Source organism: Enterobacter cloacae complex sp. CDL013, from assembly GCF_049238805.1.
In the GTDB taxonomy this organism is placed as follows: Bacteria; Pseudomonadota; Gammaproteobacteria; order Enterobacterales; family Enterobacteriaceae; genus Enterobacter; species Enterobacter hormaechei_C.
The window spans coordinates 114261-341428 of the sequence record NZ_JBMKGT010000001.1 but is presented as its reverse complement, the minus strand read 5'-3'; the positions used below and the strand labels follow the sequence as shown (position 1 = coordinate 341428).

Annotated in this window: 218 protein-coding genes, 2 tRNA genes, 1 other RNA gene and 1 riboswitch (1 of these 222 only partly in view); of the genes, 116 read left to right on the top strand and 105 right to left on the bottom strand. The window is 56.3% G+C overall.

Translation table 11 applies throughout. The features are described 5' to 3' along the window. The 10 genes from ACOTXD_RS01650 to ACOTXD_RS01605 form a co-directional block, all read right to left on the bottom strand. Window positions 1-730, bottom strand: the 5' portion of a protein-coding gene (locus tag ACOTXD_RS01650; RefSeq protein WP_032610096.1) for an alpha/beta fold hydrolase. 41 nt of this gene lie to the left of the window's left edge; the window shows 730 of its 771 coding nt (coding positions 1-730); the start codon lies at window positions 728-730; the stop codon falls past the left edge of the window. 9 nt (window positions 731-739) lie between these two features. Then, the gene (locus tag ACOTXD_RS01645) at window positions 740-1270 is read right to left on the bottom strand and encodes a cupin domain-containing protein (RefSeq protein WP_003860061.1); all 531 of its coding nucleotides are present in this window, start codon (window positions 1268-1270) and stop codon (window positions 740-742) included. A gap of 10 nt (window positions 1271-1280) precedes the next feature. Beyond that, entirely contained in the window at window positions 1281-2537 is a 1257-nt protein-coding gene (locus tag ACOTXD_RS01640) for an MFS transporter (RefSeq protein WP_421766360.1), read from the bottom strand. Window positions 2538-2562: 25 nt separating this feature from the next. Further along, the gene (locus ACOTXD_RS01635; protein WP_061856839.1) at window positions 2563-3750 is read right to left on the bottom strand and encodes an NAD(P)/FAD-dependent oxidoreductase; all 1188 of its coding nucleotides are present in this window, start codon (window positions 3748-3750) and stop codon (window positions 2563-2565) included. Then, on the bottom strand, window positions 3747-4673 hold the full coding sequence (locus tag ACOTXD_RS01630) for a VOC family protein (protein ID WP_003860055.1): 927 nt from the start codon (window positions 4671-4673) through the stop codon (window positions 3747-3749). Before ACOTXD_RS01630 ends, ACOTXD_RS01635 begins: the two co-directional genes overlap by 4 nt. Window positions 4674-4751: 78 nt before the next feature. Then, window positions 4752-5540: an IclR family transcriptional regulator gene (locus tag ACOTXD_RS01625; RefSeq protein ID WP_003860053.1), complete on the bottom strand. Its 789-nt coding sequence runs from the start codon at window positions 5538-5540 to the stop codon at window positions 4752-4754. A 12-nt stretch (window positions 5541-5552) separates the two neighbouring features. Further along, complete coding sequence (locus tag ACOTXD_RS01620; RefSeq protein WP_003860050.1) at window positions 5553-6302, bottom strand: SDR family oxidoreductase; 750 nt, start codon at window positions 6300-6302, stop codon at window positions 5553-5555. Then, on the bottom strand, window positions 6302-7324 hold the full coding sequence (locus tag ACOTXD_RS01615; RefSeq protein WP_003860047.1) for an aromatic ring-hydroxylating oxygenase subunit alpha: 1023 nt from the start codon (window positions 7322-7324) through the stop codon (window positions 6302-6304). The genes ACOTXD_RS01620 and ACOTXD_RS01615 overlap by 1 nt, the downstream gene beginning before the upstream one ends. Before the next feature lie 10 nt (window positions 7325-7334). Further along, the gene (locus ACOTXD_RS01610) at window positions 7335-7643 is read right to left on the bottom strand and encodes a recombinase-like helix-turn-helix domain-containing protein (protein WP_022651826.1); all 309 of its coding nucleotides are present in this window, start codon (window positions 7641-7643) and stop codon (window positions 7335-7337) included. Then, on the bottom strand, window positions 7640-7963 hold the full coding sequence (locus ACOTXD_RS01605; RefSeq protein WP_003860044.1) for a Rieske (2Fe-2S) protein: 324 nt from the start codon (window positions 7961-7963) through the stop codon (window positions 7640-7642). Before ACOTXD_RS01605 ends, ACOTXD_RS01610 begins: the two co-directional genes overlap by 4 nt. Window positions 7964-8378: 415 nt before the next feature. On the opposite strand from ACOTXD_RS01605, the gene ACOTXD_RS01600 reads away from it, so the two are divergent. Beyond that, window positions 8379-9590 (top strand): MFS transporter, encoded by a 1212-nt coding sequence (locus ACOTXD_RS01600; RefSeq protein ID WP_047654191.1) that lies wholly within the window; start codon window positions 8379-8381, stop codon window positions 9588-9590. Between the two features lie 3 nt (window positions 9591-9593). On the opposite strand, the gene speB is transcribed toward ACOTXD_RS01600, so the two are convergent. The 4 genes from speB to ACOTXD_RS01580 all read right to left on the bottom strand — a co-directional run bounded on the left by speB (window position 9594) and on the right by ACOTXD_RS01580 (window position 13075). Further along, entirely contained in the window at window positions 9594-10514 is a 921-nt protein-coding gene (gene speB / locus ACOTXD_RS01595; RefSeq protein ID WP_003860040.1) for an agmatinase, read from the bottom strand. Window positions 10515-10723: 209 nt separating this feature from the next. Further along, on the bottom strand, window positions 10724-12700 hold the full coding sequence (gene speA / locus ACOTXD_RS01590; RefSeq protein WP_003860039.1) for a biosynthetic arginine decarboxylase: 1977 nt from the start codon (window positions 12698-12700) through the stop codon (window positions 10724-10726). A gap of 8 nt (window positions 12701-12708) precedes the next feature. Continuing rightward, window positions 12709-12840: an acid stress response protein YqgB gene (gene yqgB / locus ACOTXD_RS01585; RefSeq protein WP_057979949.1), complete on the bottom strand. Its 132-nt coding sequence runs from the start codon at window positions 12838-12840 to the stop codon at window positions 12709-12711. Between the two features lie 94 nt (window positions 12841-12934). After that, on the bottom strand, window positions 12935-13075 hold the full coding sequence (locus tag ACOTXD_RS01580; RefSeq protein ID WP_418235904.1) for a hypothetical protein: 141 nt from the start codon (window positions 13073-13075) through the stop codon (window positions 12935-12937). 425 nt (window positions 13076-13500) lie between these two features. On the opposite strand from ACOTXD_RS01580, the gene metK reads away from it, so the two are divergent. The 8 genes from metK to ruvX all read left to right on the top strand — a co-directional run bounded on the left by metK (window position 13501) and on the right by ruvX (window position 20641). Next, window positions 13501-14655 carry a methionine adenosyltransferase gene (gene metK / locus ACOTXD_RS01575; RefSeq protein ID WP_003860037.1) on the top strand — a complete coding sequence of 385 codons (1155 nt, stop codon included), beginning with the start codon at window positions 13501-13503 and terminating at the stop codon, window positions 14653-14655. Between the two features lie 417 nt (window positions 14656-15072). Then, the gene (gene galP, locus ACOTXD_RS01570; protein WP_061856838.1) at window positions 15073-16470 is read left to right on the top strand and encodes a galactose/proton symporter; all 1398 of its coding nucleotides are present in this window, start codon (window positions 15073-15075) and stop codon (window positions 16468-16470) included. Window positions 16471-16528: 58 nt separating this feature from the next. Continuing rightward, the gene (locus ACOTXD_RS01565; protein WP_003860035.1) at window positions 16529-17026 is read left to right on the top strand and encodes a SprT family zinc-dependent metalloprotease; all 498 of its coding nucleotides are present in this window, start codon (window positions 16529-16531) and stop codon (window positions 17024-17026) included. 94 nt (window positions 17027-17120) lie between these two features. Beyond that, entirely contained in the window at window positions 17121-17828 is a 708-nt protein-coding gene (gene endA, locus ACOTXD_RS01560) for a deoxyribonuclease I (RefSeq protein WP_003860034.1), read from the top strand. A 51-nt stretch (window positions 17829-17879) separates the two neighbouring features. Continuing rightward, window positions 17880-18611 carry a 16S rRNA (uracil(1498)-N(3))-methyltransferase gene (gene rsmE / locus ACOTXD_RS01555; RefSeq protein ID WP_003860033.1) on the top strand — a complete coding sequence of 244 codons (732 nt, stop codon included), beginning with the start codon at window positions 17880-17882 and terminating at the stop codon, window positions 18609-18611. Between the two features lie 31 nt (window positions 18612-18642). Continuing rightward, complete coding sequence (gshB, locus tag ACOTXD_RS01550; RefSeq protein ID WP_003860032.1) at window positions 18643-19590, top strand: glutathione synthase; 948 nt, start codon at window positions 18643-18645, stop codon at window positions 19588-19590. Between the two features lie 74 nt (window positions 19591-19664). Further along, window positions 19665-20225 carry a YqgE/AlgH family protein gene (locus tag ACOTXD_RS01545; protein WP_421766359.1) on the top strand — a complete coding sequence of 187 codons (561 nt, stop codon included), beginning with the start codon at window positions 19665-19667 and terminating at the stop codon, window positions 20223-20225. Beyond that, the gene (gene ruvX, locus ACOTXD_RS01540) at window positions 20225-20641 is read left to right on the top strand and encodes a Holliday junction resolvase RuvX (RefSeq protein ID WP_003860030.1); all 417 of its coding nucleotides are present in this window, start codon (window positions 20225-20227) and stop codon (window positions 20639-20641) included. Before ACOTXD_RS01545 ends, ruvX begins: the two co-directional genes overlap by 1 nt. Window positions 20642-20651: 10 nt before the next feature. Here the strand turns inward: ruvX and ACOTXD_RS01535 are convergent, their stop codons facing one another. Beyond that, a complete protein-coding gene (locus ACOTXD_RS01535; protein ID WP_061856836.1) occupies window positions 20652-21632 on the bottom strand; it encodes a type IV pilus twitching motility protein PilT in 981 nt (326 codons plus the stop codon). Window positions 21633-21649: 17 nt separating this feature from the next. Between ACOTXD_RS01535 and ACOTXD_RS01530 the strand changes: the two genes are divergently transcribed. The 6 genes from ACOTXD_RS01530 to ACOTXD_RS01505 are packed head-to-tail and all read left to right on the top strand — an operon-like array spanning window position 21650 to window position 25389. Further along, window positions 21650-22351 carry a YggS family pyridoxal phosphate-dependent enzyme gene (locus ACOTXD_RS01530; protein WP_003860026.1) on the top strand — a complete coding sequence of 234 codons (702 nt, stop codon included), beginning with the start codon at window positions 21650-21652 and terminating at the stop codon, window positions 22349-22351. Between the two features lie 21 nt (window positions 22352-22372). Next, on the top strand, window positions 22373-22939 hold the full coding sequence (locus tag ACOTXD_RS01525) for a YggT family protein (RefSeq protein WP_003860024.1): 567 nt from the start codon (window positions 22373-22375) through the stop codon (window positions 22937-22939). Continuing rightward, the gene (gene yggU, locus ACOTXD_RS01520) at window positions 22936-23232 is read left to right on the top strand and encodes a DUF167 family protein YggU (RefSeq protein WP_003860023.1); all 297 of its coding nucleotides are present in this window, start codon (window positions 22936-22938) and stop codon (window positions 23230-23232) included. The genes ACOTXD_RS01525 and yggU overlap by 4 nt, the downstream gene beginning before the upstream one ends. A gap of 3 nt (window positions 23233-23235) precedes the next feature. Then, window positions 23236-23829: an XTP/dITP diphosphatase gene (locus ACOTXD_RS01515; protein ID WP_003860021.1), complete on the top strand. Its 594-nt coding sequence runs from the start codon at window positions 23236-23238 to the stop codon at window positions 23827-23829. Further along, window positions 23822-24970 carry a radical SAM family heme chaperone HemW gene (gene hemW, locus ACOTXD_RS01510; RefSeq protein WP_045332868.1) on the top strand — a complete coding sequence of 383 codons (1149 nt, stop codon included), beginning with the start codon at window positions 23822-23824 and terminating at the stop codon, window positions 24968-24970. The genes ACOTXD_RS01515 and hemW overlap by 8 nt, the downstream gene beginning before the upstream one ends. 56 nt (window positions 24971-25026) lie before the next feature. Further along, on the top strand, window positions 25027-25389 hold the full coding sequence (locus ACOTXD_RS01505) for an endonuclease domain-containing protein (RefSeq protein WP_073970493.1): 363 nt from the start codon (window positions 25027-25029) through the stop codon (window positions 25387-25389). 66 nt (window positions 25390-25455) lie between these two features. Here ACOTXD_RS01505 and ACOTXD_RS01500 read toward each other — a convergent pair whose 3' ends face one another. The 3 genes from ACOTXD_RS01500 to trmB are packed head-to-tail and all read right to left on the bottom strand — an operon-like array spanning window position 25456 to window position 27275. Beyond that, on the bottom strand, window positions 25456-26172 hold the full coding sequence (locus ACOTXD_RS01500) for a DUF2884 domain-containing protein (RefSeq protein ID WP_003862419.1): 717 nt from the start codon (window positions 26170-26172) through the stop codon (window positions 25456-25458). Between the two features lie 57 nt (window positions 26173-26229). Further along, window positions 26230-26556 carry a YggL family protein gene (locus ACOTXD_RS01495; RefSeq protein WP_003862421.1) on the bottom strand — a complete coding sequence of 109 codons (327 nt, stop codon included), beginning with the start codon at window positions 26554-26556 and terminating at the stop codon, window positions 26230-26232. Beyond that, window positions 26556-27275, bottom strand: coding sequence for a tRNA (guanosine(46)-N7)-methyltransferase TrmB (trmB, locus tag ACOTXD_RS01490; RefSeq protein WP_015571843.1), 720 nt, complete (start codon window positions 27273-27275; stop codon window positions 26556-26558). Before trmB ends, ACOTXD_RS01495 begins: the two co-directional genes overlap by 1 nt. Window positions 27276-27419: 144 nt before the next feature. On the opposite strand from trmB, the gene mutY reads away from it, so the two are divergent. The 4 genes from mutY to ACOTXD_RS01470 all read left to right on the top strand — a co-directional run bounded on the left by mutY (window position 27420) and on the right by ACOTXD_RS01470 (window position 31521). Continuing rightward, window positions 27420-28472, top strand: a complete 1053-nt coding sequence (gene mutY, locus ACOTXD_RS01485; RefSeq protein WP_176691007.1) for an A/G-specific adenine glycosylase — start codon at window positions 27420-27422, stop codon at window positions 28470-28472. 26 nt (window positions 28473-28498) lie between these two features. Next, a complete protein-coding gene (locus tag ACOTXD_RS01480; protein WP_003862425.1) occupies window positions 28499-28771 on the top strand; it encodes an oxidative damage protection protein in 273 nt (90 codons plus the stop codon). Between the two features lie 124 nt (window positions 28772-28895). Then, window positions 28896-29972, top strand: coding sequence for a membrane-bound lytic murein transglycosylase MltC (gene mltC / locus ACOTXD_RS01475; RefSeq protein ID WP_003862427.1), 1077 nt, complete (start codon window positions 28896-28898; stop codon window positions 29970-29972). 292 nt (window positions 29973-30264) lie between these two features. Further along, entirely contained in the window at window positions 30265-31521 is a 1257-nt protein-coding gene (locus ACOTXD_RS01470; RefSeq protein ID WP_061856834.1) for a nucleoside permease, read from the top strand. 79 nt (window positions 31522-31600) lie between these two features. On the opposite strand, the gene citG is transcribed toward ACOTXD_RS01470, so the two are convergent. Genes citG through ACOTXD_RS01430 form a run of 8 tightly spaced genes read right to left on the bottom strand, consistent with a single transcriptional unit; the run spans window position 31601 to window position 38912 of the window. Next, on the bottom strand, window positions 31601-32404 hold the full coding sequence (gene citG, locus ACOTXD_RS01465; protein ID WP_032610106.1) for a triphosphoribosyl-dephospho-CoA synthase CitG: 804 nt from the start codon (window positions 32402-32404) through the stop codon (window positions 31601-31603). Beyond that, window positions 32382-32921, bottom strand: a complete 540-nt coding sequence (citX, locus tag ACOTXD_RS01460; protein WP_023314828.1) for a citrate lyase holo-[acyl-carrier protein] synthase — start codon at window positions 32919-32921, stop codon at window positions 32382-32384. The genes citG and citX overlap by 23 nt, the downstream gene beginning before the upstream one ends. Beyond that, window positions 32918-34441 (bottom strand): citrate lyase subunit alpha, encoded by a 1524-nt coding sequence (citF, locus tag ACOTXD_RS01455; protein WP_003862435.1) that lies wholly within the window; start codon window positions 34439-34441, stop codon window positions 32918-32920. Before citF ends, citX begins: the two co-directional genes overlap by 4 nt. Before the next feature lie 10 nt (window positions 34442-34451). Next, window positions 34452-35327, bottom strand: a complete 876-nt coding sequence (gene citE / locus ACOTXD_RS01450) for a citrate (pro-3S)-lyase subunit beta (protein ID WP_003862436.1) — start codon at window positions 35325-35327, stop codon at window positions 34452-34454. Further along, window positions 35324-35617 carry a citrate lyase acyl carrier protein gene (citD, locus tag ACOTXD_RS01445; protein WP_023314830.1) on the bottom strand — a complete coding sequence of 98 codons (294 nt, stop codon included), beginning with the start codon at window positions 35615-35617 and terminating at the stop codon, window positions 35324-35326. The genes citE and citD overlap by 4 nt, the downstream gene beginning before the upstream one ends. Before the next feature lie 16 nt (window positions 35618-35633). After that, on the bottom strand, window positions 35634-36656 hold the full coding sequence (gene citC / locus ACOTXD_RS01440) for a [citrate (pro-3S)-lyase] ligase (protein WP_023323735.1): 1023 nt from the start codon (window positions 36654-36656) through the stop codon (window positions 35634-35636). 13 nt (window positions 36657-36669) lie between these two features. Next, window positions 36670-37533, bottom strand: a complete 864-nt coding sequence (locus ACOTXD_RS01435; protein ID WP_023314832.1) for a fumarylacetoacetate hydrolase family protein — start codon at window positions 37531-37533, stop codon at window positions 36670-36672. A gap of 17 nt (window positions 37534-37550) precedes the next feature. Continuing rightward, a complete protein-coding gene (locus ACOTXD_RS01430; RefSeq protein WP_061856832.1) occupies window positions 37551-38912 on the bottom strand; it encodes a 2-hydroxycarboxylate transporter family protein in 1362 nt (453 codons plus the stop codon). Window positions 38913-39257: 345 nt separating this feature from the next. On the opposite strand from ACOTXD_RS01430, the gene ACOTXD_RS01425 reads away from it, so the two are divergent. Both ACOTXD_RS01425 and ACOTXD_RS01420 read left to right on the top strand, forming a co-directional pair. Continuing rightward, the gene (locus tag ACOTXD_RS01425) at window positions 39258-40895 is read left to right on the top strand and encodes an ATP-binding protein (protein ID WP_003862446.1); all 1638 of its coding nucleotides are present in this window, start codon (window positions 39258-39260) and stop codon (window positions 40893-40895) included. Beyond that, window positions 40885-41577, top strand: coding sequence for a response regulator (locus tag ACOTXD_RS01420; RefSeq protein WP_003862448.1), 693 nt, complete (start codon window positions 40885-40887; stop codon window positions 41575-41577). Before ACOTXD_RS01425 ends, ACOTXD_RS01420 begins: the two co-directional genes overlap by 11 nt. 93 nt (window positions 41578-41670) lie before the next feature. On the opposite strand, the gene ACOTXD_RS01415 is transcribed toward ACOTXD_RS01420, so the two are convergent. Continuing rightward, on the bottom strand, window positions 41671-43806 hold the full coding sequence (locus ACOTXD_RS01415) for an ornithine decarboxylase (RefSeq protein ID WP_003862450.1): 2136 nt from the start codon (window positions 43804-43806) through the stop codon (window positions 41671-41673). A 181-nt stretch (window positions 43807-43987) separates the two neighbouring features. Here ACOTXD_RS01415 and ACOTXD_RS01410 point away from each other — a divergent pair, with 181 nt between their 5' ends. Further along, entirely contained in the window at window positions 43988-44701 is a 714-nt protein-coding gene (locus ACOTXD_RS01410; RefSeq protein ID WP_003862452.1) for a DUF554 domain-containing protein, read from the top strand. Window positions 44702-44796: 95 nt separating this feature from the next. Further along, window positions 44797-44872 (top strand) — tRNA-Phe (locus tag ACOTXD_RS01405). 77 nt (window positions 44873-44949) lie between these two features. Here ACOTXD_RS01405 and ACOTXD_RS01400 read toward each other — a convergent pair. After that, window positions 44950-46734, bottom strand: a complete 1785-nt coding sequence (locus ACOTXD_RS01400) for a hybrid sensor histidine kinase/response regulator (RefSeq protein ID WP_061856829.1) — start codon at window positions 46732-46734, stop codon at window positions 44950-44952. Beyond that, complete coding sequence (locus ACOTXD_RS01395; RefSeq protein WP_003862456.1) at window positions 46731-47363, bottom strand: response regulator transcription factor; 633 nt, start codon at window positions 47361-47363, stop codon at window positions 46731-46733. The genes ACOTXD_RS01400 and ACOTXD_RS01395 overlap by 4 nt, the downstream gene beginning before the upstream one ends. A 176-nt stretch (window positions 47364-47539) precedes the next feature. Between ACOTXD_RS01395 and ACOTXD_RS01390 the strand changes: the two genes are divergently transcribed. Further along, window positions 47540-47854 (top strand): lipoprotein, encoded by a 315-nt coding sequence (locus ACOTXD_RS01390; RefSeq protein ID WP_003862457.1) that lies wholly within the window; start codon window positions 47540-47542, stop codon window positions 47852-47854. Between the two features lie 116 nt (window positions 47855-47970). Continuing rightward, window positions 47971-51048 carry an autotransporter outer membrane beta-barrel domain-containing protein gene (locus ACOTXD_RS01385; RefSeq protein ID WP_045342438.1) on the top strand — a complete coding sequence of 1026 codons (3078 nt, stop codon included), beginning with the start codon at window positions 47971-47973 and terminating at the stop codon, window positions 51046-51048. A 61-nt stretch (window positions 51049-51109) separates the two neighbouring features. Here ACOTXD_RS01385 and ACOTXD_RS01380 read toward each other — a convergent pair whose 3' ends face one another. Then, window positions 51110-51637, bottom strand: a complete 528-nt coding sequence (locus ACOTXD_RS01380; RefSeq protein WP_003862459.1) for a helix-turn-helix transcriptional regulator — start codon at window positions 51635-51637, stop codon at window positions 51110-51112. Between the two features lie 668 nt (window positions 51638-52305). Between ACOTXD_RS01380 and pgaA the strand changes: the two genes are divergently transcribed. From pgaA to pgaD, 4 genes are read left to right on the top strand one after another with little or no spacing between them, the layout of a single operon-like run. After that, on the top strand, window positions 52306-54744 hold the full coding sequence (gene pgaA / locus ACOTXD_RS01375; RefSeq protein WP_421766358.1) for a poly-beta-1,6 N-acetyl-D-glucosamine export porin PgaA: 2439 nt from the start codon (window positions 52306-52308) through the stop codon (window positions 54742-54744). 8 nt (window positions 54745-54752) lie between these two features. Beyond that, window positions 54753-56690 (top strand): poly-beta-1,6-N-acetyl-D-glucosamine N-deacetylase PgaB, encoded by a 1938-nt coding sequence (pgaB, locus tag ACOTXD_RS01370; protein WP_058658630.1) that lies wholly within the window; start codon window positions 54753-54755, stop codon window positions 56688-56690. Then, on the top strand, window positions 56683-58014 hold the full coding sequence (gene pgaC, locus ACOTXD_RS01365; RefSeq protein WP_003862462.1) for a poly-beta-1,6-N-acetyl-D-glucosamine synthase: 1332 nt from the start codon (window positions 56683-56685) through the stop codon (window positions 58012-58014). Before pgaB ends, pgaC begins: the two co-directional genes overlap by 8 nt. After that, window positions 58011-58445: a poly-beta-1,6-N-acetyl-D-glucosamine biosynthesis protein PgaD gene (pgaD, locus tag ACOTXD_RS01360; RefSeq protein ID WP_023323741.1), complete on the top strand. Its 435-nt coding sequence runs from the start codon at window positions 58011-58013 to the stop codon at window positions 58443-58445. Before pgaC ends, pgaD begins: the two co-directional genes overlap by 4 nt. A 52-nt stretch (window positions 58446-58497) precedes the next feature. On the opposite strand, the gene gss is transcribed toward pgaD, so the two are convergent. Beyond that, window positions 58498-60360: a bifunctional glutathionylspermidine amidase/synthase gene (gene gss / locus ACOTXD_RS01355; protein WP_047053898.1), complete on the bottom strand. Its 1863-nt coding sequence runs from the start codon at window positions 60358-60360 to the stop codon at window positions 58498-58500. A gap of 183 nt (window positions 60361-60543) precedes the next feature. Between gss and yghU the strand changes: the two genes are divergently transcribed. Next, a complete protein-coding gene (yghU, locus tag ACOTXD_RS01350; RefSeq protein ID WP_003862465.1) occupies window positions 60544-61410 on the top strand; it encodes a glutathione-dependent disulfide-bond oxidoreductase in 867 nt (288 codons plus the stop codon). A gap of 76 nt (window positions 61411-61486) precedes the next feature. Then, the gene (gene fucR / locus ACOTXD_RS01345; protein WP_023314843.1) at window positions 61487-62236 is read left to right on the top strand and encodes an L-fucose operon activator; all 750 of its coding nucleotides are present in this window, start codon (window positions 61487-61489) and stop codon (window positions 62234-62236) included. A 2-nt stretch (window positions 62237-62238) separates the two neighbouring features. Here fucR and ACOTXD_RS01340 read toward each other — a convergent pair whose 3' ends face one another. After that, window positions 62239-63780, bottom strand: coding sequence for a methyl-accepting chemotaxis protein (locus ACOTXD_RS01340; protein WP_061856827.1), 1542 nt, complete (start codon window positions 63778-63780; stop codon window positions 62239-62241). Window positions 63781-63932: 152 nt separating this feature from the next. Here ACOTXD_RS01340 and ACOTXD_RS01335 point away from each other — a divergent pair, with 152 nt between their 5' ends. Then, window positions 63933-64973, top strand: coding sequence for an aldo/keto reductase (locus ACOTXD_RS01335; RefSeq protein WP_032610129.1), 1041 nt, complete (start codon window positions 63933-63935; stop codon window positions 64971-64973). Window positions 64974-65031: 58 nt separating this feature from the next. Here the strand turns inward: ACOTXD_RS01335 and ACOTXD_RS01330 are convergent, their stop codons facing one another. Beyond that, complete coding sequence (locus ACOTXD_RS01330; protein ID WP_003862473.1) at window positions 65032-65520, bottom strand: TIGR00645 family protein; 489 nt, start codon at window positions 65518-65520, stop codon at window positions 65032-65034. Between the two features lie 43 nt (window positions 65521-65563). Continuing rightward, entirely contained in the window at window positions 65564-66067 is a 504-nt protein-coding gene (locus ACOTXD_RS01325; RefSeq protein WP_003862475.1) for an ESA_00282 family adhesion-associated protein, read from the bottom strand. A gap of 102 nt (window positions 66068-66169) precedes the next feature. On the opposite strand from ACOTXD_RS01325, the gene ACOTXD_RS01320 reads away from it, so the two are divergent. Together ACOTXD_RS01320 and ACOTXD_RS01315 are read left to right on the top strand one after the other, a co-directional pair. Next, a complete protein-coding gene (locus tag ACOTXD_RS01320) occupies window positions 66170-66574 on the top strand; it encodes a hypothetical protein (RefSeq protein ID WP_045342449.1) in 405 nt (134 codons plus the stop codon). 1 nt (window position 66575) lies between these two features. Then, complete coding sequence (locus ACOTXD_RS01315) at window positions 66576-67001, top strand: hypothetical protein (RefSeq protein WP_003862479.1); 426 nt, start codon at window positions 66576-66578, stop codon at window positions 66999-67001. Window positions 67002-67081: 80 nt separating this feature from the next. Here ACOTXD_RS01315 and exbD read toward each other — a convergent pair whose 3' ends face one another. Beyond that, a complete protein-coding gene (gene exbD, locus ACOTXD_RS01310) occupies window positions 67082-67507 on the bottom strand; it encodes a TonB system transport protein ExbD (RefSeq protein WP_001251472.1) in 426 nt (141 codons plus the stop codon). Between the two features lie 4 nt (window positions 67508-67511). Then, the gene (gene exbB, locus ACOTXD_RS01305) at window positions 67512-68243 is read right to left on the bottom strand and encodes a tol-pal system-associated acyl-CoA thioesterase (RefSeq protein WP_003862482.1); all 732 of its coding nucleotides are present in this window, start codon (window positions 68241-68243) and stop codon (window positions 67512-67514) included. A gap of 251 nt (window positions 68244-68494) precedes the next feature. Here exbB and metC point away from each other — a divergent pair, with 251 nt between their 5' ends. Next, window positions 68495-69682, top strand: a complete 1188-nt coding sequence (metC, locus tag ACOTXD_RS01300; RefSeq protein WP_003862484.1) for a cystathionine beta-lyase — start codon at window positions 68495-68497, stop codon at window positions 69680-69682. 142 nt (window positions 69683-69824) lie between these two features. Continuing rightward, on the top strand, window positions 69825-70484 hold the full coding sequence (yghB, locus tag ACOTXD_RS01295; protein WP_061856826.1) for a DedA family general envelope maintenance protein YghB: 660 nt from the start codon (window positions 69825-69827) through the stop codon (window positions 70482-70484). A gap of 43 nt (window positions 70485-70527) precedes the next feature. On the opposite strand, the gene ACOTXD_RS01290 is transcribed toward yghB, so the two are convergent. Then, window positions 70528-71427, bottom strand: coding sequence for an AraC family transcriptional regulator (locus ACOTXD_RS01290; RefSeq protein WP_003862489.1), 900 nt, complete (start codon window positions 71425-71427; stop codon window positions 70528-70530). A gap of 195 nt (window positions 71428-71622) precedes the next feature. Between ACOTXD_RS01290 and yqhD the strand changes: the two genes are divergently transcribed. Further along, window positions 71623-72786 (top strand): alcohol dehydrogenase, encoded by a 1164-nt coding sequence (gene yqhD, locus ACOTXD_RS01285; RefSeq protein WP_045342452.1) that lies wholly within the window; start codon window positions 71623-71625, stop codon window positions 72784-72786. Window positions 72787-72891: 105 nt separating this feature from the next. Then, on the top strand, window positions 72892-73719 hold the full coding sequence (gene dkgA, locus ACOTXD_RS01280) for a 2,5-didehydrogluconate reductase DkgA (RefSeq protein WP_023314848.1): 828 nt from the start codon (window positions 72892-72894) through the stop codon (window positions 73717-73719). Window positions 73720-73805: 86 nt separating this feature from the next. On the opposite strand, the gene ACOTXD_RS01275 is transcribed toward dkgA, so the two are convergent. From ACOTXD_RS01275 to ACOTXD_RS01255, 5 genes are all read right to left on the bottom strand, one after another. Then, complete coding sequence (locus ACOTXD_RS01275) at window positions 73806-75980, bottom strand: YgiQ family radical SAM protein (protein ID WP_023323746.1); 2175 nt, start codon at window positions 75978-75980, stop codon at window positions 73806-73808. 130 nt (window positions 75981-76110) lie between these two features. Further along, window positions 76111-77523: a cell division protein FtsP gene (gene ftsP / locus ACOTXD_RS01270; RefSeq protein ID WP_017384056.1), complete on the bottom strand. Its 1413-nt coding sequence runs from the start codon at window positions 77521-77523 to the stop codon at window positions 76111-76113. Between the two features lie 61 nt (window positions 77524-77584). Next, window positions 77585-78322 carry a 1-acylglycerol-3-phosphate O-acyltransferase gene (gene plsC / locus ACOTXD_RS01265; protein ID WP_047654209.1) on the bottom strand — a complete coding sequence of 246 codons (738 nt, stop codon included), beginning with the start codon at window positions 78320-78322 and terminating at the stop codon, window positions 77585-77587. 162 nt (window positions 78323-78484) lie between these two features. Continuing rightward, window positions 78485-80743 carry a DNA topoisomerase IV subunit A gene (gene parC, locus ACOTXD_RS01260; RefSeq protein WP_047654211.1) on the bottom strand — a complete coding sequence of 753 codons (2259 nt, stop codon included), beginning with the start codon at window positions 80741-80743 and terminating at the stop codon, window positions 78485-78487. 118 nt (window positions 80744-80861) lie between these two features. Continuing rightward, window positions 80862-81263, bottom strand: a complete 402-nt coding sequence (locus tag ACOTXD_RS01255; RefSeq protein ID WP_003862501.1) for a YgiW/YdeI family stress tolerance OB fold protein — start codon at window positions 81261-81263, stop codon at window positions 80862-80864. Between the two features lie 139 nt (window positions 81264-81402). On the opposite strand from ACOTXD_RS01255, the gene qseB reads away from it, so the two are divergent. From qseB to ACOTXD_RS01225, 6 genes are all read left to right on the top strand, one after another. Next, window positions 81403-82062 carry a quorum sensing response regulator transcription factor QseB gene (gene qseB / locus ACOTXD_RS01250; RefSeq protein ID WP_023323747.1) on the top strand — a complete coding sequence of 220 codons (660 nt, stop codon included), beginning with the start codon at window positions 81403-81405 and terminating at the stop codon, window positions 82060-82062. Then, window positions 82059-83408, top strand: coding sequence for a quorum sensing histidine kinase QseC (gene qseC, locus ACOTXD_RS01245; RefSeq protein WP_058674836.1), 1350 nt, complete (start codon window positions 82059-82061; stop codon window positions 83406-83408). Before qseB ends, qseC begins: the two co-directional genes overlap by 4 nt. Before the next feature lie 103 nt (window positions 83409-83511). After that, window positions 83512-84093 (top strand): NAD(P)H-dependent oxidoreductase, encoded by a 582-nt coding sequence (locus ACOTXD_RS01240; protein WP_032607911.1) that lies wholly within the window; start codon window positions 83512-83514, stop codon window positions 84091-84093. 30 nt (window positions 84094-84123) lie between these two features. After that, window positions 84124-84438 (top strand): putative quinol monooxygenase, encoded by a 315-nt coding sequence (locus tag ACOTXD_RS01235; RefSeq protein WP_003862506.1) that lies wholly within the window; start codon window positions 84124-84126, stop codon window positions 84436-84438. Window positions 84439-84590: 152 nt separating this feature from the next. After that, a complete protein-coding gene (gene lysM, locus ACOTXD_RS01230; protein WP_003862507.1) occupies window positions 84591-85031 on the top strand; it encodes a peptidoglycan-binding protein LysM in 441 nt (146 codons plus the stop codon). A gap of 39 nt (window positions 85032-85070) precedes the next feature. Continuing rightward, window positions 85071-85598 carry a hypothetical protein gene (locus ACOTXD_RS01225; RefSeq protein WP_003862508.1) on the top strand — a complete coding sequence of 176 codons (528 nt, stop codon included), beginning with the start codon at window positions 85071-85073 and terminating at the stop codon, window positions 85596-85598. A gap of 12 nt (window positions 85599-85610) precedes the next feature. Here ACOTXD_RS01225 and ACOTXD_RS01220 read toward each other — a convergent pair whose 3' ends face one another. The 3 genes from ACOTXD_RS01220 to ACOTXD_RS01210 are packed head-to-tail and all read right to left on the bottom strand — an operon-like array spanning window position 85611 to window position 89938. Then, window positions 85611-86798 (bottom strand): glycoside hydrolase family 88 protein, encoded by a 1188-nt coding sequence (locus tag ACOTXD_RS01220; RefSeq protein WP_061856824.1) that lies wholly within the window; start codon window positions 86796-86798, stop codon window positions 85611-85613. 28 nt (window positions 86799-86826) lie between these two features. Further along, on the bottom strand, window positions 86827-88092 hold the full coding sequence (locus ACOTXD_RS01215; protein WP_126297266.1) for an oligosaccharide MFS transporter: 1266 nt from the start codon (window positions 88090-88092) through the stop codon (window positions 86827-86829). Window positions 88093-88123: 31 nt separating this feature from the next. After that, window positions 88124-89938 carry a DUF2264 domain-containing protein gene (locus ACOTXD_RS01210; protein ID WP_032660343.1) on the bottom strand — a complete coding sequence of 605 codons (1815 nt, stop codon included), beginning with the start codon at window positions 89936-89938 and terminating at the stop codon, window positions 88124-88126. A 166-nt stretch (window positions 89939-90104) separates the two neighbouring features. Between ACOTXD_RS01210 and ACOTXD_RS01205 the strand changes: the two genes are divergently transcribed. Further along, the gene (locus ACOTXD_RS01205; protein ID WP_061856822.1) at window positions 90105-90941 is read left to right on the top strand and encodes an AraC family transcriptional regulator; all 837 of its coding nucleotides are present in this window, start codon (window positions 90105-90107) and stop codon (window positions 90939-90941) included. Between the two features lie 101 nt (window positions 90942-91042). Here ACOTXD_RS01205 and parE read toward each other — a convergent pair whose 3' ends face one another. The 5 genes from parE to nudF are packed head-to-tail and all read right to left on the bottom strand — an operon-like array spanning window position 91043 to window position 95451. Continuing rightward, window positions 91043-92935 carry a DNA topoisomerase IV subunit B gene (gene parE, locus ACOTXD_RS01200; protein WP_003862513.1) on the bottom strand — a complete coding sequence of 631 codons (1893 nt, stop codon included), beginning with the start codon at window positions 92933-92935 and terminating at the stop codon, window positions 91043-91045. A 28-nt stretch (window positions 92936-92963) separates the two neighbouring features. Further along, the gene (gene yqiA, locus ACOTXD_RS01195) at window positions 92964-93545 is read right to left on the bottom strand and encodes an esterase YqiA (protein ID WP_003862514.1); all 582 of its coding nucleotides are present in this window, start codon (window positions 93543-93545) and stop codon (window positions 92964-92966) included. Then, window positions 93545-94372: a 3',5'-cyclic-AMP phosphodiesterase gene (cpdA, locus tag ACOTXD_RS01190; RefSeq protein WP_061856821.1), complete on the bottom strand. Its 828-nt coding sequence runs from the start codon at window positions 94370-94372 to the stop codon at window positions 93545-93547. The genes yqiA and cpdA overlap by 1 nt, the downstream gene beginning before the upstream one ends. A 27-nt stretch (window positions 94373-94399) precedes the next feature. After that, entirely contained in the window at window positions 94400-94822 is a 423-nt protein-coding gene (locus ACOTXD_RS01185) for a DUF1249 family protein (protein ID WP_003862516.1), read from the bottom strand. Further along, window positions 94819-95451, bottom strand: a complete 633-nt coding sequence (gene nudF / locus ACOTXD_RS01180) for an ADP-ribose diphosphatase (protein ID WP_032660349.1) — start codon at window positions 95449-95451, stop codon at window positions 94819-94821. Before nudF ends, ACOTXD_RS01185 begins: the two co-directional genes overlap by 4 nt. A 203-nt stretch (window positions 95452-95654) precedes the next feature. On the opposite strand from nudF, the gene tolC reads away from it, so the two are divergent. The 3 genes from tolC (at window position 95655) to ACOTXD_RS01165 (ending at window position 99152) form a co-directional block, all read left to right on the top strand. Further along, complete coding sequence (tolC, locus tag ACOTXD_RS01175) at window positions 95655-97133, top strand: outer membrane channel protein TolC (protein WP_023314865.1); 1479 nt, start codon at window positions 95655-95657, stop codon at window positions 97131-97133. Window positions 97134-97323: 190 nt separating this feature from the next. After that, window positions 97324-97989 carry a DUF1190 family protein gene (locus ACOTXD_RS01170; RefSeq protein ID WP_045332893.1) on the top strand — a complete coding sequence of 222 codons (666 nt, stop codon included), beginning with the start codon at window positions 97324-97326 and terminating at the stop codon, window positions 97987-97989. Between the two features lie 2 nt (window positions 97990-97991). Further along, complete coding sequence (locus tag ACOTXD_RS01165; RefSeq protein WP_023314866.1) at window positions 97992-99152, top strand: glutathionylspermidine synthase family protein; 1161 nt, start codon at window positions 97992-97994, stop codon at window positions 99150-99152. Window positions 99153-99234: 82 nt separating this feature from the next. Here ACOTXD_RS01165 and ygiD read toward each other — a convergent pair whose 3' ends face one another. Then, window positions 99235-100023, bottom strand: a complete 789-nt coding sequence (ygiD, locus tag ACOTXD_RS01160) for a 4,5-DOPA dioxygenase extradiol (RefSeq protein ID WP_023314867.1) — start codon at window positions 100021-100023, stop codon at window positions 99235-99237. 130 nt (window positions 100024-100153) lie between these two features. Between ygiD and zupT the strand changes: the two genes are divergently transcribed. From zupT to ACOTXD_RS01135, 5 genes are all read left to right on the top strand, one after another. Next, entirely contained in the window at window positions 100154-100927 is a 774-nt protein-coding gene (zupT, locus tag ACOTXD_RS01155) for a zinc transporter ZupT (protein ID WP_023314868.1), read from the top strand. 267 nt (window positions 100928-101194) lie between these two features. Beyond that, window positions 101195-101755 carry a fimbrial protein gene (locus ACOTXD_RS01150; RefSeq protein WP_003862529.1) on the top strand — a complete coding sequence of 187 codons (561 nt, stop codon included), beginning with the start codon at window positions 101195-101197 and terminating at the stop codon, window positions 101753-101755. A 76-nt stretch (window positions 101756-101831) separates the two neighbouring features. Beyond that, the gene (locus ACOTXD_RS01145; RefSeq protein ID WP_047654217.1) at window positions 101832-104276 is read left to right on the top strand and encodes a fimbria/pilus outer membrane usher protein; all 2445 of its coding nucleotides are present in this window, start codon (window positions 101832-101834) and stop codon (window positions 104274-104276) included. Window positions 104277-104285: 9 nt separating this feature from the next. Then, the gene (locus tag ACOTXD_RS01140) at window positions 104286-105047 is read left to right on the top strand and encodes a fimbrial biogenesis chaperone (protein ID WP_023314870.1); all 762 of its coding nucleotides are present in this window, start codon (window positions 104286-104288) and stop codon (window positions 105045-105047) included. Continuing rightward, entirely contained in the window at window positions 105031-106092 is a 1062-nt protein-coding gene (locus ACOTXD_RS01135) for a fimbrial protein (protein WP_045335737.1), read from the top strand. Before ACOTXD_RS01140 ends, ACOTXD_RS01135 begins: the two co-directional genes overlap by 17 nt. Window positions 106093-106136: 44 nt before the next feature. On the opposite strand, the gene ribB is transcribed toward ACOTXD_RS01135, so the two are convergent. After that, the gene (ribB, locus tag ACOTXD_RS01130; RefSeq protein WP_003862538.1) at window positions 106137-106790 is read right to left on the bottom strand and encodes a 3,4-dihydroxy-2-butanone-4-phosphate synthase; all 654 of its coding nucleotides are present in this window, start codon (window positions 106788-106790) and stop codon (window positions 106137-106139) included. Between the two features lie 105 nt (window positions 106791-106895). After that, window positions 106896-107046: riboswitch (FMN riboswitch) on the bottom strand. Between the two features lie 120 nt (window positions 107047-107166). On the opposite strand from ribB, the gene ubiK reads away from it, so the two are divergent. Then, window positions 107167-107463, top strand: a complete 297-nt coding sequence (ubiK, locus tag ACOTXD_RS01125) for a ubiquinone biosynthesis accessory factor UbiK (RefSeq protein WP_003862539.1) — start codon at window positions 107167-107169, stop codon at window positions 107461-107463. A gap of 77 nt (window positions 107464-107540) precedes the next feature. Here ubiK and hldE read toward each other — a convergent pair whose 3' ends face one another. The 3 genes from hldE to ACOTXD_RS01110 are packed head-to-tail and all read right to left on the bottom strand — an operon-like array spanning window position 107541 to window position 113190. Then, on the bottom strand, window positions 107541-108971 hold the full coding sequence (gene hldE / locus ACOTXD_RS01120; RefSeq protein ID WP_003862540.1) for a bifunctional D-glycero-beta-D-manno-heptose-7-phosphate kinase/D-glycero-beta-D-manno-heptose 1-phosphate adenylyltransferase HldE: 1431 nt from the start codon (window positions 108969-108971) through the stop codon (window positions 107541-107543). 40 nt (window positions 108972-109011) lie between these two features. Continuing rightward, window positions 109012-111867: a bifunctional [glutamate--ammonia ligase]-adenylyl-L-tyrosine phosphorylase/[glutamate--ammonia-ligase] adenylyltransferase gene (gene glnE / locus ACOTXD_RS01115; RefSeq protein ID WP_059370469.1), complete on the bottom strand. Its 2856-nt coding sequence runs from the start codon at window positions 111865-111867 to the stop codon at window positions 109012-109014. A gap of 21 nt (window positions 111868-111888) precedes the next feature. Then, window positions 111889-113190, bottom strand: a complete 1302-nt coding sequence (locus tag ACOTXD_RS01110; protein WP_032607927.1) for an inorganic triphosphatase — start codon at window positions 113188-113190, stop codon at window positions 111889-111891. A gap of 237 nt (window positions 113191-113427) precedes the next feature. Between ACOTXD_RS01110 and ACOTXD_RS01105 the strand changes: the two genes are divergently transcribed. Together ACOTXD_RS01105 and ACOTXD_RS01100 are read left to right on the top strand one after the other, a co-directional pair. Next, a complete protein-coding gene (locus ACOTXD_RS01105; protein ID WP_001303390.1) occupies window positions 113428-114048 on the top strand; it encodes a TIGR04211 family SH3 domain-containing protein in 621 nt (206 codons plus the stop codon). 60 nt (window positions 114049-114108) lie between these two features. Beyond that, window positions 114109-115350 (top strand): multifunctional CCA addition/repair protein, encoded by a 1242-nt coding sequence (locus ACOTXD_RS01100; RefSeq protein ID WP_003862543.1) that lies wholly within the window; start codon window positions 114109-114111, stop codon window positions 115348-115350. 13 nt (window positions 115351-115363) lie between these two features. Here the strand turns inward: ACOTXD_RS01100 and bacA are convergent, their stop codons facing one another. Both bacA and folB read right to left on the bottom strand, forming a co-directional pair. After that, on the bottom strand, window positions 115364-116185 hold the full coding sequence (gene bacA, locus ACOTXD_RS01095; protein ID WP_003862545.1) for an undecaprenyl-diphosphate phosphatase: 822 nt from the start codon (window positions 116183-116185) through the stop codon (window positions 115364-115366). A 105-nt stretch (window positions 116186-116290) separates the two neighbouring features. Further along, the gene (folB, locus tag ACOTXD_RS01090) at window positions 116291-116659 is read right to left on the bottom strand and encodes a bifunctional dihydroneopterin aldolase/7,8-dihydroneopterin epimerase (RefSeq protein WP_003862547.1); all 369 of its coding nucleotides are present in this window, start codon (window positions 116657-116659) and stop codon (window positions 116291-116293) included. A 107-nt stretch (window positions 116660-116766) separates the two neighbouring features. Between folB and plsY the strand changes: the two genes are divergently transcribed. The 10 genes from plsY to ureG all read left to right on the top strand — a co-directional run bounded on the left by plsY (window position 116767) and on the right by ureG (window position 124583). Then, entirely contained in the window at window positions 116767-117381 is a 615-nt protein-coding gene (gene plsY, locus ACOTXD_RS01085; protein ID WP_003862548.1) for a glycerol-3-phosphate 1-O-acyltransferase PlsY, read from the top strand. A 92-nt stretch (window positions 117382-117473) separates the two neighbouring features. Further along, window positions 117474-118940 (top strand): MFS transporter, encoded by a 1467-nt coding sequence (locus ACOTXD_RS01080; RefSeq protein ID WP_061856819.1) that lies wholly within the window; start codon window positions 117474-117476, stop codon window positions 118938-118940. Window positions 118941-119096: 156 nt separating this feature from the next. After that, a complete protein-coding gene (locus tag ACOTXD_RS01075; protein WP_061856818.1) occupies window positions 119097-119924 on the top strand; it encodes an urease accessory protein UreD in 828 nt (275 codons plus the stop codon). An 11-nt stretch (window positions 119925-119935) separates the two neighbouring features. Further along, window positions 119936-120238 carry an urease subunit gamma gene (locus ACOTXD_RS01070; RefSeq protein ID WP_003862556.1) on the top strand — a complete coding sequence of 101 codons (303 nt, stop codon included), beginning with the start codon at window positions 119936-119938 and terminating at the stop codon, window positions 120236-120238. A 10-nt stretch (window positions 120239-120248) separates the two neighbouring features. Next, complete coding sequence (locus ACOTXD_RS01065; RefSeq protein ID WP_003862557.1) at window positions 120249-120563, top strand: urease subunit beta; 315 nt, start codon at window positions 120249-120251, stop codon at window positions 120561-120563. Further along, a complete protein-coding gene (gene ureC / locus ACOTXD_RS01060; RefSeq protein ID WP_058674843.1) occupies window positions 120556-122259 on the top strand; it encodes an urease subunit alpha in 1704 nt (567 codons plus the stop codon). Before ACOTXD_RS01065 ends, ureC begins: the two co-directional genes overlap by 8 nt. 9 nt (window positions 122260-122268) lie before the next feature. Continuing rightward, window positions 122269-122733 (top strand): urease accessory protein UreE, encoded by a 465-nt coding sequence (gene ureE / locus ACOTXD_RS01055; RefSeq protein ID WP_003862559.1) that lies wholly within the window; start codon window positions 122269-122271, stop codon window positions 122731-122733. 9 nt (window positions 122734-122742) lie between these two features. Continuing rightward, window positions 122743-123282: a HupE/UreJ family protein gene (locus ACOTXD_RS01050; RefSeq protein WP_003862561.1), complete on the top strand. Its 540-nt coding sequence runs from the start codon at window positions 122743-122745 to the stop codon at window positions 123280-123282. Then, entirely contained in the window at window positions 123282-123956 is a 675-nt protein-coding gene (locus ACOTXD_RS01045) for an urease accessory protein UreF (RefSeq protein ID WP_032607933.1), read from the top strand. Before ACOTXD_RS01050 ends, ACOTXD_RS01045 begins: the two co-directional genes overlap by 1 nt. 9 nt (window positions 123957-123965) lie before the next feature. Beyond that, window positions 123966-124583: an urease accessory protein UreG gene (gene ureG / locus ACOTXD_RS01040; RefSeq protein ID WP_014071813.1), complete on the top strand. Its 618-nt coding sequence runs from the start codon at window positions 123966-123968 to the stop codon at window positions 124581-124583. Between the two features lie 87 nt (window positions 124584-124670). Here ureG and tsaD read toward each other — a convergent pair whose 3' ends face one another. Beyond that, complete coding sequence (gene tsaD, locus ACOTXD_RS01035; protein WP_022651877.1) at window positions 124671-125684, bottom strand: tRNA (adenosine(37)-N6)-threonylcarbamoyltransferase complex transferase subunit TsaD; 1014 nt, start codon at window positions 125682-125684, stop codon at window positions 124671-124673. A gap of 236 nt (window positions 125685-125920) precedes the next feature. Between tsaD and rpsU the strand changes: the two genes are divergently transcribed. The 3 genes from rpsU (at window position 125921) to rpoD (ending at window position 129994) form a co-directional block, all read left to right on the top strand. Beyond that, complete coding sequence (gene rpsU, locus ACOTXD_RS01030) at window positions 125921-126136, top strand: 30S ribosomal protein S21 (RefSeq protein WP_001144069.1); 216 nt, start codon at window positions 125921-125923, stop codon at window positions 126134-126136. A 115-nt stretch (window positions 126137-126251) separates the two neighbouring features. Beyond that, window positions 126252-127997: a DNA primase gene (dnaG, locus tag ACOTXD_RS01025; protein ID WP_003862574.1), complete on the top strand. Its 1746-nt coding sequence runs from the start codon at window positions 126252-126254 to the stop codon at window positions 127995-127997. A gap of 152 nt (window positions 127998-128149) precedes the next feature. Further along, window positions 128150-129994, top strand: a complete 1845-nt coding sequence (gene rpoD / locus ACOTXD_RS01020) for an RNA polymerase sigma factor RpoD (RefSeq protein ID WP_006812010.1) — start codon at window positions 128150-128152, stop codon at window positions 129992-129994. A gap of 100 nt (window positions 129995-130094) precedes the next feature. Here the strand turns inward: rpoD and mug are convergent, their stop codons facing one another. Further along, entirely contained in the window at window positions 130095-130601 is a 507-nt protein-coding gene (mug, locus tag ACOTXD_RS01015) for a G/U mismatch-specific DNA glycosylase (RefSeq protein ID WP_032607936.1), read from the bottom strand. 124 nt (window positions 130602-130725) lie between these two features. Between mug and ACOTXD_RS01010 the strand changes: the two genes are divergently transcribed. Beyond that, window positions 130726-130801, top strand: a tRNA-Ile gene (locus tag ACOTXD_RS01010). 218 nt (window positions 130802-131019) lie between these two features. After that, entirely contained in the window at window positions 131020-132189 is a 1170-nt protein-coding gene (locus ACOTXD_RS01005) for a DNA repair protein (RefSeq protein ID WP_061856817.1), read from the top strand. Here ACOTXD_RS01005 and ACOTXD_RS01000 read toward each other — a convergent pair whose 3' ends face one another. Beyond that, window positions 132190-132954: a siderophore-interacting protein gene (locus ACOTXD_RS01000; protein ID WP_022651880.1), complete on the bottom strand. Its 765-nt coding sequence runs from the start codon at window positions 132952-132954 to the stop codon at window positions 132190-132192. It lies immediately after the preceding gene. Between the two features lie 145 nt (window positions 132955-133099). On the opposite strand from ACOTXD_RS01000, the gene ACOTXD_RS00995 reads away from it, so the two are divergent. Continuing rightward, on the top strand, window positions 133100-133594 hold the full coding sequence (locus tag ACOTXD_RS00995; protein WP_003862595.1) for a PadR family transcriptional regulator: 495 nt from the start codon (window positions 133100-133102) through the stop codon (window positions 133592-133594). Here the strand turns inward: ACOTXD_RS00995 and ACOTXD_RS00990 are convergent. Further along, on the bottom strand, window positions 133591-135150 hold the full coding sequence (locus tag ACOTXD_RS00990; RefSeq protein WP_022651882.1) for a methyl-accepting chemotaxis protein: 1560 nt from the start codon (window positions 135148-135150) through the stop codon (window positions 133591-133593). The genes ACOTXD_RS00995 and ACOTXD_RS00990 overlap by 4 nt on opposite strands. Window positions 135151-135388: 238 nt before the next feature. After that, window positions 135389-136909: a methyl-accepting chemotaxis protein gene (locus ACOTXD_RS00985; RefSeq protein ID WP_058652650.1), complete on the bottom strand. Its 1521-nt coding sequence runs from the start codon at window positions 136907-136909 to the stop codon at window positions 135389-135391. A gap of 422 nt (window positions 136910-137331) precedes the next feature. Here ACOTXD_RS00985 and ygjG point away from each other — a divergent pair, with 422 nt between their 5' ends. Beyond that, on the top strand, window positions 137332-138711 hold the full coding sequence (ygjG, locus tag ACOTXD_RS00980; protein WP_022651884.1) for a putrescine aminotransferase: 1380 nt from the start codon (window positions 137332-137334) through the stop codon (window positions 138709-138711). A gap of 85 nt (window positions 138712-138796) precedes the next feature. Here the strand turns inward: ygjG and ACOTXD_RS00975 are convergent, their stop codons facing one another. Then, window positions 138797-139399, bottom strand: a complete 603-nt coding sequence (locus tag ACOTXD_RS00975; RefSeq protein ID WP_003862602.1) for a helix-turn-helix domain-containing protein — start codon at window positions 139397-139399, stop codon at window positions 138797-138799. A gap of 42 nt (window positions 139400-139441) precedes the next feature. Here ACOTXD_RS00975 and ACOTXD_RS00970 point away from each other — a divergent pair, with 42 nt between their 5' ends. Further along, on the top strand, window positions 139442-140131 hold the full coding sequence (locus ACOTXD_RS00970) for a B3/4 domain-containing protein (protein ID WP_003862604.1): 690 nt from the start codon (window positions 139442-139444) through the stop codon (window positions 140129-140131). Between the two features lie 94 nt (window positions 140132-140225). Here the strand turns inward: ACOTXD_RS00970 and lsrG are convergent, their stop codons facing one another. From lsrG to lsrA, 6 genes are read right to left on the bottom strand one after another with little or no spacing between them, the layout of a single operon-like run. Then, window positions 140226-140519 (bottom strand): (4S)-4-hydroxy-5-phosphonooxypentane-2,3-dione isomerase, encoded by a 294-nt coding sequence (gene lsrG / locus ACOTXD_RS00965; protein WP_003862606.1) that lies wholly within the window; start codon window positions 140517-140519, stop codon window positions 140226-140228. Then, a complete protein-coding gene (gene lsrF, locus ACOTXD_RS00960; protein WP_421766357.1) occupies window positions 140516-141403 on the bottom strand; it encodes a 3-hydroxy-5-phosphonooxypentane-2,4-dione thiolase in 888 nt (295 codons plus the stop codon). The genes lsrG and lsrF overlap by 4 nt, the downstream gene beginning before the upstream one ends. 11 nt (window positions 141404-141414) lie before the next feature. Continuing rightward, window positions 141415-142416, bottom strand: a complete 1002-nt coding sequence (gene lsrB, locus ACOTXD_RS00955) for an autoinducer 2 ABC transporter substrate-binding protein LsrB (protein ID WP_003862610.1) — start codon at window positions 142414-142416, stop codon at window positions 141415-141417. Between the two features lies 1 nt (window position 142417). After that, window positions 142418-143395: an autoinducer 2 ABC transporter permease LsrD gene (gene lsrD / locus ACOTXD_RS00950; RefSeq protein WP_032607950.1), complete on the bottom strand. Its 978-nt coding sequence runs from the start codon at window positions 143393-143395 to the stop codon at window positions 142418-142420. Further along, window positions 143396-144427, bottom strand: coding sequence for an autoinducer 2 ABC transporter permease LsrC (gene lsrC / locus ACOTXD_RS00945; protein WP_003862614.1), 1032 nt, complete (start codon window positions 144425-144427; stop codon window positions 143396-143398). After that, window positions 144424-145911, bottom strand: a complete 1488-nt coding sequence (gene lsrA / locus ACOTXD_RS00940) for an autoinducer 2 ABC transporter ATP-binding protein LsrA (protein ID WP_061856815.1) — start codon at window positions 145909-145911, stop codon at window positions 144424-144426. Before lsrA ends, lsrC begins: the two co-directional genes overlap by 4 nt. A 215-nt stretch (window positions 145912-146126) precedes the next feature. Here lsrA and lsrR point away from each other — a divergent pair, with 215 nt between their 5' ends. From lsrR to ACOTXD_RS00925, 3 genes are all read left to right on the top strand, one after another. Continuing rightward, window positions 146127-147098, top strand: a complete 972-nt coding sequence (gene lsrR, locus ACOTXD_RS00935; protein WP_023295481.1) for a transcriptional regulator LsrR — start codon at window positions 146127-146129, stop codon at window positions 147096-147098. Window positions 147099-147130: 32 nt separating this feature from the next. Further along, a complete protein-coding gene (lsrK, locus tag ACOTXD_RS00930; protein WP_061856814.1) occupies window positions 147131-148714 on the top strand; it encodes an autoinducer-2 kinase in 1584 nt (527 codons plus the stop codon). A 190-nt stretch (window positions 148715-148904) separates the two neighbouring features. Next, window positions 148905-150926, top strand: a complete 2022-nt coding sequence (locus tag ACOTXD_RS00925; RefSeq protein WP_421766356.1) for an FAD-dependent oxidoreductase — start codon at window positions 148905-148907, stop codon at window positions 150924-150926. On the opposite strand, the gene rlmG is transcribed toward ACOTXD_RS00925, so the two are convergent. Next, on the bottom strand, window positions 150923-152059 hold the full coding sequence (gene rlmG / locus ACOTXD_RS00920; protein ID WP_045332921.1) for a 23S rRNA (guanine(1835)-N(2))-methyltransferase RlmG: 1137 nt from the start codon (window positions 152057-152059) through the stop codon (window positions 150923-150925). The genes ACOTXD_RS00925 and rlmG overlap by 4 nt on opposite strands. Window positions 152060-152142: 83 nt before the next feature. Between rlmG and ACOTXD_RS00915 the strand changes: the two genes are divergently transcribed. The 4 genes from ACOTXD_RS00915 (at window position 152143) to sstT (ending at window position 156448) form a co-directional block, all read left to right on the top strand. Next, window positions 152143-152646, top strand: a complete 504-nt coding sequence (locus tag ACOTXD_RS00915; RefSeq protein WP_003862622.1) for a YgjP-like metallopeptidase domain-containing protein — start codon at window positions 152143-152145, stop codon at window positions 152644-152646. A gap of 70 nt (window positions 152647-152716) precedes the next feature. Next, window positions 152717-153715, top strand: coding sequence for a Gfo/Idh/MocA family protein (locus ACOTXD_RS00910; RefSeq protein WP_003862623.1), 999 nt, complete (start codon window positions 152717-152719; stop codon window positions 153713-153715). Window positions 153716-153966: 251 nt separating this feature from the next. Next, window positions 153967-154932, top strand: a complete 966-nt coding sequence (locus tag ACOTXD_RS00905; RefSeq protein WP_061856812.1) for a TerC family protein — start codon at window positions 153967-153969, stop codon at window positions 154930-154932. 274 nt (window positions 154933-155206) lie between these two features. Next, on the top strand, window positions 155207-156448 hold the full coding sequence (sstT, locus tag ACOTXD_RS00900) for a serine/threonine transporter SstT (protein WP_003862628.1): 1242 nt from the start codon (window positions 155207-155209) through the stop codon (window positions 156446-156448). A 139-nt stretch (window positions 156449-156587) separates the two neighbouring features. On the opposite strand, the gene ACOTXD_RS00895 is transcribed toward sstT, so the two are convergent. Both ACOTXD_RS00895 and uxaC read right to left on the bottom strand, forming a co-directional pair. After that, on the bottom strand, window positions 156588-158075 hold the full coding sequence (locus ACOTXD_RS00895) for a UxaA family hydrolase (RefSeq protein WP_015571940.1): 1488 nt from the start codon (window positions 158073-158075) through the stop codon (window positions 156588-156590). A 17-nt stretch (window positions 158076-158092) separates the two neighbouring features. Further along, a complete protein-coding gene (gene uxaC / locus ACOTXD_RS00890) occupies window positions 158093-159505 on the bottom strand; it encodes a glucuronate isomerase (RefSeq protein ID WP_003862632.1) in 1413 nt (470 codons plus the stop codon). A gap of 475 nt (window positions 159506-159980) precedes the next feature. Between uxaC and ACOTXD_RS00885 the strand changes: the two genes are divergently transcribed. The 11 genes from ACOTXD_RS00885 to ACOTXD_RS00835 all read left to right on the top strand — a co-directional run bounded on the left by ACOTXD_RS00885 (window position 159981) and on the right by ACOTXD_RS00835 (window position 167362). Next, the gene (locus ACOTXD_RS00885) at window positions 159981-161279 is read left to right on the top strand and encodes an MFS transporter (protein WP_003862634.1); all 1299 of its coding nucleotides are present in this window, start codon (window positions 159981-159983) and stop codon (window positions 161277-161279) included. A gap of 197 nt (window positions 161280-161476) precedes the next feature. Continuing rightward, window positions 161477-162253, top strand: a complete 777-nt coding sequence (gene exuR / locus ACOTXD_RS00880; RefSeq protein ID WP_003862635.1) for a transcriptional regulator ExuR — start codon at window positions 161477-161479, stop codon at window positions 162251-162253. 342 nt (window positions 162254-162595) lie between these two features. Then, window positions 162596-163258, top strand: coding sequence for a DedA family general envelope maintenance protein YqjA (gene yqjA / locus ACOTXD_RS00875; protein ID WP_003862638.1), 663 nt, complete (start codon window positions 162596-162598; stop codon window positions 163256-163258). A 2-nt stretch (window positions 163259-163260) separates the two neighbouring features. Further along, window positions 163261-163644, top strand: a complete 384-nt coding sequence (gene mzrA / locus ACOTXD_RS00870; RefSeq protein ID WP_003862640.1) for an EnvZ/OmpR regulon moderator MzrA — start codon at window positions 163261-163263, stop codon at window positions 163642-163644. Window positions 163645-163787: 143 nt separating this feature from the next. Beyond that, window positions 163788-164156 (top strand): DUF1090 domain-containing protein, encoded by a 369-nt coding sequence (locus tag ACOTXD_RS00865; protein WP_003862642.1) that lies wholly within the window; start codon window positions 163788-163790, stop codon window positions 164154-164156. 29 nt (window positions 164157-164185) lie between these two features. Next, on the top strand, window positions 164186-164491 hold the full coding sequence (locus ACOTXD_RS00860) for a DUF883 family protein (RefSeq protein ID WP_003862645.1): 306 nt from the start codon (window positions 164186-164188) through the stop codon (window positions 164489-164491). A gap of 2 nt (window positions 164492-164493) precedes the next feature. Next, complete coding sequence (locus ACOTXD_RS00855; RefSeq protein WP_003862647.1) at window positions 164494-164892, top strand: phage holin family protein; 399 nt, start codon at window positions 164494-164496, stop codon at window positions 164890-164892. Beyond that, complete coding sequence (locus tag ACOTXD_RS00850; protein ID WP_045345571.1) at window positions 164889-165185, top strand: YqjK-like family protein; 297 nt, start codon at window positions 164889-164891, stop codon at window positions 165183-165185. The genes ACOTXD_RS00855 and ACOTXD_RS00850 overlap by 4 nt, the downstream gene beginning before the upstream one ends. Window positions 165186-165438: 253 nt before the next feature. After that, the gene (locus ACOTXD_RS00845; RefSeq protein ID WP_003862651.1) at window positions 165439-165831 is read left to right on the top strand and encodes a DoxX family protein; all 393 of its coding nucleotides are present in this window, start codon (window positions 165439-165441) and stop codon (window positions 165829-165831) included. Window positions 165832-165903: 72 nt separating this feature from the next. After that, a complete protein-coding gene (locus tag ACOTXD_RS00840; protein WP_061856811.1) occupies window positions 165904-166890 on the top strand; it encodes a glutathione S-transferase family protein in 987 nt (328 codons plus the stop codon). A gap of 106 nt (window positions 166891-166996) precedes the next feature. After that, window positions 166997-167362 (top strand): DUF805 domain-containing protein, encoded by a 366-nt coding sequence (locus ACOTXD_RS00835; protein ID WP_000384149.1) that lies wholly within the window; start codon window positions 166997-166999, stop codon window positions 167360-167362. A gap of 38 nt (window positions 167363-167400) precedes the next feature. Here ACOTXD_RS00835 and yhaJ read toward each other — a convergent pair whose 3' ends face one another. Next, window positions 167401-168303 carry a DNA-binding transcriptional regulator YhaJ gene (gene yhaJ, locus ACOTXD_RS00830; protein WP_003862655.1) on the bottom strand — a complete coding sequence of 301 codons (903 nt, stop codon included), beginning with the start codon at window positions 168301-168303 and terminating at the stop codon, window positions 167401-167403. Between the two features lie 104 nt (window positions 168304-168407). Here yhaJ and ACOTXD_RS00825 point away from each other — a divergent pair, with 104 nt between their 5' ends. Then, window positions 168408-169109 carry a pirin family protein gene (locus tag ACOTXD_RS00825; protein ID WP_003862658.1) on the top strand — a complete coding sequence of 234 codons (702 nt, stop codon included), beginning with the start codon at window positions 168408-168410 and terminating at the stop codon, window positions 169107-169109. A 79-nt stretch (window positions 169110-169188) separates the two neighbouring features. On the opposite strand, the gene ACOTXD_RS00820 is transcribed toward ACOTXD_RS00825, so the two are convergent. The 9 genes from ACOTXD_RS00820 to ACOTXD_RS00780 form a co-directional block, all read right to left on the bottom strand. Further along, complete coding sequence (locus ACOTXD_RS00820; protein WP_061856810.1) at window positions 169189-170493, bottom strand: serine dehydratase subunit alpha family protein; 1305 nt, start codon at window positions 170491-170493, stop codon at window positions 169189-169191. 20 nt (window positions 170494-170513) lie between these two features. Further along, a complete protein-coding gene (locus ACOTXD_RS00815; protein WP_022649483.1) occupies window positions 170514-171845 on the bottom strand; it encodes an amino acid permease in 1332 nt (443 codons plus the stop codon). A 274-nt stretch (window positions 171846-172119) separates the two neighbouring features. Next, window positions 172120-174414 (bottom strand): formate C-acetyltransferase, encoded by a 2295-nt coding sequence (gene pflB / locus ACOTXD_RS00810; protein ID WP_061856809.1) that lies wholly within the window; start codon window positions 174412-174414, stop codon window positions 172120-172122. Between the two features lie 15 nt (window positions 174415-174429). Beyond that, the gene (tdcD, locus tag ACOTXD_RS00805; RefSeq protein ID WP_003862665.1) at window positions 174430-175638 is read right to left on the bottom strand and encodes a propionate kinase; all 1209 of its coding nucleotides are present in this window, start codon (window positions 175636-175638) and stop codon (window positions 174430-174432) included. Between the two features lie 30 nt (window positions 175639-175668). Further along, window positions 175669-177000 carry a threonine/serine transporter TdcC gene (gene tdcC, locus ACOTXD_RS00800; RefSeq protein ID WP_003862666.1) on the bottom strand — a complete coding sequence of 444 codons (1332 nt, stop codon included), beginning with the start codon at window positions 176998-177000 and terminating at the stop codon, window positions 175669-175671. 10 nt (window positions 177001-177010) lie between these two features. Next, window positions 177011-178000 carry a bifunctional threonine ammonia-lyase/L-serine ammonia-lyase TdcB gene (tdcB, locus tag ACOTXD_RS00795; RefSeq protein ID WP_022651901.1) on the bottom strand — a complete coding sequence of 330 codons (990 nt, stop codon included), beginning with the start codon at window positions 177998-178000 and terminating at the stop codon, window positions 177011-177013. 96 nt (window positions 178001-178096) lie between these two features. Further along, window positions 178097-179017, bottom strand: a complete 921-nt coding sequence (tdcA, locus tag ACOTXD_RS00790) for a transcriptional regulator TdcA (RefSeq protein WP_003862670.1) — start codon at window positions 179015-179017, stop codon at window positions 178097-178099. Between the two features lie 1152 nt (window positions 179018-180169). Continuing rightward, entirely contained in the window at window positions 180170-180754 is a 585-nt protein-coding gene (locus tag ACOTXD_RS00785) for a HEPN domain-containing protein (RefSeq protein ID WP_220317083.1), read from the bottom strand. Next, window positions 180741-181790 carry a DUF262 domain-containing protein gene (locus ACOTXD_RS00780; RefSeq protein WP_220317084.1) on the bottom strand — a complete coding sequence of 350 codons (1050 nt, stop codon included), beginning with the start codon at window positions 181788-181790 and terminating at the stop codon, window positions 180741-180743. Before ACOTXD_RS00780 ends, ACOTXD_RS00785 begins: the two co-directional genes overlap by 14 nt. A gap of 457 nt (window positions 181791-182247) precedes the next feature. On the opposite strand from ACOTXD_RS00780, the gene ACOTXD_RS00775 reads away from it, so the two are divergent. After that, window positions 182248-182862: a recombinase family protein gene (locus tag ACOTXD_RS00775; RefSeq protein WP_105604601.1), complete on the top strand. Its 615-nt coding sequence runs from the start codon at window positions 182248-182250 to the stop codon at window positions 182860-182862. 16 nt (window positions 182863-182878) lie between these two features. Here the strand turns inward: ACOTXD_RS00775 and ACOTXD_RS00770 are convergent, their stop codons facing one another. Then, window positions 182879-183229: a hypothetical protein gene (locus ACOTXD_RS00770; protein ID WP_048998060.1), complete on the bottom strand. Its 351-nt coding sequence runs from the start codon at window positions 183227-183229 to the stop codon at window positions 182879-182881. A 180-nt stretch (window positions 183230-183409) separates the two neighbouring features. On the opposite strand from ACOTXD_RS00770, the gene ACOTXD_RS00765 reads away from it, so the two are divergent. Further along, window positions 183410-183616 carry a hypothetical protein gene (locus ACOTXD_RS00765; RefSeq protein WP_064179039.1) on the top strand — a complete coding sequence of 69 codons (207 nt, stop codon included), beginning with the start codon at window positions 183410-183412 and terminating at the stop codon, window positions 183614-183616. Window positions 183617-183662: 46 nt separating this feature from the next. Here the strand turns inward: ACOTXD_RS00765 and ACOTXD_RS00760 are convergent, their stop codons facing one another. The 9 genes from ACOTXD_RS00760 to garL form a co-directional block, all read right to left on the bottom strand. Then, window positions 183663-183953 carry a hypothetical protein gene (locus tag ACOTXD_RS00760; protein WP_063155291.1) on the bottom strand — a complete coding sequence of 97 codons (291 nt, stop codon included), beginning with the start codon at window positions 183951-183953 and terminating at the stop codon, window positions 183663-183665. A gap of 338 nt (window positions 183954-184291) precedes the next feature. Further along, window positions 184292-185557 (bottom strand): primase-helicase family protein, encoded by a 1266-nt coding sequence (locus tag ACOTXD_RS00755; RefSeq protein WP_227660981.1) that lies wholly within the window; start codon window positions 185555-185557, stop codon window positions 184292-184294. A 582-nt stretch (window positions 185558-186139) separates the two neighbouring features. Continuing rightward, complete coding sequence (locus tag ACOTXD_RS00750) at window positions 186140-186568, bottom strand: hypothetical protein (protein WP_064179037.1); 429 nt, start codon at window positions 186566-186568, stop codon at window positions 186140-186142. Beyond that, the gene (locus tag ACOTXD_RS00745; protein WP_003844871.1) at window positions 186555-186947 is read right to left on the bottom strand and encodes a hypothetical protein; all 393 of its coding nucleotides are present in this window, start codon (window positions 186945-186947) and stop codon (window positions 186555-186557) included. The genes ACOTXD_RS00750 and ACOTXD_RS00745 overlap by 14 nt, the downstream gene beginning before the upstream one ends. Window positions 186948-187255: 308 nt before the next feature. Continuing rightward, a complete protein-coding gene (locus ACOTXD_RS00740; RefSeq protein ID WP_234006865.1) occupies window positions 187256-188662 on the bottom strand; it encodes a tyrosine-type recombinase/integrase in 1407 nt (468 codons plus the stop codon). A 275-nt stretch (window positions 188663-188937) separates the two neighbouring features. Beyond that, an RNA gene (gene rnpB, locus ACOTXD_RS00735) (RNase P RNA component class A) lies at window positions 188938-189314 on the bottom strand. Window positions 189315-189346: 32 nt separating this feature from the next. After that, window positions 189347-190492, bottom strand: a complete 1146-nt coding sequence (gene garK, locus ACOTXD_RS00730; protein ID WP_045897635.1) for a glycerate 2-kinase — start codon at window positions 190490-190492, stop codon at window positions 189347-189349. A gap of 56 nt (window positions 190493-190548) precedes the next feature. Beyond that, window positions 190549-191439 (bottom strand): 2-hydroxy-3-oxopropionate reductase, encoded by an 891-nt coding sequence (gene garR / locus ACOTXD_RS00725; RefSeq protein ID WP_032660438.1) that lies wholly within the window; start codon window positions 191437-191439, stop codon window positions 190549-190551. Window positions 191440-191460: 21 nt separating this feature from the next. Then, on the bottom strand, window positions 191461-192231 hold the full coding sequence (garL, locus tag ACOTXD_RS00720; protein ID WP_003862676.1) for a 2-dehydro-3-deoxyglucarate aldolase: 771 nt from the start codon (window positions 192229-192231) through the stop codon (window positions 191461-191463). A gap of 367 nt (window positions 192232-192598) precedes the next feature. Between garL and garD the strand changes: the two genes are divergently transcribed. Then, window positions 192599-194170, top strand: coding sequence for a galactarate dehydratase (gene garD, locus ACOTXD_RS00715; RefSeq protein ID WP_048244933.1), 1572 nt, complete (start codon window positions 192599-192601; stop codon window positions 194168-194170). Between the two features lie 541 nt (window positions 194171-194711). Here garD and ACOTXD_RS00710 read toward each other — a convergent pair. Then, window positions 194712-195515, bottom strand: a complete 804-nt coding sequence (locus ACOTXD_RS00710) for a DeoR family transcriptional regulator (protein WP_032607968.1) — start codon at window positions 195513-195515, stop codon at window positions 194712-194714. Between the two features lie 239 nt (window positions 195516-195754). On the opposite strand from ACOTXD_RS00710, the gene kbaZ reads away from it, so the two are divergent. The 11 genes from kbaZ to ACOTXD_RS00655 all read left to right on the top strand — a co-directional run bounded on the left by kbaZ (window position 195755) and on the right by ACOTXD_RS00655 (window position 207849). After that, window positions 195755-197062 (top strand): tagatose-bisphosphate aldolase subunit KbaZ, encoded by a 1308-nt coding sequence (kbaZ, locus tag ACOTXD_RS00705; RefSeq protein WP_032634278.1) that lies wholly within the window; start codon window positions 195755-195757, stop codon window positions 197060-197062. A 19-nt stretch (window positions 197063-197081) separates the two neighbouring features. Beyond that, on the top strand, window positions 197082-197555 hold the full coding sequence (gene agaV / locus ACOTXD_RS00700) for a PTS N-acetylgalactosamine transporter subunit IIB (protein ID WP_003861728.1): 474 nt from the start codon (window positions 197082-197084) through the stop codon (window positions 197553-197555). A 10-nt stretch (window positions 197556-197565) separates the two neighbouring features. Further along, window positions 197566-198345, top strand: coding sequence for a PTS N-acetylgalactosamine transporter subunit IIC (agaW, locus tag ACOTXD_RS00695; RefSeq protein WP_061856728.1), 780 nt, complete (start codon window positions 197566-197568; stop codon window positions 198343-198345). After that, entirely contained in the window at window positions 198335-199213 is an 879-nt protein-coding gene (gene agaE, locus ACOTXD_RS00690; protein ID WP_022651905.1) for a PTS N-acetylgalactosamine transporter subunit IID, read from the top strand. Before agaW ends, agaE begins: the two co-directional genes overlap by 11 nt. 17 nt (window positions 199214-199230) lie before the next feature. Beyond that, entirely contained in the window at window positions 199231-199665 is a 435-nt protein-coding gene (agaF, locus tag ACOTXD_RS00685) for a PTS galactosamine/N-acetylgalactosamine transporter subunit IIA (protein ID WP_003861734.1), read from the top strand. Then, on the top strand, window positions 199662-200795 hold the full coding sequence (nagA, locus tag ACOTXD_RS00680; protein ID WP_045350328.1) for an N-acetylglucosamine-6-phosphate deacetylase: 1134 nt from the start codon (window positions 199662-199664) through the stop codon (window positions 200793-200795). Before agaF ends, nagA begins: the two co-directional genes overlap by 4 nt. Window positions 200796-201041: 246 nt before the next feature. Then, entirely contained in the window at window positions 201042-202184 is a 1143-nt protein-coding gene (locus tag ACOTXD_RS00675; RefSeq protein WP_003861737.1) for an SIS domain-containing protein, read from the top strand. A gap of 12 nt (window positions 202185-202196) precedes the next feature. Further along, complete coding sequence (gene kbaY / locus ACOTXD_RS00670) at window positions 202197-203069, top strand: tagatose-bisphosphate aldolase subunit KbaY (RefSeq protein ID WP_003861740.1); 873 nt, start codon at window positions 202197-202199, stop codon at window positions 203067-203069. A 117-nt stretch (window positions 203070-203186) separates the two neighbouring features. Beyond that, window positions 203187-204758: a maltose/glucose-specific PTS transporter subunit IIBC gene (gene malX / locus ACOTXD_RS00665; protein ID WP_061856727.1), complete on the top strand. Its 1572-nt coding sequence runs from the start codon at window positions 203187-203189 to the stop codon at window positions 204756-204758. Between the two features lie 12 nt (window positions 204759-204770). Next, entirely contained in the window at window positions 204771-205943 is a 1173-nt protein-coding gene (locus ACOTXD_RS00660) for a MalY/PatB family protein (RefSeq protein ID WP_003861744.1), read from the top strand. A 16-nt stretch (window positions 205944-205959) separates the two neighbouring features. Then, on the top strand, window positions 205960-207849 hold the full coding sequence (locus ACOTXD_RS00655) for an enterotoxin (RefSeq protein WP_023314898.1): 1890 nt from the start codon (window positions 205960-205962) through the stop codon (window positions 207847-207849). A 67-nt stretch (window positions 207850-207916) separates the two neighbouring features. Here ACOTXD_RS00655 and rsmI read toward each other — a convergent pair whose 3' ends face one another. After that, on the bottom strand, window positions 207917-208780 hold the full coding sequence (gene rsmI, locus ACOTXD_RS00650; RefSeq protein ID WP_000809144.1) for a 16S rRNA (cytidine(1402)-2'-O)-methyltransferase: 864 nt from the start codon (window positions 208778-208780) through the stop codon (window positions 207917-207919). Between the two features lie 61 nt (window positions 208781-208841). Here rsmI and ACOTXD_RS00645 point away from each other — a divergent pair, with 61 nt between their 5' ends. Genes ACOTXD_RS00645 through dolP form a run of 4 tightly spaced genes read left to right on the top strand, consistent with a single transcriptional unit; the run spans window position 208842 to window position 212530 of the window. Further along, window positions 208842-210980 carry a penicillin-binding protein activator gene (locus ACOTXD_RS00645; protein WP_045347167.1) on the top strand — a complete coding sequence of 713 codons (2139 nt, stop codon included), beginning with the start codon at window positions 208842-208844 and terminating at the stop codon, window positions 210978-210980. After that, window positions 210938-211333, top strand: coding sequence for a YraN family protein (locus tag ACOTXD_RS00640; protein ID WP_003861751.1), 396 nt, complete (start codon window positions 210938-210940; stop codon window positions 211331-211333). The genes ACOTXD_RS00645 and ACOTXD_RS00640 overlap by 43 nt, the downstream gene beginning before the upstream one ends. Before the next feature lie 21 nt (window positions 211334-211354). Continuing rightward, window positions 211355-211945: a DnaA initiator-associating protein DiaA gene (gene diaA, locus ACOTXD_RS00635; RefSeq protein WP_003861754.1), complete on the top strand. Its 591-nt coding sequence runs from the start codon at window positions 211355-211357 to the stop codon at window positions 211943-211945. Window positions 211946-211954: 9 nt separating this feature from the next. Then, a complete protein-coding gene (gene dolP / locus ACOTXD_RS00630) occupies window positions 211955-212530 on the top strand; it encodes a division/outer membrane stress-associated lipid-binding lipoprotein (RefSeq protein ID WP_003861756.1) in 576 nt (191 codons plus the stop codon). A 50-nt stretch (window positions 212531-212580) separates the two neighbouring features. Here dolP and ACOTXD_RS00625 read toward each other — a convergent pair whose 3' ends face one another. Next, window positions 212581-213618: a permease gene (locus tag ACOTXD_RS00625; protein ID WP_003861758.1), complete on the bottom strand. Its 1038-nt coding sequence runs from the start codon at window positions 213616-213618 to the stop codon at window positions 212581-212583. A 40-nt stretch (window positions 213619-213658) separates the two neighbouring features. After that, on the bottom strand, window positions 213659-214303 hold the full coding sequence (locus ACOTXD_RS00620; RefSeq protein WP_023304489.1) for an NAD(P)H-binding protein: 645 nt from the start codon (window positions 214301-214303) through the stop codon (window positions 213659-213661). Between the two features lie 128 nt (window positions 214304-214431). Here ACOTXD_RS00620 and ACOTXD_RS00615 point away from each other — a divergent pair, with 128 nt between their 5' ends. After that, a complete protein-coding gene (locus tag ACOTXD_RS00615; RefSeq protein ID WP_015571965.1) occupies window positions 214432-214950 on the top strand; it encodes a type 1 glutamine amidotransferase domain-containing protein in 519 nt (172 codons plus the stop codon). On the opposite strand, the gene ACOTXD_RS00610 is transcribed toward ACOTXD_RS00615, so the two are convergent. Beyond that, on the bottom strand, window positions 214930-215364 hold the full coding sequence (locus ACOTXD_RS00610) for a YhbP family protein (RefSeq protein WP_023314902.1): 435 nt from the start codon (window positions 215362-215364) through the stop codon (window positions 214930-214932). The genes ACOTXD_RS00615 and ACOTXD_RS00610 overlap by 21 nt on opposite strands. Window positions 215365-215378: 14 nt before the next feature. Here ACOTXD_RS00610 and ACOTXD_RS00605 point away from each other — a divergent pair, with 14 nt between their 5' ends. Beyond that, window positions 215379-215708: a GIY-YIG nuclease family protein gene (locus ACOTXD_RS00605; RefSeq protein WP_003861768.1), complete on the top strand. Its 330-nt coding sequence runs from the start codon at window positions 215379-215381 to the stop codon at window positions 215706-215708. Here ACOTXD_RS00605 and ACOTXD_RS00600 read toward each other — a convergent pair. After that, a complete protein-coding gene (locus ACOTXD_RS00600; protein WP_003861769.1) occupies window positions 215695-216198 on the bottom strand; it encodes a GNAT family N-acetyltransferase in 504 nt (167 codons plus the stop codon). The two genes, ACOTXD_RS00605 and ACOTXD_RS00600, sit on opposite strands and share 14 nt — an antisense overlap. Continuing rightward, window positions 216192-216716, bottom strand: coding sequence for a ubiquinone anaerobic biosynthesis accessory factor UbiT (gene ubiT, locus ACOTXD_RS00595; protein WP_003861771.1), 525 nt, complete (start codon window positions 216714-216716; stop codon window positions 216192-216194). The genes ACOTXD_RS00600 and ubiT overlap by 7 nt, the downstream gene beginning before the upstream one ends. Before the next feature lie 221 nt (window positions 216717-216937). Between ubiT and ubiU the strand changes: the two genes are divergently transcribed. From ubiU to ACOTXD_RS00580, 3 genes are all read left to right on the top strand, one after another. Continuing rightward, window positions 216938-217933: a ubiquinone anaerobic biosynthesis protein UbiU gene (ubiU, locus tag ACOTXD_RS00590; RefSeq protein WP_003861773.1), complete on the top strand. Its 996-nt coding sequence runs from the start codon at window positions 216938-216940 to the stop codon at window positions 217931-217933. A 7-nt stretch (window positions 217934-217940) separates the two neighbouring features. Then, window positions 217941-218819 carry a U32 family peptidase gene (locus ACOTXD_RS00585; protein WP_003861775.1) on the top strand — a complete coding sequence of 293 codons (879 nt, stop codon included), beginning with the start codon at window positions 217941-217943 and terminating at the stop codon, window positions 218817-218819. A gap of 78 nt (window positions 218820-218897) precedes the next feature. Further along, window positions 218898-219905, top strand: a complete 1008-nt coding sequence (locus ACOTXD_RS00580; protein ID WP_006812112.1) for a luciferase-like monooxygenase — start codon at window positions 218898-218900, stop codon at window positions 219903-219905. A gap of 101 nt (window positions 219906-220006) precedes the next feature. Here ACOTXD_RS00580 and mtr read toward each other — a convergent pair whose 3' ends face one another. The 6 genes from mtr to rpsO form a co-directional block, all read right to left on the bottom strand. Then, the gene (gene mtr / locus ACOTXD_RS00575; protein ID WP_045347164.1) at window positions 220007-221251 is read right to left on the bottom strand and encodes a tryptophan permease; all 1245 of its coding nucleotides are present in this window, start codon (window positions 221249-221251) and stop codon (window positions 220007-220009) included. 142 nt (window positions 221252-221393) lie between these two features. Continuing rightward, window positions 221394-223289 (bottom strand): DEAD/DEAH family ATP-dependent RNA helicase, encoded by a 1896-nt coding sequence (locus ACOTXD_RS00570; protein WP_003861780.1) that lies wholly within the window; start codon window positions 223287-223289, stop codon window positions 221394-221396. Beyond that, window positions 223282-223362 (bottom strand): protein YrbN, encoded by an 81-nt coding sequence (gene yrbN, locus ACOTXD_RS00565; protein WP_097397692.1) that lies wholly within the window; start codon window positions 223360-223362, stop codon window positions 223282-223284. The genes ACOTXD_RS00570 and yrbN overlap by 8 nt, the downstream gene beginning before the upstream one ends. Before the next feature lie 107 nt (window positions 223363-223469). Further along, on the bottom strand, window positions 223470-224354 hold the full coding sequence (nlpI, locus tag ACOTXD_RS00560; protein WP_003861782.1) for a lipoprotein NlpI: 885 nt from the start codon (window positions 224352-224354) through the stop codon (window positions 223470-223472). A gap of 110 nt (window positions 224355-224464) precedes the next feature. After that, window positions 224465-226603: a polyribonucleotide nucleotidyltransferase gene (gene pnp / locus ACOTXD_RS00555; RefSeq protein ID WP_003861786.1), complete on the bottom strand. Its 2139-nt coding sequence runs from the start codon at window positions 226601-226603 to the stop codon at window positions 224465-224467. A gap of 242 nt (window positions 226604-226845) precedes the next feature. Next, window positions 226846-227115 carry a 30S ribosomal protein S15 gene (gene rpsO / locus ACOTXD_RS00550; protein WP_003861789.1) on the bottom strand — a complete coding sequence of 90 codons (270 nt, stop codon included), beginning with the start codon at window positions 227113-227115 and terminating at the stop codon, window positions 226846-226848. Between the last annotated feature and the right edge of the window lie 53 nt (window positions 227116-227168).

Genomic DNA, 227168 nt, shown 5'->3' with positions numbered 1-227168 from the left:
AAAGCTGTTGGTTGAAAAACGCGTCGTTATCGAGATAGCTGGCGTGCCCGGCCTGCGGAATGGCGATAAACGGCATGCCGTAGCGCAGCGCCAGACCCTGAACCAGCTCCGGCTGGGTGATGGCATCCTGCTCGCCGCACCAGACTTCAAAACTGCCGGAATAACGCTTCAGCCAGCCGTGGATGTCGTCATGCGCCAGCATCCACGAGGCGGCAAGGTAGCCTTCCGGGCGCAGCACCCGCATGCCCGCCGCGACGGTGGCGATATCTTCCGCGCGCGCGCCGGGGCGCAGCAGCTTCGGGGCGCGGGTCTGGGCGAGGATTTCGCCCCCCAGCGCCATCTGCTGCTCGCGGTTGCGCCAGACCTGCTCCCGCTGCTCCGGCGCGGCATTGCCGTACCCCTGCGCCGCGTCGGCCAGCACCAGATGAATGACGCGATCCGGGAACTTTGCCGCAAAGGCGCTGGCCACCAGCGCCCCCAGGGAATGGCCGACCAGCACTGTCTGCCAGACACCGGCGCGATCCAGCATGGCCGCCAGCGCGTCGGCGTAATCCCCCGCGTTTGCCCGCGCTACGGCCAGCATCGGGCTTTCGCCATAGCCCGGCATGTCCCACGCCAGCACGCGAAAACCGTTCAGCGCCATCTGCTTGTGCCAGGAGGCGGCGCCGGAGCTGATCCCGTGCAGCAGCATCAGCGGAATGCCGCTTCCCTGTTCACGAAAACCCGTCATCATGCCCCCTTAGTTCCGCTTCACTTTGGAAAGCGGATGGTCGGACGGATAGGTCGGGATTTCCGGCTTATTGGTCCCCAGCATGACGCACATCAGCGCTTCTTCTTCGCCGTGGTTAAACAGGCCGCGATAGATGCCCGGCGGAACGGAGATCAGGTCACGCTCGCGCAGCACGGTTTCGGTGTAGTTGTCGCCGTCCTGGATCATCAGCGTGATCTGCCCCTTGAGCATGAAGAACACCTCTTCCACGTCGTCGTGCAGGTGCAGCGGTCCTTCGCACTTCGACGGCAGCACCATGGTGGAGAAGGTAAAATGGTCCGCCTGCACGGTGTTGGTGTCGTTCGCCACGCCGGTTGCGCCGGTGCCGATGTAGCGCATCTGCGCCCGGCGATATTTCGGATCAAAATCGGCCTGGAACTTCAGCGCGTTCCAGTCGTATTTACGGCCTTCGAAGCGCGCGATGCGCGACTCGACCCACTCTTCCATCGTCAGATGGTCAGGTTTGATGCCTGTTTTGTTGGTTACGATTGAATCAGTCATGACACTCTCCTCAGTAACGTCTCAGCAGCGGCAGTAACAGGACGCAGCCCACCGCCGCCATCACCGCCAGAAAAATCAGCCCGGAATCCATGCTGTGGGTAAAGGCGATAAGCGCGCCCATCACCGCCGGCGACAGCGCGCCCGCAAAGTTTCCCAGCCCGTTGAAGATACCGCCCGCCGTGGCGCTCACCCGGGGATGGGTGGCCTTCGCCAGCAGGGCGAAAATGTTGGGCGCGCCGGTGCCCCACATAAAGGTGCTGAAGCTCATCGCCGCGATGATGGCAAGCGGGGTGTCGAGGTGCATCACCGCCGCCAGCCCGACGGCCGCCCCCGCCATCGAGATAAAGCAGGCCGCCGCGCGCTTATCGACCCGGTCAGACAGCCACGCGCCAATCACTTCCCCTGCCAGCATGGCGATGAACGGCATCGACGACAGCCAGCCCGCATGCTCCAGGTGGATGCCTTTGCCCTTAATTAAGTAGCCAGGCAACCAGCCGTTGATGCCCCACAGGTAGGTCAGGAAAGCGATGTTAAAGATGCAGATGATCCAGAAGTGCGGGCTGACAAACAGCTCACGCCGCGCCGCGCGCCGCTCGTCCCGGGACGCCTGCGAGGTGCCGGGTTTTGCCTCCAGGCGGATACCGCGCAGACCAATGCGCACAAAGATAAGCACCGGCACGGTAAGCATGGCCATCACAAAGAAAGTGCTCTGCCAGCCAAAGGTGTTTAGCAGCCAGAGGGAGAGCGGGAAACCAATCGCCGCGCCCACCGGGGTGCCCAGCAGCCACAGCATGGTGGCGCGCGCCTGCAAATGCTGCGGGAAGTTGTGGCGTACAATGGCGAAGGCCAGCGGGAACAGCGGTCCTTCCGCCACGCCCAGCAGAATACGCAGGACGATCATCAGCGTGTAGTTATGGGTAAAGCCCATCGCCACCATCAGCACGCACCACACTGCCATCATCCCGGTGAGCAGGCGCAGCGGCGCGATTTTGTCGCCTAAACCGCTTAAAAACACCGATGAGAAGCCATAGCTCAGCAGGAAAGCGCTCATCAGAATGCCGAGGCGCGTGGTGTCGAAATCAATGCCCATCGCCTGCTGGAAATGGGTATCCGAAAAGAGCGCCGCGATGCTGATTTTGTCGAAAAAGGCCAGCAGCACGCAGGCCAGCAGCGACAGCGGGATGGCCCAGCACACCGCTTTTTCGGGCGTGCGGGTCCCCTCACCGCTCGCCTCAACCGGCGCGGTGTTAGTCTCTAGTGTGGTCATTTCTCCCCCTACGGGTGCGGGTTAGCTATCGCAGTGACATCAGTGAAAATGTCGGGTCGGCAAGCGGTACGTCCGACAGATCCCGCCCTGCCGCCATCCAGCGCTTCGCCAGCTTGACGGTGCGCGCATCGTTGAACGCCACCAGCTGCGTCAGCCGCCCGTTGTCGTCCAGCGAGAAGTACAGCGCCTCTTCACGTACTATCGTTCGGCAGCCTGCCTGCGGAATGCCGAGGATCTGAATGTTGTGCTGGTATTGATCCGACCACAGCCACGGCGCGTCGTCATAACCTGGCGCATCGGGATTGAGCATCGCTTTCGCCGTTGCCACCGCCTGATTCTGGGCGAAGGCCCAGGACTGGATGCACAAGCCGTAGTGATGGTGCTGGGCGACATCTCCTGCGGCAAAGATGAACGGATCCGAGGTGCGTCCCTGGGCATCCACCACGATCCCGCGCCCGGTTTTCAGCCCCGCGTCACGCGCCAGCTCCAGATTGAGATCGACGCCGATCCCCACCACCACTGCATCAAAGGTTTCACGGTTGCCGTCGCAGTGGACGACCGGCAGGCCGCCGTCGTCCTCCAGCTCCAGCGCGCCGCAGCCGGTACGGATCTCCACCCCCTGCTCGCGGTGGATGGCCTCCAGGCGCTGCGACACCTCGCCGCTCACCGAGCGCATGCACAGCGCAGGCTGCTGCTCGAACAGCGTGACCGCCACGCAGCTTTTCCGCGCGGAAGCGGCAATCTCAAGGCCAATCCAGCCGCCGCCGATAATCGCGAGTTTGTGACTTTCCATCAGGCGACTTTTCAGGCGCTGCGCGTCCTGCCAGTGGCGCAGGGTATAGACCTGCGGATGGCTGGCCCACGCCTGCGAAGGCAGGCGCGCCCGACCGCCGGTAGCGATTAAAAGGATGTTGTAACTAAGCTGCTCGCCGTTGCTAAGAAGGACTTTTTTTTCATCGCGATCGACAGATTCAGCGAGCAGCGGTCGGTACCAGGTCAGGTTCAGCGCCTGCTGCACCTCGTCGGTAAACAGCCTTGGGAGCGCCGCGTCCGGTTCCAGCAGAGACGCTTTTGACAGCGGCGGCCGCTCGTAGAAATCCCATTCCTCTTCCGCTACCACGCAAATCTCGCCGTCGAAGCCCTCGTCACGCAGGGTTTTCGCCGCCCAGCCGCCTGACTGGCCGCCGCCGATAATGACAATGCGCGATGTCATACCGCCTCCGGCTTTTTCTGCTGACGGCGCGTGTCGTGGTCAATCCCGCCTTCCACCGCCCACTCGGTGAAGGAGACCAGGGAATGCTCCAGCTCGCGCGGCTGCCAGTTTTCCGTCAGGTAATCATCGTTGGTGTAATACTCAAACGCGCCGCCGGTCGGGCTGTTGACGTACCAGAAGTACGCCGACGACACCGGATGACGTCCCGGTCCGATAAAGGTGCTCCAGTCATGTTTATTCATCGCGATACCGCCGCCGATCACCTCGTGGATATCGCGCACGGTGAAGGCCACGTGGTTAAGGCCGCGCTTGCGGTTCGGCAGTTGCAGCAGGAACAGGTTGTGATGGCCGCCACGCACGCCGCAGCGCAGGAACACGGCGCGGTTGATATAGCGATCCGAGACCTGGAAGCCGAGCACCTCGCGGTAGAATTTTTCCACCGCCGCCAGCTCCTCCACGAAGAACACCACATGCCCCACGTTGATCGGCTGGGCGCGATCGTAAACCGGGCTGGGCGTGTCGATACGGCGGGCGTCGCCCCACTGGTTTATTGGCTCCACGTTAAGCTCCACGTCGGTCTGCTGGGTCACCTGCACGCGCAGCGTCATGCCGTTCGGATCGAGGCATTCCAGCGCGTCGCCCACTTCGCGAAAGCCGGGCTGCTGCGCCAGCTTCGGGCGCAGCGCGTCGAGATCGGACTGTGCGGCAACCGCCCAGGTCATGCGGCGCAGGGTGTTGCCCGCTTCAAACGCGGGCGGCAGGTCGGGGCTGTCGATCGGGTTAAGCTCCACGCGCGCGCCGCTCAGGGTGGTGAAACGCTGGCCGCTGGCATCGCCCGTCAGGCCAAAATCACGCATAAATTTGGCGCAGTGCGTCAGGTCTTCCACACCAAATTCCAGCTTTTCAATTCCGGTTACACTCATCGTTCGTTGCCTCATCTGGCCCAGATTGGGCGTAAAACATGCCCGACGCAGTCAAGCGCCTGGCGTTAACTCACTGATTTAACTGGCCTGTGATAGATACCCTAAGAAGCCAGAAATTTTATCCGCCGCAAGGCGAACCTCGTTTTGCAGGCGCTCGCGGTCGCTCTGCGGGATCTCCTCCGACGGCACCAGAATGCTGACTACCGCCGCCACGCGGCCGCTTCGGTCATACACCGGGTAGACGATGGAAGAGATGCCGTGGCGGAAGAAGGATTCGCCGATGACATACCCGCGGGCTTTGTCCTGCTGCACCATCTGCCACAGGGCTTCACGGTCGTGAAGCTGCCCCGGCGTGTTGCCCGGCAGACGCTCATGCGGGAACAGCTGTTCGAAATCAGCGCGGGAAATATCGGTCAACAGCATGCGGCCCAGCGAGGTACAGTGCACCGGCAGACGGGTACCAATGCTGACCTGGTTGATACGCGACCCGGCGGCGCTGACGCGGGCGATGTATATAATGTCGCGCCCGTCGCGGATCGCCAGATGGCTGCTGCACTGGCTCACGTCGCGCAGTTGCTCGATCACCGGCTGGCCGACCTGCGCCACGTCCAGCGAGGCGATGTACTCAAAGCCAAGACGCAGCACGTTCATGCCCAGCGAAAAGGTATTGGTGCGCGTGTTGCGCTCCAGAAAGCCCATGTACTCCAGCGTCTGCACCACGCGATAGGCGGTCGCCTTCGGCATATCCACCAGCCGGTGCAGCTCGGCAAAAGTCAGATCGCGATGCTGCTCGCCAAAGGCCAACAGCAGCTGTAAACCGCGCTCCAGCCCCGGCACCAGATACTTCACTTCCTGATCGTTTGCCATCATCGCCCTACCTTAGTTAAAGACAAAACCGCCGTTGACCGGGATCAGCTGTCCGGTGATGAACCGAGACAGATCGCTTAGCAGCCAGACCACGCTGCCGGTGACATCTTCCGGCTGCTGCGCGCCGGTTAACGCGCGTCCGTTTTCGTAGAGCTGATGCCGTTCGGCGGGGACATATTCCGTCGCCTCGACGCGGGTTAACCCCGGCGCGATGGCATTAATGCGTATACGCTTTTCACCCAGTTCGCGCGCCATTGATCGGGTCATGGCAATGACGGCCCCCTTGCTGGCGACGTAGGCCATCAGGCGCGGCGCGCCCCACAGCGCGGTGTCGGACGCCACGTTCACAATGCCCGCCCCTTCACGCAGCAGCGGCACGGCGGCACGCGTCACCAGCCAGGTGCCTTTGACATTGACGCTCATCACCCGATCCCAGAGATCCGGATCGTAATCGAGCATGTTTTTGCCGCCGACGCCCGTCGCCATCGCCGCGTTGTTCACCAGGCCATCGATCTGCCCCTGCTCGCCAATGGCGCTGAACACCTGCTCAATGGACTGTGGATCGGCCAGATCGATAACGTGCGGTTCGATCGCATAGCCCCGCTCGCTCAGGGCGTGGGCGCTTTCGGCCAGCTCGCCCTTCAGGATGTCGCACATCACCACCGCCGCGCCCTGCTCCGCGCAGGCTTTGGCAAAGTGAAAGCCCAGCCCGCGCGCGGCGCCGGTTATGACGATGCGCTTGCCGCTCAGCAGCCCGTTCATCAGGCGGCTCCCTGCTGTGCTTCACGCATCGCCAGCTGCTCTTTGGCGGCCTTTTGCATCATGCGGCGCAGGCGCGAAAGACCGACGTCGTGCTGATACAGGTACTCATGATCGCGCGCGTTTGGCGCCAGGCTTTCCAGCACCACGCGGTCCTGCTCCAGCACTTCCCAGTGCAGTTTTTCCAGACGGTTGCGGTACATGAAACGCCACATATCGCGCTGCCAGCCCTGCACCCGGCGAATGCGCCAGAAGAAGACGCGGCAGTTGTCGTTATCTTCCGGCACCACCATGCCGACGATAAAGAAGTGGCCGCCCGGCCCGAAGCGCTTCTTGTACGGAATGGAGAGGCGCATCCAGCAGGTGCCGCTGTTGCCCAGCTCCACCCAGTCAAAATTGACGCCGCTCTGCCCTTTCTTCTCGAAAATAAAACCGGTTTTGGTCGGCTGGAGCACCATGTCGGCCTTGCGATCCCCTTCCGCCATCGAGTGCGACGAGGAGTGCAGATAGGTGCCGTGCATCGGGTCCATCACGTTTTCCAGCGCGTACTGGTAATTGCATTTCCACGCGGCGGTGCAGAGGAAGTTGCTGAAGCTGTCCGTATCGGCGAGCTCGTCCGGGAAGGTCAGCTCGTCCGGCTGCTGGTCCGCGGTGACGCCAAACCAGAGGAAGATGGCGCCGTGCGCCTCCTGCACGTTATAGCTGCGTACGCACTGCTGGCCGACCAGCGGACATTTATCTACGGCGGGCACGTCTTTCACTTCGCCGTTGCCCGCCACCTCTACGCCGTGATACCAGCAGGCAATGCGGTCCCCGAGGTTCCAGCCCATCGACAGGCGCGCGCCGCGGTGCGGGCAGCGGTCCTCCAGCGCCTGCACCTGGCCATCTTTATTGCGCCAGACCACAATCTGCTCGCCCAGGCGGGTGATGCCCACCGGCGCAGACTGCACTTCCCAGCTCGCCAGCACCGGATACCAGAGGCCACGCAGGCCTTTATCCAGATAATGTTGTACGGTCGTCGTCATCGCGTTGCCCTCAGTAGCCGTTAACCTGTAAGAATGCCTGGAAGCTGGCGTCGCTCCACGGCTCGCCCTGCTGGTCGTGCATGCGCACCGCGTTCAGCCCGCTTACCAGCTCCGGCAAGGTTTCAACGCCCTGCTCGAAGAGATCTTCCAGCGTCGCAATCAGCTTCACTTCCCAGCTTTCCGGCTCGCGGCTGCGGGTTTGCCAGATCAGGTTGGTGTAATCACCCGGCTTATGAATGGCGCCATTACCGCCCTCTGCCGGTGGGGTAAACTGGCGGCTTTCCGGCAGCGCCGGGTTGAAGTTCAGGGTGTCGCTCATGCCACGGTCTCCTCGACGAAGGTAATCTGAATCTGGTTTTCAAAGACCCGAACCGGGTAGCGGTTGAGGTTGCGCCCGCCGGGGCCGTGCAGGCACTGACCGGTTTTGACGTCGAATACCGCCTCGTGCAGCGGGCATTCCACCTTGCCGTCTTCCACGAAGCCCTGACTCAGCAGGGCATAGGCGTGCGGGCATACGTCCTCCAGCGCGTAATATTCACCGTCGATCAGGTAAACGCCGATCTCTTTACCGTCGACGTTACCGCTAAAAGGGAAATCTTCCTGTACTTGCTCTGCGTCACATACGCCTATCCAGCTCATCACGATCCTCCAGGCTTTTGTTTCATATATGAAACTCTGTTTCTTATTTAATATGGTCAATATAAAAGCGATGAATGTTTCGTCAAGCGACAATGTGACGAATTTGTTAATTGATCAGCAATTAATTAACTAAGTGTGCAAGGGATCACGAAAAAATGCAGCGATATGAAATTTTCATTATTGCAGCGTGAGAAATACGTTTTTTTAATGGCCTCTTATTTTGAATAAAAGATATTGACTTCCTTTCTTTTTACTCTTTAAAAATAAATGAACGTCACCTCTTTCGCGTTTCACCTGTGAAACTCATTTTTAATTTATCTTTACTAAACAAAGAGTTTCACAGGTGAACCATTTTAGCTCCGTGACAATCACATTGTTGAAAAATATAAGTTACAAAAAACGTAAGGCGGACATGATGACGGCAAGATGGCAAGGCACGATTGCGCTTTTATTACTCATTATTATTTCGTACGTCGATCGGGTAAATATCTCGGTAATGATTTTAAACCCGGAATTTGCCGAACATTTTCAGTTAAATGAAAACAGAATGTTACAGGGCCTGCTAATGACCTGCTTTCTTCTGGGTTATGGTTTTTCCGCTCTATTATTAACGCCGGTTATTGAAAGCAAACTTCATTATCGGCAGGGATTATTAAGCAGCATTGCGATTTGGGCCGCGGTCTGCGCGGCTTCACCTTTGCTCGGCTCGCTGACGGGAATGCTCATCGCCCGCGTGATTCTGGGGATCGCGGAGGGTCCGCTATTTTCGCTGAAAACGCGCTTTATCAGCGATAACTTTAGCGCGCAAGAGATCGGTAAACCCAACGCCGTGACCGCGCTGGGCGTCTCGCTCGGGCTGGCCGTGGGCTTTCCGCTGGTGACCTGGCTGATGTCGCATCTGGGCTGGGCCGGATCGTTTTATGCACTGGCGGCAATCAACCTTCTCCTCGGGGGCAGCTTAATCTGGCGCTTTCTGCCCGCGCCGCGCAAGCTCCCGACCGCGAAAAAACCGGGGTTTGTCCACACCTTCACGCTGGCCTGGCAGACGCCGCTGCTGGGCTGGATTATGGTGGTTGAAATCGCCACCCTGAGCTATCTCTGGGGGAGCAGCGCCTGGCTGCCCGCGTGGCTGCGCGACGAGCATCATTTCTCGCTGCATGCCACGGGCTGGCTTGCGGCGATCCCCTTCCTGCTCAGCCTGGGGTCAAAGTTTCTGGGCGGCGTGCTGCTCGACAAAATGCGTCCGGAACAGGCACCGGTGCTGTTTGTGGTGGGCGGGGCGATGACGGCGCTGTCGGTGGTGGCGCTGATGCTCAGCCATCAGCCTGCCTGGCTGGCGCTGTTTATGCTTTCGGCTAACGTCTTCTGGGGGCTTCAGGGGGCGGCTATTCCGGCGGTGATCCAGCATCACGCCGCGCGGGAAGCGGTGGGCAGCGCTTACGGCATCATCAATGGCATCGGCAATATCTGCGCGGCGTTTATTCCGCTGCTGATGGGGATGGTGATGAGATCGGTGGGGTCGGTCAGTTCAGGCTTTTCGGTGCTGGTCGTCTCGCAGGTTGTCACCCTGCTTGCCGGGGGAATGTTGCTGCTGCGCATGCGGCGCGCAGCAGCAATCAGCGCGTAAGGCTTATTCGCCTTTTTTCGCCGCCTGGATGTAGAGCATTTCCAGCGCCAGGGTCGCCGCGGCCAGCGCGGTGATCTCGGACTGGTCATAGGCCGGAGCCACTTCCACCACGTCCATCCCGACGATGTTCAGATCCTTCAGGCCGCGCACCAGCTTGATGGCGCGATCTGACGTCAGGCCGCCGATCACCGGCGTACCGGTCCCCGGTGCGAATGCCGGATCAAGGCAGTCAATGTCGAAGGTCAGATAGACAGGCATGTCGCCGACGATCTGCTTAACCTGAGACAGAATATCGTCCACGCCGCGATCGTTCACCTGGCCCGCGTCGAGTACGGTGAAGCCGTTGTCTTTGTCGAACTCGGTGCGGATGCCGATCTGCACGGAGTGGTTTGGATCGATCAGGCCTTCCTTCGGCGCGGTGTAGAACATGGTGCCGTGGTCGAACTCGCAGCCGTTCGCGTAGGTGTCGGTGTGCGCATCGAAGTGCACCAGCGCCATTTTACCGAAGTGCTTCGCGTGGGCGCGCAGCAGCGGCAGGGTCACGAAGTGGTCACCGCCGAAGGAGAGCATGCGTTTACCGGCCGCCAGCAGCTTCTCGGCGTGCGCCTGCAATTTTTCGCTCATCTCACGCGCGTCGCCGAAGGCGTACACCAGATCGCCGCAGTCCACCACGTTCAGGCGCTCGCGCATGTCGAAGTTCCACGGGAAGCGGTTGTGCTCCCAGGCCAGGTTAGTGGAAACCTGACGGATCGCCGCCGGACCATGACGACCACCCGCGCGACCGGACGTTGCCATGTCGAACGGTACGCCGGTGATCACCCAGTCCGCATCGCTGTCGTACGGCTGGAAGTTCATCGGAAGGCGTAAAAAACCAAACGCGTTAGATACCAGAGAGTTATCGTACTGATGACCTAAAGTGCTCATGTCCTGACCTCTTATAAAGTCGATACATTAAAAACAGATGAAAAAAAATCCCCTCCGCGTCGTTAAACCCGACGAGGAAGGGATTGATTCGTAAATCGCTAATTGGGGCGAATTATCGCCGTTAATTCATACGGGTTCAAGTGAGTATAGGGCATTGTGCGGTCTGTTGCCCTCACCCCGCCCCTCTCCCACCGGGAGAGGGAGTTTACCTACTCATCTTCCAGGTAGGTGTACCCGTACAGACCCGCTTCAAACTCTTCCAGGAACTGCTGCTGTAACGCGTCGTCCAGACCGGTGTTTTTCACCTGATCGCGGAACTGGGTGAGCAGTTTTTTCGGATCCAGCTGAACGTATTCGAGCATGTCCGCCACGGTGTCCCCTTCGTCGGACAGCTCAACCTCCACGCTGCCGTCAGGGAAGACAAACACGTCAACCGCTTCGGTATCACCGAACAGGTTGTGCATGTTGCCGAGGATCTCCTGATACGCCCCCACCATAAAGAAGCCCAGCATTGGTGGGTTCTCCGGATCGTACTCCGGCATTGGCATAGTGGTCGCAATACCGTCGCCGTCGACGTAATGGTCAATCGCGCCGTCAGAGTCACAGGTGATGTCCAGCAGCACGGCGCGGCGTTCCGGGGCGTGGTTCAGCCCTTCCAGCGGCAGAACCGGGAACAGCTGGTCGATACCCCAGGCATCCGGCATCGACTGGAACAGGGAGAAGTTGACGTACATTTTGTCCGCCATACGCTCCTGCAACTCGTCGATAATCGGACGGTGCGCGCGGTTGCTCGGGTCGAGCTGTTTCTGCACTTCGTGGCACATATTCAGGTAGAGCTGCTCGGCCCACGCGCGCTCTTGCAGGCTGAATGTGCCTGACGAGTAGCCGACGTGAATATCGTGCAGGTCCATCTGGCTGTCGTGCAGCCATTCGCGCAGGGAACGACGCGTGCCCGGCTCGTGCATCTCCTGCCAGGTTTCCCACATGCTTTGCAGGGAACGTGGGGCATCGTCTGCCGGAGGCGTGGCTTCGGTGATTTCGCTACGCTCAACGCCAATGATGTTAGAGACCAGTACCGTATGGTGCGCCGTGACCGCGCGGCCGGATTCGGTGATCACCGTCGGGTGCGGCAGGCCGTGCTCTTCGCAGGCATCGCCAATCGCCCAGATGATGTTGTTGGCATATTCGTTCAGGCCATAGTTTACCGAACAGTCAGACTGCGAGCGGGTCCCTTCGTAGTCCACGCCCAGGCCGCCGCCCACGTCAAAGCACTGAATATTCACGCCGAGCTTATGCAGCTCAACGTAGAAACGTGCCGATTCACGCACGCCGGTGGCGATGTCGCGAATGTTGGCCATCTGCGAGCCGAGGTGGAAGTGCAGCAGCTGAATGCTGTCCAGACGACCGCGCTCGCGCAGAATTTCCACCAGCTGAAGCACCTGGTTCGCCGCGAGGCCGAACTTGGATTTTTCACCGCCGGAAGACTGCCATTTACCGGAACCCTGCGACGCCAGTCGCGCACGCACGCCAAGGCGCGGGATCACGTTCAGACGCTCGGCCTCTTCCAGCACGATCGCGATTTCGGTCATCTTCTCGATCACCAGATAGACCTTGTGGCCCATCTTCTCGCCAATCAGCGCCAGACGAATGTATTCGCGATCTTTATAGCCGTTACAGACGATCACCGACCGGGTCATGCCCGCGTGCGCCAGAACCGCCATCAGCTCCGCTTTAGAGCCTGCTTCCAGGCCCAGCGGCTCGCCGGAGTGGATCAGGGACTCAATCACGCGACGGTGCTGGTTGACCTTGATCGGGTAAACGAGGAAATAGTCGCCGTTATAACCATACGATTCCCGCGCGCGTTTGAACGCGGCGTTAATAGAACGCAGGCGATGTTGCAGGATCTGCGGGAAGCAGAACAGTGCAGGCAAGCGCTGACCCTGCGCTTCACGGGTTTTCACCAGTTTAGCGAGATCCACGCGCGCTTCCGGGACGTCCGGATCCGGGCAGACACTGATGTGGCCCAGCTCGTTAACGTCGTAGTAGTTATTGCCCCACCAGGCAATATTGTAAGTGCGCAGCATCTTGCTGGCTTCCTCGGAGCTCATCGCAACCTCCTGCATAGAACGTAGTACACCCTGTTCGCCCGCTGACGAAGGCGAAAAAGAAGACATGTCGTCAGACATAGCGAACCTCAACTCTTTGTATTAAGTGTAAAACAGTTGACTACTATCGCAGCGTTATACGGCGATAACAACCCATTAACGGCTCCATTTCCCAGCAGAGTATGCTGAAATCCAGACCGTGCGACCGGTTTCTTATTCATATCATTGTAAAACACGTATCCGAACTCTGTATGACAAGGTTCGGCGAAACCACGAGAAAACTCCTGTATTAACAAGAGCGCCCTTGTTCAGTTTTCACAAAGCGTGACCGGCTCTGGAATCCTGAGAAGCACCGAGATGGGTATAACATCGGCAGGTGTTTAGACCAGAAGTGCGGGTGGGAATCAAATGCGCGCCAGAACGGCTGCGCTGAATGAGCGGAAAACGATGGTTCATTATCTGGTATCACCTCCACGGCCGCCTCTGCTGAAACGGACCACAAGCCAAAGCTAAAAGTTCACTGCTTAACCCGGCTGGAAGTGGCGACACGATGTGTTCATCGAGCGCTTATTTTATATGAGCCGCGCGCCGCGTTTTATACCGAGAAGGTCGCTAAAAAGCAAAACAAAAATGCGCAGGTTGCCAGCGTCGTCAGGAAAAATTTCCAGCCGTGTTTTCAACGCAATGAGAGGTGAGTCAAAAAAAACTGGAAATCGGGTGAAGAAGTGACCTAAAATAGACGTCCAGATGTTAATCCATCCATACCGATTAACACTCAGACTGCCAGTGTCAAAATCCTGTAGGCCTTGGTAGAATTATCTCCTATGGCTATTCCACACAGCAGCTTGAGCTAACCAAATTCCTCTTAGGTGAAATAAAACATGGCAAAACACCTGTTTACGTCCGAGTCCGTATCAGAAGGACATCCTGATAAAATTGCTGACCAAATCTCCGATGCGGTGCTGGATGCGATCCTCGCGCAGGATCCAAAGGCGCGCGTAGCGTGTGAAACCTATGTCAAAACCGGCATGGTTCTGGTTGGCGGTGAGATCACCACCAGCGCATGGGTTGATATCGAAGAGATCACCCGTAACACGGTGCGTGAGATCGGTTATGTACATTCTGATATGGGCTTTGATGCCAACTCCTGCGCCGTACTGAGCGCGATTGGCAAACAGTCTCCGGACATCAACCAGGGCGTTGACCGTGCCGATCCGCTGGAACAGGGCGCGGGCGACCAGGGCCTGATGTTCGGCTACGCAACCAACGAAACCGACGTACTGATGCCAGCGCCGGTGACCTACGCACACCGTCTGGTGCAGCGTCAGGCTGAAGTGCGTAAAAACGGCACTCTGCCGTGGCTGCGTCCGGATGCGAAAAGCCAGGTGACCTTCCAGTATGACGACGGGAAAATCGTCGGTATTGATGCCGTGGTTCTTTCCACGCAGCATGCTGAAGAGATTGACCAGAAATCCCTGCAAGAAGCGGTGATGGAAGAGATCATCAAGCCGGTTCTGCCAACTGAATGGCTGAGCTCTGCGACCAAATTCTTCATCAACCCAACCGGACGCTTTGTTATCGGCGGCCCAATGGGTGACTGCGGTCTGACCGGTCGTAAAATCATCGTAGATACCTACGGCGGCATGGCACGTCACGGCGGCGGCGCATTCTCCGGTAAAGATCCGTCTAAAGTTGACCGTTCTGCCGCGTACGCTGCACGTTATGTGGCGAAAAACATCGTTGCTGCCGGTCTGGCTGACCGCTGTGAAATTCAGGTTTCCTACGCCATCGGCGTGGCTGAGCCAACCTCCATCATGGTGGAAACCTTCGGTACTGAAAAAGTGCCTTCTGAACAGCTGACCCTGCTGGTGCGTGAGTTCTTCGACCTGCGTCCATACGGTCTGATTCAGATGCTGGATCTGCTGCACCCAATCTACCAGGAAACCGCAGCGTACGGTCACTTTGGTCGCGAACATTTCCCATGGGAAAAAACCGACAAAGCCGCCCTGCTGCGTGATGCTGCCGGTCTGAAATAATCGACTGCCAGCAGCTTAAAAAGGCCAGCCTTTGTGCTGGCCTTTTTTATGTCGGGTGGCGGCTATGCCTTACCCGACCTACGGGTAGTGAGTTTTTGTAGGCCGGGTAAGGCGCTAGTAGCCACCCGACAATGTTTGGAACCGTTTACACCTCACTCTCTATATCCCGCTTTCAGAATATTCTCTTTGCATGATCGCATTTCTTCTGCTGTTACATTCCCTTTCAGTTAAGTCTGAAATTTGTGCAAACGCGATGCACATCAATTAATTTACCTCTATATTTTCAAAGCTTTAATTATTTTTACGGTTACAAGCCAGTGTAACCGATTACACCGTTGTGATTTGACTCACATATTTTTATGAGCCGCTCACCTACTCTTTATATCGTAAAAACTGATAACCCAACTGGAGGGCATAATGCCTGACAATAATAAACAGGGGCGTACGTCCAATAAGGCAATGACGTTCTTCGTCTGCTTCCTCGCCGCTCTGGCAGGATTACTCTTTGGCCTGGATATTGGCGTAATTGCCGGTGCATTACCTTTCATCACCGATGAGTTCCAGATTAGCGCACACACTCAGGAATGGGTGGTTAGCTCCATGATGTTCGGTGCCGCCGTCGGCGCGGTCGGCAGCGGCTGGCTCTCCTTTAAGCTCGGGCGTAAAAAGAGCCTGATGATCGGCGCGATCCTGTTCGTTGCCGGCTCACTGTTCTCTGCGGCTGCGCCTAACGTTGAAGTGCTGATCATCTCCCGCGTGCTGCTCGGTCTGGCAGTGGGCGTGGCGTCTTATACTGCCCCGCTGTACCTGTCTGAAATCGCTCCGGAAAAAATCCGCGGCAGCATGATTTCCATGTATCAGCTGATGATCACTATCGGTATTCTGGGGGCTTATCTCTCCGATACCGCATTCAGCTACAGCGGCGCATGGCGCTGGATGCTGGGCGTCATCATCATTCCTGCCATCCTGCTGCTGATTGGCGTCTTCTTCCTGCCGGACAGTCCGCGCTGGTTCGCCGCCAAACGCCGCTTCCATGATGCCGAACGCGTGCTCTTACGCCTGCGTGATACCAACGCCGAAGCCAAAAACGAGCTGGAAGAGATCCGCGAAAGCCTGAAGGTCAAACAGTCCGGCTGGGCGCTGTTCAAAGAGAACAGCAACTTCCGCCGCGCGGTGTTCCTCGGCGTGCTGTTACAGATCATGCAACAGTTCACCGGGATGAACGTCATCATGTATTACGCGCCGAAAATCTTCGAACTGGCGGGCTACACCAACACCACCGAGCAGATGTGGGGCACCGTGATCGTTGGCCTGACCAACGTGCTGGCGACCTTTATCGCTATCGGCCTGGTGGACCGCTGGGGACGTAAGCCAACCCTGACGCTGGGCTTCCTGGTGATGGCCGTCGGGATGGGCGTGCTGGGTACCATGATGCACATGGGCATTCACTCCCCAACGGCACAGTACTTCGCCGTGGCGATGCTGCTGATGTTTATCATTGGGTTTGCGATGAGCGCCGGTCCGCTGATTTGGGTGCTGTGCTCTGAGATCCAGCCGCTGAAAGGACGTGATTTTGGCATCACCTGCTCTACCGCGACCAACTGGATTGCCAACATGATCGTCGGCGCAACGTTCCTGACCATGCTTAATACTCTGGGTAATGCCAACACCTTCTGGGTCTACGCCGGTCTGAACCTGTTCTTTATTGTTCTCACTATCTGGCTGGTTCCTGAAACCAAACATGTTTCACTGGAACACATTGAACGTAACCTGATGAAAGGTCGTCCTCTGCGCGAAATCGGCGCACACGACTGATCCTCCTGCGGGAGGCGCCTCTTGCGCCTCCCCGCTTCCCGCTTTATGCTCTGCCCCTATGAAAGCACCCCGTCTCCCCATCGCCATTCAGCAAGCCGTTATGCGCAGCCTGCGGGAAAAACTCGCCCAGGCCAACCTGAAGCTCGGCCGCAATTATCCTGAACCGAAGCTGGTCTATCAGCAGCGTGGCACCGCGGCAGGTACCGCCTGGCTGGAATCGTATGAGATCCGCCTCAACCCGGTGTTGATGATGGAAAATCAGCAGGCGTTTATCGAAGAAGTGGTGCCGCACGAGCTGGCGCATCTGCTGGTGTGGAAGCACTTTGGCCGCGTCGCGCCGCACGGCAAAGAGTGGAAGTGGATGATGGAGGCGGTGCTCGGCGTTCCGGCCCGTCGCACCCATCAGTTCGAGCTGGAATCGGTACGCCGCAATACCTTCCCCTACCGCTGCCAGTGCCAGCAGCACCAGCTTACCGTCCGCCGCCATAACCGCGTAGTGCGGGGCGAGGCGACCTACCGCTGCGTTAAATGCGGCGAACCGCTGGTTGCGGAATAATCACGCGAACTTTCAGGAACTTTCCTGATCTGACTGATTGCATACGGGAACAACATTCGTTACGTTGCGGGCTCGTTTTGACACGGAGTGTAAGATGTCCCGTAATGTTTCTCTCGCGGTCGCTTTTCTGGCGACAGCGCTCTCCGGCCATGCTCTGGCCGACGGTATTCACAGTTTCTCTCAGGCAAAAACCGCAGGCGTAAAGATTAACGCCGACGTACCGGGTGATTTCTACTGCGGCTGTAAAATTAACTGGCAGGGTAAGAAAGGGGTCGTGGATCTGGGATCCTGCGGCTATAAGGTGCGCAAGAACGAGAACCGCGCCAGCCGAATCGAATGGGAACACGTCGTTCCGGCCTGGCAGTTTGGCCACCAGCGCCAGTGCTGGCAGGACGGTGGACGTAAAAATTGCGCAAAAGATCCGGTCTACCGCCAGATGGAAAGCGATATGCACAACCTGCAACCCGCCGTGGGTGAGGTCAATGGCGACCGCGGAAACTTCATGTACAGCCAGTGGAACGGTGGCGAAGGCCAGTACGGTCAGTGCGCCATGAAGGTCGATTTCAAAGAGAAAGTCGCCGAACCGCCTGCCCGCGCGCGCGGTAGCATCGCCCGCACTTATTTCTATATGCGCGACCGCTACGATCTCAATCTTTCCCGCCAGCAGACGCAGCTCTTCAATGCCTGGGACAAGCTCTACCCGGTGACGGACTGGGAATGCCAGCGCGACGAACGTATCGCCAAAGTCCAGGGGAATCACAACCCTTACGTCCAGCGGGCTTGCCAGGCGCAAAAGAGCTAACCTACACTACGGCAATTCGCTTATATCGCATGACACATGGAATTTCTGACTATGCGCATCCCTCGCATCTATCACCCTGAACTGATTACCCCAGGCGGCGAAATCGCCCTGTCTGATGATGCCGCAAACCATGTAGGCCGCGTGCTGCGCATGGGTGCAGGCCAGGCGATTCAGCTCTTTGACGGCTCTAATCAGATTTTCGACGCTGAAATTACGCGCGCCGATAAAAAAAGCGTGCACGTGAAGGTGCTGCGTGGCGACGTGGATGACCGGGAATCGCCGCTGCACATTCACCTGGGCCAGGTGATGTCGCGTGGGGAAAAGATGGAGTTCACCATTCAGAAATCCATTGAACTGGGTGTAAGCCTCATTACGCCACTTTTTTCTGAGCGCTGCGGCGTTAAACTGGATGCGGAACGTCTGAACAAAAAGATCCAGCAGTGGCAAAAAATTGCCATTGCGGCCTGCGAACAGAGCGGCCGCAATCGTATCCCGGAGATCCGCCCGGCGATGGATCTGGAGGACTGGTGTGCAGAAGAGGAAAGCGGGCTTAAGCTCAATCTTCATCCGCGCGCCAGCGCCAGCATCAATACGCTGCCGCTGCCCGTTGAGCGTGTACGCCTGCTGATTGGCCCGGAAGGCGGCCTGTCGGCTGACGAAATTGCCATGACGGCGCGTTACCAGTTTACTGATATTCTGTTGGGACCTCGCGTTCTGCGCACTGAGACAACGGCACTCACCGCCATTACCGCGCTACAGGTGCGATTTGGCGATCTGGGTTGAAGCAAAGCCTGACCCATAACCGGAGAAGAAGATGATTAAGCTCGGCATCGTGATGGACCCCATCGCAAACATTAACATCAAGAAAGACTCCAGCTTCGCTATGCTGCTGGAAGCGCAGCGTCGCGGCTATGAACTCCACTACATGGAGATGAACGATCTTTACCTGATCAACGGTGAAGCCCGCGCACGCACCCGCATCGTTAACGTCGAGCAGAACTACGAAAAATGGTACGAATTCGGTACCGAGCAGGATATTGCCCTGGCCGACCTCAACGTCATCCTGATGCGTAAAGATCCGCCGTTCGACACCGAATACATTTATTCCACCTATATCCTTGAGCGTGCCGAAGAGAAAGGCACGCTGATCGTCAACAAGCCGCAGAGCCTGCGCGACTGCAACGAGAAGCTCTATACCGCATGGTTCTCTGACCTGACGCCGGAAACGCTCGTCACCCGCAGCAAAACGCAGCTGAAAGAATTCTGGCAGAAGCACGGCGACATCATCATGAAACCCCTGGACGGCATGGGCGGCGCGTCGATCTTCCGGGTGAAAGAGGGCGATCCGAACATTGGCGTGATTGCCGAAACGCTGACCGAGCTGGGAACCCGCTACTGTATGGCACAGAACTATCTGCCGGCCATTAAAGACGGCGACAAGCGTGTGCTGGTCGTAGACGGCGAGCCGGTGCCTTACTGCCTGGCGCGTATTCCGCAGGGAGGGGAAACCCGTGGCAACCTGGCGGCTGGCGGCCGTGGCGAACCGCGTCCGTTAAGCGAAAGCGACTGGGAAATTGCCCGCCGCGTCGGCCCTACGCTTAAAGCCAAAGGCCTGATCTTCGTTGGCCTCGATATCATCGGCGATCGTCTGACCGAAGTGAACGTCACCAGCCCAACCTGCATTCGTGAAATCGAAGCGGAATTCCCGATCTCGATCACCGGAATGCTGATGGACGCTATCGAAAAACGTTTACAGAAATAACCTGTGACAGCGCCTGTGTTTATCCCCATACTGGGCGCTGTCGCTTTTTAAACCAGGAAACAGTACCTCTGACAATGAATTTACAGCATCACTTTCTTATTGCCATGCCTGCTCTCCAGGATCCGATTTTCCGCCGCGCCGTGGTCTATATTTGTGAATACAACGAAGACGGCGCGATGGGGATTATCATCAATAAGCCGCTGGCAAACCTTCAGGTTGAAGGGATTTTGGACAAGCTGAAAATCCCTCTTGAAGCGCGGCTGCCGGAAATCCGTCTCGATAAACCGGTGATGCTCGGCGGCCCGCTTGCAGAAGATCGTGGTTTTATCCTGCATACCCCGCCGGTTTTCTCGTCCAGCATTCGTATCTCCGATAACACCGTCGTCACCACCTCTCGCGATGTGCTCGAAACACTGGGCACGGCAAATCAGCCTTCTGAGGTGCTGGTTGCGCTCGGCTACGCTTCCTGGGAAAAAGGGCAGCTGGAACAAGAAATTCTGGACAACGCCTGGCTGACGGCCCCTGCGGATATGAATATCCTGTTTAAAACCCCTATCGCCGATCGCTGGCGTGACGCGGCAAAACTGATTGGCATTGATATTCTGACCATGCCTGGCGTTGCGGGGCACGCGTAATGAGCGGCACCCTTCTCGCCTTCGACTTCGGCACCAAAAGCATCGGCGTCGCTGTGGGTCAACGGATCACCGGCACCGCTCGCCCGCTCACTGCGCTGAAAGCTAACGACGGCACGCCGGACTGGAACCTTATTGAGCGCTTGCTCAAAGAGTGGCAGCCGGACGACGTGATTGTCGGTCTGCCGCTGAACATGGACGGCACCGAGCAGCCGCTTACCGCCCGCGCGCGCAAGTTCGCGAACAAAATCCATGGCCGCTTTGGTGTCTCCGTTAAGCTGCACGATGAACGTTTGAGCACCGTCGAGGCACGCGCTGGCCTGTTCGAGCACGGTGGCTTCCGGGCGTTGAACAAAGGCAGCGTGGATTCAGCTTCAGCCGTCATTATCCTCGAAAGCTATTTCGACCAGGGTTACTGAGCGCCGGGGCCTACAGCCGCCCCTGCGCCCGTCGCTCCGCCAGACTCTGCTCAAAGTTCTGCATCCCCGCCTGCTGCCCCGTTTGAATAATGCCCGGCAGTTGCCAGGTTTTGCCTTCGCGGATCAGGTTTGCCGCCGCCGACGTATTCACCAGTAGCTCATACAGCGCCACGCGCCCGCCCTGGACATCCTGACGCAGCATCTGCGCCAGAACCGCACGCAGGCTTCCCGCCAGCTGATTACGCACCGGATCTTTCTCCTGCGCCGGAAAGGTATCGACCAGGCGCTCGATCGCCTGCGCCGCACCGCGCGTGTGCAGCGTGGCCAACACCAGATGGCCGGTTTCCGCCGCCGTCAGCGCCAGGCGTATCGTCTCGCTGTCGCGCAGCTCACCAAGCAGAATCACATCCGGATCTTCACGCAGCGCGCTGCGCAGGGCCTCGGCAAAGGACGGGCTGTGCAGGCCTATCTCCCGCTGCTGGATCAGGCAACGTTCACTCTGGTACATAAACTCCACCGGATCTTCCAGGGTCAGAATATGCCCGTCCGTCTGGTGATTGAGGAAATCGACCATCGCGGCCAGGGTGGTCGATTTCCCACTGCCGGTGGCGCCGGTGACCAGAATCAGGCCATTGTCATTGGACAAAAGCTCCGGGATCGCGCGCGGCACGCCTAACGCAGAGAGCTGCGGGCACGTCAGCGGCAACAGGCGCAGCGCGATCGAAACGCCGTGCATATGCTTAAACGCACTGCCGCGCAGCCGCTGACCGCCTGTGAGGGTAACGGCAAAATCCACCTGCCCGTTTGCCCACCAGGCGCCCTGCTGTTCGTCATTGAGCCACGCTTTTAATAACGCCTCCACATCCGGGGGCGGAAACGGCGCAGGTTCAAGACGGCCTGACCTGCGCCAGCGCGGTGGTGAATCACTGCACAGGTGTAGATCGGAGACGTTATGCTTTACACTAAGGGCCACAATTTCTTCCACATCCATAGACTACTCCTCGGAAAATGAACGACATTGCGCATAACCTGGCACAGGTCCGGGACAAAATCTCAGCCGCGGCAACGCGTTGCGGCCGTGCTTCAGAAGAAATTACGTTGCTTGCAGTCAGCAAAACCAAGCCTGCGAGCGCCATCGCAGAAGCGATAGCCGCCGGTCATCGTGCCTTTGGTGAAAACTATGTGCAGGAAGGCGTAGATAAGATTCTCGCTTTCCGGGAACGGGGAAATGCAGACCTGCAATGGCACTTTATCGGTCCGCTACAGTCGAACAAAAGCCGTCTGGTAGCAGAGCACTTCGACTGGTGTCACACCATCGATCGTCTGCGTATCGCTACCCGTTTGAGCGACCAGCGCCCTATTGAGATGCCAGCGCTTAACGTGCTAATTCAAATCAACATCAGCGATGAAAACAGCAAGTCCGGCATTACGCTGAGCGAACTGGATGCGCTGGCGGCGGACGTGGCGGCGCTGCCGCGCTTAACCCTGCGCGGGCTGATGGCTATCCCGGCGCCAGAGTCAAGTTATGAAAGGCAGTTTGCCGTAGCACAGCAAATGGCTGTAGCATTTGAGGCGCTTAAAGCGCGCTATGACACGGTAGACACGCTTTCTCTGGGCATGTCGGATGATATGGAAGCCGCCATCGCGGCAGGCAGCACCATGGTGCGCATCGGCACGGCAATTTTCGGTGCGCGCGATTACCCCCAATAATAAGGAAACCTGAGGAACGCCATGAAGACGTTGACTTTCCTGCTTTCAACGGTCATTGAACTGTATACGATGGCGCTGCTGTTGCGCGTCTGGATGCAGTGGGCCCGTTGTGATTTTTACAATCCATTCTCACAATTTATCGTGAAAATCACGCAGCCCATTGTGGGGCCGCTTCGCCGCATCATTCCGGCAATGGGGCCGATTGACAGTTCATCTCTGCTGATGGCGTTTATTCTGAGCGTTATCAAAGCGATCGTGCTGTTTATGGTCATCACTTTCCAGCCGATTATCTGGATTTCAGCCGTTCTGATCCTGGTTAAAACCGTCGGCTCGCTGATCTTCTGGGTCCTGCTGGTGATGGCGATCATGAGCTGGGTAAGCCGGGGCCGTAGCCCGGTGGAGTACGCGTTGATTCAGCTGACGGAACCGTTGCTGCGTCCAATTCGTAGCCTGCTGCCTGCGATGGGCGGAATCGACTTCTCGCCGATGCTTCTCGTTCTGCTGCTGTACGTGCTGAATATGGGTATCGCGGAACTGTTACAGGCGACGGGTAATATGCTGCTGCCGGGGCTGTGGATGGCGTTATGAGTGCAGTTAGCCCCTGCGCCGACGGGCTGGTTTTACGGCTGTACATTCAGCCGAAAGCCAGCCGCGACAGTATTGTTGGGCTGCATGGCGACGAGCTAAAAGTCGCCATCACGGCCCCGCCGGTTGACGGCCAGGCGAATGCGCATCTGACCAAATATCTGGCTAAACAGTTTCGCGTCGCTAAAAGCCAGGTCATCATTGAGAAAGGTGAACTTGGCCGGCATAAACAGGTAAAAATCCTTAACCCGCAATCTATCCCGACGGAAGTCGCGGCTCTGACAGAACAGGACTAAACTATGCAGAAAGTTGTTCTCGCCACCGGTAACGCCGGTAAAGTGCGCGAGCTGGCCTCGCTATTAAATGATTTTGGGCTGGACGTGGTGGCTCAGACCGAGCTGGGCGTGGACTCCGCCGAAGAGACCGGCCTGACGTTTATCGAAAACGCCATTCTGAAAGCGCGCCATGCGGCGCAGGTAACCGGACTGCCCGCGATTGCCGATGATTCCGGTCTGGCCGTGAATTTTCTGGGCGGTGCGCCGGGGATTTACTCCGCCCGCTATTCCGGGCCGGACGCCACCGACCAGCAGAACCTGGAAAAGCTGCTTGTGGCCCTGAAAGACGTTCCTGACGAACAGCGTACCGCGCAGTTCCACTGCGTGCTGGTCTACATGCGTCACGCGGAAGATCCCACTCCGATTGTCTGTCACGGCAGCTGGCCGGGCGTGATCACCCGTGAAGCGGCGGGCAACGGCGGCTTTGGTTACGACCCGATTTTCTTTGTCCCGACCGAGGGCAAAACCGCTGCGGAACTCACCCGCGAAGAGAAAAGCGCGATCTCCCACCGTGGACGCGCCCTGAAACTGTTACTGGAAGCACTGCGTAATGGCTAATTTGCCGCCTCTGAGTCTTTATATTCACATCCCATGGTGCGTGCAGAAATGTCCGTACTGTGATTTCAACTCGCACGCGCTGAAGGGTGAAGTGCCGCACGATGATTACGTCGCGCATCTGCTGGCCGATCTGGATGCCGATGTACCGTACGCACAGGGACGTGAAGTGAAGACCATTTTTATTGGTGGCGGTACGCCGAGCCTGCTTTCAGGCCCGGCGATGCAGACGCTGCTGGACGGTGTGCGCGCACGCCTGAATCTGGCAGCGGATGCTGAAATTACGATGGAAGCCAACCCCGGCACCGTTGAGGCCGACCGTTTTGTCGAGTACCAGCGTGCGGGCGTGAACCGTATCTCTATCGGCGTGCAGAGCTTTAGCGAGCCAAAGCTGAAGCGTCTGGGGCGCATTCACGGCCCGGAAGAGGCAAAGCGCGCGGCAAACCTGGCAACGGGGCTTGGGCTGCGCAGCTTTAACCTCGACCTGATGCACGGCCTGCCGGATCAGTCGCTCGAAGAAGCGCTGGACGATTTGCGTCAGGCGATTGAACTGAACCCGCCGCATCTGTCGTGGTATCAGTTGACCATTGAACCGAACACCCTGTTTGGTTCGCGCCCGCCGGTGCTGCCGGACGACGACGCGCTGTGGGATATCTTCGAGCAGGGCCACCAGCTTTTGACCGCGGCGGGATATCAGCAATACGAAACGTCGGCGTATGCGAAGCCGGGCTATCAGTGTCAGCACAATCTGAACTACTGGCGTTTTGGCGACTATCTCGGAATTGGCTGCGGTGCGCACGGCAAGGTGACCTTCCCGGACGGACGCATTCTGCGTACCGCCAAAACGCGTCATCCGCGCGGGTATATGGAAGGCCGCTACCTGGAGCGTCAGCACGACGTCGAGGCGGTGGATAAGCCGTTTGAGTTCTTTATGAACCGCTTCCGTCTGCTGGAAGCCGCTCCGCGCGCGGAATTTACGCGTTATACCGGGCTGCCGGAGTCAGTGATTCGCCCGCAGATTGACGAGGCGCTGGCGCAGGGGTACCTGACCGAGTGTGATGTGTCCTGGCAGATCACCGAGCACGGCAAGCTGTTCCTGAACTCCCTTCTTGAGTTGTTCCTCGCTGAAAATCCTGAAGGCTGATTCAGAATTTTACATCCCGTTCTGCTGGCTGAGGGAAAGGCTGGCAGAGTGTGGGGATGGAAACAATACGTTCATACGCAAAGCAGCTCAGACGCGAGCTGACACAGGAAGAAAGACGGCTTTGGTATTTACTGCGCAGCCGCCGTTTCGAAAATTATAAATTTCGCCGACAGCACCCGGTAGGTAACTACATTCTGGATTTCGCCTGTTGCGCGGCTCGGCTGGCCGTTGAGCTGGATGGCGGACAACATGATGAAAATCAGGAATACGATCGACAAAGGACATTGTGGTTAAACCATAAGGACTGGCACGTCATTCGATTCTGGAACAACGAACTCTGGAATAACGAAGAGGCGGTGTTAGAAAGGATCCTTGTAACGCTGCAAGCGCTGCAACCCTCACCCCGGCACTCTCCCTGAAAGGGAGAGGGGGCAAACATCCCCTCGCCCCTTTGGGGAGAGGGTTAGGGTGAGGGGCTAAGTGAATTACTTCAGCGTCCCCACCAGCGCCTTCCGGCTGTCTTCCAGCGACACCACGCGCTTACACACGTCTTTGCCGAACTGCTGGAAATCGGCTTCCTGATTCTTCCACTCGTTCTGAATCGAGGTTTGCAGTCCGCCCAGACTACCCAGTACACCCTGCAAAGGATTACCGCCACCCTTCAGCACCGCTTTGGCGCCCATCTCGTTGATGCTGTCCTGGAGAATGCCGCCCATCGCCTGGTTCACCAGCTGCTGACCGTCGGCACGCACCTGATCGATCGCCTTATAGTGGAACGTCAGGCCATCAGAGCGCGTCTCGATAATACGGTTCATCTGCTCTTTCAGCTGTTTATCCAGCTTCGTCAGGCGGGTGCGCATATTGCTGCTCTCCCCCACCTCTTTGGTGATGATTTTATCCAGCGCCACGCGGCTCTTTTCAACGCGGGTCAGCGCGCCATCGTTGATCCAGGGCAGCGCGGTACGCAACTCGGCCTGGTAGTCCATCGCCTGCTCGCGCTGGGCGGCCGTCAGGTTTTGCGGTTTGCCGTTAAAGGTCACGTTGCCATCCGGCGTAATCACCAGATTGCCATTCTCGCCCTTAACCTGCACGGTTTGCGGACTCAGCACCACGTCATCACGCGGGGTGACGCTACATTTATACTCCGCATGGGCGGTGGATCCGATTGCCAGTAAAGCAACAGCCAGCAACGTTTTGCGCATCTTAAACACTCCCTCAGACAAAATGGGCCAGCTAATGCTGGCCCCGTTCTTGCTTTATTAGTCCCACCAAACGTCGAAAAGTTCGCTAACGCGGACATCTTCCAGTTTGTGGTCTTCAAGCCATTTGCGTACCAGCGCCTGATGCTCTTCGGTGCATTTCCCCACTTCCTGGGTGCAAATCAGACCTTCCCACGCCAGATAGCCGCTACCGTCGAAGGCCAGCTTGTTTGGCTCGATCACCTCGTTGATGAACGCATCAACGTCCTGATCGATCTGCTCAACGCTGGTGCCTTCCGGGAAACGCCAGGCAACGGAGAAACCCACTTCCTGGAATTCTTCGATGTGCATCTTTTTACGCAGACGACGGCTACGATTCTTTGCCATTATTTCACCCTCTCGAACATTAAGTCCCATACGCCGTGACCAAGACGATGGCCACGCTGTTCAAATTTTGTCACCGGACGTGAATCCGGACGCGGTACGTAGTCGTTGCTTTCAGACTGATTTTTATACCCGTCCAGGGACGACATCACTTCCAGCATATGTTCCGCATAAGGTTCCCAGTCGGTTGCCATGTGGAAAACGCCGCCCAGCTTGAGCTTACTTTTCACCAGCTCGGCAAACGGTGCCTGAACGATACGGCGTTTATTATGACGCGCTTTGTGCCATGGGTCAGGGAAAAAGAGCTGAACCATGTTCAAAGAATTGTCAGGAATCATTTTGTGCAGCACTTCCACCGCGTCGTGACACATCACGCGCAGGTTCTCAACGCCCTCCTCGTGGGCCGTTGCCAGGCACGCGCCGACGCCCGGCGAATGTACTTCAATACCGAGGAAGTTCTGCTCCGGGCGCGCTTTCGCCATAGTGACCAGCGAGGTGCCCATACCAAAGCCGATCTCCAGGGTCACTGGCGCGTCGCGGCCAAACAGGTCGGTGAAGTCGAGCGGTTGCTCGCTGAACTCAACGCCCATCACCGGCCAGTAGTTGTCCAGCGCGTGTTGCTGCCCTTTTGTCAGGCGCCCCTGACGGCGGACAAAGCTGCGAATACGGCGCAGCGGGCGACCGTTTTCATCAAATTCCGGTGAAATGACGTCGTTTTTCATAAAAGAGTTGTCTGCTTGTGAGAATGTTCGGGAAACGGGCATTATCCAAAGTTAAGGCTTCTATGCAAGCATGGGAAAGATCCGGTTTACAGCAGATTGACGCTGTGCTGCAATCTGCGTCCCTGATTAAGCGAATCGATGACCATGCAAGCCTCTCAATTTTCAGCCCTGGTGCTGGACTGGTACGACAAATACGGGCGTAAAACCCTGCCCTGGCAAATTGAAAAAACGCCGTACAAAGTATGGCTCTCCGAGGTGATGTTGCAACAAACGCAGGTCGCGACGGTCATTCCTTACTTCGAGCGTTTTATGGCGCGCTTCCCGACAGTCACCGATCTGGCGAACGCCCCGTTGGACGAGGTGCTGCACCTGTGGACCGGGCTTGGCTATTACGCCCGCGCGCGCAACCTGCACAAGGCCGCACAGCAGGTCGCGACGCGCCACAACGGTAAATTCCCGGAAACCTTCGACGAGGTGGCGGATTTGCCCGGCGTCGGGCGTTCGACCGCAGGCGCAATCCTCTCCCTCTCTTTAGGCAAACATTTCCCTATTCTCGACGGCAACGTCAAGCGCGTGCTCGCACGCTGCTACGCCGTAGATGGCTGGCCGGGTAAGAAAGAGGTTGAGAAACGCCTGTGGGAGATCAGTGAAGCGGTCACTCCGGCGAAAGGGGTGGAGCGTTTTAACCAGGCGATGATGGATCTGGGCGCGATGGTCTGTACCCGTTCAAAACCGAAGTGCGAACTCTGCCCGGTAAACAACCTCTGCGTGGCCTATGCGAACCACACCTGGGCGCAGTATCCGGGGAAAAAACCGAAGCAGACGCTGCCTGAACGCACCGGGTACATGCTGCTGATGCAGCATGGCGACGAGGTGTTTCTCGCTCAGCGTCCGCCGAGTGGCCTGTGGGGTGGTCTATACTGCTTCCCACAGTTTGAGGATGAAGCCTCGCTTCGGGCATGGCTTGAACAGCGCGGCATTGCGGCCGAAACCCTGACGCAACTCAACGCGTTCCGTCATACCTTCAGCCATTTCCATCTGGACATTGTGCCGATGTGGCTTCCCGTGTCCTCATTCACGTCGTGCATGGATGAAGGCACCGCTCTCTGGTATAACTTAGCGCAACCGCCATCAGTCGGGCTGGCGGCTCCCGTGGAGCGCCTGTTACAGCAATTACGTGTCGGTGCAATGGTTTAGCATCGGCAAGACAAAGAGGAATGAGTATGGCCAGAACCATTTTTTGTACTTTCCTACAGCGCGACGCTGAAGGCCAGGATTTCCAGCTCTACCCGGGCGACCTGGGTAAGCGCATTTACAACGAGATCTCCAAAGAAGCCTGGGGACAGTGGCAGAAAAAACAGACCATGCTGATCAACGAGAAAAAGCTCAGCATGATGAACCCGGAACACCGCAAACTGCTGGAACAGGAGATGGTGAACTTCCTGTTCGAGGGTAAAGACGTCCACATCGAAGGCTATACGCCACCGGAAAAATAATAACGCGCAGCTGCTGCCCGGCGGCGCTGCGCTTGCACGGGCCTACGGTTTTGTAGGTCGGGTAAGCGCAGCGCCACCCGGCAACAGCAACCCCAAAGCAAACACAACACGCACTCCCGGAATGATGAAAAAACTTTTAGCGCTAGCCCTTGTTGCGCCGTTGCTTGTGTCTTGTTCTTCCAAAAAAGGCGATGAATACAACGAAGCCTGGGTCAAGGACACCAACGGTTTTGACATTTTGATGGGGCAGTTTGCCCACAACATCGAGAACATATGGGGATTTAACGAAGTTCTTATTGCCGGACCGAAGGACTACGTTAAGTATACCGACGCCTATCAGACCCGTAGCCACATCAACTTTGATGACGGTACGATTACGGTTGAAACCATCGCGGGGACTGAACCTGCGGCGCATTTACGTCAGGCCATCATTAAAACCCTGCTGATGGGCGACGATCCGGGGTCTATCGACCTCTACTCTGATGCCGATGACATCACCATCTCCAAAGAGCCGTTCCTGTATGGCCAGGTCGTTGACCAGACCGGTCAGCCGATCCGCTGGGAAGGCCGCGCCACGAAATTTGCCGACTATCTGCTGCAAACGCGCCTGAAAAGCCGTACCAACGGCCTGAAAGTGATCTACAGCGTCACCATCAACCTGGTGCCGAACCACCTCGACAAGCGTGCGCATAAGTATCTGGGCATGGTGCGTCAGGCGTCGCGTAAGTATGGCGTGGATGAGTCGCTTATCCTGGCGATTATGCAGACCGAGTCCTCGTTCAACCCCTACGCGGTAAGCCGTTCCGACGCGCTGGGGCTGATGCAGGTTGTGCAGCACAGCGCCGGTAAAGACGTGTTCCGCGCGCAGGGGAAATCCGGCACGCCGAGCCGCAGCTACCTGTTTGACCCGCAGAGCAACATTGATACCGGCACGGCCTATCTGGCGATGCTGAACAATGTCTATCTCGGCGGGATTGATAACCCAACTTCACGTCGCTATGCGGTGATCACCGCCTACAACGGCGGGGCGGGCAGCGTGCTGCGCGTCTTCTCGAATGACAAAGTGCAGGCCGCGAACATCATCAACAGCATGGCGCCGGGGGATGTGTACGCTACCCTCACCACCCGCCACCCGTCTGCGGAATCCCGCCGCTATCTGTATAAGGTGAATACGGCGCAGAAGAACTATCGTCGCCGCTAAAAACCAACACCACCCCTCACCCTGCCCTCTTCCCTTTGGGGAGAGGGTGTTCAAGTTCCCTCTCCCCTTTGGGGAGGGGGTTAGGGTGAGGGGGCATCAGGCCGCACTCACTCCACCCCACCCATACGAAAATGCTATTTGCATCACAATCCAGACTGCAAATTAATGTGGATTGCATTTTTTTGCGGGAGGTAACAAAACATAACGTTGCCAACTGATAGAATTGCATCAAATAACAACCCTGAATGTTCCTATAACAACATATCTCCCGCTCACTTGTGAGGAAAGTAACATGAACCTTAAGCTGCAGCTTAAAATCTTGTCGTTTCTGCAGTTCTGCCTGTGGGGTAGCTGGCTGACTACACTCGGCTCCTATATGTTTGTGACGCTCAAGTTCGATGGTGCGTCGATCGGTGCCGTTTACAGCTCGCTGGGCATTGCGGCTGTTTTCATGCCAACGCTGCTCGGTATCGTGGCGGATAAATGGTTAAGTGCGAAATGGCTATACATGCTTTGCCATCTGGTGGGTGCGGGGACGCTGTTTATGGCGGCCGAAGTGACCACGCCGGGGGCGATGTTTATGGTGATCCTGCTTAACTCGCTGGCGTATATGCCAACGCTTGGCCTGATCAACACCATCTCCTACTACCGCCTGAAATCTGCCGGACTGGATATCGTCACCGACTTCCCGCCTATCCGTATCTGGGGCACCATCGGCTTTATCATGGCGATGTGGGGCGTGAGCTTCGCGGGCTTCGAGCTGAGCCATATGCAGCTGTATATTGGTGCCGCGCTCTCCGTGCTGCTGGCGCTGTTCACCCTGACGCTGCCCACCATTCCGGTGTCTAACCAGCAGAAAAACCAGAACTGGAGCACCATGCTTGGCCTGGACGCTTTCGCACTGTTCAAAAACAAGCGCATGGCGATCTTCTTTATCTTCTCCATGCTGCTGGGCGCGGAACTGCAAATCACCAACATGTTCGGTAATACCTTCCTGCACAGCTTCGATAACGATCCGCTGTTTGCCGGGAGCTTTATCGTCGAACACGCGTCGGTGATGATGTCCATCTCGCAGATCTCCGAGACGCTGTTCATCCTGACCATCCCGTTCTTCCTGAGCCGCTACGGCATCAAGAACGTCATGCTGATCAGTATCGCCGCCTGGATGTTGCGCTTCGGTCTGTTCGCCTATGGCGACCCAAGCGCGTTCGGCACCGTGCTGCTGGTTCTGTCGATGATTGTTTACGGCTGTGCCTTCGACTTCTTCAACATCTCCGGCTCGGTGTTTGTGGAAAAAGAGGTGAAGCCTGAAATCCGCGCCAGTGCGCAGGGCATGTTCCTGATGATGACCAACGGCTTCGGTTGTATTCTGGGCGGCGTGGTAAGCGGTAAAGTGGTTGAGATGTACACCACCAACGGCATTACAGACTGGCAGCCGGTGTGGCTGATCTTCGCCGGGTACTCGCTGGTGCTGTTCTTCGCGTTCATCGCGCTGTTCAAGTACAAGCATGTTCGCGTGCCGAATGGTGCGCAGCCGATCGCGCATTGATTGTTGTGCCCGGTGGCGCTGCGCTTACCGGGCCTACAAAACCAGACCGTAGGCCGGGTAAGGCGTAGCCGCCACCCGGCTATTTTATAGCAGACAGCACCCACCCCACCGACAGCAAATCCGCGCTGCCGCCCGGACTCAGGTTTCGTTCAATCAGTGCCTTATCCATCTTAAGCAACGCCTCGCGATCCCAGCCGTTAGCCAGCAGTTCCCGCGCGTAGCCCTGAACATAGCGCAGCCCCTGAATGCCGCCGCGTGACACGAGATTACTGTCCTGATTGACCGCCATCAGGCGCAACAGCAGGTCGTGAAGCAACTGTCCGTTCCACTGCCCCAGCGCCTTACGCACCGTCGCAAAGCCGCTCTCCGCCTCGCCTCGCGCCCCGGTTAAGCCGTAATGCTGAAACTGCCGCTCCCCCGCCGTTGCCTGCCCGCTGCGCCCGGCCAGCTCCCGCGCCACCAGCCCGCGACAGATGTTACTTACCTCACAACAGAGGCTATCCGCAGAGATATTTTTCACACGACCGGCGGCGAAGCAGAGCAAACCAAGAGCAAAAATACCGCCCTTGTGGGTATTTACCCCGCCCGTGGCGGCGTACATTGCCTGCTCGCAGGCCATTCCCATTGGGCGGAGAATCCGCAACTGCCGATCGGCAGGTTTGGCCGCATGTGCTTCACCCAGTTCCGCAAACCGGGCAAACCACGGCGTAATCGCCATAATGCTGCGGACAAACAAGGCATGGTCCATATCCCGATGCGAGCCGTTATTGAGCCTGTCCACCAGCCCCGGCTTGGGCGTCAGCTCCAGCTCCTGCCACAGCGCCGCTTCGGCAAGCGCAGGCACGTCAACCGGGCGCGGTTTAGTCGCGAGCAAACCAGTCATCGATCATCTTCTCCACGCGGGAAACCACCTGCTCAACGGGATGGTGGCGCGAACGGGAACAGGCGTGGGCGGGCTCGTCGCAAATCAGACAGCGTCTGAGGTGTGAACCCAGCGACTGACGGCCCACGAGGCCGTTTTCAGGGCAGATCACGTCCAGATCCCACAGTCTGCCGAGCGGGTGCGTCTGCTCCAGTTCTGCACAGTGCGCCTTAATTTCCGCCGCCGGATGCGCGACGCACCACAGCGCTTCAGGTCCGGTGGGTAGCCAGAGCACCTGGCGGTCCAGCACCTGCCAGCGGTTTTCCCACAGCAGCTGGTCGCACATCTGTAACGCCACCCCCATGGTGTTGCGGTAGCGCAGGCTGTCTTTGATTTCCCCGGGCGTGACCAGCGTGAGGGAGATCACCGGTTGTTGATAGTGCGTAAGCCAGTCAGCCTGGCGGGCTGCGCGGCGCTCTTTCGCCGCCAGCAGTTCCTCCAGGCTGACACCCGCCCGCACGGGTGTCGCAAAAGTCATACTTCCTCCTTCACCTGTCGCACAGTGTCGATCACGCTGCCGTCGCGGTAGCGGATCACCCCGACGATTTTGTCGGTGAACTCAATCGGTTTCGGTACGCCTGTCAACGAAATCGCTCGCTCATACAGCGCGTTGATATCTACAACCTTCATCCCTGCTTCCATGAGTCGTTCGCGGATCTCCGGGCGCGCCGGGTTGACCGCAATACCGTGGTCGGTGACCAGCACGTCAATGCTCTCCCCCGGCGTGAGGCGAGTGGTAACGCGCTTCACGACGGTCGGGATGCGGCTTCGCAGCAGCGGCGCGACCACAATGGTCAGGTTGGCTGCCGCCGCCACGTCGCAGTGTCCGCCGGATGCGCCACGCATCACGCCATCGGAGCCGGTGATGACATTGACGTTAAAGTCGACGTCGATTTCCAGGGCGCTGAGGATCACCACGTCGAGCTGGTCGCAGCTTGCCGCCTTGCTGCCGGGGTTGGCGTAGACGTTGGTGGAGATCTCCACGTGGTTCGGGTTGCGCGCCAGCGAGGCCGCTGCCTGGCCGTCAAAGCACTGGGTGTCGAGCAGCTTTTCGATGAGCCCCTTCTCGTGCAGATCCACCAGGCTGCCGGTGATGCCGCCGAGCGCAAAGCGCGCTTTCACGCCGCTGCGCTCCATCTTCTCTTCCATAAAGCGGGTGCAGGCGGTGGCCGCCGCGCCGGAGCCGGTCTGCATCGAGAAGCCCGGTTTGAAGTAGCCGGAGTGTTCAATCACGTCCGCCGCATAGCGGGCAATCATCAGCTCGCGCGGGTTGCTGGTGACGCGCGCTGCGCCGACGCTGATTTTCGCCGGGTCGCCCACGCTCTCCACCTGCACGATGTAGTCCACCTGATCCTGCACCAGGCTGGCGGGCATATTGGGGAACGGCACCAGCGCTTCGGTCAGCAGCACCACCTTACGGGCAAACTGCGCGTCCACCATCGCGTAGCCCAGCGAGCCGCAGCACGATTTGCCGTGCGTGCCGTTGGCGTTGCCAAACTCATCGCTGCACGGCACGCCGAGAAACGCCACGTCGATGTTCAGTTCGCCGTCCTGGAGTAGCTTCACGCGCCCGCCGTGGGAGTGAATTTGTACCGGCTCGTCCATCAGCCCGTGAGAGATGGCATCCGCCAGCCTGCCGCGCATGCCGGAGGTGTAAATCCGGGTGATGACGCCGCTTTCGATATGCTCGATCAGCGCGTCGTTGCAGGTCATCAGCGAGCTGGAAGCCAGGGTCAGATTTTTGAAGCCCATCCGCGCCAGCAGCGCCACGACGGTGTTGATCACCCGGTCGCCTTCGCGAAAGGCGTGGTGGAAGGAGATGGTCATCCCGTCCTGCAAGCCGCAGCGCTTAACCGCCTCTTCAATAGAGGCGCAGAGCTTGCGGCTGTGCTTCGCCTCGCTGTCCGCCAGCCACGGCGTCGCGCTGTGGGCGGTATCAAAGGGTTTCAGATCCCGCAGATGGGGGAAATTCATATGGAGAAGTTCTGTCTGATTCATTATGTCATCCTTACCGACGCACGCCGGAGGCCGCCGCGCGCTCCAGCACCACCTGCGCGTGGTTAATAATCGGTGCATCCACCATTTTGCCGTTGAGCGACACCACGCCCAGGCCGTTACGCTCGCCCTCTTCTGCCGCCTCAATCACCCGTTTCGCGTGTTCCACTTCTTCCCGTGTCGGGGCGTAGGCGTTGTGCAGCAGGTCTATCTGGCGCGGGTTAATCAGCGATTTGCCGTTAAAGCCCATCTTGCGGATCAGATCGACTTCGCGTAGGAACCCGGCCTCATCGTTAACGTCTGACCACACCACGTCGAAGGCGTCGATGCCTGCCGCGCGGGCGGCGTGCAGCACGGCGCAGCGGGCGTAGAACAGCTCGGTGCCGTCGCCGCGCTCGGTCTGCATGTCCATCACGTAGTCAAAGGCGGCCAGCGCAATGCCGATCAGGCGCGGGGAGCTGCGGGCAATCGCCACGGCGTTGATGACGCCAATGGCCGATTCAATCGCCGCCATCACGCGGGTGGAACCCACCTCGCGGCCGCACGCCTGCTCGATACGCTCGAGGTGGCCTTCCAGCTCGTAAATATCGTCCGGGGTGTCGGTTTTCGGCAGGCGTATCACGTCCACGCCCGCGCGCACGGCGGCTTCCAGATCCAGCAGGCCAAACGGCGTGCTCAGCGGGTTAATGCGCACCACGGTTTCGATATCCTGATACATCGGGTGCTGCAACGCGTGGAACACCAGCATGCGTGCGGTGTCTTTCTCGCGCAGGGCCACGGCGTCCTCAAGGTCAAACATGATGGAGTCGGGACGGTAGATAAAGGCGGTAGAGAGCATGGCGGCATTGGCGCCTGGCAGGAACAGCATACTGCGGCGGAGTTTGCTCATTTCAGCGCCTCCCAGTTGATGGCCTGTTCATCGGCGGCACGCATCAGCGCGCTTTGCAGGCGGGCGCGAATAACACAGTCCAGCGCCCCTTTGTCTTCAATAATGATTAATCCCTGGTGCACGTTCATGGCGCGCAATGTGTCGTTGACCACCTGGCGAATCTGCTCGCCAAACTGCTTAATCACTTCGCTGTGGATGACGATCTCCAGCTCACCGTGAGCGGGGGCGATTTTCACCATCAGGTCGCTGGACTCCTGCGTTCCGGCCAGCGCCTCCCTTACAATATTCATGATAAATTCCTGATAGTTATGCGACTTCCGCACTCGCACGATAATGTGCTTCGAGGTGCGCGAAGGTGGAGTCCGGGACAATCTCCCGGATCCGGGAAAACTGCTGTGTCTTGAGTAAACGGCGCACTTCCGAGGCCGAAATGGCGTTACCGGTGGCCTTGATGCGCGGCATCTCCACCACGTCAATATGCGAGGCCAGCAGGTCGTGCAGCGTCTGGTTGTACTGGCGGGTGATATCGCAGAACGGCTCCGAGCCGATGAAGCGGTGCGTGATGCCCAGCGCCGGGGCGATGAAGTCCCGGAAGATCAGCACGTCGATCTCGCTCCACGCCTGCTGCACTTTGCCGGTCTCCTTCAGGAAGTAGGCCGGAAACGTGGCGCGGGAGATGATGTACTGCGAGCCTTCATGCACCACCACGTTCGGCAGATGCGCCACGCCCGCGCGCACCATCTCAAGGCGCGCGCTGAACGGGAAGAACGAGGCGTCTTCACGCACCACAAACAGATGCAGGGCATCGCACTGCGCCGCCGCCTGCTCCACCAGATGACGGTGGCCGAGGGTGAATGGGTTGGCGTTCATCACAATGGCACCAATTTTTTCCCCGCCCCTTCGCATCCGGCTTAAGGTACGGCAGTAGCGCGCGATCCCCTGCGGGGTGTTCTCCATTAGCACCGCGTTGTTCCCGCTCTGGGCAATCGGCCAGAAACCGCTGCGGCCAAAGCGCTCCTTATTGCACGGACGGGTGCAGAGGAAGAGGTGAAAATGGCCGCGCTCCAGCGCCGCATTTTCCACCTCTGCCAGCAGACGCGCGCTGAGGTTTTCCCCACGAAGCTGCTCGTTGACCGCCACGCATTTGATGACGTTGGCAGCCAGCCCGGCGCAACCCACCAGCTGCGCGCCGGACCAGGCTTCGACAAACAGCGTGATGTCGTTGTCCAGGCCAAGGCCGCTGTCTGCCAGCAGGTAGCGGATCTGGCTTAAGCGTTCCGGGTGTTCCGCCACAACGGTGTGCCGAAAATCAATGGGTTGCGATTGCATGCTGCCGCCTTACTCAGTGCGCTGCCGCGAGCCCGACGGCTGGCGCTTCCACGATCACGTTGCTCAGATGACCGATATGCTCGATCTCCACCTCAATGCGATCCCCCTCCTTCATAAACAGCGGCGGGTTGCGCTTTTTACCCACGCCGCCAGGTGAGCCGGTGATGATCACGTCGCCCGGGCTGAGACGGGTGAAGGTGCTGATGTACTCGATCAGCTCCGCCACCTTGTGGATCATGCTGCTGGTGTTGTCTTCCTGCACCATGCGGCCGTTCAGCCAGGTGCGGATTGCCAGTTGGTGCGGATCGGGGATCTCATCCGCCGTCGCCATCCACGGGCCGAACGCCCCGGTCTGCCGCCAGTTTTTCCCGGCGGTGAACCAGGTGTGCTGCCAGTCGCGGGCGGAGCCGTCCATGTAACAGCTGTAGCCCGCCACGTGGCGCAGGGCGTCGTCGCGGCTGATGTTCTCCCCGCCTTTGCCGATGATCACCGCCAGCTCGCCTTCGTAGTCGAATTCGCTGGAGTGGCGCGGCTTCAGCACCGGCTCGTTGTGGCCGGTCTGTGAGTCCGGGAAGCGGACAAACAGCGTCGGGGCCGGGTTGTGCTGGTCAAACTCCTTGCGCTTGTCGGCGTAGTTCATGCCCACGCAGAGGATTTTTTCCGGCTGGACAATCACCGGTAAGAAGGTGATGGCGTTCAGCGGTACATCCACCGCGTCGTTCAGGAATCGGGTGGCCTGCGCCAGCCCGTTCCCCTGCAACAGCGCTTTAAGGTCGCCATAGCGGTCGCCGAGGCGGCGGCCTAAATCAATCACGCCGTCGGCCTGAACGATGCCGTAGCTGCGTTTTCCCTGGTATAAAAAGCTTGCGAGTTTCATTGTTCTTTCCTGAAAACTTAAACGAGGAAGTTGCCCAGAATCAGCAGAGAGATGGAGACGTTAATCGCCCCGCCGATACGGGTAGCAATCTGGGCGAACGGCATCAGGCTCATGCGGTTGCCTGCGGTCAGGATCGCCACGTCACCAGTACCGCCCTGGCCGCTCTGGCAGCAGGAGACGATGGCGACATCAATCGGGTGCATACCAATCTTTTTGCCGACGAAGAACCCGGTTGCCACCAGCGCGGAGACGGTGCTGATAATCACCAGCAGGTTGGTCAGCGTGAAGGCGGCCACCAGTTCATGCCATGGGGTGATGGCTACGCCAACGGCAAAGAGAATCGGGTAGGTCACAGAGGTCTGGAAGAATTTGTACACCACCTGAGAGCCCTCCAGCAGACGCGGAGAGGCACCGTTGCAGAGCTTCACCAGCACCGCCATAAACAGCATGCCGACCGGCGCAGGCAGACCAATCAGCTTGTGACCGAGCATGCCCAGCATGTACAGCAGCACCGCCAGCAGCGCGCCGGAGGCGATGGTCGTCACGTCCGCTTTGCCGGAGAACGCAGGCTGAGAGACAGTGGCATCGGCATTGGCGCGATTCGGCATCAGCTGGCCTTCACCGGTCAGGTGCGGGTAGCGTTTCCCGAGCTGGTTGAGGCAACCGGAGATAATGATCGCCGTCAGGCCGCCGAGCATCACCATCGGCAGTACGCGGCCGAGCGCCACGCCCTGATCCATATGCAACAGGTTGGCATAGCCGATAGAGAGCGGGATCGCCCCTTCCCCGACGCCGCCCGCCATGATCGGCAGAATGATAAAGAAGAAGATCTGGAACGGCTCGAGGCCCAGCGCCAGCCCAACACCCATGCCGACAATCATGCCGACGATTTCACCGCACAGCATCGGGAAGAAGATGCGCAGGAAGCCCTGGATCAGCACGGTGCGGTTCATACTCATGATGCTGCCGACGATAATGCAGCAAATATAGAGATAAAGAATGTTGGTGGATTTATAGAACTTAGTGGTGGATTCCACTACTACATCCGGCAGCAGGCCGTAATAGACCAGCGCGGAAGGGATAAAGGTGGCGCAAATTGCCGCCGCGCCGAGCTTGCCGACAATCGGCAGGCGTTTGCCGAACTCACCGCAGGCAAAGCCGAAGAAGGCCAGCGTGGCCACCATGACCACAATGTCGCTCGGTAGTTTTCCGCCCAGGCAATCAATCGCAATCAGCGCGCCCGCCAGAACGAACAGCGGCAGAGGTATAATGCCGATTTTCCAGGTATCCATAATATGCCACCAGCGCTCTTTGAGCGATGGCCGCTGAATATCAATCGGGTCGTGGGTAACAGAGAATGAATCGTCAGTTGTGCTCATAATAAGCCCCTTAGTTATTTTGTGCGTTCAGCTTAGAGTCACAAAGGCTTACTTTATGTGAGGGATGGCATATTAAAAGCGAAGTTTTAATGGACACTATGGTTTTAATGGTTTCTTTTATTTAATGTGATTTATGCCTTATTTATTGCCGTGGTTTTTATGGTTTCTTTTCTTAACTGAACAAAGAAATAACATTTATTCATTTAACCTTAAGAGGATGAGACTTTCGGAAAAATCTTTTACAGGCTGCGCTGTGCAAGGGATCACAAGTTTTCGGCAAAGCGGGCATCCTGGCCTTAAAAGATGATATATTCAGCCGACCTGTTGATATCTCGCGTGATAGTTATGAAAGTATCGTTTCAGATCAAGCTGTTTATTTCGCTGGTCGCCTTTTTCTCAGTGCTGTTCGCATTACTGGGCGGATATTATTATGTCGATGTCGGCAGGCAGCTTTATCAGGAAATGAGCGCACGCGCAAAAATACAGGCTGAAGAAATTGCGCTTATTCCAACCCTGCGAAAAGAAGTCGAACAAAAGGATATCCAGGGCATCCATGACTTTATGCAGAAAATAGCCGCCCGCAGCGACGCCAGTTTTATTGTGATTGGTGACAATAAGGGGCTGCATCTTTTCCACTCCGTGTTTGCCGACCGGGTAGGCAAAACGCTGGTTGGCGGAGATAACGACGAGGTATTACACGGCAAAAGCACCATCACCATCCGCAAGGGCGGGTTAGGCATTTCACTGCGCAGCAAAGCGCCCATTTTTAATGATGCCGGGCAGGTGGTGGGGATTGTTTCGGTAGGCTATCTCACAAGCTATCTGGACACCATCACCGTCAGCAAGGTGGTTAATATCCTGATTGCCGCCGTGCTGCTGCTTATCGCCCTGTTTATTTTCTCCTGGTTCTTCACCCGCAGCATCAAGAAGCAGATATTCTCTCTGGAGCCGCGCGAAATCGGCCTGCTGGTGCGCCAGCAAAAGGCGATGATGGAATCCATTTATGAAGGGGTGATTGCCATCGATGACGATCTCCGCATTGAGGTGATCAACCAGGCGGCGCGTAAATTATTAGGCTTACGCCAGCCCGCCCGCGAACTGCGGGGTCAACTCATCAGCCAGGTGATCGCGCCCGTCCCGTTCTTCAACGCGCAAACCATGCTTGCGAAAGACACCCACGATGAGATCTGTCGCTTTAACGATCTCACGGTCATTGCCAGCCGGGTGCGGATAATGCTGGAAGATGCATTGCAGGGCTGGGTGATCACCTTTCGCGATCGCAACGAGATCGACTCGCTCAGCGCCCAGCTCAGCCAGGTGAAGCGCTACGTTGATAACCTGCGCATCATGCGCCATGAACAGCTGAACCGCATGACTACGCTGTCCGGCCTGCTGCATATGGGCCGTTATGACGAGGCAATTCGCTATATACAGGCGCAGTCGGAACACGCTCAGGAGCTGCTGGACTTTATCTCGTCCCGCTTTAGCTCTCCGACGCTGTGTGGTTTGCTGCTTGGAAAGGCCGCCCGCGCGCGTGAAAAAGGCGTTGAGCTGAGTTTCGATCCGGCCTGCCGGGTGGATAAACCGTTCCTGCCGCTGCTCGAATCGGAACTTATCTCGATCATCGGGAACTTGCTGGATAACGCCATTGAAGCGACCCAGCGTGCACCGCTCCCGCATGCCCCGGTGGACGTGCTGATAAAGCTGAACGAGCAGGAACTGATTATTGAAGTCGCCGACCAGGGCGTCGGCATCACACCGGAGATCCGCGACCGGATCTTTGAGCGCGGCATCACCACCAAAACGCGCGGCGATCATGGTATTGGCCTGTATCTGATTGAAAGCTATGTCACACAGGCTGGCGGTGCAATTGAAGTTGCCGATAACACCCCACGCGGTGCCATTTTCTCACTGTTTATTCCCGCCACGGGAACGGCCCGGCACCCCGTACAGGAACTGGAAGATACCGACTATGCAACATGAACTTATCGACGTACTGATTGTTGAAGACGAGAACGAACTGGCGCAACTGCACGCGGAGCTTATCGGTAAACATCCGCGTCTGAGGCTGGTGGGGATTGCCGCGTCGCTGGCCGACGCGCAGGTACAACTGGAGAGCAAACAGCCGAAGCTGATGCTGCTGGATAACTACCTGCCGGACGGCAAAGGCATCACCCTTATCAGCAACCCGATGCTCACCCGCGCCAACTGCTCGGTGATTTTCATCACCGCCGCCAGCGATATGGACACCTGTAGCCAGGCCATTCGTAACGGCGCGTTTGACTATATCCTTAAGCCGGTCTCCTGGAAGCGGCTCAGCCAGTCGCTGGAGCGTTTTGTGCAGTTTGCCGAACAGCAGCGCGTCTGGAAGATTGTCGACCAGCAGAACGTGGATTCACTCTATCAGTTACAGGCGAAAAACTATCGTCTGGACAACGGCAGCAAAGGGATAGAGGAGAACACGCTGGCGCGGGTGCAAATGCTGTTTAACAACAAGGCGGCGCACTGTTTTACGGTGGATGAGGTGGTGAGCGAGACGGGCCTGAGTAAAACCACCACCCGGCGCTATCTGGAACACTGCGTGGAGGTGGGTTTTCTGACGGTGGAGATGCTGTACGGTAAGATTGGACATCCGAGAAGGATGTACAGGCGTAGTGCGACTTAACTCCCCTCACCCCGGCCCTCTCCCCAAAGGGGCGAGGGTGAAAAGACGGCTCCGTGCAATCCCCTCTCCCCTTTGGGGAGAGGGTGAGGGTCCCTACTTCAATACGTACCCATACAGCCGCTTGATCCCGTCCGCATCCTTCTCGCTGTAAACGCCCTGCAACTCTGGGGAGAACCCCGGCAGCATATTAATGCCCTCTTCCAGTGCCAGGAAGTAGCGCTGTACTGCTCCACCCCAGACTTCCCCCGGCACCACGCACAGCACGCCCGGCGGGTATGGCAGCGCACCTTCGGCGGCAATGCGTCCTTCGGCGTCACGAATACGCACCAGTTCGACGTTCCCGCGAATGTACTCCTGGTTGGCATCCTGGGGGTTCATCACCACGGCAGGCAGGCTCTCCTGACGGAACATCGCCTTCTGTAAATCCTTCACGTTAAAGCTGACGTAGAGATCGTGCATCTCCTGGCATAGCTGACGGATCGTATAGTCGCGGTAACGCACCGGGTATTTCTGATAGATGGTCGGAAGCACATCCGCGAGCGGTGTGTCGTCTTCAATATGCTGTTCAAACTGCCCCAGCATCGCCACCAGCTGCATCAGCTTCTCCGCGCTCTCGGCTGGCGTCAGCAGGAACAGGATGGAGTTGAGATCGCACTTCTCCGGCACAATGCCGTTCTCGCGCAGGTAGTGGGCGAGAATGGTCGCCGGAATGCCGAAATCGGTATAGTGCCCTGTTTCAGCATCAATGCCCGGCGTGGTCAGCAGCAGCTTGCACGGATCGACGAAATACTGCTCGCGGGCATAGCCTTCAAAACCGTGCCATTTTGCACCCGGTTCAAAACTAAAGAAGCGACGTTCGCTGGCGATGGCCTGCGTGGGGTGATCCTGCCATGGCCGCCCCGCCACCACCGGTGGGATAAACGGTTTGATCATATGGCAGTTAGCGATGATGGCCTTGCGCGCTTCAATGCCCAACTCGACACACTCCGCCCACAGCCTGCGTCCGCTTTCGCCCTCGTGGATCTTGGCGTTCACGTCCAGCGCCGCAAACAGCGGGTAAAACGGGCTGGTGGAGGCATGCAGCATGAACGCGTTGTTCAGCCGCTTGTGCGGGCAGAAGCGCGACTGACCGCGAATATGGTTATCCTTTTTATGGATCTGCGACGTTTGTGAGAACCCGGCCTGCTGCTTGTGGACCGACTGGGTCACGAAAATTCCCGGATCGTTCTCGTTCAGTTCCAGCAGAAGCGGAGACGTTTCCGCCATCATCGGGATAAATTGCTCGTAGCCGACCCAGGCGGAGTCAAAGAGGATGTAGTCGCAAAGGTGCCCGATCTTGTCGATCACCTGACGGGCGTTGTAGATCGTGCCATCGTAGGTGCCGAGCTGAATGATCGCCAGACGGAACGGGCGCGCCTCGGCGGCTTTCTGCGGCGCGACGTCACGGATCAGTTCCCGCAGCCAGGCCTCATCAAAGCAGTGCTCATCAATCCCGCCGATAAAACCAAACGGATTACGGGCTGCCTCAAGATAGACAGGCGTTGCCCCGGCCTGGATCAGCGCCCCATGGTGGTTGGACTTGTGGTTGTTACGATCGAACAGCACCAGATCGCCACGAGTCAGCAGCGCATTGGTCACCACTTTATTGGCCGCCGACGTGCCGTTCAGCACGAAGTAGGTTTTATCCGCGTTGAACACTTTCGCCGCGAACTTTTGCGCGTGCTTGGCAGAACCTTCGTGGATCAGCAAATCACCGAGCTTCACGTCGGCATTGCACATATCGGCACGAAACACGTTTTCACCGAAGAAGTCGTAGAACTGCCGCCCCGCCGGGTGTTTTTTGAAAAAGGCGCCGTGCTGGTGACCCGGACAGGCAAAGGTGCTGTTTCCCATCGCCACATACTGGCTCAGGGTGTCAAAAAAGGGTGGCAGCAGGTTCTCTTCATACCGGCAGGCGGCAGATTCCAGTTCCAGCAATTCCTGTGCTTTACCCGAGATGATCGCCGTGACACCCTCTGGCACCTCTCCTGGCTCTGTTGAGAACATAAATACCGGTAGCTGAAAGCCCGTACGCTTCAGCAACGCGAGAATGCCGCTGTAGCTTTCAACAACCGTAATGACGACTGCCGCCACATCGGTGAAATCAGTGTTATCCAGCATAACCTTTTCGCGATGCGTAGAAACTTTGGATACCAGCTCGCGGCTGACGGCAATTTTCATGGTTTTCATAGGCGCAAATACCCTCACCGAACGGTGAGACAGGAAGGAGAAAATTCGCGCAATCATGTCACCTTTTATTTTCAGGTGCAAGAAGGAATCAGTATGCGTTACGCCTCCCAAAGCTAAGCGTAATCAGGGACGAACGTGCCATAATGATGCAATGCCAGTGCTTAAATAACAGGAGTTAAACGTGGTAATTGGACCCTTTATCAATGCGGGAGCCGTATTGCTGGGCGGTGTACTTGGGGCAGTATTAAGCCAGCGGTTGCCGGAGCGTATTCGCGTCTCCATGCCCTCCATTTTTGGCCTGGCGTCGTTAGGGATTGGTATCCTTTTAGTGGTGAAATGCGCCAACCTGCCGGTGATGGTACTGGCGACGCTGCTCGGCGCGCTGATCGGCGAATTTTGCTATCTGGAAAAGGGCATCAATCACGCGGTAGGCAAAGCCAAAAATCTGATTGCCCGACCGGGCAAGGCGAAGCACGGCACGCACGAGTCGTTTATTCAGAACTACGTTGCGATCATTATTCTGTTCTGCGCCAGCGGCACGGGGATATTCGGTTCGATGCAGGAAGGGATGACCGGCGATCCCAGCATATTGATTGCGAAAGCGTTTCTGGATTTCTTTACTGCCACCATCTTTGCCACCACCCTCGGCATCGCCGTCGCCGCGATTTGCGTGCCGATGTTGCTTATTCAACTGGCGCTGGCCACCTGCGCCACGCTGATCCTGCCGCTGACAACACCAGCGATGATGGCAGACTTTACCGCCGTCGGCGGCCTGTTGCTGCTGGCGACAGGGCTGCGAATCTGTGGCATTAAGATGTTTGCAGTGGTGAACATGCTCCCTGCCCTCCTGCTCGCGATGCCGCTATCCGCGCTCTGGACGCACTTTTTCGCTTAAGTTTGCGACGAATTGGTGAGAGAGTGTGCAGTCTGCACCGAAAGCAACAAATTTCGTTGACGCCGGAGGGAGGATCGGGTTTAATGCGCCCCGTTGCCCGGATAGCTCAGTCGGTAGAGCAGGGGATTGAAAATCCCCGTGTCCTTGGTTCGATTCCGAGTCCGGGCACCAAATTTCATATTAACGGACCTCCACGGAGGTCCGTTTTTGCATTCTGAGCCCGCCAGAATCATTACTTCTGCATTCCCTTAACGACACCCCAACCACTGCGTCAGCAGCGCATGCAGTTTAGCTGGCTCCAGAGGCTTGCGGAGTACCAGGTACCCCTCCTGCTCCGCCTCCAGCAGAACCGGTGAATTAAATTCGCCGCTAACTATCGCGCCGCTCATATCCGGCAGACGTTCAAAAAGCGCTTTCAGGATATCGAAGCCGCTTTCGCCGGATCGCAGGCGCTGGTCGCACAGCACGGCGAACGGCGTAAGGCCGTCGTCGATTATGGCAAACGCTTCTTCAGCGGAGGCCGCACAGCGTACGTCGATTCCCCAGACGCTCATCAGGCTCTCCCAGGCAGACGTCACCAGCGGGTCGTCATCGACGACCAGGCAGGAACCGTGCAGCGGCGCATAGCGTACCGGCGTGGCGGTGTTATCAGCGGCGGGCGGGGTATCCAGCACGCTATCTTCGCCAGCATATTGGGTAAAGCGCATCCAGAAGCGTGAGCCTTTCCCTTCAATGGATTGCATCCCGTATTTCACCTTCATCAGCTTGGCACAACGGGCAACGACGGCCAGTCCCAGCCCGTGTCCGGCGCTGTCGATCTTCCATGCCAGCTCGGGGCGGTAGTAAGGTGAGAAGATTTTGCCCTTCTCTTCATCGGCGATACCGACTCCCGTGTCCCACACCTCCACCATACACTCGTCACCGCGCGGTCGGATGGCGACCAGCACCCCGCCCTGGAGCGTGTAGCGAAGGGCGTTTTGAATCAGGTTGATCAGGGACTGTCGCACCAGTAGCGGATCGCCCATCACGTAGATATGGCGTTTAGGCCGCCGGATGCACAGCCTAAGCGCGCGGCTGTTGGCCTCTTCACGAAACAGCGTGATGACCGAGTCGAGCAGAGCACCGATATCCACTTTGGTCGGGGCAGAGAGGACATTCCCGGATTCTATTTTGCTGAGATCGAGCAGAGAGTTGAGCATTAAATGTACCGAGCGAACGCTCTGCTGAAGGTCAAGAAGCTGTGGCGTCAGGCTGCCGTCCCGGTTTCGATGGAGGATGGCTTCGATCAGAAAGCCCATAGCATGCACAGGCTGGCGCAAATCGTGGCTGGCGGTGGTCAGAAACTGATTTTTATCCAGCAGTGCCTGCTCCGCGTCCTCTTTGGCCTGACGAAACTGTTCCGCCAGCCGTGAGCTTTTTTCCTCCAGCAGCGCTTGCTGAATAAAGAACGCATGGGAAGTTAACGCATGGCGGTAAATTGCGAAGCCGTAAAGCAGATTCAGCATGAGCACGATGAACATCAACTCATCCAGCCGCCAGATAATACCGAGGTTCAGCACCCCCCAGGAGGCGAAGAAAAAACGCGTGAAGGTACTAATGACAGGCGTCAGATGTGTCGCATTGGCAGCGACGATGGCGGCGATGCTGATATTAAGTAACAGGAAAAAGTCAAAATTCTGCGTCTGTGGCGTAATTAAATAGAGTGAAGAAATTCCCAGCCCGTGAATAAAGGCAATATTATTAATACGCGGAAGCCAGCGTCGCAGGACGTCCCTCTCACCGTTTTCTTTCGCTTCACGCTGATAGCATCGGTGCAATAGTCGTATCGCCACGGCACATAGCAGATAAATAATTATCCAGATAATCGTTGGGCCGAGGTCGTCCCCAAGCATATAAATCCAGATGGCGAAAGGAATACCCACAAAGGGCACAGCACTAAAGCTAAATACCAGCCGAAGAAAGGTGTTGTTTAGCAAACGGATCTGCGCCGGAGCAGAGATACCATCATTTTGTAAGCTCTGGAAAAACCTCATTCCGACGGTTCCTGCTTGCCATGCAGAAGCGTGATGGCTTCAACCCGGCTGTTAACGCCTATCTTTTTCAATATATTGCTGATGTGTTCTTTAACCGTGGGCTCAGAAATTGAAAGCTGTGCGGCGATTCGTTTATTTGGCAGGCCGCGCATAATCATATTTAACACGTCTATTTGTCGCGGCGTTAAGTTAAATTTACTTAACTTCTCATTATTGGCCTTAACGGAAATTTCGTTTCCCTCAGGAAACCAGGTCTGATTATCAGTGAGTGCGAAAACGGCCCGCGAGAACATCTCAGGTGGCTCGCTTTTCAATACAAAACCGTGTCCCCCGGCGGCATTAACTTTGCGCCAGATATCATTATTGTCATCCCCGCTGACCACCAGGAGTCGTACCTGTGGGTAAAGTTGTTTTACTTCTTTGAGTAATTTCAGGGCCGTTCCGGAAGAGAGCCAAAAATCGATTACCAGCAAACGTGGCGGGCCATGATCTCTAATTTGTCGGTAGCAATCATCCTCATTCGTCACCACACACGCCTGTTTAAACTGGCAATGTGTAATCAGAAAATTGGCGATGCCGCTTGCTACCAATGGATGGTCATCAACGACTAACGCATAATTCTGTCCCAAAGGAGCCTCCTTTTACCTTCGCATATCTTAGAGTACAGATGAATTATTATCTACCCACCCTACTTTAGGAGGGTTTTTTTCGATTAGGAAAGAGAAATATATTATTCGCTGATTTGGGTAAAAGAAAACATAAATACAATCAGTGAAATTAACTGGTTGGATATCAAGGATAATTTATGAAAAAACCACTAATCGTTTTAACCGTTACGTTGATGTTAGCCGGTTGTTCCACGTTGAAAACCGATCAGGCTATTCCACTCCTCCAGGCGGAGACCGCTAAAATGCTGGGATTGGGCTCATCGGATGAAATAACTGTGACCAACGTTAATGGTGCCCAGCCGGACGCACTGGGAGGACAAAAACTCTCTTATCGCGCCACGACGGAAAAAGGGCGTATTTTCGATTGTTCATCGATGATGATGCCGGGAATTTTAGGATCCGCACCGACGCTGAGCGCGCCAACCTGTACACCTGTTGTCACACATAAATAATTAACGCCGCATCAAAAGGCGTACATAAATAACGCCTTTTACATTATCTGGCGTATCTGAGTTTTCATAAAAAAACGATGTTCCTGACATCATGCTAATGAGTACGGAGATAGCCCGTGAATAACTCTACATCGCATTCTTTAGCGGTTAAGACACCGCTTTCCAGACTTTACCTCGCTCTATTTTCCGCGCCGCTGTTACTGTTTTTACCTGCCGATATCGCGCGTGCAGCCGATGCCTTTTTTGATGGCGACTCGCGTATTACCGAAACGCTGGGTTACACCGGTGATGTGTATGTTGGACGTAATCAACGCGGAAATCTGTTGATCGATAATGGCAAAATCACCGCCTATAACATCAATATCGGTCGGCTGTTCGACGGCAAAATTTATGAAAGCGTGGTCACGGTCCGTGGGCCAGACGCTGAGCTTAACGCGGTGAACGATCGGTACGTCCTGCGCGGCGACCTGAATCTTGGCCTCGGCACCCTGCGAGTCGAAGAGGGCGCGCTGGCGAGTGCAAAGGAGATTGTTGTCGGCACCACCCGCGGCTACGACAGCCACCTTATCGCCACGGGTGCTGGCTCTCGTGTGACCAGTAATTTTCTCAGCGTAGGCACCGATCTGGGCGCACGCTCCACGCTTGCGATTGAAGACGGCGCTGCGCTCAATACCGCTTACGATGCACGCATCGGCAACGGTACCGGACCGGGTGAAACCGACACGCTGAGCCCGAAAGCCACCGTCACAGGTAGCGGCTCACAGTGGAACGTTGGCCGTACGTTGACGCTTTATGGCGACCTGGACGTGCTGAACGGCGGAACGGTTAACGTTGGCGGCGTGCAGGTGGCAGGCGTCTCCGGGGCAGGGAAAACCGCCGAGCTGGTTATTGCGGGCGAGGACTCGCGCTTTACCAGCGGCAGCAGCGTGAGCGTGGGCGATTACGGCAATGGCGTGCTGTCTGTGATTGACGGCGGTTCATTTTCCGCTGGCAGCAATGCGCTGATCGTGGGGACATCGGGTTCCGGCTCGAACCGGGGTGCGCTCATCATCGGCAGCCGCGGCAATATGGACACCGGCACGGGTTTAACTGAGCCAACGCTTGGCACGGCGGGCGGCGCAGGTACCCTCGATGCGAAGACGGCAATAAGCCTGCGTGGCGGACTGTTCGGCAGCTATGTCTACTTCAACCATACCGACGGAAATTACATCTTCAGCAACACGATGAGCGGTGAAGGTGATGTGATCAACACCTCCGGGCAGACGACGCTGAACGGCGATCTTTCCGCACTCAAGGCGAACGTCACCGCGCGGGGCGGTAAAGTCATTATTGCCAGCAATATTAATACCCAACCAGAAGACGATATTTTTGACGTCCAGACGCTTAGCGCGGAGAACGGCGGCACGCTGATCCTCAATGCGACGGCGGGTTCAGACGTCAGCAACGGGGTGGGTTACAGCAGCGCCGCGTCAATCAAGTCCGGCGGCACGCTGGGCGGCAACGGGACGCTGGGCCAGACCGAGATCCTGTCCGGCGGACATATCTCGCCCGGCGACGGCACTATCGGTACGTTGACGCTGAAACGCTATCTGAACTTTATCGGCGAATCCTTCTATGACGTCGATATCGCAGGAGATGGCCGCAGCGACCAGCTACTGGTATCGGGCAAAACCACCATCAGCAATCAGGCTAAGGTACAGGTCACCGCGCTGGATCCGCAAACCAGCTATAAAACGGGCCAAAGCTACCGCATTTTGACCTCCGACGGGGGAATTGACGGTGAGTTCGCCGGCGCGATCTCCAAATCCGCCTTCCTCGACGTGGCGCTTAAGCAAAGCACCAACGCCGTCGATCTGACCATCGCGCAGAAAGAGACCGGTGGCGAGAATCCTGGAGGAGAAAATCCCGGAGGCGAAAACCCTGGCGGTGAGAATCCTGGTGGTGAAAACCCCGGAGGCGAAAACCCTGGCGGTGAGAATCCTGGTGGAGAAAACCCCGGAGGCGAAAATCCTGGCGGTGAGAATCCTGGCGGTGAAAACCCCGGAGGTGAAAACCCGGGCAGCGGCAAGCCGGGCATTTTCCAGACCGTGGCCCAAAGCAGCAACCAGTGGAATACCGCTGGCGCGCTCTCCACGCTGACGCAAAGCGGCCCGTCTCTGGCGCTGTATAACTCGCTGCTTCTGCTGAGCGCACCGGAAGCGCGCGAGGCGTTCAACCAGCTTTCTGGTGAAGTTTATCCGTCAATGCAGTCCAACCTGATCGCTGGCAGCACGCAGGTGTTTAACGTGTTAAACCAGCGCATGCAGCGCGCGTTTGATAACGACAGCCTGCCGATACCACCGTTAGCCATGTCGCTGGTGCAGCAGCCGGAGCCGCAAAACAATGGCGTCTGGGGCCAGACCTTCAGCTCCTGGAGCCGAAACAGCGGCGACGGTAACGTGGGCAAGCTGGACGGCAACACCACCGGCTTCCTGCTGGGGGCAGATCGCAAGCTGGCGGACCATAACGTGCGTGTCGGCGGCTACTTCGGCTACAGCCGGGGTGATTACGACGTCGACAGCCGTCGCTCCTCAACGGATACCGACAACTATCACCTTGGCCTGTATGCGGCGGGTCAACAGGATGCGTTCTCCCTTCGCGGCGCGCTGGGGTACACCTGGCACAAGATTGAAGGCGAGCGCAATGTTGATTTCAGCGGTTTCTCGGATCGGCTGAAGTCAGATTACGACGCCAACTCCCTGCTGGCGTTCACCGAAGCGGGCTACCGTTTCGGCCAGCCAGACAGGAATATTGAGCCGTTCGTCAATTTATCGTACATCCGGCTGCATACCGACAGCTTCAGGGAAGACGGCGGTGCCGCTGCGCTGAGCGTCCGTAACGAAACGATGAACACCTTCTACACGACACTCGGGTTGCGCGGTGTGACCGAGCTGCCGAAGCACGTTAACCTCTACGGTTCGTTGGGCTGGCAGCACGCCTATGGCGATAAGAATACCTCTTCGCGCATGGCGTTTGCGGGCAGCGACGCGTTCATTACTCAGGGACAGGCCGTGGATGAGGATGTGATGGTCGGTGATATCGGCGTGAGCGTACAGCTGTCGCGTGCTGCGACGCTGGATGTGGGTTACCAGGGACAATATGGTGCGGATACCCGCGTCAACTCGGTTAACGCCAATCTGCGCTGGTCGTTCTGAATTATTTCCATTAAAAGAACCCGCCCTTGTGGCGGGTTTCTGCTTTTGGCTTCTGACGAAGCTAGGGATCGTTCCCAACCGCGTCCAGCAGTTTGTTTTTAAAGATAAACAAACACGCCTCGTTGAAATTCCCTGCCCCTAACCGCTCTGACAGCACCGTTCGCTTGCGATAGAGGCTTTTAACCGACATATTCAGCTTATCTGCAATCTCTTCCATTGACCTCCCTGCCTTCAGCAACCGGATCATTATCGCTTCGTGTCGACTCAGCCGTAAGTTAAGCAGCCATTTGGTGGTCAGACGCCTGCCTTTCATATCAAGCACCAGATTGAATAACGACGCCATATCCGGAGCCGTAAGCGACGTGTTCATAAACAGCTTCATACTGAGAAGATCCTCCTCTCGAGGACGCATATCCAGCATAACGCAGCAGATCGTTTTTCTCGTTCTGGCCGGATGGCGTATCAGGTAATCATATAAACGGAGCGGCGTACGGCTATCAATCAGTACAGTATATTCATTTGCGTCGGTATCAAATATGTTTCTGTCTATCGAACTGAGGCAAATTATATCCGGGAAAAATAGCCGCATCCCCCTGACAAGGAAACAATCCTGAGTCACTAACACTATTGAAGTCGCCACTAACCATCCCTTTTAGATTAAAGCAAGCCCGCCTCTTAAGAAACAAGAACGCTTTCGTTTATAGCGTTTTACATTAACGGCAAATGTTTTCTGGCTTTGATCATCCCTCAATATGACATTGGTGAGCTAGACTTTTTGCAGACTATCACTCAATGCCTGGCGTTAATTATAAATAAAAAAGAATTTCAGAAAAGTCACTTCTCTGAACATTAAGAATTTTTGTCATGAAACTTCCCAAACATGCACCAGAAAGTACTTTAATTAACTCAGAAGAACTTCATTTTGAATATAACAAAACAGGAAGCAGAGAAAGAAAAATCATTTAATATCAATTAATTAAAAACATCAACCCTGCACTAAATTATCTAAAAAACTTACTTCTCCCAGAATTATCTCAAAACCTCCCAGCCGCTTTTCAACTTATTTATCCCCCAACACATCGGGTGTACATTAAGCCCAATCAGACCACTGAGATGAGGGCTCATAATTACCTTTAAGTAAGTACCCCATAACGTAGCATCATTCAGATTTAATGTTCTCCTTTATGCCCTTTAACGCAGAGTTAAAAGGCGGCCGTGTTATGCAATGGATTCACAATAAACAAATGGCAAATAGATATGGAAAGATCGCTTAGCTTCACTACGTTATTCTTTTATCGCACCACAATATTATTGTTCCTGCTTTTACTCTTTCCTGTTCTGGTTCAGGCTGATGAATCCGTTTATGAGCATCAGATACAACAGGCACGTAACGGTAATTACGCTCTGTTTCTTGATTACCTACAGCGCTATGAGCAACAACATGCTTTAACACCCGGACAGGTTGCGGACTGGTTACAGGTAGCCTCCTGGGCAGGACGCGATGACGAAGTTATCCGGGTCTGGCAGCGTTATGGTATTTATATGCCGCTTCCCGCTCGCGCCATCGCTGCCGTCGCCCAGTCCAGAAGAAACCAAAAAGCCTGGCCATCCGCCTTATCGCTGTGGAAAGAGGCGCTCAGCCTTGCGCCGGATAACGACGATTACCGCATCGGCTATGTGAAGACTCTGGCCGATGCCCGCAAAGATCGCCTCGCGCTTTCGGAAGCCCGGCAGCTGGTTAAAGACAATCCTTCTCCCGCGCACCTTGAGACGCTCTCCTATGTCTGGATGCGCCAGGGAAAAAACAGGGATCGGCTGCTGGCTGACATGCGCGCGCTGAGCGCCGCGCCAGGGAATGAGGCCCTTCTTCGCGAGACGATCGATGCGCTAACGGATAACCGGGTAAGCACGCCCGCACTCTGGCTGTCACAAAACGCGGCGCTCTCTCCTGCGGAGCGCCGCCGCCTTGAGCGTAACGCCGCGGCTGAACGGGTACGCCTGGCGGATGTGCCTGGCAGAACGGAGAAAGAGCGCCTGCGGCTGGCACAAAACGCATTAGATCGCTATCACGCCCTGCTTTCCCGCTGGCAAAACGACCCGCAGGCGGCTGAAGACGTCATCCTTGCCCGTATCGTTCGGCTTGGCGCCCTGTATGCGCAGGGTAATTACCAGCAGGTCATTAGCGAATATGAGTCGCTGACGGCCGCACAGCATCCGGTGCCGGACTGGGCCATCGGCTGGGTGATCTCTGCATATTTGCAGGAGAAAAACACCGTTGCCGCCTTCTCGCTTGTGCAACGCTATCCACACTACGCCTCCGATCCGCAGGATGAGGAGCATGCGCTTTTCTACGCCTGGCTGGATACGGGGCAATATCAGGCCGCCCGCCGCTACGTTGAGCGCGAGACCCGCAGCGTTCCCTGGACCCGCTACGATTTCGGGTCCCCCACCGCCCAGCCAAACGATCGGTGGCTTACCGGGCAGTCACTCAAATTTAACTATTTGCTGGCAACCAACGCCCTGCCGGAGGCCGAAAAGCTGTCGTATCGTCTGGCGTCAACGGCGCCGGGAAATCAGGGATTACAGATTGATTATGCCGCCCTGCTTCAGGCCAGAGGCCTGCCGCGTGCGGCCGAGCAAAAGCTTAAACGAGCAGAGACGCTCGAACCCACGAATCTGGAGCTTGAAAAACAGCAGGCTTACGTCGCAATGGACCTTCAGGAGTGGCGCCAGATGGATTCACTGGCTGATAACGTAATTGCTCGCGCCCCCGCCGATCGCAGCGCCCGTCGCCTGGACAGACTCAGAATGGTCCACCATATGTCTGAGCTGCGTCTGAAGGCGGGTAAAGGATTGCACTCAGATAACCCCGTCAGCGGAAGCCACGACATGAACTGGGACGCCACGCTCTATGGCCCGCCCGTGGCGGATAACTGGCGGCTGTTTGCCGGCACCCGCTATGCCCAGGGGAATTTCGACGAAGGTAAAGGCATCAGCCGCCACCTGTTGGGCGGCGTTGAGTGGCGCCCCCGTGACCTCACGCTCGAAGCCGAGCTCTCCGGCAACCGCTATCACGGCAAAAACAGGCCGGGCGCACGGCTCTCAACAACTTACAGCCTGAGTGATAACTGGCAGGTCAGTGGTAACCTCGAGCGCTTGTCACGCGCCACACCCTTACGGGCATTACGCAATGGGATTAGCGCCAACCGGGGTGAAGGTGGGGTGCGCTGGTATCAAAACGAGCGACGTGAATACCAGTTCAACGCCGCAATCAGCCGCTTCTCAGACCACAACCGCCGTCAGGAATACACCCTCTCTGGGAAAGAGCGTCTCTGGCAGACCCCGACCCTGACGCTGGAGCTCGAACCGGGGATCGCCGCCAGTAAAAACAGCCTGCGGAATACGCTCTATTACAACCCGGCACGGGATCTGTCCGTGACGGCTGCCCTGTCCGTTGACCATGAGATGTACCGCCACTACGACACTCTCTGGAGCCAGCAGTTCGTGGCAGGCGGGGGCAGCTACTGGCAGAAAAATCAGTCACCTGGCGCCGTTACCCTGCTGGGTTACGGGCAACGCATCCAGTGGAACAACGTTGTCGATACTGGCGTGATGCTGAACTGGGATAAGCGCCCTTACGACGGCAAACGCGAGAGCAATCTCTCCGTCACGTTAGATGCGACTTTACGCTTTTAAGGATGAATATGCTGAACACACGTTTTTCTGTAAGCCTGATCGTCATCGGCTGGCTCTGCCTCAGCGCGAGCCTCTGCGCGCAGCCGCTCTCCTTTATGGCCCCTGAAGAGAGGCCGCAGCTGGAGGCCAGCAAACCCTGGCCGGAGAATCAGTTTTTGGTCCTGGCCTACCACGACGTCGAAGATGATGCCGCCGATCAGCGCTACCTCTCCGTTCGCACCAGCGCGTTAAACGAGCAGATAAGCTGGCTTTTGCACAACGGCTATCACGCCGTTAGCGTGCAGGACATTCTGGATGCGCATGAAGGAAAAAAAGCGCTGCCGCCGAAAGCCGTTTTGCTCAGCTTCGACGACGGTTATAGCAGTTTTTACACCCGGGTCTGGCCCCTGCTTCAGGCCTGGAACGTTCCTGCGCTGTGGGCACCGGTGGGCAGCTGGGTGGATACGCCGGCAAATCAAAAAGTTAACTTCGGCGGTCTGATGACGCCCCGCGATCGCTTTGCCACCTGGGATATGGTTCGCGAGCTCAGCCAGTCCCCGCTGATTGAGATTGGCTCGCATACCTGGGCCTCGCATTACGGCATTCCGGCCAACCCGCAGGGAAGCCGTGAACCCGCCATCGCTAACCGTTTTTTTGATAACGCGACGGGGCATTACGAAACCGATGAACACTTCAATCAGCGGATCGCCGCAGACGTACGGAAAGTCACCGATAAAATCACCCAGGTGACGGGAAAAGCGCCGCGTGCCTGGGTGTGGCCCTATGGGGCTGCTAACGGTACATCGCTCGCTATCGCCCAGAAACAGGGCTATCAGCTGGCCTTTACCCTGGAGGACGGGCTGGCAAACGTGCGCGACCTCGGCAACATCCCGCGCCTGCTGATTGCCGGAAATCCGTCGATAAAAACCTTTGCCAACACGGTTAGCCGCGTTCAGGAGTTTGAACCGGTGCGCGTCATGCATGTTGATCTTGATTACGTCTACGATCCCGATCCGGCCCAGCAGACGAAAAACATCAACAAACTCGTCCAGCGGGTCTACGACATGCAAATCAGCCATGTGTTTCTCCAGGCGTTTTCGGATCCGCGGGGCGACGGCAGGATCAGCGCGCTCTATTTCCCCAACCGTCGTCTTCCGGTGCGTGCCGATCTCTTTAATTTTGTCGCCTGGCAGCTACAAACCCGCGCGGGAGTGAAAGTCTTCGCGTGGATGCCGGTTCTCTCTTTCGATCTCAGTCCAGCCTTGCCGCGCGTGCAGCGCCGGGAGCGTCAAACGGGAGAGTTGACCGTGGCCGCCGAGCCCTATATCCGGCTCTCCCCCTGGAGTCCGCAGGTTCGCCAGCAGGTGACGGAGATCTATGAAGATCTGGCCCGCTATGCCAGCTTCAACGGGATCTTGTTCCATGACGACGCAGTGCTGACGGACGTTGACGATGCCGGACAGGATACGACCCGGCAGAAGAGCCAGCGGCTTATCGGCTTTACCCGCACCCTGAGCCAGGCGGTGAAAAACATCCGTGGCCCGCAGATCAAAACCGCGCGGAACATGTTCGCGTTACCCATTCTCGAGCCGGAAAGCGAGGCATGGTTTGCGCAAAATCTGGATGATTTTCTGGCGGCCTACGACTGGACGGTGCCGATGGCAATGCCGCTGATGGAGTCCGTCCCGGCAGAAGAGAGCAATGCCTGGCTGACGCGTTTAGTCAAAGCCGTCGCCGCACGCCCCGGCGCGCTGAATAAAACGATTTTTGAGCTACAGGCCAGGGACTGGGCGCAGAAACCGCAGCGTGCCGTAGCCGATGAACGTCTGGTGGAGTGGATGCGGGTGCTCCAGCTGAACGGCATCAAAAATTACGGTTATTACCCCGACGACTTCCTCAACAACCAACCTGATATTTCGCGTATCAGACCTGAATTTTCTTCGTACTGGTATCCTGACAATGACTGATCGCATTATCGCCTTCTCTATTTTGTGTCTGGTATTCGGGTTGCCGTTAGGCGTAGCCGCGCTGTTTACTGGCGAACTGATTCTGGACTTTGTCTTTTTCTGGCCGCTGTTTATGTCCGTGCTCTGGGTAACCGGCGGCCTCTATTTCTGGTTTCAGCTTGAACGGCACTGGTCGTGGGATAACGCAACACCCGCCCCCGCCTTAGCCGGTGAGCCGTTAATCTCGATTCTTATTCCCTGCTTCAATGAGGAACGCAACGCACGGGAGACCATTAGTGCCGCGCTGGATCAGCGGTACTGGAATGTAGAAGTTATCGCCATCAACGACGGTTCTTCTGATAACACGGCGGAGGTACTGCAACAGCTGGCGCGGGAGCAGCCGCGCCTGCGGGTGATTAATCTCGCGGAGAACCAGGGGAAAGCCGTGGCGCTCAAGGCCGGCGCTGCGGCGGCCCGGGGCGATCTGTTGGTCTGCATTGACGGCGACGCCCTGCTCGACCGCGACACCGCGGCGTATCTGGTGGCACCGCTGATTCAGTATCCCCACGTTGGGGCCGTCACCGGAAATCCGCGTATTCGCACGCGCTCAACGCTGATTGGTCGTATTCAGGTGGGCGAGTTTTCTTCCATTATTGGCCTCATCAAGCGAACGCAGCGGATCTATGGCCGGGTCTTTACCGTCTCCGGCGTCATCGCCGCCTTTCGCCGACAGGCGCTGGCGGATGTCGGGTACTGGAGCCCGGATATGATCACAGAGGATATCGACATAAGCTGGAAGCTTCAGCTTCGCCACTGGGATATCTTTTTCGAGCCACGGGCACTGTGCTGGATCCTGATGCCGGAGACGCTAAAGGGACTGTGGAAGCAGCGTCTGCGCTGGGCGCAGGGGGGGGCAGAGGTGTTTCTGGTTAACCTGCGCAAGATGGCCCGCTGGGAGCATCATCGCATGTGGCCCCTGTTTCTCGAGTACGCCCTATCAACGCTGTGGGCATTTGCCTATGGGGCGACCGTGGTGTTGTTCATTCTCAGCCATATTATCCCTCTTCCCGCGAACCTGGCCGTTGCGAGCCTGTTTCCCCCGGCGTTTACCGGGCTGCTGCTGGGCGTAATGTGCCTGCTGCAATTCCTCGTCAGTTTGTATATCGAGCGGCGCTACGAGCGGAATGTGGCAGGCTCGCTGTTCTGGGTAATCTGGTTCCCGATGGTGTACTGGATGATTGGCCTGTTTACCACCCTCGTGGCATTTCCGAAAGTCATGCTTAAACGTAAACGCGCCCGCGCGCGCTGGATCAGTCCGGACCGGGGTAAAGGGAGCATTCAATGAACGAGAGTACGTTAATTTTGACTGAACATCGGCTGGCACCGCGTCTTTTCGATGCTGCATTAACGCTGATAGCCTGGGGAGGATTCCTGTTTTTCCTGTACGCCAGGCTGTGGATGCAGTTAACCGAGGAGGGCGATCACCGCTGGAACGTAATTATCGCCTCGTTTAATACAGTGCTGGTTTATCTGCTGATTGCCGCGTTCAACGGCTGGCTGCTGATCCTGTGGTATCAGTACAATCGCCGCCGCGCGCATGTGAGGCGGCGTCATCCGGAAATGTTGCGCCATGACGAGCTTGCCCAAAGTTTTAACGTCACGCCGCAAATTATGTCCGAGATGAGCCAGTACAACCTGCTGACGGTTTACCATGACCAGATTGGCCGGATCATTGATTTGAAGATCAGCGAGCAGCAGGACGAGAAAGAAGAGTAAGAAAAAGCCCCCGCAGGTTATCCGGCGGGGGCTTTTTTGTCGCGGGTATGAATTAGTTATCCTTCACCACAATCAGCGGTTCAATATCGCTCTCTTTCTTCACCACCAGCGAGTTATCCCCACGCAGGCAGGTTCCGCCATAATTCCCGCCCACGGTAAAGGTGCAGACCTGAATGTATCTGCCGTCAACCTTCGGCAGGCACCATAGCTGCTGGTAGATATTCTTGCGGTCAACAAACTTGCCGCTGGACTGGTCCAGCAGTTCGTCCTGGGCGCCGATCAGATCGATATTGCTCCCGCAGCGTCCGGCGATCGGTTTAACGGCATAACCGGTCCGTTTGAGCAGATCGTTGACCTCAAAATCGGTATCCAGCAGGTAACGGTGGTTCGGGAAGAGCTGCCACAGCACCGGCAGGATCGCCTTGTTACCTGGGATCACCGTCCACAGCGGTTCAAAGACCAGCACTTCCGGGCGCAGCAGGACGTCAATCAGGCGCACTTCACCTTGCGGGTGACCGGTGCGGATAGGCACGGCGGCGTACTCGGTTTCGCTCACCTCGCGGATCTGCTCAATCGCCGTTTCCCAGGCCCAGGTTTTCCATACGCAGTTAACGTGACGGCCTTCATCATCAATCAGTTGCCCGGCGGCATCCCAGCTCAGCGCGCCCAGTCCATGCAGGATTTTGGTTTCAAACCCGGCCTGGATCAGCGAGCGCTGAATAAAGAGCGCGTGGTAATCCTCTTCAATATCGTTGTCCTGCATGATATGGACGAACGGCCGCGCGTGGCTGTGCTTCCATGCGCCGGTCAGCTCCTCCAGCAAGCCTTCCGCCGGATTGTGGCCGGTGCCGCGATAGCCGTTTTTCACCCACTCTTCAAGAATCAGCCCGCCCTCGGTATGGCAGGAGGCGGAATCCGCGTTGTACTCGTAAACCTTAATGCCGCGCTCATCCATGCAGAAATCCATACGACCGGTGATCATATGGTGACGACGCCACTGCCAGGAGAGGCGCAGACGCGGCCAGAGGATTTTTGGGATGTCGAAAAGCGCGAGTAAGCTGTCGTCTTTCAGCACCTTGTCGGTGGCATGAAGGTACATCAGGTGCAGTTCGTTGGTGGCTTTGATCAGCTCCTGCTCGGCGCTTTCGGTAATGGTGAAATACTGGCAGGGATCGTTGTTGATAACGTGGCCGTTGGCGCGAACGTACGCCTGTTGCAGGGCGTCGTCTTCATTGAGCCATTTCCCGTCGAACTGGCGGTTGTTCTTCAACCGCGCGCCGCTGATTTTCAGCAGTTCACCGTCGATCTCCGGCTGAGGAATACTGTGTTCCGTCTCCTCCGTCTGGATCATCCAGCCGAGGATCTCGGTATCGTTGAACGTGTCATGAAGCGTATAGCAACCGTCCTCCACGCTCAGACGCAGCTCGCGCGTCCACTGCTGCCCCATCGGCAGCGGGGAGTGAATAACGTTCTGCTCGGCAATGCGTACTCTGTCATCCAGCAGCTGGGTAATGACGGCGACGTGGCCGGTCTCATGAAACTCACCGCCCTTTTGCCAGATGAGCAGCGCACCGGCCTGCGGCGCGCGTTTTGAGCCATTGGCAAAGGCCTGTAGCGGCAGAATATTGTCGTTTACCACCTGGCGCAAAAAACGCAGGGAGAAGATCTCCCACGCCATCCCGACGTCGGTAAAGACAAACCCGTGATTGAGAAACAGGAAACGGCGCGCAAACTCAACGCACTGCCATTTATGGCCCATGTACTCGTTGCCGATATAGCTGCGGAATTCCGCATCTTCCGGGTAGTGACGCGGATCGAGACTGCCGTAATTTGAAGAGTAAATCGCCACGCCACCCGGCGCATAACCTAATAACGTCCCGAAGGGGGCGTCACTGCTTAACGTTCCTTTACGCATGTGTCCAACCTAAAACAGGCAGGCGGCAATTTTTTTGTGGGGTTGTCGTCGTCTGCACGTTGTAATTAACTGACAGAGGTGGCGTTATCATACACCCGCCCTGCCCATTACGCTCGCATCGTTAAACGGTTCCTGCATCTCCTGCTACACTGCCTCAACACAACACCAAAGAGGCAGGCCAACATGTCAGATAACACCTATCAGCCACCGAAAGTGTGGGAATGGAAACAGAATAACGGCGGCGCGTTCGCCAATATCAACCGTCCCGTCTCGGGCGCGACGCACGAGAAAGAGCTACCTGTGGGCGCGCACCCGCTCCAGCTGTACTCTCTCGGTACGCCGAATGGACAGAAAGTTACCATCATGCTGGAAGAGCTGCTGGCGCTGGGCGTGACGGGCGCGGAATACGACGCATGGTTGATCCGCATTGGCGAGGGCGATCAGTTCTCCAGCGGTTTTGTCGACGTGAACCCGAACTCGAAGATCCCGGCCCTGCGTGACCACTCCACCACCCCGCCGACGCGCGTCTTTGAATCCGGCAATATCCTGCTCTATCTGGCCGAGAAATTTGGTCACTTCCTGCCAAAAGATCCGGCAGGACGAACGGAAACCCTGAACTGGCTGTTCTGGTTACAGGGCGCGGCCCCGTTCCTCGGCGGCGGTTTTGGCCACTTCTATAACTACGCGCCAGTGAAGATTGAGTACGCTATCGATCGCTTCACCATGGAAGCTAAACGCCTGTTCGACGTGCTGGACAAACAGCTGGCGCGCGGTCGTTACGTAGCGGGTGAGGAATATACCATTGCGGATATGGCAGTCTGGCCATGGTTTGGCTGCGTGGCGCTGGGCAGCGTCTATAACGCCGCCGAGTTCCTGGATGCCGGGAAGTACACCAACGTGCAGCGCTGGGCAAAAGATGTGGCGAATCGTCCGGCCGTGAAACGCGGGCGCATTGTTAACCGTACCAACGGCGAGCTGAACGAGCAGTTGCATGAGCGTCATTCAGCAAGCGACTTCGATACCCAGACGGAAGATAAACGTCAGGGTTGATCCATGACCGGGCGGTTCGCCGCCCTTCTTCCGCGATGAGAAAAATGCGTCAGCACGCGTGCGCAAGGAGCCTCGTATGTCAGACCAGACGCTAAAAGCGACCCGACAGCAGAGCCTTATCACCCTGCTGAGTCAAAGCGACTGGCTGACTACCGAGGTGCTGGCTGAAAAGCTCTCCGTCAGCAAAGAGACGATCCGCCGGGATCTGAAGTCGTTGCAGCAGCAGGGGAAGCTTCTGCGCCAGCACGGGCGCGCGCGTCTGATTCACCCGGACAGCCGCGACAGCGGTGAACCCTTTGGCGCACGCCTGAAAAGCCATTATGCCGACAAAGCCGATATTGCCCGCCACGCGCTGGGCTGGATCAGCGAAGGGATGACCATCGCCCTCGACGCCAGCTCAACCTGCTTTCATCTGGCGCGCCAGTTGCCGGACATCGACCTCACCGTATTTACCAACAGCCTGCCTGTCTGCCACGAGATGGCAAAGCGCGAGCGGATCACGCTTATCTGCTCCGGCGGAACGCTTGAGCGTAAGTATCGCTGCTATGTTAATCCGGCGCTGGTGACGCAGCTAAAAGGGCTGGAGATCGATCTGTTTATCTTCTCGTGTGAAGGGGTCGATGAGCATGGCGTTCTCTGGGATCCGTCCGAGCACAACGCGGGCTTTAAGGCGCTGCTGTTAAACCGCGCCAGCCAGTCGCTGCTACTGATCGACAAAAGTAAATTTATGCGGGCAAGCGAAGTGAAAATTGGTCAGCTGTCGCAGGTAACACAGATTATTCAGAGCGATAAACGTCAGGCCGCCAGAGACGGCCTGACACGATGAGGTTACGCGGTGAGACGGAATTTCTGCACTGAGCGCTGGAGTTCTTCGGTCTGCCGTTCCAGTGCGGCGGCGGAAACCTGCTCCACCAGCGAGGCGTTCTGCTGGGTCACGCCGTCCATCTGCGTGATGGCAACGCCGACCTGAGAAATTCCTTTGCTCTGCTCCTCTGACGCGGTGGCGATCTGCTTCATAATGACGGTCACTTCCGTCACGTCGCGCAGGATTGCTTCCATCGTGGTGCCGGTATCGTTCACCAGCTGCGCCCCCTGCTCCACGCGGGCAACGGAATCCGCAATCAGCCCTTCGATCTCTTTGGCCGCATTCGCGCTGCGGCTGGCCAGATTACGTACCTCACCCGCCACGACCGCAAAGCCTCGCCCCTGCTCCCCGGCCCGGGCGGCTTCCACCGCGGCGTTCAGCGCCAGAATATTAGTCTGGAAAGCGATGCTGTTGATAACGGTGGTGATTTCAGCGATTTTTTTCGAGCTGTCCGAAATGCCGCTCATGGTCGTAACCACATCTTCCACCAGCGACCCGCCGCGGCTGGCCGTGCTGGAGGCGACATCCGCAAGCTGGCTGGCCTGGCGCGCGCTTTCGGCGTTCAGCTTCACCGTTGCGGTAAGCTGCTCCATGCTGGCCGCGGTCTCTTCCAGCGCGGCGGCCTGCTCTTCGGTACGCGAAGAAAGATCGTTATTCCCGCTGGAGATCTCCGTTGCCCCGCGCCAGATATTCTCGCTGCCGGAACGAATCGTGCTGACCGCCTCCCGCAGGCTGTCCTGCATTGCACTCAGCAGCGGTACCAGTTGCCCCACGCAGTTGCGGCCCAAAGATTCAATCGGCTGGCTGAGGTCGCCCTGCGCAATCTGGCGGAACTGCTGACGGATACGATCCAGCGGTTTTACCAGTATCGCCACCAGGTAGCGGTCGGTGAAAAGCAGGATCAGCAGACCCACGATCGTGGCGGTGATAATTACCGTCCGGGTCATGCTGGTGAGGCCGTCGACCACCACGCGCGTGCTGTCGAGCGCCTTCGCCGCGGTATTGTTAAAGTTCTCAGCCGCTGACCCGAATGCACGGCTTAGCGGCGGCGTGACGTTGTTGGCATGCTGACGATAACCTTCGAGCGTCGCCTGCTTCGCCTGCGCCATCTGCGGTGTAACGCCCTGATCGAGCAGCGCCTGCCAGGTGGAAATCACCTGCGCAGACACCTTTTCATCCATCGGGCCCGGGGAGATAGCTTTCATCTCTGCCAGCTTTTTACTCATGTTATCCAGCGCCTGCTGAGCAGGAGCCAGGTCCGGCGTGCCGCCCGCCGCTTTAACTTCCATTGCCCGGCTCAGGCGGGTGACGAAACGGAAATACTGATCGTTGCCCTGGCTCAGCACCGTCATTTGCCGGACCAGCTGGCGGTCAACGTCATTACCATCAGAAACACGAGACAGAGACCAGGTGCTGTAAAGCCCCACGCCTGCCCACATGACACAAAAGATCCCCAGTATCGTCAGCATGACGAAACGGATGGTGAAATTACGAAGCATCTTCATTGAGTATTCCTTGCCGTGAGGGTGAATTCGCCCAGAGGCGAGTACTCCCCTCGTTATCGGCAGATACTGTAGAAAATATACTTTTTTCATTATCGAGTCGGCATAGAATGAAAACGTTGTTTCGAAAATTCACCGACAAGAAAGGAGACATCATGTCCTGGCACCCTTACACCGGCCGATACGAAAACATGCAGTACCGATACTGCGGCAAAAGCGGCCTGCGCTTACCGGCACTGTCGCTGGGCCTGTGGCACAGCTTCGGTCACGTTCAGCCGCTCGATTCCCAGCGCGCGCTGCTGCGTAAGGCCTTCGATCTCGGCATTACCCACTTTGACCTTGCCAACAACTACGGCCCCCCTCCGGGCAGCGCTGAAGAGAATTTTGGCCGCCTGCTGCGGGAGGATTTTGCCGGCTATCGTGACGAGCTGATCATCTCCACCAAAGCGGGCTACGACATGTGGCCAGGACCGTATGGTTCGGGCGGTTCACGTAAGTACCTGCTCGCCAGCCTCGACCAGAGCCTGAACCGCATGGGTGTGGAGTATGTGGATATTTTCTATTCTCACCGCGTAGACGAAAACACGCCGATGGAAGAGACCGCCGCCGCGCTGGCACACGCGGTGCAGAGCGGAAAAGCGCTGTATGTCGGCATTTCGTCTTACTCCACGGAACGCACGGCGGCGATGACCAAATTGCTGCGCGAGTGGAAGATCCCGCTTTTGATCCACCAGCCGTCTTACAACCTGCTTAACCGCTGGGTCGACAAGACCGGCCTGCTGGACGCGCTGGAGAAAAACGGAACGGGCTGTATCGCCTTTACCCCGCTGGCACAGGGCCTGCTCACCGGAAAATACCTGAACGGCATTCCGGACGGTTCACGTATGCAGCGCGAAGGGAAAAAAGTGCGCGGCCTGACGGAGAAAATGCTGACGGAAGCCAACCTGAGCAGCCTTCGTCTGCTGAACGAGATGGCGCACGCGCGCGGGCAGACGATGGCGCAGATGGCGCTAAGCTGGTTGTTGAAAGATGAGCGTGTAACGTCGGTACTGATTGGCGCGAGCCGCCCGGAGCAGCTGGAAGAGAACGTTCAGGCGCTGAATAACCTGCGCTTTAGCGAAGATGAACTGATGCGGATTGACCAGCACGTTGCGGATGGTGAGCTGAATTTGTGGCAGGCGTCGTCGGATAAATAGTGCGGCCTGCTGCCCTTACCACGCCCCCTCTCCCACAGGGAGAGGGGGCGTGGTGAATTTATTTCTTACTGATCTTATCCAGATACCCCATCACAAACGCCGACAGCACAAACGTCAGGTGGATAATCACATACCACATCAGCTTATTATCCGGGACGTTTTTCGCGTCCATAAAGACGCGTAACAGGTGAATAGACGAAATTGCAACAATCGACGCCGCGACTTTATTCTTCAGCGATGAGGCGTCCATTTTCCCCAGCCAGCTGAGCTTTTCTTTGTGCTCGGCGATATCAAGCTGAGAGACGAAATTCTCATAACCGGAGAACATCACCATCACCAGTAATCCTCCCACCAACGTCATATCTACCAGCGACAGTAGAACCAGAATCAAATCGGCTTCTGCCACGGAGAAAATGTTTGGCAGGACGTGGAATATCTCCTGAAAGAACTTAATCGTCAGGGCGACCAGCGCCAGGGAGAGACCAAAATAGACGGGTGCGAGCAGCCAGCGAGAGGCATACATTGCGTTTTCAAAGAAGCGTTCCATAAAATCCTGTCTGCAAACGAAACCAGCGCTGAGTATATCTCAACTATACCTCGTTGGGATCTACATCCGGACGCGCATACTCCGGCCAGACCAGCGCGACCAGTTCCGGGTAGGCTTCCAGGCTAAACTCACGAAAACACTGGCGCAGATTTAATACATCTAAATCGGAGTACGACACCTTCTCGCCATTCAGACAGCGCTTTTTGATATTGTCGTAATATTTATAAACCGCCGAATTAAGGTCGCTACAGCGGCGCTGCGCGTCGAACAGGCCGGGCGTATCATTAATTTCGGCCATTTTCATTCGCTTAATTGTCGCATGGAGGAAATCGATATATTCGTGATTTACTCGCCAGTACCAGACCGGTGTCACGGCGTTCATCAATACGGAGAAATGATCTTCCCCCTCCTCTTTCGACATCAATTCAGGCTGCGGCGGTTCACTGACGTCTTTTGACACTTTCGTTTTATTGAACTCTTGCATCAATAAAAGCACGCCAGCGGTCAGTAATAGTAACGTTATGACCGTGAAGAAAATGCTGTTCATGGGTAGGCTCCATTTTTTTTGATTTTAAAATTGCCTCATGATATTGTCAACGAATCTCACCCTTTTTCCAACCCCACCCTTTTGAAATTAAAGGAAATTAAAATGCTGCCCGACAATCTTGTCCCGGCAAAGTACCACATTACGCCTGTGGAACAGCCTTCGACGGAAGCAGATAAAGAGGCGAATTTCACTCAAGGAAAAAGAAAACTCTCCGACTATGAAGCCGACATATTAATTGGTGTTACACGCACTGGCAAATCCCGTAATATGGTGCTGGAAGAGCACGATCGCCATTTAAAAGAGCGTTTATTTCGCGCGATCAAGATTGAAGCCTTAGTTCATCTGCTGAATGATTTACAGGCCGAAGGGGAAATAGACGCCCAGACGCTAAGTCAAATAATGGTCGAGAAAACGCAGCAAATAAATGAAGCCGGCAATGAAATTTGGCTTAATTTAATTACGCGTGAAAAAAACAATCCCATTCTTTATAACCTGGGGGAAGATTAACGTGAATGATGATAGCGGTAATAACGTTTATTTGACTTTAGATGATAAAAAAAGCGATGAATTTATCTTAAAGCAGAATCTCGACGCCCTGAAAAAGATAAAAAATGACGAGATGACGCGAATTACGCAGGATTTGGTTTCGATTCCGGCCACGCTGGTACGCCTGAAATGGCAGAACCGTCGGGAGATTTACGCCTTGCAGGCCAAGGAGGAGATTTACGGCGCGGTGATGAACGCCATTATTGAACAGCGTCCTGAGCTTAAAGAGAAGATCCTCGGGCGACTGGAGGCGAACTATCAGTACCTGCTGGCACGCGAGACAGCCACCCTGCGCCTGACCCGTAAACTCTCGGAAGGCAATTACCGTACATCAAACGTGACCTGTGTGGCGCTTGATGAAGAGGCGCCGACGGCGCCTTCAGAGTGAGACAACAATGATTGTTGCGGAATGCAGGCCGGGTAATGCGACGCCGCCACCCGGCAGGCAAGGCTGCAAGAGCCTTCGTTTTACTTCGCGGCCGCTTTCTCTTCGCCGACCAGACCAATCTTCAGGTATCCCGCCTGATGCAGCGTGTCCATTACCTTCATCATGGTTTCATAATCGACGGTTTTATCCGCGCGGAAGAAGACGGTGGTGTCTTTCTTGCCGCCGGTGAGCTGGTCCAGCGCCGGAATAACCGAGGCATCCGTTACCGGATCGTTGCCCAGGAACATGGACTTATCGGCCTTCACGGACAGGTAGATAGGCTTTTCCGGACGCGGCTGCGGCTGGCTGGAGGACGCAGGCAGATTCACCTTCACATCCACCGTCGCCAGCGGTGCGGCAACCATAAAGATAATCAGCAGAACCAGCATGACGTCGATAAACGGCGTCACGTTGATCTCATGCATTTCACCGTTATCGTCCAGATTTTCATTAAGACGCATTGCCATACAATCAACCTACGCGCAGTTTGGACGCCGCATGAACCGGTTTAACGGCGCTGGCGTTCAGGTCCAGATCGCGGCTTTGCAGCAGCAGAACCTGCGCGGCAACGTCACCCAGTGTGGCTTTGTAACTGCCAATCATGCGCGCGAAGATGTTATAGATAACAACCGCCGGGATAGCGGCAACCAGACCGATAGCCGTTGCCAGCAGCGCTTCTGCGATACCCGGCGCGACGACCGCAAGGTTAGTGGTCTGCGTCTGGGCGATACCGATAAAGCTGTTCATGATGCCCCAGACGGTACCGAACAGGCCGACGAACGGGGAGATAGCGCCGATAGTCGCCAGGTAGCCGTTACCGCGGCCCATATGACGACCCACGGCCGCAACGCGACGCTCCAGACGGAAGCCGGTACGCTCTTTAATGCCTTCGTTATCTTCACTGCCTGCGGAGAGTTCCAGCTCGTTCTGCGCTTCGTTCACTAACAGGGTAGTCAGGCTTTTCGCATGGAAGGATGAGGTGATATCAGAAGCCTGATCCAGAGAACGGGCTTCCGCCAGCTGCTTCTGCTCACGCTTGAGGCGGCGTTTTTGTGAAAGAAGTTCGGCGCTCTTGCTGAAGAAGATAGCCCAGGTGATCACGGACGCCAGAATCAGGCCGATCATCACAATCTTAACTACGATGTCAGCATGTTGATACATGCCCCAAACGGAGAGATCCGTCTGCATCAAATTATTACCCACTCTGTATCTCCAGGACGCAAATCACAAAATCTGAACGTAATAATATCAAAACGTCGTCGAATTGATAGTAGTTCTCATTAGTATTTACATAGTGCCGTAATTTTCGCTCACTTTCCTTGCGCTTACGCAGTAAAAATTTCTTATGCGAATTTTTGATAATATTTTCTGCTTATTCGATAAGCATCCGGATGCACATTCTGACAATCGTGGTAGTCTGGACGTCCAGACGTATAAAAATAGGGTTAGCGAACATGACTAAAAAGCAGCTGGAGACCACGCTGGTGCAGGCAGGACGCAGTAAGAAATACACGCAGGGCTCGGTCAACAGCGTGATCCAGCGCGCCTCCTCGCTGGTGTTTGATACCGTTGAAGATAAAAAAATCGCTACGCGTAATCGCGCGAAGGGCGGGCTGTTTTACGGTCGTCGTGGCACGTTAACCCATTTCTCGTTGCAGGAAGCCATGTGCGAACTGGAGGGCGGCGCGGGCTGCGCGCTGTTCCCGTGCGGCGCGGCGGCGGTCGCCAATACCATTCTGGCGTTTGTGGAACAGGGTGACCACGTCCTGATGACCAATACCGCTTACGAGCCAAGCCAGGACTTCTGCACCAAAATACTCAGCAAGCTCGGCGTCACCACCAGCTGGTTCGATCCGCTGATTGGGGCCGGTATTGCCGGGCTTATTCAGCCCAACACGCGCGTTGTGTTCCTGGAATCTCCCGGTTCCATCACCATGGAAGTGCATGACGTCCCGGCCATCGTGAAGGCGGTGCGCAGCATAGCGCCGGAAGCGATCATCATGATCGACAACACCTGGGCGGCAGGTGTGCTGTTTAAAGCCCTGGAATTTGACATCGATATCTCCATTCAGGCGGCGACCAAATACCTGATTGGCCATTCCGACGGCATGATCGGTACGGCGGTATCTAACGCCCGCTGCTGGGATCAATTGCGTGAAAACGCCTACCTGATGGGCCAGATGGTGGATGCCGATACCGCCTACATGACCAGCCGGGGCATCCGTACGCTCGGCGTGCGTCTGCGTCAGCATCACGAAAGCAGCCTGCAAATTGCACAGTGGCTGGCGCTGCATCCGCAGGTGGAGCGCGTTAACCATCCGGCGCTGCCGGGCAGCAAAGGCCATGAATACTGGCAACGTGACTTTACGGGCAGCAGCGGGTTGTTCTCATTTGTACTTAAAAAGCGCCTGAATGACGCCGAACTGGCAAGCTATCTGGATAACTTTACCCTCTTCAGCATGGCCTATTCATGGGGTGGGTTTGAATCGCTGATCCTGCCCAACCAGCCGGAGCAGATTGCGGCCCTGCGCCCGGGCGGCGAGGTGGACTTCGAAGGGACCTTAATCCGCCTGCATATCGGGCTGGAAAATGTGGACGATTTAATTGCGGATTTATCGGCAGGATTTGAGCGCATCGTGTAAAGTGCTGACTGAAATGTACTCCCCGGACGCAATTCTGAACACCGCAAGCAGAAAAGTCTGTATGAGATGCGCCTGCGATCAACCCCGACAGGCAAAATTGGGAGTACAATAGCGTTATATCTGCTGTTCCACAGGAAAGTCCATGGCTGTTATTCAAAATATCATCACGGCGCTCTGGCAACACGATTTTGCCGCGCTGGCGGACCCGCATGTCGTCGGGATTGTCTATTTCGTGATGTTCGCGACGCTGTTTCTGGAGAATGGACTACTGCCAGCCTCATTTTTACCCGGCGACAGCCTGCTCCTGCTCGCAGGGGCGTTAATCGGCAAGGGCGTGATGGACTTCGCACCGACAATGGTGATCCTCACTTCTGCGGCCAGTCTCGGCTGTTGGCTGAGCTACCTGCAAGGGCGCTGGCTTGGAAACACCCGCGTGGTGAAAGGCTGGCTGGCACAGCTGCCGCATAAATATCACCAGCGCGCCACCTGCATGTTTGACCGCCACGGCCTGCTGGCGTTACTTGCCGGGCGTTTTCTGGCGTTTGTTCGCACCCTGTTGCCTACCATGGCGGGTATTTCAGGCCTCCCTAACCGCCGCTTCCAGTTCTTCAACTGGCTGAGCGCTCTGCTCTGGGTGGGCGTGGTCACCACGCTCGGCTACGCGCTGAATATGATCCCGTTTGTTAAGCGCCATGAAGACCAGGTGATGACGTTCCTGATGGTGCTGCCGATCTTCCTGCTGGTTGCGGGCCTGGTCGGCACAATCACGGTGGTGATTAAGAAGAAGTATTGCAGCGCCTGATACCCCATCCTGATTCTCTTCCCGCGGGGAGAGAATCAAAAGCCTAAGCGCCCTGCATCGTTCTGATGCGCGACGCATCTTCCCCCGGCGTGACGCCGAAGTAGCGCTTAAACTCCCGACTAAACTGCGACGCGCTTTCATACCCAACCCGCATCGCCGCGGCGCTGGCCTTCATGCCATCGTGGATCATCAGCATCCGCGCCTTATGTAGACGGTAGGTTTTGAGGTACTGCAACGGCGACGTGCTGGTGACGGATTTAAAGTTATGGTGAAACGCCGAGACGCTCATATTGGCTTCCGCCGCCAGCTGGTCAACGCTGAGGTTTTCCGTGTACTGGCTCTCAATGCGCTTGAGCACGCGGCTAATCAGGCTAAAGTGCGTCTGGCGGCTTACCAGCGCCAGCAGCGCCCCGCCGCCCGGCCCGAGCAGCACATGGTAAAGAATTTCGCGGATAATCTGCTTTCCGAGAATACGCGCATCCAGCGGCCTTTCCATCACGTCTAACAGGCGTTCAATCGCGCAGAGAATTTCCTCCGATAGGGTCGCGGAGTTGATACCGCTTGCCGCCATCGACGGCCGGAAAAGTTCGTCCTCCCCAATATCCATCAGCAGCTCCTGCAACTGGAGGATGTCGACGTTGACGCGGATCCCGGCCAGCGGCACCTCCTCTGTCGCGAAAGTTTCACATTCGAAAGGTAAAGGTACTGTCAGAAGCAGATATTCATTGGTGTCGTAACGGAACACGCGCTCATTGATATAGCCAATCTTATGGCCAGAAAAGAGAAACACGATGCCGGGCTGATACATCACCGGGGTGCGCGTCCCGGGCTGGGTACCGTACAGCAATCGAATATCCGGCAACAGCTCAGCCGAATCATTTCCGTTATCAATCAGTGTTTTAATCTGCGACGTTAGCTGGCGGCAGATGGCATCACGGTTCATTTTCAGTTACTCCGGGTACGGTTTCCGACGCTGACAGTGTGCGCATTTTCTTACCGTTTCTCCAGCGCGCTGTAGAAATGGGCAAGACATCGGCAGGAATGTGCATTGAGAGGATAGCGCCTGCCCGCCACAATGAGCAGCATCAGGTTGCCTTCTGCGCCACCACGATTTTTTACCCACTACAGGGAACAAGCCATGAACAACTTTAATCTTCATACCCCAACCCGCATTCTGTTTGGTAAAAACGCTATCGCTGACCTGCGCGCGCAAATCCCGACGGACGCCCGCGTCCTGATTACCTACGGCGGCGGCAGCGTGAAAAAAACCGGCGTACTGGATCAGGTGTACAGCGCTCTGGAAGGTCTGGACGTGCGCGAGTTCGGCGGTATCGAGCCTAACCCGTCTTATGAAACGCTGATGAACGCGGTAAAAATCGCCCGCGACGAGCAGATCACCTTCCTGCTGGCGGTGGGCGGCGGTTCCGTGCTGGACGGCACCAAATTCATCGCGGCGGCGGCCCATTACGCTGACGGCATCGACCCGTGGCATATTCTGGAAACGGGCGGCAGCGACATCAGCAGTGCGATCCCGATGGGCTCCGTGCTGACGCTGCCGGCCACCGGATCAGAGTCCAACAAAGGCGCGGTCATCTCCCGTAAAACCACCGGTGACAAGCAGGCCTTTATGAACGAACACGTTCAGCCCGTGTTCGCGATCCTCGATCCGGTTTACACCTATACCCTGCCTGCGCGTCAGGTGGCGAACGGCGTGGTCGACGCCTTTGTTCACACCGTTGAGCAGTACGTTACTTACCCGGTAAACGCCAAAATTCAGGATCGTTTCGCGGAAGGCATTCTGCTGACGCTGATTGAAGAAGGTCCGAAAGCGCTGAAAGAGCCTGAAAACTACGACGTGCGTGCCAACGTGATGTGGGCAGCCACCCAGGCGCTGAACGGCCTGATCGGCGCAGGCGTGCCGCAAGACTGGGCTACCCACATGCTCGGCCACGAGCTGACGGCGATGCACGGCCTGGATCACGCCCAGACGCTGGCGGTGGTTCTGCCTGCGCTGTGGAACGAAAAACGTGACGCTAAACGCGCCAAACTGCTCCAGTACGCCGAACGCGTGTGGAACATCACCGACGGTTCCGACGATGCGCGTATCGATGCCGCGATTGAAGCCACCCGTCACTTCTTTGAAAGCCTGAGCGTGCCAACGCGTCTCTCTGGCTACGGCCTGGACGGCAGCTCCATCCCTGCCCTGCTGGCGAAACTGGAAGCACACGGTATGACGCAGATCGGCGAGCATGGCGACATCACCCTTGACGTCAGCCGTCGTATTTACGAAGCGGCACGCTAAGCGTTTTTAGGATCCTGACTTTCGTTTTTTGACATTTCGTCCAGACTTAATGCACATCACATCGTCGGAGGTTCCCTCCGGCGATGAGCACCTGAAGGAGGAAAAATGGCAAACCAAACCGTAATCAAGCTACAGGACGGCAACGTGATGCCCCAGCTGGGGCTAGGTGTATGGAAAGCCGGTAACGACGAGGTCGTCTCCGCCATTCATAAAGCCCTGGAAGTCGGCTATCGGTCCATCGATACCGCCGCCGCCTATAAAAACGAGGACGGCGTGGGAAAAGCGCTTGCCAGCGCCGGCGTTCCCCGGGATGAGCTTTTCATCACTACCAAGCTGTGGAACGACGATCAAAAGCGTCCCCGCGAAGCGTTGCAGGAGAGTCTGGAGAAACTCCAGCTCGATTTCGTCGATCTTTATCTCATGCACTGGCCGGTACCGGCTATCGACCATTACGTTGATGCCTGGAAAGGGATGATTGAACTGCAAAAAGAGGGGCTGATAAAAAGCATCGGCGTCTGTAATTTCCAGGTTCATCATCTGCAACGCCTGATTGATGAAACGGGCGTCGCGCCGGTGATTAACCAGATTGAGCTGCACCCGCTGATGCAGCAGCGCCAGCTTCATTCATGGAACGCCACGCACAAGATCCAGACTGAATCCTGGAGCCCGCTGGCCCAGGGCGGCGAAGGGGTGTTTGACCAGCAAATCATCCGTGAACTGGCGGATAAGTACGGTAAAACCCCGGCGCAGATCGTCATTCGCTGGCATCTGGATAGCGGTCTGGTGGTGATCCCGAAATCGGTCACGCCATCGCGTATCGCCGAGAACTTCGACGTCTGGGATTTCCGCCTGGATAAAGACGAGCTGGGTGAAATTGCGAAGCTGGATCAGGGCAAGCGGCTTGGGCCGGACCCGGATCAGTTTGGCGGGTAATCCCCTCACCCTGCCCTCTCCCCGGAGGGGAGAGGGTTAGACCTGTAGACCCGGTAAGCGCAGCGCCACCGGGTATTGTTACAGGTTTAACCGGTCTTACGTTTTACGTTCTTCTTCGTTCCCGCAACACCATTCGAACGCTGATGCGCAATCGGGGTATGTTTGGTCAGCGCCGGGCGCGTGTTGCGGTTCTGGCGGCGCGCTTCGCGCATCTCTTCCAGCGTTGGCGCAGGCACCAGGCAATCACGACGCGAGCCGATCAGGTGCTTTTTCCCCATCTCTTCCAGCGCCTGACGGATCAGCGGCCAGTTTTTCGGATCGTGATAGCGCAGCAGCGCTTTATGCAGACGGCGCTGTTTATCCCCTTTCGGCACCACCACGTCTTCGCTCTTATAACCAATCTTACTCAGCGGGTTTTTGCCGGTGTAATACATGGTCGTCGAGTTGGCGAGCGGCGACGGGTAGAAGTTCTGCACCTGATCCAGACGGAATCGACGCTGCTTCAGCCACAGCGCCAGGTTCACCATGTCTTCATCACGGGTGCCGGGGTGTGCGGAGATGAAGTATGGGATCAGATACTGCTCTTTCCCCGCCTGTTTTGAATAGGTATCAAACAGCTGTTTAAAGCGGTCATAGCTGCCCATGCCCGGCTTCATCATTTTGGACAGCGGGCCTTCTTCGGTGTGCTCCGGGGCGATCTTCAGATAACCGCCAACGTGGTGCGTCGCCAGCTCTTTGATGTAGCGCGGATCTTCTACCGCAATGTCGTAACGCACGCCGGAGGCGATCAGGATCTTCTTGATGCCTTTCAGGTCACGGGCGCGACGGTAAAGATTGATAGTCGGCTCGTGGTTGGTGTCCATATGCTCGCAAATGCTCGGATAGACGCAGGAGAGACGACGGCAGGTCTGCTCGGCGCGCGGCGATTTACAGCGCAGCATGTACATGTTGGCCGTTGGACCACCCAGATCGGAGATCACACCGGTAAAGCCCGGCACCGTGTCGCGAATGGCTTCGATCTCGTTAACAATCGACTCTTCGGAACGGCTCTGAATAATACGGCCTTCGTGTTCGGTGATCGAACAGAAGGAGCACCCGCCGAAGCAGCCGCGCATGATGTTGATCGAGAAACGAATCATCTCGTACGCCGGAATGCGGCTGCTGCCATATGACGGATGCGGTACACGCTTGTACGGCAGAGCAAACACGCTGTCCATCTCTTCGGTAGAGAGCGGGATCGCCGGCGGGTTAACCCAGATATAGCGCTCGCCGTGCTTTTGCATCAGCGCTCGCGCGCAGCCGGGGTTGGTTTCATGGTGTAAGATGCGCGACGCGTGGGCGTAGAGTACTTTATCGCTTTTTACTTTTTCGTAGGACGGCAGCAGCACATAGGTTTTTTCCCACGGCTTCGGACGCGGCGGCTGCACCACCACGGCTTTTGCTTCCGCTTTCTTCGGCTCAACCGGTTTGTTATCCGCGCACGGCAGATCGTCACCGTACGGATGCGGGATAGGATCGATTTTGCCCGGCATATCGATAATGCGGGAATCCACCCCGCTCCAGCCCGGCAGCGCCTCTTTCACCATGATCGCGGTGTTGCGCACGTCGCGGATCTCGCTGACCGCTTCGCCCTGCGCCAGACGGTGTGCCACCTCTACCAGCGGACGCTCACCGTTACCGAAGATCAGCATGTCGGCTTTCGAATCCACCAGCACCGAACGGCGCACGGTGTCGGACCAGTAGTCATAGTGTGCGGTACGGCGCAGGCTCGCTTCGATGCCGCCCAGGATCACCGGCACGTCTTTCCATGCTTCTTTGCATCGCTGGGTGTAGACGAGGGTTGCGCGGTCGGGACGTTTACCCGCCACGTTGTCAGCCGTATAAGCGTCGTCATGGCGCAGCTTACGGTCGGCGGTATAGCGGTTGATCATCGAGTCCATGTTGCCCGCGGTCACGCCGAAGAACAGGTTAGGCTTGCCCAGACGCATAAAGTCGTCTTTGCTGTTCCAGTCAGGCTGGGAGATGATCCCCACGCGGAAGCCCTGGGCTTCAAGCATACGGCCGCAGATCGCCATGCCAAAGCTCGGGTGATCGACATACGCATCGCCCGTCACCAGAATAATATCGCAGCTGTCCCAGCCCAGCTGGTCCATCTCTTCACGGGACATCGGCAGGAAAGGCGCCGGTCCAAAGCAGGCTGCCCAGTACTGGGGCCAGGAGAAGAGGTCGCGATCCGGCTGGATCAGGGAAATAGCGCTCATAATGCTTCCGAAGAAAAAATAGACAAAAGGAGCGGGATTATACGCTGGTTTACCGGGGGAAATGAAGGGGTATTGTGCGGGCTGTTGCCCTCACCCCAACCCTCTCCCACAGGGAGAGGGAGAAAGTGTTTTACGGTGCCGGATTCACCAGCATCTGCCCTACCGATCCCCTGTCCATCATCTCCAGGGTCTGGCTGTGGAACAGGAACGGGAAGTGCGGCCAGGAAGGCTGGCCGTAGTAGACGAGCAGTTCGACCTGGCCATCCACCCAGACGGTATCTTTCCAGCCCCTGTCTTCCGGGAACGGCATCGCCCCGTTGACGTTGCGGATCAGGAATGACACCCCTTCAATATGGAACGACTGCGGCATCTCCGAGCGGACGGTCCAGCGCTCCCAGGTTCCCTGCTGGGCGGTGATATCAATGCGGTTTACGTCCCACAGCGCGCCGTTGATGCCCGGATCGTCGCCAAGGCTGATATCGCGACTGCGTACTGCCGGGCCGGTCACAATTTCCTGCGGCAGCAGGCGCATCGGCAGGCTGTCGGTCACCAGCGGCAACAGGCCGGTCGGGCGCAGCGTCAGCACCAGCGTGGAGACCAGCACGCTCGACGGTTCAAAGAAGCCGCGAATACGGTCAACAATGCTTGCCGCTTCGCCGCAGGTCACGGACACTTCATCCCCGTTGGTCATATCCACGAGGATTTCACGACGTTCGCCTGGCGCCAGCGCCAGCTGCTTCACTGACACCGGCGCAGGTAATAACCCCTGATCGCCTGAAATCACGTGCAGCGCGCGGCCGTCGCTCATCTGCAACTGGTAGCGGCGCGAGTTAGAGGCATTCAGCAGACGCAGGCGCACCCAGCCACGAGACACTTCGACATACGGGCTTTGCGCGCCGTTAACCAGCAGCGTATCGCCCACAAAGCCACCGCTGCCCGGCTCGCTGTACTCCGGGGTACCAAAGTTATCCAGTCGCTTATCCTGAATAATGATCGGGAAATCATCGACGCCGTAGTGATTCGGGATCGGCAGCGTTTTACTGACCTCATCTTCAATCAGCCACATTCCGGCCAGGCCGTTGTAGACCTGCTGGGCGGTGCGGTTCGGGGTATTGGCGTGATACCACAATGTCGCCGCGCTCTGACGAATCGGGAGGACGGGCGCCCAGTCGGCATTCGGCGACATCATGCGTGCCGCGCCGCCAATCAGCGGCCCCGGCACCTGCAAACCACTGACGGTCATCGCGACATTTTCCGTCGTACGGTTACTGTAGATGAGCTTAACGTCATCGCCATTCCACACGCGAATGGTCGGCCCGAGGTAGCGTCCGTTAATGCCCCATACCTGCGCGCGCGTTCCCTGGGTAAAGGACCAGTGGCTACGCTGAAGCGTGAGGAATAGCGGCTGCCCGCGACGGGATTCAATCAACGGCGGAATAGGCAGCGGCTGTTGCTGCCCGGCGGCGCTGGCTGTCCGCGGCATCGCACCCGCACAAAGGGCGATACCCGAAGCCTGAATAAACTGACGCCGACTGAGTGACATATAAGCTCCATCTGAAACGACTAACAACGCGGGAATTCGTTTTCCCTTACACGACACCGGGTTAAATCTTACCGGCGGCTTCTCGCTCTGCAACTTCTTTATCGAGCTGCGCAATATGCTGAGCCATCAGCTCGCGGCAGTGCGTGGCCAGCTCGCGCACCTGGTCTTTACCGTATTTAGAGGTATCTACCGGCGGCAGCATTTCGACAATGACCAGTCCGTTATTCAGACGGTTAAGATTAATCTTATTCGATGTATTGGAAACACACACGGGAATAATTGGAACGCCAGCCGCAATTGCAGCATGAAACGCGCCGGTCTTGAACGGCAGCAGGCCGCGACCACGGCTGCGCGTCCCTTCCGGGAACATCCAGATGGAAATCCGGCGCTTTTTAAACTGATCCACCACTTCCGCAATGGTGCCATGCGCTTTGGCGCGGTTGTTGCGGTCAATCAGCAAGTTACCGGTGAGCCAGTACAGCTGGCCGAAAAAGGGGATCCACAGCAGGCTTTTTTTGCCCACGGTTACGGTCGGCGGAAGAACAATATTTGAGGCCGTCACCATATCGTAGTTGTTCTGATGGTTAGCGATATAGATGGCGTTACCGAAATTCTCCGCCCCTTCAGGCAGACGCTTTTCAACTTTCAGGCCAAACAGCGGCGCAAGACGACCAAACATGTGGCCAAACGTCGCGACATGCTTTGGGTTACGCGGGCTGAACAGGCAATAAATCGATCCGAAAATACAGACCAGAATGCAATAAATAACGGTAAGAATGAGACGAATAATGTATAGCATAGCGACCTCTGAAGCCCTGACAGCTGACAATTATACTTCACCTGTGGCCAGGTAAGGACTTTATTACGAGCGCGTATTGTTAATCGCAACGCACGAATTAACAACGTTTTTACGGGAAATTTTATGGTAATTCCCCCTCCGGAAAGAGGGGGATGAAACAGGTTACTCTTCGCTATCGTCCGCTTTGCTGCGCGCCGGCGAGTCAATCTCCACGCGGTCGATTCGCTGGAGACCGCGCATCAGTGAGCCGCGACGTCCGCGCTCACCCACCACCTTCTGCAACTCTTCCGGACGCAGTTTGATTTTACGCTTGCCGACATGAATGGTCAGCGTGCTCTGCGGCGGCAGCAGGAAGAGATGCGCGAGGCTATCTTCGCCTTTTGCCGCTTCCGCTGACGGGATACTGATGATCTTGTTGCCCTTGCCTTTCGACAGCTCCGGCAAATCGCTGACCGGGAACATCAGCATACGTCCGGCAGCGGTGATCGCCAGCAGCATGTCGCTTTCGTTCTCGATGATCAGCGGCGGCATGACGTGTGCGTTATCCGGCAGGCTAATCAGCGCTTTACCGGCACGGTTACGCGACACCAGATCGTTGAAGGTACAGATAAAGCCGTAGCCCGCATCAGACGCCATCAGCAGTTTTTGATCGTCGGCTTCCATCAGCATATGCTCAACCGTGGCACCCGGCGGCAGCGTCAGCTTACCGGTTAGCGGTTCGCCCTGGCCGCGCGCAGACGGCAGCGTGATCGGGTCAATGGCGTAGCTGCGGCCCGTGGAGTCGATAAACGCCACCGGCTGGTTACTCTTGCCCTTCACCGCCGCCTTGAAGCTGTCACCGGATTTGTAGCTCAGACCCGGCGCGTCGATATCGTGGCCTTTGGCGCTACGCACCCAGCCGCTCTGGGAAAGCACGATGGTTACCGGCTCGGACGGCAGCATGTCGTGCTCGTTCATCGCCTTCGCCTCTTCGCGCTCGTGCAGCGGAGAACGACGGTCGTCGCCAAAGGCGTCGGCATCGGCCTGCAACTCTTTCTTCAGCAGAGTGTTCATCTTGCGCTCGGACGCCAGAATCGCCTGAAGCTGATCGCGCTCTTTTTCCAGCTCGTTCTGCTCGCCGCGGATCTTCATCTCTTCCAGTCTGGCGAGATGGCGCAATTTCAGTTCGAGGATCGCTTCGGCCTGGGTTTCGCTGATGCCAAAGCGCGACATCAGGGCAGGCTTAGGTTCGTCCTCGGTACGAATGATCTCGATCACTTCGTCAATGTTGAGGAACGCCACCAGCAAACCTTCGAGGATATGCAGGCGCTTAAGCACTTTTTCCAGGCGATGGTTCAGACGACGGCGCACCGTATCGCGGCGGAAGGCCAGCCATTCGGTAAGGATCTCCAGCAGGTTTTTCACCGCCGGACGACCGTCCAGACCAATCATGTTCAGGTTGATGCGGTAGCTTTTTTCCAGATCGGTAGTGGCGAACAGGTGGTTCATCACCTGCTCCATATCCACGCGGTTAGAACGCGGCACAATCACCAGACGGGTCGGGTTTTCGTGGTCCGATTCATCACGCAGGTCGTCCACCATCGGCAGCTTTTTATTGCGCATCTGGGTGGCGATCTGTTCCAGCACTTTGGCACCCGACACCTGGTGCGGCAGCGCGGTGATCACCACGGCACCATCCTCTTTATTCCACACCGCGCGCATGCGCACGGAGCCGCGGCCGTTCTGGTAGATTTTGCGGATTTCCGCACGCGAGGTGATGATCTCGGCTTCGGTCGGATAGTCCGGCCCCTGCACGATATCCAGCAAATCGTCCAGCGAGGTTTTTGGCTGCTCAATCAGGGTGATGGCCGCTTTTGCCACTTCACGCAGGTTGTGCGGCGGAATGTCCGTCGCCATGCCCACGGCGATACCGGTCGTGCCGTTTAGCAGGATGTTCGGCAGACGCGCAGGCAGCATTTTCGGCTCCTGCATCGTACCGTCGAAGTTTGGCACCCAGTCGACCGTGCCCTGCCCCAGCTCGCCCAACAGCACTTCGGCATATTTAGACAGGCGAGATTCGGTATAACGCATTGCCGCGAAGGATTTCGGATCGTCCGGCGCCCCCCAGTTCCCCTGGCCATCCACCAGCGGATAGCGATAAGAGAACGGCTGGGCCATCAGCACCATCGCTTCATAGCAGGCGCTGTCGCCGTGCGGATGGTATTTACCCAGCACGTCGCCGACGGTACGGGCGGATTTCTTGAACTTGGCGGTAGCGTTCAGCCCCAGTTCGGACATCGCATAGACGATGCGGCGCTGAACGGGCTTCAGGCCATCCCCGATAAACGGCAACGCCCTGTCCATGATGACGTACATGGAGTAGTTCAGGTAGGCATTTTCCGTGAATTCATGTAGCGCGAGGCGCTCTGCCATATCGCTCATTACGTGTGATTCCTCAACTCAGAAACCGATGGGTTTCAGGCAATATTGCCGCAGATACTACCTCATCTGGCGAGTTGAGTCACAAAGAAAAAGGGCCGCTCATGCGGCCCTTTCCGGGTTATTTGTTCAGCTTGATAACCTGCTTCACGTCGATTTCAAACTCGTTCCAGTCTTTATCGATTTTACCCTGGAGTTCGACTTTATCCTGCGGCGTCACCGTCACGCCGTTCCAGCGCTTGTGGTCGATCTCCACCACCACCGTGCCGCTTTCATCGCGGAAGGTGTAACGGTCATCGGACAGGCGCTCGGTAATGTTCCCGCGCAGCTTCACCCAGGCATCGTCCTTCAGGTCTTTCACTTTAGCCGCGGTGGTGAGGTTGGCGTTGTTATCGACAAAGCCACCCTGCTGGGTTTGCGTCTGATTCTGTGTCGCAGATGGGCCAGAGAAGCCACCCTGTGCAGCGAAGACAGGGGCCGTGGTCATCATCATGATGGCAGCAATTGCAGCGAATTTTTTCATCTTTATCTCTCCCTTTAATGTCGTTTCACAATCCATTAAACAGGGTAAACCTTAACAACTTCTTAAGGGGAAAATTTATTTATTTTTACTGTACAGCAGGCGCTTGCAGAAGGTTTACTGACGGCATCAAGGAGGAAATATGCGCATTTTACTGGTAGAAGACGACAAGCTCATTGGCGACGGCATCAAAGCGGGCTTAAGCAAAATGGGCTTTAACGTGGACTGGTTTACCGACGGGAAAACCGGGCAGGCGGCCCTGTACACCGCGCCGTATGATGCCGTGGTGCTTGATCTGACGCTGCCGGAAATCGACGGGCTTGAGATCCTGCGCGCCTGGCGCGAAAGCGGAAAGAGCGAACCGGTGCTGATCCTGACCGCGCGGGATGCGCTGAATCAGCGCGTCGAAGGGTTACGCCTGGGGGCGGATGATTACCTGTGTAAGCCGTTCGCGCTGATTGAAGTGGCGGCCCGCCTCGAAGCGCTGGTACGCCGCAGCCACGGTCAGGCGCGCAGCGAGTTGCGTCACGGCAAGGTCACGCTCGATCCGGCAAGCCTTGTCGCCACGCTGGAGGGCGAAACGCTGGTGCTCAAACCCAAAGAGTTCGCCCTGCTGGAACTGCTGATGCGCAACGCGGGCCGCGTGCTGCCGCGCAAGGCCATCGAGGAGAAGCTCTACAACTGGGATGATGACGTCTCCAGCAACGCTGTCGAAGTCCACGTTCATCATTTACGCCGCAAGCTCGGCAGCGACTTTATCCGCACCGTGCACGGCATCGGTTATACCCTGGGTGACGCATGAAACTGACCCAACGCCTGAGCCTGAAGCTGCGCCTGACGCTCCTCTTTTTGCTGCTGTCCCTGGCGGCCTGGTTTGCCGCAAGCGTGGTGGCCTGGCACCAGACGACCGACAAGCTCGATAAGCTGTTCGATACCCAGCAGATGCTGTTTGCCAAACGGCTGCTGACGATGGACGTGGACGAACTTCGCGCCCCGGAACGCATGCGCGAGGTGCCGAAAAAAGCCAAACACGGCCATCTTGACGACGATGCGCTGGCCTTCGCAATCTTCACCGCCGACGGCAGCATGGTGCTTAACGACGGCGAAAACGGGCGCGACATACCTTACCTCTACCGCCGGGACGGGTTTGATGACGGTCGGTTGCAGGATGACAACGACGAATGGCGTTTCCTGTGGCTGACTTCTCCGGACGGGAAATACCGCGTGGTGGTTGGCCAGGAGTGGGAGTACCGACAGGATATGGCGCTGGACGTGGTCAGCTCGCAGCTGACGCCGTGGCTGGTGGCGCTGCCCATAATGCTGCTGTTGCTGATTGTTCTGCTGAGCCGGGAACTGAAACCGCTGAAAAACCTGGCGCAGACCCTGCGCTCGCGCTCCCCGGATGCGACCGATACGCTGCCCACCCACGGCGTGCCGACGGAGGTTCGCCCCCTGCTTGATGCGCTTAACCATCTTTTCGCCCGTACGCAGGAGATGATGGCCCGCGAGCGTCGCTTCACCTCGGATGCCGCCCATGAGTTGCGCAGCCCGCTGGCCGCGCTGAAGGTGCAAACCGACGTGGCGCAGCTTTCCCTTGACGATCCCGGGGCGCAGTCTAAAGCGCTGGGGCAATTGCACGCAGGCATCGACCGCGCCTCCCGGCTGGTGGATCAGCTTCTCACCCTGTCGCGCCTGGATTCACTGGATAATCTTGATGACGTCGAACCCGTGATGATGGCCGATTTGCTGCAATCCGCGGTGCTGGATATCTGGCATCCGGCGCAGCAGGCGGGCATTGATGTTCGGCTCAACGCTAATGCGCCCGAGGTGATGCGTCACGGACAGCCGCTACTGCTGAGCCTTCTGGCGCGTAACCTGCTGGACAACGCCGTTCGTTACAGCCCGCGCGGCAGCGTGGTGGACGTGACGCTGAACACCCAAAGCTTTACCGTGCGCGACAACGGCCCGGGCATTTCAACCGATGCGCTGACGCGTCTCGGCGAGCGCTTTTATCGTCCACCGGGCCAGGACGCCACCGGCAGCGGTCTGGGGTTGTCTATCGTCAAGCGTATCGCGGCGTTGCACGGGATGCGCGTCTCGCTGGGCAATGCGCCGGAAGGGGGTTTTGCGGTGACCGTCAGCTGGTAAGATTATTGCGCTGAGCGCAAAAGACTTTGCACATTTTGCTTATTTTTCCGCTCCGTCCTCGCGCGTAGAATACCCGGCATACTCTCATCATCGAGGACAAATAATGAGCAACATTCTGATTATCAACGGCGCGAAAGAATTTGCGCACTCTAAAGGCCAGCTCAATGACACCCTGACCGAGGTCGCGGATGGTTTCCTGCGCGACGCCGGACATGATGTTAAGGTCGTGCGCGCGGACAGCGATTACGACGTGAAGGCCGAAGTGCAGAACTTCCTGTGGGCCGACGTGGTGATCTGGCAGATGCCGGGCTGGTGGATGGGCGCACCGTGGACCGTGAAAAAATACATGGACGATGTGTTTACCGAAGGTCACGGTTCGCTGTATGCCAGCGACGGTCGTACCCGTTCAGATGCGTCTAAAAAATACGGTTCCGGCGGTCTGATTCAGGGCAAAAAATATATGCTCTCCCTGACCTGGAACGCGCCGCTGGAAGCGTTCACCGAGAAAGATCAGTTCTTCGAAGGCGTGGGCGTAGACGGCGCGTATCTGCCGTTCCACAAGGCGAATCAGTTCCTGGGTATGGAGCCGCTGCCGACCTTTATCGTCAACGACGTAATTAAAATGCCGGACGTCCCGCGCTATATCGCAGAATATCGCAAGCATCTCGCGGAAATTTTTGCTTAACTGGTAGCCTGGAATTAGAAGGAGTTAATTATGCTTACCGTTATTGCTGAAATCCGTACGCGTCCTGGCCAACATCACCGCCAGGCAGTACTGGATGAGTTCGCGAAGATCATCCCGACCGTACTGAAAGAAGAAGGCTGCCACGGCTACGCGCCGATGGTAGACGCCGCCACCAGCGCAAGCTTCCAGGCGACCGCGCCAGACTCTATCATCATGGTGGAGCAGTGGGAAACCGTCGCGCACCTTGAAGCCCATTTGCAGACCGCGCATATGAAAGCGTGGAGCGACGCGGTGAAAGGGGACGTTCTGGAAACCCACATCCGTATTCTGGAGCAAGGGGTTTAAGTTCTGTGAAATTTGCCGGGTGGCACTACGTTTACCCGGCCTACAACTTTCCCCCGCAGGCCCGGTAAGCGTTAACGCCACCGGGCTTTTTTTATCACCTTACCGCTCAACTGCTATGCTTATTCTGACTTCATGTTTAACAGGAGGATGGAATGGGTCTTTTTAACTTCGTGAAAGAAGCAGGCGAAAAGCTTTGGGACAACCTGACCGATCATAAGGGTCAGAGCGACAAAATCACCGAGCACCTCAAGAAACTCAACATTCCCGGTTCCGATAAAGTTCAGGTTAACGTCACCGATGGCAAGGCCAGCGTAACGGGCGACGGGCTAACGCAGGAGCAGAAAGAAAAAATCCAGGTCGCCGTCGGCAACATCGCGGGCGTCAGCGAGGTGGAGAACAATATCACCGCGACAGACGCCAAAGATGAAGCAACCTACTATACGGTGAAATCCGGCGATACCCTGAGCGCCATCTCTAAAACCGTGTACGGCGATGCCAATCAGTACAACAAGATCTTTGAGGCGAACCGCCCGATGCTCTCCAGCCCGGATAAAATTTATCCCGGCCAGACGCTGCGTATTCCTAAGGCATAACGTCTGAGGCTATTGGTTCACGTCGCGCAGAGGAACAGCATGAAAATCGCTTGTCTTGGCTGGGGCTCGTTAATCTGGAAAAGCGGCGCGCTACCGGTAGCCGGTGAGTGGCAAACCGACGGGCCTTCTTTGCCCGTCGAGTTCTGCCGCGTCAGCGATGGCGGCGAACTGGCGACCGCCATCTGCATGAACGCGCCCGCCCTGCCTGTGCTTTGGGTATGGCTGAATGCCACTTCGCTGAGCGTGGCCACTCAGGCCCTGCGCGAGCGGGAGGCCATTCCTGACGATCGTTGCGATGGTATCGGCTCGCTGCTGATAGCCGGACGCAACGCGGGAGCGATCTCGACATGGGCGAGGGAGAGAGGAATTGAGGCGCTCATCTGGACCGGGCTTCCGCCGAGAAGCGCGTCGCAGGAAGGCAGGGTTCCTGCCGTGGACGAGGCCATCGCTTATCTCGACAGCCTCAGCGGACAGACCCGCAGCCATGCGCGGGACTATATTTGCCGCGTGCCTGCCCAGCTTGATACGCCCTACCGGCGCGCCATTAAAGAGGTGCTTGGGTGGTGATACCGCTGCCCGTTACCAGTACAGCTTCCAGCTCTGGGTGAAGCGCACCAGCGCCTCGACGTAGAAGTAATCGCCCCAGCTTGCGCACTCATCCACGCCTTTATTGCTCGCCAGGTGATACACCGAGTGCTTAAGCAGCCCGTTGCCCTTCTCTTCTTTACCCATCAGATAGTGCTTTGTCAGCGAGGACATAATCCCTTTCGCCCATTCGAGGTAACGTTCGCGATCCGGATCTGTGACCGGCAGATGTTTCACCAGCTCCAGCAGTCCACACACCGCAATTGCCGCCGAGGAAGAGTCACGCAGTGCGTCGGTGCCCACCAGCGCCAGATCCCAGTGGCAGACGTAGTCTTCCGGCAGGCGATTGAGGAAGTAGTTCGTCAGCCGTTTTGACAGAGCGATCATCGTTTCGTCGCCGGTATAGATATAGCTCAGCAGGAAACCGTAAATGCCCCACGCCTGCCCGCGCGACCAGCAGGAGTCGTCGGCGTAGCCCTGCTGGGTGTTGCCGTAGCGCGGTGCGCCGGTTGCCACATCCATATAGTAGGTGTGGAAGGTGGAGGCATCGTCACGAATGAGATACGTCGCCGCCTGCATGACGTGCGCTTTTGCGGCGTCGGCAAAGCGCGGATCGCCCGTCTGCTCCGTTGCCCAGTAGAGCAGCGGCAGGTTCATGTTGCAGTCGATGATCATTCGCCCGGCCTGCTCCGGATCGGAGAGATCGCCCCACGCCTGGATGATCTTCGCCTTCTCGTGGAAGCGTTCCAGCAGGGCTTCCGCCGCCAGCAGCGAGAAGCCGCGCGCCTCGCGGTTTCCGGTCAGCCGCCACGCGGCTACGCAGGAGAGCGTGTAAAGGAAGCCTAAATCGTGGGTATTGGTGTCGTTGCGCCCGGCGATGCGCAGGCCAAACGAGCGCACGTGTTTTTCCGCCATCGCACGGAATTTTTCCTCGCCGCTCATCTCCCACGCCAGCCACAGCTGCCCGGTCCAGAAGCTGGTGGTCCACTCCACGTTGTCAGTCAGCGGATAAAAACCGTTCTGGCAGGTTTCCGCCGGGAATTTGTCGCCGAACTCCGTTAAATGACGGCTAATCAGGTCCAGAACGTGGCTGCGCGCCGAATTCAGTTCATCGCTGAATGCGCGGGAGTCAACGGGCGCAGCGATAACAGGCAGGCGTTCTTCTTTGATACGACTTAACATATTTCGGTTCCTTCTTTGACGGCGTAATTTATCGTGTTGACGTTTCTGCTACGTTCAGCGCACGAGCCCCGCGCCATTTGCTCTGACAGGCGGATAACGTAAAAGCAGAAATAAGGGTAAAGGTCAGCGCCGTTGCGCCCATGATGATATAGGTGTGCTCAAAGCCAATACGGTCATACATATAGCCGGCAGGGGAAGAGACCACCACGTTGCCAACGTAGAGCATCGCCTGATAGCCGAGTAAATACATGGTGGCATTGACGCGCTTGTCGAAATGCTCGGCGATATATTTAAATACCGACACCAGCAGGAGACAAATTTCCAGACCGTACAGCGGCTTAAGCACTGAAATTAACAGGTGAGAATCACACATGCCGGAAATAATCAGACGCGCCCCAACCACCAGCCCGACAATTAATAGCCCGCGTTTGGCGCCAATAAAGTTCACAAACAGCGGGACCACCATATACATGACAAATTCCATGCCCGACTGCACGGTCCCGAGATAACCGAATACCGCGTTGCCCTGGTGAATATCGTCGAAGAAGGTGACGAAATAGCGCGAGAACTGCTGCTCGGCGATAAACATCATCCACGCCACGCCCGCCACGTACAGGCAGAAGGCCCAGAATTTGCGGTTACGCAGCAGGGCGTAAACGTCGGACGGGGCAATTTTCTCTTTCGTCAGCACCTCGCCTGCGTGAGCGGAGTTAGTGTTCACTTTCAGGCTCAGCAGGACGATCAGCATCACCACCGAAGCCACGCTGCCGAGAATAAAGTTATACGCCGGTGAGAGGTTGAACAGCAGGCCGGAGAAGGATGACGCCACCGCCCAGCCGAGCGATCCCCACATACGGATCTGCCCGAACTCCATGCCGTTTAAGCGGCTAAAGCGGTCAGAATACGATTCACACGCCGCCACGCCCGCGTACCAGGCAAAGCTTAAATAGAGCGCGCCGATAATAATCCCCAGCAGGGTATTAGACATTAACAGCGGCTGGTATACGTAAATAAAGAACGGCGCCATCAGGGCCGACATGATCACCACAAAATAGAGCAGGTATTTGCTCATGCCGATCTTATCGAGAATATAGCCGTAGATCGGTTTAAGAATTACGGAGAATATCCCGTTCACCGCAAAAACGGTTCCAATCACCGAGCCGCTGAGATTGGCTTTCTGGCCAAGCCAGATCGCCAGCAGTCCAATACTGGCAGACCAGGTAAAGAAATAGAGAAAGATAAAGCTACTGATTTTGTAATATTCAGTTCTGTTGGTTGTCGATGTGCTTTTCATATCATCCTCGCCGACGTGTAGGGCCAGATTTTTATAATGTGAACGACAGCTTACGTTCGCTTCCGGGTTCGCTAATGACGACCCGGCTATGGGTTATATTCAGCTGCGGCGTCGCCGCAGCGAGCTGTCTTCCGCCAGCCAGAACGGCGCAACAGAGCCAGCTTTCCCCTTGCGGGAGGTCAGCTTTTAACAGCGGAATGGAGGCGCACTCCGCAAACATAATGCTGCTGTTCGGCGGCGTGACGATGCTGTCTGGCTGGCGCTGAATGATCGGCGAAAGATCGACAATGACGCTGCTGCCGTTTTCAGCCAACAGATAACAACCGCGTTCGCGCACCTGGTGGGCGGTTTTCATCACCGCAAAGCCGCCCTCGACGGTTTGCAGAGTGCGCGTGCTGTTGATACGGTGCAGGCGCAGGTGCCACTCCCCGAACGGGATCTGCCAGGTCGCAATCTGCACGTCGCGCCACGGCGACCAGCGCGAGAAAATGTAATTTTCATCCACCCGAACCTCTTCGCACTCGCGACGACCGCGGAAATAGTCATCTCCGTCCGCCAGCAGCAGCATGGAATCGCAGGCGGCATGCTTCAGGCCAAAACGCCCGCGCTCAAGGGTGAATCCGAAGCGGCTGGAGTAGGCAAATTTGGTGTATTTCGCTTCGGTGTTGACGTAGTTGTTCAGTTCCAGCTGACCGGCGGTGAGCATGACGACGTGCTGCGAATCTTTCGAATGCATCAGGATCTGCTGCGCATGCGGAATCACATGTTTTTCAGCAAGCGCGGGCAGCGGTTGTTCTTCCGCCTGCCAGAACGGGTGTGCTTCCGGCAGCGCCAGGATCAGATAGGTTTTCAGCGCCCAGTACGGTGAACCGGGGGAGTTGTAATCCTCGCACATCGCCAGGTTCGGATACGCAAACCCCAGGGTGAGAATGCCGTCGCGATCGACAATCGACTGCTGCTGCCACCAGCGCAGATGCCGCAGCACAATGCCTTTCACGATGCCCGGGGTGAAGACGTCCAGCTGAGAAAAGGCCACCGCGCTCCAGAAGGCAACCATGGCAAAGCGGTAGGTCAGGCTGCGGCCAAACGGCACCGAGGCGCCATCGGCGGCGGACCAGTAGATAAAGTCTTCCGCGAAGAGGCGCGAGCGCTCGCGCAGCACATTCGCCCTCGCCTCGTCGTTACTCAGGGTGGCGTAAATCAGGCCGTAGAAATGGAAAGCCATGGAGATGTAGTAATCTTTCGGGCGGCCGGGACCGTCGGAATACCAGCCGTCGCCGAGGTAGTAGGCGTCCATCAGCGCAAAGCGGTGGTCAATGGCGTCCTGATCGTACGGCAGGCCGGCGCGCTTAAAGCCTAGCTGAACCATAATGGCAAAATAGTTCCAGTTGCTGTCAGGCATCTGCGCTTCGGTGATTTGGTTGAGCCACGCGTGCAGGTTCATCACCTCGCGACCGGTAAAGCGCGCGGTGAGCGTCTCCCCCATCAGAGCGAGCCCCAGACCGTAGGCCGCCATCTCCACCAGACGCTGATCGTACGGGCCGGTTTCACCCCAGTAACCGCTGCTTTGCGGGTCGGTACCAAGCTTAATGGCAGTAAGGTACTTCTCGCTGAACGGCGTGCTTTCGCCAGATGCCATCAGCGGAAACAGCCCCCACAGCGCGCGGGAAAGTCCCTCCATCTGCGCAATATCCGCTGTGTAATGGGCGCAGGTGTCGCCCAGCGGGAATCGTGAACGGTTCGCCGGAAATTGCGTGTCCAGCGCCTGTAAAAGTGCATTCAACGACGCCACTACCTCCTGGCGTGAAGACAACGGATTTGATTTTTCTTTGTTTGCCGCCCACATCGGTTCGCCCTCGTAATCAACTGCGGCAAAGCATAGTGAATCCGCAAGGTGCAGAAATGTTAGCCATGTCACAGGCATGAACGATGAATAAACCTCCAGTTGAGAAAATTTAAAAAGGTGGTTTATAAAGACGATCAGACAGGAAAAAGTTGAGTTTTATTGCACTATGCGCGACACGTCGACAACCGACCTTCTGGAACTGATCGCCCTGAACGATACCGTGGCCTCGTTCAGCCGCCTGTTTGCCAATACGGTGCGCTACCATCACTGGCATCAGTGTCTGGAGATCCTCTATGTGGAAGAGGGCTTTGGCGTGGCGATTGTCGATAATCGTCACTACACCATGCGCCCCGGACGACTGTTTTTCTTCCCGCCTTTTACGCTGCACAAGGTCATGGTGGACGAACAGGCGGAGGCAATTTACCGCCGCACCATTATTCATCTCGACCAGCACGCGGTGCTGAAGATCCTGCGGGATTTTCCCCAGACCCGGCAGCGCCTGGAGCGGCTGTCACGCCGTGGCGGCGAAGCGTGGGTCGCCGATTTAGCCCACTGTCACCACCATATCGACCATCTGTTTAGCTGCTATAAACCGCCGATGAACGGCGAGAGCATCGCCAGCCTGCTGATCGGCCTGTTCGCGATGCTGCCCGACGATCGCGACGGCGAGCCGGGCAACAGCCAGGGGATCGCCAGCCAGGTCATGATCTGGCTCGACGAGCATTATCAGGAGAAATTTCGTCTGGATGCGCTGGCTGCAGAGCTGGGTAAATCGCGCAGTTACGTATCGCGAAGATTCCATGCGGAAACAGGCGAAAAAATTCACGACTACCTGAACACGCTAAGGTTGCGTAAGGCGTGCGAGTGTTTACTCCACACTGATTCGAGCGTGCGTGACATTGCCGCACAGGCGGGATTTTCCGACGTGACGTGGTTTATCAGCGCGTTTAAAAAGGGGATTGGCGAGACGCCGTTGCAGTACCGGAAAAACCATTCATCGTGATGAGCTGCATTTCTTGTCCGGCGGCGCTACGCTTGCACGGGCCTACGGGTTAAGTAGGCCGGGTAAGGCGCAGCCGCCACCCGGCAAAAAGACAGCGTGTATCAGGCCTCTATATCCGCCATGTCGCCTTTCTCCTGTAGCCAGTTACGTCGATCTTCAGAACGTTTCTTGGCCAGCAGCATGTCCATCACGGCGTTAGTTTGCTGTTCATCTTCATCGCTGATGGTCAGCTGCACCAGACGGCGGGTATTCGGATCCAGCGTGGTTTCACGCAGCTGCATCGGGTTCATCTCACCCAGCCCCTTAAAGCGCTGAACGTTCGGTTTGCCCTTCTTGCGCTTAAGCTGTTCCAGCACGCCCGCTTTCTCTTCTTCCGTCAGTGCATAGTAAACTTCTTTGCCGAGGTCGATTCGGTACAGCGGCGGCAGCGCCACGTGGACGTGACCGTTTTTCACCAGCGCGCGGAAATGCTTCACAAACAGCGCACAGAGCAGCGTGGCGATGTGCAGGCCATCGGAGTCCGCATCCGCGAGAATGCAGATCTTGCCGTAGCGCAACTGGCTCAGATCGTCGCTGTCCGGATCGATACCGATCGCAACCGAGATATCGTGTACTTCCTGCGAGGCCAGCACTTCATCAGACGAGACCTCCCAGGTGTTGAGGATCTTACCCTTGAGCGGCATGATCGCCTGATATTCACGATCGCGCGCCTGCTTGGCCGATCCGCCTGCCGAGTCTCCTTCCACCAGGAACAGCTCGGTGCGGTTGAGATCCTGCGCGGTACAGTCCGCCAGCTTGCCGGGCAGCGCGGGGCCGCTGGTCAGCTTTTTACGCACCACTTTCTTCGCCGCGCGCAGACGACGCTGGGCGCTGGAGATCGCCATTTCAGCCAGCATTTCTGCGGCCTGAACGTTCTGGTTCAGCCACAGGGTAAATGCATCTTTCACCACGCCGGAGACGAACGCCGCACACTGGCGTGACGACAGGCGCTCTTTAGTCTGACCGGCAAACTGCGGATCCTGCATTTTCACGGAAAGCACGTAGGCGCAGCGATCCCAGATATCTTCCGCCGACAGCTTCACGCCGCGCGGCAGAATGTTGCGGTATTCGCAGAACTCGCGCATCGCATCCAGCAGCCCCTGACGCAGGCCGTTGACGTGGGTCCCGCCGAGCATAGTGGGGATCAGGTTAACGTAGCTTTCGGTCAGCAGCTCGCCGCCTTCCGGCAGCCACAGCAGCGCCCAGTCCACCGCTTCAGTATCGCCTTCGAAATTCCCGACGAACGGTTTTTCCGGCAGGGTTGGCAGGCCGTTAACCGCTTCGCACAGGTAGTCGTTCAGACCATCGGCGTAGCACCAGGTTTGTTCGGTATTATTAACGTGGTCTTTAAAGGTGATTTCCACGCCCGGGCACAGCACCGCTTTGGCTTTCAGCAGGTGCGTCAGGCGGGAAACAGAAAAGCGTGGGCTGTCGAAGAAGCTTTCGTCAGGCCAGAAGTGGACGCTGGTGCCGGTGTTGCGCTTACCGCACGTCCCGACAACCTGCAAATCCTGCACTTTTTCGCCGTTTTCAAACGCGATGTTATACACCTGGCCGTCGCGACGGACGTTCACTTCCACGCGCTTTGACAGGGCGTTAACCACGGAGATCCCCACGCCGTGCAAGCCGCCGGAGAACTGGTAATTTTTGTTGGAGAACTTACCGCCCGCGTGCAGACGACAGAGGATCAGCTCAACGGCGGGAACACCCTCTTCCGGGTGGATATCTACCGGCATGCCGCGGCCGTCGTCGATGACTTCCAGCGACTGATCGGCGTGCAGGATAACGTCCACGCGTTTGGCATGGCCTGCCAGCGCTTCGTCCACACTGTTATCAATTACTTCCTGGCCCAGGTGGTTTGGGCGCGTCGTATCGGTGTACATCCCCGGGCGGCGGCGAACCGGCTCAAGCCCGGTGAGTACCTCAATGGCATCAGCGTTATAGGTTTGCGTCATGATTTAAGCTAGCAATTCGCATTGATTGTCAGTGGCTGTGCAGTCCAAGAAAATCGACAATCTGGGTGAAATGATCTTCAAAGCCCGTGAAAGCATGGTTACCGCCCTCTTCTACAGTCTGGCGGCAGGATGCGTAATACGCCACTGCCTGGCGGTAATCCAGCACTTCATCTCCCGTCTGTTGCAGCAGCCAGATAAGATCGGGCGCTTCAAGCGGGTCGACCTGCATAACTTTGAGATCGTAAATATGGCGTGACTCTAGCACATATTGTTGGCCGGTGTAGGGGTTCTCGTTTTCGCCAAGAAAGTCCCTTAACAGCTCAAATGGCCGGACCGCCGGGTTGACGACGACAGCGGGCAACATAAAGCACTGCGACAGCCAGGTGGCGTAGTAGCCGCCGAGCGACGACCCGACAACGCCAAACGATTCGCCGCCGTGTTCCAGCACGATCGATTCCAGCATCTCTGCCGCATCCGCCGGATAAGGGGGCAACTGCGGAATAATCATCTCCACGTGGGGATGATGCGCGCTCAGCCACTGGCGAAGCTGCGTCGCTTTCGCCGATCGCGGTGAGCTGTTAAACCCATGCAGATAGAGAAGCGTCGACATCAATAGCCTTCCGAAGCGGTATCCGGGCGGAATTGAGCCCCGGCCAGACGGCAAACTTCGGTGGTCAGCGTGCCATCGGCATGCAGCTCCAGCCAGCGCCAGCCCGGTGCGATGGTATCCAGCGTAAAGTTGGCGCAGTGCGGCTTAAACTGCACGCAGGTAGAGGGCGTCGCGAGCAGGCGGCGACCGTTCCAGTCGAGATCCTGTTCCTGGTGAATGTGCCCGCACAGCAAATTTTTCACGCGCGGGAATTTCGCCAGCACGCCGTCCAGCGCCGCAGAGTTGCGTAAGCTGTGCTGATCGAGCCAGCTACAGCCCGCCGGCAGCGGGTGATGATGCAGTAACAGCAACGTATTGCGATTCGGTTCGGCGGCCAGTTTTGTCTCCAGCCAGTCAAGCTGATAGTCGCTCAACTCACCGTGCGGAACGCCAAACACCTGACTGTCGAGGAGCAGAATTTGCCACTGGTCCCCCGCAAAGACACATTTTGCCGGTGAAATCCCCGCATCCTGAAGCGAACTGTACATCGCGGGCTGAAAATCGTGATTGCCCGGCAGCCAGACGCAAGGCAAGCTAAAGCTCGCAATCCCTTCAGCAAAATGCTGATAGGCTGCGGAGGATTGATCCTGCGCCAGATCGCCCGTCGCGACGATCAGATCGCATGGCCGCTTTTCAGCATGGATCGCGTCAAGAACCGCCTGATAACTCTCCCAGGTGTTCACGCCCAGAAGCGTCTCATGCTTTTCGGCAAAAAGGTGGGTGTCGGTGATTTGTAATATCCTGACTGGCGCCCCACCAGCAACAGTCAGGTTCAACAGGCTTTCCAAATGGTGTCCTTAGGTAGGTTTATGACGCTAACAAACCGGAATCGCCATTGCTCCATGTGCTAAACAATATCTTAGCCAGTCGGCTAAAAACTGGTTAATTTGATGCTTTTCGTCGCGTTGATGCAACTTTTTATTCGGATAATCATACCGCGCTTTAAAGCGAAAGATCTGCTGGCTTGAACACACTTCAGCGACCATCGCGTCATGATAAAGACGTACCGTCATCGACGGCAGGCTCCAGTAGCTGATGCTCGGCGCCGTTTGCTCAATCTCCACCAGCGTAGTGTAGCGCGTTGATTCTGTTATCGTTAACCGATACTGTGCGTTGCTCACCTGATAGCTCACCGTTTCGCCGGGCGCGTCGTTTCGCGGCAGCAGGCGGCGCAGCTGGGCGAAATTGGTTTCGCACAGGCGCATCATTTCTGGGAAGTCAGGTGTATAACGCTTCATTTTTTCCACTCGTGTCGTAATGTCTGATAATGCAGCTGTAGCCATTGCAGAGCGATGACAGACGCTGCGTTGTCGATTTTCCCCTCTTCTACCCACTGGTAAGCCAGCTCCCGACTCACCACATGAACCCGAATATCTTCGTTTTCATCTGCCAGACCATGGATCCCTTCCGCTGTCGTGGCGTCCACTTCGCCCACCATAATAGATGAACGTTCCGTTGTCCCACCCGGGCTTGCCAGGTAGCTCAACACCGGCTTCGTCCGGCCAACCACCAGGCCCGCCTCTTCCAGCGCCTCGCGGCGAGCGACGTCTTCGACAGACTCACCTTCTTCGATCATCCCGGCCACCATCTCCAGCAACCACGGCGTTTCGCTGGTATCATAAGCCGCAATACGCACCTGCTCGACCAGCACAACTTCGTCACGCACTGGGTCAAAGGGTAGCAACACAGCCGCATGCCCGCGCTCAAAAATTTCGCGTTTGATTTCACCGCTCATCTCACCGTTAAACAGACGATGCCTGAAACGGTAAAGTTCCATTGAAAAAAAACCGCTATAAAGCGTTTCTCGTGCAATAATTTCTACATCGTTTTTGGCGAAGGTGACAGGCACGTTTTCTGGTTTTTGCATCGGTCGAGTCCTGGTAGCAATGGTGATGAAATTGTGAATTTCAAGGCTGTTTGGCTGCCGTTTGTATGGCTATATGGTAGATTGGAGCAAATTACCGCCAGATGGCACGTTACGCCAACCTTTTGGTGTGGATGATTCTGTTAGAATCGGCAATTATTTTTAATTAGATCAGCGCTAATACTGCTTCACAACAAGGAATGCAAATGAAGAAATTGCTCCCCATCCTTATCGGCCTGAGCCTGACGGGCTTCAGTGCAATGAGCCAGGCAGAGAACCTGTTACAGGTCTACCAGCAGGCACGTCTGGGCAACCCTGATTTACGTAAATCAGCGGCCGATCGTGATGCTGCGTTTGAAAAGATTAACGAAGCACGTAGTCCACTGCTGCCGCAGTTAGGCTTAGGTGCAGATTATACCTACACTAACGGTTTTCGCGATAATAACGGCATCAACTCAAATGCCACCAGCGCCTCTTTACAGTTAACGCAAACCCTGTTCGACATGTCCAAATGGCGTGAGCTGAGCTTGCAGGAAAAGAGCGCCGGCATTCAGGATGTGACCTATCAGACAGATCAGCAGACGCTTATCCTGAATACCGCGACCGCCTACTTCAACGTACTGAGCGCGATTGACGCCCTCTCCTACACCGAAGCGCAGAAACAGGCGATTTATCGTCAGTTAGATCAGACCACCCAGCGTTTTAATGTGGGTCTGGTTGCGATCACTGACGTGCAGAACGCCCGTTCACAGTACGATACCGTACTGGCTAACGAAGTGACCGCACGTAACAACCTCGACAACGCGCTGGAAGCACTGCGTCAGGTCACCGGTAACTACTATCCTGAGCTGGCCTCTCTGAACGTGGACAGCTTCAAAACAGACAAGCCGCAGGCGGTTAACGCCCTGCTGAAAGAGGCGGAAAACCGCAACCTGACCTTGCTGCAGGCACGCCTGAGCCAGGACCTGGCGCGCGAGCAGATCCGTCTTGCACAGGATGGTCACCTGCCAACCCTGAGCCTGAGCGCCTCTACCGGCGTATCGGATACCAGCTACAGCGGTTCTAAAACCAACACTGCCCAGTATGACGACAACAATATGGGCCAGAACAAAGTGGGCCTCAGCTTCTCTCTGCCGCTGTACCAGGGCGGGATGGTTAACTCTCAGGTTAAGCAGGCGCAGTACAACTTCGTAGGCGCGAGCGAGCAGCTTGAAAGCGCGCACCGCAACGTGGTCCAGACCGTGCGTTCTTCCTTCAACAACGTGAACGCGTCCATCAGCAGCATCAACGCCTATAAACAGGCCGTTGTCTCTGCGCAAAGCTCTCTGGACGCGATGGAAGCGGGTTACTCCGTCGGTACGCGTACTATCGTTGATGTGTTAGACGCAACGACCACGCTGTACAACGCGAAACAGCAGCTCTCCAGTGCGCGTTACCAGTACTTGATCAACCAGCTGAACATCAAGCAGGCGCTGGGTACGCTGAACGAGCAGGATCTGCAAATGCTGAACAGCACGCTGGGCAAACCGGTTTCCACGTCGCCTGACAGCGTCGCGCCGGAAAATCCACAGCAGGATGCCGCCGTGGATAATTTCACCGCTAACAGCAGCACCCCGGTTGCACAGCCAGCGGCAGCGCGTAGCACCTCACCTGCCAGCAGCGGCACGAATCCGTTCCGCAATTAAGCGTGTCATCAGGCCCACTGCGGCCTGATGCCCTCACCTCAGCCCTCTCCCACAGGGAGAGGGAGCACATTAATCCCCCCCGAACGTAAGCCAACGTAAAGATCCCCCGGATTTCGCCCCTCGTCGCTTCATTTTCAACCACTCATCCTCTATCCTGAGCGTTATTACCACTGGGTCCTGGAAGACAAATATGAAACGGACAAAAACGATGAATCACGCGTCGTTCCGCAAAAGCTGGAACGCACGCCACCTGACACCTGTCGCGCTGGCGGTCACCGCCGTCTTTATGCTGGCAGGCTGTGAGCAAAACGACGAAACGGTTTCGCTGTATCAAAACGCCGACGACTGCACGAGCGCAACCGGTAAAGCCGCTGAGTGTACGACGGCGTATAACAACGCCCTGAAAGAAGCGGAACGTACCGCGCCGAAATATGCCTCACGCGAAGACTGTGTAGCCGAATTCGGTGAAGGCCAGTGCCAGCAGGCACCTGCTCAGGCGGGTATGGCACCGGAAAACCAGGCGCAGGCACAGTCCAGCGGCAGCTTCTGGATGCCGCTGATGGCGGGTTATATGATGGGTCGTTTGATGAGCGGCGGTGCGGGCTACCAGCAGCAGCCGCTGTTTAGCTCCAAAAATCCGAACAGCCCGGCCTACGGGAAATACACCGATGCCACCGGCAAGGGTTACGGTGCTGCAACGCCTGGCCGTACGATGACCGTACCGAAAACCGCAATGGCGCCGAAACCAGCCACCACCAGCACCATTACCCGTGGCGGCTTCGGTGAGTCTGTTGCCAAACAAACCACCATGCAGCGTAGTGCGACCGGCTCCTCAACTCGCTCAATGGGCGGCTGATCATGGAACGAGTCAGTATTGCCGAGCGCCCGGACTGGCGCGAAAAAGCCACCGAATACGGTTTCAACTTTCACACCATGTACGGCGAGCCGTACTGGTGTGAAGATGCTTACTATAAGCTCACGCTTGCTCAGGTCGAAAAGCTTGAAGAAGTGACCGCAGAGCTGCACCAGATGTGCCTGAAGGTGGTTGAGAAAGTCATCGACAGCGATGAGCTGATGACCAAATTCCGCATTCCGAAGCACACCTGGAGCTTTGTTCGTCAGTCCTGGAAAACGAACCAGCCTTCGCTCTACTCTCGCCTCGATCTGGCATGGGATGGCGTGGGTGAACCGAAGCTTTTAGAAAATAACGCAGATACGCCAACCTCCCTGTACGAAGCCGCGTTCTTCCAGTGGATCTGGCTGGAAGATCAGGCGAATGCCGGAAACTTGCCGGAAGGCAGCGATCAGTTCAACAGCCTTCAGGAAAAGCTGATTGAACGTTTCGTCGAACTGCGTGAACAGCACGGTTTCAACCTGTTGCACCTCGCCTGCTGCCGCGATACCGAAGAAGACCGCGGTACGGTTCAGTATTTGCAGGACTGCGCAGCCGAAGCGGAAGTGGCGACGGAATTTCTCTATATCGAAGATATCGGTTTAGGTGAAAAAGGTCAGTTTACGGACATGCAGGATCAGGTGATCAGCAACCTGTTCAAGCTCTATCCGTGGGAATACATGCTGCGGGAAATGTTCTCTACCAAACTGGAAGACGCTGGCGTGCGCTGGCTGGAACCAGCCTGGAAGAGCATTATCTCCAATAAAGCCCTGCTGCCGATGCTGTGGGAGATGTTCCCGAATCACCCGAACCTGCTGCCTGCTTATTTTGCCGAAGATGATTTCCCACCGATGGAGAAATACGTCGTTAAGCCAATCTTCTCTCGTGAAGGGGCAAACGTCTCGATTATCGAAAACGGTAAAACGCTGGAAGCAGTTGAAGGGCCGTACGGTGAAGAAGGGATGATCGTCCAGGCGTTTTATCAACTGCCGAAGTTTGGCGACAGCTATACGCTGATCGGCAGCTGGCTTATTAACGATCAGCCTGCCGGGATTGGCATTCGCGAAGATCGCGCGCTGATTACGCAGGATCTGTCGCGTTTCTACCCGCATATTTTCGTCGAGTAAGACTTGCCGGGTGGCGGCTTCACCTTACCCGGCCTACATGTCGAGCGTAGGCCCGGTAAGCGCAGCGTCACCGGGCATGTGTTTACCCCACCTGCACCGACAGCATACTCAAACTCCCCATCTCAATGCCGTCGACCGGGGTTGTAATAACCTCCTGACCGTCCCATGCGCCTAATACATACAGCAATGGCAAGAAGTGTTCCGGCGTCGGGTTAGAGAGCGAACCGCCATCGTGCTCCAGATAGTTCACCAAAGGGTGCCGTTCGACCGGCCCTTGCCAGGCCAGGTTGTCTTTTACATAGTCATTAAAGGCTGTTGCCCAGGGGTACGGCGTATTTTCACCGTGCCAGCGTACCGTACGCAGATTGTGTACCACGTTGCCACTGGCTATCAGCATGATGCCCTCATCACGAAGCGAAGCCAGCTTACGCCCCATCTCCATGTGCCAGGCAGCTGGTTTGGTGCTGTCGATACTCAGTTGTACCATCGGAATATCGGCATCCGGATACATTTTGATCAACACCCCCCATGAGCCATGGTCAAAGCCCCAGGCTTCTTTGTCCAGCGCAACCGGAACAGGGGCAAGCAGATCAACCAGCCGCTGCGCCAGCTCAGGGGAGCCCGGCGCAGGATAATGCGTGTCATACAGCGCCTGCGGAAAGCCGCCAAAATCATGAATCGTTTTTGGCGTTTCCATGGCCGTCACGCCGGTACCCCGGGTAAACCAGTGCGCAGAGACCACCACAATTGCCTTCGGACGCGGTAACGTCTCACCCAACTGACGCCAGGCGCGGGTATAGACGTTATCTTCCAGGACGTTCATTGGGCTGCCATGGCCTAAAAACAGTGCTGGCATACGAGAAGAAGACATGGTGATATCCTTAGAGGAGGTGTCAATGTGATAGGCCTACATTACGCGCATTCAGGTGAAGATGAACGCAGATAACCGTGAAGATCATCATCAGGAAATTTGAATGCCAGATATCGCTTAAGGAGAATGCATGTCAGTACCGTTGATTTTGACCATACTTGCGGGCGCCGCAACCTTTATCGGTGCGTTCCTCGGGGTACTCGGGCAAAAACCCTCTAATCGCCTGCTGGCCTTCTCGCTGGGTTTCGCCGCCGGGATCATGCTGCTTATCTCGCTGATGGAGATGCTGCCCGCCGCGCTTCACACCGAAGGGATGTCGCCTGTTCTGGGCTATGGCATGTTTATCATTGGCCTGCTGGGTTATTTTGCACTCGACCGTATTCTTCCTCACGCGCACCCGCAGGATTTAATGCAAAAAAGCGTTACCCCCATTCCGGGAAATATCAAACGCACGGCCATTCTGCTGACGCTGGGTATCAGCCTGCATAACTTTCCGGAAGGTATCGCCACCTATGTCACGGCCAGCAGCAACCTGGAAATAGGTTTTGGTGTGGCGCTGGCCGTGGCTTTGCACAATATTCCTGAAGGACTTGCCGTTGCCGGGCCCGTTTATGCCGCCACGGGTTCAAAACGTACAGCTGTCTTTTGGGCAGGTATCTCCGGCATGGCTGAAATTCTCGGCGGCGTGCTGGCGTGGCTGATCCTCGGTAGCCTCGTATCCCCGGTTGTAATGGCTGCAATTATGGCTGCCGTGGCCGGGATTATGGTCGCGCTCTCTGTCGATGAGCTGATGCCGCTGGCAAAAGAGATCGATCCCAACAATAACCCAAGCTACGGCGTGCTGTGTGGAATGTCAGTGATGGGGATGAGCCTGGTTCTGCTGCAAACGGCAGGTATTGGCTAAGAATTAATGCCTCCGTTTTTATACGGAGGCTTTATATTATTCAAAAAAACAATCCTATATATTTTACATATAATAACCCACAAAATATAAATCTATTAAAACCCCGAAAAAAGAAGCCTCTTCAGATAGCCTGAAAATATTAATTAAAACCATCTAAAAATATATTTAAGTCACGTTAATCGCGTCTCCCCGCCCCAATCCGTATACTTTGCGAGTATTCTGAAATTAATATTCACATTACGAATCAATCTGAAAAAGGATATTTTCATGTATATGGGTAAAAAATTGCTGTTAGCGGCAGCTATGGCTGCCATTGTATCGGGTTCTGCGTTTGCTGATGATCAAGGCTCAGGCAAAATCAAATTCAAAGGCGTGGTTATTGACGCACCATGCAGCATCGCTCCAGACAGCGTTGATAAAGAAGTCGACCTGGGTGAAGTGACTACGGCCGTTATCAACGCCAACAAAAAATCCACGCCGGTTCCGGTCGATATCAATCTGGAAAACTGCCAGCTTGACGATCCGGCAGACGAAACCGACACGCCAATTACTAAAGTGGAAGTGACCTTTACCAGCGCAGCGACAGATGCGACGGATACCAGCCTGATGAGCAACACCTTTGCAAACGGTGCGCAGAACGTGGGCGTCCGTCTGCTGGATAACGCGGAAGGCAACATCACGCTTGGTCAGCCAAACGTGCTTGATCTGCTGGCGGGTTCAACCACCCAGACGCTGCATTTCAAAGCGGTTATGGAAGTCCCAACAGGTAAAACTGCGACGGCAGGCCAGGTTGAAGCCACGGCTAACTACGTCCTGATGTACAAATAATTCCGTTACGTCACGGTATCAGCCGACTGGCAATCCATGCCGGTCGGCACTCTTTATTTATTCGAGTAACAGGATGATGACATACAAAGTACAATGGATAATCATCATTGCGTCCCTGTTAATGACGATAGTTGCCTCTGCCACTGAATTTAATATAAACGCCATCGATAAAGATCAGCGCGGCAGCGTCGATTTATCACGTTTTAAAGATCAAATATCGGTTACGCCGGGAAGCTATTTCGTTACGGTTTCAGTTAATGATATTCCGCTGGCAAATGGCTGGCAGCTTCGCTGGCGAGACATAAATAACGCAGTTCAGGTCTGTATTCCCCCCGAGCTGGCCGATACATTCGCATTTCAGGATGACGTTCGTCACGCTTTACCGGAAAAAGAGGGATGCGTTGATTTCGCCGCCAGACCAGACATCAAATTTACTTTTGAGCAAGGCAGCCAGACCCTGAAAGTAACGATCCCCCAGGCGTGGCTGCAATACCGTGCGGTTGACTGGATGCCGCCATCCACCTGGGACAACGGCGTGCCAGGCGTACTGCTGGATTACAATCTTTTTGCCAGCCATTATCAGCACAATAGCAGCGGCAGCAATGACAACGCCAATACCTATGGTACCGCCGGTGCGAACATGGGCGCGTGGCGCCTGCGAAGCGATTACCAGTACACGCGAAGCGATACTGAAGCAGGCTCAGAGCAGGATGGCCGTTTTTCACGCGTGTATATGTTCCGCCCTCTGCCCTCGATCGGTGCGAAACTGACGCTGGGTGAAACGGATTTCCAGTCCTCCATTTTTGACGCCTTCACCTACACCGGCGCATCGCTAATCAGCGATGAACGTATGCTGCCATGGTCGCTGCGCGGCTATGCCCCACAGATTACCGGAATAGCACAAACCAACGCCACCGTGACCGTAAGCCTTGCCGATCGCGTGATTTACCAGAGTAAAGTGCCACCAGGACCCTTTGTTATTCAGGATCTTAACCAGTCGGTTCAGGGCACGCTGGACGTCAAAGTCACGGAAGAAGACGGACGCGTCAACACCTTCCAGGTCTCGGCTGAATCCGTGCCGTTTTTAACGCGCAAGGGCCAGGTGCGCTATAAGCTCGCGGCGGGTAAAGCGCGCCAGGGCGCCTCCCATGATGTTGAAGATAATACCTTCATGAGCGGCGAATTTTCCTGGGGCATGCTGTCGCACACCTCTCTGTATGGCGGCACGCTGGCCGATGGCGACCGTTATCGTTCCGTCGCTGCCGGGATCGGCCAGAATATGGCCTGGCTGGGGGCGCTCTCTTTTGACGTCACGCAGGCTACCAGCCAGCTGCCACACCAGCGCAGCCAGACGGGTTACAGCTATCGCATTAACTACAGCAAGCGTTTCGATACCACCGGCAGTCAGCTTACGCTCGCCAGCTACCGCTACTCAGACCCACAGTTTTTGAGCTACGCCCGCTACCTGGATTATGACAACGGTGACCGCCAGTCGGAAAAACAAACCCTGAGCGTGACGGCAAGCCAGTACATTTCAGCGTTATCCCTGAACCTGTACGTCAATATGCTGCGTCAGACATGGTGGAATGATTCATCCTCCACGACCGGCAGCATCACGGCGGGCTACAACGTTGATATAGGTCGCTGGAAGAATCTTGGCGTAACCCTGTCCTGGAGTAAAACGCATTACGAGGAGGAAGACGAAAATGACGATACTCAGTTTTATCTCTCGCTCAGCGTACCGCTCGATCCCGATCATCGACTTAACTATGACCTGCGTAACAGCGACACGCTGAGCCATAACGTGTCGTGGTATGACACGTCGGATCGCAATAATACCTGGGGCGTTTCCGCAGGTACGGAGAGCGGGAAGCCAGATTCCGGCGCGCAGGTCAGCGGGAATTATCAGCATTATTCTGCGTACGGCGATCTCAATCTCTCCGGCAGCTATAAAGCTAACGAATATAACTCCCTCAGCGCGAGCTGGAGCGGTTCCTTCACCTCAACGGCGAAAGGCGCCGCGCTGCACCGGCGCAGTTACGGTAATGAACCCCGCGTAATGGTCAGCACCGACGGGGTAGGCAATATCCCGCTGAACATGTCGCGCGATGAAACTAACCGTTTTGGCATCGGCGTTTTACCGTCATTCTCCAGCTATTCCCCCTCCAGCGTGCAGGTCAATATGAACAACCTTCCGGATGGCGTGGACGTGGACAACCGCGTCGTGACCTCAACCTGGACTGAGGGGGCCATTGGTTATCGTCAGATTGCCACGCGCGCAGGTCAGGACGTAACAGGCGTTTTGCGGATGTCGTCAGGAACACCACCACTCGGGGCGATTGTTCGCCTGGATGAAAGCAATTTACAGGTTGGGATGGTGGCCGATGAAGGCCGCGTCTGGCTCGGCGCCGTTGAGCCAGAACAGCAGTTTCGCGTGACATGGGGCGACAACCAACAGTGTCGCTTCTCGTTACCTTCTCACTTAGAAAACAGTATGCAGTTGATACTGCCGTGCCAGTAAGAAATCATCATGAAATTAACGCCGATTAAAAGCCTGTGCCTGATGCTGATCAGCACAACATTTCCCGCCCACGCGGCCATTAACCTGGACCGCACGCGCATTGTTTTTCCAGAAAGCGACAAGGCCAGCAGCCTGAAAGTGGACAACCAGAGCAAGGCGCTGCCTTATCTGGCGCTCTCCTGGATTGAAGATGAAAAGGGGCAAAAAGAAGATGTGCACTTTATGGCGCTTCCCCCCATTCAACGTATCGAAGCGGGCGCCTCGTCGCAGGTAAGAATTGTTAAACAAGCCGCTACCCGCCAGTTGCCAAAAGACAGGGAATCGCTGTTTTATTTCAACCTGCGTGAAGTACCGCCTAAAAGCACCAGCGCCAGCGAGGAGCGCAGCGTGATGCAGGTTGCCATGCAGAGCCGAATTAAGCTCTTCTGGCGTCCGGAAGCGATTCGCAAAAAATCTGGCGAACTGACTGAAATGCGTATGGAAATTACCGCCAACGCGAAAGGGCTCACGGTCCACAACCCTACGCCGTACTACATCACGCTGGCGTGGCTGAGCAAAAATGCCAAAACCATGCTGCCGGGTTTTGACAGTCTGATGATTGCGCCTTTCGCCACGGCAACCGCCTCTACCGGCGATTACCACGGTAGTTATTACAGCATCGGCTACATCGACGATTACGGCGCACTGAAAAAAGTCGACGTACAGTGCACCGGAACGGTTCTATGTAAGCTTAACGAACGGAAAATCGATAAAGATGCGAAAGCTCACTAGTTTCCTGCTTACATTGCTGCTTACAGCGCTGCCTTTGAAAGAAGCGCTGGCGCTCAACTGCTATCTGGGTGGATCTGGCGGCCCCGTCGAGGAGACAAAAACGATCTCCCCTTTTGCCATACCCAGCAACGCTCAGGTTGGCCAAAAAATATGGGAGTCTGATGACATTAAAATTCCGGTGACGTGTGACAATAACGTCACAAGCGGTTTCAAGCCGGAAGATGTTTTTGCCTGGGTAAACCCTTATCCTGCCGCAACCGATCCCTATTATGAACTGGGCGTCACCTATGAAGGCATAGATTACGATGCCACAGGCCAGCCCAACGGCGTGGATACCCGCCAGTGCCTGGACAACGATAACATCACCATTTACACCCCGGATCAAATCCGCCAGATGGGTTGGGAGAATCGCATCTGCTCTGGCAATCCGGATGATATCCACATTACGCGCACGTTCGTCGCCCGTTTACGACTTTTCGTGAGAATTAAGGCTATGCCGCCACATGGCTATGTCAGCTCGCTCAGCGATTACATCGTTGTGCAGTTTGACGGTAAGGGCGGCGTTAATCAGATGGCCGATGCGAAGAACCTTAAGTATCACATCAACGGACTGCAAAACATTACGGTGCTTGATTGCGGGGCGACGTTTACCATTTACCCTGAGAATCAGGAGATCGACTTTGGCACCTTCAGCGCGCGCGACATCGTGAATCAGCAGACGCGTTTGCGCACGTTTTCAATACGAACCACCAAAGTCCAGGATGCCCAGTGCTCGGATGGATTTAAGATGGACTCGTCGTTTTACACAACCGAAACGCTCAGCGCAGACGACACTGCGGTGCTGATAGGGAATGGGTTAAAACTGCGTATTCTTAACGGAACGGCCCCTTACACCTTCAACCAGTACAAAGAGTACGCCGATTTTACGGGCGATAAGATGAATGTTGAGCAAAACTACACAGCTGAACTTTCACGGGAAGAAGGAAAAGCGATTCAGTCCGGGCCGTTCGAAACCGTGGTACTGTTCAAAATTAACTACCACTAGAAACAAAAAAACCGGGTTTCCCCGGCTTTTTTACATCAGCATGTTCAGCTGGCTTTGCGCTCGTGCGCGCGGCGGTACTCAACCAGATCTTCAATCGTCACCACTGGCATATTGTGCAGACGCGCAAAGGTGATGCACTCCGGCGCACGCGCCATGGTGCCATCATCGTTGGTCAGTTCGCACAGCACGCCTGCGGGTTTGAAGCCAGCCAGCGTCACCAGATCGATGGTCGCTTCGGTATGACCACCACGGGTCAGCACGCCGCCCGGCTGCGCGCGCAGCGGGAAGACGTGACCAGGACGGTGCAGATCGGAAGGTTTCGCACCATCAGCAATCGCTGCACGCACGGTGGTCAGACGGTCAGCCGCCGACACACCGGTGGTTACGCCATGCGCCGCTTCAATGGTCACAGTGAAGCCAGTACCAAAGGCGCTGGTGTTGTTTTCAACCATCATCGGCAGATCAAGCTGCTGGCGACGGTCTTCGGTGATGCACAGGCATACGATGCCGCTACCGTGACGGATGGTCAGCGCCATCTGCTCAACGGTCATGTTCTCGGCGGCAAAAATCATGTCGCCTTCGTTTTCACGGTTTTCATCGTCAAGCACCATCACACCGCGGCCTTCGCGCAGGGCATCCAGTGCATGTTCAACACGTTGAGTTGAAGTGCCAAAAGAGGAAAGTAGCGTCTGATTCATGGTAAAAAAACCTCATTAACTTTATGGTTACCAGAATCAGGGCAGTCTTAGGAGCGCCGTACAAGCGGCAAAAAAATAACGTGAGCGGGCTTTGCCCGACTGGATCGTTACTCTCTCCCATCCGGACTCTAACCGTCGGCCCCGGAATTACACCGGATCTGCTGACCTTTGAGAATTCACCCAAAGCGCTCGCGGGCTTTCAGCGTTAAGCTGATTTACCGCCGGTGGGGAATTTCGCCCCGCCCTGAGAATAAGCGAGATAACTATAACGCTATTGATTACCCTGGGCAATGCATAAGCTTCAAACAATTTTGTTTAACCCGCGGCATGACACGCTACAATAGGCACTAACACCTTTTCATCAAGGGAAACGACAATGATTGACCCAAAGAAAATTGAGCAGATCGCGCGTCAGGTTCATGAGTCCATGCCGAAAGGTATTCGTGAGTTTGGTGATGACGTTGAGAAGAAAATCCGCCAGACGTTGCAGGCACAGTTGGTTCGCCTTGATTTAGTCAGCCGCGAAGAGTTTGACGTGCAGACGCAGGTGCTGCTGCGCACCCGCGAGAAGCTGGCGCTGCTGGAACAACGTTTGACCGAGCTGGAAAACCGCAATGCGCCGGAAGAAGTGAAGCCAGCGCCAGCTATTCCACCGGTGGATGACCAGGCATAAGTGCGGCCTGATGCCCTCACCCCAGCCCTCTCCCACAGGGAGAGGGTGAAAAACGAACGGGCCAACAGGCCCGTTTTTTACTGACTGTCTTTCTGGATCTTCTTAATGATGTTGGTGGTTGAACACCCGTCCTCAAAGTTGAGCACCATTACTTCACCACCATTCGCCCAGACCTCTTCGCTACCTGCGATTTGCTCTGGTTTGTAATCACCGCCCTTCACCAGCAGGTCAGGCAAAATTCCGGCAATCAGGCGCTGCGGGGTGTCTTCTTCAAATGAGACCACCCAGTCCACCGCTTCCAGCGCGCCGAGCACTATCATGCGCTGCTCCAGCGGGTTAACCGGACGCGTTTCACCCTTCAGACGTTTGGTTGAGGCATCGCTGTTGACCGCCACAATCAGGCGGTCGCCCAGCTTGCGCGCATTCGCCAGATACGACACGTGGCCCGCATGCAGGATGTCGAACACGCCGTTCGTCATCACCACTTTTTCACCGCGTTTGCGCGCGGCGGCAACGGCCACTTTCAGCTCGTCTTCGGTCATGACGCCAAAGCCGGTATCCGCACGCCCACGCACCGCGTTTTCCAGCTCAATTGGCGAAACGGTGGAGGTCCCGAGTTTACCGACGACCACGCCCGCCGCGGCGTTCGCGAAGTAGCATGCTTCTTCCAGGGAGTTACCCGCCGCCAGCGTCGCCGCCAGCACGCCAATCACCGTATCACCGGCACCGGTCACGTCGTACACTTCCTGCGCCTGGGTTGGCATATGCAGCGGCGCCTTGCCCGGTTGCAGCAGCGTCATGCCCTGCTCGGAACGGGTCACCAGCAGCGCAGACAGCTCGAAATCAGCGATGATTTTCATGCCGCGCTCAACCAGCTCTTCTTCAGTTTTGCACTTGCCCGCCACCGCTTCGAATTCAGAGAGGTTTGGCGTCAGCAGGGTTGCGCCGCGATAGCGCTCAAAATCGGTGCCTTTCGGGTCGATCAGCACCGGAACGCTGGCTTTGCGCGCCAGCTGGATCATGGTCTGCACGCTCGCCAGCGCACCTTTGGCATAATCAGACAGCACCAGCGCGCCAATATTGCCCAACGCCTGGTTAATGCGCTCGTGCAGCGGCTCGGGATCAACGCCTTCGAACCCTTCTTCAAAGTCGAGGCGGATTAGCTGCTGGTTACGCGACAGCACGCGAAGCTTGGTGATGGTTGGGTGGGTCGGAACAGAAACGAAGTCACACTTCACATTCACGTCCGCCAGCGACTTGCTCAGCGCACGCGCCGCATCGTCAATGCCGGTCAGGCCAACCAGACGCGAATGTGCGCCCAGAGAGGCTATGTTCATCGCCACGTTTGCCGCGCCACCGGGACGCTCTTCAATGGTGTCGACCTTTACCACCGGTACCGGTGCTTCCGGAGAGATGCGGCTGGTCGGCCCATACCAGTAGCGATCCAGCATCACATCACCGACTACCATAACTCCAGCACGTTCAAACTCTGGCAGTGTTACTTTCATTCCTGACTCCAGAAAGATTCACAATTTGCGCGCGATAATATCACACTTGTTTTGTTACGCACGGTTCCACTAGCCACTTCTGCCAGCTTGTAGTCACCTGCGCGCGTTCGTCGGCGAAACAGTCCAGCGCCACATGGCCCGGCTGTTCCTGTAATGCCAGATGGTGCAACTCATCACGCAGTGTGGTGTAGGCGTGGGTTAAGGCCTGCGCCTCTTGCTCATCCATAATGTCGTTCTGCGCCAGCAGTTCCAGTATGCGCACGTTATCCGACCAGCGGGTCAGCTTCGGTTTATCGTGCGCGTGCAGCAGCACCAGGTACTGAGTGATAAACTCAATATCGGTAATCCCGCCTTCATCGGCTTTGATATCAAAGCGATCGCGATGTTTGTTGCCAAGGTGCGCGCGCATCTTCTCCCGCATTTCCCGCACTTCGGTTTGCAGCGTACTGCCCTCGCGCGGGGTCGTCATGACCGCCTTGCGGATCGCATCGAACTGCGTTTTGAGCTGCGGATCGCCATACACCACGCGGGCGCGCACCAGCGCCTGATGCTCCCACGTCCAGGCTTCGTTCTTCTGATAGTCGGCGAAAGCCTCCGTCGAGGTGACCAGCATGCCTGCCGCGCCGGACGGGCGCAGACGCGCATCCACTTCATACAGAATGCCGGATGAGGTGCGAGTGCTGAACAGGTGCATGATGCGCTGGGCCAGGCGCAGGTAGAACTGCCGTCCGTCAATCTCACGTTCGCCGTCGGTCATGACGTCTGCCGGACAGTCGTGGAGGAAAATCAGATCCAGATCGGAGCTGTAGCCCAGTTCCCAGCCGCCCAGCTTGCCGTACCCCACCACCGCAAAACCGCGGCCTTCACGGTCAGCAAGGTGCTTCGGCTGGCCGTAGCGGGCTACCATCTGCACCCACGCCTGATGGACAACCGCGTCGATGATCGCTTCCGCCAGCCAGGTTAAGTGATCGCTCACTTTCATTACCGGCAGGGTACCGGCGATATCTGCCGCCGCCACGCGCAGCATCTGTGCCTGCTTAAACTGACGCAGCGCCTCAAGCTGTTGCTCTTCGTCCTCTTCAGGTACGCGCAGCAGATACTGACGCAGCTCGTCGCGGTAGGCATCCGTCGCCGTCGGCTGATAGAGGGTATTCGGGTCGAGCAGTTCGTCCAGCAGCAGCGGATAACGCGCCAGCTTGTTCGCCACCATCGGCGAGGCGGCGCAGAGGGAAATCAGGTGCTTCAGCGCGCCGGGAAACTCGCTTAACAGCTCAAGGTAAGTGGTACGCGTGACGATCCCGCTCAGCAGCGGCATCATGCGCGACAGCGGCACCGGCGCATCGTCGCGGGAGCAGACATCGCTCAGCAGATGCGGCATCAGATGATCCAGCACCTGACGACCGCGTGGGCCGATAGCGCGTTTGTTCAGTTCGAGGCGGAAATCGGCAATCAGCGCCACCACGCGATGGCGGGCATCGTCGCTTAAGTGCGCCAGCACCGGCGTGGTGTCATCTTCCTGGAGCGCGTCCTGCCACAGTTCGCGCCAGTGCTCGGAGAGCGCATCGTCCTGCGATTCAGTTTCGTCGTCGCCGATCAGATCGTTAAAGATGCGGCGCACGCCCGCCATATGCGCTTCCAGCCGTTGCGTCAGCGCCGCCCAGTCATCCACCCGCATCCCCCAGGCCAGACGCGCCCGGTTCAGCTCATCGCCCGGCAACGTCTGGGTCTGTTCGTCGTTGATACTTTGCAGCAAATTTTCCAGACGACGCAGGAAGAGATAAGAGTCACGCAGCGTTTGCGCGTCGCCTTCCGGCAGCAGATGCAGCTGATCGATAGCGCTTAGCGTCGGCAGCAGCGAGCGGGATTGCAGAGAAGGTTCACGCCCGCCGCGTATCAGCTGGAAGACCTGGACGATAAATTCGATCTCACGAATACCGCCAGCACCGAGCTTGATGTTGTCTTTCAGGCCACGGCGACGCACCTCGCGGGCAATCATCCCTTTCATATTTCGCAGGGACTGGATAACGCTGAAGTCGATGTAGCGGCGGAACACGAACGGGCGCAGCATGGCGCGCAGCTCGTTGGCGTAGGCATCGTCGCTGTCGCCCATGATCCGCGCTTTGACCATCGCGTAACGCTCCCAGTCGCGACCCTGCTCCTGGTAGTAATCTTCCAGCGCGGCAAAGCTCAGCACCAGTGGCCCGCTGTCGCCAAACGGACGCAGGCGCATGTCCACGCGGTAAACAAAACCATCCTGCGTGGGCTGATCCAGCGCCTTAATCAGCCGCTGCCCCAGACGAGTAAAGAACTGGGCATTGTCCAGCTCGCGACGGCCGCCGCGCGTGGAGCCGTTCTCGGGCCAGGCAAAAATCAGATCGATGTCTGAGGAGAAGTTCAGCTCGCAGCCGCCCAGCTTGCCCATCCCCAGGATCAACAGTGGCTGAGGAACCCCTTCCTCGCTGCACGGCGTGCCCCACTCTTTACAGCAGGCGGCGTAGAGCCAGTCCCGCGCGGCGACAATCAGCGTCTGCGCCAGCTCGCTCAACTGCTGCAAGGTGCTCTCTTCACTCACCAGCTCCAGCGCCTGCGCCCAGGCAATGCGTACCATCACCCGGCGGCGGAACTGACGCAGAACGCGCATCAGCGTGGCTTCGTCTGCCACCTCTGCCAGCGCGGTTTGCAGCCAGCCAGCATAATGCCGCCACTCGTCAGCCTGCGGCGGCGCGCTTTCCAGCTCTGCCAGCCAGTCCGGGTTAGCGCTGACGCTCTCCTGTACAAAATCACTGAACGTGAGCACGCTTTTCGCCTGCTCGCTTAACGACGACGCGGGTAACGACTCAGGCAGGCGTTCACAAACGGTCTGCCAGTGCTGCTGTAACTGCGAAGAAAGCGGCATATCAGGGGTTCCTTGCCAGAATTAACGTTTTCCGCTGTGCAGCCAGTACGGATCCTGCGAAATGGCCTCGTTGCGGAAATGCTCGATCTCAATCTGCTGACGGGTCTCGATGGCATGCTTAAGCCCCTGCCAGTTCTCCAGCCAGGCCTGCGCCTTCACGCCCTCATACGCACCCGACAGCAGCAACATGCTGTCGATGTTACGCGCCAGGCGGGGAAGCTGATCGCCATACTGGTCACCCAGCGGATGCGCAAAGGTGGTTCTCAGTTCGGCCGCGTGACGGGAGAGGTGGATATCCGCAAAACGTTTGAAGTTTTCCGCAATTTTGGCCTGCCCTTTCGCATCGAGGAAGGTGCGCCAGCCGCGCGTCACCAGAAATTCGGTCAGCGCCAGTTTCGCGCTGGCGTTTTGCGGGCTGTAGATCGCCGTTTGTGCCGACACGTCGGAAAGCATCAGCGTTTCGGTTTGAGTGAGCAAATCACGTAAGTGAGTGCTGGCTTTACGCGGTACAATGCCGCCAAAGAGCGTCAGGGTATGACGTACCAGCCCCATAGCGGCCAGCACCTGTTTTTTGGCATTTTTCACGTTACGCGCCCACAGCTCCTCGTGGTACTGCCACTGAGAGAGCGCCAGCTCCAGCGCCGCTTCCATCCCCTGCTCAACGGAGGCTTTCGGCACAACGCGCAGAATCGGGGTTTCTCGCAGCACGCGCGGCGCATTCCCGGCGGCCAGGTGATAGCCGCGTGCCGCTTTACTCAGGCTGCCCTGACGCAGTCCAGGCTGGTTCACCAGCTTGCGCGCCAGCTTCAGCACATCGCTCGCGTCGCCTTCAAGCAGTTCGAGTTCCAATTCGCAGATCGGCTCCTGCTCTTCACCAGCCTTAATTTCACCCCGATCAAACGCGATCTCAATGCGGCTCTTGCCTTCCGTCACCAGCCATTTCTCGCGCCAGAAATCGGTGCTGAACAGCGGTTGCGCCTCTGCCGACAGCGTTGCGGGCAGCATCCCTTCCGGCCACACTTCCGCCGGAAAACGATCCAGCTCAAGTTCTGGCTTACTGATGTCGATATTGTATTCCGGACGCTGGTGTAAACCGCCCACCACGCGACCGGCGATTTTCATCGTCATCTCGTAGCGCCCGTTCGCACCCCGGATGCGCAGGCCCATATCATGGTTGCGCAGCCAGTTGTCCGGCGTTTCGTAATAGATGTTGAGCAGCTGTACGGGTTCATGGTGCTCGCCGGACAGCGTATTCAGATGCTGGCGGAGCGCGTCAGCGCTGTCTTTTTCGACGATAAACTTTAATTCGATCTCTTGTGCCATAGCCTTGTACTTTTGCGTGCGTCACAGACGCGTCGATGAAGGCGAACTTCCTCGCCATTTGTTTGTCAGTACATAGTATTTTGCGCCAAATTGCCACGCAATGAGCAATTTGACGGGCGTAAAAGTTTAAAGCGGTGGAAATCATGACACAGATGATTCCGATTGATGATGAATCCTTTGCGTAGCGACACTGATACCACTACTATCGTTCCACTTTTTATGAAAATAACGACTGATATGCTTAAATTACGCCTGATTGGACTTACTTTACTCGCTTTTAGCGCCGCAACCGCGGTCCACGCTGAAGAGAAACGTTACGTTTCTGATGAACTGAATACCTGGGTACGCAGCGGCCCTGGAGACAATTATCGCCTCGTGGGTACGGTAAATGCCGGCGAGGAAGTGACTCTGCTGCAAACCAATGCAGACACCAATTACGGTCAGGTTCGTGACAGCTCTGGCCGCACCTCATGGATCCCGCTGAAAGAGCTGAGCACGGTGCCAAGCCTGCGCACCCGCGTGCCGGATCTGGAAAATCAGGTGAAAACCCTGACTGACAAGCTGAACAACATCGACGGCACCTGGAACCAGCGCACCGCAGAGATGCAGCAGAAAGTGGCGCAAAGCGACAGCGTGATCGCCGGTCTGAAAGATGAAAATCAGAAGCTGAAAAATGAGCTGATCGTCGCGCAGAAGAAAGTGAACGCCGCGAATCTACAGCTGGATGACAAACAACGCACCATCATCATGCAGTGGTTTATGTATGGCGGCGGAGTGCTGGGCGTCGGTCTGGTGCTGGGTCTGGTGCTTCCTCACCTTATCCCAAGCCGTAAACGTAAAGACCGCTGGATGAACTAACTCGTCTTCTCTGCCACACTTACGTATCATCTTGCGAAAAGAGAAAACGGGAGTGTTGGCGTGAAGAGTTATCTGGTCGGTGGTGCGGTACGTGATGCGTTATTAGGTCTGCCGGTCAAAGATAAAGACTGGGTCGTGGTCGGTGCCACGCCCGAAGCGATGATTGACGCGGGCTACCAGCAGGTAGGCCGCGATTTTCCTGTGTTCCTCCATCCGAAAAGCCGGGAAGAGTACGCCCTGGCGCGAACCGAACGGAAATCCGGTTCCGGTTATACCGGCTTCACCTGCTATGCCGCGCCGGATGTGACGCTGGAGCAGGACTTACTGCGCCGCGATCTCACCATTAATGCCCTGGCGCAGGACGAAAACGGCCATATTATCGACGTCTACGGCGGCCAGAACGATCTGCGCGACCGTCTTTTACGCCATATTTCCCCCGCCTTTTCTGAAGATCCGTTACGCGTACTGCGCGTGGCGCGTTTTGCCGCCCGTTATGCCCATCTCAGCTTCCGCATCGCCGACGAGACGATGGCGCTGATGACGGCCATGACCGACGCGGGCGAGCTGGAACACCTGACGCCAGAACGCGTCTGGAAAGAGACCGAAAACGCCCTGACTACCCGTAATCCGCAGATCTTTTTCCAGGTTCTGCGCGACTGCGGGGCGCTGAAAGTGCTGTTCCCGGAAATAGATGCGCTGTTTGGCGTGCCCGCCCCGGCGAAATGGCACCCTGAAATTGATACCGGCATTCACACCCTGATGACGCTGAGCATGGCCGCTATGCTCAGTCCTGAAGTGGACGTGCGCTTTTCCACTCTCTGCCATGACCTCGGCAAAGGGTTAACGCCAAAGGAATTGTGGCCACGCCATCACGGGCACGGTCCGGCTGGCGTAAAGCTGGTTGAAGGGCTTTGCCAGCGCCTGCGCGTGCCGAATGACATTCGCGATCTGGCAAAGCTGGTCGCCGAGTTCCACGACCTGATCCACACCTTCCCGATCCTGAAACCCGCCACCATCGTCAGGCTGTTTGATAACATCGACGCCTGGCGCAAGCCGCAGCGCGTGGAGCAAATTGCGCTGACCAGCGAAGCCGACGTGCGCGGCCGCACCGGGTTTGAAGCGTCCGATTATCCGCAGGGCCGTTTGCTGCGTGAGGCGTGGGACGTAGCGAAAGCGGTGCCAACGAAAGAGGTGGTGGAGGCAGGGTTTAAAGGCCCGGAGATCCGCGAAGAGCTGACGAAGCGGCGGATTGATGCGGTTGCGGCGTGGAAGGAAAAACGTTGCCCTCAGCCGAAAGACTGAGGGCGGTCGGTCATCAGAAGAAGACCACGTACACGGCAGCCGCGACGATAAAGCGGTAGATCGCGAACGGAATAAACGAAATACGCTTAATCAGTTGCAGGAAGGTTTTGATGGCGATCAGCGCCACAATGAAGGCGGTGATAAAGCCCACGGCGAACATCGGAATGTCACCCACGGTCAGGAAGCCGATGCTTTTGTAGAGATCCAGCGCGGTGGCGCCCATCATCATCGGCACCGCCAGCAGGAACGAGAACTCAGACGCCGCGTAACGGCTCACGCCCATCAGCATCCCGCCGGAAATGGTTGCCCCTGAACGGGAGAAGCCCGGCCACAGCGCCAGACACTGGAAGCAGCCAATCATAAACGCCTGACGATACGTCATATCGTCCAGACCTTCCGCACGCGGGGTTTTTGGCTTCAGCACTTCGGCGGCAATCAGCAGGAAGCCGCCGACAACCAGCGCGTACATCACGTTAATCGGGTTGAAGAGCGATTTAATGGTGTCGTGGAACACCAGCCCCAGCACCACTGCCGGGATCATCCCGAGCAGAATATGAATCAGCGTCAGACGCCCCTTGCCCTCTCCTTCACGCTGCGGCAAACGCCCGAAGTGGATGCCGATCAGACCAAACAGACGACGCCAGAACATCACAACCACCGCCAGGATAGAGCCCAGCTGGATCACCACCTCAAACGTCTTTGCGGTATCGCCTTCAAAGCCCAACAGATGGCCAACGATAATCATATGGCCCGTACTGGACACCGGCAAAAACTCCGTCAATCCTTCGACCACACCCAGTATTGCCGCCACCAGCAGCGAGTGCATATCGCTCATCTATAAACCCCTAAAAAGATATAAAAAAACGGTCGCCACAACGGCTACCGTGAAACATACAGCTCTAAGACCGATATAACCTAAAATGGTTTAGCTATTATGACGTTAAATCTTTCCTTTCAGATTTGTGCCACGCTCGATAATCACGCCCACGTTGGCGGCGCGCGCCACCGCGCCCGGCTTGCTTAGCTTAATGCGCACCCACGGGGAGTTAAATTTGCTCAGCAGCAGGTCTGCCACCTCTTCCGCCACGCGTTCTACCAGCGCAAATCGTTGCCCTTCCACATGGCCGATGACCGTTTCACTGATGTCGGCGTAGCTCAGACAATCATTCACATCATCGCTTTTCGCTGACTTGCGGTTATCCCAGCCCATTTCGATATCGAACACCAGTTTCTGCTCGATGGTCTGTTCCCAGTCGTAAACACCAATTGTGGTGATTACCGAAAGTTGCTCTATAAATACAATATCCATCACGACCTGCCTGCTTTTTGGCTAAACCGGATACCACTTCCGGCGAATTATGCGTATTATCCACAGATGCTGAGAATACAGATACATTTTCAAAACGGAACAGCGTTATGAGTGCAATCGCGCCTGGAATGATTATCCTCGCCTACCTTTGCGGCTCAATCTCCAGCGCCATTCTGGTCTGCCGCATCGCCGGGTTGCCTGACCCGCGTGAAAGTGGTTCCGGGAATCCGGGGGCGACCAATGTACTACGAATTGGCGGCAAGGGAGCAGCCGTAGCGGTTTTGATTTTTGACGTTCTGAAAGGAATGCTTCCCGTATGGGGCGCGTATGCGCTCGGCGTCACACCCTTCTGGCTGGGGCTGATAGCCATCGCCGCCTGCGTCGGCCACATCTGGCCTGTTTTCTTTGGTTTTAAAGGCGGTAAAGGCGTGGCCACTGCGTTTGGCGCAATTGCGCCGATCGGCTGGGATCTCACCGGCGTGATGGCGGGCACCTGGCTGCTGACCATCCTGCTGAGCGGTTATTCGTCGCTGGGCGCCATCGTCAGCGCACTGATCGCCCCGTTCTATGTCTGGTGGTTTAAACCGCAGTTTACCTTCCCGGTGTCGATGCTCTCGTGTCTGATCCTGTTGCGCCATCACGACAACATTCAACGCCTGTGGCGTCGTCAGGAAACGAAGATCTGGACGAAGCTCAGACGTAAAAAGAAAGACGCTCAGTAAACCGTTCGTTATGCCTTATAACCAAATGTGATTTTTGTCACCTTCTGCCTGTGGTAACTGTTAGAGACACAACACAACCACACAAAAAGAAAATGGCAGAAATCACAGATTCAACTCCCCTTCCAGCGGCAGCAAACACCCCGGATGGCGATATCAAGTGGGTACGCAGCGCATCGGACGTTTCACGTCTCGTTAATGACGGCTCTCAGGGCCGGGCCAATGCCCGCATCGTGGTCGGTATCGCGCTCGGGGGAATTTTTCTCGATGCCTACGATCTCGGCGCGCTGGCATTCGGCATCAAAGACATCACCCGCGAATTTAACCTGACGCCCGCCGGTACCGGCATGGTGGCTTCAGCCATTACGTTTGGCGCGATTGTCGGGGCGCTGCTCGGCGGCTATCTTACGGATAAAATCGGGCGCTACCGCGTCTTTATGGCCGACATGGTATTCTTTGTCGTTGCCGCTATCGCCTGTGCGCTGGCCCCGAACGAATATGTGCTGGCGGGCGCGCGCTTTGTGATGGGTCTTGGCGTTGGGATCGACCTTCCCGTCGCGATGGCGTTTCTCAGCGAGTTCGCCAGACTGAAAGGCCTGGGGAATAAAGCCTCCAGCGTCGCGATGTGGTGTCCCACCTGGTATGCTGCCATCAGCATCTCTTATCTTCTGGTGCTCTTCTTTTACGCCGTACTGCCGGAAAGCCACAGCGACTGGCTCTGGCGTCTGATCCTTGGCTTTGGCGCGGTGCCCGCGCTGGTGATTATCGCCATCCGCAGCCGCTATATGAGCGAATCCCCGGTCTGGGCGGCGAATCAGGGCAATCTGAAGGAGGCGGCGTCTATCCTGCGGCAGTCTTACAACATTAATGCCCACGTACCGCAGGATGCGCTCGACCAGCCCGCGCCTGTTGTGAACAAGGCAAAATGGTCGAACTACCTGAACCTGTTCCGCGGTATCTATCTGCGGCGTACCACGCTCGCCACGCTGCTGTCGGTCGTCTCCTCGTTCGCCTATAACGCCGTAGCCTTTGGCCTGCCGGTGATCATCTCCAGCTTCTTTGTGCAGTCGATGCTGACGACCATTCTGATCTCGCTGGCGCTTAATCTGCTGTTCGCGTTTGTCGGCGGGCTGCTGGCGGTGCGCTATGTTCCGCGCTTCGGCGCATGGCGGATGTCACTGGCGGGTTATGCGTGCCAGCTGGCGGCGCTGCTCGGCCTGGCGCTGATTGGCCGCCCTGACGGGTCCACGGAAGGCGTGGTCGCCATCGCGATGCTGGCGCTGTTCCTGTTTGGCCAGGGTTTTGGTCCGGGTGCGCACACCATGACGTTTGCCTCTCTGAGCTACCCGACCTCGCTGCGCGGTGTGGGTGTGGGGCTTAACCAGACGCTGATGCGCAGCAGTTCAACGCTATCACTGTTTCTGTTCCCGCTGCTGGTCGCCTCGCTGGATACCGCCGTGTTCTGGGTGATTGCGCTGGCGCCGTTTATCGGCCTGGCCTCGCTGCTGGCGATCCGCTGGGAGCCGTCGGGGTATGATGTGGATGCAGAGGATTATCGCTAGCCTTTCTTGCCGGGTGGCGCTGCGCTTACCCGGCCTACATTACTGAAACCGGCTCACATGAGCCGGTTTTTTTATCCATAAGCGACTCATATGACAGCCTTCATTTCCGCCAGGGCATACTGAAACGTATCCCGATAGTGCGGAAGTGGAAGCACCATGTTAGAAACTCAGGTCACTGATAATTCATACAAAGGCTGGCAGGCCTCGCTTGCCCTCCAGTTTTGTCATACCCCTGAGAAAACCCTCCTCCATTCCGCGCGTCACACCGGGCCACTTACCGTTCAGCGTCCGTTTTATCCCGAAGGGGAAACCTGCCACCTTTACCTGCTGCACCCGCCAGGCGGAATTGTGGGCGGGGATACGCTGGATATTTCCGTGCGGCTCGACGCCAAAAGCCATGCCCTCATCACCATGCCCGGCGCCAGCAAGTTCTATCGCAGCAGCGGCCCGCTGGCCTGCCTCAGTCAGCATTTTTACCTCGACGAAGAGGCCACGCTGGAGTGGCTGCCGCAGGACACCATTATTTTCCCCGGCGCTAACGCCGCGCTGCGTTCCGTCTTTCACCTGCACGCCACCAGCACGCTGCTGGCGTGGGAGCTGTACTGTCTGGGCCGTCCGGTGATAAACGAAACCTTCAGCCAAGGCACGCTGGAGAGCCGCCTTGAGGTGTGGGTGGATGGCGAGCCGCGTCTGATTGAGCGACTGCATCTCAGCGGTGGCGATCTGACGCCCGTCGCGGACCATCCGTGGGTCGGCACGCTGCTGTTCTATCCGGCCCGGGAAGCACATCTCGACACGGTGCGCGAGCGGCTCGCCCCGCTGGAAAACTTTGGCGGGGCGACGCTCACCGACGATCTGCTGTCGGTGCGTTTTCTCTCGCACGACAACCTGATTTGTCAGCGGGTGATGCGCGATATCTGGCAGTCGCTTCGCCCGCTTTTAACCCCCAAAACCGCCTGTTCGCCGCGCATCTGGCAGACATAAAGAGAAACGCTATGGAACTGACTCCCAGAGAAAAAGACAAGCTGTTGCTGTTCACCGCCGCGCTGGTTGCCGAACGCCGCCTCGCGCGCGGGGTAAAGCTCAACTATCCGGAATCGGTCGCGCTGATCAGCGCCTTTATTATGGAAGGCGCGCGCGATGGCGAAACCGTCGCCTCGCTGATGGAAGCCGGCCGCCACGTCCTGACGCGCGATCAGGTGATGGAGGGCGTACCGGAGATGATCCCGGATATTCAGGTGGAAGCCACCTTCCCGGACGGATCCAAGCTCGTCACCGTCCACAACCCGATCGTGTAAGGAGCGCGTGATGATCCCAGGTGAATACCGGATCCAGTCCGGCAACATTGCTCTCAACGTCGGGCGCGAAACCCGAAGTGTGATAGTGGAAAACCACGGCGACAGGCCGATCCAGGTCGGATCGCACTACCACTTTTACGAGGTCAACCCGGCGCTGAAGTTCGATCGCGAGGCCACCCGAGGCTACCGGCTGAACATCCCGGCGGGCACCGCTGTGCGCTTCGAGCCCGGCCAGAAGCGGGAAGTGACGCTGGTGCAGGTGACGGGCGCACAGCGCATTTTCGGTTTTCGCGGCGAGATCATGGGCGAGGTGAAACATGGCTGAGATTTCACGCCAGGCGTATGCCGATATGTTTGGCCCCACGACCGGGGATAAAGTGCGGCTGGCCGACAGCGAACTGTGGATCGAAGTAGAAGACGATCTCACGATCTACGGAGAAGAGGTTAAATTCGGCGGCGGAAAAGTGATCCGCGACGGCATGGGACAGGGGCAGATGACCGCCGACGACTGCGTGGATCTGGTGCTCACCAACGCGCTGATCGTCGATCACTGGGGGATCGTGAAAGCGGATATCGGCGTAAAAAATGGGCGGATCTTCGCCGTCGGCAAAGCCGGAAACCCGGACATTCAGCCCGGCGTGACGATCCCGATTGGCGCAGCAACGGAAGTGATCGCCGCCGAAGGCAAGATTGTCACCGCTGGCGGGATCGACACCCATATCCACTGGATCTGTCCGCAGCAAGCGGAAGAGGCGCTGGTCTCTGGCGTCACCACCATGATCGGCGGCGGCACCGGGCCCGCGGCAGGTACAAACGCCACCACCTGCACGCCGGGGCCATGGTATATCGCCCGCATGTTGCAGGCTGCCGATACGCTGCCGGTGAATATTGGCCTGCTGGGCAAAGGGAACGGCTCCAACCCAGACGCGCTGCGCGAGCAGATCGCGGCAGGTGCCATCGGGCTTAAGATCCACGAAGACTGGGGTGCGACGCCTGCGGCCATCAACTGCTCGCTGGAAGTCGCTGAAGAGATGGATATCCAGGTGGCGCTGCACAGCGACACGCTGAACGAGTCCGGTTTTGTCGAAGATACGCTGGCCGCCATCGCCTGGCGCACCATCCACACCTTCCACACCGAAGGGGCGGGCGGCGGCCATGCGCCAGATATCATCACCGCCTGTGCGCACCCGAATATTCTGCCCTCCTCCACCAACCCGACGCTGCCCTACACGGTCAACACCATCGACGAGCACCTGGACATGCTGATGGTTTGCCATCACCTCGACCCGGATATCGCCGAGGACGTGGCGTTTGCCGAATCCCGCATTCGCCGGGAGACCATCGCCGCCGAAGACGTGCTGCACGATATCGGCGCGTTCTCACTCACCTCGTCAGATTCACAGGCAATGGGCCGCGTGGGGGAAGTGATTATCCGCACCTGGCAGGTCGCGCACCGCATGAAGGTTCAGCGCGGCGCGCTGCCGGAAGAGACCGGCGATAACGACAACTTCCGGGTGAAGCGCTATGTTGCCAAATACACCATTAACCCGGCGCTGACCCACGGCATCGCCCATGAAGTGGGCTCGATTGAGGCGGGCAAGCTGGCGGACCTGGTGGTCTGGTCCCCGGCGTTCTTCGGCGTCAAGCCCGCCACCATCGTCAAAGGTGGGATGATCGCCTGCGCACCGATGGGCGATATCAACGCCTCGATCCCCACGCCGCAGCCGGTGCATTACCGGCCGATGTTTGGATCGCTGGGCGCCGCGCGCCACGCCACGCGGCTGACGTTTATCTCGCAGGCCGCCAGTGCGAACGGCATCCCGCAGCAGCTCAACTTGCAGAGCGCCACGGCGGTGGTGAAAGGCTGCCGGACAGTGAAAAAGGCGGACATGATCCACAACGCTCTGCAACCGAACATCACCGTCGACTCGCAAACCTACGAGGTGTGCGTCGACGGCGAACTGATTACCAGCGAACCGGCTGACGTTCTGCCGATGGCACAACGCTATTTCCTGTTTTGAGGAGTGATGATGATTTATCTGACCCAACGCCTGGACCACGCACACCCGACTACCGCCAGCGTCACGCTGCCGATTGACGTGCGGGTGAAAAGCCGCGCCCGCGTGGCCCTGAACGACGGTCGCGAAGCCGGGCTGATGCTGCCGCGCGGTTTGCTGCTGCGCGGCGGCGATCTGCTGACCACCGACGACGGCAGCGAGGTGATCGAAGTGATCGCGGCCCCGGAGTCGGTTTCCGTGGTGCGCTGCGCCGATCCGTTCCTGCTCGCCCGCGCCTGTTACCACCTGGGCAACCGTCACGTGCCGCTGCAAATTATGCCCGGCGAGCTGCGCTACCACCACGACCACGTTCTTGACGACATGCTGCGTCAGTTCGGGCTGGAGGTGACCTTCGCCAGCCTGCCGTTTGAACCGGAAGCGGGGGCTTACACCAGCGATGCCCACAGCCATGGCCACTCCCACGCTCATTCACATTAAGGACTCATCATGCGCAAGTATTTACCGCTGTTTCTGCTGGCCTTTTCCGTTCCGGCGCTTGCCCATCCGGGCCACGGGACCGACAGCTTCCAGGCCGGATTTCTCCATCCGCTGACCGGGCTGGATCACCTGCTGATGCTGACGGGGGCTGGCGTGCTGTCCGCCCTGAGCGGCCGCAAGCTGCTGCTGCCGTTAGCAACGCTCGGCATGATGCTTGCTGGCGCCGTTGCGGGCAGCCTGCTCGGCGGTTTTAGCGGCATGGAGATGCTGATTATCGCCTCGCTGGCGGTCTGCGGCGTAATGATGTTTAAGACTGAAAATCGCCTGCTGCTGGCGGTGCCAGCCCTGGCGATGTTCCACGGCTGGGCGCACGGCGTGGAGATGTCCGGCCACAGCTTCTGGCTCTTCACCAGCGGGTTTATGTTAGCCAGCGCCACGGTGCTGTGCGCCAGCTTCGCGGCAGGGCTGCTGCTGCGCCGTCACGACGGCCTGCGTAAAACCTTCGGTGGCGGGCTGATCGTCTCTGCCCTGCTGGCGCTGATGAGCTGATGGAGCACGCCCGCCAGCGGCTGCGCCTGATGCAGCTCTCCAGCAGTAGCCTGCCGGTCGGATCGTTTACCTGGTCGCAGGGGCTGGAGTGGGCCGTTGAGGCCGGGTGGGTCACGGACGCTGAGGCCTTCAGGCGCTGGCAGATCCAGCAGATGGAGCAGAGCTTTTTCTGCGTCGACCTGCCGCTGTTTATCCGCCTTTATCGTGCCTGCGAGAAGCAGGACGTCGCGACAGCAAAACGCTGGACGGCATACCTGCTCGCCTGCCGGGAAACGCGCGAGCTGCGCGATGAAGAACGCAACCGTGGCGCGGCCTTTACGCGCCTGATTAAAAGCTGGGAACCCGCCTGCCCGCCAGAATGGTTGCCGCTGTTGACGCAGAGCCAGCTCTGCGGCATGGCGTGGCTCGGCGTGCGCTGGGGCATTAGCACGCGTGAGCTGGCGCTGAGCCTGGGCTACAGCTGGATAGAGAGCGCGGTGATGGCGGGCGTCAAGCTGGTGCCGTTTGGGCAGCAGGCCGCACAACAGCTGATTATCGACCTGAGCGACCATTTTGCCGCCGGGTTTGAACAGGCATTTTTACGTGGCGACGACGCGCTGGGGGCCGCTACGCCGCTGTCCGCCATCGCCTCCGCGCGCCACGAAACCCAATATTCACGACTATTCCGTTCCTGAGGAGTCAATATGGCTGATTACAAACATCCCCTGCGCGTTGGCGTGGGCGGCCCGGTAGGGTCGGGCAAAACCGCCCTGCTGGAAGCGCTCTGCAAGGCGATGCGCGATACCTATCACCTGGCGGTGGTGACTAACGATATCTACACCAAAGAGGATCAGCGCATCCTGACCGAGGCGGGTGCGCTGGAGCCAGAGCGCATCGTGGGCGTGGAAACGGGCGGCTGTCCGCACACCGCCATCCGCGAAGATGCTTCAATGAACCTGGCGGCGGTGGAAGCGCTCAGCGAGAAGTTCGGCAATCTGGATCTGATCTTCGTCGAAAGCGGCGGGGATAACCTGAGCGCGACCTTCAGCCCGGAGCTGGCGGACCTCACCATCTACGTCATCGACGTGGCCGAAGGGGAAAAAATCCCGCGCAAGGGCGGGCCGGGGATCACCAAATCCGATTTTCTGGTGATCAATAAAACCGACCTCGCGCCGTACGTGGGGGCGTCGCTGGAGGTAATGGAACGCGACACTAACCGCATGCGCGGCGAGCGTCCGTGGACCTTTACCAACCTGAAAGCGGGTGACGGGCTGGCGACGATCATTGCGTTTCTGGAAGAGAAAGGGATGCTGCGGGTGTAGTGCGGGTTATTGCCGGGTGGCGGCTTCGCCTGACCCGGCCTACGGTTTTGTAGGCCCGGTAAGCGCAGCGCCACCGGGCAAAAAAACTCACGCCTCCGGCAGCTCCGCCAGCGGCCAGCGCGGACGCACGGACACGCTCAGGTCAGCCGTTGCGCCAGCGTTCAGGCGCACCATCCCGGCGTAGGCGATCATCGCCCCGTTATCGGTACAAAATTCAGGACGCGCGTAGAACACTTCCCCACGACGCTTTTGCATCATCTCTGCAAGCTTCGCGCGCAGCGTACGGTTGGCGCTCACGCCGCCTGCCATCACCAGGCGCTTAAAGCCGGTCTGATCCAGCGCGCGTTTGCACTTGATCATCAGCGTATCCACCACCGCATCTTCGAACGCACGAGCGATGTCGGCACGCGTCTGCTCGCTGTCGTCGTTATTGCGGATGGTGTTCGCCGCGAAGGTTTTCAAACCGGAGAAGCTGAAATCCAGCCCCGGACGATCAGTCATCGGCCGTGGGAAGACAAAGCGCCCTTCCGTGCCCTGTGCGGCCATTTTCGAGAGCATCGGGCCGCCCGGGTAATCCAGCCCCAGCAGCTTGGCGGTTTTGTCGAAGGCTTCACCGGCTGCATCGTCAATTGACTCGCCCAGCAGCTCATACTTGCCAATACCCGTTACGCTGATCAGTTGGGTATGACCACCGGAAACCAGCAGCGCCACAAACGGGAACGCTGGCGGATTGTCTTCCAGCATCGGCGCCAGAAGGTGCCCTTCCATATGGTGAACCGGAATGGCCGGAACATCCCACGCGAAGGCCAGTGAACGCCCTACCGTTGCGCCGACTAGCAGCGCGCCGACCAGGCCCGGTCCTGCGGTATAGGCCACGGCATCAATATCTTTTGCACTCAACCCGGCCTCTTTCAGCGCCGCCTGGATCAGGGGAACCGTTTTACGCACGTGGTCACGAGAGGCCAGTTCAGGCACGACGCCGCCGTAGTCAGCGTGCAATTTCACCTGACTATACAGTTGGTTGGCCAGAAGCCCTTTTTCGTCGTCGTAAATCGCGATGCCGGTTTCATCGCAGGATGTTTCAATACCCAGTACACGCATGACTTGTTTTACCTCGTTTCAATACCGCGCAGTGTAGAGCCTGGGCGGATTGTTGTAAAACTTTGTTCGCCCCAGGAAGAAGCCTCGTGTATACTCCTCACCCTTATTAAAGTCCCTTTCAAAATCGCATCGGTGCTTTACAAAGCAGCAGCATTTGCAGTAAAATTCCGCACCATTTTGAAATAAGCTGGCGTTGATGCCAGCGGCAAACCGAATTTATTAAAGGTGAGAGTTACATGCCGGTAATTAAAGTACGTGAAAACGAGCCGTTCGACGTAGCACTGCGTCGCTTCAAACGTTCATGCGAGAAAGCAGGTGTTCTGGCTGAAGTTCGTCGTCGTGAGTTTTATGAAAAACCAACGACCGAACGTAAGCGCGCTAAAGCTTCCGCTGTGAAACGTCACGCGAAGAAACTGGCTCGCGAAAACGCACGCCGTACTCGTCTGTACTAATCTGTTGAGGGCCACAGCCCTCAATTGACAGACAGAGTTGTAGTCGTAAGGCCGTGCTTCCGGAAGGAATGCGCGGCTTGTTTTCGTTTATAAGTCGCTTAAATTTTTGGGGCATATGGCCGGAAGAATCCCACGCGTTTTCATCAATGACCTGCTTGCCAGAACCGACATCGTCGATCTCATCGACGCGCGGGTGAAGCTAAAAAAGCAGGGCAAGAACTACCATGCGTGCTGTCCGTTCCATAACGAAAAAACCCCCTCTTTCACCGTAAACGGTGAAAAGCAGTTCTACCATTGCTTCGGCTGTGGCGCACACGGTAATGCCGTCGATTTTTTGATGAACTATGACAAGCTCGAGTTCGTTGAAACCGTCGAAGAGCTGGCGGCGATGCATAACCTTGAAGTGCCGTATGAAGCGGGCAGTGGGCCAAGTCAGATCGAGCGCCATCAGCGGCAAACGCTGTACCAACTGATGGATGGCCTGAATTCGTTTTACCAACAGTCTCTTAAGCACTCTGCGGCTGAGCCTGCGCGTCAGTATCTGAACAAGCGCGGACTGAGCGACGATGTGATTGCGCGTTTCGCTATTGGTTACGCCCCGCCCGGCTGGGACAACGTGTTAAAGCGTTTTGGCGGCAATAGCGAAGATCGTAAATCCCTCATCGACGCAGGCATGCTGGTCACCAACGACCAGGGACGAAGCTACGACCGCTTCCGTGAACGGGTGATGTTCCCGATCCGCGACAAGCGTGGCCGGGTGATAGGTTTTGGTGGTCGCGTGCTGGGTGATGCCCTGCCGAAATACCTTAACTCCCCGGAAACCGATATTTTCCATAAGGGCCGCCAGCTTTACGGTCTTTATGAGGCACAGCAGGATAATGCGGAACCTCCGCGTCTTCTGGTCGTCGAAGGCTATATGGATGTTGTTGCGCTGGCGCAGTACGACATTAACTATGCCGTTGCGTCGCTGGGAACGTCCACCACGGCGGACCATATCCAGCTGCTGTTCCGCGTCACCAACAACGTGATTTGCTGTTACGACGGTGACCGCGCAGGACGCGACGCCGCCTGGCGAGCGCTGGAAACCGCTTTGCCGTATATGACCGACGGGCGTCAGCTACGCTTTATGTTCCTGCCCGACGGTGAAGACCCGGATACGCTGGTGCGTAAAGAGGGCAAAGCGGCGTTTGAAGCGCGGATGGAGCAGGCTCAGCCGCTCTCCACGTTTCTGTTTAACAGCCTGATGCCGCAGGTTGATTTGAGTACCCCTGACGGGCGCGCGCAGCTCAGCACGCTGGCGCTGCCGTTAATCAGCCAGGTGCCCGGCGAAACGCTGCGCATCTATCTGCGTCAGGAGTTAGGCAACAAGCTCGGCATTCTGGATGACAGCCAGCTTGAACGTTTAATGCCGAAACAGGCTGAAAACGGCACGGTACGCCCCGCGCCTCAGCTAAAACGCACAACCATGCGTATACTGATAGGGTTGCTGGTACAAAACCCCGAACTTGCTCCGCAAGTGCCGTCGCTGGCGGGTTTGAACCACGAAAAATTGCCCGGGCTTGGCTTATTTTCAGAATTGGTCAACACTTGTTTGTCTCAGCCAGGTCTGACCACCGGACAACTTTTAGAGCATTATCGCGGCACAAAAGAGGCCGCTACCCTTGAAAAACTGTCGATGTGGGACGATATAGCAGATAAGGATATCGCAGAAAAAACGTTCACCGACTCACTCAACCATATGTTTGATTCGATGCTTGAGTTGCGCCAGGAAGAGTTGATAGCTCGCGAGCGCACCCATGGCCTAAGCAGCGAAGAACGCCGGGAGCTCTGGATGATTAACCAGGAACTGGCGAAGAAATAAAAAATTTAACGGCTTAAGTGCCGAATATCGATCGGGAAGCCCCCGGCAGCCGCACTGAGAGGCAGCGGCAAAAATATAAGTACGCCCTCGCTTTAAAGGTTGGCAGCCCATCGCCGACACCAATCAAACGAATTAAGTGTGGATACCGTCTTATGGAGCAAAACCCGCAGTCACAGCTGAAACTTCTTGTCCAACGCGGTAAGGAGCAAGGCTATCTGACCTATGCCGAGGTCAATGACCATCTGCCGGAAGATATCGTCGATTCAGATCAGATCGAAGATATCATCCAAATGATCAATGACATGGGCATTCAGGTGATGGAAGAAGCACCGGATGCCGATGATCTGTTGCTGGCTGAAACCTCCAACAACACTGACGAAGATGCGGAAGAAGCTGCTGCACAGGTCCTGTCCAGCGTGGAATCTGAAATCGGGCGTACCACTGACCCGGTCCGCATGTACATGCGCGAAATGGGTACCGTTGAACTGTTGACCCGCGAAGGCGAAATTGACATCGCAAAACGCATCGAAGACGGGATCAACCAGGTTCAGTGCTCTGTTGCCGAATACCCGGAAGCGATCACCTATCTGCTGGAGCAGTACGATCGCGTTGAAGCAGAAGAAGCGCGTCTGTCCGATCTGATCACTGGCTTTGTCGACCCGAACGCTGAAGAAGATATGGCGCCAACCGCCACTCACGTCGGTTCTGAGCTGTCTCAGGAAGAGATGGATGACGACGAAGACGAAGATGAAGAAGAAGACGACGACAGCAGCGATGACGACAACAGCATCGACCCTGAACTGGCGCGTGAGAAATTTGCCGAGCTGCGTACCCAGTACGAAGTGACGCGTGACACCATCAAAGCGAAAGGCCGCAGCCATGCCGCCGCTCAGGAAGAGATCCTGAAGCTGTCTGAAGTGTTCAAACAGTTCCGCCTGGTGCCAAAACAGTTCGACTACCTGGTGAACAGCATGCGCGTGATGATGGATCGCGTACGTACCCAGGAACGTATCATCATGAAGCTGTGCGTTGAACAGTGCAAAATGCCGAAGAAGAACTTCATCACCCTCTTCACCGGCAACGAAACCAGCGAAACCTGGTTCAACGCCGCTATCGCGATGAACAAGCCGTGGTCTGAAAAGCTGCACGACGTGAAAGAAGACGTACAGCGCGGCCTGCAAAAACTGCATCAGATTGAAGAAGAGACCGGCCTGACCATCGAGCAGGTGAAAGACATCAACCGTCGTATGTCCATCGGTGAAGCGAAAGCCCGCCGTGCGAAGAAAGAGATGGTTGAAGCGAACTTACGTCTGGTTATCTCTATCGCCAAGAAATACACCAACCGTGGCCTGCAATTCCTGGATCTGATTCAGGAAGGCAACATCGGTCTGATGAAAGCGGTAGATAAGTTTGAATACCGTCGTGGTTACAAGTTCTCCACCTATGCTACCTGGTGGATCCGTCAGGCGATCACCCGCTCTATCGCAGACCAGGCGCGCACCATCCGTATTCCGGTGCATATGATTGAGACCATCAACAAACTCAACCGTATCTCTCGCCAGATGTTGCAGGAGATGGGCCGCGAGCCGACGCCGGAAGAGCTGGCTGAACGCATGCTGATGCCGGAAGACAAGATCCGTAAAGTGCTGAAAATCGCTAAAGAGCCAATCTCCATGGAAACGCCAATCGGTGATGATGAAGATTCGCATCTGGGTGATTTCATCGAGGATACCACCCTCGAGCTGCCGCTGGACTCTGCCACCACTGAGAGCCTGCGTGCCGCTACGCACGACGTGCTGGCTGGCCTGACCGCCCGTGAAGCCAAAGTGCTGCGTATGCGTTTCGGTATCGACATGAACACCGACCACACGCTGGAAGAAGTGGGTAAACAGTTTGACGTGACCCGCGAACGTATCCGTCAGATCGAAGCGAAGGCGCTGCGTAAGCTGCGCCATCCGAGCCGCTCTGAAGTGCTGCGTAGCTTCCTGGACGATTAATCGGTCCTGAAATGAAAAAGCTCCCAATCGGGAGCTTTTTTTGTTTATTCCCTCTCCCTGTGGGAGAGGGTCAGGGTGAGGGCATCAGGCCGCAGAGGAGCTAAAGCCCCCTCACCACAAGCGCCTCATCAAGTTCCCGATACGCCTCCACCAGCTTGTCCAGCGTCGCCCTGTTCAGCCCGCTGGGGTTCGGCAACACCCAAACCTGCGTTACGCCAATGGTAATGTTCTGCTTACCCCACTTCACACCGCGCTGGCTGAACGCCTGCTCGTAGGCCTGCTTGCCGAGGATCGCCAGCGCCGCGGGCTGATAGTCTTCAATTTTCGCGATCAGCTCACGCCCGCCAGCGCGCAGCTCATGCAGATTCACTTCGCTCGCCTGCACCGTGGGTCGCTCGACCAGCATGGTGATGCCACAGCGCGTATCCAGCAGCTGCTGCTCTTCTTCCGGCTTAAGCTGTTTGTCGGTAAATCCGGCCTGGTGGATCACCTTCCAGAAGCGATTTCCCGGATGAGCAAAGTGAAAACCGGTGTGCGCCGATGACTTGCCCGGATTAATACCGCAGAACACCACCCGCAGGCCAGGGGCCAGAATATCGTTGATCATCTCTACTCCTGTCTATGCATCTTAAGATAAGTATAAAGGATTGATTATGCGTTGTTTATAAAAACAGCAGGCAGGTGTGAATGGCTGGATTGCTGAGGGGAGTTACTTTATAATTCACCGCCACGGCCCCTTAGCTCAGTGGTTAGAGCAGGCGACTCATAATCGCTTGGTCGCTGGTTCAAGTCCAGCAGGGGCCACCAAATTTTAGCTTTAGAATCATCCAGTTAAGCCACTCGATTGAGTGGCTTTTTTGTAAGTAATCCACCACACGTAGCCCGGCCTGCCGCTTCCCCTCACAAACCCTAAAAACTAAAGAAATCCCCCATCGCGCCGATCATCATCCGTGTGTATTATTTCCAGTAGCTTTTACAACAACTAACCTTAACTCAAATACTTAAGCGCCAGAGCGAAAGGCATCATGAGCACACCGATCAAACGGCTAGAAATCATTAAAAATGCCATTGAGCTGGAAGATGACGACATCATCCGGAGCCAGTTGAAACGTCTCAAAGAGGAAGCCTTTGACGATGAACTCCTGTCCATCGTCGCGGCGCTTGAGCAGAAAAACTACACCGCAGCCCTTCGCGCTATCACCACCTGGCTGCAAAGCCAGCGCGCCGTTACCCCGTGGCGTGACCCGCAGCTGGCGGCCAGCAAGCTGGAGCTAAAAGCCCTGGAAGAGTGTCTGCGCGATCTGATTGATCGTCGTAACGCCCGGGTACAGCAGCTTGATGAGTTCAACGATCTCTATTTCTCCCGCCTCGGGCCGCTGATGCAGCAGATCCTCGCCCTGCGTAAAACGCTGGCGGAGCTTAACCTGCGTCGTCAGCAGGCGGAGACGCGTCGTCGGGAAGAGGATTACCGCCGCTGCCAGGGCTATATGGCGCAGGCCGTAGAGGTTCTGACAACGCTCACCCGGCGCTGGCGAGATCTGCCTGCGGATTCCGTTCAGGCGGCAGAGGCGCGCAAGCATCTTCAGCAGCAAAGTAATCTGATTGCCAACCTGCTGGCCGAAGCGATGGAGCTGGAGACCGGTTTAACGCGTGAAGAAGAGCCAGCACGTCAGGCGCGCGATGAGGCCAACGAAGAGTACAAGAAGTATCGCGAACAGCATCATGATGCCGAAGTTCGCCTGCGTAAAGGCAAGGATCTCTCTGAAGAGGATCGGAACGAGCTGAAGCGGCTCTGGCGTCAGGCGAGTAAGCTATGCCACCCGGATCTGGTTGCCGATGATTTAAAAGAAGAAGCCAACAGGATGATGGTGCAACTCAACCAGGCCAAACAGCGCGGCGACGTGAAGGCCATTCGCTTGCTGGTCGCCCGTCTGCAACAAGGGTTTGAACCGATGATGGCGAGCGACAGGCTGAACGACCTGGAACGTATTCGTAAAAAGATGGCGCAGGTGCGTGAGCAAATCGACACCCTGGTGAACGAGCTGGCAGAGCTGGAGAAAGAAGAGTCCTGGCTGCTCGTCTCGTCGCTCAGCAATATGGAAGCCTACTTTGCCCAGCAGGAGAAAGCGCTGAAAGAGGTATGCGCCTCGCTCGAACATCAGGTGAGCGAAGCGCAGCTGGATCCCGCTGCCTGATTATTTGGCGTGCCAGTACGCGCTGGCACGCACCAGCTGCGGGTCAATTGCGTCGGTTTCAAACTGACGGCTCAGGCGTTTCACCACCTTCCCCTCCCCGGTGAGCCAGATAAAGTAATCCTCTTCCGGCACGTCCAGCGCGGCAAGATGGTCGGCCACCGCCTGCTCGTTGTGGCCGATAACCCAGGTGATGTTGAACCCGCTCAGGTGCGCCAGATAGTCCTGGTACGCCGCATCGCCCACGGTGACGATGGCGTGGATCGCCGGGCGAACAGGCAGTTTTGCGATGCCTTCTAAACGGCGGCGCAGCGCGGGCATGCCCGACTCGTCGCACACGTACAGCTGCCAGGCGTAATCTTCCGGCACCACCAGCGAACCACGCGGACCACCGATGGTCAGCTTGTCGCCCACCTTCGCCTCTACCGCCCAGTTGCTGGCAATGCCACCATCATGAACGAAGAAATCGAGCGCCAGCTCATGTTTTTCGTCATCGTACAGCGGGGTATAGTCACGCGCCTGCGGACGCACGCCGTCGCCCCAGTCGATGCCTTCATCAGTCACCACAGGCGGCACGAAAGTGGTGCCCGGTGCCGGGAAAAAGACTTTGGTATGGTCGTCAAAGCCGCGAGAGCTAAAGCCCTCCAGCGCCTCGCCGCCTAGCACAATGCGCTGAAATCCTGCACTGACTCGCTCAGTGCGCATCACGTTCAGCTCACGAAAACGCAGGTCATTGCGGACACGTTGAGGGTAACGGGTAGATGCCATGTTGATGCCCTTCTCAGGTGAATACGATATATCGGAATGAATTTTTAATGATAATGATTGCTATTAACTCAGAAATCAAGATCTTTTAGATTGCATCTGAATATATCTTAGATATAGTTTAGATATATCAAATTGAGGAAGAAACATGCGACACGAACACGACGGCGGCGGACGCCGGCCACGATTTTTTGGTCATGGCGATCTGCGGCTGGTGATCCTGGATATCCTGACCCGCAACGCGAGCCATGGTTATGAGCTGATCAAAGAGATCGAGAACCTGACGCAGGGACATTACACGCCAAGCCCTGGCGTGATCTATCCGACGCTGGATTACTTGCAGGATCAGGCGCTTATCACCATTACCGAAGAAGAGAACGGCCGTAAGCGGATTGCGATTAACGCCGCCGGAGAACAGTGGCTGGAAGATAACCGGGAACAGCTGGAGCAGATCCAGACGCGTATCAAGGCGCGCTCCGTCGGTTTCCAGCTGCGCAAAAACCCGCAGATGAAGCGGGCGCTGGATAACTTCAAAGCGGTTCTGGATCTGAAGGTTAATCAGGGAGAGCTCAGCGACGCGCAGTTAAAACAGATTATCGGCGTGATTGACCGCGCGGCACTGGAGATCTCCCAGCTGGATTAAGCCAGCACGCCGTCGCTCACGCGGAACACGCGGACCAGCTCTTTCAGGTGCATCGCCTGTTCGTTAAGGGATGCCGCCGCCGCAACGGACTCCTCCACCAGCGCGGAGTTCTGCTGGGTGGTGGCGTCTATCAGGCCAATCGCGCTGTTGATCTGCGAGATGCCTTCCGTCTGTTCGTGGCTGGCCTGGCGAATCTCACGCAGGATGACGTCCATCTCCTCTACGTTGCCGACCATGCCGTTGATAAGCCCGCTGGCCTTCTCCACAAGGTTCATGCCGTCCTGCGTCTGGCTTGTGGAGCTTTCAATCAGCTGGCGGATCTCACTCGCGGATGTTGCACTTTTCTGCGCGAGCTGACGTACCTCGCCCGCCACCACCGCAAAGCCGCGACCATGCTCACCCGCGCGCGCCGCTTCGACCGCCGCGTTCAGCGCCAGAATATTAGTCTGGAAGGCAATGGCGTCGATCAGGTCGATAATGTCGGACATCCTGTTCGATGTTTCGTTGATCAGGCGCATCTTGCTGGTGACCTGCTTCATCATCTCGCCGTTGTTTTTGACCACGGCAGCCGCATCGGCAGACAGGTTCGTCGCTTCTCCGGTGTGGGACGCGGTGTTCTTCACCGTAGCGGTGATCTGCTCCATCGACGCAGCCGTCTGTTCAACGGAACTGGCCTGCTCCTCCGTGCGGGCAGCCAGATCCTGGTTGCCCGCGACAATCTGCGCGGCGGCGCTGGAGATGTTTTCCGATCCGGTTTGCACCTGCTGCACAATCTCCAGCAGGCGCGTTTTCATCTCCATCAGTGCGGTGAGTAGCAGTCCGGTTTCATCTTTACCGTGCGAGGTAATGCTGCCGGTGAGATCGCCATCGGCAATGGCCTCCGCAAAATTCACCGCGTCGTTCAGCGGGCGGGTAATGGATCGCACAATGAACCAGCCAGTCAGGCTGGCTGCCGCGACGCTAAAAAGCGTAATCAGGATCAGCAGGAGACGATTGGTGCGGAAATCACCTTCCACCTGCTCGCCCGCACTCTGCATTTCATGGTCCTGGATCGCAATCAACGCCTGCACTTTCGCTTTATAGGACTGTTGCAGGTTCAGGGTGTTGGTCATCATTTCGTTTATCGCGCCCGCACGGTCGTTATTCTGCACGGCCTGCAAAATGCGGTAGCGCGAGTCAAGATATTGCTGGCGCACGCCGTGGATATCGGCCAGCACCTGTTGGGATTTTTTATCCTTGAGAGCGTTGTCCAGCTCGCTCAGGATTGCGGCGATGCGCTCGCTGATCGCCTTCAGACGCTGCTCTGATTGCGCCGTGTACGTCCCCTGTTCGTCCAGCAGCATGAGCTGCTGCGTGCTGATAAATTCCTGGAAGTTGTCGATTAACTGGTTCGCTTTTACCGTCGTTGGATAATCGCTGGTAAGGATGGTTTGCATTCCATTGTTTGCCCGATTCAGGCTCATCAGAGACAAGCTTGCGCTGACGACCATCAGGACAATAAATAATCCAAACGCCAGAAATAATTTCGTGCCGATCTTTACGTCATGTATGAACATATTTACCCCATCGATGTGATTATTTCTCAGACGATCGCTGTTATCGACAGAAAAATCTCTAACTTTATGACTTTGATCGTTTTTTATTTATCACTTTCAATAAATCCGGGGCGTAGCAATTAAAAATCTGGCGCTTTTTTTAGTTAATTAATATTTCATTAACAACATAACGTATTCTGAAAAACAAAAAAGCCGTTTACCCCGGAGGAATAAACGGCTTTATCGAAGCATGCATTTCTTAATGCAGCACGGTAACCGCATCTTCAAGACGTCCGGCCCGGTGCTTAACCATCGCGGAAATCTGCGCGCTCTCTTCGACCAGGTCAGCATTTTTCTGCGTAATGCTGTCCAGTTCTGCCACGGCACGGGTCAGCTCTGTCAGGCCTGTCGCCTGCTCTGAGGTGGCGTGGCTGATCTGCGCGATAAGCTGCGTGACGTTTTTCACCTGCTCGACAATATCATCCATGGTACGTCCCGCGGCGTGGACCTGATCGGCGCCCGACTGCACTTTGCTGGCGCTGGCGTCGATCAGCTTACGAATATCGTTAGCTGCATTCGCGCTGCGGCTGGCAAGATGACGCACTTCGCCCGCCACCACCGCAAAGCCTTTCCCCTGCTCGCCCGCGCGTGCCGCCTCAACCGCGGCGTTCAGCGCCAGAATATTGGTCTGGAAGGCAATGTCATTGATAAGCGAGGTAATAGAGCCAATGCGCTGGGTACTGTCGGCAATGTCATCCATGGTTTTCACCACGGTCTGCATCACGGTGCCCCCCTGCGTGGCCGCGCTGCTGGCGGCCATCGACAGCTTGTCGACTTCGGCTGCGGTCTCAGAGTTACTCTGCACCGACGCCGCCATCTGGTTCATTGTTGCCACGGTCTGCTGCACGTTAGCCACGGTCTGGCGCGTGCGGTCGTTGAGATCTTCATTGCCCTGCGCCAGCCTGTCGCTGCCGTCGCGCACGCTCACCACCTGGCTGGAGACGTCGTTGATCAGCCAGCGGCACATCAGCCCCAGCTGTCCGACGGCCCGCAGCGTCAGCCCCAGTTCATCGCTGCGGTTAAGATGCTGCACGCTGTTACGCTCTCCGGTAGCGACCCTGAGCGCCTGCCGTGCGACGTTTTCCACCGGGCGGACAATCTGTTGTTCAAACACCAGGGTGCCAAGCAGCATCACCACGGCTGCCGCCACCAGCGAAGCCCAGCCCGCGGCACTGGCAACCAGCGTTGCGGCCATCACCGCAAAAAGTACCGCCATTACGCTGCGCACGCGCCAGCGCAGCGGCATCGCCGGTAATTTGCCGAGCCAGCCTTTGCGCACCACCAGCCCTTTATGAATGCGTTTTTTGCTACGTCCTTCGTTGAGCGCCTTATAAAGCGGCTCCACTGCGGCGACCTCGTCCTCGGTGGCGCGGGTACGAATGGACATATAGCCCGTCATCTGGCCGTTACGCACCATCGGTACCGCATTGGCGCGTACCCAATAGTGATCGCCATTTTTACGTCGGTTTTTGACAATCCCGCTCCAGGGTTCGCCCTTTTGCAGCGTGTACCACATGTCGGCAAAAGCCGCTTTCGGCATATCCGGATGGCGCACAATGTTGTGCGGTTGCCCGAGCAGCTCCTGGAGCGTAAAGCCGCTCACTTGCACAAAGGTGTCGTTAGTGTGGGTCATGTAGCTGTGGAGGTCGGTGGTCGACATAAGCGTGGTGTCATCGTCCAGCGGATATTCATTCTGGGTGACATAGTCAGGAGAGGACATAGTGAGCATCCCTTGCAGGTTATTTGAATGTTAATTTTGTGGCTTATGTTTTTTCGGCGATAAAAAATTTATCTTTAGTTGTTAAATATGATTGAGATCGCAAATCTCGGTTAAACCGCACTTTTCGTGCGTTTTTCTAATTAATTGATTTAAAATACTTTCGAGACGAAACTACCTACAAAGCATGATCCCCCGGCGCACACTTAAGGCGCATTTCCTGCCTTGGGGTAGTGCAATTGACGACACCCCATCCCCGGCTCGTTATCCCTTATCCCGTGCGGCGCGCAATGGCATGATTAAATATTGTGCAAATTTGATTTCACCTGGCGTTTATCCCGATTTTTGTTAAGGCATCTGAGGTGGCGTAATCGCTGCAATAATTAACTCAGTATCATGTGATACGCGATCCCCGGGAGCATATTTTGAACAGGTTACCTTCCAGCGCCTCGGCTCTTGCCTGTACCGCGCACGCACTGAATCTCATTGAAAAGCGAACGCTTGATCATGAGGAGATGAAACAACTTAACCGTGAGGTCATTGATTACTTTAAAGAGCATGTGAATCCTGGTTTTCTGGAGTATCGCAAATCTGTTACCGCCGGCGGGGATTACGGAGCCGTAGAGTGGCAAGCGGGCAGTCTGAATACGCTTGTCGACACCCAGGGACAGGAGTTTATCGATTGCCTGGGTGGTTTTGGTATTTTCAACGTGGGGCACCGTAATCCAGTTGTGGTTTCCGCCGTACAGAATCAACTTGCGAAACAACCTCTCCATAGCCAGGAACTGCTCGATCCGCTTCGCGCCATGCTCGCGAAAACGCTGGCAGCCTTAACGCCCGGCAAACTGAAATACAGCTTCTTCAGCAACAGCGGCACCGAATCGGTCGAAGCGGCGATTAAACTCGCCAAAGCGTACCAGTCGCCACGCGGGAAATTTACCTTTATCGCCACCAGCGGCGCGTTCCACGGGAAATCCCTGGGCGCGCTGTCGGCGACCGCTAAATCCACTTTCCGTAAACCGTTTATGCCGCTGCTGCCGGGCTTCCGCCACGTACCGTTCGGCGACATCAACGCCATGCGCACCATGCTCGGCGAATGCCGTAAAACCGGCGACGACGTGGCGGCGGTGATCCTGGAGCCGATTCAGGGTGAAGGCGGCGTGATCCTCCCGCCGCAGGGCTATCTGCCCGCCGTGCGTCAGCTGTGCGATGAGTTTGGCGCGCTGCTGATCCTCGACGAAGTGCAGACCGGGATGGGGCGCACCGGCAAGATGTTCGCCTGTGAGCATGAGAACGTTCAGCCGGATATTCTGTGCCTGGCAAAAGCGCTCGGCGGCGGCGTGATGCCGATTGGCGCAACGGTCGCCACTGAAGAGGTGTTCTCGGTGCTGTTCGACAATCCATTCCTGCATACCACCACCTTTGGCGGTAACCCGCTGGCCTGCGCGGCCGCGCTGGCGACCATCAACGTGCTGCTGGAGCAAAACCTGCCTGCGCAGGCGGAGCAGAAAGGCGACATGCTGCTGGACGGCTTCCGCCAGCTGGGCCGGGAATACCCGGATCTGGTACAGGATGCGCGCGGGAAAGGGATGCTGATGGCGATTGAGTTCGTTGATAACGAAACCGGTTATAGCTTCGCAAGCGAGATGTTCCGCCAGCGGGTACTGGTGGCGGGAACGCTTAACAACTCGAAAACCATCCGCATTGAACCACCGTTGACGCTCACCATTGAGCAGTGTGAGCAGGTGCTGAAGGCGGCGCGTAAGGCGCTGGCGGCGCTGCGGGTGAGTGTGGAAGAGGCGTAAAAAAAGCCGGGTGGCGCTACGCTTTCCCGGCCTACAACATACTGCATATGCAAGCCCGGTAAGCGTAGCGCCACCGGGCTGCTTTTTATCGGTGAAACTCTGCCACCGTCATGGTGAAGCGAAGCACGGTATCGCTTTCATTGGCATAGCCGTGCGCCGCTTCCGTTTTCGCCACCGCCGACGCGCCAGCATTAACCTGTGCCACCGTCTCGTCCACCGTCAGGGTTAATACGCCTTCGTTCACATGCAGCAGCTCAAACGTTCCCGCCGGATGTCCCGGAGAAGTGAACGTTTCTCCCGGATGCATCTCCCACTGCCACAGCTCAATCATATCCGGGCCTGCGGTGCCTGCCAGCAATCTGGCGTAACCGCCCTGTGCGCCCTGCCACAGAACCGGGATCGCCTCTTCCTGAATAATGTGTATCTGCGGCTCGCTGGAGACGTTAACGATATCTGCCACCGAGACGCCAAGCGCGGCGGCCAGTTTACACAGAATGGCAATGCTGGGGTTGGCAGCCCCTTTTTCGATCTCCACCAGCATGCCTTTGCTGACGCTGGCGCGGCGAGAAAGCTCGTCCAGCGACAGTTTTTTCTCTTTCCGCCAGCTGCGGATACGGTTCGCGACGGCCAGGCTTACCTGGGCAACATCGGCACCCGCATCGGTCATTATATTGACTTTATCAGTCATTGGTCACTACCATGGTATAAAACAGTCAATACAGGATTATTTATGTCTCTTGTAACACCGTCAATAGATTCGCGACTTGTCGGGATCGCGCCCGGCTTTCGGGCGCTGAGCATTCTGGTTGAAGCTGCCCCGATTACCCAACCGGAGGTTGCGCCCGCTGCGCTGGCGCAGGCCTGCCAGCAGATGCTCAATGATGATGTGCCCTGGGCAGAAAATCATCTCGCCGCCTGGGATGAGGTGTTTAAAGCCTTTGGTGCAAAACCCAAACGTACGCCCTGCTCGGCCTCGGCCCTGCGCAAGCGCGTGATGAGAGACGGTTCGCTGCCGCCGCTCGACCCGGTGGTGGATATCTATAATGCCATCAGTATCCGCTACGCTATTCCGGTAGGGGGAGAAAATCTGGCGGCTTACTCGGGAGCGCCGCGCCTGACGCTGGCCGACGGCAGTGAGCCGTTTGATACCGTCAAAGAGGGTGAGCCGGTAGTCGAAAATCCGGAGCCAGGCGAAGTTATCTGGCGTGACGATCTTGGCATCACCTGCCGCCGCTGGAACTGGCGACAGGGGATACGCACGCGTCTGGACAGCCAGGCGCAGTCCATGTGGTTTATTCTCGAAAGCCTGCCGTCGATGCCGCTGGCGGCATTACAGGAAGCTGGCGATGAGCTGGTGAGCAATCTGCAAAAGCTGATGCCGGGCGCGACGGCGCGTATTCAGTTGCTGGAGCTGGCGTGAACAACGCCTGGTGGCGCTGCGCTTACCCGGCCTACAAAATCAACACCCCCCGTACCCGTAGGCCCGGTAAGCGCAGCGCCACCAGGCAAAACCGCTACTCCGGCAACAATCCGACAAAGCTGCGTTTTTTGCGCGGCTCCGACATCAGCTCCTCCAGCTTATCCACGCACGCGAGATAGTGCGGGGTTTGCTTATGCGCCAGCACCGCCTCTTCGTCTTTATAGGCTTCGTAGATAAAGAACCGGGTTTTCACCCGCGGGTCCTGCAATACGTCGAAGCGCAGGTTGCCCGGCTCCTTGATCGCCCCCTCGTGGTTGGCGCGAAATACCTCCAGAAACTCGTCCACCCGCTCGGGCTTAATGTTGATCTCCACCAGCGTCACGTTCATTTTGCTTCTCCCTGTTTCTCTTCCTGCCAGAACTGGAACGCATCGCGGGCATTCCAGTTCTCGTGAACCACTTTCTTCACCGCCTTCAGCATGCCGAGCGGCGCGCTGGACTGGAAGATGTTGCGCCCCATGTCCACGCCGGACGCGCCCTGGTCAATCGCCCGCCAGCACATCTCCAGCGCCTCGTGCTCCGGCAGCTTTTTGCCCCCCGCGATAACGATCGGCACCGGGCAGCTGGCGGTCACTTTTTCAAAGCCCTCGTCCACGTAGTAGGTTTTGACGAACTGCGCCCCCATTTCGGCGGCGATGCGGCTTGCCAGCGAAAAATACCGAGCGTCACGCGCCATCTCTTTCCCCACGCCCGTCACCGCCAGCGTCGGCATGCCGTAACGCGCCCCCGCATCCACCAGCTTGATGATGTTGTTGATCGACTGATGCTCAAACTCGCTTCCGATGTACACCTGCGCCGCCACCGCGCAGACGTTCAGGCGCAGCGCGTCTTCCATCGCCACCGCCACGCACTCGTTCGACAGTTCGCCCAGAATCGAGTTACCGCCGGAGGCGCGCAGCACCACCGGTTTGTTCGTCGCGGCAGGTACCTGGCTCCTGAGGATGCCGCGGGTGCACATCAGCACGTCGGTTTCGCCAAACAGCGGCGCGATGGAGAGATCGATACGCTCAAGGCCGGTGGTCGGTCCCTGAAAGTAGCCGTGGTCAAAGGCCAGCATCACCGTGCGGTTGCTCTGCGGGTTGAAAATGCGCGAAAGCCTTGACTGCATGCCCCAGTCGAGCGAGCCGCAGCCCTTCAGGGTGTACGGCACATTCTGCTGCGGCGTACCGATGCCAAAATCCTTGCCGTCTTTGATGTCGTCTAAATCAGCCATTTGCTCCCCCGTCAGAAATCGTATTTGCTGATGTTCTCTTTGGTGAACACCACGCGCTCCGGCAGCAGCACGATGCCGTTGCCCTTCGCCTCATACTGGTAGCCCTGCACGCTGTTCGGCTCGACCTTCAGCGTTCCGATATTTTTCACGTCAACGCTGTCGCCGACGTTAAGATCGCCTTTTTTCAGCAAACGATCGGCGACATTGACCGCAATTTTGCCCTGTTGCACCACATCCCACAGGCCGAAGGCTTTCACCGTGCCGCGCTCAACGTACGGGCGCATCACATTCGGCGTGCTGAAGCCGACAATCGCCACTCCTTCCCGCTTCAGGTTTTCTGCCGCCTGTGCCGCCGCCGGCAGGGCGTTGGCGTCCGGGGCGATGATCGCATCCAGATCCGGATAAGCCTTTAAGATCCCTTCGGCGGTTTGCAACGATTTGGTGGCGTCGTTATAGCCAAACTGGGTGGTGACGACCTGCCACTGAGGATGATCTTTCTCGATTTTGGCCTTCGCCTCTTTCACCCACTGGTTCTGGTCGGTGACGGTCGGGCTGGAGTAGAAGAACGCCACTTTCGCGTTCGGTTTGGTGACCTGCTTGCCCGCCATCTCCACCAGCAGGCCGCCCAGCTGTTCCGGCGTCCCCTGATTGATGTAGATGCTGCGGCACTCCGGTTTGGTGTCGGAGTCCCAGGTCAGGACCTTGACGCCGCGCTGCATCGCGCGCTTCAGCGCCGGGCAGAGACCGTCCGGTGACACGGCAGAGACGATGATGGCGTTATAGCCCTGGTTGACGAAGTTATTGATGAGCTGCACCTGACCGGAGACGCTCGGCTCGGTCGGGCCGTCGTAGGTCACGTCCACGCCAAGATCTTTCCCCGCCTCTTTCGCGCCGTTGCCGCCGCTGGTGAAGAATCCCACGCCTACCAGTTTCGGGATAAAGGCAATGCGGTCCGCCGCCTGCGCCGAAGCGAAGCTGAGGGCCATTGCCAGGACGAGCAGTTTTGTTTTCATCTTACGCTCCGGATAGTTTTCTGAAGAGAGATCGCACCCACTCGCGGTGCAGACTTAGCGAACGTCCCATTACCACCACAACCAGCAGCGCCCCCGACAGCGCGCTCGACACCTGGTTGGGGATGCCGACCATCTGTAAACCCTGTTGCAGGTACCCCACCAGCAGCGCCGCCAGCGCCGTACCGACAACAGAACCTGACCCGCCGTAGATATTGGCTCCGCCGAGCACGGCGGCGGTGAGCGCGGGCATCAGCAAATCGCGCCCCAGATCCGAACGCGCAGAGCCGAAATAGGAGACCATCACCAGCGCGGCAATCGCCGAGGCCACGCCCACCAGGCCGTACAGCGCGTAGGGCATGCCGTTCACCGACAGCGCCGCATAGCGCGCCGCGCGCGGGTTCTGCCCAATCAAAAACAGGTGCCGACCAAAGCGCCCACGGTGGGTAATAAGCCAAAAGAAGACGGTGATTACCGCGAACAAGACCAATGGGATCGGCAGCCCCAGCACCGTGAGGTTAGCGAAGGCGGTAAAGCTGTCCGGGAAGCCGCCGATGCCCTCGTAGCCCGTCGCGCCCGCCATGCCGGAGAGCAGCAGCGCGCCGCCGCCGTAGAGGTAGAGCGTGCCGAGGGTAATGACCAACGGGCTGATGCCGGTGTAGTGGATCAGCGCCGCATTCACCAGCCCACACAGCAGGCCAAGCAGCAGCGTCAGCGGAACGGCGATCGTCATGGGCCACCCCGCCTGCATCATCACCCCCAGCGCGATGGCGCACAGGCCGATGGTTGAGCCGAGGGAGATGTCGATCCCGCCGCTGATGATCACCAGCGTAAGCGGCAGCGCCACGATGCCAATACAGATGAAATCGCTGGTGCTGAACAGCAGCATGTTGATATCAAGCATGCGCGGGTTGATGGCGCCGAAGAGCAGGATCTCCAGCACCAGTAAAATCAGCAGCGCGCTTTCCCAGTTAAGCCTCATTTACGCCACCTCTTTTTTGCGTTTGGGAAACGGGGTAACGTGCTTTCCCCCTTTGTTACCGGGCTGGAAACGGCTGTATTTCAGCGCCCGCTGATGCCGCGCCAGTGCCTGACGCAGACGCCCGTCGAGCACCAGCACGCCCAGCAGCACCAGCCCGGCGATAAAGTCGTTCCACCACGCCGGGAGCCTGAACAGCACCAGCACGGTATCGATTTGGGTGAGGAAGAACGCGCCGAGGAACGCACCGACCAGCGTGCCGGTGCCGCCCAGCAGCGAGATGCCCCCCAGCACGCAGGCAGCGATGGCTTTCATCTCCAGCCCGCTGCCGGTCTGGTTGGGCACAAAGCCTATCTGCGCGGCAAACACAATCCCGGCGCAGGCCGCCAGCATGCCGTTGAGGGTAAAGGCGATCATGCGGGTGCGGTTCACCGCCACGCCCAGCTGGCGCGCGGCGGCGAGGTTATCCCCCACGGCGTAAAAATCCCGCCCAAAGGCGGTGCGCGACAGCGTCCACGCGCCGGTGGCCGCGATAATCAACACCAGCATGCCGAGCGGCGAAATGCCGACGGCGGCAGGCTCAGAGAGGGATTTCAGCCCCGGCGGCAGCCCTTCTATCCACTTCCCGCCGGTCCAGAGCAGCATCGCCCCGCGATAAAGCCCCAGCGTGCCGAGGGTGGCGACAATCGCCGGAATGCGCAGGCCCACCACCAGAAAACCGTTGAACGCCCCGGCCAGCGCGCCGATCGACAGCGCGAAGAGAATGGAAACGGGCAGGCTGTAGCCGCTGTTAAGCGCCACGCCGACGGCAATGGCGGACAACCCGACCGTGGAGCCGACGGAGACGTCAATATTGCGGGTCAGCATCACCAGCGCCGCGCCGATAGCCAGCAGGATCAGGATCTGCGAGCTGGCGAAGATCATCCCCAGCGTCTGTAAGCTCAGGTAGGACGGGTTCAGCGCCACCAGCACGGCGAACAGCGCCAGAATGGCGAGAAACGCGCTCAGCTCGCGGTTTTTCAGTAAGATCTTCATGATTGCCCTCCAAACGCCAGCGCCATCATCCGGTCGAGGCTGACGGCGTGGCGCGGCAGCTCGCCGCTGAGCACGCCCTGATGCATTACCAGCACCCGATCCGCGAGGCCGGGAAACTCATCGAGATCGCTTGAGATCACCAGCACCGCCACGTTCTGCGCCGCCACGCTTTTGATAAGCTGGTAGATATCGGCGCGCGCCGAGACGTCCACGCCGCGCGTCGGTTCATCGACGATCAGCAATAACGGGTTGGCTTCCAGACAGCGTGCCAGCAGCACCTTCTGCTGGTTGCCGCCGGAGAGCGTGCGCACGGTTTGATCCGCATGGTTGAGCTTGATCCCCAGCGCCCGGTGATAGCGTTCCACTACCGCAGACTCCCGCTTTCGCTGCTGCCAGAGCGACGGCTCGTTCAGCGCCACGGTGTTCCAGCGGATCGGCGCGTCGAGAAACAGGCCGGACACCTGCCTGTCTTCCGGCAGATAAACCAGCCCTTTTTGCAGGCGTGAACTGACCGGATCGGTGGTGATCTCCTGGTTCTCCAGCCAGACGCGCCCCCCGCGAACCGGACGCAGGCCGTAGAGCGTTTCGGCAAACTCGGTGCGCCCGGAGCCTACCAGCCCGGCCAGGCCGACGATCTCCCCGGCGTAGATCTCAAGGCTGAGATCGATAAACCCTTCCCCGGTAAGATCCTCCACCCGCAGCACGGGAAAATCCTGCGCCTGGGTGCGGCGGTTGCCCGGCAGCGCCAGCCACAGCTTTTGCGTATCGCTCAGGGAGGTCTCCCGGCTTACCGGCGTCATGGCGGCGATCAGGGCGTTATCGTCAAACTGCGCGGTTTCGCCGCTGAGCACCACGGCGCCGTCGCGCATCACCGAGACGTGACTCGCCAGCTGCCGAATCTCCGGCAGCTTATGCGAGATAAAAACAATCCCGACGCCAAGATCCTGCAAGGCGCGGATCTGGCGAAACAGCCGTTCGGTTTCACCTGGCGTCAGCGAGGCCGTGGGTTCATCGAGGATCAGAATTCTGGCGTTGCGCATCAGCCCGCGCAGGATCTCCACCATCTGCTGGTCAGCCACCTCGAGGGTGCTGGCGGTGGCGTCGAGGTTAAGCTGGCATTGCAATTGCCGGAGTTTTTCCGCCAGACGTTTTTCCCGATCGCGCTCTCGCGGCAGACGAAACAGGATGTTTTCCCGCACCGTCAGGTTGGGAAACAGCAGCGGCTCCTGCGGCACCAGATAAATGCCTAACCTGTGCGCCTGAGCCGGGGTAAGCCGTGTAAAAGACTCACCCGCCACCGAAAGTTCACCGCTATCCGGGGTTTCTACCCCGGCGATGATCTTCATCAGCGTCGATTTTCCCGCGCCGTTACCGCCCATCAGCGCATGCACCTGCCCCGCAAGCAGCGTGAAATCAATGCCTTTTAAGACCGGTACGCCTGAAAACTGCTTGCTGATATCACGCGCGTCGAGAAGTGGTGTCATCATCGCTCCGCTATTGAACAAATGATTTTTAGATTTAATAATGTTCAAAAGCGTAGACGGTGAACTATATTTACAACCGTGCAGGGATCACAATTTTATCGATTGAGATTTAGATAAACCGGAATCGATCGAAATGATCTGTTTTGTCGCGTGGCTCACATTTTCACGTCGCGCCATCACGAACATATGATCTAAATTTTTATAAGAGTTCAATTATGAGCGATAAACGCACTGCGGAAGAAGGACGGTTTGCCGGGCTGGCACTGGCGGAAGAGGAGCTGGTGGCGCGCGTGGCCTGGTGCTACTACCACGACGGGCTGACCCAGAACGACATCGGCGAACGGCTCGGGCTGCCGCGATTAAAAATCTCCCGCCTGCTGGAGAAAGGCCGTCAGTCCGGGGTGATCCGCGTGCAGATCAACTCCCGCTACGAGGGCTGCCTGGCGCTGGAAACCGAGCTACAGCAGCGCTTTGGCCTGAAGCTGGTGCGCGTGATGCCTGCCCTGAATACCCCGCCGATGAACGTGCGGCTGGGCATTGGCGCGGCGCAGTCGCTGATGGGCGTGCTGGAGCCCGGCCAGCTGTTAGCGGTGGGGTTCGGTGAAACCACCATGAGCAGTCTGCAACACTTAAGCGGCTTTATCAGCTCGCAGCAGATCCGCCTGGTGACGCTTTCCGGCGGCGTCGGGCCGTATATGACCGGTATCGGCCAGCTGGATGCGGCCTGTAGCGTCAGCATGATCCCCGCCCCGCTTCGCGTGTCATCCGCTGAAGTCGCCGGGATCTTAAAGCGCGAAACCAGCGTGCGGGACGTGATCCTCGCCGCCACCGCGGCTGACGTGGCGGTGGTCGGGATTGGCTCGGTAAACCAGCGCCGCGACGCAACGATCCTGCGCTCCGGCTATATCAGCGAAGGTGAACAGCTGATGTACGCCCGCAAAGGCGCGGTCGGCGACATTCTCGGCTATTTCCTCAATGCCGAAGGGGAATGCGTCGAGGAGCTGGAGATCCACAAAGAATTACTGGGCGTCACGCTCGATGAACTGGCGCAGCTGCCCACCATTGTCGGCGTGGCCGGAGGGGAAGAGAAAGCCGATGCGATTTATGCCGCACTGAAAGGTCGCCGTATTAATGGCCTGGTGACGGAAGAGACGACAGCCCGCGCGGTGCTGGCTCTGGCCGGATAAGAGCAGCCCTGCGCTAACAGCGAGGCAAGCTCATGAGTTACCTTTTAGCGTTAGATGCAGGGACAGGCAGCGTTCGCGCCGTGATTTTCGATTTACAGGGCAACCAGATTGCCGTTGGCCAGGCCGAGTGGAAGCACCTGAGCGTGGAGAACGTGCCGGGGTCGATGGAGTTCGATCTCGACACCAACTGGCGGCTGGCCTGCCGGTGTATTCAGCAGGCGCTGGAGCGCGCACGGCTTAGCGCGGCGGATATTCAGTCCGTCGCCTGCTGCTCGATGCGCGAAGGGATTGTGCTGTACGACCGCAACGGCGAGGCTATCTGGGCCTGCGCCAACGTCGACGCCCGCGCCAGCCGCGAGGTGGCTGAACTCAAAGAGATCCACGACTACCGGTTTGAATCCGAAGTGTATGAGGTCTCCGGCCAGACGCTGGCGCTGAGCGCCATGCCGCGCCTGCTGTGGCTGGCGCACCACCGTCCGGATATTTACCGCAAGGCTGCGACTATAACCATGATCAGCGACTGGCTGGCGGCGAAGCTCTCCGGCGAGCTGGCGGTCGACCCGTCCAATGCGGGCACCACCGGTATGCTGGATCTCTTCTCCCGCGACTGGCGTCCGGCGCTGCTCGACATGGCCGGGCTGCGCGCCGATATCCTTTCCCCGGTGAAAGAGACCGGCACCGTGCTGGGCGCGATTACCAGACAGGCCGCGCAGCAGTGCGGCCTGCGTGAAGGCACGCCGGTGGTGATGGGCGGCGGCGACGTGCAGCTGGGCTGTCTGGGGCTGGGCGTGGTCCGCGCCGGACAAACGGCGGTGCTGGGCGGCACCTTCTGGCAGCAGGTGGTTAACCTGCCGCAGGTGCGCACCGATCCTGAGATGAACATCCGCGTGAACCCGCACGTCATCCCCGGCATGGTGCAGGCGGAGTCGATCAGCTTCTTTACCGGGCTGACCATGCGCTGGTTCCGCGACGCCTTTTGCGCCGAGGAAAAGCTGATTGCCGAGCGGATGGGGATGGACACCTATTCCCTGCTGGAAGAGATGGCGAGCCGCGTCCCGGCGGGCTCCCACGGCGTGATGCCAATATTCTCCGACGCGATGCATTTTAAGCAGTGGTATCACGCCGCGCCGTCGTTTATTAACCTCTCCATCGACCCGGAAAAGTGCAACAAAGCGACGCTGTTCCGCGCCCTGGAGGAGAACGCGGCGATCGTCTCGGCCTGCAACCTGGCGCAGATTTCGCGCTTCTCCGGCGTGACGTTTGAGAGTCTGGTGTTTGCGGGCGGCGGGGCCAAAGGCGCCCTGTGGAGTCAGATTTTAAGCGACGTTACCGGCCTGCCGGTGCGCGTGCCGGAAGTTAAAGAGGCAACGGCGCTCGGCTGCGCCATTGCCGCAGGAGCTGGCGCGGGGCTGTTTGCGGATATGGCTTCGACGGGCGAGCGGCTGGTGAAGTGGAGCCGCGAGTTCACGCCAAACCCGCAGCACCGGGAACTGTACGACGGCATGATGCAGAAATGGCAGGCGGTGTACGCCGACCAGCTCGGGCTGGTGGACAGCGGGCTGACCACGTCGATGTGGCAGGCACCGGGGCTGGTGCGGGCATCCCCCTCACCCTAACCCTCTCCCTAAGGGAGAGGGAGATTAAGTCCCCTCTCCCTTAGGGAGAGGGTTAGGGTGAGGGCATCAGGCCACACCAATATTTGAATCCCATCACATTCACTGCATTCCCCTTTTCCCTTTTACTCCCCGCTGGCTAAATTAGTAACTCATCCGACCACATAACAATAATTTTACACTGGAAGAGACTATGAGCCGCTACCCGTCGTTATTCGCCCCTCTCGATCTGGGGTTCATCACCCTCAAAAACCGCGTGCTGATGGGCTCAATGCACACCGGGCTGGAGGAGCGTCCGGACGGGGCTGAACGTCTGGCAGCCTTCTATGCCGAACGCGCGCGCCACGGGGTGGCGCTGATTGTCACCGGCGGCGTAGCCCCTTCCCCTTCCGGGGTGACGATGGAGGGCGGCGCGGTGTTGAATGATGCGTCACAACTGTCGCACCACCGCATTGTGACCGACGCGGTCCACCGCGAGGGCGGCAAAATCGCCCTGCAAATTCTGCATACCGGGCGCTACAGCTATCAACCGAACCTGGTTGCCCCCTCGGCTATTCAGGCGCCGATTAACCGCTTTACTCCTCACGCCCTTAGCCACGACGAGATCCTGGCGCTGATCGACGATTTTGCCCGCTGCGCGGCGCTGGCGCGGGAAGCGGGCTACGACGGCGTTGAGGTGATGGGCTCTGAAGGTTATCTGATTAACGAATTTCTCGCCGCACGCACCAACCAGCGCGACGACGAATGGGGTGGCGACTATGCCCGCCGGATGCGTTTTGCCGTGGAGGTGGTGCGCGCGGTGCGCGAACGTGCGGGCGCGGATTTTATTATCATCTTCCGCCTGTCGATGCTCGACCTGGTGGAAGGCGGCGGCACCTTCGACGAAACCGTGCAGCTGGCGCAGGCAATTGAAGCCGCCGGTGCCACCATTATCAACACCGGGATTGGCTGGCACGAAGCGCGCATCCCCACCATCGCCACGCCGGTGCCGCGTGCGGCGTTCAGTTGGGTAACGCGCAAGCTGAAAGGCAAAGTCTCCGTTCCGCTGGTGACCACTAACCGCATTAACGACCCGCAGGTGGCGGACGATGTGATCTCCCGCGGCGACGCCGATATGGTCTCGATGGCGCGTCCGTTCCTCGCGGATGCCGAACTGCTCTCCAAAGCGCAAAGCGGTCGTGCGGATGAGATCAACACCTGCATCGGCTGTAACCAGGCGTGTCTGGACCAGATCTTCGTCGGCAAAGTCACCTCCTGCCTCGTTAACCCCCGCGCCTGCCATGAAACCAAAATGCCGATCGTTCCGGCGGACAATAAAAAACGCCTGGCCGTGGTGGGCGCTGGCCCCGCTGGGCTGGCGTTTGCGGTCAATGCCGCCTCGCGCGGGCACGGCGTGACGCTGTTTGATGCGCAGGGGGAGATTGGCGGGCAGTTTAATATCGCCAAACAGATCCCCGGCAAAGAGGAGTTCTACGAAACGCTGCGCTACTACCGCCGGATGATCGAGCTGACGGGTGTCGATCTGCGGCTTAACCAGTTTGTCAGCGCGGCGGATCTGATCGGTTTCGACGAGGTGATCCTCGCGAGTGGGATCGCCCCGCGCACCCCTGCGATCGAGGGTATCGATCATCCGAAGGTATTGAGCTATCTGGACGTGCTACGCGACAAAGCACCGGTTGGCGAGAAGGTGGCGATTATCGGCTGCGGCGGGATCGGTTTTGATACCGCGATGTATTTAAGCCAGCCGGGCGAGGCCACCAGCCAGAACATCGCCGAGTTTTGCGTAGAATGGGGCATTGATACCAGCCTGAGCCAGTCCGGCGGATTACGGCCGGAAGGGACGCAGCTGCCGAAAAGCCCGCGCCAGATCGTGATGCTCCAGCGTAAGGCCAGCAAGCCGGGTGAAGGGCTGGGTAAAACTACTGGCTGGATCCACCGCGCCACCCTCCTCTCGCGCGGGGTGAAGATGATCCCGGCGGTGAGCTACCAGAAGATCGACGACGACGGGCTGCATGTGATGATCGGTAGTGAACCGCAGCTGCTGCGCGTGGATCATGTGATTTTGTGCGCCGGACAGGAGCCAAAGCGCGATCTGGCCGATCCGCTGCGCGAAGCGGGTAAAACGGTGCATTTGATCGGCGGGTGCGACGTGGCGATGGAGCTGGATGCGCGGCGGGCGATTGCGCAGGGCACCCAGCTTGCACTGGTTATTTAGCGACGACGCCCCAGCTTCACCGCTTTCAGCACCACGAATTTGTTATTGGTGGCAATGGTGACGCAGTTGCCGAAAATCTTCTTCAGCTTGTGGAAGTAGTCCAGGTGGCGGTTCGCCACGATATACAGCTCGCCGTTGATTTTCAGGCAGCGGCGCGCGTGGTGGAACATCTCCCACGCGACGTTATCCGTCAGGGCGTGCTTCTGGTGGAACGGCGGGTTACAGAATACCGCGTTGAAGCGGAAAGGCTCTACGCCCGACAGCGCGTTATTGATCATAAACTCGCAGCGATCCAGCGCTTCAGGCAGGTTAGTTTCCACGTTCAGACGGCTGGAGGCCACCGCCATTGGCGATTCGTCGCTGAACACCACGCTGGCCTCCGGGTTCTTCGCCAGCAGCGTCAGGCCAATCACGCCATTGCCGCAGCCCAGGTCGACAATCTCACCCTCAAGATTTTCCGGCAGATGTTCCATAAAGAAACGCGCCCCGATATCCAGACCGGTACGGGAAAAGACGTTCGCGTGGTTGTGGATGGTCCAGTCGGTACCTTCCAGTTTCCAGCTCAGCGTTTCTGGCGCGTCGGCCAGCGCCGGTGCGCTGAAGGTGCAGTTGATCAGGCGCGCTTTTTTCCAGGCAAGCGTCGTGGTGGTCGGGCCGAGGACCTTCTCGAACAGCTCCAGCGTCGAGGTGTGAATATCACGCGCTTTGGCACCCGCGATAATGCGGGTTTCTGGCGTGACGACTTTACGCAGCGCGCGCAGTTGCTGCTCCAGCAGCGCCATGGTTTTTGGCACCTTAATCAGCACCACGCCCGGCGCCTGCGGGTAGTCCGCGGTGCTGTCGAGGAACTTCACGCTGGACTCTTCGATGTCGTTATGGCGCAGGTTTTCACGCGTCGCCAGTTCGCTTAAGTAAGAATCGCCGATACTGTAAGGCGCATGTTCCGCCAGCGCGCAGGCCAGCGCGCCAAACGCGTCATTCAGGATCAGAACCGGGCCGCTGATTTCAGTCTCATCCAACTGTTGCAGCAGATATTCATCCGCCGCTTCCCACGCCTGAAGCGGGTTCACGTCGTCCGTTTCCGGGAAACGTTTAAGGTTGAGTGAACGGAAACCGTTGTCTAAGTGGCTCATCGGCCCTCCTGAATGGTAAAATTTGGCGTATCCCTGAAAAGGGTGCGTGAGTATACCCGTTTTCACACTATTTTGGGGTTTTGATGAACCAGCTGACTTATCTCCAGGGCTATCCGGAGCATTTACTTTCCCAGGTTCGTGACCTGATTGCCGCGGGAAAGCTCGGTGCGGTGCTGGAAAAACGCTACCCGGGCACGCATGATTTCGCGACTGACAAAGCCCTCTGGCAGTATACGCAGGATCTGAAAAACCAGTATCTTAAGAGCGCCCCGCCGATCAACAAGGTGATGTACGACAATAAGATCCATGTGCTGAAAAACGCGCTCGGCCTGCATACCGCCATCTCCCGCGTGCAGGGCGGCAAGCTGAAGGCTAAAGCGGAGATCCGCGTCGCGACCGTCTTTCGCAATGCGCCGGAAGCCTTTCTGCGGATGATCGTGGTGCACGAGCTGGCGCACCTGAAAGAGAAAGAGCACGACAAAGCCTTCTATTCCCTGTGCTGCCACATGGAGCCACAGTACCACCAGCTGGAGTTTGATACCCGTTTGTGGCTGACGCATTTATCGTTAAAGAGTAATGCGCAGTAGCGCACGCGAAATGTCATGATGACGTGCTACAGTGGTTTTAAGTTCCCTGCTACGGAGTACGTAAACGTTTATGATACGTTTCGCAGTCATCGGTACGAACTGGATCACGCGCCAGTTCGTCGACGCCGCCCACGAAACCGGCAAATATAAGCTCACCGCAGTCTATTCCCGCAGCCTTGAGCAGGCGCAGAGTTTTGCGAATGACTACCTGGTTGAACATCTGTTCACCTCGCTCGATGAGATGGCGCAAAGCGACGCCATTGACGCGGTCTATATTGCCAGCCCGAATTCTCTGCATTTCCCGCAAACGAAGCTGTTCCTCAGCCACAAAAAACACGTGATTTGCGAGAAGCCGCTGGCCTCGAATATTGAGGAAGTGGAAGCCGCCATTGCGCTTGCCCGGGAAAACCAGGTGGTGCTGTTTGAAGCGTTCAAAACCGCCAGCCTGCCGAACTTCCTGCTGTTGCAGCAGTCCCTGCCGAAAATTGGCAAAGTGCGTAAAGCCTTTATCAACTACTGCCAGTATTCCTCGCGCTACCAGCGCTACCTGGACGGCGAAAACCCGAACACCTTTAACCCGGCCTTCTCGAATGGCTCGATTATGGATATCGGTTTTTACTGCCTGGCCTCTGCGGTCGCCCTGTGGGGTGAACCGCACGGCGTAACGGCCACCGCCAGCCTGCTGGAGAGCGGCGTGGATGCACATGGCGTTGTGGTGCTGGACTACGGTGATTTCAGCGTGACGTTGCAGCACTCGAAGGTCAGTGACTCCGTACTGCCAAGCGAAATTCAGGGCGAAGACGGCTCGCTGGTGATCGAAAAAATCTCCGAATGCCAGAAGCTAAGCATCGTTCCCCGCGGCGGCAAAGCGCAGGAGCTGACGCAGCCTCAGCATATTAACACTATGCTCTATGAGGCAGAGGTCTTCGCCCGTCTGGTAGAAGACAACGAAGTGAACCACCCGGGGCTGGCAATCAGCCGCACCACGGCGAAGCTGCAAACGGAGATCCGCCGACAGACTGGCGTGATTTTCCCCGCAGACGGCGTGAATGTGGAAGCCGTCGCGTAAAGCTGTGTAATGAAATCGTGCAGACCATTGACGAAACCGATGGTCTGACATAATTTGTTACCTGCAAAGGGGAGTAACTTCTTCGCCGGTGGATCGTCATTACGATGCGTGCAAAACCGCATCCGGTCGCCGGGCAACCTTCGAGGTTGTAAGTGAGACCTTGCCGGAAGGCGAGGTCTATGCATAAAAAGCTAACGGCTATCGTCTTCTGACCATAGCCGTTTTTGTTTTTTATGTGTAAGGAAAATAGTATGCATTCTGTCGGCACTCCAATGCTGTGGGGCGGATTCGCGGTTGTCGTGCTCATCATGCTGGCGATCGACCTCTTTTTGCAGGGTCGTCGCGGCGAACACGGCATGAGCATCAAGCAAGCCGCCGTCTGGTCGCTGGTATGGGTTACCCTCTCACTTCTTTTCTGCGCCGCCTTCTGGTGGTATCTGGCCTCAACCGAAGGCCGCGCGGTGGCCGATCCTCAGGCACTCGCCTTCCTCACCGGCTATCTGATTGAAAAAGCACTGGCGGTTGATAACGTCTTCGTCTGGCTGATGCTGTTCAGTTACTTCGCCGTGCCTGCGGCTCTGCAACGCCGCGTGCTGGTGTACGGCGTTCTGGGCGCTATTGTCCTGCGTACCATCATGATCTTCGCCGGTAGCTGGCTGATTACCCAGTTCGAATGGCTGTTGTATGTATTTGGTGCGTTCCTGCTGTTCACCGGGGTCAAAATGGCGCTGGCGAAAGAAGACGATACCGGTATCGGTGATAAGCCGTTGGTGAAGTGGTTCCGGGGTCATCTGCGCATGACGGACAAGATCGAGAGCGAGCATTTCTTCGTGCGTAAGAACGGCCTGCTGTTCGCCACCCCGCTGCTGCTGGTGCTGATTCTGGTCGAGCTGAGCGACGTGATTTTCGCGGTGGACAGTATCCCGGCTATCTTCGCAGTTACCACCGACCCGTTCATCGTTCTGACCTCGAATCTGTTCGCCATCCTCGGCCTGCGTGCGATGTACTTCCTGCTGGCAGGCGCGGCAGAGCGCTTCTCAATGCTGAAGTACGGCCTGTCGGTGATTCTGGTGTTTATCGGTATCAAGATGCTGATCGTCGATTTCTACCATATCCCGATCGCCATTTCGCTCGGCGTGGTGTTTGGCATTCTGCTGGTGACGCTGATTATCAATACCTGGGTTAACCGCCAGCACGATAAGAAGCAGCAGGTTTAGTGCAACGTTCGGTGCGGGCTGATGCCCTCACCCCAACCCTCTCCCACAGGGAGAGGGGGAAATGCAATGCAGGCCGGGTAAGCGTAGCGCTACCCGGCGCTTTCGTTAACCAATAGTTAAAAAACATGACGCAACACGTAAAATCCAGCATTTTACGCTTCCCTCCTTTCACGTATTCCCTATACTCGACCAGGCAAACATTTACTTACATCCGGAAATAAATGTGACTTAGAGCACATCCAGGATGGAACGCAATTTCACTCAGGAATAACGTATGAGCACACAATCACGCGGTCTGTTCGCGCGCCTGGCGCAGGGCAGTCTTGTAAAACAAATTCTGGTCGGGTTGGTACTGGGTATTCTGCTGGCCATGGTGTCGAAACCTGCCGCGGAGGCCACGGGACTGCTCGGGACGCTGTTTGTGGGCGCCCTGAAGGCCGTCGCCCCGGTACTGGTGCTGATGCTGGTGATGGCGTCGATTGCCAACCACCAGCACGGACAAAAAACCAACATTCGCCCTATTCTGTTCCTGTATCTGCTGGGAACCTTCTCTGCTGCCTTAACGGCCGTTGTGTTTAGCTTCCTGTTCCCGTCTACGCTGCACCTGACCAGCGCGGCCGGTGATATCACCCCGCCGTCCGGGATTGTGGAAGTCCTTCGCGGCCTGCTGATGAGCATGGTCTCTAACCCCATCACCGCACTGATGAGCGGAAACTACATTGGCATCCTGGTCTGGGCGATTGGTCTGGGCTTCGCGCTGCGTCATGGCAACGAGACCACGAAAAACCTGGTCAACGATTTGTCCAATGCCGTGACCTTCATGGTGAAGCTGGTGATTCGCTTTGCACCAGTCGGTATCTTTGGTCTGGTTTCTTCGACGCTGGCCACTACCGGTTTCGACGCACTGTGGGGCTACGCGCAGCTGCTGGTCGTCCTGGTCGGCTGTATGCTGCTGGTGGCGCTGGTGATCAACCCGCTGCTGGTGTTCTGGCAGATCCGCCGCAACCCGTATCCGCTGGTGCTGACTTGCCTGCGCGAGAGCGGCGTGTATGCCTTCTTTACCCGCAGCTCGGCGGCAAACATTCCGGTCAACATGGCGCTGGCGGAGAAGCTGAACCTGGATCGCGATACCTATTCCGTGTCGATCCCGCTGGGTGCGACCGTGAACATGGCGGGTGCGGCGATCACCATCACCGTGCTGACCCTGGCGGCAGTGCATACGCTGGGTATTCCGGTGGATCTGCCAACCGCGCTGCTGCTGAGCGTCGTTGCATCACTGTGTGCCTGTGGCGCATCCGGCGTGGCGGGCGGATCGCTGCTGCTGATCCCGCTGGCCTGTAACATGTTCGGTATCCCGAACGAGATTGCCATGCAGGTTGTCGCGGTCGGCTTCATTATCGGCGTATTGCAGGATTCCTGCGAGACTGCGCTGAACTCCTCTACCGACGTGCTGTTTACCGCCGCAGCCTGTCAGGCGGAAGATGCGCGTTTAGCGAAGAACGCCCTGCGCAGTTAAAAAGAAAAGCCCGGTGGCGGCTACGCCTTACCGGGCCTACAAGGTAAATGCAAAACGGCAACATGTGTTGCCGTTTTTAGTGTTTGCACCCTCTCCCTGTGGGAGAGGGCCGGGGTGAGGGCACCAGCCCGCACCCGACTTAAAGCGTCACACCACTCTTAAAGATCGCCAGCTCGCGGAAGTCGTTCTTCTCGTTGCAGGTCTGCCTGCCGCTGGCAAACTCCACAATCGTGTCCACGAATTCGCTCAGCAGCTGCGGCATCGCTTTGCCGTGGATCAGCTGGCCCGCGTCAAAGTCGATCCAGTGCTTTTTCTTCGCCGCCAGTTCGCTGTTAGTGGCGATTTTCACCGTTGGCACAAATCCGCCGTACGGCGTACCGCGTCCGGTACTGAACAGCACCATATGGCAGCCGGCTCCCGCCAGCGCGCTGGTGGCGACCGCATCGTTACCGGGCGCACTCAGCAGGTTCAGACCGTGCGTTTTCAGGCGCTCGCCGTAGCGCAGAACGTCAACCACCTGGCTCGCGCCCGCTTTCTGGGTGCAGCCGAGGGATTTCTCCTCCAGCGTGGTGATTCCGCCCGCCTTGTTCCCCGGCGACGGGTTCTCGTAAATCGGCTGGTTATGGGCGATGAAGTACTGTTTGAAGTCGTTAACCATGGTGACGGTCTTCTCAAAGGTCTCTTCGTCGCGGCAGTGGCTCATCAGAATGCGCTCTGCGCCGAACATTTCCGGCACTTCGGTCAGCACCGTGGTGCCGCCGTTGGCAATCACATAATCCGAGAAGCGGCCCAGCATCGGGTTAGCGGTAATGCCGGAAAGCCCGTCAGACCCGCCGCACTCCAGGCCAAACTTCAGTTCGCTCAGCTTGCCCGGCTCGCGCTTGTCGTGACGCATCACCTCGTACAGCTGGTGCAGTTGTTCGACGCCCGCTTCCACTTCGTCGTCCTGGTGCTGACACACCATAAAGTGCACGCGCTCAGGATCGAACTCGCCCAGCGTATCGCGGAAGGCGTCAACCTGATTGTTTTCACAGCCGAGGCCAATCACCAGCACCGCCCCCGCGTTCGGGTGGCGCACCATATTTTGCAGCATGGTGCGGGTATTGATGTGGTCGTCGCCCAGCTGGGAACAACCGTAGGTGTGGCTGAACAGATGCACGCCGTCGGTGCCTTCAGCATTGTTAGTCTCTTTCAGGAAACGCGTCTGAATTTGACGCGCGATCCCGTTCACGCAGCCGACGGTCGGGAGGATCCACAGTTCATTGCGGATCCCCACCTCGCCGCTGGCGCGGCGGTAGATCTGCACCTCACGATCGGCCGCCTGTCCTTCTTCTGCCTGGAAGTCAGGTTGATAGCTGTACTCGTCCAGATCGCTGAGATTGGTGCGGGTATTGTGGGAATGAATGTATTCACCCGGCGCAATATCCGCCAGCGCATGACCGATGGGCAAACCGTACTTCACCACGTTCTCCCCTTTCGCGATGGGGATCAGGGCAAACTTATGTCCACGTCCAATGGCCTGGCGTAACGTCACCGACTGGTTGTCGAAGGTCACTTCCGTCCCTTCGGCTAAATCGGCCAGCGCGACGGCAACGTTATCCAGCGAATGGATTTTGATGTATTGCATATCAACCTCAAACGGCCTTAGTTCAGTTCAATGGCGAAGTAGTCACGCGCATTGTTAAAGCAGATGTTTCTCACCATTTCGCCCAGCAGCTGGATATCCGCTGGCGCTTCGCCCGCGTGCACCCAGCGGCCAATCATCTGGCACAGAATGCGGCGGAAATATTCATGGCGGGTATAGGAGAGGAAACTGCGGCTGTCGGTCAGCATGCCAACGAAGCGGCTCAACAGGCCGAGCTGCGCCAGCTGCGTCATCTGACGCTCCATGCCGTCTTTCTGATCGTTAAACCACCAGCCGGAACCGAACTGCATCTTGCCCGGCATCCCTTCGCCCTGGAAGTTGCCGATCATGGTGCCCAGCACTTCGTTATCGCGTGGGTTCAGGCAGTAAAGGATGGTTTTTGGCAGCAGGTTTTGCTCGTTCTGTTTGCTCAGCAGTTTTGACAGCTCTTCCGCCATCGGACGGTCGTTGATGGAGTCAAAGCCCACGTCCGCGCCCAGCAGTTTGAACTGACGCTGGTTGTTATTACGCAGCGCGCCGATGTGATACTGCTGAACCCAGCCGCGGCGGGCATATTCCGCACCGAGGAATACCAGTACCGCCGTTTTAAACTGCGCCACTTCGTGCTCACTCAGGGCTTCGCCGGAGAGACGACGCGCCAGAATGCTGTCCAGCTCAGCTTCGCTGGATTCCGCGAACAGCACTACGTCCAGCGCGTGGTCAGACACTTTACAGCCGTGTGCGGCAAAGTGATCCAGACGTTTGGTCAGCGCGGTTTGCAGATCGCCAAAGCGACGGATATCGGTGTCAGACACTTCCGCCAGCTTCGCCATGTAGTCGTTAAAGGTCGGCAGCTCGATGTTGAAGGCTTTATCCGGGCGCCAGCTTGGCAGCACTTTGATGTCAAACGTGCTGTCCTTCGCGACAACCGCGTGGTGCTCCAGAGTGTCGACCGGATCGTCGGTGGTGCCCACCATCTTCACGTTCATCTGCTTCATGATGCCGCGCGCCGAGAAGCTATCCTGCGCCAGCAGGTCGTTGCACTGATCCCAGATTTCATCCGCCGTGGCGGGAGAGAGCAGCTTGCCGGTGATACCAAACGGACGACGCAGTTCAAGGTGAGTCCAGTGGTATAACGGGTTACCGATGGTGTGGGGAACAGTAGCGGCCCAGGCGTCAAACTTCTCGCGATCGGTCGCGTCGCCGGTACACAGGCGCTCGGCCACGCCGTTGGTGCGCATTGCGCGCCACTTATAGTGGTCACCCTTCAGCCAGATATCATACAGGTTTTTGAAACGGTAATTTTCGGCAACCTGCTGCGGCGGTAAATGGCAGTGGTAGTCGAAAATCGGCTGGTCTTTTGCGTAGTCGTGGTACAGGCGGCGAGCAAATTCGGTATCTAACAGAAAATCGTCGGTCATAAACGGTGTCATTATCGTCTTCCTCATTACGGGAGCGTCAGAAAGCTTATGTTCAGATGCTGCAAAGTTATCACACCAATTTCCAGAGTCCGACGTTTTTTTCGTGAGTTAGATCAATAAACGTCGACAAATAAATTACCCTCAAAGGGGTAAACCCTCTCTCAGGCCGCGCCAGTTCTGGCTTTGCGCGTGCCGCATAATGTCCCTACAAAGATTCACACTTTTGTGATGTCACTCACCTTTTAAAGTTGTATGACAAGTTATCTTTTCGCCGTCGCAAACTATAAGCCGACGGAATGCATTACCGGTGTTTGACACATCGGATTTAACGGTACGGAAGCCGACTTAGCACGATTACTAATGGCAAGGTTCGGGCCGTTCCGGGACAGGTTCCCGGTTACGCCCCTCCCGTTACAGAACAGCTCCCGGCAACGGTTGAGTTGTTGCCGTGTCCCGACACGGAAATAACATAACGATGAGGTTTTACATGCGTAAAATTAAAGGGTTACGTTGGTACATGATCGCACTGGTGACGCTCGGCACCGTGCTGGGCTACCTGACACGTAACACCGTGGCAGCAGCGGCGCCAACGTTGATGGAAGAGTTACATATCTCCACGCAGCAATACTCTTACATCATTGCGGCTTACTCTGCCGCTTACACCGTAATGCAGCCTGTTGCAGGTTATGTTCTTGATATTCTGGGTACAAAAATTGGTTATGCCTTCTTCGCTGTAGCCTGGGCCGTCTTCTGTGGGGCGACCGCGCTGGCCGGCAGCTGGGGCGGACTGGCGCTGGCGCGTGGTGCGGTAGGTGCTGCCGAAGCGGCGATGATCCCCGCGGGTCTGAAAGCCAGCTCTGAATGGTTCCCGGCAAAAGAGCGTTCTATCGCTGTCGGTTACTTCAACGTGGGCTCCTCCATCGGGGCGATGATTGCTCCGCCACTGGTGGTGTGGGCGATTGTGATGCACAGCTGGCAGATGGCGTTCATCATCTCCGGTGTGCTGAGCTTTGCCTGGGCCATGGCGTGGCTGATTTTCTATAAACACCCGCGCGACCAGAAAAAGCTGTCTGACGAAGAACGTGACTACATTATTAATGGTCAGGAATCCCAGCATCAGACCGACAACGGCAAAAAGATGTCCGTCTGGCAGATCCTGGGCACCCGTCAGTTCTGGGGTATCGCCCTGCCACGCTTCCTGGCAGAACCGGCCTGGGGTACGTTTAACGCCTGGATCCCACTGTTCATGTTTAAAGTTTACGGCTTTAACCTGAAAGAGATCGCGATGTTCGCCTGGATGCCAATGCTGTTTGCAGACCTGGGCTGTATCGTCGGCGGCTACCTGCCACCGCTGTTCCAGCGCTGGTTTGGCGTGAACCTGATTGTGTCCCGTAAGATGGTGGTCACCATGGGCGCCCTGCTGATGATCGGCCCGGGTATGATCGGCCTGTTCACCAGCCCTTACGTGGCTATCGCCCTGCTGTGTATCGGGGGCTTTGCTCACCAGTCTCTGTCCGGTGCGCTGATTACGCTCTCGTCCGACGTGTTTGGTCGTAACGAAGTCGCCACCGCCAACGGCCTGACCGGGATGGCCGCCTGGACCGCAAGTACCCTGTTTGCACTGGTGGTCGGCGCGCTGGCGGATACGATTGGTTTCAGCCCACTGTTCGCGGTACTGGCTGTCTTCGACCTGTTGGGTGCGGTGGTTATCTGGACGGTGCTGAAAAGCAAATCCGCAGATGAACTTGCGAAAGAGTCCCTCGGAGGACCGGCGACGCAGAGTTAGCGTTGTTGTGCCGGGTGGCGGCTCCGCCTTACCCGGCCTACAAAATCCAATAAAATAGTAGGTCGGGTAAGCGTAGCGCCACCCGGCAAGAACGACGCAAAAGCCGCCTCCGGGCGGCTTTTTTGATGGCGAAATCTGGAGACTGGCACGCAAAAGTGGTATAACAAATCATTCGCCGTACCCTGCCTGGAGCGCATATGGAAATCACCGAATCACGTCGTTTATATCAACAACTTGCCGCCGAGCTGAAAGATCGCATCGAGCAAGGGGTCTATCTTGTCGGTGATAAACTTCCCGCTGAGCGTTTCATTGCGGATGAAAAAAGCGTCAGCCGCACGGTGGTCCGCGAAGCCATCATCATGCTGGAAGTGGAAGGGTATGTTGAGGTACGCAAAGGTTCCGGCATTCATGTGATTTCCAGCCAGGCGAAACACTCCCCCACCCCGGACGAAAGTCTGGAGTTTGCCAGCTACGGTCCGTTTGAGCTTCTCCAGGCTCGCCAGCTGATTGAAAGCAACATTGCGGAATTTGCTGCGACGCAGGTGACCAAGCAGGACATCATGAAGCTGATGGAAATCCAGGATCACGCGCGTAAAGAAAAATGTTTCCGCGATTCTGAATGGGACCTGCAATTCCACGTCCAGGTCGCCCTTGCGACTCAGAACACGGCGCTGGCGGCAATCGTTGAAAAAATGTGGACTCAGCGCGTTCACAACCCGTACTGGAAGAAATTGCACGATCACATTGATTCCCGCACGGTAGATAACTGGTGTGACGATCACGACCAGATTCTTAAAGCCCTGATTCGTAAAGATCCGCATGCGGCGAAACTGGCAATGTGGCAGCATCTGGAGAACACCAAACAGATGCTGTTTAATGAAACAAGTGATGACTTTGAATTTAACGCTGACCGCTATCTTTTTGCCGATAATCCGGTCGTTCACCTCGATACCGCGACCAATCTCGCAAAATAACGCCCCGAACTGCTGGCAGGCGCACCGCCGCGCCTTCCGGCCAGACAGGGTAAGAAAACCTATATAGTGTCAGCCTTTGTAAAATTTCTCGCTCCCCTCCGTGGCTTACGCCAAAATCGTGTTTCCCCTCAAATTCTGTGACGCAGAACGTCGGGCTTTGTTACAATTGGATTCACTTCGTTATTTTGTAAGTTAGTGCTTGCTAACCAGCCAATTAACAGGGAACAGTGTTGGCCACACATCAATGTGTCCGCGAGCGACCATAATGAAATCATAACAATGTCGCCGTGCTGTATTTCCCGAATTACAGGCGTGACGTTAACCGATTTCCAGGAACACTGAATGGAACTTTTGACCCAACTACTGAACGCCCTCTGGGCTCAGGATTTCGAAACGCTGGCCAACCCGTCCATGATTGGCATGCTCTACTTTGTATTATTTATGATCCTGTTCCTTGAGAACGGTCTGCTGCCTGCTGCCTTTTTACCGGGCGACAGCCTGCTGGTACTGGTCGGGGTGCTTTGTGCAAAAGGGGCGATGGCTTTCCCGCAAACGGTCCTGCTTTTAACCATTGCCGCCAGCCTGGGCTGCTGGGTGAGTTACATTCAGGGGCGATGGCTGGGTAACACGCGAATCGTTCAGAACTGGCTTTCGCACCTTCCGGCCCATTACCACCAGCGAGCGCACCACCTTTTCCATAAGCATGGGCTTTCCGCCTTGCTGATCGGCCGCTTTATCGCATTCGTACGCACCCTACTGCCCACCATTGCGGGCCTGTCCGGCCTGAGCAGCACGCGCTTCCAGTTCTTTAACTGGATGAGCGGCTTGCTGTGGGTGCTGATCCTGACCACGCTCGGCTACGCGCTGGGTAAAACGCCGGTCTTTATGAAATACGAAGACCAACTGATGTCTTGCCTGATGCTGCTGCCCGTCGTTCTGCTGGTGTTTGGCCTGGTCGGGTCCCTGGTCGTACTGTGGAAGAAGAAATACGGGGCCAGGGGTTAACGATGGTTATCTCCCCGCTCGCGCTGCGCCGCTTCTCTTACGCCATCGTCGCGCTGATGATGTTCAGCGCTCTTATCCTGCTGTGGTCTGCGCTACAGCATCAGGAGTCGACGCTGGCTATCCGTCCTGTGAGCCAGGGAACCAGCGTGCCGGATGGTTTTTCCATCTGGCATCATCTCGACGCAAACGGGATTCGCTTTAAGAGCATCACGCCGCAAGACGATGTGCTGCTGATAAAATTTGACTCCAGTGCGCAAAGCGCCGCGGCGAAAGCCGTGCTGGACCGCACGCTGCCGCAGGGTTACATCATTGCGCAACAGGATGATGACAGCCACGTCGCCTCCTGGATGTCACGGTTACGCGACACGTCGCATCGATTTGGTTAACGACTAATATTCCGAATATTTTCACCTACTTTGGTGAAACTCCCGTTTACTTACTATGCTTAAGTACGCGGAGCACCCCTCAGATGTTCTCCGCTTAGTTCTGGAACACGGCTTACGCCGTAACACAATGGAAGGTTTCTATAATGAAATACCGCATCACCCTGGCTCTGGCCCTTTTTTCTTTAAGCACAGCTTCCTTCGCTATGTCTCTTTGTCAGGAGAAAGAACAGGATATCCAACGCGAAATCAGTTATGCCGAAAAGCATAACAATCAGCACCGGATCGACGGACTGAAAAAAGCGTTGCGCGAAGTGAAAGACAACTGTACGGACAGCAAGCTGCGTGCCGATCATCAGGAAAAAATCGCTGAACAGAAGGACGAGATAGCCGAGCGCCGTCAAGACCTGCAAGAAGCGAAAGAGAAAGGTGATGCGGAAAAAATTGCCAAGCGCGAGAGGAAGTTGCAAGAGGCGCAGGACGAACTGAAAGCGCTGGAAGCTCGCGATTATTGAGTTAACGGAAATCTCAACAGGAGAGAATCATGTCAAAAGATACAACTTCAGAAAATCTGCGCGCTGAACTGAAATCCCTGGCGGACACCCTGGAAGAGGTGCTGAACTCTTCTGCCGATAAATCGAAAGAAGAAGTCAGCAAACTGCGCAGCAAAGCGGAGCAGGCACTGAAAGAGAGCCGTTACCGTCTGGGTGAAACCGGTGATGCGCTGGCGAAACAGACCCGCGAAGCGGCTGCGCGCGCAGACGAATATGTACGTGATAATCCATGGACGGGTGTGGGTATTGGCGCCGCAGTGGGTGTGGTGCTGGGTGTCCTGCTGACGCGTCGTTGATTATGGAAGATCCACGTCACGCACAAGGGCCTGCTAAAAACGTCCTCGGCATTGGCCAGCGTATTCTTACGACGCTGGTCGGGATTGCCGAAACGCGCGTCCGGCTTGCGGTAGTGGAGCTGGAAGAGGAGAAAGCCAACCTCTTCCAGATGCTGCTCATGCTTGGGCTTACGATGCTCTTTGCCGCGTTTGGTCTGATGAGCCTGATGGTGTTAATCATCTGGGCTATCGATCCACAGTATCGTCTGAACGCGATGATTGCGACTACCGTGGTTCTGCTGGTGGCGGCGCTGATAGGCGGTATCTGGACCCTGCATAAAGCGCGCACGTCGACCTTCCTGCGTCATACGCGCCAGGAGCTGGCCAACGACCGCGCCCTGCTGGAGGATGATAAGTCGTGAGCGACAAAGCCGAACGTCAAAAGCGGAAAGCGTATCTGTTGAGCCAAATCCAGCAGCAGCGACTGGATCTGTCTGCCAGCCGTCGCGACTGGGTTGAAGCCACGCATCGGTTTGACCGCGGCTGGAAAACGGTCCTGAGCCTGCGTTCATGGGCGCTGGTCGGCAGCAGCGTGATGGCGATCTGGTCGGTTCGGCATCCTAACATGCTGATCCGCTGGGCACGTCGCGGCTTTGGCGCCTGGAGCGCCTGGCGTCTGGTGAAAACCACGCTGCGACAGCAGCAGTTGCGGTGAAAAAAGCAAAACGGTAACCCTGGTTACCGTTTTTTGTTTTTGCCCCCTCTCCCTGTGGGAGAGGGATGGGGTGAGGGCACCAGCCCGCACGCTCCCTTACTCAATATCTTTGAAGAAGATTAACAGTTTTCCTTGCTAACAATTGCCATCCGCCCCGTTTACACTCCTCTCCATCGACAGCAAAGACGCGGTATCTACCCGAATTTGCACGCAAATAACGTTTAGCCGCTGATGTGGTTCCCTGGAGAGTAAAATGAAAAAATTAGAAGATGTTGGTGTACTGGTAGCGCGTATTCTGATGCCAATTCTGTTCATCACCGCAGGCTGGGGCAAAATTACCGGCTATGCGGGCACTCAGCAGTATATGGAAGCGATGGGCGTGCCGGGGTTCCTGCTGCCACTGACCATTCTGCTTGAGTTCGGCGGCGGCCTGGCAGTGCTGTTCGGTTTCCTGACCCGCACCACGGCGCTGTTCACCGCAGGCTTTACCCTGCTGACCGCGTTCATCTTCCACAGCAACTTTGCGGAAGGCGTGAACTCCCTGATGTTCATGAAAAACCTGACCATCGCGGGTGGCTTCCTGCTGCTGGCTATCACGGGCCCGGGCGCCTACAGCATCGACCGTCTTCTGAATAAGAAGTGGTAAGCACGCTATACTGATTACATTCAAAGCGAGGAGACATCTCCTCGCTTTTGCTATCTGACGGAGGAGAAAAAAATGGGACAACTCGTAGACGGCGTCTGGCAGGATGTCTGGTATGACACCAAATCCACCGGTGGACGCTTTAAGCGCTCTGTTTCGGCCTTCCGTAACTGGCTGACCGCCGACGGCGCACCCGGCCCGAGCGGCGAAGGCGGCTTCGCGGCGGAGAAAGATCGTTATCATCTGTACGTTTCTCTCGCCTGTCCGTGGGCGCACCGCACGCTGATTGTGCGCAAGCTTAAAGGCCTCGAATCGTTAATTCCGGTTTCGGTGGTCAACCCGCTGATGCTGGAAAACGGCTGGACGTTCGACAGTGACTTCCCTGCCGCGACGGGTGATGAGCTTTATCATCACGATTTCCTGTATCAGCTCTATCTGCGCGCCGATCCGCACTACACCGGACGCGTAACGGTGCCGGTGCTGTGGGACAAGAAAAACCAGACGATCGTCAGCAATGAATCCGCTGAAATCATTCGCATGTTCAATACCGCGTTTGACGCGCACGGCGCCCGCGCCGGGGATTACTACCCGGTTGAGTTGCGCGAGAAAATTGACGAGCTGAACGGCTGGATCTACGACAACGTCAACAACGGCGTCTATAAAGCGGGCTTTGCCACCAGTCAGGAAGCGTACGACGAAGCGGTCGGCAACGTGTTTGGATCCCTGGAGCGCCTGGAGCAGATCCTCGGCCAGCATCGTTATTTAACGGGCGATCGCCTCACTGAAGCAGACATCCGCCTGTGGACGACGCTGGTCCGCTTCGATCCGGTGTATGTCACCCACTTCAAGTGCGACAAGCATCGCATCAGCGATTATCTGAACCTGCACGGTTTCCTGCGCGACATCTATCAGATGCCGGGGATTGCGAAGACGGTCAATTTTGACCATATTCGCACCCATTATTTCCGCAGTCATAAGACCATCAACCCAACGGGCATTATCTCCATTGGCCCGTGGCAGGACCTGGATGAACCGCACGGGCGCGACGTGCGTTTCGGATAATTATTTAGGGAATCAATTGATTCCCTTTTTTAATTCACAGCATACATCTATCCTTACCTCGATCGCTTAGAAAACAAGTGATTGACTGATTAAGAGGCAAGGAAAAATGGACTGGTATTTAAAGGTACTGCGCAACTATTTTGGTTTTGGTGGCCGTGCCCGCCGTAAAGAGTACTGGATGTTCGTTCTGGTGAACTTCGTCCTGATTATGGTACTGGGCATTGTGGACAAGATCCTCGGCTGGGAACGCGAGGGGGGTGAAGGCATTCTCACCACCATTTATGGTGTGTTAGTTCTGCTGCCTTCATGGGCCGTACTGTTTCGTCGTCTCCACGACACCGATCGTTCGGCGTGGTGGCTGCTGTTGCTGTTGATCCCGCTTATCGGCTGGATCGTGATTTTGATTTTCAACTGTCAGAGCGGAACGCCGGGCGAAAACCGCTTTGGTCCGGATCCTAAGGCAAGCGCGTAAATTCTGCCCGGTGGCGCTTACGCTTACCGGGCCTACGCTTATTTGTTGTGGTGGGCAAAGAGCTTGGGAATTTCACGCAAACACCACGATTTGGCTTCGCCCATGCTATCGCGACGCCACGCCATAATAATATCCACTTCGCTGGTGTATTCCGGGCTGACGACGCGCAGCCGCCCTTCTGCAATGTCCTTTTCGACAAACGGGTACGGCATAGTCGCCACGCCCAGCCCCGCCAGGAGCGCCTGACGCTTATCTTCCAGCGACGTTACCGTCAGTCGCGGCTGTTTATCCAGCAACTGTACCGTTAACACCGGGCGCTCTCGGGCGGTATCCGCGACCGCCACGCCGCGGTATTTCACGCGCGTGACCTCAGAGAGCGGCTCCGGCTCCTGATGGATAGGGTGATCCGGCGCGGCGACGTAGACGTTCATCACGCTGTAGAGCTTGCGCGAATTGATTTCTGACGATGAGCGGAAATGCATGTCTGGCGCAATCACGATATCCGCCCTGCCCGTCTCAAGACGCTCCCATGCCCCGGCCAGCACCTCGGTGATGATCGACAGCTGGGTATTGGCTTTCGCGGCCAGTCTGTCCACCAGCGGAAACAGCGCTTCGGTGGGCACCAGCGCTTCGGTCACTAACGTCAGATGGGTTTCCCAGCCGCGGGCCAGCGCTTCGGCATCGGTCGTCAGCTTATCCGCCGCTTCCAGCAATACGCGGCCGCGCTCCAGCAGCATCCGCCCAACGTTGGTGAATTTTGTTCGATGACCGGAGCGATCGAAGAGCACAACATCCAGCTCCTCTTCCAGCTTTTGCATGGTGTAGCTCAGCGCAGACGGAACGCGCCCCAGTTCATCTGCCGCCGCGGCAAAACTGCCGCGCCTGTCAATCGCGTCCATGACGCGAAGCGCCTCAAGCGTCAATGCTCTCTCTTTAGCCATCTCGTTCTCATTCAGGAAATTTGAACATACCAGGCAGAATATCTGGCTAACAATGCAGCGTCCATACCTTTACCATTGATTTAGTGTAAAGAGAGGTCAAGTTTATGATTACGACAAGAACAGCGAAACAGTGCGGACAAGCCGATTTCGGTTGGTTGCAGGCCCGCTACACCTTTTCCTTTGGACACTACTTTGACCCTAAACTCCTCGGTTACGCTTCACTGCGTGTATTGAATCAGGAGGTGCTCGCCCCGGGCGCGTCCTTCCAGCCGCGCACGTACCCGAAAGTCGATATCCTGAACCTGATCCTGGAAGGCGAGGCAGAATACCGCGATAGCGAGGGCAATCATGTCCAGGCGAAGGCTGGCGAGGCGCTGTTAATTTCTACTCAGCCAGGTATTAGCTACAGTGAGCATAACCTCAGCAAAGACAAAACGCTGACCCGCATGCAGCTGTGGCTGGATGCCTGTCCGGAGCGGGAAAATCCGCTGGTGCAAAAGATCGATCTGAAGGGCGATCAACAGCAGCTGATTGCCTCGCCGGACGGCAGCAAAGGCAGCTTGCAGTTACGCCAGCAGGTGTGGCTGCACCATATCGAACTGAAAAAAGGTGAACAGGCGAGCTTCCAGCTTCATGGCCCGCGAGCCTATTTGCAGTCCATTCACGGAACGGTGCATGCGGTCACGCATACGGAAGAGAAAGAAGCGCTCACCTGCGGTGACGGGGCGTTTATTCGTGACGAAGCTAATATCACTCTGGTTGCCGATACGCCGCTGCGCGCGCTGTTGATTGATTTGCCGGTTTAAGATCAACACGCCCCTCGCTCGATCGGTTCCCTCTCCCTATGGGAGAGGGTTAGGGTGAGGGGTAACGGGTTGGATTAAATCACAACACCTTACTCGCCATAATCTCAATGATCTGCCGGTCCGTCGCCTGCATTGAGCGGCACGCCAGGGCGCACAGGTTAGAGATCGACTGTTCCACGTCGTGCGCCACAATCCCCTCGTTACCCGTCACCGCAGTATCATCCAGCGCCATCATCACGGCTTTCCAGGCGCTGGTGACGCTGGTCGAGACCTTCATTGCACAGCTGTTAGAAGCCCCATCGCAGATCACCCCGCTCACGTCGCCGATCATACTGCCGATCGCCATGGCAATGGTCTGGTAAGATCCGCCCATCAGCCACGCCATCCCCGCCGCTGCCCCCATTCCGGCGGTTGTCGCCGCGCACAACGCGGACAAGCGCGGAAGCTGGTAATGGATATAGATAGCCGACAAATGCGAGAGCATCAGCGCCCGCGCCAGCCGTTCGTCATCAGCCTGAACGTGCTCAGCCACCACCACTACCGGCATGGTGGCGGTGATGCCCTGATTCCCGGAACCCGAGTTGCTCATCGCTGGCAGCGTCGCGCCTCCCATGCGGGCATCCGAGGCTGCGCTGGTGCGGATAATAATGTCTGATCCCAGATCCTGCGCCATCCAGCCGCGTGCGCGTTGTTTATTGAGCGTCGCGCCAATATGCAGCCCCCAGTTACCACGCAAACCTTCGCGGGAGAGCGCATCGTTCAGCCGCCCCGCATCGAGGATAAAGCGGATCGCGTCGAACGGCACCTGCTCCACAAACTCAAGGATCTGCGACAGCGTGGTGGTCGAGAGCACCGCCAGCGGATCGTCGTTGTTCTGGCTCTGACGATCGTCAAGCCTGAAGCACGTTTCGCCCTGACAAACTACCTCCACCACGCGAGTGTGCCCGCCAGCGATAGTCACCATCGCCGAGGATTCACCGGCGTAAACGCAGGCGCGTGAATAAAGGATCTCATCGCACGGCTCCTGCAATTTTACCTGCACCAGACCCGCGTTCAGCAGTGCTTTGGCGCGCGTTAGCGCCTCGGCCGACGCGTCTTTCAACACCTCCAGCCCGGCGTGTGCATTACCGCCTGTCGCCCCCAGCGCGGCCGCGATGGGTAAACCGACCATACCGGTTCCGGGCACCGTTACGCCAAGCCCGTTTTTCATCAGGTTCGGCGATACCCACGCCTCGATACGCGTTACCTCACCGGAAAGCTGTCCGGCAGCCATCGCACACGCCAGCGCCAGCGAGACGGGTTCGGTACAGCCCAGCGCAGGCTTTACCTCTTCCTGCACGGCGCGAATAAAATGGTTCCATAAAGGATTAATTTGCTCAGACATCGTTACGACCTTATTTAACCTCATGAGAAGGCGAGGAAAGGAGAAACACAAAGCAGCAGCCCGGTAATTACGATAATTACCAGCGATACGCCTTTATATTTATGAAGTGCGGGCACTTTGTAGACCAGCCACGCCGGAATTAAGCAGCCCACCATCCCGAAAATAGGGCTACAGATGGAGGTGAAGCTCAGCACCGGCGCGTTTAATACAATCGCGCTCCAGGCCAGCAGGATGGCGAACAGCATAATCCCGCGCTGGACGGCATTTTCATTGATTTTTTCCGCCGGCATTTTGCGGCGCAGGATGTTCATCACGATGCCCTGCGTCGCCTCACGAAAGCCGAGATAGACGCCAAAGAACGCGGTCATCACGGCGAAAATGTTGAGGATCACGCTGACGATTTTGACCCAGCCCGCACCGTCACCGCTGATGAACTGTGCTGCGATTGCCAGGGCGGAAATATTCTGCTCGTAGGCTTTTACCGCCTCGTCGTGCCCCATCGCCAGCGTGAAGGAGACCGCGTAGAAAAAGACCGTCACAAACAGCACGCCAAAGGCGATATTCATTGCCCGCAGCGCTTTATGACGCGCCACCTCTACGGATTTTTCCCGTGAACGATAGGAAATCACCATCGGGCTTAAAGTCTGAATAAACAGAATGGAGGTTAAGGTGAAAGGCAGCGTAATAATGGCGTTTTTAATCAGCAGCCCCATCGGCGGCAGCATACCGACGTTGGCTAAATGCCAGAGGCCAATCATCGAAAGACCCAGCGCCGCCACTACAAATAATTTGGTCAGCACCATCAGGCTGGAGACTTTAAACAGCAGTTTTTCACCGCGCGACGAGATAGCGACCAGAATGCAGATCAGGAATAAGCCATAGAACGGATTTTCCGACAGCAAACCGTCGGTTACGCCGAAGGTGTGCAAATAGGAGGCGCTGTCGTTGGTGATAGCCGTGGAATAGACAAACATCCAGATCACCAGCATCACGAAATAAAGCGCACCCAATAAGATGCCCCAGTTTTTACCTAAATAACCGCTAATGACGCTCGGGTAATCTTTGCATTCCGGTGATTCCGCCAGCGTATTAATAAACAGGCGCTGGAACAGGTACATAGCCGGATAACCAATTATCGACGAGAGTAAAAACACCCACAGCCCCATTAACCCGACCTGCACCGGAAGAAAAACGATGCCCGCGCCGATAGCCATCCCGATACTCATGATGACCCAGCCCGTATCGGTGCTGTCAAATTTGATCGCCTCTCGCCATTCGCTTTCGCTCATTCCCGCCCGCCTTGCCGCAGGGGAATCACTCACAATCACACTGCTGTTTGTTGCCATATTCATTGGGCACTCGCTTATTTTGTAGGGTAACTGGTTGTTTTTATAAGGTTCCGACCGCCAGCGATTGCGAGTCAGAGGGTGCAGGTGTGAGTTATTGATATGGGGAGATCATATCCGGAGAGCGGGAGAAAAAAGTCACAAGTTTTATAGGGATTTCATAAGGCGCGAGGAAAATATTACTTCTGAACAGCAGAAAAGAGAGTGAGTTTTCTAAAATCGACCGAGTTCACAAAATTAAAAGCCTCCTCATTAGAGGAGGCTGAAGATGGAGCCTGCATTACATCGCCTGCGTAAACGTCCTCGAAATCACATCCTGCTGCTGCTCGCGCGTCAGAGCATTAAACCGCACCGCATAGCCTGAAACGCGGATCGTCAGGTTCGGATAATTCTCCGGATGGGCGATGGCATCCAGCAGCATCTCCCTGTTCATCACGTTGACGTTCAGGTGCTGACCGCCCTCAATGGTCGCTTCGTGGTGGAAGTATCCGTCCAGCAGCCCGACAAGGTTGGTTTTGCGCACCGGCTCGTCCTTGCCCAGTGCCTGCGGCACGATGGAGAAGGTGTAGGAAATCCCGTCTTTGGCATAGGTGAACGGCAGCTTGGCGACCGAGGTTAACGACGCCACCGCCCCTTTTCTGTCGCGCCCGTGCATCGGGTTGGCGCCAGGCGCAAACGGCGTGCCGCCGCGTCGTCCGTCCGGCGTGTTCCCGGTCTTCTGGCCGTAAACCACGTTGGAGGTGATGGTCAGGATCGACTGCGTCGGTACCGCGTTGCGGTACGTCGGCAGCGCCTGGATTTTCTTCATAAAGCGCTCAACCAGATCGCAGGCGATACTGTCCACACGATCGTCGTTGTTGCCGTACTGCGGATAGTCGCCTTCGATGATGAAATCGACCGCCAGACCAGTGTGGTCGCGTACCGGTTTTACCGTGGCGTATTTGATGGCCGACAGGGAATCCGCCGCCACCGACAGCCCGGCAATGCCGCAGGCCATGGTGCGGTAGACGTCCCGGTCGTGCAGCGCCATCAGCGAGGCTTCGTAGCTGTATTTATCATGCATATAGTGAATGAGATTCAGCGCGCTGATGTACTGTACCGCCAGCCAGTCCATGAAGTGATCGAGGCTCGCCATTACGGTGTCGTAATCCAGTACCTCATCCAGCAGCGGCTCGGTTTTAGGACCGACCTGGATCTTCAGCTTCTCATCCACCCCGCCGTTGATTGCGTACAGCAGCGTTTTCGCAAGGTTGGCGCGTGCGCCGAAGAACTGCATCTGCTTGCCGATCACCATCGGGCTGACGCAGCAGGCAATGGCGTAGTCGTCGCTGTTGAAGTCGGTGCGCATCAGATCGTCGTTCTCGTATTGCAGCGAGGAGGTGACGATCGACACCTGTGCGGCGTATTTCTTGAACGCGATCGGCAGTTTTTCGGACCAGAGGATCGTCAGGTTTGGCTCCGGCGCAGGCCCCATGGTGTGCAGGGTATGCAGGTAGCGGAAGCTGTTTTTAGTCACCAGCGTGCGCCCGTCCAGCCCCATGCCGCCAATCACTTCCGTGGCCCAGGTCGGATCGCCGGAGAAGAGCGTGTCGAACTCCGGCGTGCGCAGGAAGCGCACCATGCGGATCTTCATGATGAAGTGGTCGATCAGCTCCTGGGCCTGCACCTCATTCAGCCGCCCAGCCTGCATGTCGCGTTCGATGTAGATATCGAGGAACGAGGCCGTGCGCCCCAGCGACATGGCTCCGCCGTTCTGGGATTTCACTGCGGCAAGGTAGGCAAAGTAGACCCACTGCACCGCTTCCTGCGCATTCATCGCCGGACGTGAAATGTCAAAGCCATAGTTCGCCGCCATCTGCTGGATCTGGAGCAACGCACGTTTATGCTCCGCCAGCTCCTCGCGCAGGCGGATCGTGGCCTCCAGTTCTTCTCCGCGCTCCAGTTTCCCCTGGAGATCGGCGAACTGAAGTTCACGCTCGCGCACCAGATAGCTGATGCCGTACAGCGCCACGCGGCGGTAGTCGCCGATGATGCGTCCGCGCCCGTAGCCGTCCGGCAGACCGGTCAGTACCCCCGATTTGCGGCAGCGCATCATCTCCGGGGAGTAAACGTCAAACACGCCCTGGTTGTGGGTTTTGCGCAGGTCTGTGAAGAGATATTCAAACTGCGGATCCATCTCGCGACCGTAGGCTTCGAACGAGCTGCGGATCATGTTGATCCCGCCGTACGGATGCAGGGCGCGCTTGAGCGGCTTGTCGGTTTGCAGGCCGACGATCGTCTCCAGCTCCTGATCAATATAGCCCGGCCCGTGCGCGGTAATGGTAGTGGCGATGTTGGTGTCGAAATCCACCGGAGCGTGGGTGGCATTCTCCTGACGAATGCCGACCATCACCTTCTGCCACAGCGCCGTCGTTGCTGGCGTCGCCTGCGCGAGGAAAGCTTCATCGCCTTCATAAGGGGTGTAGTTATGCTGAATAAAATCGCGCACGTTGATGGCGTTTTTCCATTCTTCACCACGAAACCCGGCCCATGCGTCGCTGTAAGGCGCGACGCCCGTATCGATTGTTACTTTCATCAGATTCTCGCTTTATCAGGCGTAAGCCGCAGCCGGAGTAACCTTCCCAAGACGGAGGGCGTCCAGCGCGATCATTTTTTCTTCATTGGTAGGGATCACCGCGCAGGCCGCGCGGGACGACTCGGTGGAGATCACGCGCTCGCCCGCGCTGCCCGGCAGGGCATTTTTGGACTCGTCGAGGATGATGCCAAACACCTTCAGATGCTCCGCCACCAGCGCGCGGATAAGCACGGAGTTCTCACCGATCCCGCCGGTAAACACCACGCCATCCAGACGGTGCAGGGACGCGGCATGACCGGCGATATGCCGCGCAATCCGGTGGACAAAGGTCTTTATTGCCAGCCGCGCCCGCTCGTTGCCGTCATGCCAGGCTTTCTCCAGCGCGCGCAAATCGGAGGAGATACCGGAGATCCCCAGCAGCCCGGACTCTTTGTTGACCACGCGCTCCAGATCCTCGAACGACTGGCCGGTCTGCCGGGCAATCCACGCCATCGCGCCAAAATCCACGTCTCCGCAGCGCGTGCCCATCACCAGTCCTTCAAGCGGCGTCATCCCCATGGACGTGTCCACGCTTACGCCGTTACGCACCGCGCAGATGGACGCCCCGTTGCCGAGATGGGCAATCACCAGGCCGCTGTCATCGGGAGAGAGCCCGAAAAGCGCGTGCGCCTGCGCCGACACATAGCGGTGAGAGGTGCCATGGAAACCGTAGCGGCGCACGCCCAGCTCTTCAAAATAGCGGTACGGCAAGCCGTACAGATACGCCTGCGGCGGCATGGTCTGGTGGAAGCTGGTATCAAATACCGCCACCTGCTGCACGCCGGGGAACAGGCGCTCGGCGGCTTCCACGCCGCTCAGGTTGGCGTAGTTATGCAGCGGCGCCAGCGGGGAGACCTGGCGGATCTGCGCCATCACCTCTTCCGTGATCAGGGTCGACTCGCTGAAGAGGTCACCGCCGTGGGCAATGCGATGGCCAATCAAAGCCACGCTGCCCATCAGGTTGCGTTTCTCCAGCTCCAGGGCAATGGCGGCCAGCGCCCCTTCGTAGTCCTGGTGAGCCAGTCTGACCGGCTCACCCCCATTCACGGAAATAAAGGCTTTTTCTGTGTTGATGCCGTCCGCAATGCCCGTCATCAGGGCATCGCAGCCTGCGGCGTCCAGCACCGAGAACTTAACAGAGGACGATCCGCAGTTAATGACCAGTACTACCGGAAACTCAATCATGGTATGGCTCCGCTCTTCCTGAGCTTTGGTTTAAAACAGTTTGTACACGATGTTCAGAATGGTCAGCAGTCCGACCACGGTTACGAAGATGTTCTCGGTCCGGCCTTTGTATTTCGCCAGCGCCGGTGCCTTGCGGATGGCGTACATCGGCAGCAGGCACAGCAGAGAGGCGATAATTGGCGCGCCCATGGCTTCAATGAGGTCCAGAATGTTCGGGTTGGCGTAGGCCACAATCCAGGTGGAGCCCATGATGAAGACCATGCTGATGGTGTTCAGCTTGCCGACGGAGACGTTCTTCTTGTCGCCCTTGTAGCCGAACTTGATGATCAGGCCGTTCAGCCCCTCCAGCGTGCCCAGATAGTGGCCGAAGAAGGATTTAAAGATAGCGACCAGCGCGATGATGGACGCGCCGTACTCCAGCACGGTGGCGAACGTGGATTTACTGCCTGACATCGACGCAAAGTGGTTCGCCAGGTAAGAGAGCACCGGAATGTTCTGCGCTTTGGCGTCCGCCATGTTCTGCGGAGAGAGTGTAAACAGGCAGCTAAAGGCGAAGAACATCACCACCGCCACCATCAGCAGGCTGGCGCGACCGATGATTTTGGAACATTTCTGCTCGGTAAACTCTTTCCCGAACTCCGGTTCGTACTCTTCGCGCTTGGAGACCACAAACGAGGAGACGATAGGCGAGAAGTTGAAGGAGAAGACCATGATGGAGATCCCCAGCCACACCGTGACCAGAATGCCGTCATGACCGGTGAAGGCGATATCGCTCAGGTTAACCTGGTCGATCACCGCCGAGTTCCAGTACGGGATCAGCGAGAGAGAAATCAACACCAGGCTGGCGATGAACGGGAACACCAGGTAGCTCATCACTTTCACCATCAGGTCTTTACCGAACCAGATAACAAAGGCCATCAGCAGCAGCAGGAACAGCGCCACCACGCCGCGGTTCAGGGCGGGCATCTGGAGCTGGTTTTCCCAGAAGGTCATAAAGGTGTTGGTAATGGTGACGCCGTAAATCCACAGCAGCGGGCAAATGGCAAAGAAGTAGAGGAAGGTGATTACCACCCCGCCGGTCTTACCAAAATGCTCCTCCACCGTTTCGGTGATGTTGCCGGAGACGTTACTGCCGGACAAACACAGACGCGCCAGCGCGCGGTGGCAGTAAAAGGCAATCGGGAACGCGAGTACCAGCATCAGCAGGATGGGGATCAAGCCGCCAAAGCCTGCACGGATAGGGAAGAACAGCACGCCTGCGCCAATGGCGGTACCAAACAGGCCGAGCGTCCAGGTGGTATCAGATTTACGCCAGGAGGACGTTTTTGTCTGGCCAACGATAATGCTTTCTGTGTTGCTCATAAGTCATCCTTTATGCGTCAACGAAGCCGGTAATTTGGGAAACACGGGAGAGATCGATATTGCCGCCGGAAATAATGCAGACGGTTTTACGGCCCTGGATATAGTGGTCCAGCTTGCCGCTTAATAACGCCGCGCACGCCAGTGCGCCAGCACCTTCCGTGACCACTTTATTTCGCTGAATAAGCGCGATCATGCTGTTGCGAATCTCGTCTTCGCTGACCAGCACAATGTCATCGACTAATTCACGAACAATTTCGAAGGTTAAATTACCCGGGCGAGACACATCGCAACCGTCTGCTAATGTGCCGGTAATGCGGTGGTTCGTTATTTCACCGGCCTGATACGATGCCGCCATTCCGTGCACGTTTTCAGACTGCACGCCGATAATATTGATAGTTGGGTTGATGGATTTAATTGCTGTCGCAATACCGGCAATTAAACCGCCGCCGCCGATGGGGACAATCACGTTATCCACGTCATATAAATCTTCGAGGATTTCCAGGCCGATGGTGCCCTGACCGGCGATCACTTTCGGATCGTCGTAAGGCGGGATAAAAATGCGCCCTTCCATCTCGACGATTTCGCTCACTTTGGCGATGGTGTCGTTAAAGTTCTCGCCGTGTAGCACCACTTCGGCAGAGTAGTCGCGCGTGGCGGCAACCTTGGATTTCGGCGCGCCCATCGGCATCACTACTTTGCCGTCGATGCCGAGCATGGCGCAGGAGAGAGAGACCCCCTGCGCGTGGTTCCCTGCGGAACAGGCCACCACGCCCTTGCGTTTTTCCGCATCGGTCAGTGAGCTTAATTTATTAAACGCCCCACGTATTTTAAACGAACCGGTACGCTGCATATTTTCAAATTTCAGGAATATCTCACCCTTACACCGTTCGCTCAGATAATTTGAGCGCGGCATACCGGTTTTATAGATCTTTCCCGCCAGTCTTTTTCTGGCGTCCTGAATATCTTCAATGGTCACCGGGAGATCGTAAGTAATGTGCATAATATCCTCGTTATAATAATTCATTGTTTTCAGGCAAGGTCAGGGTAACAGAGCGTTAAAAAGCGTCGCTCCGGGTGTTTTAAATCATCATTATTTCTATCGTCGTTTTTCGGTATTCATCGACGAATATTGTTTTGCCAGTTCAACTAATACTGACGCCGATTTTTTAATACTGTAATTTTTTGACCACACGGCGGCATAACGCGCCACGGGTAATTCATCTTCCACCGGCAGGACAATGAACTGGTCCGAGCCGAATGGCGCAATCATGTCACGGGGGATCACCGTCAGGTAATCGGCATTGAGGACAAGGTTATAGATGGTGACGACGGAATCGGTCTGGACGATGTTTTCAATGCTGATGTGGTTGTCTTGCAGGGTGGTCAGAAGTTCGTTGTAGTAGCCCATATCGGTTTGCGGCATCACCCACTGCTCGTGCGTGAGCGATGCCAGTCTGGTCGGGCCGGTGCACGTTCGTGATTTACTCGCCACCAGCACAAACTCGGATTCAAACAGTGGCTCAACGTGAAGATCCTGAAGCTGCATCCCGTCGCTCAGCGTACCGATGGCGAAATCCAGCCGGCCATCGCGAATGGCGGGCAGGAATGAAGAGAGCTGCGCTTCATACATTGAGACGCGTGCCTTCGGGAACACTTCCTTGAATTTTTTGATCATCCCGGACAGGAAGGTGAAGCCAATCAGCGACGGATAGCCGAAGGAGACGTCCATGACGGTACTGAAACTGAGGCTGTTGATCTCGCTTACCATGTTTTTCATTTCGCGGGTGATCGACTCAGCGTAGGACAGCAGCACCTGACCGGCAGCAGTGAGTTTTACGCCGGTGTTTTTACGCACCATCACTTCCACCCCAAAGTAAGATTCGATGTCGCTGATGATTTTGCTGACGGCAGGTTGCGTCAGCCCCAGTTGTCTTGCAGCAGAACCTATGGAGCCACTTTTGATGACTTCCTGAAATACCACGAGGTGCTGAGTTTTCGGTAGAATAATAGTATTCATAATATTCTGCGCTTATTTCCCTATGACGCAGCGGATTCTACCCAATATTGTTTCAGGGGGTATGTGCTGTTACTCACAATTTGCCAGGACGCTCTGTTTTCAGTCGCACCAGAAAACTATTTATATCTTTATAAATCAAAGATTTATCACAATAAAAATACGCATTTACGCTGACATTGATCAATAAAAAACGCGGTAATAAATTTATTTTATGGCAATAACCAGCGTGAATTTTTTTGCCTTAAAAATATTAATAAAGGCTATCTTTCAGGCAATTAAAGATTAATAAAACACCATTATTCCTTTAAAACATTTTTGTGGTTTATCAACTTTACCAGGAGTATTTATTCACTTTCCGGTTAAAGAGTGGGATATATCACACATTCACCAGAAGAATGTTTTTAGATTCAATATTAAATTATCAAATGAATAACATTCGGCATCACTGACTAAACATTTACAACATCTGCTCAACACTAAATTTTTCTAATTTTATAGCGTTAAATTTTGTGATTACGATCATGCGCAGCAGATGAGAGGAACACGCAGCCGAACAAATAGTGAAACGTGCTTAGCGTCGCAAAATTGAGAATTGATGTCGTTTGGCGCTTCGCTTACCCGACCTGCAACCTTCAGAAAGCAAAAACCCCGCCGAAGCGGGGTTTCGTAAGAAGTTGAAGCTGACCGATAAGTCAGCTTTGTATCCCATTTCATCAGACACCAGAGGCGGTGGAATGCGGGTTGTAGCCCATAATGTATCCCATTCCGTATCTCATTTGAAGAAATTAGAACAATTTTACTTGAACTGATAATTAGTTTGCAGAAATATTAAAACGTACAAACACGTTGATGTTATAGATATAGCATTTAACGATGCAGTAGAACTGGAAAAAGATTGTATACTGTCCCGCAGAAGACCATTCCGAAAACCTAACATGATTAAATACACAATCCAGCCCATGCATTGCGAGTATCTCCATACCCATATGAAATATGCATTAGTTTATTTCACCAAGCTTCAATCGCAGCCAAGATATACTTAAAACCCCGTAGCCAGATCATTCAAACATTAAGACAAGGGATTAATCATAAAAAAGCAGAGCCATAATACAAAATGGCCCTACTGCGTTTACGCTTAAACGGTAAGTTAATCTATTCGCTATCAAAGACTGCTTTATCAATAGCCATCATATACTTCAACAACAAATCAATATAACCATTTATATCTGCAAGACTGATATCATTCGCATGATCATTATGATGAATAATGTTATTTCTTTTTGTTACTATGGTATTAACAATATCTTTGTGAGAATTAAAATCGCTTGAGGTCACGAGATTAATACCAAAGTAAGAAAATGCCTTAATCGTTTTATAAGGGTTTCCAGATAAACCATCTGAAATTTCGCCTTTATCAACTGTCAAATCAGCATCACTATATTTTAAATCTTGCTCTTTAAACCCTTTTTTGTTGATCCGCCAAACTAAGAAGTTATGGGGTAAACAAGCACTTTTAATTCTATTATTTATCTTTTCACAATGCCATGCAGCCACGTCAGTCAAATAAGACTCAAGATATGTGCAAAGAGTAATAAGATATGACTTAACAAAAAAATTCACATTTTTGTTAAAAAATTCATTCTCATTCGCTATGATATTTCGCTCTGTGTCTGTAATAACCTCCTTTAATGATAAAAATAACGAACGATATCTTTCATAGCATTCAGTATTTTCCATCTATAATATCCTTGAGGATTTTGACCCAACTCTCTCTACGTCTATTTACAGAGGCTTTATTTTGCAACCCGCCAGACAAAGTTCTTTTAAATTCAGCGCTTGAGCAAAGATCGTTATAACCACGGCGGATAACTTCGGCTTTTTGATTTACGATATCATCACTCAACTTTCCAATTGTTGGCATTAAAATATCATAATGAACCAATCCTTTTCTTTTCCTTTTTACTGTAGGATTAGTAAATACATCATCCCCAAAAATTTTCTCACACTTTGCCAAGGATGATTTAAACTTTTCCCTCATTAAATTTAATTCATCGGCTGTACTTTTTGAGAGAGTTTCCATCTGATTATCTAAAAAGTCTTTTAAAGTATTATCAAAGTCTTTGAAGAAATCGTCTTCATAGAATGCAAAGAACCGCAACACCTGCTCATCCGGCTCTCGGCTATCTCTTTTAGCTGTTGTGGCTTCTGCCAAGCCAAAATTGCTAATCGCATCAATCTTGCCTAATTCTTCTAACAAATCATCAAATCCACCAGGATATAACGCATGTCTTATTTCCTGGTCAGACAGTTTAACAGCACCTTGGTTAAGCCTTGAGAAAATCTCTCTAATGAGAGACTTAGAATTCTCTTTCCTCAGAACAATACACCTTATCGTTGTTGACTCAAGTTCCGGACGTAATGAACCTAACTCAGAAAACTTCTTGCCCTCTAATTCTTTAAATGTTGTCATCCCTTCTAAGGCAAATTCATCATCTAAAAATTTCTGAATGGTCGTTAGTCGCTGAACTCCATCAATAACAATATGATTACCATCATCATCCTCAGCAAAATAACAAGAAGGTAGCGGTATACGCATTAAGCAAGATTCAATAAACTTTGAAGACCTAAGCCATCCGTCCTGATCCCATTTGTATTTACGTTGAAAGTCTGGATTTAATATTAGTTTAACAGGATTAGATTTCATCCTGGAACATAATGTCTCAAAAGGATAATCTATAGGGAATAAATTTAAAGTCTTATCATCATTAGCCATACAAAAGTCCTTGAAAGTACTAAATCGGAAAAAATCGGCAACCCTAAATAGCAGTGTTTACCATTTTTAATGCCGTCCGTCAAAAATTATGCAGAACTTATTGATATCCCTCGCAATTTCACTCTTAGCTGGCGAAATGATGAGGTACATAGCCAAAGCCGATCACTTTGACACCTACCCACAGAGCGGAATATATCTCTGATAGTATGAGATACGATCAAGTAGCTTTTGGATATCCACTGGCACAATTGGAGAAGATGCTAAGCACAATGTTTTTCGCCCTCCCATGTATTGCTGGCAAGCGTCCCAAATATCAGTGAGATGATATCTCTTTTGGGTATACCTCACTGACAACGTGATATTTAGTATCAATAGGGTGTTGGTAGTATAGAATTGATAACGTTTCATGTGTGCTGTATACTTTGAGTGTTGAAGTAAAACCTCAAAGAGACAAAAGATGAACGTCCTAATTTATGCACGAGCCTCTACCAGAGAACAAGATTCCACACGTGCTGTCCCGGCGTTGCGTGAGTTTGCAAGGGAGCGTGGTTGGGCTATCAGTAAGGAATATGTCGAGAATGCTTCCGGGGCTTCCCTTGAACGTCCTCAGCTATCGCTGTTGCTTGATGAGGCTAACAATGGGGATTTGTTGCTGGTGGAGTCTATTGACCGCCTGAGTCGTCTGGAGGCTGTCCAATGGGAAAGTTTGAAGCGTACCATCCAAGATAAGGGACTGAAGCTGGTAGTGGTGGATTTACCCACCTCGTGGAAAATGCTTCAAGGGGATAAATCGTCATCTGTGGTGGATGGCATTATGGCAGCAGTAAATAACATGCTGATCGATATGCTGGCTACTATGGCCCGTCAGGATTATGAGACTCGACGTGCACGTCAAAAGCAAGGTATCGAGAAAGCAAAAGAGGCTGGTGTGTATGTCGGTAAAGCTAAGGATGAAAGGGCGCGGGAGGTTGTTAAATCTTTACTCAGTGCAGGACACAAACCCGCTAAAGTAATGGAACTGGCTGGAGTATCACGCGCCACTTTTTACCGCATCAAGAAGGAAATGGCGTGATTGCTCACGCCTAATTTTAAGCCTCAGAACACAAACTAAGCGTATAGATAGCGGTCTGCCCGTCGTTGTTAGTTGGGCGCATAACGAAAACAGGATCACTCCCGTTGTCAATGTAAGTAACCGCTATTCCACCGTCTGGGGTGGCGTACATCTTCGCAATACTTTTCTCTCCAATGAAACCCAGCCGCCAGGTTTTACCACCCATGCTCACTTTCATGCTTTTGTCCTGAACATCAAGACGAGTCTCGACTGAGGATTTTTGGCTACCAGAATCGATCTGCCCTTCCTGGATCGCCTTACAGGTGAACGTGGTTGCACTTGAGGCGAAGGGGAGAACGATCAGCGCCGCGAGAATCAATCTTTTCATGGTCTTCCTTTTTGCTGTGAGTTAGGTATTCATCGGGAGTCATTATAAAACCATCAATTGATAAAAACGATCGATTTGCATTGAATTGATCGATTAAATTGATCAATTTTGAAACTATAATCCCTATGCACAGTTGTTGGGAGCGATGGGTTTTGACAACGGAATCAAAGGAGAAAGTTTGTGACAAGAGTAATATTGGCGATATCAGGGCTATTGTTCTCGCAGTTTGTGGCAGCAGAGCAGATCACAATGTCCGATCCTCAGCAGGAAACGACGGAGAGCGGGAAAACGCTATGCACGTATCAGAACAGCAATTACCTCTTCACCTACGTAACTAAGGGGAAATGTCCGTATACCAAAACCTTTCAAACCGATGATGCAAAGTAAGTGCACAGCAATGTGATGAAAACGCCACTCCTGCCGTACATTTTTATCAATCACAAGTGCCTGTAGAGGCAATAAACCGCCCATCTTCAATACGCCAGCGCCACGCTCGGTTTCCACTCACGTTCAGATAGAACTCTTCCAGATCGTAATTAATCGGCTCACGCGATTCTGCTGGTAGGATTACATCGTTCAGATCCTGCTGCAAAACCAAGAAACCAGGAACTACCTCTACGAAAGGCAATCCCTCCCATTCGTTGTAAACACCGTTTATAGCGCCTGTTGGTGCACCCAACGCTCTTAACTGAGCATCAATTTCAGAGTTTTTTTGTCTTGCCATAGATAAAGTCTCCGGCGCTCTACTGCGCCATTTGGGGGAATGATGAATCCTGTCCGACATTCCTCGGATCAGGGGATAGATAAGTTTTTTTAATTTCGCGTTTACACGAAGTTGTTAAGCAAACATGCGTTTTCGTCGTGGTGGCGACCTTCGCCATTAGCCAAGGTGCCACGCATAACGAACGGTTGGACACGTGTTATGTTCCAACTGGGTTGTCACAGTCTTAATGAATAAGAAAAAAAGATTTAGGGCCGTTAGGGACGCTTGCCCCGTTTAGGCCTTATTTCCCAAGGGCTGGGATAGTACGGCTCTATTTTGTCAGGGCCGTTTTAGGGCTGTTATGCAGCTTCGATCTGAGGGTAGTATTTCGACAGATACCATTCACGGGCGTGTCCCTTATCCATGTCAGAATGATACCAAAGCGCACCCTTTGTTAACGGAGTGTCCTTAAATCGAGTGAGTGTGAATAATCTTGCGCTGGTATAACCGTGTTTACTTAGCCAATCCGTTGCTTCATTGTCCCGACTAAATGCCGGACAACCTTCACGAAAAGCATTGAAAGAGAACACTTGGTGGCTTTCGGTGAATACTGCCGCTTCTGACTCTGCCGGGGAGACACTTGCCTGTTTCATCCGTTCCAACGCTGCGCTGTGTGGTGGTCGGTATGGATTGAAGTCACTGAGATCGTATTGCATGAACCAACGATAGACGGCCTCCAGCCCGCCAGCTTCTAACCAGTCGCTAAGGCGTGCGATGAATGCTGCTGTTTCATCGTGATCCACTTGGTGCTTAATGAAGTGTGTCGCATAGTGCCGGCGGTCGTTATCGTCAACTTCTATTGGCGTTGGACTGTTGCTAAACGTCATGAATCGCGTGTATGTCGCTACCTTACGGGCATTCTCGTACAACGGTCTAATGTCCACTGTTGGTTCGGTCTGTATAGACTTCAGTGATTCTGCAACTCGGCGGCTTGCTTTCGGAGGATCATCGAAAACAATTATCAGATTATCGGCTAACGCGCCGTTATGTTTTTCGGTTAGTTGGGAGTAGCTCGAATAATGCTTTGTTTGCCCCGCCAGCAGCGGTGAAAGTATTTTCTGGAAGAGAAATCCTTTGCCCGTGCCGGTATCAGATGGGATCACAAGATGCCATGTTGGACGCTCTTCTGGGCGCTGGAAACAGTGAGCTAACCAAGCGCAGACGTTGGCGCGATCGTCTCCATCAGGGAACATCCTCACCAAGTATTCAAACCATGGTGTAAGGATGTCTACTGGAGACTTGTCACTGGAGAATTTGCGAAATGTATTAAGAATCCCATCGTCAGAAAGGCCAGACGGCAACGCCGGATTGAAGATACTTTGGGCAATGTATGGAAGTGTTCGAAATACAACGGACTGCCATAGTGGATTCCATGAGTTCCCTGAAAAACGAGCGTAATGTACCGCAAGGGAATCGAGACTATGATCGGTGCCTGTGTTGATGTTGCGCAACTTAACGCCACCAGGCAGTGAAATCAGGGCGTATCCCTGGCTACGCAGGTGAAGCGAGAAGGCTTCAACTGGGGGTGGGGGTGTGGCTGTGTGTGTGGTCGTCTCTTGTGTCATAGGTGTCGTGCTCCTGTGCGTCGTATAAAAGTTTAATAATCTGTGCTGCGCGTGAACGGTGTTCGCGCGTATTGTCCAGCCATTGTTCAATGTCTTTTGGAACGATTAATTGCATGGCTTAGCATCCTGTTTTTGAAGGCTTTTCATAAAGCAAGTGGTCGTAGTACGCCCATGCTGTCCCGTAGTAAACGGCGAGATTTCGGAGGTACGTTAGGAAGCGTTCCCAGCTTAGGTAGGGCCAGATCTCCAGAGCGAACTCATAAAGTTGCGTGGTTACTGCGTCATTACGTCCCAACCATGCATCAAATAACGGCTGAGCGAACTGCTGCGGCTTCCACCCCTGCTGAATTAGGAAGGCTCGCACCTTTCCCTCAAACGTGTTTGTTGAGCGATTGAGGACCAACCTACATGTCCCTGTATCGTGGTCATGGTCGATGCATGGAGAATTTAGTCTGGTGCCCGTAATCGGGTCTTTACCATCCTGGAGTGAGGACATCATTTCTCTGTAAGCCGGGCGTTGCCGGGAGGCTAACCGCCGGGAATCTGACGGCATAGCGAACTGTTGAAATTGTGCGTCTACCATCACACCTCGAATGCTGCGAAGATCGCTTGTTCAGTAGTGATAGCGTCTTTGGCTGACTGTTCGGCTGCTGCTGCTTCCTGCTTTCGCTGGCGTTGTTGACGGACGATTTCCAACACTTCTGCTGCGATATCCGACTTCAGACGTTCAGATGCCGCCGCTACAGCCTCCTGGCGTTCCTGTACCAGCAGAATCTCCGGTTTAAACATGCTCACCTCGAAGAAAGGCGAAGATTGATAATGGTTGCAGGCTTGAGGATTGAGGATGTAACCGTTGTCCAGATAAGCAGCCGCCTTAGTGATGACCAGCGGGAATACCTCGTTGAAGACGATGGTGGTGCTGACTTCGGACAATGCTACTTTTTCCGCTTGCGTGATACGTTCGTCATAAAGACGCTGGATGAGGGCTGTTTGTTCTTTAGTTAGTTTCATTAATAATGCGCTCCTTTGCTTTAAGAATTTTGTTCAGATTTATGGACTTGCAGCACTTACAGCGGAATGGGCTATCGGTGCTGGTGGCAGTTTCGCTAAGAAAATACTCGTCGCGATGATGGATAAGTCCGCTTTTTTCATACTCATTGAGATGCAGATGGGCGTTGTTGTAGCCCCATCTCTCCACGTACTCTTCAAAGGTGAAGACGTGATGTTGCTGGTGTTCCAGCCAGAGAAGGAAGCCGATTCGTTTCGGTGTCTGTGGCAGGCCCAGCAGTTTTAGCCGCGATTTGCACGCGTGCCATGTGGTGTGGTCAACCTTGCCGCGCAGACGTGCGGAGTCCGTTACGTCGATTGACGCTAAGTTTTTATTTTCCAAATAATGATTTCCTGATGGTAATAAAAAACCCGCAAGCGGATTGATCCAGCCTACCAAGGAGAAGAGGCAGAAACTGGCACATGCGGGATTTTATGTGTTTCGGTGGGATGTCGGGGAAATCTTCCCCTTAATTACATAATAACACGAATCATTCTCATTTGTCAAGCACTTTATGAGTTTCACTATTAAAATCAATAAATTAAACCATTGGAAGCGGTGGCGTACCTGATGAGAAAAACACGCTGTTTGCCATAATTTATAAAAGTAGGGGGAATCCCCCCTGCACTTACAGGAAGGTTGATGAGAGTTTAGTCCCAGCAAATACCATCAACCACTGGAAGTAAATTCGTCACAGTAAACTTGTGGGTGTATCGCTGGGTTTGCCCTTCCCCACTATGCTCATGTCCGACCACCTTCTGAACTGGCGTAAGCTCGTTAGTTTTTCGCGCTTCTGTAATAAATGTGTGGCGAAGGCTGTGCACGACGCGGCGAGCGCCATAATCATTGAGATAAGGGATCTCAAGAACCTCACGAATATCGTGGAAAAAGTGGGTGATCTGGTTGAAGTTAGTGAGGTCAGGGAAAAGCGAATCGCCAGCAGAGAATCCCTCTACATAGTCCAAAAATCCAAGATCAAGCAGATGAAGTGATAGCGGTACTTGCCTCGTACCTGCTTCGGTTTTGGTATCATCAATCATGATGTAGTAACGCTGTGAATCATCATCAAGACGAACATCCGAACGCTTTAGTTTGGCGATCTCTGCCCGACGTGCACCAGTATAGGCAAGGAGGAGCGGTATCCACTTTTTCCAACCTGATAGATTTTTGAAATGGGCCACCAGCCTGCGCATTTCTGTTTTGCTGTAGTCTCCATAGCTTTTGCTGTGTGCTTCATAACGAACGTTTAGCGTCGGTGAAGATGCCAGTATATCCATTTCAGATGTTAGATAAGTAGAGAACAACCCCTGGCATAGCTTCAGATAATCTTTAACGGTCTTCGGTGCCACACGGTCATCCTCGGGAACCTCATCCAAATCTAAACACTCCCGAACCGTCATCTTGTTATATGGCTTCTTGTTCTGACGGGGTAGACCCGCCACCACTTCCAGCAAGTTTTTGATATCGCGGCGGGTGATTTTGTCCACTGGCGTATCAGCCCCCAGCACTTCTCTGATGACCATGAAGTACTTTTCGTTCCCCTTCCGAATCTTCGGATTCCAATCTGATTTGAACACCAGAAAACCATCCCATGCCTTTTGCAATGTCATGGCTGGCGCAGAATCTTCAACCGGAGACACTGCGACAGGTAGAGGGATTTTCTGTTTCAGATCGTTGAGGATCTGGGAGTACGTCGAAAAATCTTTACTCAGAAAAGCTGCATTGGCCTTCTGCGACTGGTGCAAAAGAATATCGTACTTTGACGCTGCGGCGACAATGGCACTTTCCATACCTGAAATATCGAAACGCTGAGCCAGAGACTCAAGAAAAAAAGATTCCGTCGGGGATGCTTCGCCGTTGAAGAGTTGATCTTCATAGAACTCTTGAAAAAACTGTGCGAACGCCCGACCAGTATCTGGTGATAATGGTGGGGTTACATCTCCCCTTATTTTTCGCTGGCGAGCGTCGGCGGGGATATTCTCAACATAGCCATAAATCTCTACATGTTGCGCGGCTACGAAAGCATCAATGTCATGCTGGGATAGCTTTTTCATCATTCGTATGATTCTCTGTAACTGATCGCGGTGGATAGTACCAGATCGCAAAAGAGCGAAGAATGGCGTTAGTCGGGAGATCAGGAACTGACATCGGCGTGGGCTATCCGTACCAAGCGAGCAACGGAAAAATTGATTATCAGACAATCTGAAGTAAGCGTAAAAAACGCCGTTACGCTGAAGCGTATGAGGTAGGTAACAATCGTTGATGTATCCCATTCTGTATCTCATTTATGCTTCTAAGTGCCTGAGATACATCAACTTATTGTTTTTAAAGAAGTTGAAGCTGACCGATAAGCCGGGTTCTGTCGTGGACAGTCATTCATCTAGGCCAGCAATCGCTCACTGGCTCAAGCAGCCTACCCGGGTTCAGTACGGGCCGTACCATGTGAACCCCTATTTGGCCTTGCTCCGGGTGGAGTTTACCGTGCCACGGACTGTTACCAGCCGCGCGGTGCGCTCTTACCGCACCCTTTCACCCTTACCTGATCCCGCTTGCGCGGGCCATCGGCGGTTTGCTCTCTGTTGCACTGGTCGTGGGTTTCCCCCCCAGGCGTTACCTGGCACCCTGCCCTGTGGAGCCCGGACTTTCCTCCCCTCCGCCCGTCTCCCCCGAAAGGGACGACGACGAAGCGGCGACTGTCTGGTCAGCTTCGGCGCGCAGTATAGAGGGTTTGCGCGTCGCTGTCACCCCTGGCTACGCATGCCTACCTGCAATGTGGCCGCGATATTCCGCGAGGCGCGGTAAATGTTGTCATACGCGCCCTGGAACGCCTCTTCCAGTGAGCCGATGCGGGTCAGTACGCTGAACACCGCATCGATGCCGTACTGATGCACCACACCCACATCCTGCGTCAGACTTCCGGCAATCCCTATAACTGGCTTATGGTATTTTTTGGCGACGCTCGCCACGCCGACGGGCACTTTGCCATTTATGCTCTGGCTGTCGATGCGCCCTTCCCCCGTCAGCACCCACGTGCAGTCGTGAATATGTTCTTCAAGATTGAGCGCCTGAGTGACAATCTCAATGCCGCTTTTCAGCTCAGCGCCCAGGAAGGCCATCAGCGCCGCGCCCATGCCGCCCGCGGCGCCAGCCCCTGGAACCCGGTTGACGTCAATGCGCAGCGTTTTTTTGATCACTTCGGCATAGTGGCTAAGACTGGCGTCGAGTTCGAGGATCATCTCCTCCGTGGCGCCTTTTTGCGGTCCAAAGATACGCGACGCGCCGCTTTCACCGACCAGCGGATTCGTCACGTCACAGGCGACACGGATTGCGCACCCCTGAAGACGCGGATCGAGATCCGAAATATCAATCCGGTTAAGCGCCATCAGGCTGCCGCCGCCGTAGCCGATCTCCGTCCCGTTCGCATCTGTAAACTTCGCACCCAGCGCCTGCATCATGCCTGCGCCCCCATCGTTGGTTGCGCTCCCGCCGATACCGATAATGATGTTGCGCGCGCCTTTATCCAGCGCGCGGAGGATCAGCTCCCCCGTCCCGCGCGACGTCGTGACCAGCGGGTTACGCTGCGCGGGAGGAACAAGCACCAGGCCGCTGGCGGCGGCCATCTCGATAAACGCGGTGGTACCGTCGCCCGAGATCCCCCAGCTGGCCTTCACCTTTTCCCCTAACGGGCCGGTGACGACAGCCTGCTGCCAGGTGCCCTGCGTAGCGGCGATCATCGCTTCAACCGTACCTTCTCCGCCGTCAGCAACGGGAACAGACACGTAATGAGCGTAGGGGAAAATTTCCCGAAATCCTTTTTCTATCGCCTGCGCCACCTCAGTGGCAGACAGGCTTTCTTTATAAGAGTCTGGCGCGATTACGATTTTCATAGTTGTATGCCTGAGCCGTAGGCCCGGTAAGCGTAACGCCACCGGGCGGGACGTCATTAGCGAGCAATTTCAACCTTCGCCAGCTTTTCGTAATAGCACGCTAACGCGCTGTGATCGGCGGTGCCCAGACCATCCGCACGCAGCGCCTGCATCATCTCCATGACGGCGGCAGTCAGCGGCAGCTGCGCCCCCACGCCGTGGGAGGTATCCAGCGCATTCGCCAGATCCTTAATGTGCAGATCGATGCGGAAGCCCGGCCTGAAGTTACGATCCATCACCATCGGCGCCTTGGCATCCAGCACGGTGCTGCCCGCCAGACCACCGCGAATGGCCTGATAGACCAGATCCGGATTAACGCCCGCTTTGGTGGCCAGCGTTAGCGCCTCCGACATAGCCGCGATGTTCAACGCCACAATCACCTGGTTTGCCAGCTTGGTGACGTTGCCTGCGCCAATTTCACCGGTGTGCACCACGGAGCCAGCCATGGCTTTCATCAGGTCGTAGTATTTGTCGAACACGGCTTTATCGCCCCCTACCATCACCGACAGGGTGCCGTCGATGGCTTTCGGTTCGCCGCCGCTGACCGGCGCATCCAGCATCTCCACGCCCTTCGCTTTCAGCTCCTCGCTGATTTCGCGGCTTGCCAGCGGTGCGATAGAACTCATGTCGATCACCACCAGACCCGGCTTCGCGCCGTCGATAATGCCGTTCTCACCCAGCGCCACCTCTTTCACGTGCGGGGAGTTTGGCAGCATGGTGATAATCACGTCGCACTGCTCAGCAATTGCTTTTGCGGTTGTCGCCGTTTCTGCGCCAGCCGCAATCACCTCTGCCACCGCGTCTGAATTACGATCTAAAACCACCAGTGAGTAACCTGCTTTGATGAGGTTTTTGCTCATTGGTTTGCCCATGATACCCAGGCCAATAAAACCCACTTTCAGCGTCATAATCTGTTTCCTCAATGATGGTTATTTTTTAAAAGCGTCCGCTAATTTCTGCGTGGCGGCGCGGAATACGCCGAGATCGCTGCCGACGGCGACAAACGTTGCGCCCCATTCCAGGTAACGGCGGGCATCGGCTTCCACTGGCGCCAGAATGCCGCACGGTTTACCGTGCGCTTTGGCACGGGCAAAAATGTGCTGAATTGCGCGCTGCACGTCCGGATGGCTGGCGTTGCCCAGATGACCAAAGGCGGCCGCCAGATCGCTCGGGCCGACGAAAATGCCGTCTACCCCTTCCGTCGCGGCAATGGCGTCGACGTTATCGACCCCCTGCTGGCTCTCGATCTGAACCAGAATGGTGATGTTCTTGTTGGACTGAGCGAAATAGTCCGGCACGGTGCCAAACATGTTGGCGCGGTGCGAGACGGACACGCCGCGGATCCCTTCCGGTGGATAGCGGGTCGCCGCCACGGCCAGCACCGCTTCTTCTTCCGTTTCAACAAACGGGATCAGGAAGTTGTAGAAGCCGATATCCAGCAGACGCTTGATGATCACCGGCTCGTTGGTGGGCACACGCACCACCGGCGCGCTGTGGCTGCCTTTCAGCGCCATCAGCTGCGGAATAAACGTGTTGATATCGTTTGGCGCATGTTCGCCGTCCAGCACCAGCCAGTCGAACCCGGCCAGGCCCAGCACTTCGGTGCTGATGGGGTTGGCCAGCGCAGACCAGCAGCCAATCTGAATCTGGTGCGCCGCGAGGGCCGCTTTAAATTTATTCGGGAAGATGTCGTTACTCATTACTTATACCTTTTTTAATTCCGCAGTTTTAGCCAGTAACTTTTCTTATTTATTCCGACTCAGCGTCAGCGTTATATTTATTTTCCTGACTGAATTTTGGCGTTATAAAATCGTCATTCAGTATAATCGTCACCACCCGGCAGCACATTGTCTCAATGCTCAATTATCCAGCGGGAGTAACACGCTATTTTGAGCATTTGCCCAATGCAGTGGGCGCTGATGCACAGAATCAACGATTAGTGTTTCGGGAGCGATCGCGATCACATTCTCACTTTTCCTCTCCTGACATTCTTTATTTCCTCAATAAGAAACGATTAACCATCTGGCTATATTTAGTATCAGATATTTTGCTGGAGAAGAGTGAACAATGGCCGATATTGAAATTCGACAGGCGTCGCCGACGGCGTTCTATATAAAAGTGCACGATACTGATAACGTGGCGATTATTGTCAACGACAATGGCTTAAAAGCTGGCACCCGCTTTCCGGATGGCCTGGAGCTGATTGAGCACATTCCGCAGGGGCATAAAGTCGCACTGGTCGATATCCCGGCTCACGGTGAAATCGTGCGCTACGGCGAAGTCATCGGCTATGCGGTGCGCGCTATCCCGCAGGGTAGCTGGATTGAGGAGTCGCTGGTTGAGCTGCCCACCGCCCCGCCGCTGGAGACGTTGCCGCTGGCTACCCGCGTCCCTGAGCCGTTGCCTCCGCTGGAGGGTTATACCTTCGAAGGTTACCGCAATGCGGATGGCAGCGTGGGAACCAAAAACCTGCTTGGCATCACCACCAGCGTGCATTGCGTGGCGGGCGTAGTGGATTACGTTGTGAGAATTATTGAGCGCGATCTGTTGCCGAAATACCCCAACGTTGACGGCGTGGTGGGTCTTAACCACCTGTACGGCTGCGGCGTGGCGATCAACGCGCCGGCAGCGGTCGTGCCGATCCGTACGATTCACAATATCGCCCTTAACCCAAACTTTGGCGGTGAGGTAATGGTGATTGGTCTCGGCTGTGAAAAATTGCAGCCAGAACGCCTGTTGCAGGGTACTGAGGATGTGAAAGCCATTCCGGTTGACGATGCCAGTGTTGTGCGTCTTCAGGATGAACACCATGTCGGCTTCAGATCGATGGTCGACGACATTTTACAGGTGGCAGAGCGCCATCTGGAGAAGTTGAACAAACGCCAGCGTGAAACCTGCCCGGCCTCTGAACTGGTCGTTGGGACACAGTGTGGCGGCAGCGATGCGTTTTCCGGCGTCACCGCTAACCCGGCGGTAGGTTATGCCTCCGATCTGTTCGTGCGCTGCGGCGCCACGGTGATGTTCTCCGAAGTCACCGAAGTACGTGATGCTATCCACCTGCTCACGCCGCGCGCCGTCAACGAAGAGGTGGGCAAACGCCTGCTGGAGGAAATGGCCTGGTACGATAACTATCTCGACATGGGCAAAACTGACCGCAGCGCCAACCCGTCTCCGGGTAACAAGAAAGGCGGCCTCGCGAACGTGGTGGAAAAGGCCCTCGGGTCGATTGCCAAATCCGGCCAGAGCGCGATTGTGGAAGTGCTCTCCCCTGGCCAGCGACCAACCAAACGCGGCCTGATTTACGCGGCAACGCCTGCCAGTGATTTCGTTTGCGGCACCCAGCAGGTGGCTTCCGGCATTACGGTACAGGTCTTTACCACCGGGCGCGGCACGCCGTACGGCCTGATGGCGGTACCGGTGATCAAAATGGCGACCCGCACCGAGCTGGCAAACCGCTGGTATGACTTAATGGATATCAACGCGGGCACCATCGCCACCGGGGAAGAGAGTATTGAAGAGGTGGGCTGGAAGCTGTTCCACTTCATTCTGGATGTGGCAAGCGGGCGGAAGAAAACCTTCTCCGATCAATGGGGATTGCATAACTCGCTGGCGGTGTTTAACCCGGCGCCGGTGACGTGATTGTCCCTCACCCTGCCCTCTCCCCACCGGGGAGAGGGTAAAAAACCGCACCGAGCAGTCCCCTCTCCCCTATGGGGCTGAGGGTTCCCCACAAAATAATGCCTGCACAGACGGCCCCCTCTCCCTTGAGGGAGAGGGCTGGGGTGAGGGGAAACATACGGCTCTGGTGGTCATTCCGTTCACTTTATGTTCCTTGCTACTCTGTCACGACATGACCGGTGAACGTGCCAGGGTGGCTCAGTCGCCACCACCCTGGCGACCCGGGCTTCCGGCGGAAAATCGCCGCTTCGCGGTGCCTTCGGCTTATTCCTTCCGGCTTATCGGGGACGGGCGGAGGTAACATCCCTGTAAAGCCCGCCCTCTCGGCGCATCCCTGCGCCTCGCCCCGGCCTACAGGAAACGCCTCAGCGATTTACAGCCGGACCGAGGCATCGCTGAAAGCCCTCAGTTATTCTGAGGCAACGTTATAGTTTTTGCTTTCAAATTACTGGGGAACCCTCTCCCCTATGGGGAGAGGGTTAGGGTGAGGGGAAAAGCCTCTTTAGACCAGCACCACATCGATCCCGCTTTTGCGTAACCCTTCCAGGCTTTCCGCCGGAATGCCTTCATCAACGATAATCATGTCGATTCGATGGGTATCAATAATTTTATGCAGGCTTGAACGATTAAACTTGCTGGAGTCCGTGACAACGATAATACGCTCCGCCACCTCGCACATTTTGCGGTTCAGACGGGCTTCATCCTCGTTATGCGTACTCACCCCCCGGTCGAGATCGATGGCATCGACGCCCAGAAACAGCAGGTCAAAATGGTAATTCTGTAAGGACTGCTCCGCCTGGTCGCCGTAGAAGGACTGTGACTGACGGCGCAAATGCCCGCCGGTCATCAGCAGCTCTACGCCTTCCGCTTCCAGCAGCGCGTTTGCCACGTTCATCCCGTTGGTCATGGCAATGACATCGGTGTGCTGGCGCAGCATGCGGGCAATTTCAAAGGTCGTGGTGCCGGAGTCCAGAATAATGCGGTGACCCGGCTTCACCAGTTCAACCGCCGCCTGCGCGATGCTGCGCTTCACTGCCGTATTAAGGGAACTTTTGTCCTCAACGGATGGCTCCACGCCGGGGGCATTGCCTTCGCAAATCAGCGCGCCGCCGTAAGCGCGAACGGCAATCCCCTGCTTTTCCAGAAAGGCCAGATCGTTACGGATCGTCACCGTCGACACGCCGAATAAAAGAGAAAGATCGTTAACCTGCACGCTTCCCTGCGCCCGCAACCGCTGAATGATCTGCTCTCGCCTTTCACTGGTGCCGGTGATGCGCTTCTCTGCGGACGAATCGGTGCTGCTCATACGAGCTCCTTAGTAAATAAACTTTCGTTTCATTTCGTTTTTCTTATTAACGCCTTTCTTTTGAGGGAATGCAAGCCCTGTATGGGAGGCGGACGCAAGCTTAATCGCCGCTGAAACCTTTCATTATGTTTCTTTTGTGAAACAGATCGGAAAACTATTATCTTTCGTTTTATTTTTACATCACCATAATACAGTATCAAATGAAACAAAACGAAAGATGAATGCCAACACCATCCGAAATGGAGAGGAAAGTGAAACATCTGACAGAAATGGTGGAACAACATAAACGGGGGAATACAAACGGGATTTATGCCGTCTGTTCCGCACATCCACTGGTACTTGAAGCTGCAATACGTTACGCCCATTCACAACAGACGCCTCTGCTGATTGAAGCCACCTCAAACCAGGTGGATCAGTTTGGCGGCTATACCGGTATGACGCCCGCCGATTTTTATGGGTTTGTCTGCAAGCTGGCGGGATCCCTCGGTTTCCCCACCTCACAGCTGATCCTTGGCGGCGATCATTTAGGTCCAAACCGCTGGCAAAACCTGCCAGCTTTGCAGGCGATGGCGAACGCCGACGATCTGATCAGAAGCTACGTGGCGGCCGGATTTAAAAAAATTCACCTCGATTGCAGCATGTCCTGCGAAGACGACCCGGTTCCTTTAACCGATGCAATCGTTGCCGGGCGTGCCGCTCGGCTGGCTAAAATTGCCGAAACCACCTGTCTCGAGCAATTTGGCGTAGCCGATCTGGTCTACGTTATCGGCACGGAAGTTCCGGTTCCCGGTGGGGCACACGAGACGCTGACCGAGCTTGAGGTCACCACGCCAGAGGCGGCACGCGCCACGCTTGAGGCACACCGCCACGCATTCGAGAAGGAAGGGTTAAGCGACATCTGGCCGCGCATTATTGGCCTGGTCGTTCAGCCTGGCGTTGAGTTCGACCATGCGCACGTTTGTGACTATCAACCGCATAAAGCCGTCGCGCTGAGCAAGATGGTTGAAGCCTACGACACGCTGGTATTTGAAGCACACTCTACCGATTACCAGACGCCGCAGGCGCTGCGCCAGTTGGTGAAAGATCACTTCGCCATTCTGAAAGTCGGCCCTGCGCTAACCTTCGCGCTGCGCGAAGCGCTGTTCTCACTGGCAGCAATTGAAGAAGAGCTGCTGCCGGCAAAAGCCTGCTCAGGGCTGCGTCACGTCCTGGAAAACGTGATGCTCGATCGCCCGGAATACTGGCAAAGCCACTATCACGGCGACGGCAATGCCCGTCGCCTGGCCCGCGGTTACAGCTATTCCGACCGCGTGCGCTATTACTGGCCAGACAGCCAGATTGACGACGCCTTTGAGCGGCTGGTACGCAACCTGGCGGATGAACCGATCCCGCTGCCGCTGATCAGCCAGTATCTGCCGTTGCAGTACAGCAAAGTTCGCGATGGTGCTCTCAGCTCCACACCACGGGAACTCATCCTCGACCACATTCAGGACATACTCCATCAGTACCATGCCGCCTGCGAAGGCGTAACGACTCAACACGCATAATTAAAAAGAGGAAAACGCTATGCCAAACATTGTCTTATGCCGCATTGATGAACGCCTGATCCACGGTCAGGTGGGCGTACAGTGGGTGGGGTTTGCGGGGGCGAACCTGGTGCTGGTGGCAAATGACGAGGTTGCAGACGATCCGGTTCAGCAAAACCTGATGGAGATGGTGCTTGCGGAAGGCATCGCCGTGCGTTTCTGGTCTCTGCAAAAAGTGATCGACAACATTCATCGCGCCGCCGACCGGCAGAAAATTCTGCTGGTCTGTAAAACACCGGCTGATTTTTTAACGCTGGTCGAGGGCGGCGTGCCCATCACCCGTATTAACGTCGGAAATATGCATTACGCCAGTGGCAAACAGCAAATTGCCAAAACGGTATCTGTAGACGCGAACGATATCGCCGCGTTTAACGGCCTGAAGGCGGCCGGAGTGGAATGCTTCGTTCAGGGCGTTCCAACAGAGACTGCTTTGGATCTCTTTAAACTGCTCTGAGGGATTCACAATGGAAATCAGTCTGTTGCAGGCTTTCGCGCTGGGGCTTCTCGCCTTTATAGCGGGCCTGGATATGTTTAACGGCTTAACACACATGCACCGTCCAGTGGTGCTCGGGCCACTGGTTGGCCTGATTCTGGGCGATTTGCACACCGGAATTCTGACCGGCGGTACGTTAGAACTGGTCTGGATGGGACTCGCGCCGCTGGCGGGCGCGCAGCCGCCAAACGTGATTATCGGCACCATCGTTGGCACCACATTTGCCATTACTACAGGCGTGAAGCCGGATGTCGCCGTTGGGGTCGCCGTGCCGTTTGCCGTGGCGGTTCAGATGGGGATCACCTTCCTCTTCTCGGTGATGTCCGGCGTGATGTCCCGCTGCGATCGCATGGCGGCTAACGCAGACACCCGTGGTATTGAACGGGTCAACTATCTTGCACTGCTGGCGCTCGGCGTCTTCTACTTCCTGTGCGCATTTCTGCCCATCTACTTCGGGGCTGAACATGCGAAAACCGCCATTGACGTGCTGCCGGAACGTCTGATCGACGGTCTCGGCGTCGCGGGCGGCATCATGCCAGCGATCGGCTTCGCCGTGCTACTGAAGATCATGATGAAAAACGTTTACATCCCTTACTTCATTATCGGCTTTGTCGCCGCGGCCTGGCTGAAACTCCCGGTGCTGGCGATTGCCGTGGCTGCACTGGCGATGGCGCTGATCGACCTGCTGCGCAAATCGCCTGAACCCACGGCGCCTGCGGCCCAGAAAGAGGAATTTGAAGATGGCATCTAATCACACCACCCTGCCGGGCGTGTCTGAAAGTGAAGAGACACTGCTGACCGGCGTGAATGAAAACGTCTACGAAGATCAGAGTATTGGCGCTGAGCTAACGAAAAAGGATATTAACCGTGTCGCCTGGCGTTCCATGCTGCTACAGGCCTCGTTTAACTACGAGCGTATGCAGGCCTCCGGCTGGCTGTATGGGCTACTGCCCGCGCTGAAAAAGATCCACACCAATAAGCGGGACCTGGCGCGCGCCATGAAAGGCCATATGGGCTTCTTTAACACCCACCCGTTCCTGGTGACCTTCGTCATCGGCATTATTCTGGCAATGGAGCGTTCCAAGCAGGATGTGAACAGCATCCAGAGCACTAAAATTGCCGTTGGCGCACCGCTCGGTGGCATTGGTGACGCCATGTTCTGGCTGACCCTGCTGCCCATCTGCGGGGGGATTGGCGCCAGCCTGGCGCTACAGGGATCCATTCTTGGCGCCGTGGTCTTTATCGTTCTGTTTAACGTGGTGCATCTCGGCCTGCGTTTTGGTCTGGCGCACTATGCCTACCGAATGGGTGTCGCCGCGATCCCGCTGATCAAGGCCAACACCAAAAAGGTTGGTCATGCTGCGTCCATTGTCGGAATGACAGTGATTGGCGCGCTGGTGGCAACCTATGTGCGCCTGAATACCACACTCGAGATTAAAGCCGGGGATGCGGTCGTCAAACTGCAAACCGATGTGATCGACAAACTGATGCCCGCCTTTCTGCCGCTGGTCTACACCCTGATTATGTTCTGGCTGGTACGCCGTGGCTGGAGCCCACTGCGCCTGATTGGTATCACCGTGGTGCTGGGCGTTGTCGGTAAATTCTGTCACTTCCTGTAAAAAGCAAAGAGGTTGCGATGTTAGGCATTATTTTGACGGGTCACGGCGGTTTTGCCAGCGGGCTGCAACAGGCGATGAAGCAAATCCTCGGCGAACAGCCGCAGTTTATCGCCATCGATTTTCCGGAAAGCTCCACCACTGCGCGGCTGACCGCGCAGCTTGAGCAGGCAGTGAATGAACTGGATGCAGAGCACGATATCGTGTTTCTCACCGATCTTCTCGGCGGTACGCCGTTTCGTGTGGCCTCTACCCTCGCGATGCAGCGCCCCGGCAGCGAAGTGATCACCGGCACCAATCTCCAGCTTTTGCTGGAGATGGTTCTGGAGCGCGACGGATTAAGCAGTGAAGCCTTTCGTTTGCAGGCGCTGGAGTGCGGCCATCGCGGCCTGACCAGCCTGGTGGATGAACTTGCACGCTGTCGCGAGGAAGCGCCCGCCGAGGAAGGGATATGAGCCAGCTGCTGCGCGCGCGTCGTCTGCTTACCGGGCAAGGCTGGCTGGATGACCATCAGCTGCGTATGGATAGAGGCGTCATCACCGCCATCGAGCCGATTCCGGCAGGGGTTAACACCCGCGAGGCAGACCTGCTTTGCCCGGCATACATTGATATCCACGTCCACGGCGGCGCGGGTGTGGATGTGATGGATGATGCCCCCGACGTGCTGGACCGGTTAGCCATACATAAAGCGCGTGAAGGCGTAGGGGCGTTTCTGCCTACCACCGTCACCGCTTCGCTGGAGGCGATCCATGGCGCGTTACGGCGCATTGCCCGGCGCTGTCATGCCGGTGGCCCCGGCGCGCAGCTCCTGGGCAGCTATCTGGAAGGCCCGTACTTTACACCGCAGAACAAAGGGGCGCACCCGCCAGAACTGTTTCGCGAGCTGGATCTCGCGGAACTTGATGAGCTGATTGCGGTTTCGCAGAACACGCTGCGGGTGGTGGCGCTTGCTCCGGAAAAAGTGGATGCCCTGAAGGCGATCCATCACCTCAAGCAAAAAGGGATACGCGTCATGCTGGGCCACAGCGCCGCTACATACGCGCAAACCCTGGCCGCATTTGATGCAGGCGCAGACGGGCTGGTGCACTGCTACAACGGCATGACGGGATTACACCACCGGGAGCCGGGCATGGTTGGCGCCGGGCTTACGGACCCACGCGCGTGGCTGGAGCTTATTGCCGACGGGCATCACGTTCATCCTGGAGCCATGCGGCTATGTTGTTGCTGCGCGAAGGATCGTACGGTGCTGATTACCGATGCCATGCAGGCGGCGGGTATGCCTGATGGGCGCTATACGTTGTGTGGTGAAAATGTCGAGATGCAGGGCGGCGTTGTTCGCACGGCCTCGGGCGGGCTGGCGGGCAGCACGCTCGCGCTGGATGCCGCCGTGCGAAATATGGTGGAGCATACGGGGGTCGCCCCAGAAAACGCTATCCATATGGCCTCGCTGCATCCCGCCCGTCTGCTCGGTATGGATCACCTGCTGGGATCGTTAGCACCAGGCAAACGCGCCAATATTATTGCGCTCGATGCGGGTTTACACCTCCGGCAGATCTGGATCCAGGGTCAGGCTCTTTCCCTGTAGCCCCTTCACAGTGTGCTCTGTTGGCCTTACGGAAGACGATCGTAAGGCCTTTCTTTTCCTTTCCTTGATCTTCGCCTTTCCTTTCGCGATCACACTTTTCGTTTTATTTCTTTTTCGCCATTGAACTTTCCATTTCTTTTCTATAGATTTTCTTTAACTGCTAAAGTAAACAAGTGAAACGAAACGAAAGATAGCGACACATTTGCCAGCGTCTGATGTGGAATTCACACGACTAAGGACTGAGTTATGCCACAAACCACTACCACCACCGGCACCTGGACCGAAAAAGAGATCCGCCAGCAGCCAGCCAGCTGGCTTCGCTCGCTCAACAATATTGATAATCTGCGCGCGTCGATCGACAGTTTTCTGACGCCACTGTTGCGCAAGCCCGATCTGCGGATCGTTCTGACCGGCGCGGGTACGTCTGCGTTTATCGGCGACATCATTGCGCCATGGCTTGCCAGCCACACGAGAAAAAATATCACCGCGATACCTACGACCGATCTGGTCACCAACCCGATGGATTACTTCAGCCCTGCGCACCCGCTGCTGCTGGTCTCTTTCGCCCGTTCTGGCAATAGCCCGGAGAGCGTCGCTGCCGTTGAGCTGGCGAATCAGTTTGTTCCGGAGTGCTACCACCTGTCGATCACCTGTAATGAAGCGGGCAGCCTGTATCAGAATGCCGTCGACAGCGATAACGCCTGCGCTCTGCTCATGCCAGCCGAAACGCACGATCGCGGGTTCGCGATGACAAGCAGCATCACCACCATGATGGCGAGCTGCCTGGCGGTATTCGCACCGGAAACGATCAACAGCAAAACGTTCCGCGACGTGTCCGATCGCTGTCAGGCGATCCTCACGTCGCTTGGCGATTTCAGCCCCGGCGTCTTTGGTAACGAACCGTGGAAACGCATTGTTTATCTGGGCAGCGGTGGATTACAGGGCGCCGCACGGGAGTCAGCGTTGAAGGTGCTGGAGCTGACCGCCGGCAAGCTGGCGGCATTCTACGATTCGCCAACGGGTTTCCGTCACGGGCCTAAGTCGCTGGTGGACAACGAAACGCTGGTCGTCGTGTTTGTCTCCAGCCATCCGTACACGCGTCAGTACGATCTGGATCTGCTCGCCGAGCTGCGACGCGATCGTCAGGCTATGCGCGTGGTAGCCATTGCAGCCGAAACGGATCCGGTCATTGAAGCTGGCCCGCATATCCTGCTGCCGCCTTCCCGTTCATTTAACGATATGGAGCAGGCATTCTGCTTCCTGATGTACGCCCAGGTCTTCGCACTGACCCAGTCTCTGCACGTTGGCAATACGCCGGATACGCCATCCGCCAGCGGTACGGTTAACCGTGTGGTCCAGGGCGTCGTTATTCATCCGTGGCAGGCTTAAGAGGACAGGCTCATGAGTATTATTTCTACCAAATATCTTTTGCAGGACGCACAGGCGAAGGGCTATGCCGTTCCGGCCTTTAACATCCATAACGCCGAGACGATCCAGGCGATCCTCGAAGTCTGTAGCGAAATGCGATCGCCGGTGATCCTCGCGGGTACGCCGGGGACGTTTAAACATATTGCGCTGGAAGAGATTTACGCCTTGTGCAGCGCGTATTCCCTTACTTATGACATGCCGCTGGCGCTACACCTCGATCACCACGAATCGCTGGACGACATTCGCCGCAAAGTCCATGCCGGCGTACGTAGCGCAATGATCGACGGTAGCCATTACCCCTTCGAACAAAACGTCAAGCTGGTGAAATCGGTCGTCGATTTCTGCCACCTCAACGACTGTAGCGTCGAGGCCGAACTGGGCCGACTGGGTGGGGTGGAAGATGACATGAGCGTCGACGCCGAAAGCGCGTTCCTGACCGACCCGCAGGAAGCAAAACGCTTTGTCGAACTGACAGGCGTGGACAGCCTCGCCGTCGCCATCGGTACCGCGCACGGTCTCTATACCAAACGCCCAAAAATCGACTTCCAGCGGCTGGCCGAGATCCGCGAGGTAGTGACAGTGCCGCTGGTGCTGCATGGTGCAAGCGATGTGCCGGATGAGGATGTGCGCCGCACCATTGAGCTGGGCGTCTGCAAAGTTAACGTCGCAACAGAGCTGAAAATCGCCTTCTCTGACGCAGTCAAAGCCTGGTTTGCCGAGAACCCACAGGGCAACGATCCGCGCTTCTACATGCGCGTCGGCATGGATGCCATGAAAGAGGTGGTCAGAAGCAAAATCACCGTTTGCGGCTCGGCGAACCGGCTGCTGCTTCCGGCTGAAGCCTGAACCCATCGCGCATAACGCTAGTACCTAAAAAAATAACTATAAGCCTCGCAAATATGAAGGCGCGTCCTTAAGCCGGACAGCGCCTTCCATTATCCTAAAAATCCGAGGAGTCCCTACATGACACAGGAAAAGTCGTTTAAATCGAAAGCGTGGGAGTTTTTCCAGAGCCTGGGAAAGACGTTTATGTTCCCGGTCTCGCTGTTGGCCTTTATGGGGTTGTTGTTAGGTATCGGTAGTTCTGTCACCAGCCCTTCCACCATCAAAAGTTTTCCCTTTCTGGGCGGCGAGTTAACGCAGCTCACCTTTGGTTTTATCGCCATGGTCGGCGGCTTTGCTTTTACCTATCTGCCGCTGATGTTTGCCATGGCAATCCCGATGGGCCTTGCCAGACGTAATAAAGCGGTGGGCGCTTTTGCCGGATTCGTTGGCTACATGCTGATGAACATGAGCATCAACTACTACCTGACCGCCACCCACCAGCTTGCGGATGCCGCCACCATGAGACAGGTGGGACAATCCATCGTGCTTGGCATTCAAACGCTGGAGATGGGCGTGCTCGGCGGCATTGTGGTAGGGGTGATCACCTACTTCCTGCACGAACGTTTTCAGGACACGGTGCTGCACGACGCGTTTGCCTTCTTTAGCGGCATTCGTTTTGTACCGATTATTACCGCCCTCACCCTGTCGCTGGTCGGCTTGTTCATCCCCCTGCTGTGGGAATATGTGGCAATGGGCATTGCCGGGATTGGTCATATCATCCAGAGCACCAGCGTCTTTGGGCCGTTCCTGTATGGCGTGGGCGTACTGCTGCTCAAACCTTTTGGCCTGCACCACATCCTGCTGACGATGGTGCGCTTCACCCCGGCGGGCGGCATTGAGATGGTTAACGGCCAGGAAGTGGCCGGTGCGCTGAACATTTTCTACGCCGAGCTGAAAGCTGGCCTGCCGTTTAGCCCGCACGTTACGGCATTTTTATCGCAAGGGTTTATGCCGACCTTTATCTTCGGCCTGCCTGCCGTGGCTTACGCTATCTACCGCACCGCGCGCCCGGAAAACCGTCCGGTGATTAAAGGGCTGCTGCTTTCTGGCGTGCTGGTTTCAGTTGTCACGGGTATTTCAGAGCCGATTGAGTTCCTGTTCCTGTTTATTGCCCCTGTGCTTTACGCGTTTCATATCGTTATGTCTGGCCTGGCGCTGATGGTGATGGCGCTTCTCGGCGTCACTATCGGCAACACCGACGGCGGCATTCTGGATCTGCTGATCTTCGGCGTCATGCAGGGGATGTCGACCAAATGGTATCTGCTGTTCCCGGTGGGTATTGCCTGGTTTGCTATCTACTTCTTCGTCTTCCGCTGGTACATCCTCAGGCACGATATTAAAACGCCGGGCCGTGAGGTTGACGCGCAGGGTGCGCTCCAGGCGGTGGAAGCCAATACCCGGGCACGTGGAAAATCAAAATACGATCATGGGCTTATTCTTCGCGCACTTGGCGGTAAAGAGAATATTGAGTCGCTCGACAACTGCATCACCCGCTTACGTCTGGTGGTGAAAGATATGGGGCTTATCGACCAGCAGGCGCTGAAGGCCGCGGGCGCCTTGTCAGTCGTGGTGCTTGATGCCCACAGCGTTCAGGTGATCATCGGCCCGCAGGTGCAGAGCGTCAAATCCGGCATTGAAGCCTTAATTTAACAGGGGGACGTTGTGTTTGATTTCGACAGAATCATTGAGCGTAAAAGCGATAAATGCCGTAAATGGGATCATGCGTTTGTGTGCTCGCGTTTCGGTGATGTCCCGGAGGGATTTATCCCGCTGTGGATAGCAGACATGGATTTCACCTCGCCACCCGCCGTGATTGAAGGCTTCCAGCGCATCGTGGAGCATGGCACCTTCGGTTACACCTGGTGCTTCGACGAATTCTACGATGCGGTCATCGCCTTCCAGCGCACCCGTCATCAGGTTGAGGTGCATAAGTCATGGATCACCCTGACCTACGGCACCGTTTCCACGCTGCACTATACGGTTCAGGCGTTCTGCAAACCCGGCGACTGCGTGATGATGAACACCCCGGTGTATGACCCGTTTGCGATGGCGACACAGCGACAGGGCGTGCGGGTGCTTGCAAATCCGCTGAGCGTGAAGGAAAACCGCTATCACCTGGATTTTAATCTGATTGAAGTTCAGCTCAAAACTCACCGTCCAAAACTGTGGTTCTTCTGCTCGCCGCATAACCCTTCAGGCCGAATCTGGCGCGCGGATGAGATACGCCAGGTGTCCGATCTCTGTAAGCGCTACGGCACGATTCTGGTGGTTGATGAGGTTCACGCCGAGCACATTCTGGACGGTACATTCGTCAGCTGTCTGACTTCGGGCTGTGCCGCCCAGGACAACCTGATTGTGCTGACCTCCCCCAATAAAGCGTTCAACCTTGGCGGGCTAAAAACATCCTACTCGATAATTCCAGACGATTCGCTGCGCCAGCGTTTCCGCCAGCAGCTGGAGAAGAACTCCATTACCTCGCCCAATATCTTCGGCGTGTGGGGAATTATTCTGGCCTATCAGCAGGCTCTGCCATGGCTCGACGCGCTGAATGGTTATCTGCGCGGCAATGCCCGCTACCTTGCGGATGCCATCCAGACCCACTTCCCTGCATGGAAGATGATGAACCCGGAGTCGTCGTATCTCGCCTGGATAGACGTCAGTGCGGACGATCGCAGTGCGACGGCGCTAACCCAACATTTCGCCAAACAGGCTGGCGTGGTCATCGAAGATGGCAGCCACTACGTACAAAACGGCGAAAACTACCTGCGTATTAACTTCGGCACCCAGCGCTACTGGCTGGAACAGTCCATCAACCGAATGCTGAAGCATTACTGATAAGGATCTTACCCCGATGAAAAAAATGCTCACTCTCTCGCTGCTGGCTCTCTGCGTTTCTCACGGCGCGGCGGCAGCAAACTACGCGCTCAGTAACGACAATATTGCCCTTTCGTTTGATGATGCAAATGCAACGGTAGTAGTAACGGACAGCAAAGCTAACCATCCGCTCACGCCCCAGGAGCTGTTCTTTCTGACGCTGCCGGATGAAACAAAAATCCACACCGCTGATTTCAAAATCAAGCACGTCGAAAAGCAGGACAATGCGATAGTCATCGACTTTACGCATCCGGATTTTAACGTAACGGTGAAACTGAACCTGGTGAAGGGAAAATACGCCAGCATCGGCTACACCATCGCCGCCGTCGGGCAGCCGCGGGACGTAGCGAAAATTACCTTCTTCCCGACGAAGAAGCAGTCTCAGGCACCTTACGTTGACGGGGCGATTAACAGCTCGCCAATCGTGGCCGACTCGTTCTTCATCCTGCCAGACAAACCGATTGTGAATACTTACGCTTATGAAGCCACCACGAATCTCAACGTGGAGCTGAAAACGCCAATTCTGCCTGAGACACCGGTTAGTTTTACCACCTGGTTCGGCACTTTCCCGGAAACTAATCAGCTGCGCCGCAGCGTAAACCAGTTTATCGATGCCGTGCGTCCGCGGCCTTATAAGCCTTATCTGCACTACAACAGCTGGATGGACATCGGTTTCTTTACCCCTTACTCCGAGCAGGATGTCATTGGGCGGATGGACGAATGGAATAAAGAATTTATTGCCGGACGCGGGGTGGCGCTGGACGCGTTCCTGCTGGACGATGGCTGGGACGATCGCACCGGACGCTGGCTTTTTGGCCCTGCATTCAGCAACGGTTTTGGCAAAGTCAGGGAAAAAGCCGACAGCCTGCACAGCTCGGTTGGGCTGTGGCTTTCTCCGTGGGGCGGATACAACAAGCCGCGCGATATTCGCGTCTCGCATGCAAAAGAGTATGGTTTCGAAACCGTAGACGGCAAGCTGGCGCTGTCGGGGCCGAACTATTTTAAAAACTTTAACGATCAGATCATTAAGCTGATCAAAAACGAGCACATTACCTCGTTCAAGCTCGACGGAATGGGTAACGCCAATTCGCATATCAAGGGCAGCCCATTTGCATCGGATTTTGACGCGTCCATTGCCCTGCTGCACAACATGCGCAGCGCAAACCCGAACCTGTTTATCAACCTGACCACCGGCACCGACGCCAGCCCGTCCTGGCTGTTCTATGCTGATTCAATCTGGCGCCAGGGCGATGATATCAACCTGTACGGCCCCGGCACGCCAGTGCAGCAGTGGATGACCTACCGCGATGCCGAAACCTGGCGATCCATCGTGCGCAAAGGTCCTCTGTTCCCGCTGAACTCACTGATGTACCACGGGATCGTCAGCGCAGAGAACGCTTACTATGGACTCGAAAAAGTGCAAACAGACAGCGATTTTGCAGATCAGGTCTGGAGCTACTTCGCAACCGGAACTCAGCTTCAGGAGCTGTACATCACGCCGTCCATGCTGAATAAGGCGAAGTGGGATACCCTGGCGCAGGCGGCGAAATGGTCGCGTGAGAATGCCAGCGTGCTGGTGGATACTCACTGGATTGGCGGTGACCCAACTTCGCTTCAGGTTTACGGCTGGGCCTCATGGAGTAAAGACAAAGCGATTTTTGGCCTACGCAACCCGTCGGATAAGCCGCAACGTTACTACCTGGATTTAACCAAAGATTTTGAGATCCCGGCAGGAGAGCGTTCGCAGTTTACCCTGAAAGCCGTGTACGGCAGTAATTCGACCGTACCAGAGGAGTATAAAAACGCTGTGGTAATTACGCTGCAACCGCTGGAAACGCTGGTATTTGAGGCGATGCCGGGGAAATAGTGAGGCTCTGACACGGTGTAGGCCGGGTAAGGCGAAGCCGCCACCCGGCAAAACAGGCGGCAGGGTCTTACTCCCCCTGCTGCTCCAGCGCATATTTATACAGCGCATTTTTCTTCACGCCGTGGATCTCCGCCGCCAGCGCCGCCGCTTTTTTCAGGGGGAGTTCAGCCTGTAGCAGAGCCAGCGTACGCAGCGCATCGGCAGGCAGAGCGTCTTCCTGCGCTTTGTGCCCTTCAACAATCAGCACCATTTCGCCCTTGCGGCGGTTTTCATCCTCTTTCACCCACGCCAGCAGTTCGCCAACCGGCGCACCGTGAATGGTTTCCCACGTTTTGGTCAACTCGCGCGCCAGCACCACGTAGCGCCCTTCGCCCCAGACGGTCACCATATCTTCCAGGCTTTCCAGCAGACGGTGAGTTGATTCGTAGAAGATCAACGTACGCGGTTCAGCTTCCAGATCCTTTAACACATCGCGACGGCCTTTGGATTTAGCAGGCAGGAAGCCTTCGTAGCAGAAACGATCGGATGGCAGACCCGCAGCGCTTAACGCCGCAATCGCCGCGCACGGCCCGGGCAGCGGCACAACGCGGATGCCTGCTTCACGGCAGGTGCGTACCAGATGGTAGCCCGGATCGTTGATCAGCGGCGTTCCCGCATCGGAGACCAGCGCGATGTTCTGCCCTTCTTTAAGCTTCGCCACCAGCGTTTCGGCTTTTTGTTGCTCATTGTGATCGTGCAGGGCAAACAAACGGGCGTTAATGGCAAAGTGTTGTAGCAGTAAACCGGTATGACGGGTGTCTTCAGCAGCAATTAAATCAACAGCTTGCAATACGGTGAGCGCACGTTGGGTAATATCAGACAAATTCCCGATAGGAGTAGGTACAATATAAAGCTGGCCTTGAGAATTATCTGCCGTTTCGTGTTGTTTCATTGTTTCGTCCGTATTGCCGATTTAATATTGAGCATTGCGTAAAAAAATCACTGGATACAGTATGGTACCGTTAACGTTTCTTCGTAAAAAAGCCGCGCACAGCGTGCCCCTCCTGCTGGCAGCCCTGATCTTTACCGGCTGCGGCACCCAGGCACCTGACCAGAGCACTGCTCATATGCAGGGATCCGCTCAGGCTGATTCTGGCTTTTATCTGCAACAAATGTCGCAGAGTACAAATGATACCAGGATCAACTGGCAATTACTCGCCATTCGTGCACTGCTGAAAGAAGGGAAAACCCAGCAGGCCGCCGAGCTGTTCAGCCAGCTGCCGCAGGATCTTAACGACACTCAGCGTCATGAGCAGACGCTGCTGTCAGCAGAACTGAAGGTCGCGCAAAAAGATTACGACGGCGCGAAGAAGATCCTCGGCACCATCGATCTCAGCACGCTGGATAAAAACCAGCAGACCCGTTTCTGGCAGGCCGGTATCACCGCTGAGCAGGGCCGCACTTCCCTGACGCTACTCCGCGCGCTGATTGCCCAGGAGCCTCTGCTCGCGGGTGCGGACAAGCAGAAAAATATTGATGCAACCTGGCAGGCGCTCGCCTCCATGACCCAGGATCAGGCCAAAGCGCTGGTAATCAACGCCGATGAAAATGTTCTGCAAGGCTGGCTGGATCTGCAACAGATGTGGTTCAACAACCGCAGCGATCCGAACATGCTGAAAGCTGGCATTACCGACTGGCAAAAGCGTTACCCGCAAAACCCGGGAGCGAAAATGCTGCCAACGCAGCTGGTGAACGTGCAAAACTTTAAGCCCGCCTCCACCAGCAAAATCGCCCTACTGCTGCCGTTAAACGGTCAGGCAGCGGTGTTTGGTCGCGCCATTCAGCAAGGTTTCGAAGCCGCGAAAAACGGCACTACCGCCGTCAGCGGTAGCGCGGTTCCGACCCAGGCAGCACAGGCGGCGAATGTGAATGACGTTGTCAGCCCGTCCGCCGCCGAAACCAGCGACCTGACCACCGCGCAAACCCCTGCGCAGGGCACCATGCAGAATCCGGTTACCGCCCCAACGACGCAGCCCGCTCCCCCTGCGCCTGCGGCAACACAGGCCCCGGCTGAAACACCGGCGCCCGCGACGGCAGAACAACCTCAGCCGCAAACCGAGCAGCCGGAACAGCAGCCAGCAACCCAGCCGCAGGCTGTGGCCACCACCAGTGCTAACCCTGGTGCAGAGTTGAAAATCTACGACACCAGCGCCCAGCCGCTTGACCAGGTGCTGGCGCAGGTTCAGCAGGACGGGGCCAGCATCGTTGTCGGTCCGCTGTTGAAAAACAACGTGGAAGCGCTGATGAAGAGCAACACCACGCTGAACGTGCTGGCGCTTAACCAGCCTGAGCAGGTTCAGAACCGCGCCAATATCTGTTACTTCGCCCTCTCTCCGGAGGATGAAGCCCGCGATGCGGCCCGTCATATTCACGAGCAGGGCAAGCAGGCGCCGCTGCTGCTGATCCCACGCAGCACGCTGGGCGATCGCGTTGCCAACGCGTTTGCGCAAGAGTGGCAGACCCTTGGCGGTGGCGTGGTGTTGCAGCAGAAATTTGGCTCAGCTGCCGAACTGAGAGCGGGCGTGAACGGCGGGGCAGGTATTGCCCTCAACGGTAGCCCGGTATCCGCCAGCCTGCCGCAGCAGCAGAGCGTCACCATCGGCGGTCTGACGATCCCGGCGCCCCCTACCGACGCGCAAATCAGCGGCGGCGGTAAAGTGGATTCGGCGTACATCGTCGCTACGCCGGAAGAGATCGCCTTTATCAAACCGATGATCGCCATGCGTAACGGCAGCCAGAGCGGCGCAACGCTCTACGCCAGCTCACGCAGCGCACAGGGTACCGCAGGCCCGGATTTCCGTCTGGAAATGGAAGGACTGCAATACAGCGAGATCCCGATGCTGGCAGGCAGCAACCCGCAGTTGATGCAGCAGGCGCTGGGCGCGGTGCGCAATGACTATTCCCTGGCGCGTCTGTACGCGATGGGCGTCGATGCCTGGGCGCTGGCAAACCACTTCACCCAGATGCGCCAGGTACCGGGCTTCGAGCTTAACGGGAATACCGGCGATCTGACCGCCGATCAGGATTGTGTGATTAACAGGAAGTTATCATGGCTCAAATACCAGCAGGGGCAGATTGTCCCGGCCAGTTAAGCCGTAAACAGACCGGCGACGCGTGGGAGTTAAAGGCGCGTCGCTGGCTTGAAGGCAAAGGACTGCGCTTTGTCGCCGCCAACGTTCGCGGGCGCGGCGGCGAGATTGACCTGATCATGAAAGACGGTCAGACCATCGTGTTTGTTGAAGTTCGCTACCGACAGTCGTCCCGTTTTGGCGGTGCTGCCGCCAGCGTGACGCTCGCCAAACAACAAAAATTATTACAGACTGCCCACTTGTGGCTTGCCCGCCATAATGGGAGTTTTGATACTGTGGATTGCCGTTTCGATGTGGTAGCCTTCACCGGAAATGCGATCGACTGGCTTAAAAACGCGTTTGGCGAAGACGCATAAATAAGATTTTAAAGGGATACCGTGCTCGAACGAATTAAAGTGTGCTTCACAGAAAGCATTCAAACGCAGATTGCCGCGGCGGAAGCCCTTCCGGACGCGATCTCGCGTGCAGCGATGACACTGGTTCAGTCGCTGCTCAACGGCAACAAAATCCTCTGTTGTGGCAATGGCACGTCCGCCGCCAACGCACAGCATTTTGCTGCCAGCATGATTAATCGCTTTGAAACCGAGCGCCCAAGCTTACCTGCCATTGCACTAAACACCGATAACGTGGTCTTAACTGCGATTGCCAACGATCGTCTGCATGACGAAATCTACGCCAAGCAGGTGCGCGCCTTAGGCCATGCCGGAGACGTGCTGCTGGCGATCTCCACGCGCGGTAACAGCCGGGATATCGTTAAAGCGGTTGAAGCGGCAGTGACCCGGGATATGACGATTGTCGCCCTGACCGGTTACGACGGCGGTGAGCTGGCTGGCCTGCTGGGGCCGCAGGATGTGGAGATCCGCATTCCTTCGCACCGTAGCGCCCGCATCCAGGAGATGCATATGCTCACGGTGAACTGCTTATGCGATCTGATCGATAACACGCTTTTCCCTCACCAGGATGATTAAGGAGTTCTCATGAAGGTTTTATCGGCCCTTGCAGTCGTGATGTCTGCATTACTGCTTCAGGGATGCATCGCTGCCGCTGTAGTCGGTACCGCAGCGGTCGGCACCAAAGCAGCGACCGATCCGCGTACCGTTGGGACGCAGGTGGATGACGGTACGCTTGAGCTGCGCGTAAACAGTGCGCTGTCGAAAGACGAGCAGATCAAGAAGGAAGCACGCATCAACGTGACGGCTTATCAGGGCAAAGTGCTGCTGGCAGGCCAGGCGCCAAATCCTGAACTCGCCTCGCGCGCCAAACAGATCGCGATGGGTGTGGAAGGCACGGCGGAAGTGTATAACGAGATCCGCCAGGGCCAGCCGATTGGTCTCGGCACCGCGTCATCTGATACCTGGATCACCACCAAAGTGCGTTCCCAGCTGCTGGGTACCGACCAGGTGAAATCCTCAAACGTGAAAGTGACCACGGAGAACGGCGAAGTGTTCCTGCTGGGTCTGGTGACGGAACGTGAAGGGAAAGCGGCAGCGGATATCGCCAGCCGGGTGAGCGGCGTGAAACACGTCACCACCGCCTTTACTTACATTAAGTAATTCCCACCTGGCTACAGGCCCGGTAAGCGCTAGCGCCACCGGGCTTTTTTTCACACAAGCGCCATACTCCCCACAATCACTCCACTCAACGCCACCAGCCCCGCAGTCAGCCACAGCGCTTTCGCCGGGAATGACTTACGCAGCATGATAAGCGACGGCAGGCTCACCGCCGGCAGCGTGATGAGCAGCGCCAGCGCTGGTGCGGTCCCCATACCGGCCATCATCATGGTCTGAATAATCGGGATCTCCGCCGCGGTTGGGATCACGAACAGGCAACCGGCCACCGCCATCGCAATCACCCACATCAGCGTGTTGTCGATAGCGCCATCCGCATGCGGGAACAGCCAGACGCGCGCGGCCCCCAGCACCAGTACGGCCAGGATATAGACCGGAATGGTGCTCCAGAAAAGCTGCCACAGCGCTTTGCCCCAGCGAGCAAAGAAACTGCCCTGCGGCTCGCTGACGTCCAGCTCAACGGAAGCAGACCCGGCCTCGTTGTCTTTCACCAGGTGCTGCACCAGCGTAGCGACAAGCACCACCGTCAGCAGGCCAGCCGCCAGACGGATAAACGCGAAATGCCAGCCGAGAACGAAGCCCATAAACACCAGCGTTGCCGGGTTCAGCAGTGGGTTACCCATCCAGAAGGCAAGCGCGCCGCCCATCGACACGCGCTGTCGGCGCATACCCGCCGCCACCGGTGCGGCGCAGCAGGAACACATCATGCCCGGCAGGGAGAAAATCGTCCCCAGCAGCGTGCCCTGCAAGCGCGGCTGTCCCAGGGTTTTCACCAGCCAGTTACGCGGGATAAGTACCTGAATCAGCGAGCCCAGCAATACGCCCAATACCGCCGCTTTCCAGACGGCAAGAAAATAGACCATTGCGTAATCCCACGCCGCGCGTAGCGGGCTGGAATCGGCCTGCGCGAGAATCGATTTACCGATGCTGTGGGTGTCGGCGGCGGTGAAGGCTTTACCGTAGTACGGCTGCCATTTCACATACCAGAGGCCAATGATGACCACGAGAAAGAAGAGTGCGGGCTTCCACCACTGAACAGGTGTTGCCGCCTGAGATGAAGACTGACCAGTCATACCATTCCCCGGAAGGTGTTATTTAATAAGCCGGGGAAGTTTACGCCTCGCCCTGCGCGATTTCACGCAGTTTTGCCGAAGGGATAATATTAACCCCCTCCTGCGACGGAGCCAGCGCCTCTTTTAGCATCGCCAGCGCGACATCCCGCGCCTCGATGGACTTCCAGTTACCCGGCAGAATGCGAAACAGCGGAGCGAAAAAAGACTCGTTAAAACGACGTTCGTCACGGTGCCCCATCAGCATGGAAGGCCGCGCGATGGTCAGGCGCTCCCATTTCTGCGCGATTAACGCCTCTTCCATTTTGCCCTTCACCTGGTTGTAAAAAAACGGCGAGCCTGCGTTCGCGCCGTGCGCGCTGACCACCAGGAAATGTTTTGCGCCCAGCTTTTTCGCCGTCAGGGCGGTATCCACCACCAGCGTGTAATCCGCATGGACAAAAGCTTCTTTACTGCCCGCTTCCCGTCGGGTGGTGCCAAGGCAGCAAAAGGCGATATCAATGGGATCCTGCACCTGCGCCAGCGCGTCGGTGAGCTGTGGATCGTGCGGGTTATAGACGCCGGTGATATCCAACAGCGGGCGACGCGTCGGGGCGGCGATATAGTTGATATGCCGATCCTGGATCAGCAGCCGCAGCAGATGTCCACCCACCAGCCCGGTTGCGCCGGTAATCAGTACCTGACTCATCTTATCCCCTTTACAGAATTGTCCGTTTGCGTTCTGGGCCTGCTCTACCACACTTAAAAGTCTGTTACCGGTAAGTATTTACCACAAACGGGAAAAAAACAGTCTGAAGCGAAAACAACGGAGGAAGCATGGGTAAAAAAATCGCAGTCTTGATTACCGACGAGTTTGAAGATTCAGAATTTACATCGCCAGCAGAGGCATTCCGGAAGGCGGGCCACGAGGTGGTCACCATCGAGAAAGAAGCGGGTAAAACCGTGAAGGGCCATAAGGGCGAAGCCAGCGTGACCATTGACGAATCCATTGATAACGTCAGCCCGTCGGATTTCGACGCCCTGCTGTTACCGGGCGGCCATTCACCGGATTCCCTGCGCGGAGACGAGCGTTTCGTCACCTTTACCCGTGACTTCGTCGGCACCGGTAAACCGGTATTTGCCATTTGCCACGGTCCGCAGCTGCTCATCAGCGCCGAGGTGGTACGCGGGCGTAAGCTCACCGCGGTGAAGCCGATCGTTATCGATCTGAAAAACGCGGGAGCCGAGTTCTACGATCAGGAAGTGGTGAACGATAACGATCAGCTGATCACCAGCCGTACACCGGACGATCTGCCGGCGTTTAACCGTGAAGCGCTACGCCTGCTCGGCGCGTAACCAGTGCAGCTTTTTACCAAAGCCCAGGGTGTTGTCGGTAAATTTCAGCTCATCAAGGCGGATTTCCCACACCGGGGCTTTTAGCGCCGCAGCCACCGGGAAGCGGCGCGTATAGCGTTTACGTTGCGCGTCGCTCTCCTTCCCTTCCAGGCGACGAATTTCACCTTTGAACTGGACCCCGCGGATCAGCGCAACAGTTTTAGGCTGACCGTTTACCGTACCTGCCACTTTTGCCTGCTGGCCCGTCATCTGCGCATGCCGCGTTTTGTCTTCGCTCATTACGTAAAAGGCCACGCGCTCGGGATCGTAGTAATAAAAGGCATTTGCGCACCACATCTCCTCGTCTTTACAGACGCACCAGGTCACGACATGCTGCTTTGCCAGCCAGCGGTTAATGGCGGCCAGTGTTTCCATTTTCGCTCTCTCTCATGCTATGGTGCGTTCACCTTAACATACTGAATCTGTTTACTGTGTGCTGGTTTCTCTATCTTGTCCGAACCGCTGATAACGCACTCTACACCGGGATCACTACCGATGTGGCACGGCGTTTTTTACAACATCAAACGGGGAAAGGGGCGAAAGCACTACGGGGGAAAGGTGAACTTCAGTTAGCGTTTTCAGCCGCCGTGGGCGACAGATCCCTGGCGCTCAGGCTGGAATACCGCATCAAGCAGCTGACAAAGCGCCAGAAAGAGCGTCTCGTCAACGGGGACGGCTCTTTCGAGGCGCTACGCGAAAGCCTGCTTAAAAACGATTGAAATGATCGTGGTACTCCACCAGACCGGTAACGCCGTCGAGCGCATCATCTGCCAGAGGATGCACCTGGAAAGATGTTTCCGTGCCCGGCCAGTGGCAGCGCAGATCGTATCTGGACGCTGGCTCAAAACCTAAACGTTCGTAGAACGCCGGATCGCCCAGAACGACGACAGCGGCATAGCCAAATTCATTCAGTGAATCCAGTCCTTCATAGACCAGCTGGCGCGCCAGGCCCTGGCCACGGTAGTTTTCATCCACCGCCAACGGCGCCATGCCGACCCACTGCAACTCTTCACCCTGCACAATCACCGGGCTGAAGGCCACGTAGCCGACCACCTGCCCTTCATCGTCAGTGGCAACCAGGCCCAGCGTAATCAGGCCATCTTCGCGAAGATCGTGAACCAGTTGGGCTTCGGCGTCGCCTGCAAAAGAGCGGCGTAACAACGCATCGATACCCGGCGCATCAATCCCAATTTCGACTCGAATCAGCATGGTTCACCTACTGAAGTGTGTTTACTGTCCGGCGGGGTTTTTAGCCCGGCCTCAACGAAATCTGCCATTTGCATCAACATCATACGCAGCGCTTTCGGCATCTGCTCCAGCTCAATGGCATCCATTAAATTTTTGACGTACAGACCGAGCTCCGTGTCGCCTTCAATCACCAGACGACGCTGGAAGAAGAGGGTGTCCGGATCCTGTTTGCGCGCGGCGATCATCAGCAGATCGCTGGCATCCGCGCTAAAGCTGACATCCGCCTCGGCGGTTTCACGGACGATAAGCCGATCGTTCTCAACGGAAGTAAACCAGCGCAACCCGATATCGCGCACTTCAATCTTTAACCAGCGGCCTTCCAGAAACTCCAGCTCACCGTCCTGTAGCGCCTGGCGGAACTGCCAGCTCAGTACCTGTTCCAGCACCTGGCGTTTAAGCGCGAACGGCGCCAGTTTTACCGGCACGCTCAGCATTGATGGACCAAATTGTACGAGACGTGAACGCAGTTTATCCAGCACGAGCTTTACTCCCTGATAGCTATAGTCCTGCTATTTTGCCATATCCCGACAAGAAGATAGCGGCGTAAATCAACAAACCGTTGTCCGGTGTACCTCATTATTGGTGCCATCAATACGCCATTAGCTGCCTTAAATCAAAAATTGTCGCGTATGGGTTAATTAAAATCCCAGCTCGTTAACATTTTTTACGATCCCTGCGATCGACAACATCGGGATAAATTATGGAGCTGCTCTGCCCTGCCGGAAACCTTCCGGCGCTTAAGGCGGCCATCGAAAATGGGGCCGATGCGGTCTATATCGGGCTGAAAGATGATACCAACGCCCGCCATTTTGCGGGTCTTAACTTTACGGAGAAAAAGCTTCAGGAAGCCGTTAACTTCGTCCACCAGCACCGGCGCAAACTGCACATCGCCATCAATACCTTTGCCCATCCTGATGGCTATGCCCGCTGGCAGCGCGCCGTGGATATGGCGGCCCAGCTGGGCGCCGATGCGCTGATCCTGGCCGATCTCGCCATGCTTGAGTATGCGGCAGAACGTTATCCGCATATTGAGCGCCATGTCTCTGTTCAGGCATCGGCCACCAATGAAGAGGCCGTCCGTTTTTATCATCGACACTTTGACGTGGCTCGCGTAGTGCTGCCGCGCGTACTCTCTATTCATCAGGTTAAGCAACTGGCGCGCGTCACGCCAGTGCCGCTGGAGGTTTTTGCCTTCGGCAGCCTGTGCATCATGGCCGAAGGCCGCTGCTATCTTTCCTCGTATTTGACCGGCGAATCGCCAAATACCGTCGGCGCCTGCTCGCCTGCCCGCTTCGTTCGCTGGCAGCAAACGCCGCAGGGACTGGAGTCACGCCTGAATGATGTGTTAATTGACCGCTATCAGGACGGTGAAAACGCGGGCTACCCGACGCTGTGCAAAGGCCGATATCTGGTGGACGGCGAGCGCTACCACGCGCTGGAGGAGCCCACCAGCCTCAACACGCTGGAACTGCTGCCAGAGCTGCTGGCCGCCAATATTGCCTCGGTGAAAATCGAAGGCCGCCAGCGCAGCCCGGCCTACGTGAGCCAGGTGGCAAAGGTGTGGCGTCAGGCCATCGACCGCTGCATGGCGGACCCGCAAAACTACGCTCCGCAGGCGGCATGGATGGAGACGCTCGGCGCGATGTCCGAAGGCACCCAAACCACGCTCGGCGCGTATCACCGTAAATGGCAGTGAGATAATCATGAAATATTCATTAGGGCCGGTGCTTTACTACTGGCCAAAAGAGACGCTGGAAGATTTTTACCAGCAGGCGGCTAACAGCAGCGCCGATGTGATTTACCTCGGCGAAGCGGTGTGCAGCAAGCGCCGCGCCACCAAAGTGGGCGACTGGCTGGATATGGCGAAAAGCCTGGCCGGCAGCGGCAAGCAGGTGGTGCTCTCGACGCTGGCGCTGGTGCAGGCGTCCTCTGAACTGGGCGAGCTGAAGCGCTATGTCGAAAACGGTGAGTTCCTGCTGGAGGCGAGCGACCTGGGCGTGGTGAACATGTGCGCCGAGCGTAAGCTGCCGTTTGTCGCCGGACATGCGCTGAACTGCTATAACGCGGTGACCCTGCGCCTGCTGCTCAAACAGGGGATGACACGCTGGTGCATGCCGGTTGAGCTCTCCCGCGACTGGCTGGCCAACCTGCTTACACAGTGTGAAGAGCTGGGCATTCGCAACAAGTTTGAAGTGGAAGTTCTGAGCTATGGGCATCTGCCGCTGGCCTACTCTGCCCGCTGCTTCACCGCACGTTCCGAAGATCGTCCGAAAGACGAGTGCGAAACCTGCTGCATTAAGTACCCGAACGGACGCAGCATGCTGTCGCAGGAGAATCAGCAGGTGTTTGTTCTTAACGGCATTCAGACCATGAGCGGTTACGTCTATAACCTCGGCAACGAACTGGCGTCAATGCACGGGCTGGTGGATATGGTGCGTCTTTCGCCGCTTGATACCGGCGTATTCGCCATGCTGGACGCCTTCCGCGCCAACGAAAATGGCGCTGCTCCGCTGCCTCTGACGGCAAACAGCGACTGCAACGGTTACTGGCGACGTCTCGCCGGGCTGGAATTGCAGGCATAAAAAAGGCTCACTTTGTTAACAACGGTTATCATTTTTTAATGCAGTATTAAAGATTGACCGTCGACAAAGTGAGCTGTTATGACTGACAAAACCATTCCGTTTTCGGTGTTGGATCTGGCGCCGATCCCACAAGGCTCCTCGGCCAGAGAAGCCTTCACGCACTCTCTCGATCTTGCTCAGCTTGCCGAAAAGCGCGGCTATCACCGCTACTGGCTGGCGGAACACCACAATATGGTGGGCATCGCCAGCGCCGCCACCTCGGTGCTGATTGGCTATCTGGCGGCGAATACCACCACACTGCACCTGGGCTCCGGCGGCGTGATGCTGCCAAACCACGCCCCGCTGGTGATTGCCGAGCAGTTCGGGACGCTGAATACCCTCTATCCGGGCCGTATTGATTTAGGGCTTGGCCGCGCGCCGGGCAGCGACCAGCCGACCATGCGCGCCCTGCGTCGCCATATGAGCGGCGATATCGATAACTTCCCGCGCGATGTGGCGGAGCTGGTGGACTGGTTTGACGCGCGGGATCCGAACCCGCACGTGCGTCCTGTGCCGGGGTACGGGGAAAAGATCCCGGTATGGCTGTTAGGCTCAAGTCTGTACAGCGCGCAGCTCGCCGCCCAGCTGGGGCTGCCGTTTGCGTTTGCCTCGCATTTCGCACCGGATATGCTGCATCAGGCGCTGCATCTCTACCGCACGCACTTCAAACCGTCCGAGCGTCTGGAGAAACCGTACGCGATGGTCTGTATCAATATCATTGCCGCCGACAGCAACCGCGACGCGGAATTCCTGTTCACCTCCATGCAGCAGGCGTTTGTGAAGCTGCGTCGCGGTGAGACGGGCCAGCTGCCGCCGCCGGTAGAGAATATGCATCAGCTGTGGTCGGCCTCCGAGCAGTATGGCGTGCAGCAGGCTCTGAGTATGTCGCTGGTAGGTGATAAGGCGAAAGTGCGTCACGGGCTGGAGGCGGTGCTGCGTGAAACCCAGGCGGATGAGATTATGGTTAACGGCCAGATTTTCGATCACCAGGCGCGTCTGCATTCGTTTGATTTGGCAATGCAGGTGAAAGAGGAGTTGGTGGGGTAGTTTTTTTGCTTTGCCCGGTGGCGCTTCGCTTACCGGGCCTACATTCTTTTCTCCCTCTCCCTGCGGCAGAGGGCCGGGGTGAGGGGTTCAGACCGCACGTTTTACTGATACACAGGCAACAGATTAAAACTCGACAGCACGTGCACCACCGCGTTACCGATACCAAATACCAGGATCAGCGCAATCATCGGTTTTCCGCCCCAGACGCGGAATTTCGGGCTGCCGAAGCGCTTACGTGATTTGCGCGCCAGCAGCGCCGGTACAATCGCCGCCCAGATGGTGGCCGCCAGTCCTGCATAGCCGATGGCGTAGAGGAAACCGTTCGGCCACAGCAGGCCGCCCACAATCGGCGGCAGGAAGGTCAACAGCGCCGTTTTGAAGCGCCCCGTCGCAGAGTCATCAAAACCAAACAGATCCGCCAGGTAGTCAAACAGGCCCAGCGTCACGCCGAGGAATGAACTCGCCACCGCAAAGTTCGAGAAGACCACCAGAAGCAGATCCAGGCTGCGGCTGTTCAGCACGCCGCTCAGCGCCTGTACCAGCACATCAATGTTACCGCCCTTCTGCGCAATGCCGATAAATTCCGGACGCGGGATGTTACCCATCGTCCCCAGCAGCCAGATCACATACAGCGCCAGCGCCAGCAGCGTGCCGTAAACCAGGCATTTCACGATGGTGCGCGGATCCTTGCCGTAGTACTTCATCAGGCTCGGTACGTTACCGTGGTAGCCAAACGACGCCAGACAGAACGGCAGGGTCATCAGCAGGTACGGCGTATAAGAGGTGTTCGTTTCGGCAACGTTAAACAGCGTGGCCGGCGTGACGTGCCCCAGCAGGCTGCCGAAGGTAAGAAAGAAGGTGATGACCTTTGCGCCCAGCACGATTGCCGTCATGCGGCTGACCGCTTTGGTGCTCATCCAGACGATAAACGCCACGCCCAGCGCGAAGCAGAGACCCGCCAGACGCGCCGGAACGTTCAGCGACATCTCTGAGAAGGTGTGATGCAGAATCGACCCGCTCGCTGAAATGTACGCGTAGGTCAGGATATAGAGTACAAACGCGATGGACAGCCCGTTCACCAGGTTCCAGCCTTTGCCCAACAGATCCCGGGTGAGGGTGTCGAAGCTGGAGCCAATGCGATAGTTCAGGTTTGCTTCAAGGATCATCAGCCCGGAATGGAGCATGCAGAACCAGGTGAAAACCAGCGCCGCCAGCGACCAGAAGAACCACGCACCGGACATGACCACAGGCAGGGAAAACATCCCGGCACCAATGATGGTTCCGCCGATGATCACCACGCCGCCAAGCAGCGAAGGTGACGTTTGGGTGGTGGTTAGTGTTGCCATGCGGCCTTATCTCCAGTGAAAAATGTGGTTCTGCATTTTAATGTGCTGCACTGTACCAGTACAAGAGTACAAAAGGAATAAAAAAAGCCCCGATAGCGACTATCGGGGCTGTATATTTTACTTTACGTCAGAAGCGAAAGGCTTACGCGTCACCGAAACGACGACGGCTGGCACCTTCTTCACGGCGTGGACCACGGTTTTCGCGGCGCTCGCCGGAGAAACGACGGCCTTCACCACCGCGACCTTCGCTGCGACCGCCTTCACGACGCTCGCCACCGAAACCGCGACCACCGCCACGACGTTCGCCGCCACGGTCAGGACGTGGCTGTGCATCGCCCAGCAGCTGCATGTTCATCGGCTTGTTCAGGATGCGGGTGCGAGTAAAGTGTTGCAGTACTTCGCCCGGCATGCCTTTTGGCAGCTCGATGGTGGAGTGGGAACCGAACAGCTTGATGTTACCAATGTAACGGCTGCTGATGTCGCCTTCGTTAGCGATCGCGCCAACGATGTGACGAACTTCAACACCATCATCACGGCCCACTTCAATGCGATACAGTTCCATTTCGCCAGCGTCACGACGCTCGCGACGTGGACGGTCTTCACCACCACGCTCTGGACGGTCACCGCGTGGACCACGGTCGTTACGGTCGCCACGACGTTCGAAACGATCGTCACGGTCACGGAACTCACGCTTAGGACGCATCGGCGCATCAGGTGGCACGATCAGGCTACGTTCGCCCTGCGCCATTTTCAGTAGTGCTGCGGCCAGGGTTTCCATGTCCAGCTCTTCGCCTTCAGCGACAGGCTGGATCTGGGACAGCAGCGCACGGTACTGATCCAGATCGCTGCTTTCCAGCTGCTGCTGTACTTTCGCGGCGAATTTTTCCAGACGGCGTTTGCCCAGCAGTTCTGCGTTTGGCAGCTCAGCTTCTGGAATGGTCAGCTTCATGGTGCGTTCAATGTTACGCAGCAGACGACGCTCGCGGTTCTCAACGAACAGCAGCGCACGGCCCGCACGACCCGCACGACCGGTACGGCCAATACGGTGAACGTAAGACTCGGAGTCCATTGGGATATCGTAGTTTACAACCAGGCTGATACGCTCAACGTCCAGACCACGTGCTGCCACGTCGGTTGCAATCAGGATATCCAGACGACCGTCTTTCAGACGCTCCAGGGTCTGCTCGCGCAGGGCCTGGTTCATGTCGCCGTTCAGCGCTGCGCTGTTGTAGCCGCTACGCTCCAGGGCTTCAGCCACTTCCAGGGTCGCGTTTTTGGTACGTACGAAGATAATCGCCGCATCAAAATCTTCCGCTTCCAGGAAACGGACCAGCGCTTCGTTTTTGCGCATGCCGTATACAGACCAGTAGCTCTGGCTGATGTCCGGGCGAGTGGTCACGCTGGACTGAATGCGCACTTCCTGCGGCTCTTTCATGAAGCGGCGGGTAATGCGACGGATCGCTTCTGGCATAGTTGCAGAGAACAGAGCGGTCTGATGACCTTCCGGGATCTGCGCCATGATGGTTTCTACGTCTTCGATGAAGCCCATACGCAGCATTTCATCGGCTTCGTCCAGTACCAGACCGCTCAGTTTAGAGAGGTCCAGGGTACCGCGCTTCAGGTGATCCAGCAGACGGCCCGGCGTACCGACAACAATCTGTGGACCCTGGCGCAGGGCGCGTAACTGCACGTCATAACGCTGGCCGCCGTACAGGGCTACCACGTTTACGCCGCGCATATGTTTAGAGAATTCCGTCATGGCTTCAGCAACCTGAACAGCCAGTTCACGGGTTGGAGCCAGGACGAGGATCTGCGGCGCGCGCAGGTCCGGATCAATGTTGTTCAGCAGCGGCAGCGAGAATGCTGCGGTTTTACCGCTACCAGTCTGGGCCATGCCCAGCACGTCACGACCAGAAAGCAGGTGTGGGATACACTCAGCCTGGATCGGAGATGGTTTTTCGTAACCCAGATCGTTAAGGGCTTCAAGGATAGGAGCCTTCAGGCCCAGATCTGCAAAAGTGGTTTCGAATTCAGCCATGTAGTACAAGTGCCTCGATATTAATGGCGGCCAGTCTACTTAGCTCATCGTGAAAATGATTAGCAATTTTCATTGAAAAGTGTGAACCGGCTCAAATTAGGTGTATTGACGAACAACAACGCCCTCACCAGTGAAGGTGATGGCAATCAAAAGATTACGGGCTGATGTTTATGTCGTCAGCTATTGCTGGTCCGATTCTGCCAGGTCGTCTTGCTCCTGGCCCAAGAGCGATAATTCCAACAATGCATAACGGTGCTCAACGAAGTTATGTACGTTGTTAGCAACCGCTAATTTGAACAGTGCCGTAGCGCTGTCCATATCCCCCAGACTTAGGTAGTACTTACCTAAATAGAAGTTGGTTTCACTGAGATGCTCAGCGAGCGAGGTGTTATCCGTTGCGTCCGCCTTGAGGCGTTCCATCAGCGTTGCTTCGCTAATGTTGCCCAGGTAGAACTCGACAATGTTCCATCCCCACTGTTCCTTGTCCGATTTCTCGAAGCGCTGTTTCAGTGCTTCTTTGGCCTGCTTCTCATCAAGCTTCTGCTCAACGATGTAAAGCCACAGGCTGCGGAAAGGATCATTAGGATCGTCTTGATAAAACGCCAGCAGATCATCTTGCGCTAACTTATCACGTCCGCCGTAATACAATGCGATACCGCGATTCAAGTGCGCGTAGTTGTAAGTTGGATCAAGCTCAAGTACAGAATCAAACGCTTCATAGGCAGCATCAAAATTGCCTGCCTGCGTTAAATAAATGCCTAAGTAATTGAATACTTCAGGCATATCAGGTCGAATCGCCAGCGCTTGTGAAAAATCATTTCGCGCCAGTGCCCTCAGACCGAGACTATCATACAACACTCCGCGCTCATATAAAAGCTGTGCGCGTTCGTCATCGGTTAAAGCCCGACTGGCAAGTATTTGTTCCATGCGTGCCAGAATGACTTCCTGCTGCAAAGTCGGTTGCAATGGCACTGCGAGGACTTCGCTCTTACGCCAGGCAGAGTTGCTGCATCCTGCCAGCGTTAAAGCTGTCGCAACGAAACACCAGCGCAAAAAAGGCTTCATTTCCCACTCCCGAAGACAACTATTGGATGAACGTCCTGTCCCCCGGCGGCTTAACAAGGCGTCCTGCCTGATAATAAGCCCTCCGCCTGCGCGGAGGGCAAATGGCAACCTTACTCGCCTTGCTGTTCAGCAGCCGGAGCTTCCGGCGCCGCAGCAGGCTGAGACTGCTCGGTTGCTTCTTTAATGCTCAGACGGATACGGCCCTGGCGGTCAACTTCCAGAACTTTCACCGGTACTTCCTGACCCATTTGCAGGTAATCGGTCACTTTCTCAACGCGCTTGTCAGCGATCTGAGAGATATGTACCAGACCTTCTTTACCGCCACCGATGGCAACGAATGCGCCAAAGTCAACGATACGGGTCACTTTACCATTGTAGATACGGCCCACTTCGATTTCTGCCGTGATCTCTTCGATACGACGGATAGCGTATTTCGCTTTCTCGCCGTCGGTTGCTGCGATCTTCACAGTACCGTCATCTTCGATTTCGATGGTGGTGCCCGTTTCTTCGGTCAGTGCACGGATAACGGAACCGCCCTTACCGATAACATCTTTGATCTTGTCTGGATTGATCTTGATGGTGTGAATACGCGGAGCGAATTCAGAGATATCACCGCGTGGCGCGTTGATAGCCTGTTCCATCACGCCCAGGATGTGCAGACGCGCACCTTTAGCCTGGTTCAGAGCAACCTGCATGATCTCTTTGGTGATACCTTCAATTTTGATATCCATCTGCAAGGCAGAGATACCGTCGCGGGAACCCGCCACTTTGAAGTCCATATCACCCAGGTGGTCTTCATCACCCAGAATGTCAGACAGAACAACGTAGTTGTCGCCTTCTTTCACCAGACCCATTGCGATACCCGCAACGGCGGCTTTAATTGGCACGCCTGCATCCATCAGCGCCAGAGAAGCGCCACACACGGAAGCCATGGAAGAAGAACCGTTGGATTCAGTGATTTCAGATACCACACGTACGGTGTACGGGAATTTGTCTGCTTCTGGCATCACTGCCAGCACGCCGCGCTTCGCCAGACGACCGTGACCAATTTCACGACGCTTCGGTGAGCCAACCATACCGGTTTCGCCCACAGAGTACGGAGGGAAGTTGTAGTGGAACAGGAAGCTGTCAGTGCGCTCGCCCATCAGTTCGTCGATGATCTGTGCGTCACGTGCAGTACCCAGGGTCGCGGTTACCAGCGCCTGCGTTTCACCACGGGTGAACAGCGCAGAACCGTGAGTACGTGGCAGTACGCCAGTACGCACGTCCAGACCACGGATCATGTCTTTTTCACGGCCATCGATACGCGGCTCGCCTGCCAGTACGCGGCTACGAACAACGTTTTTCTCGATAGCGTGCAGGATTTCGCCAATTTCGTTAGCGTCCAGCGTTTCGTCTTCGGCAACCAGGGTCGCGGTCACTTCAGATTTGATCACATCAACCTGAGCATAGCGCTCCTGTTTGTCGGTGATGCGGTATGCGTCGCTCAGACGAGATTCTGCCAGTGCAGCAACGCGTGCGTTCAGCGCGTCGTTGGCCGCTTCTGGCTGCCAGTCCCAACGTGGTTTACCGGCTTCTTTCACCAGGTCGTTGATGTTCTGGATAACAACCTGCTGCTGGTCGTGGCCGAAGACCACAGCGCCCAGCATCTGGTCTTCGCTCAGCAGTTCAGCTTCGGATTCAACCATCAGCACCGCAGCTTCAGTACCAGCGACAACCAGGTCCAGCTTACTCTCTTTCAGCTCTTCCTGAGTTGGGTTCAGCACGTACTGATCATTGATGTAACCCACGCGCGCAGCACCGATTGGACCATTGAATGGAATACCAGACAGTGACAGGGCAGCAGACGCACCGATCATCGCAACGATGTCCGGGTTAACCTGCGGGTTAACGGAAACAACGGTTGCGATAACCTGCACTTCGTTCACGAAGCCTTCCGGGAACAGCGGACGAACCGGGCGGTCAATCAGACGCGCGATCAGGGTTTCGCCTTCGCTTGGACGGCCTTCACGACGAAAGAAGCCACCTGGGATTTTACCGGCAGCGTAGGTACGCTCCTGGTAGTTAACGGTCAGCGGGAAGAAGTCCTGACCTGGTTTAGCTTTTTTCTGGCCAACTACGGTAACGAATACAGCAGTGTCATCCATGCTTACCATAACGGCAGCAGTAGCCTGACGCGCCATCATGCCGGTTTCCAGCGTGACGGTATGCTGACCATACTGGAATTTACGAACGATCGGATTCAGCAAAGTTCTGTCCTTTCTTAAATGTTTGAAAGCACACCTCAGGTGTGCTGACGATTTAACCCGACCTTCTTCGCATCCTCGCGACTAATGACAACCGACACCCCCATGGGTGAAGCCTCTCATTAGCCGCGCGAACCTCTGCAATGAAGATCATTTATAGCAACAATACAATAGTTTCCATTGAATTGCTGCCGTCTGGTTGAAAAAAGGGGCCATCAGGCCCCCTTTTCTGAAACTCGCAAGAATTAGCGACGCAGACCCAGACGCTCGATCAGCGCGGTGTAGCGTGCAACATCTTTACGCTTCAGGTAGTCGAGCAGTTTACGACGCTGAGAAACCATACGCAGCAGACCACGACGGCTGTGGTGATCTTTTTTGTGCTCTGCAAAGTGACCTTGCAGGTGGTTAATCTGTGCAGTCAGCAGTGCAACCTGAACTTCGGTAGAACCGCTGTCGTTAGTACCACGACCAAACTCAGAAACGATTTTAGCTTTAGCTTCAACGCTTAGAGACATTTTCAAACTCCAAAGTATAAAGAATGTAAGGATGCCGATCTCTAATTCAGCTA

Excerpts from the sequence above, each read along its gene's own strand:
- ACOTXD_RS01645 (WP_003860061.1), bottom strand. The coding sequence starts at position 1,270 with ATGACTGATTCAATCGTAACCAACAAAACAGGCATCAAACCTGACCAT.
- ACOTXD_RS01640 (WP_421766360.1), bottom strand. The coding sequence starts at position 2,537 with ATGACCACACTAGAGACTAACACCGCGCCGGTTGAGGCGAGCGGTGAG.
- ACOTXD_RS01635 (WP_061856839.1), bottom strand. The coding sequence starts at position 3,750 with ATGACATCGCGCATTGTCATTATCGGCGGCGGCCAGTCAGGCGGCTGG.
- ACOTXD_RS01630 (WP_003860055.1), bottom strand. The coding sequence starts at position 4,673 with ATGAGTGTAACCGGAATTGAAAAGCTGGAATTTGGTGTGGAAGACCTG.
- ACOTXD_RS01625 (WP_003860053.1), bottom strand. The coding sequence starts at position 5,540 with ATGGCAAACGATCAGGAAGTGAAGTATCTGGTGCCGGGGCTGGAGCGC.
- ACOTXD_RS01620 (WP_003860050.1), bottom strand. The coding sequence starts at position 6,302 with ATGAACGGGCTGCTGAGCGGCAAGCGCATCGTCATAACCGGCGCCGCG.
- ACOTXD_RS01615 (WP_003860047.1), bottom strand. The coding sequence starts at position 7,324 with ATGACGACGACCGTACAACATTATCTGGATAAAGGCCTGCGTGGCCTC.
- ACOTXD_RS01610 (WP_022651826.1), bottom strand. The coding sequence starts at position 7,643 with ATGAGCGACACCCTGAACTTCAACCCGGCGCTGCCGGAAAGCCGCCAG.
- ACOTXD_RS01605 (WP_003860044.1), bottom strand. The coding sequence starts at position 7,963 with ATGAGCTGGATAGGCGTATGTGACGCAGAGCAAGTACAGGAAGATTTC.
- ACOTXD_RS01600 (WP_047654191.1), top strand. The coding sequence starts at position 8,379 with ATGACGGCAAGATGGCAAGGCACGATTGCGCTTTTATTACTCATTATT.
- speB (WP_003860040.1), bottom strand. The coding sequence starts at position 10,514 with ATGAGCACTTTAGGTCATCAGTACGATAACTCTCTGGTATCTAACGCG.
- speA (WP_003860039.1), bottom strand. The coding sequence starts at position 12,700 with ATGTCTGACGACATGTCTTCTTTTTCGCCTTCGTCAGCGGGCGAACAG.
- yqgB (WP_057979949.1), bottom strand. The coding sequence starts at position 12,840 with ATGAATAAGAAACCGGTCGCACGGTCTGGATTTCAGCATACTCTGCTG.
- ACOTXD_RS01580 (WP_418235904.1), bottom strand. The coding sequence starts at position 13,075 with ATGAACCATCGTTTTCCGCTCATTCAGCGCAGCCGTTCTGGCGCGCAT.
- metK (WP_003860037.1), top strand. The coding sequence starts at position 13,501 with ATGGCAAAACACCTGTTTACGTCCGAGTCCGTATCAGAAGGACATCCT.
- galP (WP_061856838.1), top strand. The coding sequence starts at position 15,073 with ATGCCTGACAATAATAAACAGGGGCGTACGTCCAATAAGGCAATGACG.
- ACOTXD_RS01565 (WP_003860035.1), top strand. The coding sequence starts at position 16,529 with ATGAAAGCACCCCGTCTCCCCATCGCCATTCAGCAAGCCGTTATGCGC.
- endA (WP_003860034.1), top strand. The coding sequence starts at position 17,121 with ATGTCCCGTAATGTTTCTCTCGCGGTCGCTTTTCTGGCGACAGCGCTC.
- rsmE (WP_003860033.1), top strand. The coding sequence starts at position 17,880 with ATGCGCATCCCTCGCATCTATCACCCTGAACTGATTACCCCAGGCGGC.
- gshB (WP_003860032.1), top strand. The coding sequence starts at position 18,643 with ATGATTAAGCTCGGCATCGTGATGGACCCCATCGCAAACATTAACATC.
- ACOTXD_RS01545 (WP_421766359.1), top strand. The coding sequence starts at position 19,665 with ATGAATTTACAGCATCACTTTCTTATTGCCATGCCTGCTCTCCAGGAT.
- ruvX (WP_003860030.1), top strand. The coding sequence starts at position 20,225 with ATGAGCGGCACCCTTCTCGCCTTCGACTTCGGCACCAAAAGCATCGGC.
- ACOTXD_RS01535 (WP_061856836.1), bottom strand. The coding sequence starts at position 21,632 with ATGGATGTGGAAGAAATTGTGGCCCTTAGTGTAAAGCATAACGTCTCC.
- ACOTXD_RS01530 (WP_003860026.1), top strand. The coding sequence starts at position 21,650 with ATGAACGACATTGCGCATAACCTGGCACAGGTCCGGGACAAAATCTCA.
- ACOTXD_RS01525 (WP_003860024.1), top strand. The coding sequence starts at position 22,373 with ATGAAGACGTTGACTTTCCTGCTTTCAACGGTCATTGAACTGTATACG.
- yggU (WP_003860023.1), top strand. The coding sequence starts at position 22,936 with ATGAGTGCAGTTAGCCCCTGCGCCGACGGGCTGGTTTTACGGCTGTAC.
- ACOTXD_RS01515 (WP_003860021.1), top strand. The coding sequence starts at position 23,236 with ATGCAGAAAGTTGTTCTCGCCACCGGTAACGCCGGTAAAGTGCGCGAG.
- hemW (WP_045332868.1), top strand. The coding sequence starts at position 23,822 with ATGGCTAATTTGCCGCCTCTGAGTCTTTATATTCACATCCCATGGTGC.
- ACOTXD_RS01505 (WP_073970493.1), top strand. The coding sequence starts at position 25,027 with ATGGAAACAATACGTTCATACGCAAAGCAGCTCAGACGCGAGCTGACA.
- ACOTXD_RS01500 (WP_003862419.1), bottom strand. The coding sequence starts at position 26,172 with ATGCGCAAAACGTTGCTGGCTGTTGCTTTACTGGCAATCGGATCCACC.
- ACOTXD_RS01495 (WP_003862421.1), bottom strand. The coding sequence starts at position 26,556 with ATGGCAAAGAATCGTAGCCGTCGTCTGCGTAAAAAGATGCACATCGAA.
- trmB (WP_015571843.1), bottom strand. The coding sequence starts at position 27,275 with ATGAAAAACGACGTCATTTCACCGGAATTTGATGAAAACGGTCGCCCG.
- mutY (WP_176691007.1), top strand. The coding sequence starts at position 27,420 with ATGCAAGCCTCTCAATTTTCAGCCCTGGTGCTGGACTGGTACGACAAA.
- ACOTXD_RS01480 (WP_003862425.1), top strand. The coding sequence starts at position 28,499 with ATGGCCAGAACCATTTTTTGTACTTTCCTACAGCGCGACGCTGAAGGC.
- mltC (WP_003862427.1), top strand. The coding sequence starts at position 28,896 with ATGAAAAAACTTTTAGCGCTAGCCCTTGTTGCGCCGTTGCTTGTGTCT.
- ACOTXD_RS01470 (WP_061856834.1), top strand. The coding sequence starts at position 30,265 with ATGAACCTTAAGCTGCAGCTTAAAATCTTGTCGTTTCTGCAGTTCTGC.
- citG (WP_032610106.1), bottom strand. The coding sequence starts at position 32,404 with ATGACTGGTTTGCTCGCGACTAAACCGCGCCCGGTTGACGTGCCTGCG.
- citX (WP_023314828.1), bottom strand. The coding sequence starts at position 32,921 with ATGACTTTTGCGACACCCGTGCGGGCGGGTGTCAGCCTGGAGGAACTG.
- citF (WP_003862435.1), bottom strand. The coding sequence starts at position 34,441 with ATGAATCAGACAGAACTTCTCCATATGAATTTCCCCCATCTGCGGGAT.
- citE (WP_003862436.1), bottom strand. The coding sequence starts at position 35,327 with ATGAGCAAACTCCGCCGCAGTATGCTGTTCCTGCCAGGCGCCAATGCC.
- citD (WP_023314830.1), bottom strand. The coding sequence starts at position 35,617 with ATGAATATTGTAAGGGAGGCGCTGGCCGGAACGCAGGAGTCCAGCGAC.
- citC (WP_023323735.1), bottom strand. The coding sequence starts at position 36,656 with ATGCAATCGCAACCCATTGATTTTCGGCACACCGTTGTGGCGGAACAC.
- ACOTXD_RS01435 (WP_023314832.1), bottom strand. The coding sequence starts at position 37,533 with ATGAAACTCGCAAGCTTTTTATACCAGGGAAAACGCAGCTACGGCATC.
- ACOTXD_RS01430 (WP_061856832.1), bottom strand. The coding sequence starts at position 38,912 with ATGAGCACAACTGACGATTCATTCTCTGTTACCCACGACCCGATTGAT.
- ACOTXD_RS01425 (WP_003862446.1), top strand. The coding sequence starts at position 39,258 with ATGAAAGTATCGTTTCAGATCAAGCTGTTTATTTCGCTGGTCGCCTTT.
- ACOTXD_RS01420 (WP_003862448.1), top strand. The coding sequence starts at position 40,885 with ATGCAACATGAACTTATCGACGTACTGATTGTTGAAGACGAGAACGAA.
- ACOTXD_RS01415 (WP_003862450.1), bottom strand. The coding sequence starts at position 43,806 with ATGAAAACCATGAAAATTGCCGTCAGCCGCGAGCTGGTATCCAAAGTT.
- ACOTXD_RS01400 (WP_061856829.1), bottom strand. The coding sequence starts at position 46,734 with ATGAGGTTTTTCCAGAGCTTACAAAATGATGGTATCTCTGCTCCGGCG.
- ACOTXD_RS01390 (WP_003862457.1), top strand. The coding sequence starts at position 47,540 with ATGAAAAAACCACTAATCGTTTTAACCGTTACGTTGATGTTAGCCGGT.
- ACOTXD_RS01380 (WP_003862459.1), bottom strand. The coding sequence starts at position 51,637 with ATGCGGCTATTTTTCCCGGATATAATTTGCCTCAGTTCGATAGACAGA.
- pgaA (WP_421766358.1), top strand. The coding sequence starts at position 52,306 with ATGGAAAGATCGCTTAGCTTCACTACGTTATTCTTTTATCGCACCACA.
- pgaB (WP_058658630.1), top strand. The coding sequence starts at position 54,753 with ATGCTGAACACACGTTTTTCTGTAAGCCTGATCGTCATCGGCTGGCTC.
- pgaC (WP_003862462.1), top strand. The coding sequence starts at position 56,683 with ATGACTGATCGCATTATCGCCTTCTCTATTTTGTGTCTGGTATTCGGG.
- pgaD (WP_023323741.1), top strand. The coding sequence starts at position 58,011 with ATGAACGAGAGTACGTTAATTTTGACTGAACATCGGCTGGCACCGCGT.
- gss (WP_047053898.1), bottom strand. The coding sequence starts at position 60,360 with ATGCGTAAAGGAACGTTAAGCAGTGACGCCCCCTTCGGGACGTTATTA.
- yghU (WP_003862465.1), top strand. The coding sequence starts at position 60,544 with ATGTCAGATAACACCTATCAGCCACCGAAAGTGTGGGAATGGAAACAG.
- fucR (WP_023314843.1), top strand. The coding sequence starts at position 61,487 with ATGTCAGACCAGACGCTAAAAGCGACCCGACAGCAGAGCCTTATCACC.
- ACOTXD_RS01340 (WP_061856827.1), bottom strand. The coding sequence starts at position 63,780 with ATGAAGATGCTTCGTAATTTCACCATCCGTTTCGTCATGCTGACGATA.
- ACOTXD_RS01335 (WP_032610129.1), top strand. The coding sequence starts at position 63,933 with ATGTCCTGGCACCCTTACACCGGCCGATACGAAAACATGCAGTACCGA.
- ACOTXD_RS01330 (WP_003862473.1), bottom strand. The coding sequence starts at position 65,520 with ATGGAACGCTTCTTTGAAAACGCAATGTATGCCTCTCGCTGGCTGCTC.
- ACOTXD_RS01325 (WP_003862475.1), bottom strand. The coding sequence starts at position 66,067 with ATGAACAGCATTTTCTTCACGGTCATAACGTTACTATTACTGACCGCT.
- ACOTXD_RS01320 (WP_045342449.1), top strand. The coding sequence starts at position 66,170 with ATGCTGCCCGACAATCTTGTCCCGGCAAAGTACCACATTACGCCTGTG.
- exbD (WP_001251472.1), bottom strand. The coding sequence starts at position 67,507 with ATGGCAATGCGTCTTAATGAAAATCTGGACGATAACGGTGAAATGCAT.
- metC (WP_003862484.1), top strand. The coding sequence starts at position 68,495 with ATGACTAAAAAGCAGCTGGAGACCACGCTGGTGCAGGCAGGACGCAGT.
- yghB (WP_061856826.1), top strand. The coding sequence starts at position 69,825 with ATGGCTGTTATTCAAAATATCATCACGGCGCTCTGGCAACACGATTTT.
- ACOTXD_RS01290 (WP_003862489.1), bottom strand. The coding sequence starts at position 71,427 with ATGAACCGTGATGCCATCTGCCGCCAGCTAACGTCGCAGATTAAAACA.
- yqhD (WP_045342452.1), top strand. The coding sequence starts at position 71,623 with ATGAACAACTTTAATCTTCATACCCCAACCCGCATTCTGTTTGGTAAA.
- dkgA (WP_023314848.1), top strand. The coding sequence starts at position 72,892 with ATGGCAAACCAAACCGTAATCAAGCTACAGGACGGCAACGTGATGCCC.
- ACOTXD_RS01275 (WP_023323746.1), bottom strand. The coding sequence starts at position 75,980 with ATGAGCGCTATTTCCCTGATCCAGCCGGATCGCGACCTCTTCTCCTGG.
- ftsP (WP_017384056.1), bottom strand. The coding sequence starts at position 77,523 with ATGTCACTCAGTCGGCGTCAGTTTATTCAGGCTTCGGGTATCGCCCTT.
- plsC (WP_047654209.1), bottom strand. The coding sequence starts at position 78,322 with ATGCTATACATTATTCGTCTCATTCTTACCGTTATTTATTGCATTCTG.
- parC (WP_047654211.1), bottom strand. The coding sequence starts at position 80,743 with ATGAGCGATATGGCAGAGCGCCTCGCGCTACATGAATTCACGGAAAAT.
- ACOTXD_RS01255 (WP_003862501.1), bottom strand. The coding sequence starts at position 81,263 with ATGAAAAAATTCGCTGCAATTGCTGCCATCATGATGATGACCACGGCC.
- qseB (WP_023323747.1), top strand. The coding sequence starts at position 81,403 with ATGCGCATTTTACTGGTAGAAGACGACAAGCTCATTGGCGACGGCATC.
- qseC (WP_058674836.1), top strand. The coding sequence starts at position 82,059 with ATGAAACTGACCCAACGCCTGAGCCTGAAGCTGCGCCTGACGCTCCTC.
- ACOTXD_RS01240 (WP_032607911.1), top strand. The coding sequence starts at position 83,512 with ATGAGCAACATTCTGATTATCAACGGCGCGAAAGAATTTGCGCACTCT.
- ACOTXD_RS01235 (WP_003862506.1), top strand. The coding sequence starts at position 84,124 with ATGCTTACCGTTATTGCTGAAATCCGTACGCGTCCTGGCCAACATCAC.
- lysM (WP_003862507.1), top strand. The coding sequence starts at position 84,591 with ATGGGTCTTTTTAACTTCGTGAAAGAAGCAGGCGAAAAGCTTTGGGAC.
- ACOTXD_RS01225 (WP_003862508.1), top strand. The coding sequence starts at position 85,071 with ATGAAAATCGCTTGTCTTGGCTGGGGCTCGTTAATCTGGAAAAGCGGC.
- ACOTXD_RS01220 (WP_061856824.1), bottom strand. The coding sequence starts at position 86,798 with ATGTTAAGTCGTATCAAAGAAGAACGCCTGCCTGTTATCGCTGCGCCC.
- ACOTXD_RS01215 (WP_126297266.1), bottom strand. The coding sequence starts at position 88,092 with ATGAAAAGCACATCGACAACCAACAGAACTGAATATTACAAAATCAGT.
- ACOTXD_RS01210 (WP_032660343.1), bottom strand. The coding sequence starts at position 89,938 with ATGTGGGCGGCAAACAAAGAAAAATCAAATCCGTTGTCTTCACGCCAG.
- ACOTXD_RS01205 (WP_061856822.1), top strand. The coding sequence starts at position 90,105 with ATGCGCGACACGTCGACAACCGACCTTCTGGAACTGATCGCCCTGAAC.
- parE (WP_003862513.1), bottom strand. The coding sequence starts at position 92,935 with ATGACGCAAACCTATAACGCTGATGCCATTGAGGTACTCACCGGGCTT.
- yqiA (WP_003862514.1), bottom strand. The coding sequence starts at position 93,545 with ATGTCGACGCTTCTCTATCTGCATGGGTTTAACAGCTCACCGCGATCG.
- ACOTXD_RS01185 (WP_003862516.1), bottom strand. The coding sequence starts at position 94,822 with ATGAAGCGTTATACACCTGACTTCCCAGAAATGATGCGCCTGTGCGAA.
- nudF (WP_032660349.1), bottom strand. The coding sequence starts at position 95,451 with ATGCAAAAACCAGAAAACGTGCCTGTCACCTTCGCCAAAAACGATGTA.
- tolC (WP_023314865.1), top strand. The coding sequence starts at position 95,655 with ATGAAGAAATTGCTCCCCATCCTTATCGGCCTGAGCCTGACGGGCTTC.
- ACOTXD_RS01170 (WP_045332893.1), top strand. The coding sequence starts at position 97,324 with ATGAAACGGACAAAAACGATGAATCACGCGTCGTTCCGCAAAAGCTGG.
- ACOTXD_RS01165 (WP_023314866.1), top strand. The coding sequence starts at position 97,992 with ATGGAACGAGTCAGTATTGCCGAGCGCCCGGACTGGCGCGAAAAAGCC.
- ygiD (WP_023314867.1), bottom strand. The coding sequence starts at position 100,023 with ATGTCTTCTTCTCGTATGCCAGCACTGTTTTTAGGCCATGGCAGCCCA.
- zupT (WP_023314868.1), top strand. The coding sequence starts at position 100,154 with ATGTCAGTACCGTTGATTTTGACCATACTTGCGGGCGCCGCAACCTTT.
- ACOTXD_RS01150 (WP_003862529.1), top strand. The coding sequence starts at position 101,195 with ATGTATATGGGTAAAAAATTGCTGTTAGCGGCAGCTATGGCTGCCATT.
- ACOTXD_RS01145 (WP_047654217.1), top strand. The coding sequence starts at position 101,832 with ATGACATACAAAGTACAATGGATAATCATCATTGCGTCCCTGTTAATG.
- ACOTXD_RS01140 (WP_023314870.1), top strand. The coding sequence starts at position 104,286 with ATGAAATTAACGCCGATTAAAAGCCTGTGCCTGATGCTGATCAGCACA.
- ACOTXD_RS01135 (WP_045335737.1), top strand. The coding sequence starts at position 105,031 with ATGCGAAAGCTCACTAGTTTCCTGCTTACATTGCTGCTTACAGCGCTG.
- ribB (WP_003862538.1), bottom strand. The coding sequence starts at position 106,790 with ATGAATCAGACGCTACTTTCCTCTTTTGGCACTTCAACTCAACGTGTT.
- ubiK (WP_003862539.1), top strand. The coding sequence starts at position 107,167 with ATGATTGACCCAAAGAAAATTGAGCAGATCGCGCGTCAGGTTCATGAG.
- hldE (WP_003862540.1), bottom strand. The coding sequence starts at position 108,971 with ATGAAAGTAACACTGCCAGAGTTTGAACGTGCTGGAGTTATGGTAGTC.
- glnE (WP_059370469.1), bottom strand. The coding sequence starts at position 111,867 with ATGCCGCTTTCTTCGCAGTTACAGCAGCACTGGCAGACCGTTTGTGAA.
- ACOTXD_RS01110 (WP_032607927.1), bottom strand. The coding sequence starts at position 113,190 with ATGGCACAAGAGATCGAATTAAAGTTTATCGTCGAAAAAGACAGCGCT.
- ACOTXD_RS01105 (WP_001303390.1), top strand. The coding sequence starts at position 113,428 with ATGCTTAAATTACGCCTGATTGGACTTACTTTACTCGCTTTTAGCGCC.
- bacA (WP_003862545.1), bottom strand. The coding sequence starts at position 116,185 with ATGAGCGATATGCACTCGCTGCTGGTGGCGGCAATACTGGGTGTGGTC.
- folB (WP_003862547.1), bottom strand. The coding sequence starts at position 116,659 with ATGGATATTGTATTTATAGAGCAACTTTCGGTAATCACCACAATTGGT.
- plsY (WP_003862548.1), top strand. The coding sequence starts at position 116,767 with ATGAGTGCAATCGCGCCTGGAATGATTATCCTCGCCTACCTTTGCGGC.
- ACOTXD_RS01080 (WP_061856819.1), top strand. The coding sequence starts at position 117,474 with ATGGCAGAAATCACAGATTCAACTCCCCTTCCAGCGGCAGCAAACACC.
- ACOTXD_RS01075 (WP_061856818.1), top strand. The coding sequence starts at position 119,097 with ATGTTAGAAACTCAGGTCACTGATAATTCATACAAAGGCTGGCAGGCC.
- ACOTXD_RS01070 (WP_003862556.1), top strand. The coding sequence starts at position 119,936 with ATGGAACTGACTCCCAGAGAAAAAGACAAGCTGTTGCTGTTCACCGCC.
- ACOTXD_RS01065 (WP_003862557.1), top strand. The coding sequence starts at position 120,249 with ATGATCCCAGGTGAATACCGGATCCAGTCCGGCAACATTGCTCTCAAC.
- ureC (WP_058674843.1), top strand. The coding sequence starts at position 120,556 with ATGGCTGAGATTTCACGCCAGGCGTATGCCGATATGTTTGGCCCCACG.
- ureE (WP_003862559.1), top strand. The coding sequence starts at position 122,269 with ATGATTTATCTGACCCAACGCCTGGACCACGCACACCCGACTACCGCC.
- ACOTXD_RS01050 (WP_003862561.1), top strand. The coding sequence starts at position 122,743 with ATGCGCAAGTATTTACCGCTGTTTCTGCTGGCCTTTTCCGTTCCGGCG.
- ACOTXD_RS01045 (WP_032607933.1), top strand. The coding sequence starts at position 123,282 with ATGGAGCACGCCCGCCAGCGGCTGCGCCTGATGCAGCTCTCCAGCAGT.
- ureG (WP_014071813.1), top strand. The coding sequence starts at position 123,966 with ATGGCTGATTACAAACATCCCCTGCGCGTTGGCGTGGGCGGCCCGGTA.
- tsaD (WP_022651877.1), bottom strand. The coding sequence starts at position 125,684 with ATGCGTGTACTGGGTATTGAAACATCCTGCGATGAAACCGGCATCGCG.
- rpsU (WP_001144069.1), top strand. The coding sequence starts at position 125,921 with ATGCCGGTAATTAAAGTACGTGAAAACGAGCCGTTCGACGTAGCACTG.
- dnaG (WP_003862574.1), top strand. The coding sequence starts at position 126,252 with ATGGCCGGAAGAATCCCACGCGTTTTCATCAATGACCTGCTTGCCAGA.
- rpoD (WP_006812010.1), top strand. The coding sequence starts at position 128,150 with ATGGAGCAAAACCCGCAGTCACAGCTGAAACTTCTTGTCCAACGCGGT.
- mug (WP_032607936.1), bottom strand. The coding sequence starts at position 130,601 with ATGATCAACGATATTCTGGCCCCTGGCCTGCGGGTGGTGTTCTGCGGT.
- ACOTXD_RS01005 (WP_061856817.1), top strand. The coding sequence starts at position 131,020 with ATGAGCACACCGATCAAACGGCTAGAAATCATTAAAAATGCCATTGAG.
- ACOTXD_RS01000 (WP_022651880.1), bottom strand. The coding sequence starts at position 132,954 with ATGGCATCTACCCGTTACCCTCAACGTGTCCGCAATGACCTGCGTTTT.
- ACOTXD_RS00995 (WP_003862595.1), top strand. The coding sequence starts at position 133,100 with ATGCGACACGAACACGACGGCGGCGGACGCCGGCCACGATTTTTTGGT.
- ACOTXD_RS00990 (WP_022651882.1), bottom strand. The coding sequence starts at position 135,150 with ATGTTCATACATGACGTAAAGATCGGCACGAAATTATTTCTGGCGTTT.
- ACOTXD_RS00985 (WP_058652650.1), bottom strand. The coding sequence starts at position 136,909 with ATGTCCTCTCCTGACTATGTCACCCAGAATGAATATCCGCTGGACGAT.
- ACOTXD_RS00975 (WP_003862602.1), bottom strand. The coding sequence starts at position 139,399 with ATGACTGATAAAGTCAATATAATGACCGATGCGGGTGCCGATGTTGCC.
- ACOTXD_RS00970 (WP_003862604.1), top strand. The coding sequence starts at position 139,442 with ATGTCTCTTGTAACACCGTCAATAGATTCGCGACTTGTCGGGATCGCG.
- lsrG (WP_003862606.1), bottom strand. The coding sequence starts at position 140,519 with ATGAACGTGACGCTGGTGGAGATCAACATTAAGCCCGAGCGGGTGGAC.
- lsrF (WP_421766357.1), bottom strand. The coding sequence starts at position 141,403 with ATGGCTGATTTAGACGACATCAAAGACGGCAAGGATTTTGGCATCGGT.
- lsrB (WP_003862610.1), bottom strand. The coding sequence starts at position 142,416 with ATGAAAACAAAACTGCTCGTCCTGGCAATGGCCCTCAGCTTCGCTTCG.
- lsrD (WP_032607950.1), bottom strand. The coding sequence starts at position 143,395 with ATGAGGCTTAACTGGGAAAGCGCGCTGCTGATTTTACTGGTGCTGGAG.
- lsrC (WP_003862614.1), bottom strand. The coding sequence starts at position 144,427 with ATGAAGATCTTACTGAAAAACCGCGAGCTGAGCGCGTTTCTCGCCATT.
- lsrA (WP_061856815.1), bottom strand. The coding sequence starts at position 145,911 with ATGACACCACTTCTCGACGCGCGTGATATCAGCAAGCAGTTTTCAGGC.
- lsrR (WP_023295481.1), top strand. The coding sequence starts at position 146,127 with ATGAGCGATAAACGCACTGCGGAAGAAGGACGGTTTGCCGGGCTGGCA.
- lsrK (WP_061856814.1), top strand. The coding sequence starts at position 147,131 with ATGAGTTACCTTTTAGCGTTAGATGCAGGGACAGGCAGCGTTCGCGCC.
- ACOTXD_RS00925 (WP_421766356.1), top strand. The coding sequence starts at position 148,905 with ATGAGCCGCTACCCGTCGTTATTCGCCCCTCTCGATCTGGGGTTCATC.
- rlmG (WP_045332921.1), bottom strand. The coding sequence starts at position 152,059 with ATGAGCCACTTAGACAACGGTTTCCGTTCACTCAACCTTAAACGTTTC.
- ACOTXD_RS00915 (WP_003862622.1), top strand. The coding sequence starts at position 152,143 with ATGAACCAGCTGACTTATCTCCAGGGCTATCCGGAGCATTTACTTTCC.
- ACOTXD_RS00910 (WP_003862623.1), top strand. The coding sequence starts at position 152,717 with ATGATACGTTTCGCAGTCATCGGTACGAACTGGATCACGCGCCAGTTC.
- ACOTXD_RS00905 (WP_061856812.1), top strand. The coding sequence starts at position 153,967 with ATGCATTCTGTCGGCACTCCAATGCTGTGGGGCGGATTCGCGGTTGTC.
- sstT (WP_003862628.1), top strand. The coding sequence starts at position 155,207 with ATGAGCACACAATCACGCGGTCTGTTCGCGCGCCTGGCGCAGGGCAGT.
- ACOTXD_RS00895 (WP_015571940.1), bottom strand. The coding sequence starts at position 158,075 with ATGCAATACATCAAAATCCATTCGCTGGATAACGTTGCCGTCGCGCTG.
- uxaC (WP_003862632.1), bottom strand. The coding sequence starts at position 159,505 with ATGACACCGTTTATGACCGACGATTTTCTGTTAGATACCGAATTTGCT.
- ACOTXD_RS00885 (WP_003862634.1), top strand. The coding sequence starts at position 159,981 with ATGCGTAAAATTAAAGGGTTACGTTGGTACATGATCGCACTGGTGACG.
- exuR (WP_003862635.1), top strand. The coding sequence starts at position 161,477 with ATGGAAATCACCGAATCACGTCGTTTATATCAACAACTTGCCGCCGAG.
- yqjA (WP_003862638.1), top strand. The coding sequence starts at position 162,596 with ATGGAACTTTTGACCCAACTACTGAACGCCCTCTGGGCTCAGGATTTC.
- mzrA (WP_003862640.1), top strand. The coding sequence starts at position 163,261 with ATGGTTATCTCCCCGCTCGCGCTGCGCCGCTTCTCTTACGCCATCGTC.
- ACOTXD_RS00865 (WP_003862642.1), top strand. The coding sequence starts at position 163,788 with ATGAAATACCGCATCACCCTGGCTCTGGCCCTTTTTTCTTTAAGCACA.
- ACOTXD_RS00860 (WP_003862645.1), top strand. The coding sequence starts at position 164,186 with ATGTCAAAAGATACAACTTCAGAAAATCTGCGCGCTGAACTGAAATCC.
- ACOTXD_RS00855 (WP_003862647.1), top strand. The coding sequence starts at position 164,494 with ATGGAAGATCCACGTCACGCACAAGGGCCTGCTAAAAACGTCCTCGGC.
- ACOTXD_RS00845 (WP_003862651.1), top strand. The coding sequence starts at position 165,439 with ATGAAAAAATTAGAAGATGTTGGTGTACTGGTAGCGCGTATTCTGATG.
- ACOTXD_RS00840 (WP_061856811.1), top strand. The coding sequence starts at position 165,904 with ATGGGACAACTCGTAGACGGCGTCTGGCAGGATGTCTGGTATGACACC.
- ACOTXD_RS00835 (WP_000384149.1), top strand. The coding sequence starts at position 166,997 with ATGGACTGGTATTTAAAGGTACTGCGCAACTATTTTGGTTTTGGTGGC.
- yhaJ (WP_003862655.1), bottom strand. The coding sequence starts at position 168,303 with ATGGCTAAAGAGAGAGCATTGACGCTTGAGGCGCTTCGCGTCATGGAC.
- ACOTXD_RS00825 (WP_003862658.1), top strand. The coding sequence starts at position 168,408 with ATGATTACGACAAGAACAGCGAAACAGTGCGGACAAGCCGATTTCGGT.
- ACOTXD_RS00820 (WP_061856810.1), bottom strand. The coding sequence starts at position 170,493 with ATGTCTGAGCAAATTAATCCTTTATGGAACCATTTTATTCGCGCCGTG.
- ACOTXD_RS00815 (WP_022649483.1), bottom strand. The coding sequence starts at position 171,845 with ATGAATATGGCAACAAACAGCAGTGTGATTGTGAGTGATTCCCCTGCG.
- pflB (WP_061856809.1), bottom strand. The coding sequence starts at position 174,414 with ATGAAAGTAACAATCGATACGGGCGTCGCGCCTTACAGCGACGCATGG.
- tdcD (WP_003862665.1), bottom strand. The coding sequence starts at position 175,638 with ATGATTGAGTTTCCGGTAGTACTGGTCATTAACTGCGGATCGTCCTCT.
- tdcC (WP_003862666.1), bottom strand. The coding sequence starts at position 177,000 with ATGAGCAACACAGAAAGCATTATCGTTGGCCAGACAAAAACGTCCTCC.
- tdcB (WP_022651901.1), bottom strand. The coding sequence starts at position 178,000 with ATGCACATTACTTACGATCTCCCGGTGACCATTGAAGATATTCAGGAC.
- tdcA (WP_003862670.1), bottom strand. The coding sequence starts at position 179,017 with ATGAATACTATTATTCTACCGAAAACTCAGCACCTCGTGGTATTTCAG.
- ACOTXD_RS00785 (WP_220317083.1), bottom strand. The coding sequence starts at position 180,754 with ATGGAAAATACTGAATGCTATGAAAGATATCGTTCGTTATTTTTATCA.
- ACOTXD_RS00780 (WP_220317084.1), bottom strand. The coding sequence starts at position 181,790 with ATGGCTAATGATGATAAGACTTTAAATTTATTCCCTATAGATTATCCT.
- ACOTXD_RS00775 (WP_105604601.1), top strand. The coding sequence starts at position 182,248 with ATGAACGTCCTAATTTATGCACGAGCCTCTACCAGAGAACAAGATTCC.
- ACOTXD_RS00770 (WP_048998060.1), bottom strand. The coding sequence starts at position 183,229 with ATGAAAAGATTGATTCTCGCGGCGCTGATCGTTCTCCCCTTCGCCTCA.
- ACOTXD_RS00760 (WP_063155291.1), bottom strand. The coding sequence starts at position 183,953 with ATGGCAAGACAAAAAAACTCTGAAATTGATGCTCAGTTAAGAGCGTTG.
- ACOTXD_RS00755 (WP_227660981.1), bottom strand. The coding sequence starts at position 185,557 with ATGACACAAGAGACGACCACACACACAGCCACACCCCCACCCCCAGTT.
- ACOTXD_RS00750 (WP_064179037.1), bottom strand. The coding sequence starts at position 186,568 with ATGAAACTAACTAAAGAACAAACAGCCCTCATCCAGCGTCTTTATGAC.
- ACOTXD_RS00740 (WP_234006865.1), bottom strand. The coding sequence starts at position 188,662 with ATGATGAAAAAGCTATCCCAGCATGACATTGATGCTTTCGTAGCCGCG.
- garK (WP_045897635.1), bottom strand. The coding sequence starts at position 190,492 with ATGAAAATCGTAATCGCGCCAGACTCTTATAAAGAAAGCCTGTCTGCC.
- garR (WP_032660438.1), bottom strand. The coding sequence starts at position 191,439 with ATGACGCTGAAAGTGGGTTTTATTGGCCTGGGTATCATGGGCAAACCA.
- garL (WP_003862676.1), bottom strand. The coding sequence starts at position 192,231 with ATGAGTAACGACATCTTCCCGAATAAATTTAAAGCGGCCCTCGCGGCG.
- garD (WP_048244933.1), top strand. The coding sequence starts at position 192,599 with ATGGCCGATATTGAAATTCGACAGGCGTCGCCGACGGCGTTCTATATA.
- ACOTXD_RS00710 (WP_032607968.1), bottom strand. The coding sequence starts at position 195,515 with ATGAGCAGCACCGATTCGTCCGCAGAGAAGCGCATCACCGGCACCAGT.
- kbaZ (WP_032634278.1), top strand. The coding sequence starts at position 195,755 with ATGGAGAGGAAAGTGAAACATCTGACAGAAATGGTGGAACAACATAAA.
- agaV (WP_003861728.1), top strand. The coding sequence starts at position 197,082 with ATGCCAAACATTGTCTTATGCCGCATTGATGAACGCCTGATCCACGGT.
- agaW (WP_061856728.1), top strand. The coding sequence starts at position 197,566 with ATGGAAATCAGTCTGTTGCAGGCTTTCGCGCTGGGGCTTCTCGCCTTT.
- agaE (WP_022651905.1), top strand. The coding sequence starts at position 198,335 with ATGGCATCTAATCACACCACCCTGCCGGGCGTGTCTGAAAGTGAAGAG.
- agaF (WP_003861734.1), top strand. The coding sequence starts at position 199,231 with ATGTTAGGCATTATTTTGACGGGTCACGGCGGTTTTGCCAGCGGGCTG.
- nagA (WP_045350328.1), top strand. The coding sequence starts at position 199,662 with ATGAGCCAGCTGCTGCGCGCGCGTCGTCTGCTTACCGGGCAAGGCTGG.
- ACOTXD_RS00675 (WP_003861737.1), top strand. The coding sequence starts at position 201,042 with ATGCCACAAACCACTACCACCACCGGCACCTGGACCGAAAAAGAGATC.
- kbaY (WP_003861740.1), top strand. The coding sequence starts at position 202,197 with ATGAGTATTATTTCTACCAAATATCTTTTGCAGGACGCACAGGCGAAG.
- malX (WP_061856727.1), top strand. The coding sequence starts at position 203,187 with ATGACACAGGAAAAGTCGTTTAAATCGAAAGCGTGGGAGTTTTTCCAG.
- ACOTXD_RS00655 (WP_023314898.1), top strand. The coding sequence starts at position 205,960 with ATGAAAAAAATGCTCACTCTCTCGCTGCTGGCTCTCTGCGTTTCTCAC.
- rsmI (WP_000809144.1), bottom strand. The coding sequence starts at position 208,780 with ATGAAACAACACGAAACGGCAGATAATTCTCAAGGCCAGCTTTATATT.
- ACOTXD_RS00645 (WP_045347167.1), top strand. The coding sequence starts at position 208,842 with ATGGTACCGTTAACGTTTCTTCGTAAAAAAGCCGCGCACAGCGTGCCC.
- ACOTXD_RS00640 (WP_003861751.1), top strand. The coding sequence starts at position 210,938 with ATGGCTCAAATACCAGCAGGGGCAGATTGTCCCGGCCAGTTAAGCCGT.
- dolP (WP_003861756.1), top strand. The coding sequence starts at position 211,955 with ATGAAGGTTTTATCGGCCCTTGCAGTCGTGATGTCTGCATTACTGCTT.
- ACOTXD_RS00625 (WP_003861758.1), bottom strand. The coding sequence starts at position 213,618 with ATGACTGGTCAGTCTTCATCTCAGGCGGCAACACCTGTTCAGTGGTGG.
- ACOTXD_RS00620 (WP_023304489.1), bottom strand. The coding sequence starts at position 214,303 with ATGAGTCAGGTACTGATTACCGGCGCAACCGGGCTGGTGGGTGGACAT.
- ACOTXD_RS00615 (WP_015571965.1), top strand. The coding sequence starts at position 214,432 with ATGGGTAAAAAAATCGCAGTCTTGATTACCGACGAGTTTGAAGATTCA.
- ACOTXD_RS00610 (WP_023314902.1), bottom strand. The coding sequence starts at position 215,364 with ATGGAAACACTGGCCGCCATTAACCGCTGGCTGGCAAAGCAGCATGTC.
- ACOTXD_RS00605 (WP_003861768.1), top strand. The coding sequence starts at position 215,379 with ATGCTATGGTGCGTTCACCTTAACATACTGAATCTGTTTACTGTGTGC.
- ACOTXD_RS00600 (WP_003861769.1), bottom strand. The coding sequence starts at position 216,198 with ATGCTGATTCGAGTCGAAATTGGGATTGATGCGCCGGGTATCGATGCG.
- ubiU (WP_003861773.1), top strand. The coding sequence starts at position 216,938 with ATGGAGCTGCTCTGCCCTGCCGGAAACCTTCCGGCGCTTAAGGCGGCC.
- ACOTXD_RS00585 (WP_003861775.1), top strand. The coding sequence starts at position 217,941 with ATGAAATATTCATTAGGGCCGGTGCTTTACTACTGGCCAAAAGAGACG.
- ACOTXD_RS00580 (WP_006812112.1), top strand. The coding sequence starts at position 218,898 with ATGACTGACAAAACCATTCCGTTTTCGGTGTTGGATCTGGCGCCGATC.
- mtr (WP_045347164.1), bottom strand. The coding sequence starts at position 221,251 with ATGGCAACACTAACCACCACCCAAACGTCACCTTCGCTGCTTGGCGGC.
- ACOTXD_RS00570 (WP_003861780.1), bottom strand. The coding sequence starts at position 223,289 with ATGGCTGAATTCGAAACCACTTTTGCAGATCTGGGCCTGAAGGCTCCT.
- yrbN (WP_097397692.1), bottom strand. The coding sequence starts at position 223,362 with ATGAAAATTGCTAATCATTTTCACGATGAGCTAAGTAGACTGGCCGCC.
- nlpI (WP_003861782.1), bottom strand. The coding sequence starts at position 224,354 with ATGAAGCCTTTTTTGCGCTGGTGTTTCGTTGCGACAGCTTTAACGCTG.
- rpsO (WP_003861789.1), bottom strand. The coding sequence starts at position 227,115 with ATGTCTCTAAGCGTTGAAGCTAAAGCTAAAATCGTTTCTGAGTTTGGT.